This window comes from Spirosoma luteolum (assembly GCF_054778875.1).
In genome coordinates this window covers 54,530-285,215 of sequence record NZ_BAAGZE010000001.1, presented here as the reverse complement: position 1 = coordinate 285,215, position 230,686 = coordinate 54,530, and the positions used below count along the sequence as shown (strand labels likewise).

Annotated in this window: 198 protein-coding genes (2 of these 198 cut by a window edge); 84 read left to right on the top strand and 114 right to left on the bottom strand. The window is 57.0% G+C overall.

Translation table 11 applies throughout. From position 1 onward, the window contains the following. A protein-coding gene (locus ACYVAC_RS01280) for a hypothetical protein (RefSeq protein ID WP_461095732.1) crosses the window boundary here: on the top strand, positions 1-312 show its 3' portion. The gene continues 189 nt to the left of window position 1, outside the view; 312 of the gene's 501 nt are visible here — the last part of the coding sequence; its start codon lies beyond the left edge, outside the window; its stop codon occupies positions 310-312. A 358-nt stretch (positions 313-670) separates the two neighbouring features. Here the strand turns inward: ACYVAC_RS01280 and ACYVAC_RS01275 are convergent, their stop codons facing one another. After that, complete coding sequence (locus ACYVAC_RS01275; protein WP_461095731.1) at positions 671-1,870, bottom strand: DUF4932 domain-containing protein; 1,200 nt, start codon at positions 1,868-1,870, stop codon at positions 671-673. Between the two features lie 929 nt (positions 1,871-2,799). On the opposite strand from ACYVAC_RS01275, the gene ACYVAC_RS01270 reads away from it, so the two are divergent. Further along, on the top strand, positions 2,800-3,177 hold the full coding sequence (locus ACYVAC_RS01270; protein WP_461095730.1) for a hypothetical protein: 378 nt from the start codon (positions 2,800-2,802) through the stop codon (positions 3,175-3,177). Positions 3,178-3,355: 178 nt separating this feature from the next. Here the strand turns inward: ACYVAC_RS01270 and ACYVAC_RS01265 are convergent, their stop codons facing one another. Then, positions 3,356-4,978, bottom strand: a complete 1,623-nt coding sequence (locus ACYVAC_RS01265) for a DUF4139 domain-containing protein (RefSeq protein ID WP_461095729.1) — start codon at positions 4,976-4,978, stop codon at positions 3,356-3,358. Positions 4,979-5,133: 155 nt separating this feature from the next. On the opposite strand from ACYVAC_RS01265, the gene ACYVAC_RS01260 reads away from it, so the two are divergent. The 3 genes from ACYVAC_RS01260 to ACYVAC_RS01250 all read left to right on the top strand — a co-directional run bounded on the left by ACYVAC_RS01260 (position 5,134) and on the right by ACYVAC_RS01250 (position 9,107). Then, positions 5,134-6,207: an Ldh family oxidoreductase gene (locus ACYVAC_RS01260; protein ID WP_461095728.1), complete on the top strand. Its 1,074-nt coding sequence runs from the start codon at positions 5,134-5,136 to the stop codon at positions 6,205-6,207. 169 nt (positions 6,208-6,376) lie between these two features. Beyond that, on the top strand, positions 6,377-7,933 hold the full coding sequence (locus tag ACYVAC_RS01255; protein ID WP_461095727.1) for an alpha-amylase family glycosyl hydrolase: 1,557 nt from the start codon (positions 6,377-6,379) through the stop codon (positions 7,931-7,933). Positions 7,934-8,099: 166 nt separating this feature from the next. Continuing rightward, a complete protein-coding gene (locus tag ACYVAC_RS01250; protein ID WP_461095726.1) occupies positions 8,100-9,107 on the top strand; it encodes a ScyD/ScyE family protein in 1,008 nt (335 codons plus the stop codon). 86 nt (positions 9,108-9,193) lie between these two features. Here the strand turns inward: ACYVAC_RS01250 and porX are convergent, their stop codons facing one another. Next, positions 9,194-10,759 (bottom strand): T9SS response regulator signal transducer PorX, encoded by a 1,566-nt coding sequence (gene porX / locus ACYVAC_RS01245; protein ID WP_461095725.1) that lies wholly within the window; start codon positions 10,757-10,759, stop codon positions 9,194-9,196. A gap of 307 nt (positions 10,760-11,066) precedes the next feature. Between porX and ACYVAC_RS01240 the strand changes: the two genes are divergently transcribed. The 4 genes from ACYVAC_RS01240 to ACYVAC_RS01225 all read left to right on the top strand — a co-directional run bounded on the left by ACYVAC_RS01240 (position 11,067) and on the right by ACYVAC_RS01225 (position 14,388). Then, positions 11,067-12,206 (top strand): LysM peptidoglycan-binding domain-containing protein, encoded by a 1,140-nt coding sequence (locus ACYVAC_RS01240; RefSeq protein WP_461095724.1) that lies wholly within the window; start codon positions 11,067-11,069, stop codon positions 12,204-12,206. 108 nt (positions 12,207-12,314) lie between these two features. After that, the gene (locus ACYVAC_RS01235; protein ID WP_461095723.1) at positions 12,315-12,527 is read left to right on the top strand and encodes a hypothetical protein; all 213 of its coding nucleotides are present in this window, start codon (positions 12,315-12,317) and stop codon (positions 12,525-12,527) included. After that, entirely contained in the window at positions 12,527-13,318 is a 792-nt protein-coding gene (locus ACYVAC_RS01230; RefSeq protein ID WP_461095959.1) for a TIGR02757 family protein, read from the top strand. The genes ACYVAC_RS01235 and ACYVAC_RS01230 overlap by 1 nt, the downstream gene beginning before the upstream one ends. Positions 13,319-13,404: 86 nt before the next feature. Continuing rightward, on the top strand, positions 13,405-14,388 hold the full coding sequence (locus ACYVAC_RS01225; protein ID WP_461095722.1) for an aldose epimerase family protein: 984 nt from the start codon (positions 13,405-13,407) through the stop codon (positions 14,386-14,388). 77 nt (positions 14,389-14,465) lie between these two features. Here the strand turns inward: ACYVAC_RS01225 and amaB are convergent, their stop codons facing one another. Next, positions 14,466-15,989, bottom strand: coding sequence for an L-piperidine-6-carboxylate dehydrogenase (amaB, locus tag ACYVAC_RS01220; RefSeq protein WP_461095721.1), 1,524 nt, complete (start codon positions 15,987-15,989; stop codon positions 14,466-14,468). A 148-nt stretch (positions 15,990-16,137) separates the two neighbouring features. Here amaB and ACYVAC_RS01215 point away from each other — a divergent pair, with 148 nt between their 5' ends. The 5 genes from ACYVAC_RS01215 to ACYVAC_RS01195 all read left to right on the top strand — a co-directional run bounded on the left by ACYVAC_RS01215 (position 16,138) and on the right by ACYVAC_RS01195 (position 21,493). Beyond that, positions 16,138-16,494 carry a hypothetical protein gene (locus tag ACYVAC_RS01215; protein WP_461095720.1) on the top strand — a complete coding sequence of 119 codons (357 nt, stop codon included), beginning with the start codon at positions 16,138-16,140 and terminating at the stop codon, positions 16,492-16,494. Between the two features lie 179 nt (positions 16,495-16,673). Further along, positions 16,674-17,234, top strand: a complete 561-nt coding sequence (locus tag ACYVAC_RS01210) for an RNA polymerase sigma factor (RefSeq protein ID WP_461095719.1) — start codon at positions 16,674-16,676, stop codon at positions 17,232-17,234. Beyond that, positions 17,231-18,046, top strand: a complete 816-nt coding sequence (locus ACYVAC_RS01205) for an anti-sigma factor (protein ID WP_461095718.1) — start codon at positions 17,231-17,233, stop codon at positions 18,044-18,046. Before ACYVAC_RS01210 ends, ACYVAC_RS01205 begins: the two co-directional genes overlap by 4 nt. A gap of 120 nt (positions 18,047-18,166) precedes the next feature. Further along, positions 18,167-18,694: a peptide-methionine (R)-S-oxide reductase MsrB gene (gene msrB / locus ACYVAC_RS01200; RefSeq protein WP_461095717.1), complete on the top strand. Its 528-nt coding sequence runs from the start codon at positions 18,167-18,169 to the stop codon at positions 18,692-18,694. 210 nt (positions 18,695-18,904) lie between these two features. Next, entirely contained in the window at positions 18,905-21,493 is a 2,589-nt protein-coding gene (locus ACYVAC_RS01195; RefSeq protein WP_461095716.1) for a penicillin-binding protein 1A, read from the top strand. Positions 21,494-21,577: 84 nt separating this feature from the next. On the opposite strand, the gene ACYVAC_RS01190 is transcribed toward ACYVAC_RS01195, so the two are convergent. Further along, positions 21,578-22,207: a PepSY-like domain-containing protein gene (locus tag ACYVAC_RS01190; RefSeq protein ID WP_461095715.1), complete on the bottom strand. Its 630-nt coding sequence runs from the start codon at positions 22,205-22,207 to the stop codon at positions 21,578-21,580. 333 nt (positions 22,208-22,540) lie between these two features. Here ACYVAC_RS01190 and ACYVAC_RS01185 point away from each other — a divergent pair, with 333 nt between their 5' ends. From ACYVAC_RS01185 to ACYVAC_RS01175, 3 genes are all read left to right on the top strand, one after another. Next, positions 22,541-23,998 carry a circularly permuted type 2 ATP-grasp protein gene (locus tag ACYVAC_RS01185; protein ID WP_461095714.1) on the top strand — a complete coding sequence of 486 codons (1,458 nt, stop codon included), beginning with the start codon at positions 22,541-22,543 and terminating at the stop codon, positions 23,996-23,998. A gap of 139 nt (positions 23,999-24,137) precedes the next feature. Beyond that, entirely contained in the window at positions 24,138-25,115 is a 978-nt protein-coding gene (locus tag ACYVAC_RS01180; protein WP_461095713.1) for a glycosyltransferase family 2 protein, read from the top strand. A 77-nt stretch (positions 25,116-25,192) separates the two neighbouring features. Beyond that, positions 25,193-28,102, top strand: coding sequence for a T9SS type B sorting domain-containing protein (locus ACYVAC_RS01175; RefSeq protein WP_461095712.1), 2,910 nt, complete (start codon positions 25,193-25,195; stop codon positions 28,100-28,102). Positions 28,103-28,196: 94 nt separating this feature from the next. Here ACYVAC_RS01175 and ACYVAC_RS01170 read toward each other — a convergent pair whose 3' ends face one another. Together ACYVAC_RS01170 and lysA are read right to left on the bottom strand one after the other, a co-directional pair. After that, a complete protein-coding gene (locus ACYVAC_RS01170; protein WP_461095711.1) occupies positions 28,197-28,910 on the bottom strand; it encodes a YebC/PmpR family DNA-binding transcriptional regulator in 714 nt (237 codons plus the stop codon). 156 nt (positions 28,911-29,066) lie between these two features. After that, positions 29,067-30,338, bottom strand: coding sequence for a diaminopimelate decarboxylase (gene lysA / locus ACYVAC_RS01165; RefSeq protein WP_461095710.1), 1,272 nt, complete (start codon positions 30,336-30,338; stop codon positions 29,067-29,069). A gap of 42 nt (positions 30,339-30,380) precedes the next feature. Here lysA and ACYVAC_RS01160 point away from each other — a divergent pair, with 42 nt between their 5' ends. The 3 genes from ACYVAC_RS01160 to ACYVAC_RS01150 all read left to right on the top strand — a co-directional run bounded on the left by ACYVAC_RS01160 (position 30,381) and on the right by ACYVAC_RS01150 (position 33,927). Next, complete coding sequence (locus ACYVAC_RS01160; RefSeq protein ID WP_461095709.1) at positions 30,381-31,745, top strand: alkaline phosphatase D family protein; 1,365 nt, start codon at positions 30,381-30,383, stop codon at positions 31,743-31,745. A gap of 55 nt (positions 31,746-31,800) precedes the next feature. After that, complete coding sequence (locus ACYVAC_RS01155; protein WP_461095708.1) at positions 31,801-32,529, top strand: glucosamine-6-phosphate deaminase; 729 nt, start codon at positions 31,801-31,803, stop codon at positions 32,527-32,529. 66 nt (positions 32,530-32,595) lie between these two features. Next, the gene (locus tag ACYVAC_RS01150) at positions 32,596-33,927 is read left to right on the top strand and encodes an NCS2 family permease (protein ID WP_461095707.1); all 1,332 of its coding nucleotides are present in this window, start codon (positions 32,596-32,598) and stop codon (positions 33,925-33,927) included. 131 nt (positions 33,928-34,058) lie between these two features. Here the strand turns inward: ACYVAC_RS01150 and ACYVAC_RS01145 are convergent, their stop codons facing one another. From ACYVAC_RS01145 to sufC, 6 genes are all read right to left on the bottom strand, one after another. Continuing rightward, positions 34,059-34,490 carry a BrxA/BrxB family bacilliredoxin gene (locus tag ACYVAC_RS01145; protein ID WP_461095706.1) on the bottom strand — a complete coding sequence of 144 codons (432 nt, stop codon included), beginning with the start codon at positions 34,488-34,490 and terminating at the stop codon, positions 34,059-34,061. Positions 34,491-34,588: 98 nt separating this feature from the next. After that, positions 34,589-34,900, bottom strand: a complete 312-nt coding sequence (locus tag ACYVAC_RS01140) for a DUF59 domain-containing protein (protein WP_461095705.1) — start codon at positions 34,898-34,900, stop codon at positions 34,589-34,591. Next, a complete protein-coding gene (locus tag ACYVAC_RS01135) occupies positions 34,900-35,331 on the bottom strand; it encodes a SufE family protein (protein ID WP_461095704.1) in 432 nt (143 codons plus the stop codon). Before ACYVAC_RS01135 ends, ACYVAC_RS01140 begins: the two co-directional genes overlap by 1 nt. Before the next feature lie 80 nt (positions 35,332-35,411). Then, positions 35,412-36,650, bottom strand: coding sequence for a SufS family cysteine desulfurase (locus ACYVAC_RS01130; protein WP_461095703.1), 1,239 nt, complete (start codon positions 36,648-36,650; stop codon positions 35,412-35,414). Positions 36,651-36,806: 156 nt separating this feature from the next. Continuing rightward, entirely contained in the window at positions 36,807-38,132 is a 1,326-nt protein-coding gene (gene sufD / locus ACYVAC_RS01125; RefSeq protein ID WP_461095702.1) for a Fe-S cluster assembly protein SufD, read from the bottom strand. A gap of 84 nt (positions 38,133-38,216) precedes the next feature. Next, positions 38,217-38,969, bottom strand: coding sequence for a Fe-S cluster assembly ATPase SufC (gene sufC, locus ACYVAC_RS01120; protein ID WP_461095701.1), 753 nt, complete (start codon positions 38,967-38,969; stop codon positions 38,217-38,219). A gap of 382 nt (positions 38,970-39,351) precedes the next feature. Between sufC and ACYVAC_RS01115 the strand changes: the two genes are divergently transcribed. The 6 genes from ACYVAC_RS01115 to ACYVAC_RS01090 all read left to right on the top strand — a co-directional run bounded on the left by ACYVAC_RS01115 (position 39,352) and on the right by ACYVAC_RS01090 (position 44,783). Further along, positions 39,352-40,812 (top strand): arginine deiminase family protein, encoded by a 1,461-nt coding sequence (locus tag ACYVAC_RS01115; protein ID WP_461095700.1) that lies wholly within the window; start codon positions 39,352-39,354, stop codon positions 40,810-40,812. A gap of 106 nt (positions 40,813-40,918) precedes the next feature. Continuing rightward, positions 40,919-41,848, top strand: a complete 930-nt coding sequence (ctlX, locus tag ACYVAC_RS01110) for a citrulline utilization hydrolase CtlX (RefSeq protein WP_461095699.1) — start codon at positions 40,919-40,921, stop codon at positions 41,846-41,848. A gap of 261 nt (positions 41,849-42,109) precedes the next feature. Further along, positions 42,110-42,577: a MarR family winged helix-turn-helix transcriptional regulator gene (locus ACYVAC_RS01105; protein ID WP_461095698.1), complete on the top strand. Its 468-nt coding sequence runs from the start codon at positions 42,110-42,112 to the stop codon at positions 42,575-42,577. A gap of 70 nt (positions 42,578-42,647) precedes the next feature. Next, complete coding sequence (locus ACYVAC_RS01100; RefSeq protein ID WP_461095697.1) at positions 42,648-42,857, top strand: hypothetical protein; 210 nt, start codon at positions 42,648-42,650, stop codon at positions 42,855-42,857. Between the two features lie 39 nt (positions 42,858-42,896). Further along, the gene (locus tag ACYVAC_RS01095) at positions 42,897-43,784 is read left to right on the top strand and encodes an NAD(P)H-binding protein (RefSeq protein WP_461095696.1); all 888 of its coding nucleotides are present in this window, start codon (positions 42,897-42,899) and stop codon (positions 43,782-43,784) included. Between the two features lie 150 nt (positions 43,785-43,934). Further along, the gene (locus ACYVAC_RS01090; protein ID WP_461095695.1) at positions 43,935-44,783 is read left to right on the top strand and encodes an SDR family NAD(P)-dependent oxidoreductase; all 849 of its coding nucleotides are present in this window, start codon (positions 43,935-43,937) and stop codon (positions 44,781-44,783) included. Positions 44,784-44,868: 85 nt separating this feature from the next. On the opposite strand, the gene ACYVAC_RS01085 is transcribed toward ACYVAC_RS01090, so the two are convergent. Both ACYVAC_RS01085 and ACYVAC_RS01080 read right to left on the bottom strand, forming a co-directional pair. Then, positions 44,869-45,660, bottom strand: coding sequence for a porin family protein (locus ACYVAC_RS01085; protein WP_461095694.1), 792 nt, complete (start codon positions 45,658-45,660; stop codon positions 44,869-44,871). Positions 45,661-45,725: 65 nt separating this feature from the next. Then, positions 45,726-47,363 (bottom strand): S8 family serine peptidase, encoded by a 1,638-nt coding sequence (locus ACYVAC_RS01080; protein WP_461095693.1) that lies wholly within the window; start codon positions 47,361-47,363, stop codon positions 45,726-45,728. A 201-nt stretch (positions 47,364-47,564) separates the two neighbouring features. Here ACYVAC_RS01080 and ACYVAC_RS01075 point away from each other — a divergent pair, with 201 nt between their 5' ends. Then, positions 47,565-47,993 carry a hypothetical protein gene (locus tag ACYVAC_RS01075; protein WP_461095692.1) on the top strand — a complete coding sequence of 143 codons (429 nt, stop codon included), beginning with the start codon at positions 47,565-47,567 and terminating at the stop codon, positions 47,991-47,993. Here the strand turns inward: ACYVAC_RS01075 and ACYVAC_RS01070 are convergent, their stop codons facing one another. From ACYVAC_RS01070 to ACYVAC_RS01045, 6 genes are all read right to left on the bottom strand, one after another. Next, positions 47,994-48,398 (bottom strand): MaoC family dehydratase, encoded by a 405-nt coding sequence (locus ACYVAC_RS01070; RefSeq protein WP_461095691.1) that lies wholly within the window; start codon positions 48,396-48,398, stop codon positions 47,994-47,996. A 122-nt stretch (positions 48,399-48,520) separates the two neighbouring features. Beyond that, complete coding sequence (locus ACYVAC_RS01065; protein WP_461095690.1) at positions 48,521-50,122, bottom strand: RagB/SusD family nutrient uptake outer membrane protein; 1,602 nt, start codon at positions 50,120-50,122, stop codon at positions 48,521-48,523. Positions 50,123-50,132: 10 nt separating this feature from the next. After that, the gene (locus tag ACYVAC_RS01060; RefSeq protein WP_461095689.1) at positions 50,133-53,273 is read right to left on the bottom strand and encodes a SusC/RagA family TonB-linked outer membrane protein; all 3,141 of its coding nucleotides are present in this window, start codon (positions 53,271-53,273) and stop codon (positions 50,133-50,135) included. A 342-nt stretch (positions 53,274-53,615) separates the two neighbouring features. Continuing rightward, positions 53,616-54,098, bottom strand: a complete 483-nt coding sequence (locus ACYVAC_RS01055) for a hypothetical protein (protein ID WP_461095688.1) — start codon at positions 54,096-54,098, stop codon at positions 53,616-53,618. Between the two features lie 61 nt (positions 54,099-54,159). Beyond that, a complete protein-coding gene (locus tag ACYVAC_RS01050) occupies positions 54,160-55,641 on the bottom strand; it encodes a RagB/SusD family nutrient uptake outer membrane protein (protein ID WP_461095687.1) in 1,482 nt (493 codons plus the stop codon). Between the two features lie 23 nt (positions 55,642-55,664). Beyond that, a complete protein-coding gene (locus ACYVAC_RS01045) occupies positions 55,665-58,763 on the bottom strand; it encodes a SusC/RagA family TonB-linked outer membrane protein (RefSeq protein WP_461095686.1) in 3,099 nt (1,032 codons plus the stop codon). A gap of 182 nt (positions 58,764-58,945) precedes the next feature. On the opposite strand from ACYVAC_RS01045, the gene ACYVAC_RS01040 reads away from it, so the two are divergent. Beyond that, entirely contained in the window at positions 58,946-60,253 is a 1,308-nt protein-coding gene (locus ACYVAC_RS01040; protein ID WP_461095685.1) for an amidohydrolase, read from the top strand. Positions 60,254-60,342: 89 nt separating this feature from the next. On the opposite strand, the gene ACYVAC_RS01035 is transcribed toward ACYVAC_RS01040, so the two are convergent. Continuing rightward, complete coding sequence (locus ACYVAC_RS01035) at positions 60,343-61,140, bottom strand: SDR family oxidoreductase (RefSeq protein ID WP_461095684.1); 798 nt, start codon at positions 61,138-61,140, stop codon at positions 60,343-60,345. A 194-nt stretch (positions 61,141-61,334) separates the two neighbouring features. On the opposite strand from ACYVAC_RS01035, the gene ACYVAC_RS01030 reads away from it, so the two are divergent. Beyond that, entirely contained in the window at positions 61,335-62,630 is a 1,296-nt protein-coding gene (locus tag ACYVAC_RS01030) for a DUF2851 family protein (protein WP_461095683.1), read from the top strand. Positions 62,631-62,705: 75 nt separating this feature from the next. On the opposite strand, the gene ACYVAC_RS01025 is transcribed toward ACYVAC_RS01030, so the two are convergent. The 6 genes from ACYVAC_RS01025 to ACYVAC_RS01000 form a co-directional block, all read right to left on the bottom strand. After that, the gene (locus ACYVAC_RS01025; RefSeq protein WP_461095682.1) at positions 62,706-64,046 is read right to left on the bottom strand and encodes a Gfo/Idh/MocA family protein; all 1,341 of its coding nucleotides are present in this window, start codon (positions 64,044-64,046) and stop codon (positions 62,706-62,708) included. A gap of 68 nt (positions 64,047-64,114) precedes the next feature. Continuing rightward, positions 64,115-64,855, bottom strand: a complete 741-nt coding sequence (locus ACYVAC_RS01020; RefSeq protein ID WP_461095681.1) for a 3-keto-disaccharide hydrolase — start codon at positions 64,853-64,855, stop codon at positions 64,115-64,117. A gap of 39 nt (positions 64,856-64,894) precedes the next feature. Continuing rightward, on the bottom strand, positions 64,895-65,830 hold the full coding sequence (locus tag ACYVAC_RS01015; RefSeq protein ID WP_461095680.1) for a sugar phosphate isomerase/epimerase family protein: 936 nt from the start codon (positions 65,828-65,830) through the stop codon (positions 64,895-64,897). 195 nt (positions 65,831-66,025) lie between these two features. Beyond that, on the bottom strand, positions 66,026-67,702 hold the full coding sequence (locus ACYVAC_RS01010) for a RagB/SusD family nutrient uptake outer membrane protein (RefSeq protein WP_461095679.1): 1,677 nt from the start codon (positions 67,700-67,702) through the stop codon (positions 66,026-66,028). A gap of 62 nt (positions 67,703-67,764) precedes the next feature. Further along, positions 67,765-70,866 (bottom strand): SusC/RagA family TonB-linked outer membrane protein, encoded by a 3,102-nt coding sequence (locus ACYVAC_RS01005; RefSeq protein ID WP_461095958.1) that lies wholly within the window; start codon positions 70,864-70,866, stop codon positions 67,765-67,767. A gap of 111 nt (positions 70,867-70,977) precedes the next feature. Beyond that, positions 70,978-71,781, bottom strand: coding sequence for a FecR family protein (locus tag ACYVAC_RS01000; RefSeq protein WP_461095678.1), 804 nt, complete (start codon positions 71,779-71,781; stop codon positions 70,978-70,980). Between the two features lie 228 nt (positions 71,782-72,009). Between ACYVAC_RS01000 and ACYVAC_RS00995 the strand changes: the two genes are divergently transcribed. From ACYVAC_RS00995 to ACYVAC_RS00985, 3 genes are all read left to right on the top strand, one after another. Next, on the top strand, positions 72,010-72,810 hold the full coding sequence (locus tag ACYVAC_RS00995) for a hypothetical protein (protein ID WP_461095677.1): 801 nt from the start codon (positions 72,010-72,012) through the stop codon (positions 72,808-72,810). A 113-nt stretch (positions 72,811-72,923) separates the two neighbouring features. Beyond that, positions 72,924-74,618, top strand: a complete 1,695-nt coding sequence (locus ACYVAC_RS00990; protein WP_461095676.1) for an AMP-binding protein — start codon at positions 72,924-72,926, stop codon at positions 74,616-74,618. Positions 74,619-74,647: 29 nt separating this feature from the next. Then, the gene (locus ACYVAC_RS00985) at positions 74,648-76,042 is read left to right on the top strand and encodes an NAD(P)/FAD-dependent oxidoreductase (protein ID WP_461095675.1); all 1,395 of its coding nucleotides are present in this window, start codon (positions 74,648-74,650) and stop codon (positions 76,040-76,042) included. A 14-nt stretch (positions 76,043-76,056) separates the two neighbouring features. On the opposite strand, the gene ACYVAC_RS00980 is transcribed toward ACYVAC_RS00985, so the two are convergent. Next, on the bottom strand, positions 76,057-76,488 hold the full coding sequence (locus tag ACYVAC_RS00980) for an OsmC family protein (RefSeq protein WP_461095674.1): 432 nt from the start codon (positions 76,486-76,488) through the stop codon (positions 76,057-76,059). Between the two features lie 188 nt (positions 76,489-76,676). Here ACYVAC_RS00980 and ACYVAC_RS00975 point away from each other — a divergent pair, with 188 nt between their 5' ends. From ACYVAC_RS00975 to metK, 5 genes are all read left to right on the top strand, one after another. Then, on the top strand, positions 76,677-77,456 hold the full coding sequence (locus ACYVAC_RS00975) for a hypothetical protein (RefSeq protein ID WP_461095673.1): 780 nt from the start codon (positions 76,677-76,679) through the stop codon (positions 77,454-77,456). 120 nt (positions 77,457-77,576) lie between these two features. Next, positions 77,577-78,455: a lipoyl synthase gene (gene lipA / locus ACYVAC_RS00970; RefSeq protein WP_461095672.1), complete on the top strand. Its 879-nt coding sequence runs from the start codon at positions 77,577-77,579 to the stop codon at positions 78,453-78,455. 80 nt (positions 78,456-78,535) lie between these two features. Then, complete coding sequence (locus ACYVAC_RS00965; RefSeq protein ID WP_461095671.1) at positions 78,536-79,696, top strand: lycopene cyclase family protein; 1,161 nt, start codon at positions 78,536-78,538, stop codon at positions 79,694-79,696. Between the two features lie 219 nt (positions 79,697-79,915). Continuing rightward, entirely contained in the window at positions 79,916-80,464 is a 549-nt protein-coding gene (locus ACYVAC_RS00960) for an RNA polymerase sigma factor (RefSeq protein ID WP_461095670.1), read from the top strand. A 97-nt stretch (positions 80,465-80,561) separates the two neighbouring features. Then, entirely contained in the window at positions 80,562-81,839 is a 1,278-nt protein-coding gene (gene metK, locus ACYVAC_RS00955) for a methionine adenosyltransferase (protein WP_461095669.1), read from the top strand. Positions 81,840-81,911: 72 nt separating this feature from the next. Here metK and ACYVAC_RS00950 read toward each other — a convergent pair whose 3' ends face one another. From ACYVAC_RS00950 to ACYVAC_RS00935, 4 genes are all read right to left on the bottom strand, one after another. Then, complete coding sequence (locus tag ACYVAC_RS00950; protein WP_461095668.1) at positions 81,912-82,286, bottom strand: HPF/RaiA family ribosome-associated protein; 375 nt, start codon at positions 82,284-82,286, stop codon at positions 81,912-81,914. Positions 82,287-82,529: 243 nt separating this feature from the next. Beyond that, positions 82,530-83,873, bottom strand: coding sequence for a cytochrome P450 (locus tag ACYVAC_RS00945; RefSeq protein ID WP_461095667.1), 1,344 nt, complete (start codon positions 83,871-83,873; stop codon positions 82,530-82,532). A 33-nt stretch (positions 83,874-83,906) separates the two neighbouring features. After that, positions 83,907-85,136, bottom strand: a complete 1,230-nt coding sequence (locus tag ACYVAC_RS00940; protein WP_461095666.1) for a low temperature requirement protein A — start codon at positions 85,134-85,136, stop codon at positions 83,907-83,909. 47 nt (positions 85,137-85,183) lie between these two features. Further along, a complete protein-coding gene (locus ACYVAC_RS00935; protein ID WP_461095665.1) occupies positions 85,184-86,059 on the bottom strand; it encodes a glycosyltransferase family protein in 876 nt (291 codons plus the stop codon). 88 nt (positions 86,060-86,147) lie between these two features. Between ACYVAC_RS00935 and ACYVAC_RS00930 the strand changes: the two genes are divergently transcribed. Together ACYVAC_RS00930 and ACYVAC_RS00925 are read left to right on the top strand one after the other, a co-directional pair. Beyond that, positions 86,148-87,887, top strand: coding sequence for a M14 family metallopeptidase (locus ACYVAC_RS00930; protein ID WP_461095664.1), 1,740 nt, complete (start codon positions 86,148-86,150; stop codon positions 87,885-87,887). Between the two features lie 94 nt (positions 87,888-87,981). Continuing rightward, on the top strand, positions 87,982-89,733 hold the full coding sequence (locus ACYVAC_RS00925) for a M14 family metallopeptidase (RefSeq protein ID WP_461095663.1): 1,752 nt from the start codon (positions 87,982-87,984) through the stop codon (positions 89,731-89,733). A gap of 63 nt (positions 89,734-89,796) precedes the next feature. Here the strand turns inward: ACYVAC_RS00925 and ACYVAC_RS00920 are convergent, their stop codons facing one another. The 4 genes from ACYVAC_RS00920 to ACYVAC_RS00905 form a co-directional block, all read right to left on the bottom strand. Beyond that, positions 89,797-90,093: a winged helix-turn-helix domain-containing protein gene (locus ACYVAC_RS00920; RefSeq protein ID WP_461095662.1), complete on the bottom strand. Its 297-nt coding sequence runs from the start codon at positions 90,091-90,093 to the stop codon at positions 89,797-89,799. Continuing rightward, on the bottom strand, positions 90,090-90,734 hold the full coding sequence (locus tag ACYVAC_RS00915) for a hypothetical protein (RefSeq protein WP_461095661.1): 645 nt from the start codon (positions 90,732-90,734) through the stop codon (positions 90,090-90,092). The genes ACYVAC_RS00920 and ACYVAC_RS00915 overlap by 4 nt, the downstream gene beginning before the upstream one ends. Before the next feature lie 33 nt (positions 90,735-90,767). After that, the gene (locus tag ACYVAC_RS00910) at positions 90,768-91,145 is read right to left on the bottom strand and encodes a diacylglycerol kinase family protein (RefSeq protein ID WP_461095660.1); all 378 of its coding nucleotides are present in this window, start codon (positions 91,143-91,145) and stop codon (positions 90,768-90,770) included. Between the two features lie 194 nt (positions 91,146-91,339). Next, entirely contained in the window at positions 91,340-92,089 is a 750-nt protein-coding gene (locus ACYVAC_RS00905) for a DUF1361 domain-containing protein (RefSeq protein WP_461095659.1), read from the bottom strand. A gap of 245 nt (positions 92,090-92,334) precedes the next feature. On the opposite strand from ACYVAC_RS00905, the gene ACYVAC_RS00900 reads away from it, so the two are divergent. The 3 genes from ACYVAC_RS00900 to ypfJ all read left to right on the top strand — a co-directional run bounded on the left by ACYVAC_RS00900 (position 92,335) and on the right by ypfJ (position 95,253). After that, on the top strand, positions 92,335-93,027 hold the full coding sequence (locus ACYVAC_RS00900) for a head GIN domain-containing protein (protein ID WP_461095658.1): 693 nt from the start codon (positions 92,335-92,337) through the stop codon (positions 93,025-93,027). 95 nt (positions 93,028-93,122) lie between these two features. Continuing rightward, the gene (locus tag ACYVAC_RS00895) at positions 93,123-94,256 is read left to right on the top strand and encodes a 5-(carboxyamino)imidazole ribonucleotide synthase (protein WP_461095657.1); all 1,134 of its coding nucleotides are present in this window, start codon (positions 93,123-93,125) and stop codon (positions 94,254-94,256) included. Between the two features lie 139 nt (positions 94,257-94,395). Further along, positions 94,396-95,253 (top strand): KPN_02809 family neutral zinc metallopeptidase, encoded by an 858-nt coding sequence (ypfJ, locus tag ACYVAC_RS00890; RefSeq protein WP_461095656.1) that lies wholly within the window; start codon positions 94,396-94,398, stop codon positions 95,251-95,253. A 191-nt stretch (positions 95,254-95,444) separates the two neighbouring features. Here the strand turns inward: ypfJ and ACYVAC_RS00885 are convergent, their stop codons facing one another. The 3 genes from ACYVAC_RS00885 to clpB form a co-directional block, all read right to left on the bottom strand. Beyond that, positions 95,445-95,843 carry a Dabb family protein gene (locus ACYVAC_RS00885; RefSeq protein WP_461095655.1) on the bottom strand — a complete coding sequence of 133 codons (399 nt, stop codon included), beginning with the start codon at positions 95,841-95,843 and terminating at the stop codon, positions 95,445-95,447. 157 nt (positions 95,844-96,000) lie between these two features. Beyond that, positions 96,001-96,978 (bottom strand): DUF4238 domain-containing protein, encoded by a 978-nt coding sequence (locus ACYVAC_RS00880; protein ID WP_461095654.1) that lies wholly within the window; start codon positions 96,976-96,978, stop codon positions 96,001-96,003. 84 nt (positions 96,979-97,062) lie between these two features. After that, the gene (clpB, locus tag ACYVAC_RS00875) at positions 97,063-99,678 is read right to left on the bottom strand and encodes an ATP-dependent chaperone ClpB (RefSeq protein ID WP_461095653.1); all 2,616 of its coding nucleotides are present in this window, start codon (positions 99,676-99,678) and stop codon (positions 97,063-97,065) included. Between the two features lie 277 nt (positions 99,679-99,955). Between clpB and ACYVAC_RS00870 the strand changes: the two genes are divergently transcribed. Continuing rightward, positions 99,956-100,627: a hypothetical protein gene (locus ACYVAC_RS00870; RefSeq protein ID WP_461095652.1), complete on the top strand. Its 672-nt coding sequence runs from the start codon at positions 99,956-99,958 to the stop codon at positions 100,625-100,627. A gap of 8 nt (positions 100,628-100,635) precedes the next feature. Continuing rightward, complete coding sequence (locus ACYVAC_RS00865) at positions 100,636-101,382, top strand: DUF3307 domain-containing protein (protein WP_461095651.1); 747 nt, start codon at positions 100,636-100,638, stop codon at positions 101,380-101,382. A gap of 45 nt (positions 101,383-101,427) precedes the next feature. Here the strand turns inward: ACYVAC_RS00865 and ACYVAC_RS00860 are convergent, their stop codons facing one another. From ACYVAC_RS00860 to pheS, 6 genes are all read right to left on the bottom strand, one after another. Beyond that, the gene (locus ACYVAC_RS00860) at positions 101,428-102,363 is read right to left on the bottom strand and encodes a tryptophan-rich sensory protein (protein ID WP_461095650.1); all 936 of its coding nucleotides are present in this window, start codon (positions 102,361-102,363) and stop codon (positions 101,428-101,430) included. A gap of 75 nt (positions 102,364-102,438) precedes the next feature. Continuing rightward, positions 102,439-103,509, bottom strand: coding sequence for an SDR family NAD(P)-dependent oxidoreductase (locus ACYVAC_RS00855; protein WP_461095649.1), 1,071 nt, complete (start codon positions 103,507-103,509; stop codon positions 102,439-102,441). Between the two features lie 60 nt (positions 103,510-103,569). Then, positions 103,570-104,895, bottom strand: a complete 1,326-nt coding sequence (locus ACYVAC_RS00850) for a DUF937 domain-containing protein (protein ID WP_461095648.1) — start codon at positions 104,893-104,895, stop codon at positions 103,570-103,572. Positions 104,896-105,031: 136 nt separating this feature from the next. Then, entirely contained in the window at positions 105,032-105,220 is a 189-nt protein-coding gene (gene xseB, locus ACYVAC_RS00845) for an exodeoxyribonuclease VII small subunit (protein WP_461095647.1), read from the bottom strand. A 46-nt stretch (positions 105,221-105,266) separates the two neighbouring features. Continuing rightward, the gene (locus ACYVAC_RS00840) at positions 105,267-106,457 is read right to left on the bottom strand and encodes an exodeoxyribonuclease VII large subunit (RefSeq protein WP_461095646.1); all 1,191 of its coding nucleotides are present in this window, start codon (positions 106,455-106,457) and stop codon (positions 105,267-105,269) included. 229 nt (positions 106,458-106,686) lie between these two features. Beyond that, positions 106,687-107,742, bottom strand: a complete 1,056-nt coding sequence (pheS, locus tag ACYVAC_RS00835; protein ID WP_461095645.1) for a phenylalanine--tRNA ligase subunit alpha — start codon at positions 107,740-107,742, stop codon at positions 106,687-106,689. Between the two features lie 388 nt (positions 107,743-108,130). Here pheS and ACYVAC_RS00830 point away from each other — a divergent pair, with 388 nt between their 5' ends. Both ACYVAC_RS00830 and ACYVAC_RS00825 read left to right on the top strand, forming a co-directional pair. Further along, the gene (locus ACYVAC_RS00830; RefSeq protein ID WP_461095643.1) at positions 108,131-108,562 is read left to right on the top strand and encodes a LytR/AlgR family response regulator transcription factor; all 432 of its coding nucleotides are present in this window, start codon (positions 108,131-108,133) and stop codon (positions 108,560-108,562) included. Between the two features lie 248 nt (positions 108,563-108,810). Beyond that, a complete protein-coding gene (locus ACYVAC_RS00825; RefSeq protein ID WP_461095642.1) occupies positions 108,811-109,230 on the top strand; it encodes a LytR/AlgR family response regulator transcription factor in 420 nt (139 codons plus the stop codon). Positions 109,231-109,309: 79 nt separating this feature from the next. Here ACYVAC_RS00825 and ACYVAC_RS00820 read toward each other — a convergent pair whose 3' ends face one another. Further along, entirely contained in the window at positions 109,310-109,978 is a 669-nt protein-coding gene (locus ACYVAC_RS00820) for a porin family protein (RefSeq protein ID WP_461095641.1), read from the bottom strand. Positions 109,979-110,197: 219 nt separating this feature from the next. On the opposite strand from ACYVAC_RS00820, the gene radA reads away from it, so the two are divergent. Continuing rightward, positions 110,198-111,583, top strand: coding sequence for a DNA repair protein RadA (gene radA / locus ACYVAC_RS00815; protein ID WP_461095640.1), 1,386 nt, complete (start codon positions 110,198-110,200; stop codon positions 111,581-111,583). A gap of 81 nt (positions 111,584-111,664) precedes the next feature. Here the strand turns inward: radA and ACYVAC_RS00810 are convergent, their stop codons facing one another. Then, positions 111,665-113,461 (bottom strand): IPT/TIG domain-containing protein, encoded by a 1,797-nt coding sequence (locus ACYVAC_RS00810; protein WP_461095639.1) that lies wholly within the window; start codon positions 113,459-113,461, stop codon positions 111,665-111,667. A 188-nt stretch (positions 113,462-113,649) separates the two neighbouring features. Between ACYVAC_RS00810 and ACYVAC_RS00805 the strand changes: the two genes are divergently transcribed. Further along, the gene (locus ACYVAC_RS00805) at positions 113,650-115,191 is read left to right on the top strand and encodes a magnesium chelatase (protein WP_461095638.1); all 1,542 of its coding nucleotides are present in this window, start codon (positions 113,650-113,652) and stop codon (positions 115,189-115,191) included. Positions 115,192-115,264: 73 nt separating this feature from the next. Here ACYVAC_RS00805 and ACYVAC_RS00800 read toward each other — a convergent pair whose 3' ends face one another. Then, positions 115,265-115,585: a heavy metal-binding domain-containing protein gene (locus tag ACYVAC_RS00800; protein WP_461095637.1), complete on the bottom strand. Its 321-nt coding sequence runs from the start codon at positions 115,583-115,585 to the stop codon at positions 115,265-115,267. Between the two features lie 567 nt (positions 115,586-116,152). On the opposite strand from ACYVAC_RS00800, the gene ACYVAC_RS00795 reads away from it, so the two are divergent. Beyond that, positions 116,153-117,106, top strand: a complete 954-nt coding sequence (locus ACYVAC_RS00795; RefSeq protein ID WP_461095636.1) for a glutaminyl-peptide cyclotransferase — start codon at positions 116,153-116,155, stop codon at positions 117,104-117,106. Between the two features lie 48 nt (positions 117,107-117,154). Here ACYVAC_RS00795 and ACYVAC_RS00790 read toward each other — a convergent pair whose 3' ends face one another. Together ACYVAC_RS00790 and ACYVAC_RS00785 are read right to left on the bottom strand one after the other, a co-directional pair. Next, positions 117,155-117,985, bottom strand: a complete 831-nt coding sequence (locus tag ACYVAC_RS00790) for an SGNH/GDSL hydrolase family protein (protein ID WP_461095635.1) — start codon at positions 117,983-117,985, stop codon at positions 117,155-117,157. 26 nt (positions 117,986-118,011) lie between these two features. Further along, positions 118,012-119,355: an alpha-L-fucosidase gene (locus ACYVAC_RS00785; RefSeq protein ID WP_461095634.1), complete on the bottom strand. Its 1,344-nt coding sequence runs from the start codon at positions 119,353-119,355 to the stop codon at positions 118,012-118,014. 166 nt (positions 119,356-119,521) lie between these two features. Here ACYVAC_RS00785 and ACYVAC_RS00780 point away from each other — a divergent pair, with 166 nt between their 5' ends. Next, positions 119,522-120,058, top strand: coding sequence for a lipocalin family protein (locus ACYVAC_RS00780; protein WP_461095633.1), 537 nt, complete (start codon positions 119,522-119,524; stop codon positions 120,056-120,058). 55 nt (positions 120,059-120,113) lie between these two features. Here the strand turns inward: ACYVAC_RS00780 and ACYVAC_RS00775 are convergent, their stop codons facing one another. From ACYVAC_RS00775 to ACYVAC_RS00765, 3 genes are all read right to left on the bottom strand, one after another. Next, on the bottom strand, positions 120,114-120,794 hold the full coding sequence (locus tag ACYVAC_RS00775; protein WP_461095632.1) for a uracil-DNA glycosylase family protein: 681 nt from the start codon (positions 120,792-120,794) through the stop codon (positions 120,114-120,116). A 60-nt stretch (positions 120,795-120,854) separates the two neighbouring features. Next, on the bottom strand, positions 120,855-121,667 hold the full coding sequence (locus tag ACYVAC_RS00770; RefSeq protein WP_461095631.1) for a serine hydrolase: 813 nt from the start codon (positions 121,665-121,667) through the stop codon (positions 120,855-120,857). 103 nt (positions 121,668-121,770) lie between these two features. Beyond that, a complete protein-coding gene (locus tag ACYVAC_RS00765) occupies positions 121,771-122,874 on the bottom strand; it encodes a vWA domain-containing protein (protein ID WP_461095630.1) in 1,104 nt (367 codons plus the stop codon). Between the two features lie 296 nt (positions 122,875-123,170). Between ACYVAC_RS00765 and ACYVAC_RS00760 the strand changes: the two genes are divergently transcribed. Beyond that, positions 123,171-123,755 (top strand): peptidylprolyl isomerase, encoded by a 585-nt coding sequence (locus ACYVAC_RS00760; RefSeq protein WP_461095629.1) that lies wholly within the window; start codon positions 123,171-123,173, stop codon positions 123,753-123,755. Here the strand turns inward: ACYVAC_RS00760 and ACYVAC_RS00755 are convergent. The 5 genes from ACYVAC_RS00755 to galK form a co-directional block, all read right to left on the bottom strand. Further along, positions 123,750-124,673, bottom strand: a complete 924-nt coding sequence (locus ACYVAC_RS00755; protein ID WP_461095628.1) for an aspartate carbamoyltransferase catalytic subunit — start codon at positions 124,671-124,673, stop codon at positions 123,750-123,752. The genes ACYVAC_RS00760 and ACYVAC_RS00755 overlap by 6 nt on opposite strands. Positions 124,674-124,726: 53 nt before the next feature. Continuing rightward, entirely contained in the window at positions 124,727-125,653 is a 927-nt protein-coding gene (locus ACYVAC_RS00750; protein ID WP_461095627.1) for a M20/M25/M40 family metallo-hydrolase, read from the bottom strand. Between the two features lie 79 nt (positions 125,654-125,732). Next, on the bottom strand, positions 125,733-126,413 hold the full coding sequence (locus tag ACYVAC_RS00745; protein WP_461095626.1) for a cell division ATP-binding protein FtsE: 681 nt from the start codon (positions 126,411-126,413) through the stop codon (positions 125,733-125,735). A 131-nt stretch (positions 126,414-126,544) separates the two neighbouring features. Further along, positions 126,545-127,213, bottom strand: a complete 669-nt coding sequence (gene fsa / locus ACYVAC_RS00740) for a fructose-6-phosphate aldolase (protein WP_461095625.1) — start codon at positions 127,211-127,213, stop codon at positions 126,545-126,547. Between the two features lie 103 nt (positions 127,214-127,316). After that, positions 127,317-128,483, bottom strand: a complete 1,167-nt coding sequence (gene galK / locus ACYVAC_RS00735) for a galactokinase (RefSeq protein ID WP_461095624.1) — start codon at positions 128,481-128,483, stop codon at positions 127,317-127,319. 257 nt (positions 128,484-128,740) lie between these two features. Between galK and ACYVAC_RS00730 the strand changes: the two genes are divergently transcribed. The 3 genes from ACYVAC_RS00730 to ACYVAC_RS00720 are packed head-to-tail and all read left to right on the top strand — an operon-like array spanning position 128,741 to position 130,704. Continuing rightward, a complete protein-coding gene (locus ACYVAC_RS00730) occupies positions 128,741-129,463 on the top strand; it encodes a tetratricopeptide repeat protein (protein ID WP_461095623.1) in 723 nt (240 codons plus the stop codon). A gap of 51 nt (positions 129,464-129,514) precedes the next feature. Beyond that, positions 129,515-129,865 carry a transmembrane 220 family protein gene (locus tag ACYVAC_RS00725; RefSeq protein WP_461095622.1) on the top strand — a complete coding sequence of 117 codons (351 nt, stop codon included), beginning with the start codon at positions 129,515-129,517 and terminating at the stop codon, positions 129,863-129,865. Beyond that, the gene (locus ACYVAC_RS00720; protein ID WP_461095621.1) at positions 129,862-130,704 is read left to right on the top strand and encodes a beta/alpha barrel domain-containing protein; all 843 of its coding nucleotides are present in this window, start codon (positions 129,862-129,864) and stop codon (positions 130,702-130,704) included. Before ACYVAC_RS00725 ends, ACYVAC_RS00720 begins: the two co-directional genes overlap by 4 nt. Positions 130,705-130,709: 5 nt before the next feature. Here the strand turns inward: ACYVAC_RS00720 and ACYVAC_RS00715 are convergent, their stop codons facing one another. Then, the gene (locus ACYVAC_RS00715) at positions 130,710-131,234 is read right to left on the bottom strand and encodes a DUF7935 family protein (protein ID WP_461095620.1); all 525 of its coding nucleotides are present in this window, start codon (positions 131,232-131,234) and stop codon (positions 130,710-130,712) included. A 100-nt stretch (positions 131,235-131,334) separates the two neighbouring features. On the opposite strand from ACYVAC_RS00715, the gene ACYVAC_RS00710 reads away from it, so the two are divergent. After that, entirely contained in the window at positions 131,335-131,616 is a 282-nt protein-coding gene (locus ACYVAC_RS00710) for an iron-sulfur cluster assembly accessory protein (RefSeq protein ID WP_461095957.1), read from the top strand. A gap of 87 nt (positions 131,617-131,703) precedes the next feature. Next, positions 131,704-135,549: a sensor histidine kinase gene (locus tag ACYVAC_RS00705; protein WP_461095619.1), complete on the top strand. Its 3,846-nt coding sequence runs from the start codon at positions 131,704-131,706 to the stop codon at positions 135,547-135,549. A gap of 50 nt (positions 135,550-135,599) precedes the next feature. On the opposite strand, the gene ACYVAC_RS00700 is transcribed toward ACYVAC_RS00705, so the two are convergent. After that, positions 135,600-136,238, bottom strand: a complete 639-nt coding sequence (locus tag ACYVAC_RS00700) for an HNH endonuclease (RefSeq protein WP_461095618.1) — start codon at positions 136,236-136,238, stop codon at positions 135,600-135,602. A 353-nt stretch (positions 136,239-136,591) separates the two neighbouring features. Here ACYVAC_RS00700 and ACYVAC_RS00695 point away from each other — a divergent pair, with 353 nt between their 5' ends. Beyond that, positions 136,592-136,963: a CoA-binding protein gene (locus ACYVAC_RS00695; protein ID WP_461095617.1), complete on the top strand. Its 372-nt coding sequence runs from the start codon at positions 136,592-136,594 to the stop codon at positions 136,961-136,963. Positions 136,964-137,044: 81 nt separating this feature from the next. On the opposite strand, the gene ACYVAC_RS00690 is transcribed toward ACYVAC_RS00695, so the two are convergent. The 7 genes from ACYVAC_RS00690 to selD all read right to left on the bottom strand — a co-directional run bounded on the left by ACYVAC_RS00690 (position 137,045) and on the right by selD (position 142,493). Then, positions 137,045-138,052 (bottom strand): 3-oxoacyl-ACP synthase III family protein, encoded by a 1,008-nt coding sequence (locus tag ACYVAC_RS00690; RefSeq protein WP_461095616.1) that lies wholly within the window; start codon positions 138,050-138,052, stop codon positions 137,045-137,047. A 65-nt stretch (positions 138,053-138,117) separates the two neighbouring features. Next, positions 138,118-138,369 (bottom strand): phosphoribosylformylglycinamidine synthase subunit PurS, encoded by a 252-nt coding sequence (gene purS / locus ACYVAC_RS00685; RefSeq protein WP_461095615.1) that lies wholly within the window; start codon positions 138,367-138,369, stop codon positions 138,118-138,120. 76 nt (positions 138,370-138,445) lie between these two features. After that, positions 138,446-139,135 (bottom strand): CDP-diacylglycerol--serine O-phosphatidyltransferase, encoded by a 690-nt coding sequence (pssA, locus tag ACYVAC_RS00680; protein ID WP_461095614.1) that lies wholly within the window; start codon positions 139,133-139,135, stop codon positions 138,446-138,448. Continuing rightward, positions 139,132-139,770 (bottom strand): MBL fold metallo-hydrolase, encoded by a 639-nt coding sequence (locus ACYVAC_RS00675; protein WP_461095613.1) that lies wholly within the window; start codon positions 139,768-139,770, stop codon positions 139,132-139,134. The genes pssA and ACYVAC_RS00675 overlap by 4 nt, the downstream gene beginning before the upstream one ends. A gap of 66 nt (positions 139,771-139,836) precedes the next feature. Continuing rightward, complete coding sequence (locus ACYVAC_RS00670; protein ID WP_461095612.1) at positions 139,837-140,538, bottom strand: SAM-dependent methyltransferase; 702 nt, start codon at positions 140,536-140,538, stop codon at positions 139,837-139,839. A gap of 58 nt (positions 140,539-140,596) precedes the next feature. Continuing rightward, entirely contained in the window at positions 140,597-141,367 is a 771-nt protein-coding gene (locus tag ACYVAC_RS00665; protein WP_461095611.1) for an alpha/beta fold hydrolase, read from the bottom strand. Between the two features lie 58 nt (positions 141,368-141,425). Further along, positions 141,426-142,493, bottom strand: a complete 1,068-nt coding sequence (gene selD / locus ACYVAC_RS00660) for a selenide, water dikinase SelD (RefSeq protein WP_461095610.1) — start codon at positions 142,491-142,493, stop codon at positions 141,426-141,428. Positions 142,494-142,812: 319 nt separating this feature from the next. On the opposite strand from selD, the gene ACYVAC_RS00655 reads away from it, so the two are divergent. Continuing rightward, positions 142,813-146,184, top strand: a complete 3,372-nt coding sequence (locus ACYVAC_RS00655; protein ID WP_461095609.1) for a TonB-dependent receptor — start codon at positions 142,813-142,815, stop codon at positions 146,182-146,184. Positions 146,185-146,270: 86 nt separating this feature from the next. Here the strand turns inward: ACYVAC_RS00655 and ACYVAC_RS00650 are convergent, their stop codons facing one another. Further along, complete coding sequence (locus tag ACYVAC_RS00650; RefSeq protein WP_461095608.1) at positions 146,271-147,239, bottom strand: patatin-like phospholipase family protein; 969 nt, start codon at positions 147,237-147,239, stop codon at positions 146,271-146,273. A gap of 218 nt (positions 147,240-147,457) precedes the next feature. Here ACYVAC_RS00650 and ACYVAC_RS00645 point away from each other — a divergent pair, with 218 nt between their 5' ends. Beyond that, positions 147,458-148,432 (top strand): polyprenyl synthetase family protein, encoded by a 975-nt coding sequence (locus ACYVAC_RS00645; protein ID WP_461095607.1) that lies wholly within the window; start codon positions 147,458-147,460, stop codon positions 148,430-148,432. 95 nt (positions 148,433-148,527) lie between these two features. Continuing rightward, a complete protein-coding gene (gene pafA / locus ACYVAC_RS00640) occupies positions 148,528-150,222 on the top strand; it encodes an alkaline phosphatase PafA (protein ID WP_461095606.1) in 1,695 nt (564 codons plus the stop codon). A 71-nt stretch (positions 150,223-150,293) separates the two neighbouring features. Here the strand turns inward: pafA and ACYVAC_RS00635 are convergent, their stop codons facing one another. Further along, positions 150,294-151,070, bottom strand: a complete 777-nt coding sequence (locus ACYVAC_RS00635; RefSeq protein WP_461095605.1) for a biotin--[acetyl-CoA-carboxylase] ligase — start codon at positions 151,068-151,070, stop codon at positions 150,294-150,296. 113 nt (positions 151,071-151,183) lie between these two features. Here ACYVAC_RS00635 and rsfS point away from each other — a divergent pair, with 113 nt between their 5' ends. Next, positions 151,184-151,579: a ribosome silencing factor gene (rsfS, locus tag ACYVAC_RS00630; RefSeq protein ID WP_461095604.1), complete on the top strand. Its 396-nt coding sequence runs from the start codon at positions 151,184-151,186 to the stop codon at positions 151,577-151,579. A gap of 125 nt (positions 151,580-151,704) precedes the next feature. After that, on the top strand, positions 151,705-153,741 hold the full coding sequence (gene ftsH / locus ACYVAC_RS00625) for an ATP-dependent zinc metalloprotease FtsH (protein WP_461095603.1): 2,037 nt from the start codon (positions 151,705-151,707) through the stop codon (positions 153,739-153,741). A gap of 75 nt (positions 153,742-153,816) precedes the next feature. On the opposite strand, the gene ACYVAC_RS00620 is transcribed toward ftsH, so the two are convergent. The 3 genes from ACYVAC_RS00620 to rhaM form a co-directional block, all read right to left on the bottom strand. Continuing rightward, complete coding sequence (locus tag ACYVAC_RS00620) at positions 153,817-154,308, bottom strand: metallophosphoesterase family protein (RefSeq protein WP_461095602.1); 492 nt, start codon at positions 154,306-154,308, stop codon at positions 153,817-153,819. A 32-nt stretch (positions 154,309-154,340) separates the two neighbouring features. Next, positions 154,341-156,017 (bottom strand): fatty acid--CoA ligase, encoded by a 1,677-nt coding sequence (locus ACYVAC_RS00615; RefSeq protein WP_461095601.1) that lies wholly within the window; start codon positions 156,015-156,017, stop codon positions 154,341-154,343. A 79-nt stretch (positions 156,018-156,096) separates the two neighbouring features. Next, on the bottom strand, positions 156,097-156,408 hold the full coding sequence (rhaM, locus tag ACYVAC_RS00610; RefSeq protein ID WP_461095600.1) for an L-rhamnose mutarotase: 312 nt from the start codon (positions 156,406-156,408) through the stop codon (positions 156,097-156,099). A 136-nt stretch (positions 156,409-156,544) separates the two neighbouring features. On the opposite strand from rhaM, the gene ACYVAC_RS00605 reads away from it, so the two are divergent. After that, complete coding sequence (locus ACYVAC_RS00605; RefSeq protein ID WP_461095599.1) at positions 156,545-157,420, top strand: AraC family transcriptional regulator; 876 nt, start codon at positions 156,545-156,547, stop codon at positions 157,418-157,420. Positions 157,421-157,464: 44 nt separating this feature from the next. Here ACYVAC_RS00605 and ACYVAC_RS00600 read toward each other — a convergent pair whose 3' ends face one another. The 3 genes from ACYVAC_RS00600 to ACYVAC_RS00590 form a co-directional block, all read right to left on the bottom strand. Beyond that, the gene (locus ACYVAC_RS00600; protein WP_461095598.1) at positions 157,465-157,761 is read right to left on the bottom strand and encodes a hypothetical protein; all 297 of its coding nucleotides are present in this window, start codon (positions 157,759-157,761) and stop codon (positions 157,465-157,467) included. Between the two features lie 101 nt (positions 157,762-157,862). Then, positions 157,863-159,497 carry a M1 family metallopeptidase gene (locus tag ACYVAC_RS00595; protein WP_461095597.1) on the bottom strand — a complete coding sequence of 545 codons (1,635 nt, stop codon included), beginning with the start codon at positions 159,495-159,497 and terminating at the stop codon, positions 157,863-157,865. A gap of 82 nt (positions 159,498-159,579) precedes the next feature. Continuing rightward, positions 159,580-161,778 (bottom strand): S9 family peptidase, encoded by a 2,199-nt coding sequence (locus ACYVAC_RS00590; protein WP_461095596.1) that lies wholly within the window; start codon positions 161,776-161,778, stop codon positions 159,580-159,582. 202 nt (positions 161,779-161,980) lie between these two features. Here ACYVAC_RS00590 and ACYVAC_RS00585 point away from each other — a divergent pair, with 202 nt between their 5' ends. Genes ACYVAC_RS00585 through ACYVAC_RS00575 form a run of 3 tightly spaced genes read left to right on the top strand, consistent with a single transcriptional unit; the run spans position 161,981 to position 165,311 of the window. After that, positions 161,981-163,366, top strand: a complete 1,386-nt coding sequence (locus ACYVAC_RS00585; protein WP_461095595.1) for a glutamine synthetase family protein — start codon at positions 161,981-161,983, stop codon at positions 163,364-163,366. Between the two features lie 2 nt (positions 163,367-163,368). Then, positions 163,369-164,409: an aminoglycoside phosphotransferase/kinase family protein gene (locus ACYVAC_RS00580; RefSeq protein ID WP_461095594.1), complete on the top strand. Its 1,041-nt coding sequence runs from the start codon at positions 163,369-163,371 to the stop codon at positions 164,407-164,409. A 47-nt stretch (positions 164,410-164,456) separates the two neighbouring features. Continuing rightward, a complete protein-coding gene (locus ACYVAC_RS00575; protein ID WP_461095593.1) occupies positions 164,457-165,311 on the top strand; it encodes a TIGR01459 family HAD-type hydrolase in 855 nt (284 codons plus the stop codon). Between the two features lie 113 nt (positions 165,312-165,424). Here the strand turns inward: ACYVAC_RS00575 and ACYVAC_RS00570 are convergent, their stop codons facing one another. From ACYVAC_RS00570 to ACYVAC_RS00510, 13 genes are all read right to left on the bottom strand, one after another. Continuing rightward, complete coding sequence (locus tag ACYVAC_RS00570) at positions 165,425-166,663, bottom strand: NupC/NupG family nucleoside CNT transporter (protein ID WP_461095592.1); 1,239 nt, start codon at positions 166,661-166,663, stop codon at positions 165,425-165,427. A 167-nt stretch (positions 166,664-166,830) separates the two neighbouring features. After that, the gene (ppk1, locus tag ACYVAC_RS00565) at positions 166,831-169,188 is read right to left on the bottom strand and encodes a polyphosphate kinase 1 (RefSeq protein ID WP_461095591.1); all 2,358 of its coding nucleotides are present in this window, start codon (positions 169,186-169,188) and stop codon (positions 166,831-166,833) included. A gap of 65 nt (positions 169,189-169,253) precedes the next feature. Continuing rightward, complete coding sequence (gene gyrB, locus ACYVAC_RS00560) at positions 169,254-171,257, bottom strand: DNA topoisomerase (ATP-hydrolyzing) subunit B (RefSeq protein ID WP_461095589.1); 2,004 nt, start codon at positions 171,255-171,257, stop codon at positions 169,254-169,256. 407 nt (positions 171,258-171,664) lie between these two features. After that, positions 171,665-172,069, bottom strand: a complete 405-nt coding sequence (locus ACYVAC_RS00555; protein ID WP_461095588.1) for a hypothetical protein — start codon at positions 172,067-172,069, stop codon at positions 171,665-171,667. A 100-nt stretch (positions 172,070-172,169) separates the two neighbouring features. Further along, the gene (locus tag ACYVAC_RS00550) at positions 172,170-173,381 is read right to left on the bottom strand and encodes an alanine dehydrogenase (RefSeq protein WP_461095587.1); all 1,212 of its coding nucleotides are present in this window, start codon (positions 173,379-173,381) and stop codon (positions 172,170-172,172) included. 37 nt (positions 173,382-173,418) lie between these two features. Next, a complete protein-coding gene (gene tsaE, locus ACYVAC_RS00545; protein WP_461095586.1) occupies positions 173,419-173,838 on the bottom strand; it encodes a tRNA (adenosine(37)-N6)-threonylcarbamoyltransferase complex ATPase subunit type 1 TsaE in 420 nt (139 codons plus the stop codon). 152 nt (positions 173,839-173,990) lie between these two features. Then, on the bottom strand, positions 173,991-175,709 hold the full coding sequence (locus tag ACYVAC_RS00540) for a RagB/SusD family nutrient uptake outer membrane protein (RefSeq protein WP_461095585.1): 1,719 nt from the start codon (positions 175,707-175,709) through the stop codon (positions 173,991-173,993). Between the two features lie 13 nt (positions 175,710-175,722). Continuing rightward, complete coding sequence (locus ACYVAC_RS00535) at positions 175,723-178,971, bottom strand: SusC/RagA family TonB-linked outer membrane protein (RefSeq protein ID WP_461095584.1); 3,249 nt, start codon at positions 178,969-178,971, stop codon at positions 175,723-175,725. A gap of 189 nt (positions 178,972-179,160) precedes the next feature. Further along, entirely contained in the window at positions 179,161-180,159 is a 999-nt protein-coding gene (locus tag ACYVAC_RS00530; protein WP_461095583.1) for an amidohydrolase family protein, read from the bottom strand. 26 nt (positions 180,160-180,185) lie between these two features. Beyond that, positions 180,186-180,494 (bottom strand): AtuA-related protein, encoded by a 309-nt coding sequence (locus ACYVAC_RS00525; protein WP_461095582.1) that lies wholly within the window; start codon positions 180,492-180,494, stop codon positions 180,186-180,188. Continuing rightward, a complete protein-coding gene (locus tag ACYVAC_RS00520; protein ID WP_461095581.1) occupies positions 180,491-181,813 on the bottom strand; it encodes an acyclic terpene utilization AtuA family protein in 1,323 nt (440 codons plus the stop codon). The genes ACYVAC_RS00525 and ACYVAC_RS00520 overlap by 4 nt, the downstream gene beginning before the upstream one ends. Then, a complete protein-coding gene (locus ACYVAC_RS00515; protein ID WP_461095580.1) occupies positions 181,810-183,105 on the bottom strand; it encodes a CitMHS family transporter in 1,296 nt (431 codons plus the stop codon). The genes ACYVAC_RS00520 and ACYVAC_RS00515 overlap by 4 nt, the downstream gene beginning before the upstream one ends. Before the next feature lie 66 nt (positions 183,106-183,171). Further along, positions 183,172-184,044: an alpha/beta hydrolase gene (locus tag ACYVAC_RS00510; protein WP_461095579.1), complete on the bottom strand. Its 873-nt coding sequence runs from the start codon at positions 184,042-184,044 to the stop codon at positions 183,172-183,174. Between the two features lie 224 nt (positions 184,045-184,268). On the opposite strand from ACYVAC_RS00510, the gene ACYVAC_RS00505 reads away from it, so the two are divergent. Continuing rightward, positions 184,269-185,510 carry a hypothetical protein gene (locus ACYVAC_RS00505; RefSeq protein WP_461095578.1) on the top strand — a complete coding sequence of 414 codons (1,242 nt, stop codon included), beginning with the start codon at positions 184,269-184,271 and terminating at the stop codon, positions 185,508-185,510. 56 nt (positions 185,511-185,566) lie between these two features. Here ACYVAC_RS00505 and ACYVAC_RS00500 read toward each other — a convergent pair whose 3' ends face one another. The 8 genes from ACYVAC_RS00500 to rpsF all read right to left on the bottom strand — a co-directional run bounded on the left by ACYVAC_RS00500 (position 185,567) and on the right by rpsF (position 193,078). Then, positions 185,567-187,318, bottom strand: coding sequence for a phospho-sugar mutase (locus ACYVAC_RS00500; protein WP_461095577.1), 1,752 nt, complete (start codon positions 187,316-187,318; stop codon positions 185,567-185,569). Positions 187,319-187,486: 168 nt separating this feature from the next. Continuing rightward, positions 187,487-189,142 carry a D-alanine--D-alanine ligase family protein gene (locus ACYVAC_RS00495; RefSeq protein ID WP_461095576.1) on the bottom strand — a complete coding sequence of 552 codons (1,656 nt, stop codon included), beginning with the start codon at positions 189,140-189,142 and terminating at the stop codon, positions 187,487-187,489. Between the two features lie 120 nt (positions 189,143-189,262). Continuing rightward, the gene (locus ACYVAC_RS00490; RefSeq protein ID WP_461095575.1) at positions 189,263-189,529 is read right to left on the bottom strand and encodes a NifU family protein; all 267 of its coding nucleotides are present in this window, start codon (positions 189,527-189,529) and stop codon (positions 189,263-189,265) included. A gap of 42 nt (positions 189,530-189,571) precedes the next feature. Next, positions 189,572-190,675, bottom strand: coding sequence for an Mrp/NBP35 family ATP-binding protein (locus tag ACYVAC_RS00485; RefSeq protein WP_461095574.1), 1,104 nt, complete (start codon positions 190,673-190,675; stop codon positions 189,572-189,574). A gap of 48 nt (positions 190,676-190,723) precedes the next feature. Further along, a complete protein-coding gene (locus ACYVAC_RS00480; RefSeq protein WP_461095573.1) occupies positions 190,724-191,746 on the bottom strand; it encodes a GSCFA domain-containing protein in 1,023 nt (340 codons plus the stop codon). Between the two features lie 169 nt (positions 191,747-191,915). Further along, complete coding sequence (gene rplI / locus ACYVAC_RS00475) at positions 191,916-192,359, bottom strand: 50S ribosomal protein L9 (protein ID WP_461095572.1); 444 nt, start codon at positions 192,357-192,359, stop codon at positions 191,916-191,918. A 96-nt stretch (positions 192,360-192,455) separates the two neighbouring features. Then, positions 192,456-192,707, bottom strand: coding sequence for a 30S ribosomal protein S18 (gene rpsR, locus ACYVAC_RS00470; RefSeq protein WP_012925715.1), 252 nt, complete (start codon positions 192,705-192,707; stop codon positions 192,456-192,458). A 2-nt stretch (positions 192,708-192,709) separates the two neighbouring features. Further along, entirely contained in the window at positions 192,710-193,078 is a 369-nt protein-coding gene (rpsF, locus tag ACYVAC_RS00465; RefSeq protein WP_461095571.1) for a 30S ribosomal protein S6, read from the bottom strand. 250 nt (positions 193,079-193,328) lie between these two features. On the opposite strand from rpsF, the gene ACYVAC_RS00460 reads away from it, so the two are divergent. Further along, positions 193,329-194,873, top strand: a complete 1,545-nt coding sequence (locus ACYVAC_RS00460) for a sulfatase family protein (RefSeq protein WP_461095570.1) — start codon at positions 193,329-193,331, stop codon at positions 194,871-194,873. Between the two features lie 105 nt (positions 194,874-194,978). Beyond that, the gene (locus ACYVAC_RS00455) at positions 194,979-195,980 is read left to right on the top strand and encodes a formylglycine-generating enzyme family protein (RefSeq protein WP_461095956.1); all 1,002 of its coding nucleotides are present in this window, start codon (positions 194,979-194,981) and stop codon (positions 195,978-195,980) included. Positions 195,981-196,221: 241 nt separating this feature from the next. On the opposite strand, the gene ACYVAC_RS00450 is transcribed toward ACYVAC_RS00455, so the two are convergent. Further along, positions 196,222-197,166, bottom strand: a complete 945-nt coding sequence (locus tag ACYVAC_RS00450) for a hypothetical protein (RefSeq protein WP_461095569.1) — start codon at positions 197,164-197,166, stop codon at positions 196,222-196,224. 178 nt (positions 197,167-197,344) lie between these two features. Between ACYVAC_RS00450 and ACYVAC_RS00445 the strand changes: the two genes are divergently transcribed. From ACYVAC_RS00445 to ACYVAC_RS00420, 6 genes are all read left to right on the top strand, one after another. Continuing rightward, a complete protein-coding gene (locus ACYVAC_RS00445; RefSeq protein ID WP_461095955.1) occupies positions 197,345-198,013 on the top strand; it encodes a YggS family pyridoxal phosphate-dependent enzyme in 669 nt (222 codons plus the stop codon). 28 nt (positions 198,014-198,041) lie between these two features. Beyond that, positions 198,042-198,419 carry a DUF423 domain-containing protein gene (locus tag ACYVAC_RS00440; RefSeq protein ID WP_461095567.1) on the top strand — a complete coding sequence of 126 codons (378 nt, stop codon included), beginning with the start codon at positions 198,042-198,044 and terminating at the stop codon, positions 198,417-198,419. Positions 198,420-198,492: 73 nt separating this feature from the next. After that, positions 198,493-198,639 carry a hypothetical protein gene (locus ACYVAC_RS00435; RefSeq protein WP_461095566.1) on the top strand — a complete coding sequence of 49 codons (147 nt, stop codon included), beginning with the start codon at positions 198,493-198,495 and terminating at the stop codon, positions 198,637-198,639. Between the two features lie 153 nt (positions 198,640-198,792). Then, positions 198,793-200,388, top strand: a complete 1,596-nt coding sequence (locus ACYVAC_RS00430) for a peptide chain release factor 3 (protein WP_461095565.1) — start codon at positions 198,793-198,795, stop codon at positions 200,386-200,388. A 96-nt stretch (positions 200,389-200,484) separates the two neighbouring features. Further along, positions 200,485-200,793 carry a hypothetical protein gene (locus tag ACYVAC_RS00425; protein ID WP_461095564.1) on the top strand — a complete coding sequence of 103 codons (309 nt, stop codon included), beginning with the start codon at positions 200,485-200,487 and terminating at the stop codon, positions 200,791-200,793. A gap of 116 nt (positions 200,794-200,909) precedes the next feature. Next, entirely contained in the window at positions 200,910-201,143 is a 234-nt protein-coding gene (locus ACYVAC_RS00420; protein WP_461095563.1) for a hypothetical protein, read from the top strand. Between the two features lie 99 nt (positions 201,144-201,242). Here the strand turns inward: ACYVAC_RS00420 and ACYVAC_RS00415 are convergent, their stop codons facing one another. The 6 genes from ACYVAC_RS00415 to ACYVAC_RS00390 form a co-directional block, all read right to left on the bottom strand. Then, entirely contained in the window at positions 201,243-202,661 is a 1,419-nt protein-coding gene (locus ACYVAC_RS00415) for a HAMP domain-containing sensor histidine kinase (RefSeq protein ID WP_461095562.1), read from the bottom strand. Positions 202,662-202,724: 63 nt separating this feature from the next. Next, complete coding sequence (locus ACYVAC_RS00410) at positions 202,725-203,402, bottom strand: response regulator (RefSeq protein WP_461095560.1); 678 nt, start codon at positions 203,400-203,402, stop codon at positions 202,725-202,727. 384 nt (positions 203,403-203,786) lie between these two features. Then, positions 203,787-206,885, bottom strand: a complete 3,099-nt coding sequence (locus ACYVAC_RS00405; protein WP_461095559.1) for an efflux RND transporter permease subunit — start codon at positions 206,883-206,885, stop codon at positions 203,787-203,789. A gap of 20 nt (positions 206,886-206,905) precedes the next feature. Beyond that, positions 206,906-208,033: an efflux RND transporter periplasmic adaptor subunit gene (locus ACYVAC_RS00400; RefSeq protein ID WP_461095558.1), complete on the bottom strand. Its 1,128-nt coding sequence runs from the start codon at positions 208,031-208,033 to the stop codon at positions 206,906-206,908. 171 nt (positions 208,034-208,204) lie between these two features. Next, complete coding sequence (locus ACYVAC_RS00395) at positions 208,205-208,573, bottom strand: YtxH domain-containing protein (RefSeq protein WP_461095557.1); 369 nt, start codon at positions 208,571-208,573, stop codon at positions 208,205-208,207. 27 nt (positions 208,574-208,600) lie between these two features. Continuing rightward, positions 208,601-208,852 (bottom strand): YtxH domain-containing protein, encoded by a 252-nt coding sequence (locus ACYVAC_RS00390; RefSeq protein WP_461095556.1) that lies wholly within the window; start codon positions 208,850-208,852, stop codon positions 208,601-208,603. A 1,021-nt stretch (positions 208,853-209,873) separates the two neighbouring features. Here ACYVAC_RS00390 and ACYVAC_RS00385 point away from each other — a divergent pair. Then, on the top strand, positions 209,874-210,218 hold the full coding sequence (locus ACYVAC_RS00385; protein WP_461095555.1) for a response regulator: 345 nt from the start codon (positions 209,874-209,876) through the stop codon (positions 210,216-210,218). Positions 210,219-210,306: 88 nt separating this feature from the next. Beyond that, entirely contained in the window at positions 210,307-211,776 is a 1,470-nt protein-coding gene (locus ACYVAC_RS00380; RefSeq protein ID WP_461095554.1) for a sigma-54-dependent transcriptional regulator, read from the top strand. A 99-nt stretch (positions 211,777-211,875) separates the two neighbouring features. Here ACYVAC_RS00380 and ACYVAC_RS00375 read toward each other — a convergent pair whose 3' ends face one another. Continuing rightward, positions 211,876-212,481: a porin family protein gene (locus ACYVAC_RS00375; RefSeq protein ID WP_461095954.1), complete on the bottom strand. Its 606-nt coding sequence runs from the start codon at positions 212,479-212,481 to the stop codon at positions 211,876-211,878. A gap of 539 nt (positions 212,482-213,020) precedes the next feature. Between ACYVAC_RS00375 and ACYVAC_RS00370 the strand changes: the two genes are divergently transcribed. From ACYVAC_RS00370 to ACYVAC_RS00350, 5 genes are all read left to right on the top strand, one after another. Beyond that, positions 213,021-213,440 carry a response regulator gene (locus ACYVAC_RS00370; protein ID WP_461095553.1) on the top strand — a complete coding sequence of 140 codons (420 nt, stop codon included), beginning with the start codon at positions 213,021-213,023 and terminating at the stop codon, positions 213,438-213,440. A gap of 36 nt (positions 213,441-213,476) precedes the next feature. Further along, the gene (locus ACYVAC_RS00365; protein ID WP_461095552.1) at positions 213,477-214,952 is read left to right on the top strand and encodes a two-component system sensor histidine kinase NtrB; all 1,476 of its coding nucleotides are present in this window, start codon (positions 213,477-213,479) and stop codon (positions 214,950-214,952) included. A gap of 521 nt (positions 214,953-215,473) precedes the next feature. After that, positions 215,474-215,902, top strand: a complete 429-nt coding sequence (locus ACYVAC_RS00360) for a hypothetical protein (RefSeq protein ID WP_461095551.1) — start codon at positions 215,474-215,476, stop codon at positions 215,900-215,902. 18 nt (positions 215,903-215,920) lie between these two features. After that, on the top strand, positions 215,921-216,424 hold the full coding sequence (locus tag ACYVAC_RS00355) for a pyridoxamine 5'-phosphate oxidase family protein (RefSeq protein WP_461095550.1): 504 nt from the start codon (positions 215,921-215,923) through the stop codon (positions 216,422-216,424). A gap of 90 nt (positions 216,425-216,514) precedes the next feature. Then, a complete protein-coding gene (locus ACYVAC_RS00350) occupies positions 216,515-217,243 on the top strand; it encodes a DUF3891 family protein (protein ID WP_461095549.1) in 729 nt (242 codons plus the stop codon). A gap of 92 nt (positions 217,244-217,335) precedes the next feature. Here the strand turns inward: ACYVAC_RS00350 and glgX are convergent, their stop codons facing one another. The 3 genes from glgX to ACYVAC_RS00335 all read right to left on the bottom strand — a co-directional run bounded on the left by glgX (position 217,336) and on the right by ACYVAC_RS00335 (position 221,095). Continuing rightward, on the bottom strand, positions 217,336-219,444 hold the full coding sequence (gene glgX, locus ACYVAC_RS00345) for a glycogen debranching protein GlgX (RefSeq protein WP_461095548.1): 2,109 nt from the start codon (positions 219,442-219,444) through the stop codon (positions 217,336-217,338). Positions 219,445-219,641: 197 nt separating this feature from the next. Further along, entirely contained in the window at positions 219,642-220,097 is a 456-nt protein-coding gene (locus tag ACYVAC_RS00340; RefSeq protein WP_461095547.1) for a ferritin-like domain-containing protein, read from the bottom strand. A 281-nt stretch (positions 220,098-220,378) separates the two neighbouring features. Then, positions 220,379-221,095 (bottom strand): OmpA family protein, encoded by a 717-nt coding sequence (locus ACYVAC_RS00335; protein ID WP_461095953.1) that lies wholly within the window; start codon positions 221,093-221,095, stop codon positions 220,379-220,381. Between the two features lie 310 nt (positions 221,096-221,405). On the opposite strand from ACYVAC_RS00335, the gene ACYVAC_RS00330 reads away from it, so the two are divergent. Beyond that, the gene (locus ACYVAC_RS00330; RefSeq protein ID WP_461095546.1) at positions 221,406-222,608 is read left to right on the top strand and encodes an alpha/beta hydrolase family protein; all 1,203 of its coding nucleotides are present in this window, start codon (positions 221,406-221,408) and stop codon (positions 222,606-222,608) included. Here the strand turns inward: ACYVAC_RS00330 and ACYVAC_RS00325 are convergent. The 4 genes from ACYVAC_RS00325 to ACYVAC_RS00310 all read right to left on the bottom strand — a co-directional run bounded on the left by ACYVAC_RS00325 (position 222,602) and on the right by ACYVAC_RS00310 (position 226,680). Then, the gene (locus tag ACYVAC_RS00325) at positions 222,602-223,531 is read right to left on the bottom strand and encodes a TolB family protein (RefSeq protein ID WP_461095545.1); all 930 of its coding nucleotides are present in this window, start codon (positions 223,529-223,531) and stop codon (positions 222,602-222,604) included. The genes ACYVAC_RS00330 and ACYVAC_RS00325 overlap by 7 nt on opposite strands. Before the next feature lie 73 nt (positions 223,532-223,604). Then, positions 223,605-224,720 carry a hypothetical protein gene (locus ACYVAC_RS00320; protein ID WP_461095543.1) on the bottom strand — a complete coding sequence of 372 codons (1,116 nt, stop codon included), beginning with the start codon at positions 224,718-224,720 and terminating at the stop codon, positions 223,605-223,607. 17 nt (positions 224,721-224,737) lie between these two features. Continuing rightward, positions 224,738-225,403 carry a response regulator transcription factor gene (locus tag ACYVAC_RS00315; RefSeq protein ID WP_461095542.1) on the bottom strand — a complete coding sequence of 222 codons (666 nt, stop codon included), beginning with the start codon at positions 225,401-225,403 and terminating at the stop codon, positions 224,738-224,740. A 2-nt stretch (positions 225,404-225,405) separates the two neighbouring features. Beyond that, the gene (locus ACYVAC_RS00310; RefSeq protein WP_461095541.1) at positions 225,406-226,680 is read right to left on the bottom strand and encodes a sensor histidine kinase; all 1,275 of its coding nucleotides are present in this window, start codon (positions 226,678-226,680) and stop codon (positions 225,406-225,408) included. Between the two features lie 191 nt (positions 226,681-226,871). On the opposite strand from ACYVAC_RS00310, the gene ACYVAC_RS00305 reads away from it, so the two are divergent. Beyond that, complete coding sequence (locus ACYVAC_RS00305; protein WP_461095540.1) at positions 226,872-227,258, top strand: DUF1573 domain-containing protein; 387 nt, start codon at positions 226,872-226,874, stop codon at positions 227,256-227,258. Positions 227,259-227,336: 78 nt separating this feature from the next. Here the strand turns inward: ACYVAC_RS00305 and ACYVAC_RS00300 are convergent, their stop codons facing one another. Then, a complete protein-coding gene (locus ACYVAC_RS00300) occupies positions 227,337-230,294 on the bottom strand; it encodes a S9 family peptidase (protein ID WP_461095539.1) in 2,958 nt (985 codons plus the stop codon). Between the two features lie 214 nt (positions 230,295-230,508). Beyond that, on the bottom strand, positions 230,509-230,686 hold the 3' portion of the coding sequence (locus ACYVAC_RS00295) for a glycoside hydrolase family 130 protein (protein WP_461095538.1). The gene runs 887 nt beyond the window's last position; 178 of the gene's 1,065 nt are visible here — the last part of the coding sequence; its start codon lies off the right edge, out of view; its stop codon occupies positions 230,509-230,511.

Here is a 230,686-nt window from a genome sequence, read left to right as displayed (position 1 = left end):
GGTGGTGCTGCCGCCGGCTCAAATACCAGTCTAACCTTGAAAAGTAACGAACTGGTCATGGAACGATCGGTGTCTACCATGCTGGGCGACTTACCCCATACCGATACCCAGGTGGTGTGGTCGATTCCGTTTTCCGGTTCTGCTCAGGAGCTCGACTTCCAGCCGGACGGCGATCTGGTTATACGCGATGCCAGCAAAAAGGTGCTGTGGGCTGCCAACGTATCGGGAGGCAGCAACAAGCGGCTCATGATAGATGTATCGGGTAAACTGGCGATTCTGGATAAAGACGGGCATAAACTCTGGGAAAAGTAACCCGCGCAGGCATAAACCGGGTGGTACCCAACTGCCGGTGACGATACACAAGCCGCTTGCCAACTGGCCATCCAATTCGTTTCCAGCTTTCCGGCGGTGCAAAAGAAACGGTCCTGAATGGGTTTGATGAGACGATCTTATCGAGTCCGTTCGGGACCGTTTTCATCCGGGCCATAGCTACGCATACCGTTTTCCTGGCTTCAGCGTGCTAATGGGGTGACCTTCACGACATAGCTGGACAGCTGGCGTGTGTAGGTCGACGATAGGTCCTTTGGCACGGACTTGTCTGGATGCTACGGCTATCTTCCCCTGTCAGGGCATCCCAATACCCAAGCAGGGGGTGTTGGGGCAGGGTAGTTCACGGCTTTGGCAGCTGTGCCTCAACAAACGCTTTGTCCTTACGTTCAACTACGTCCAACAAGTCTGGTATAAACGTGCTGAATGTCGGGTACTTTTTTCTGTTCTTCTCGTATGTCCTTATGCTGCTTTCCAGTAGAGGCAGAAAAATAAAGTGCTCCTGGTTGGTATGGTACTTTCTCAGTAATTCGGCGCGCTGTTTATCATGCTGCCGTTCGGCCACGCGTATTTCCCCCAGCCTTACCAGACTCTCAATGATATACACCTGCCAGCTTGCTACGCCTTTGGAAGCCATTACTTTTTTCAACGTATCGGTGAACAGCGTGTCGGATCGGGTAATCCTGGCGCTGAATTTATCTACGTTATTATTGACAAATGAGTGACCGAATTCGTGGATGGTTAATGCTTCCGCGCGGGGCTTGTAGTCGAAACCGAAAAGCTTCTGTTTTTCGACTACATCGGCTGCGCTCACTTTGACATACGGACTCATAATCTCATAGACGATGTCGCCTTTGGGGAGCGTAACGGTTGCGCCAAGGCCGCGGCCTTCGTTGTCTTCGATCGGCCACATCATCATTGGGCTTACAAGCACAACATACCCAAGTTTTTTCTGGCCATAAAACTGTTCCATGGCAGTGGTCATATTGTCGTTGACATATTGGGCTACCTCGTTACTGGCTCCTTTGTAAAAACGCTGGTGTTTTTCAAAAAAAGCGCCCACGTTTTTGGTTCGATAAAAGTTATTTAACTCCTCTATGTATCGTTTGATGAGCGTATTGACCTCGGCTTGTCGCTGCTCATTTAAGCTGGTACTCCTGAGCGTGTACGCGGCACGATACCCCTTATTGGGGAACTCGTTATGATACAGTAAGGGAGCCATCAGGGCATCGTTACCGAGACCGTAACTCATCAGGGTATCGTTCAACAAGGCCGTTTTCAAGGCTATATCGTCGCTTTCCAGGTGTTTCAGCTCGTCGATCGCAGCGTTGACGATGGGTTGGTAAGTAGCGCATTCCCTGCGCTTAAATGCTTCCCAGTCTTTGTTTTTTGTTCTATAGTCGACCGACAGTAATTCGGCGAGGAAGTAGGTTTCTATATTCTTGCTGTACGTTATTTTCAGCTTACCAGATCCCGGCTGCGCCAGCGTAGAAACAGTGAACGAAAGAACTAATAATAACAGGCAGAGTAGTCTGGTAATCATGATGTTGTTGCTTGATTGGGGGGAGTAAAAAAAAGAGCTATTTATTGGTTCCTGCCATCCGTTTGAGGAGTCTATACACGAGATTAGCAGGCATAGCGACGTACATGGATGCCCGTTTCGTTGTTGGGTTTTGCAACGCGTTGATTTGCGACTTTGTGGTAAGATGCCGTTCGTAGCAATAACGTTGCGCAGGAAACTATAAACAGCGGTATTGATTGAAATAATACAATACTTTTTTGTCCAGAATAATCGGCCTGATGTTACCCGTATTATAAGGTATTGCCCTGATAATAATTGTATAAAATATGACTATGGTCGGCCCCCGCATGCCCGCCCCTGCGTGGCTACTATCCTGGTAAAGTGCAATGGACAGGACTTTCGTCTTCGCTCACTGGTGGTCTATACAGAGCCACGCATGTAGTTACAGAGGCTCTGCCAGAAGGCGGAGTTAGCTGGTTGGCGCGTGGGGGGCTGCGCCATAGTTGCGCAGGTTTATGCCGGAGATAAACAGGAGAGTTGAGTCAGCCGGTATTTCAGGAGTGAAGAAGCTGCTAAGCAACTAGTTGGTCCGTTTGAGGAGCCACTATATAGCTGTTGTCTAAAAGGCCGCTGATGATAAAGCAGAAGTTATTGCGGTTACAGTGGGCTTAATTGCCCTGATGTTAGATACGTTGGCGGTGATTACACTATTGGCTGGGTATCTTGGGTATCAGCGTGTGAGTGTATAGATCATATGTAAGCGATGACTTCAAGCCTTTGCAAATTTTAAAACACGCTTTTACTATCTTGGATACACCGTGGAAAACTTCCTGTAGTCGAATCGCTTGATAATGTTTCTCCACGCTATTGGAATCCTTGCTATACTTTTCTGGAATGCCTGTTTAGTAACGTAAAAGATAATCCACAGAATTTCTAAAACTGATTTTTGTATGAAAAGACTACTTCTGCTTGTTTTTGTTTTAGCTGTATTGCAGGGCTGCATCATCGATACGTTTCCACCTATTATTTTTTTTAACAATTCGACATCAGATAGCATTAACGTTGAGGTGAGATACAAGCGTTATATAAGATATACAGACGAAAAAATGCAAGCTGAATTGTTGAAAGTAGATTCTACGAATAAAATTTATTATTTCCTTATAAGTCCACAGGCAAAGTTAAGACTTGGGCGTGCTTATCCAGATGAGGATTTTAATTTTGATAAAATATCGTACTGTATTAATGAGAAAAAATACACTTTGGATGAACGTAAAATCAAAAAAATATTTACAAAGAGTAATGACTATGAATATGTAATAAAAGACTGACGTGTTCATTAGTTTGTAAAGTTATTAGTTAACCGAAGTTGCCTAGTTCTATGGCTATCTATACCTAATTGACGTGAACTTTACAGACTTACTCACGGATTGATAATCCACACAGATATACCAACAAAAAACGCCCACGACGCGGGGCGTCGTGGGCGCTGGATAAAGCCGGGCCGGTCTAAAGCGTCAGCTTTTTGTCTTTGGGGTACTTGATTTCGTAGCGGAACGAGAGCGTGCGGCTTTCGTTGGGTTGCAGTGTGATGCGGTAGGTCAGCTTGCCGGTTTCGGGGTTTAGCTCGGCCCCGCCGTTGTCGGTGAGCTGCACCGCAATGCGCTCGTCGGTCGATACCGGAATCTGGTCGTAGACGGTGAGGCTAACGGGTTCGGAGCGGGTGTTGCGCAGGCTGATGCGGTACGCCCGGTTTTCACGCTGATTCCCCCCGAAGGTCTGCCGCGAGTTGACGTCCTGAATCTGTTCGCGTTTGGCAATGATGCGCTTGTCGCGGCCCAGCGAGAGCGACAGTGTGTCTTTGGCTTCGGCCAGACTCACCTGCGATTCGCCCACAAAGGTACCTTCGAAATAAATCCGGGCGGTGCCGTTAAGCAGGTTCAGCTTGTCCCAGCCCGTCAGCTGGGCCGTCAGAAACGCGTCGGGGTCGAGTTTGGGCGTCACTTCGTAGCGGTACGTGGCCGGCAGCTCTGCGGTTTGCACATCCACCAGCTGGGGGCGTCCATTGGTCAGAATGGTGTAGGGAATGGCAATCACGAAACTTACGTTCGTCGGCTGGTCGACAGCCTGGGTAAACGTCGCCGTGTTTTCGAGCGGAGCTGCGGCTGCCATAGTGGCTTCGGCGTTGGTATCGCTGCTTCGTAGCTGCTTGCTGAAAGCAACGCGGGGAGCGGCCTGGTCGTAGAGAACGGGCGGTTTGGGGTCGTAGAAACCAACGTAATCGGTTGGCAGGGTAGGCTGGGTGCCGGGCAGGGCCGGGTTGGCCGTCGACAGCGTCAGCCGGATGTTCTGCCAGTCGAAGCCCGTGTTCTGGTACACCTGCGCTTTATACGCCAGCGAGGCCGGGCTCCTGGTATCGCGGAACCGGACATCGTAGACGGGTGCCCAGCCAGCATTACCCACCACGTAGCTCAGATCGAGCGATACCGTGGTGCGGGTGCGGGCGGTCAGCGTCACTTCGATTTCGCCGACGGGGCGTTCGCGCCGGGCATTCTGTTCGGTCACCTGAGCCTCCAGCCGGTCGACCCGCTTTTTCTGCTCCACTACCTTGCGGTTGATGACCAGCAGTTCCTGGCCCAGTTTGGTCAGGCGATCGCGGTAGAAAGCCGCCATCTCGGCCACGGCCTTCACGGTGGCACCCTGATCTTTGCCCGCCACTTCTTTATTGGCCAGAATCAGTTTTCGTTCTTCGTCCAGCACGCTCTGCTGCAACACGAGCGCTTCGTAGGCTTCGCGATTGATGCGTAGCGAATCGTCCAGTCGCTGCAGCGAGGCCGGGCGGGGCGCTTTGTCGAGAAAGTTGGTGCGGAACTGAACGCCCTGAATCACGGCGTCGCCTTTGCCCGATACCTGAATGCTCTGCGGGTCGGTCTGGGCGGGGGCATTGTCGATAATGAGCCGGGTAGTGCCGGCGTCGATGGTGGCCGTTGCCTGGGCCATCAGCTGGGCGCGGGTCAGAAATACGGTGGCCTGCCGCAGCGTGGCCTGCACACGCTGTTCATCGGCCACCTGGGCCAGGGCGGTTGTGGCGGTAAAGCTGGCAACCAGTACGGTGGTGAGGAGTCGATTCATTCGTTATTATCAGTCGGAGTGGTGGTTTGTGTTATATAGACCCCGCTGGCCCGGCATCGGTTTAGTGGGCCCTGCGGAATATATTTCAACGTCGGGCCCGGCGGGGAAGCGGGCCGACCGGGCGCCGGCATCGAAATCGGGGCTACTTTTGCGCCATGATTACTGCCAATAACCTCCGATCCTTTACGGAACAGATCTTTCAGGCCATCGGCTGTTCCGAAGCCGATGCCCGGCTGGCGGCCGATGTGCTGGTGAGCGCCGATTTGCGGGGCGTCGACTCGCACGGGGTAGCCCGACTGCCCGGCTATGTCCGGCTCTATGACAACGGCCGGCTCAATCCGCAGCCCAGCATCCGTATCGTGCACGAAACCCCCTCGACGGCGGTGGTCGACGGCGATCGCGGGCTGGGGCTGGTGGTGGGTCCGTGGGCCATGCAGGTGGCTATCGAGAAAGCCCGCGTGGCCGGTACCGGCTGGGTGGCCGTGCGCAACTCCAACCATTTCGGCATTGCAGGATATCATGCCCTGCTGGCCGCCGACCACGACATGATCGGGCAGGCCATGACTCACGCGGCTCCGCTGGTGGCACCCACCTTTGCGCTCGAAAAAATGCTGGGCACCAATCCCATTGCGGTGGCTATTCCGGCGGCTACCGAACCCACGTTTCTGGCCGATTTTGCCAGTACGGCCGTTGCCTACGGGAAACTCGAACTGTTGCAGCGTAAGGGGCAGGATATTCCGCTGGGCTGGGCGCAGGATGCCGAGGGCAACCCGACGCCCGACGCCAATGCCGTCAGGAACGGGGGGGCGCTGGTGCCGCTTGGCACCGACCGGGAGCATGGCTCACACAAGGGCTACGGCCTGGGTGCAGTGGTCGATATTTTTTCGGGCGTGCTGTCGGGTGCCAACTATGGCCCGTGGGTACCCCCCTTCGCCACGGCTGGTTTCATGAAAGCCGACGAGGGCGTAGGGCAGGGAACGGGCCATTTCTTCGGGGCCATGCGTATCGACGCGTTCCGGCCGGCGGGCGAGTTCAAAACGCACATGGATACCTGGATTCAGCGGTTTCGGCAGGCCAGAGCGGTGCCTGGCAAACAGGTACTTATTCCCGGTGATCCGGAACGGCTGATGGAAGCGGAGCGCCTGGCCAGCGGTATTCCGGTGACGGAGCCTGTGCTGGCCAGCCTGGCCGAACTGGGCGACCGCTTCGGCGTTACGCTGGTTCAGTAGCCAGCCGTTGTTTCCAGACCATGCTGATCGGGCCGTTGCGCTTGATCAGCACGTTGTCGGCCAGGGCCTAAAGAACCCGGATAGCGGCAGAAAGCCATAAAAATCCGCATACGTAAACGGATTGGGGAGCGGGGGCGTTATGACGGTCGACTATCTATCATGACGCTACATGCCGGCTTCCAACGCTGCTCCAGTACCTGATTCCTTACCACCGTCGACCTCCGCCGTGGCGCGTTCTGTCGGGCAGACGGGTGTTCACTACGAAATTTTTGTGCGCTCCTTCGCCGATTCCAACGGCGATGGCATTGGCGACCTCAACGGGGTTACCAACAATCTCGATTATTTGCAGGAGTTGGGCATTTCGGCCATCTGGCTCATGCCCGTGAGCCCCTCGCCAACTTACCACAAATACGACGTTACCGACTACTACGGCATCGACCCGGAATACGGCACCCTGGCCGACTTCCGGCGGCTGATCGACGAGGCCCACCGGCGGGGTATTGCCGTGCTGATCGATCTGGTGCTGCATCATACCAGCATCCGGCATCCCTGGTTTGTGGAATCGGCGAAAGGGCCCGACAACCCGTACCGGCACTATTACCACTGGATGCACCCCGACGAAATCCGCCGGCGTCGGCTCAACACCCGCGACATTACGGCCGATTCGGGCGAACGCAACCCGTGGCATGCGGTGCCCGGTGCCCGCTCCCCCGAGCGTTACTACGGTATGTTCTGGAGCGGCATGCCCGATCTGAATGTCGATCACCCGCCCGTACGGGAAGAAATCTACCGGCTGGTGCGGTACTGGCTGGCCGATGTCGGCGTGGATGGGTTCCGGCTCGATGCGGCCCGCCACCTGTATCGGGAGTCGGAAGAACCCAAAAACCACCAGTTCTGGGAGGAGTTCGGTCGGGTTGTAGAGGCCATCAAGCCGGGCGCCTACACGGTGGGCGAGGTCTGGACCCGTCCCGACCGCATTGCGCCTTATTTCCGGGGGCTGCGGGCCAATTTCAACTTCGACCTGGCGCAGGTAATCGAGTCGGTGGTTCGGCGCGAACGCGACAGCGAGGACCTGGTCGAGTTTCTGGCTTACGTACACCGAACCTTCGAAACGGTCAATCCAGCCTTTATCGACGGGCTGATTCTGTCGAACCACGACCAGAACCGGATTGGCAGTTTGCTGAAAGGCAATCTGCAGCATCTGAAAGTAGCGGCCAGCCTGTTGCTGACCCTGCCCGGCAACCCCTATCTCTACTACGGCGAAGAACTGGGCATGCTGGGCCTGAAACCCGACGAAAGTATCCGGGAGCCTTTTTTGTGGGACATTCGCGCCCGCGACCGGCAGCGCACCACCTGGCGCCGGGGCCGCTATACCACCAGCCAGACCGTGCCGCCACTGGCGCTGCAACGTGCCGATCCGCAGTCACTTTACAATCACTACCGGCGCCTGATTCAGTTTCGCAACGGCCAGCCGGTGCTGAACGATAACCTGACCCGGCTGATCGAAACGGGTATCCGCCAACCCGAAACAATCTCGTTTGTGCGCCAGTCGGCCAGCGGGCAGCGGGTGCTGGTGGTACTTAACCTGTCGCGCCGGACCCTCGAGGTAGTGCTGTCGCCCACCGAAGCGTGGTGTACCGGACTGGTCTGGGGCGCCGACGACGGGGCCACCCTGACCGACGGTACCCTCCGGCTTCCGCCTTATTGTTTCGCTGTGCTGGCCTGATTTTCCGGTGAGTGGTCGGGCTTGTAGCCGCTTACTCTGATCGCCGACCACTTACGAACAAGTGATACGGGTTGACTGTGGTAAGGTTTTACTTTTCAAGTAGTTAGCTCAGGCCGGATTGGTCTGCCAACACATGAAACAGTAATCACTAATCCGCTAAACAACCATGATCAATCAAGCATTAAAACGAGCTGCTGGCCTGTTGGCTGTTGCCTGCCTGCTATCGTGTGAGGATCACCGCCTGACAGCCGTTGTACCCACGGTTAGTTCGAGTGTACTGGCTCGAAATCTGGTATCGCCCATTGCCGTTGAAACCGACCCCACAGGCCGTGTTTTTGTGACGGAGCAGGGCACGGGCGCCAACGACGGACGACTCACCATGGTGGGCAGCAATGGCCAGCTGTACCCGGTTGTAACGGGTTTCTTTTCGGAAAAACTGCCCAACAACGAGATTTCCGGCACCGATCACCTGCTGTATGCCGATGGGTTGCTTTATGTATTGAACGCCAAGGGATTATACAAAGTGAACGTGTCGGGTTTCAAGCCGGGCGATGCGCCCATTGCGGCCGCCAGCCTGGTGCCCGAAGACATCGGCACGTTTGTGATCAACTACAAGTTTGTCAACGATACCGATGAGTCGCACTTGTATAACCTGACCTTGGGCCCGGATGGCGCGTTGTACATCACCGACGCAGCCGCCAACGCCATTATCCGGCGGGCTAAAAACGGGGCGCTGAGTGTGGTGGCCGAGGTGCCGGGCGTGCCCAACCCAACGTCCGTTGGGCCACCCGTTATTCAGGCGGTGCCCACCAGCATCACCTACGATGGGAAACAACTGCTGTTCAGCACACTGGTTGGGTTTCCATTTCCGCCCGGCAAGTCGGTGGTCTATGCGATGGACTTGACGGGTAAACTCACCGTTTACTGGCAAAATTTTACCAGCCTGGTCGATGTCGAAAACGATGGCAACGGCGGCATTCTGACTCTCCAACACGGCGTTTTTGGGCCGCAGGGGTTTGCGCCCAACACGGGCCTGCTGGCCCAGACCACAGCCGCCGGTACAGCCACGCTGCTGTCGTCGCTCAACCAGCCCACCGATCTGAAGTTGCTCGCTAATCGAACGGGCTATCTGGTTAGCCTAGGCGATAACACCCTGTTGAAAATCACGTTTTAGCGGGCTGCGAACTCTACGCGAAAGCCCCACGGCAACGGACCTGCGGGGCGTTGCCGTGGGGCTTTCGCCATGGTAAACCAGGGCGGTTACTTCGCCTTCAGATACGCAAACGGGATAATCATTTCCTCGAGCGATACGCCCCCGTGCTGGAACGTATTGCGGTAATGATTCACGTAGTAGTTGTAATTGTTGGGGTAGGCGAAGAAGTAATCTTCGGTCGTAAACACGTAGGCTGTCGACACGTGCGGTTTGGGCAGAAACAGCCGCTCGGGTTTGCGCCCGACAAAAAGATGGTTGTCGTCGAAACCCAGGTTTTTGCCCTGCTTGTAGCGCAGGTTGGTGTTGGTTTCGCGGTAGCCCACAATCTTGGCCGGTTTCTGCACCCGAATCATGCCGTGGTCGGTGGTTACAACGAGCCGCCCGCCTTTGGCCGCCACTTTCTGCACAAACTCGAGCAGGGGCGAGTGCAGGAACCACGACCGCATAATCGACCGGTAGGCCGATTCGTCGGGGGCCAGTTCTTTGATCATGGCCATGTCGGTACGGGCGTGCGACAGCATATCGACAAAGTTGAACACCACCACGTTGAGCTGGTTCTGCAGCAGGTTGTTGAAGTTGTCGACCAGCGATTTGCCCTGGTTTACGTTCAGGATCTTGTGGTACGACATTTTCACGTTCAGGCGGCTCTGCTCCAGCTGCCGGCGCAGAAACTCGTCTTCGTGGTTGTTGAGGCCTTCGTCTTCGCTGTCGTCGTTGACCCACAGGTCGGGGTGTTTACGCTCCATTTCGCTGGGCATCATGCCCGAGAAAATGGCGTTTCGCGCAAAGCCCGTGGTGGTAGGCAGAATGGAGTAGTACGACGATTCTTCCTCGACCGTGAAATAATCGGCCAGCAGCGGCTCAATTACTTTCCACTGGTCGTAGCGCAGGTTATCGATCAGCAGGAAAAACAGGGGCGGCTGGTTGCCCGACGTGTCAAGGAGTGGGAACACCTTCTTGCGCATCAGCTGATGCGACATGATGGGGTGGGGGGCTTTGGGATCGTTGAGCCACTCCTCGTAGTTATCCATGACAAACTTGCAGAACGTGGCGTTGGCCTCACTTTTCTGCATATTCATCACTTCCAGCATGCTTTTATCCTGCGAGCTATCGAGTTCCAGCTCCCAGTAAATGAGTTTCTTATACACATCGGCCCACTCGTCGAACGTCATCCGGTCGTTGTACTGCATCGAGATGTTCCGGAAGTCCTGCTGGTAGCCGATGTTGGTCCGTTCGGTCACCAGCCGCTTGTTGTCGAGGATTTTTTTAACCGACAGTAGAATCTGGTTGGGGTTGAGGGGCTTGATCAGGTAATCGGCGATTTTGGAGCCGATAGCCTCCTCCATGATATGCTCTTCTTCACTCTTGGTGATCATAACCACGGGTAGGTTGGGCCGCAGCTGCTTGATCTGTCCGAGGGTTTCGAGACCCGTCATGCCCGGCATCATTTCGTCGAGAAAGACTACATCGTAATTGGTTTGCTCCACCTGATCGAGCGCGTCGGCGCCACTGTTGACCGGTGTTACGTCGTAGCCTTTGTTCTTCAGAAACAGAATGTGGGGTTTGAGCAGATCAATTTCATCGTCGGCCCAGAGTATCGAATAGTGTTGCATGGAATCGGGGGTTTATGACCACTGCCCGGAAAGCGGCAGCCGGTTTAATGATAACGGACAGGGGGTGGTTTGGCGAGGTCATTGAGGCTCCATGGCCACCAGCCCGGCCCTGCGTTGGTTTAACTGCAAACGACCGCTTGTGTTTGCCCGGTTCAGTTTTAAGGTTTTTTAACAGCCCGGCCAGCGCCCAAAAACCGTTTGGCTACAACCAGCCTGATGCCAGAAAACCGTTTATTCGACGATCAGGAGTAATTTTTGATGTAATTTTACGGAGGCCTTACGTGAAAGGTGCTCCCGATAGTAACCCATGAAGAAGATATTGTTTGCGCTGACCTTCCCGCTGTGGATGAGCGGCTTTGTATATGCCAGTCCCATTGTGTCCGACTCGATCGGGGTCGAAAAGAAAGACGGGAAACGCTTTATTCTGCATCGGGTCGATCAGGGGCAGACCCTCTACGCCATTGCCCGGCGCTACGGCCGGTCAGTAGCGGCCATTCAGGCGGCCAACCCGGGTCTGGGCAATGCGGTGCGCTTCGACCAGACCGTTCGCATCCCGATACCCGAAAAGTCGCTTAGTCCCCAGCAGGCCAAAGCCATCGACAAGGCCATCCAAAAAGAAGAAAAAGCGCAGGATCAGGTGGTGCGGGTAGCCGCCAAAGCCGCCGATCCGGTCCGGACGGGTATTCACGTGGTTGAGAAAGGGCAGACCCTCTATAGCCTGGCTGCCCGCTACGGCGTGTCTCAGGCCGATCTGCGCCGGTGGAACAACCTGCCGTCGGGTAGCGTGCTCATCGGGCAGGCGCTGATCGTGAGCGAGAAAGCCCACCTGGAGCGCAGCCCCGGCCCGAGCGTGGCCACAACGGCACCCGCCCCGCCTGCCACGGCCGTGAAAACAACCGAGCCATCGCCCCGCCCCACCGAACCGAAACCGACGGAAACAAAACCCGCTGAACCGAAGCCGACCGAGTCGCGTCCGACCGAGTCACGTCCGACCGAGTCGCGTCCGGTAGCTAAGGCGCCTGAACCTGCCCGAACGGCTCCGAAAGTACCGGCCGAATCGGCGCCGGCCCGGCCCGACAAAACAAGCACCCCGGCCGAACCCAAAGCGACGACTCCGCCCGTAGTGGTAGAACTGCCGCGTCCGGGCAACGATGCGCCCATGCCCACGCGGGGCCGGCGCGTATCGCTGACGGGTGTTGCCGAAATGATTGATGGGGCCGACGGATCGGGTAAATACCTGGCTCTGCACCGCACAGCGCCCATCGGCACACTCGTGCAGGTGCGCAATGCCTTCAACAACCAGAGCCTGTGGGTAAAAGTGATCGGTCGCCTGCCCGACACAGGCGTCAACGATAAAATCCTGATTAAGCTCTCGCAGCAGGCCTTCGCGAAACTTTCGCCCGACGACCGTCGTTTTCGGGCAGAGGTCAGCTACATAGCACCGTAGGCTGCGCAGTTTGACGTTTGTTGTTCGAGATTTATAGTTAGGGTTCTCCGCCCGAACTGCCTTTCGTAGAACCTACGAACAACAAACCACGACCAACAAACCAAAACTATGGAAACCAAAGAAGAGCGCATTGCCCGGCGGCACCGCGAGCGCGACGAGCAGATGAAAGCCACGCCCGGCTATGTAACGTTCAGCATCATGTTCACGCTGGCGTATCCGTTTATTGCGGTCTTCACCTTCGTGATGTCGACACTGCTCGCCATCGTGTCGGGGGTATCGAAAGCCATGGCCTGGGTCGTTAGCGGAGGGCGTTCCCATTGATTCGGCCCGAAGTGGCCGATCTGCTTAACCAAAAGGCCCGTCAGTACAATCAGCCTGCGTTTATCGAGCGCGATCCGGTGTCGATTCCGCACCGCTTCACTGGGCGGCAGGATATCGAGATCATGGGTTTCTGGGCGGCCGTGCTGGCCTGGGGGCAGCGGCCGGTGATCCTGCGCAAAGCCGCCGAACTGATCGATCTGATGGATGGGGCACCCTATGACTTCATCCGCAACCACCAGGAAACGGACCTGAAGCGGTTTCTGGCGTTTAAACACCGGACGTTCAACGCCACCGACGCGCTCTATTTCATCCATTTTTTTCGGACGTTCTACGCCGGGCACACCACGCTCGAAGATGCCTTTGTGCCCGGTCAGGCCGTTGCGCAGGCCGTCACGGTGGGGCCGGCGCTGGTGGCTTTTCACGATCTGTTCTGCCGGGAGAGCGACTATTTTCCGCCCCGTACGCGCAAACACATTGCCAGTCCCGCCCGTAACTCGACCTGTAAACGGCTGCTGATGTTTTTGCGGTGGATGGTTCGGCACGATACGCAGGGTGTCGACTTCGGCCTCTGGACCCGACTGAGCCCCGCCCAACTCGTGATACCGATCGATGTGCACGTAAACCGGGTGGCCCACCGGCTCGGACTGCTTACAACCAGTGGCCGCGACGAAACGATTCCCGACTGGAAAACGGCCATTGCGCTGACCGAGTCGCTGCGGCAGCTCGATCCCGCCGATCCGGTCCGGTATGATTTTGCGCTGTTTGGTTTGGGTGTCGAGGGCGAACTCTAGGCGCGGGCGAGCAAACAAAATGCCGGTCGAATAGCTTACTTTCGCAGACGAACCTTCCATAAAGCAAACCCAATCGACCCCGCCACATGGCCTTTACCATCACGACACAACCGTTTGGTACGTTACCCAACGCCATCGAACCCCTGCTCGAGTACACCATTACCGATACCACCACTGGCGAATACATGACGATCCTGCCCGGCTACGGCGGTATCGTGCGCGAACTGGTGCTGCGCAAGGGCGACACCCTGTTTTCAGTGCTGCGCGGCCCCGAGTCGGCGCAGGCGCTGGTCGCCGATGAGTCGTTTGCCAGTGCGCTGCTGTTTCCGTTCCCAAGCCGCGTGCGACACGGCGTTTATGGCTTCGGCGATCAGCAGTACGCGCTGCGCCTGAACGAAATGAGCCGCGACAACGCCATTCACGGGCTGGTGTACGACAAAGCTTTCTCGGTCGTAAGTCAGGAAGTAACGGCTACCGAAGCTTGTCTGGTGGTCCGGTACGAGCATACGGGCGATGCCGTCGGCTATCCTTTCCCGTTTGTGTTTACCGTGACCTATTCGCTGAAACAGTCGGCAGGGCCGCTGGTAATGCATCTGTCGTATGAAGCCGAAAACAGCGGTTCAACGGCCTGCCCGGTAGCGTTTGGCTGGCATCCCTACTTCACGCTCAACGGCGAATCGGTCGACGACCTGACGCTGACCCTGCCCGACCGCATGCCCATTGCGCTCGATGCGGCCATGATTCCAACGGGGCGTCAGTCGATAGCGCCTGCCGAAACCATACCCCTTGCCGGTCAGGAGATCGACGCCATCTACGCGCTGCACCCAACCGAAAACGCCGTGGCCGAAACGGTGTTGCATTCGCCCAAAGCGGGTGTCAGTCTGGTGGTAAAGCAGGAAACGGGCATGGGTAAACTCGACTACCTGGTTTGTTATACGCCCACCCGACGCGACAGCGTTGCCATCGAATCACTGACGGCCAATGCCGACGCTTTTAACAACGGCGAAGGGCTGGTTACGCTCATGCCCGGCCATACCCTCTGTGGCGACATCAGCGTACGGCTCGACTAAAGCGGCTGTTCCATCCTGCAGGCAGGTCGGTTCGGGCGGTAATCAACGCGATTACCGCCCGAACCGACCTGTTTTCGTTACAGTTCAAAGGTGATTCCCTGCGCCAGCGGCATGGTGGTGCCGTAGTTGATGGTATTGGTTTGCCGGCGCATGTAGGCTTTCCAGGCATCGGAGCCCGACTCGCGGCCGCCCCCCGTTTCTTTCTCCCCTCCGAAGGCCCCGCCAATTTCGGCACCCGACGTGCCGATGTTGACGTTGGCGATACCGCAGTCGGAGCCTGAGGCCGCCAGAAAACGCTCGGCTTCGCGCAGGTTGAGCGTGAAAATGGCCGACGACAGGCCCTGTGGTACGGCGTTCTGCTGCGCCAGGGCATCGTCGAGGGTGGTATATCGAAGCATGTACAGAATGGGCGCAAAGGTTTCGCGCTGCACCACCGGCCAGTGATTTTCGGCCTCGGCAATGCACGGCTGTACATAACAGCCCGACTCGAAGCCCGGCCCGTCGAGCAGGCCCGGCTCTACCACAAACGTGCCCCCGGCCGCCCGGATGTCGGCTACGGCCGTCTGGTACCCCTGCACAGCCGCCTGATCGATCAGCGGACCAACGTGAAACGACTCGTCGAGGGGGTTGCCAATGCGCACCTGGGCATAAGCCTTGCGGAGTCGGTTGCGTACATCGTCGTAGATACTGTCCTGCACCAGGATGCGCCGGGTGGTTGTGCAACGCTGTCCGGCCGTGCCAACGGCACCGAACACGATGGCCGGAATCGCCAGATCGAGGTCGGCGTGTTCGGAGACGATAATGGCGTTGTTACCGCCCAGTTCGAGCAGGCTGCGCCCCAGCCGGGCTGCCACGGTCTGGGCTACGGCTTTACCCATGCGCGTGCTGCCCGTGGCCGACAGCAGGGCCACGCGCGGGTCCTGCGCCAGCCACTCGCCCGCCTGGCTGCCGCCCGTAATCAGGCACGACACCCCTTCCGGTACGTCGTTGTTGCGCAGAACGTCGCCAATGATCTGCTGGCAGGCAAGGGCCGTAAGGGGGGTCTTTTCCGAGGGCTTCCAGACACAGACATCCCCGCAAACCCACGCCAGCATGGCATTCCACGACCAGACGGCCACCGGGAAATTAAACGCCGAAATAATACCGACCACGCCCAGTGGGTGCCACTGCTCGAGCATACGGTGGGCCGGCCGTTCGGAGTGCATCGAGAGCCCGTAGAGCTGGCGCGACTGCCCAACGGCAAAATCGCAGATATCGATAATTTCCTGCACCTCGCCCAGACCCTCCTGCAGCGATTTACCCATTTCGTAACTGACCAGCGTGCCCAGTTCGCGTTTGTAGCGACGGAACTGATCGCCCATCTGCCGCACAATGTCGCCCCGGCGGGGGGCCGGCACCTGCCGCCAGATGGCGAAGGCTGCCTGAGCGGTTTCGATGACCTGATCGTAGTCGGTGCGGGTGGTGGGATGAACCCGCGCAATCAGCTGTCCGTCGGCGGGCGAAAACGAATCGATGGTTTTGTCGGTCGATGACCAGAAATGCTGTCCGGTGCTGGTACCCGGTTTGACGGGCTGGGCGGGCAGGGGAAGAATAGACTGCATACTGTAGGCTAATGGTTTGTTGACTTAATGAACAAAACTACCTGCCTGTTAGATAACAAAGCACGACGGGTACAAACTTTTCAGTGGATATGCGGTTCATCTAAGTTCATGCGGTGGTAGCTGATACCGCCCACTAACCCTCCCGCTTATGAAATCGCTGCTGATCCTGGGCGCTTCGGTTGTACTGACGACCCTGCTGGCTAACTCGTCGGCCCTGGCCAATCCCCGGCCGCTCGTATCCGTACCGTCGGTGGCCGCTGCCGATACCATGCCCCGCAAAACCGGCAAATCGCCCCGCAAAGCCAGCCGCAGCAAGTCGGCTGCCAAGGGTACTGCCACCCAGGAGGCCCGCTACCGCAACAGCTCGGCCGACGATGGCACGGCCGTCAACAACAGCAACGTGACCAACTACAACACCAATGCCGCCACTAACCCGGCCACGGGGGTAGGTAGCGTTGGTGGTGGGGCCAGCGCCACACCAAAACCAAAGAAAAAGGGAAATTAGTGTAGATTGGCCCCTGGTCCGGTAATTCTGTGAACGACTATCCTTTTGCGTAGGGTTGCCATACTGTTACCCAATGAAGTGCATACAAGCCTGATTTTTGTGTCGTATCTGGCACAAACAGTTCATCGACGAGGACCTTTTCTCAATAATCAATAGTTTGTGCGTATAAATCTTTCCGTGTGAAACGTCAGTCATCCTTGGTTTCGGAAAATGTGCTGATCGAAAAGCTGACCCAGCGCGATCAGAAAGCTTTCCATTGGCTCTATGACCAATACTCACCTGCGTTATATGGCGTAGTGCTCCGCATTGTCCGTGATGAGGAGCAGGCGCAGGACCTGGTGCAGGATATTTTCGTGAAGGTCTGGAAAAATCTCGATGCCTACGATGCCAGCAAAGGCCGGTTGTTTACCTGGATGCTGAACGTGGCCCGCAACACGGCAATCGATGCCATCAGAGCGCGAAAAACGCAACCTTCTGCGACGAATGCAATCCGAACCGATGAAGAAAACGTACATATTGTTGACCGGCAGCATAACACGCAACAGCCTAACCCCGATCATATCGGTGTTCAGGAGGTAGTCAGCCAGTTGCGACCCGACCGTCGACAGTTGATAGATCTTGTTTACTTTGGCGGATACACCCACGAAGAAGCAGCCGATGAACTCAACCTGCCTCTCGGTACGGTAAAGACCCGAATTCGGGCTGCGTTGCAGGAACTAAAACAACTGTTCAAGTCATGAATGTAGAAGAGTACATAGCTTCCGGCATCCTTGATTCCTACGCGATTGGCGCTGTCAGCGACCAGGAGATGCGCGAGGTGAATTGCCTGTCGGCTATTTACCCGGAAATAAAGCAGGAACTCGATCAGCTGCTGCTGTCGACCGAAAACTACGCGCTGCTTCATAGCGTTGAGCCACCTGCCGAACTGAAAGACCGGATCATGAGCCAGCTCACTTTCGAGGAGCCCAGCGATACCGTCGTACGCCCGCTGCCCGTCGACCGGACACAGTTGGGTGGTCCAACCTACAAAACGACCTGGCTCGTTGCCGCTTCGGTGGGCCTGCTGGTGCTTATCTTCTCGTACTTTCTGATTACGCAGCTGCAGGGCAATCAGAAAACGCTGGCGACACTGCGTGATAACAACAACGTGCTGCAGAATGAAGTGAAGCTCCTGCGCGATAGCCAGCTACGAAATGAGCAGATGCTGGCCATGCTGCGGCAACCCGGCTTGCGGTCGCTCGAACTCCGGGGAAACGCAAAAGCGCCCAAGGGCGATATGCTTGTATTCTGGAACGCCCGCACCAAACAGGTAGCGGTCGAGGTGCGCTCGTTGCCTCCGCTAGGCCCCGATCAGCAGTATCAGCTTTGGTCGCTGGTCGATGGTAAGCCCATCGATGCCGGGGTGTTCGACGCCACTACGTCGGGTAACGTGCTGCAGCGGATGAACCGCGAAGTGAGTCGGGCCGATGCCTTTGCGGTAACCATTGAGAAACGTGGGGGAAGCCCGACGCCTACGATGGAGACCTTGCTGGCGATGTCGCCCGTTGCCTGATAAAGCGTTGATCTGTCGGCGAACGATCGGAACGTCGGGCGCCTGCCCGGTGTTTTAGTAAGGGTAGCAAAACACGTCCGTTGCGGACCGGTACCGACCCTTTATTTACTGAACGAACCTATGAAAAACTCGTTTTTCTCACTGCTGACGGCTGGTTTGCTGTCGGCGATGACCTTGTTTACGGCCTGTCAGTCGACGGCAACCGGTAAAACCGAACAAGCCACTACCCGCACTACCGACGATACGCCCCCCGGCGGCCGGCGCGTGGTGAAAACGGATGCCGAGTGGAAGAAAATCCTGACGCCCGATCAGTATGCCGTACTGCGCGAGCACGGCACGGAGCGGGCGTTCACGAGCCCCCTCAACAACATTCACGAGCACGGTGTGTTTGTGTGTGCCGCCTGCAAAAACCCGCTGTTTGCATCGGAAACGAAGTTTGATTCCGGTACGGGCTGGCCCAGCTTTTATCAGCCCATCGCCAAAAATGCGGTGAAAGAGCAGACCGATAAAGCCTACGGCATGGTACGCACCGAGATTTTGTGCAATGTATGCGGAGGACACCTCGGGCACGTTTTCGACGACGGGCCGAAGCCTACCGGCCTGCGGTACTGCATGAACGGCGTGGCCATGCTGTTCCAGAAAAAATAAGCCGGCGCTGCCGGATCCGTTTACGACAGCCGACCCATCCGGGCCGGCTGTTTTTGCGTAGGGCCCAGCCATCCCGTCCTGCTACCGCTCAGGGCCGTTTATGTGCGGTATCGGCCGAAAATGCGTTATATTTGAGACCCGCCTGCGAACCATAAAACGCTTTTGGGCGCTTCGGCCAGACCGAACAAACCTCTTACTGAATTTAGACGCATGAGTGAAGACAGGGAGCGATTCCGCGCTGTCCGGCACGCTTTTGGCGCGTTCCGGCAACGAATTCGACAACGCCGGGCCTTGCTTGGCAACGTCAGGCGCGGAGTTGGCCGACAGATCTATCGGCAAACCGCCCGAGTAGCCGGGGAGGAGCGGGTCAGTGCCTGGACAGCTACATACCATGAATACCGCGATCGCTTCCGGGCGTTCGTTCACCAGTACATCGATCCTGATGCCTGGTACTATCCTTACGTCAAGAATGGGGTTCGCTACTCCCTGATCGGGGCGCTGCTGCTGGGCATCTACGTGTTCATGCTCAACTATAACGTCCTGTACCTCACGGGGTCGATTCCCAGCGTAGAAGAACTGAAGAATCCGAAGCTGAACCAGGCATCGGAGATTTACTCGCAGGATGGAGTCATGATCGGTAAGTTTTACGCCGAAAACCGGACGCCGATCAAGTACGAAAATATTCCGAAGCCACTGATCGAAGCGCTAATCGCCACCGAAGATGCCCGTTTCTATACACACGGCGGCATCGACCCCCGGGCCATTGGCCGGGCGCTGGTAAGCCTGGGGCGCGACGGCGGAGGTTCGACCATTACGCAGCAACTGGCCAAAAACCTGTTCAAGACCCGGAAAAAAGAAAACAAGGGTCTGCTGACGCGCATTCCGGGTATCCGGACCATCGTCTACAAATCCAAGGAGTGGCTGATGGCGCTCAAGCTGGAGCGGAATTTTTCGAAGCAGGAGATCCTGACCTATTATTTCAATACGGTCGATTTCGGGTCGAATTCGTTTGGCCTCAAAACCGCAGCCCGAACGTTTTTCAATAAAGTGCCCGATAGCCTGAACGTGCAGGAGGGCGCTGTACTGGTTGGGTTGCAGAAGGCTACCACCGCTTACAACCCCCTGAAAAACCCCAAACGCTCGAAAGAACGCCGGAACATTGTGCTGCGGCAGATGGCCAAGTACAAGTTTCTGACCAAGCCCCAGGCCGATTCGATCAGTCAGCTTCCCCTCGTAACGGAATTTACCCCCGAGAATCCCTACTCGGGGCCTGCCAGTTACCTGAAAAACGCGGTGCTTGAATTTGTGAAGAAGTGGGGCGACGAAAACAATTACGACCTGTATACGGACGGGTTGCGCATCGTGACCACCATCGACTCGCGGATGCAGACGTATGCCGAAACGGCTACTGCTGAGAAGATGAAGCGGCTGCAGAAAACCTTCGACGAACACTGGGAAGGCCGTAATCCCTGGACCGACGAAGAAGGAAAGGAGCTTCCCGGCTTTATTGATTCGGTAGCCCGCCGGACCGAACGCTACCGCGCGCTCAGCCGTCGGTTTATGCCGCTCTACCCCGACTCGATCATGTACTACATGAAAAACAAGAAGTACAAGATGCGGGTGTTCAGCTGGAACAACAAACGGGGCTACGACTCGACCGAGATGACCCCCTACGATTCCATTGCCTACTACAAGCATTTTCTGCAGGCGGGCATGGTGGCCATGGATCCGCATACGGGCTACATTCGGGCCTGGGTCGGGGGGCTCGACTACGATTACTTCAAATACGACCACGTGAAGCAGGGCCGCCGGCAGCCCGGTTCGACCTTTAAACCGTTTGTCTATACCACCGCTATCGACGATACGGTGAGCAACATGAGCCCCTGCGATCGGATTACCGATAAGCCCTTTCGGAAAGACTATCGCGAAAACGGCGAAGATAAAGTGTGGGAACCGCGCAACTCGACGGGCTACTATACGTACTCCAGCCTGACGCTGCGCCGGGCGCTGGCCCGGTCGGTAAACTCGATCACGGCCGAACTGACCGACCGGGTGGGGCCGGAGCGCGTGGCCGAATACGCGCACCGTATGGGTATCAAAAGCCGGCTCGACCCGGTGCCGTCGATCGGGCTGGGCTCATCGGATGTGTCACTGTATGAACTAGTTGGCGCCTACTGCACATTCGTCAACGACGGCGAAGCCATCGACCCCATGATCGTGCAGCGAATCGAAGACCGCGACGGTAAAGAGATTGCTTCGTTCAATGCCCCCAAACGGCGGGCCATCAGCCCCGAGTCGGCGTTCCTGATGCGGTATATGCTGCAGGGGGGGCTGCAGGAACCCGGTGGTACATCGCAGGGACTCTGGTCGTACGATCTGTTTAAAAATCGCAACGAGATGGGCGCCAAAACGGGTACCACCTCCAACAATTCCGACGGCTGGTTTGTGGGTATCTCCAACAACCTGGTGGTAGGCGCCTGGGTGGGTGGCGACGATCGCAGTATTCACTTCCGGTCGACCGATCTGGGCGAGGGGGCCCGCACGGCGCTGCCGCTGGTAGGCAGTTTCCTGGAGAAAGTTTACGCCGATCCGCGGTTTAAATCACTGCAGGGGCCGTTCCCGAAACCTACGTTCCCCATCACCAAAGAATACGAGGGTTGCTCGTATCCTGATGATGAGGAAGAAAGCAGCGAAAGCGACTCGACGGGGGTAGGCACCGAACTGGGCGATTCGACCCTGGCACCCATACAACAGGCCGAGCCGACAACGCCCCCCGATACAACGGGTAACAACAACTAGCTAAGTACCCGAAAAAAAGAAGGCCTGTCCACCAGCGTGGTGGACAGGCCTTTTGCTGAAGGGTAAACCAGGCAGTCGGCTGGTTTACCGACCGAGCTTGGCTTTGAACGAGCCGTCGGCATTGAAGACCAGGCCAACCCGCTTCTTGTCGCTGGTGAGCAGACCGACCAGATAGAAGCCGTTTTTATCGTCTTTAGCGGCCCGCTCAATGGTAGCACCGGCGTAGTTGGTGCTGATATACGTGGTGATGGCGGCCGGCAGGCTCGACACCGCAATGGTGGTGGGCATGGGCCGGCCCAGGTGAGCCGAATCGGGTTTGGGCTTATGCAGTGAATCGCCGTGCATGTGCTTACCGCCTTTGCCGCGCAGCTCCAGTTCTTTCTGGAAGGTGCCATTGGCCTTGAAAGCCAGCAGTTTGGGCAGGCTGTTCTGAACGATCACCACCACGTAGTTGCCAGCCTTGTCGATAAAGCCGCCCTGCACACTGGCACCGGCGTAGTTGGCTGTAATGTAGGTGGTAATGGCAGCGGGCAGACTGGCGGCCGTGACGGCTGTCATGTTGTGGGGGGCACCGGTGGTGCTGGTCACCGACGACGCAACGGCACTAAGCCGGGCGGCCGCATCGGTGTCACTGGCGTCGATCGACGATTTGGAGCAGGCGTTCAGCGTGAACACGAGCGCTGCCATACTGCAGAGAGCAAGAATAGTTTTCATGGACAACGGATTGATTTTGTTGACTGATTCGTATGCCGACTGTGGTGGTACCTGTCCGCAGGCGGCATACAGATGATAGTACGTGGTAAGTATATTTACCGTTGCAGCTGACTGGAAAAGAGTTTTTGTCCGGCTGCGTCAGCCCTGCTGACGGGCGGGGGTGAGGGGTTGTCTGAATCGGTTGAATAATTGGCCATAAACAAGATTAGTGCCCTGATTACATGGACTATTATCATAAAAACGGTATTTTGATTTGTCTTTTTCCGTGATTGCCATATATTGTATTTTTAATCCTGATGCCCAATGAAATCGCAGACGCAATCACTTGCTGGTATGACGCAGTCGCAGAGCCTGTCATCGCCGAATTTTTCGTTTTCCGAGTACCAGACCGAAAACTTCTACGATGAAATGTTTGCCGATCCATCGCAGGTGCGATCGGGCTATGCCCCGTTTCGGCAGCGCGTCGAGCAGCTGACCCGTGAGGAACTGATTAGCCGGCAGCACGCAGCCGAACGCTCGCTGATGAGTATGGGCATTACCTTCAACGTGTACTCAGAGGGGGAGGGCACCGAGCGCATCATGCCCATCGACATTATCCCGCGCGTGATCGAATCGGCCGAGTGGGACCGGCTCGAGGCCGGGCTGGTGCAGCGCATCCGGGCCATCAATATGTTTCTCGATGATGTGTATAACGAGCAGCGCATTCTGAACGATGGCGTGGTGCCGCGTGACCTGATCGAATCGAGCAAATCGTTTCTGCCAGCCTGCATGGGGCTGCGCCCGTCCAAAGGCATCTGGTGCCACATTACGGGCACCGACCTGATTCGGGGCGACGACGGCCAGTTTATGGTGCTCGAAGATAATCTGCGCTGCCCCTCGGGCGTGTCGTACATGCTTGAGAACCGGGAGCTGACCAAGCAAACCTTTCCCGAAGTACTGGCACAGACGGGTGTGCGGCCCGTATCGGACTATCCGACGCGGCTGCTGCAGATGCTGCAGTACATTGCCGACCGGCCCAACCCGACGGTGGTGGTGCTGACACCCGGTATTTACAACTCGGCTTATTTTGAGCATTCCTATCTGGCGCAGCAGATGGGCGTCGAGCTGGTCGAAGCGCGCGATCTGGTCATCTCGGGCGGATATGTGAAAATGCGGACCACCAAAGGTTTCCAGATTGTCGACGTGATCTACCGCCGAATCGACGATACTTTCCTCGATCCGCAGGCCTTCAATCCTGACTCGCTGATCGGGATTCCGGGTATTTTCGATGTCTATAAGAAAGGTCGGGTGGCGCTGGCCAATGCACCCGGTACCGGCGTGGCCGACGATAAGGTGATCTACGCCTATGTGCCGCGCATCATCAAGTACTACCTCGGCGAAGAAGCCATCATCCCGAACGTAAAAACGTATATCTGCCGCGAGGAGGACGATTGCCAGTATGTGCTCGACAACATCGAGCAGCTGGTGGTGAAAGAAGCCAATGAAGCCGGTGGTTACGGCATGCTGATTGGCCCCAAGGCCGATAAGGAAGAGCACGAATTATTTCGGCAAAAAATCCGGGATAATCCACGCAACTACATTGCCCAGCCTACCATTTCGCTCTCGCGGGTGCCCTGCATCGTGGGCGACCATGCCGAGGGCCGACACGTCGATCTGCGGCCGTACATCCTGTTTGGCGAAACAGTCAACGTGATTCCGGGCGGGCTGACCCGCGTGGCCCTGCGCAAAGGATCGCTCGTGGTCAACTCCTCGCAGGGGGGTGGCGGCAAAGATACGTGGGTGCTCTATTGAGGGACTAATGGCCCCTGGTTGTGGTTTGTCGGTATGGTTCGCTGGTTTCGGACCGGTGCGGAGCATAAACTACAAACCACAAACCATCAACGGCAAACCCCAAACCTATATCTTTGCCGTTCACCCAACGCTGTCTGCTTTGCCCGATCTGAGTATTCTCATTGTCAATTATCGAACGCCACGCCTGATTCTCGACTGTCTGGCATCGGTGTACACGCACACGAGTGGTATTACGTTCGAGGTGCTCATTGTCGATAACCAGTCGGGTGATGACAGCCGGGCGCAGATTCTGGCCCGTTACCCCGACGTGCGCTGGTTCGATATGGGCTACAACGCCGGCTTTGCGCGGGCTAACAACCTTGCCATCCGGCATGCTGCCGGCCGCAACGTGTTGCTGCTCAACTCCGATACGCTGCTGATCGATAACCTGCTGGCCCGGTGCGTACGCGTGCTCGACGATCAGCCCGATGTGGCGGCTGTGGGGGCGCATCAGCTCGGGGCCGACGGCAGTCTGCGGCCCAACCTCTACACCACCTTCGGACAGATGCGCCGGGCCTTTTACATTCTGCCCGCCGGTGCTCGCTCTGAAGCCTGGCTGAAGAAACAAATCCCAGACCCGCATTTTGCCGATCCGGCGCAGGTGGAGTGGCTCTCGGGCGCTTTTCTGATGACCCGGCAGTCGACCATTGCCAAGGCCGGCCTGCTCGATGAGTCGTTTTTTATGTACGGCGAAGACGTGGAGTGGGGCTACCGGCTGGGGAAACAGGGGCGCATGCTGCTCCTGCCCGATGCCCGCTTCATTCACCTCGAATACGGCAGCAGCGACAACAGCAAACACGTGGTTACCCACATCAACCGCTTTAAGCCCCAGATTCAGGTATCGCAGTTGCTCTGGATTAGAAAACAGTACGGCCTGGGGGCGTATCTGGTGCTGATGCTGCACTACGTTCTGTTGGTTCCCATCGTTTTTGGCGGTAAACTGCTCATCAATCTGAAGAACCGGCAGCCGCTGTTCAGCCAGCTCGACAACCAGAAAGCTTATGCCCGGCAGGTGGGCATTTTCGGGCGGTTTTTCTGGCGAACGGTCTTTAACCGACCGGGTCTCTACAAGGTGTAAAAAACACTGCGCCGGCCCCCGCCGGGCCGATACGCTTTTGGGGGAAATCAGCGTTGTAAAGAAAATGCGTTAAGACTATGCGCTTACTGTCTACACTCGGGCTCCTGGCCCTTTTTTTCGGCGCTGTACTGGTGCCAACCGTCGTGCAGGCCACGCACGTGCGGGCGGGGGAAATTACGACGCGACGGCTGTCGGCTACCTCCCTCACGTATGAAGTAACCCTGACCACGTATTACGATGAGCAGAAGGGCCAGCAGGCTGCGCGCGACGCCAATGAATACACGTTCTGTTTCGGCGATGGTACAACCGAAGTGGTTAAACGGCTGCTGCCGATACGCTACCTGAACGGCCGGACCTCGTCGATTAACGTCTACCGCACGGTGCATACCTTCCCCGGTCCCGGTGTGTACACGATTGGCGTGCAGATTCCAAACCGGAACGCCGGTACGAAGAACCTGCCCCCGGCCGCCAGTTCCGACCAACTCCGCTTCTACGTGTCGACTACGATCCTGATCAATGCCGCCCTGCAGGTCAACTCGACACCGATCATGATCAACCCCCCGCTCGATTCGGCGCGGGTCGGTCAGAAGTTCTGCCACAACCCGGCGGCTTTCGATGCCGACGGCGATAGCCTGGCCTACCGGCTGAGTGTACCGCAGGATGGCGTTGAAAACAGTTGCCGTAGCAGACAGATTGCCTCTTATCTAAGCCCCACCACGTTTAGCAAGAACAGCGAAAACGGTGGTTCCCCGACGTTCACCATCGACCCGCGCACGGGCAACCTGTGCTGGGATGCGCCGGGCGAGGAAGGTCAGTTCAACTTTGCTTTTATCGTGGAGGAGTGGCGCAACGGGGTACTGATTGGCGAAATTACCCGCGACATGCAGATCGTGGTGGTCGATCAGAACAACAAACGCCCGCTGATTGTGGGCAATGAATTGTGCGTAGAGGCTGGTACGCTGATCCAGCAGCCCATCACGGCCACCGACCCCGACGGGCAACGGGTAATTATCACAGCCTACGGCGGTCCGCTTAACCTGACCGCCGATAACCTGCCCCTGCCGGCTGGTCTGAGCATTGCGCCCCAGTATGCCCGCCTGATCAACGGTGGGGTGGCGCTGGCCCAGCCCGCTACGGCTACGTTTAGCTGGCAGACCAACTGCAACCAGGTCAGGAATGAACCCTACGACATCACGCTGAAAGTAAGCGATGTGCCTCCGCGCGGCACCACCTCGCTCGTGTCGTTTGCGACCTTGCGGATTCGGGTCATTGCGCCCTCGGTAAAAAACCTGACGGGGCGGGTATCAGCAGCCGCGGGTGGCCGATCAATTCAGATCAACTGGAACGCCTACAGCTGCGGCCGGATCGTCAATGGGGCGCTTGGGCCCGATACCACCAAACTGATTATTTACCGTAAGGAGGGCTGCACAAACGTGCCGTCTACGTCCTGCACGACGGGTATTCCGGCCGGGCTGGGGTATCAGGAAGTCGGGCGGGTGCCCTACACGGCTACGTCGTTTATCGATACCACCGGGCTTCGGCGTGGGGTGAAATACTCGTACCGCATTGTGGCCCGCAACCCCGGCGAAAGCAACAGCGGGGGGCTCAGCCTGCCGTCGGATGAGGTTTGTCTGGAACTGGCCCGGCTCACGCCCGTGCTGACCCAGGTGACAGTCGACAGTACGGCGGAGGTGCGCGGTCGCATTACCGTGCGCTGGTCCCGACCGCTCGATCTGAAACCGGGCGATCTGGGGGCGCCGTATCAGTATCGGGTGCAGCGGGCTACCGGCCTGACGGGTACCAACTTTACCACCATTGCCTCCATCAACACCAACCTGCAGCCCGGCGCGGTCGACACGGTTTATGTCGATCAGGGCAGTTCGACGTCGGCGCTTAACACCACGGCCAACGCGTACCGCTACCAGATTGAATTTTTCTACACCAGCAGTACGGGACAACTGACCTCGCTCGGCATTGCCGAACCCGCGTCGAGTGTGCGGGTAACCACCGCACCGGGCAACCGGCAGGTAGTGGTGAGCTGGCAGGCCAACACGCCCTGGAGCAACGACAACCAGACGCACCGGGTGTATCGGAGCCGGACAGGACCAAACGGGCCGTTCAACCTGATTGCCGAAGTACCGGTGCGCGATGCGCCGACCTACACCTTTACCGATACGGGCAACGACACGTTTGCGGGCGATGGTAACACCAGCCGCCCACTCACGGCCGACAGCAGTTACTGCTACCGGGTGCTGACCCGCGGGCAGTATACCGATGCCCGGCTGGCCGTGTACCGACCCATCGAGAACTACAGCCAGATCAGCTGTGCCATGCCCACCGATACGACCAAACCGTGTCCGCCGGTGCTGGGGCTCGACAGCCTGAACTGCGCCAGCCTGACGCCCGAAAGCCAATGTGGTCAGACCACGTTTATGAACCGGTTGCGGTGGCGGCAAACCGTTGGGGCCTCGTGCGACCCGAACGTGGTGAGTTATACTATCTACTACGGTCGTTACAGCCAGGACACGCCCGGCAAGCTGACCAGCGTAAACGCACCGACCACCAATTTTGACCATACCAACCTGAACACGGTGGCCGGCTGTTACTACGTGACGGCGGTGAGCCGGCGGGGGCTGGAGAGTGCACCATCCAACAAGGTTTGTAACGATGCCTGCCCGTACTTCGCCCTGCCCAACGTGTTCACGCCCAATGGCGACGGCAAAAACGACACGTTCCAGCCGATGCGCTGCGCCCGGGCGGTCGAGTCGGTCAATCTAATCGTGTTTAACCGCTACGGCACCAAGGTTTACGAAACAAGTGGCCCCGCCCTCAACTGGGACGGGCGCTCGACCGATGGCACTGAGCTGCCCAGCGGGCTCTATTACTACCAGGTAACGGTTCGGTTTGCAACGCTCGACCGCAACACGCCCCCGCAGGTATTCAAAGGCTATGTGCAGATTCTGCGCGAAGGCACCACGATGCGTTAGTTGCGATAAGCTGTACAAAAAAGGCGCTGCCAGCTGGCAGCGCCTTTTTTGTTGATCAGCCGAACCGGGCTACCCCGCCCGGCTCAACGGTCGGTTATTTCATGTTGTGATAGACCATCTGCACGTCATCGTCTTCTTCGATGCGTTCGATAAGCTTCTCCACATCGGCGGCTTCTTCGTCGGTCAATTCCTTGTAATCGTTCGGAATACGCTCGAATTCGGCCTGTTTGATTTCGTAGCCTTTTTCTTCGAGAAACTTCTGGATGGAGCCGAAGGCCGTGAACTCGCCATAGATAACGAACTGCTCGCTTTCTTCGTCGAACTCGATTTCATCGCCACCCACGTCGATCAGTTCCAGTTCCAGCTCTTCCTGATCGAGCCCGGCAGCCGGAATCCGGAATACCGATTTGCGGTCGAACATAAAGTCGAGCATACCCTGTGTGCCCAGGCTACCACCCAGTTTGTTGAGGTAGCTGCGCACGTTGGCCACGGTGCGGTTGTGGTTGTCGGTAGCGGTTTCGATCACGAGCGCAATACCGTGGGGGGCATAGGCTTCGTACACGATTTCCTTATAATCCTCCTGCTCTTTGGAAGAGGCTTTTTTGATGGCCCGGTCAACGTTGTCTTTGGGCATGTTGGCGGCCTTGGCATTCTGGATAATTGCCCGCAGCCGGCCGTTGGTGTCGGGGTCGGGTCCGCCGTTTTTCACGGCAATCACGATGTCTTTACCAATACGGGTGAAGGTCTTGGCCATTTGCCCCCACCGTTTCATTTTCCGGGCTTTCCGGTATTCAAACGCGCGTCCCATGGTTGGTTGTCAGTTTTCGGTGTACTGTACTCAGTTTACCGTGTTTCGGTAGTCAGTGTATAGGGATTTGGTTGCTGGTTGATAGGGCGCGGTGGCTGCTTCGACCTCTTGAAAACCGTAAACAGGAAACCACGTACTACAAACCACAAACCTGATTTACTGGGTAATTACTTCGCTGTTCAGCACCGGCACATCGACCTGGCCCCGCAGCAGATCGGCCAGCGTGTCGCGCTCCCGGATCAGGTAGGGGTGGCCTTCGTAGACCATCACTTCGGCGGGCCGGAACCGGGCGTTGTAGGTCGAAGCCATGCTGAAACCGTAGGCACCTGCATTCTCGAACGACAGCACATCGCCCGGGCGCACTTCGGGCAGCGGCCGGTCGGTGGCAAACGTATCGGTTTCGCAGATGTAGCCAACCACGGTGTACAACTGCTCGGGCCCCGTTGGGTTCGATACGTTGCGGATGTCGTGCCACGAATCGTACATCATGGGCCGGATCAGGTGGTTGAGGCCCGAATCAACAGCGGCAAACGTGCGGCCGGGGTTTTCCTTGACCAGGTTGGTGCGCACCAGCAGGTGGCCGCATTCGCTCACCAGAAACTTGCCCGGCTCGAACCACAGCTCCAGATCGCGCCCGTAGCGCTGGCAGAACGCCTGAAAAGCCGCGCTGACCTGCCGGCCCAGATCGGCCACGTCGGTAACATGGTCGCCGGCCTTGTAGGCAACTTTAAAGCCACTGCCGAAGTCGATGAAGCGCAGCTCGGCATAATCGGCTGCCAGCTCGAACAGCACCTCGGCCCCCGCCAGAAACGCGCCGGCATTCTTGAAGTCGGATCCTGTGTGTACGTGCAGGCCCACTACGTTCAGGCCATACTGCTGCACTGTTTGCCGGATGGCGTCGCGCTGCAGAATGGAAATGCCGAATTTAGAGTCGGCGTGGCCGGTCGAAATCTTCAGGTTGCCGCCCTCGCTGATGTGCGGGTTGATGCGAATGCTGATGGGTACGTCGCTGCCGTAGTGCTGGCCCACCCAGGTCAGCAGCGGCAGGCTGTCGACGTTGAGTTGCAGACCCAGTTCGATGGCTTCACGAATTTCGTCGAACGAAACACCACTGGGCGTAAACATGATCTGTTCGGGTGTAAAGCCGGCCAGCAGTCCCATGCGGGCTTCATTGACCGATACCGAATCCATCTCGACACCCTGTTGCCGCATCAGCTTCAGAATCGACACGTTGGTCAGGGCTTTGGCTGCGTACTTGATCCGCAGATTAACACCGCTGAAGGCTGACCGGAGTTGGCCGATTTTTTCGATAATTTTGTCAGCGTCGTACACGTACAGCGGCAGGCCAAACTGGTCGGCTATGTGCAGTACGTCGACACCCTGAATCTGATAGCGGGCAGACTGACCCTGGGGCTCTTCGAGTTGCATATTCGGGAAAAACGAACCGCAAAATTACGCCTTCTTTCGCCTATGTCAAACACATACTACGGCCTCTTGCTGGGGCTGCTCCTGGCCATGCCGCCCCAGCCGGGCCAGGCGCAGACGCCGGTCACGCCATCGGCGGCACCATCGCTGCTGCAATCGGGCCCCATGGTGGGCTACTCCGACATGCGCGAGGTGATGCTGTGGGCCCAGACCAAGCAGGCTGCCCGGGTGCAGGTACGCTACCACGAAACTGGTAAGAAGGCCCCTGTTCACCTGACCAATGAAGTGCTGACGGAGGCCAAAACGGCTTTTACAGCCCACCTGCTCGCCGATCAGGTGGAACCCGGAAAGCAGTACACGTACGAGTTGTTGATCGGGGGCCGAACGGTGAGCCGGCCCTACCCGACCCAGTTCCAAACCCAGCCCCTGTGGCAGTGGCGGACCAACCCCCCGGCGTTTCGTTTCGGCGTCGGAAGCTGCACCTACGTCAACGAACCTGACACCGACCGTCCCGGCAAACCCTACGGCGGTGGCTACGAGATTTTTACCGCCCTGGCCGCCCGCAAACCCGACTTCATGCTCTGGACGGGCGACAACACATACACCCGCGAAACCGACTGGAACAGCCGCACGGGCGTGCTGCGCCGGTACACCCACACGCGGTCGCTACCCGAGATGCAGCCCCTGCTGGCCGCAGCCCATAATTACGCTATCTGGGACGATCACGACTACGGCCCCAACGATTCGGACCGGAGCTACTGGCTCAAGCCCGTCACGCGCGATGCCTTCCGGGCGTTCTGGGCCAATCCAAATTACATTTTCCCCGAGGAGGGGTGTACGGGTACGTTCATGTGGAACGACTGTCAGTTTTTTCTGCTCGACGACCGCACCTTCCGCGCCCCCGACGAGATGCCCGACGGCCCCGACAAAGCGTATTTTGGCGACAGGCAGATTCAGTGGCTGCTCGACGCGCTGCGGTTCAGCAAGGCCAGCTTCAAGTTTATCGTAACGGGGGGGCAGATCGTGAATCCAACCAAAGACTTCGAAACCTACGCGCTCTACAGCACCGAGCGCGACCGGGTGCTCAAAGCGATTGCCGATGCCCAGGTGCCGGGCGTGCTGTTCATCACCGGCGACCGCCACCACACCATCCTGCACAAGCTCGATCGGCCAGGTACGTACCCGCTCTACGACCTGACCATTTCGCCCCTGACATCGGGGCCCGCCAAACCCCGCGCCGACGAGCTGAAGCAACCCACCTACATCGACGGCACGCTGTTCACCGAGCGCAACTTTGGTCTGCTGAGCGTGAGCGGCCCCCTGAACGACCGGGTACTGTCGATTCAGGTTTGCGATCAGCGGGGTGTGCAGCAGTGGACGCGTGAACTGCGCGCCAACGATCTCAAATAGCGCCGGAGCGTTGTTCCGGCCCTTTACGTACTTTTTTATCTGACTCGATTGCGCCATGATTGTTCAGCGTTTTCCCGACCACGAAACGATGTCGCGCCAGGCGGCCGATTACCTGGTTCGGCTGATTGAGGCCAAACCCGACGCCCTGCTGTGTCTGGGTTCGGGCGACACGCCCATTGCCACCTACCGCCAGCTGGTGCTGATGGTCGATGCCGGTTTTGTCGATGTCAGTGCCTGTACGTTCGTGGGGCTCGATGAGTGGGTGGGCATGGATGCCACCGTAGCCGGTAGCTGCACCCAGTCGCTGTACCTCGAACTGTTCGACCCGCTGAATCTGCGACCGGATCAGATCCATGTCTTCAATGCCCGGGCTACCGACCTGGCGGCCGAATGCCGGCGGATGAATGCCCTGATCGACGGGCGGGGTGGTTTCGATCTGCTGCTGGTGGGCATGGGGGTCAACGGTCATATTGCGCTCAACGAACCCGGATCATCGTTTACGGCGGGCTGCCATGTATTGGAGCTGCACGAAACGACGATCAGCGTGGGGCAGAAATACTTTGCCGGACCAACCGCGCTTACGCAGGGTATCACCGTCGGGCTGCGTCACGTGAGCAGTGCCCACAACGTGATGGTGCTGGTGAGTGGTGATCGCAAGGCGGCTATTCTGAACGACGCCATTACGGGTCCCGTAACGGAGGCCGTGCCGGCCAGCCTGCTCCAGACCCACCCGCAGGCGGTGGTGATGGTCGATGCCGCTGCGGCCCGCCTGCTGCCCAATTAGGGCTTTCTGGCTGTTTGTGCGTAGTTTGGTCCCGACGCCGGTTGCCAATCCCCGCGTCTGTCTGCCGTGCCCGAGCCCACTACTGCCCCGCTGACGCCCGTTACCAGCCGCCGAACCGAGGTGCTGGCGGGCGTAGCTACCTTTCTGGCCACGATGTACATCATTGTGGTGAACCCAACCATCCTGAGCCAGGCGGGGCTGCCGTTTAGCGCCGTGCTGACCGCAACGGTGCTGCTGGCTTTTTTCTGCAGCCTCATGATGGGACTCTATGCCCGCAACCCGATTGTGGTGGCGCCGGGGATGGGGCTCAACGCATTTTTTACCTTCACGGCCGTCAAAGGCCTGGGTATCCGGCCCGAGGTGGCGCTGGGGGCCGTATTCTGGGCGGGGGTACTGTTTCTGCTGCTGTCACTCGTCAATGCGCGGTCGGCCCTGGTGCGGGTTATTCCGTTGCCGCTGCGCTATGCCGTATCGGCAGGTATCGGGCTGTTTATCACCCTGATTGGCTTCGAAAATGCCCACTTTATTGTAGCCAACCCCGCCACGCTGGTGTCGGTGGCCTCGCTCCACGACCCCATTACGCTGACGTTTATTGCTGGCCTGCTGCTGACCAGCGTGCTCATCGTGCGCGATGTGCCGGGCGCCATCATCATCGGCATCGGGCTGACAACGGCGCTGGCCTGGCCCATCGGTCGGTACTGGGGCGATGCGTCGGCGGTTAATTTCGGGCAGAAAACGCTCGTCAACCTGACCACGCTGGTAGCCGCGCCCGATTTCTCCCTACTGGGTAAACTCGACTGGCTGGGGTCGCTGCGGTGGTCGCTGGCCCCGGTTATTTTTGCGTTTGCCTTTACCGATCTGTTCGATAGTCTCTCGACCTTTGTGGGCGTCGCCGAAGCGGGCGGGCTGCAGGATGGCAACGGCGAACCCCGTAACCTGAACCGGTCGTTGCTGACCGATGCCGTGGCCACCACGCTGGCCGGCGTGCTCGGCACCAGTCCCGGCACGGCCTACATCGAATCGGCAGTAGGCATTGCCCAGGGCGGTCGCACCGGACTGACGGCCGTGGTGGCAGGCTGCTGTTTCCTGCCGTTTCTGTTTCTGTCGCCCCTGCTGGCGGCCATTCCCGCCATTGCTACGGCGCCTGCGCTGGTGCTGGTGGGTGCCTTCATGATGAAACCCATCACCCGCATCAACTGGCAGCAGCTCGACGATGCCCTGCCGGCTTTTCTGGCGCTGGTGCTTATTCCCTTCACCTATTCCATTACGCAGGGCCTGATCTGGGGTTTTCTGTCGTGGACGGTAATTAAACTGGCCGTGGGGAAACGCCACGAGGTGCCGGCGGGATTGCTGCTGGTCGATGCGTTGTGTGTGCTGGCGCTCGTGGCCGGGTACTAAGCCCGCAGCAGATGGAATCAGCCCAAAAAAAGGCCCTGTCGACGCACGTAGTCGTGCGTCGACAGGGCCTTTTTTTGGGCGCATAGTAAAGCCACGTCGACCGGGCAAACCGGCCAGCGTGCGCTGCGTGCTTAGGCGTTGGCAGGCGTGCAGAACTCGTCCAGCGCCATTTCGAGGTGCTGGGCAATCATCTGCGCCGACCGGCCCTCGATGTGGTGCCGCTCGATGAAATGAACCAGATCGCCGTCCTTGAAGATGGCAATGGCGGGCGACGATGGGGGATAGGGCAGCAGGTATTCGCGCATGCGGGCCGTAGCCTCAACATCACCACCGGCAAAAACCGTTACCAACTGGTCGGGCTTTACCGTCGAAGCCGCCAGAGCCGCCTTAACGCCCGGACGGGCCGCACCGGCTGCGCAACCGCATACCGAGTTGACCACAACAAGGGTCGTGCCTTTCTGATCGGTCATGGCCGCATCAACGTCGGCTGCCGACGTCAGTTCCTGAAAACCAACGCTGGTCAGGTCTTCCCGCATGGGAACAAGCAAATGAGGAGGATACATATTGGTTGTTAGTTGTACTAGTTGTGGTGTATGGTTTGCGGTTTTGTCTTCGAACGGTAGCTACCGACAAACGACGAACAACAATCCACAAACGCGGATTACATAAAGCCAAGTTCCAGTTTGGCCACTTCCGACATCAGTTCGGTCGAGTAGGGCGGATCGAACGTCAGCTCGACACTTACATCGGCTACTCCCTCGATGGCGCGCACCTTATCTTCGATCTCACTGGGAATGGTACCTGCCGACGGGCACGAAGGCGAGGTCAGCGTCATCAGGATATACACGTTGTTGACGGGGAAAATCTTGATGTCGTAGATCAGTCCCAGCTCATACACGTCGACCGGGATTTCGGGGTCATACACGCCTTTGAGGGCCAGAATAACCTGTTCTTTAAGTTCTGCGTCTGTCATTAGGATACGGATTTGGCCGAATACGCCCGGCCGAAGGCTTTCATACGTTCGATCATCGAAGCCAGGCCGCCGGCCCGCAGGGAGGTGATCAGGTTACCCATACCCACCCGGGGAATGAAGTACAGGTCGGCGTTGGCAATGTCTTCGGGCTTTTCGTCCGACAGCACCCGGATCAACAGGCTGATGAGCCCTTTCGAAATCTGGGCCGTGGGTTCACTGTCGCCGTAAAAGTGGAGGGTATCGCCCCGCAACTCGGCATCGACCCACACTTTCGACTGGCAACCCATAATGCGGTTTTCGTCGGTTTTGGCCGTTTCGGGCATGGGGGGCAGTTTTTTGCCCAGGTCGATAATATACTGAGTCTTGTCGAGCTGATCGTCGAACAAGTCGAACTCCTCGATAATCTCGTCCTGCTTTTCGTTTATGGTCATTGTATCCTGCGCCTTACTTCTTCTGTCACGTACCTGGAGCCGCTGCTTTGTCTGCGCCTGTCCGGCAGGCCACTGACCGCTTACAGCATCATTGTCTGAACCCGACGGATACCCTTTGTGAGCAGGTCGATTTCGTCTCTGGTATTGTAAACGGCAAACGAGGCCCGCGTAGTTCCGGCAATGCCGAAGCGCTGCATGAGGGGCTGGGTGCAGTGGTGACCCGTTCGGACGGCAATGCCCTGCTGGTCAAGGATAACGCCCATGTCCTGGTGGTGAATCCCGTCCATCACGAACGAAACGACCCCGATTTTCTCGCGGGCCTGCCCGATGATTCGCAGCCCGTCGATGGCGGCCAGCTGCTCGGTGGCGTATTCCAGCAAATCGTGTTCATGGGCGGCAATCGCGTCTTTCCCCAGCGCAGCCATGTAGTCGAGCGCCGACTTCACCGCAATTACGTCGGCAATGTTGGGCGTGCCCGCTTCAAACTTGTAGGGTATATCGTTGTAGGTCGTTTTCTCGAACGTCACCTCCCGAATCATTTCCCCGCCACCGCGGTAGGGAGCCATGGCTTCGAGCAGGGTTGTTTTGCCATACAGCACGCCCATACCAGTAGGGCCGTAGAGCTTGTGGGCCGAGAACACGTAGAAATCGGCGTCGAGGGCGCGCACATCGAGTGTCAGGTGCGAGGAAGCCTGCGCCCCGTCGATCAGCACAACCGCCCCAACCGCGTGGGCTTTGTCGATAATGGTCTTTACGGGGTTGATGGTGCCGAGCGAGTTCGACACGTGTACCACCGAAACAAATTTGGTGCGTTCAGACAGCAGCTTCTCGTACTCATCGAGTATCAGCTCGCCGGCGTCGTCGACCGGAATGACCTTCAGCACGCAGCCCCGCTCCTCGCAGAGCATCTGCCAGGGCACAATGTTGGAGTGGTGCTCCATGCCCGAAATGATAATCTCGTCGCCCGCCTGCAGAAACCGCCGGCCATACGCCTGCGCCACGAGGTTGATGCCGTCGGTGGTGCCGTAGGTGAAAATAATCTCCTGCCAGTGTTCGGCATTGAGAAACGCCTGAACAGCCCGGCGCGACGCTTCGAACGCAGCCGTCGCCTGCTCGGCCAGGTGGTGAATACCGCGGTGAATATTGGCGTTGTAGCCTTCGTAGTAATTCGTCAGGGCGTCGATCACCACGCGCGGCTTCTGGTTGGTAGCTGCGTTATCCAGATAAACCAGGGGCCGGCCGTTGATCTGCTGATCGAGTACCGGAAAGTCCTGCCGGATCTGTTGAATGTCGAGAGGGGGGGCAAAAACCGTTTGCATAAAAACAGGCTTGTGTTACTGAATAGCTAACAGGCTGTAGAGGGGAAAGGTGCAAAAAAAGCGGGGATTAACGAATTCTACCCAGAACGTCGTTAATCCCCGAAAAGTCCGGCTGATGGGTTGAATTGGCAAACCGCCCCGCCCCGACGGAGCGTATTATTTCGTCAGTTTGGCCGTCACAACACCCTGCAGGTACTCGCGGATGGGCGCAATCTTGATCTGGCTCAGCACATCCTGCGCAAAGGCGTAGAGCAACAGCGTGCGGGCTTCATCCTTTGGAATACCCCGCGACCGCATGTAGAACAGGGCTTCGTCGTTGAGCTGGCCGGTTGTCGTGCCGTGCGAACACTTCACATCGTCGGCGTAGATTTCGAGCTGCGGCTTGGTGTTCATCGACGCGTTGGGCGAGAGCACCACGTTTTTGCACGACTGGTAGGCGTTGGTTTTCTGGGCGTCGGGCCGCACGAAAATTTTGCCGTTGAAAACGCCCGTACCGCTGTCGTCCAGAATGCCTTTGTAGAGCTCGTTGCTGTACGAATTAGGCATGGCGTGATCGACCAGCGTATGGTTGTCGACATGCTGCCGGCCGTTGGGCATGTAAAGCCCATACATGAAGGCTTCGGCATGCTGCCCGTTGAGCACGATATTCAGGTTGTTGCGCACGAAGTTGCCGTTGAGCGTAATCGTAGCGGCATAAAAATGGCTGTTGTCGCGCTGGTTGACCTGCGTGGTGCCGATGTGGTAGGCCTGTTCGGTTTCGTCCTGCACTTTGTAATACTGCATCCGGGCATCGCGTTCGAGAGCGATTTCGGTGACGATGTTGACAAAGCTGCTTTGCTCGCCCAGCGTCCGGAACGATTCGGTCAGGGTAAGTTCGGCGTTCTGGCCGACCAGCACGAGGTTACGGGGCTGCGAAGCAATGTTTTTCTGGCGGGCATCGGTGATGAAGCGCAGCACAATGGGCTGCTCCACCGTGGTATTGGCGGGCACCCGAACCAGCACCCCATCGGTAGCCAGGGCCGTGTTGAGGGCGGTAAACGCCGAATCGGCGTAGTCGGCGTAGTGGGCAAAGTGCGCCCCCACGCCTTCCGGATCCTGTTTCAACGCGTCGGCCAGTGAGCTGATCTGTACCTGCGAAGCGGGACTGACGATCTGGGACAGTTCGGGGTGGTAGCGACCGTTGACAAAGTACAGGATATTACCGTCGAGGTTGGGTATTTCCAGAGCCGCCAGATCATCAGCCGTAAGCGTCGACGTCTCGTCGATGGTAAACTGTTGCTTGATCAGGTTGTTGACATTCGAGTATTTCCACTCTTCGTGCCGGATGGTGGGGAAGCCGAGCTTATCGAAAGCCTGCAGCGCCTGCCGCCGAAGCTGGTGCAGGGGCGTTTTGCTTTCACCGTTCAACCGTTCCTCACTGGTCTGAAAGGCCGTCAGCAACTGGGTCTTGAAATCGGTATACGCTGTGTAAGTAGGAGTCATTAGTTTAGTTTCCGGTTTTCAGGTAAGCATCTCCGGCTGGAATCGGGGCCAGAGGCCCGATGAGCCGGCCAAAACCGTGTACGGTTAAGCAGCCACTTCGGCTTTGATCCAGTCGTAGCCTTTTTCCTCCAGCTCGTAAGCCAGTTCTTTCGGACCCGACTTCACGATGCGTCCCTGATACAGTACGTGCACAAAATCGGGCACGATATAATCGAGCAGGCGCTGGTAGTGCGTGACCACGATGGTAGCCCGCTCCGGCGACCGCAGCTTATTGACCCCTTCGGCCACAATCCGCAGGGCGTCGATATCGAGACCCGAATCGGTTTCGTCGAGAATAGCCAGCTTTGGTTCGAGCATGGCCATCTGGAAAATCTCGTTCCGTTTCTTCTCACCCCCCGAGAAACCCTCGTTGAGCGAGCGGCTCAGCAGCGACTGATCGATGTTGACCAGCTGCATTTTCTCTTTCATCCGTTTCAGAAACTGAACGGCGTCGAGCGGCTGCTCGCCCCGGTATTTCCGAATCTCATTCATGGCCGTTTTCAGGAAGTTCGTCGTGCTGACGCCCGGAATCTCGACCGGGTACTGAAACGCCAGAAAAATGCCTTCGGCAGCCCGCTCTTCGGGCGCCATATCAAGCAGATCTTTGCCGTCGAAGAGCACACTGCCACCGGTTACCTCATAGTCTTCACGACCCGCCAATACCGAAGCCAGCGTACTTTTACCAGCACCGTTGGGACCCATAATGGCGTGAACCTCACCGGCCTTAACCTCAAGATTGAGTCCTTTTAAGATTTGTTTTTCGCCGATGGCGGCTTGTAAATTACTGATGGATAACATAATAGCTTGTAGCGTGTACGGCTGAATAAAGCCGCAAAGTTAGCAGATCCGACCGTATCTGCTTTGGTAGGCTAACAAAATAGGGGCCTTAAAAGTTGACCGCCGGCTGCCTATTTGGCGGGTCAGGGTAAAAATAAGGTTGTTTTAACACGCTTTATTGGATAATGGAACGTTAGTGCCGGCCGGTTTATACCCCGGGCCAGGGGTAGCCAAGCGTCGCCCCCCGGGCTTCTGCCGAGTTGGGCAACCGGGTTTTGGGGGCTGGCTGCGGGCAGGGTGTTGCCACGGTGAAAGCCAAAAATTGTACCTTGCCATCCCGGGTTGGCCCCTAACGGCTGGCCGGGTAGTGTATATGTCGCATGCTCAATCACTCGTAGACGAATTGCCCGCTACGCCAGCCAGGCCTGCCGCGCTGCCTATCAGCGTTTCGTCGGAAATTGGTACGCTCAAACGCCTGCTGATTCACAGCCCCGACCGGGGGCTGGGTAAAGTTGTTCCTTCCAAAGCCCAGGACTGGCTGTTCGAAGACATCGTTCATCTCGACATGATGCGTCGGGATGAGTACGATTTTTACGTCAAACTGCTGCTCTACTTTCTGGACCCCGACAAGGTGCGGGGCCGCATCGACCGCCTGGGCGACAACGAACGGGCTTTTTTCAAACCCGATCACCCCGATTATTTCCGCTCCGATAAAGTTGTCGACGTGCAGTGTCTGCTGTCGGATATCCTGGCCGACGACAGTATCCGGACCCGGCTCATCGCGGCCATCTGCGGCATCGAGCGCACCTCGTTCCGAACCCAGCAGCAGTTACGCGAATTCGATCCGGTCGAACTGGCCAAGATCATGATCTCGGGGTCGCTGCCCGACCGCACGATGCTGTTTGCGCCCCTGCCCAACTTTATTTTTACGCGCGATATCGGCATCGTCATCAACGACCACATTCTGCTCAATAAACCCGCCAAGTCGGCTCGTACCCGCGAGGCCCTGCTGGCGCAGTACATTTTTTTCAATCACCCGCTCTTTGCCGACTACCAGGATAAGATTATCGAAATCCCCGACAACGAGCACGCCTTTCTGCTGCCCGATGCCGATGTGAACCGCGACGTAACGCGGTCGACGCTGGAAGGGGGCGACGTGATGATGATTGCGCCCCGGCACCTGATCGTGGGGGTCAGTGAGCGCACCACACTCTACGCGGCCCAGCAGGTGATGCGGCTGGTATTCGAGCGCAACGTGGTCGACAAGGTGACGATTGTGAAGATTCCGAAGAAGCGCGATTATATGCACATCGACACCGTGTTTACGCAGGTAAAGCGCAACGTATGGGTGCTACTGGGATCGCTGGCCCGCACCGGCGACGAGAGCCGCAAACGCGATGTGCTCCATTTCTTCGCGCCCAAAGACATGTCGGAGGAACTGAAAATCATGCAGTTCATCAAGGGGCTGGAGCACAAGCCCATCGAGATCGAAAACCTTGAAGATTTGCTGGCCGACATCAGCCGTAACGACCTGGGCGCAACCGAGCCGGTTCGCTTTATTTATTCGGGCAACAACGAATTTCCCTTTGGTGCCCGCGAGCAGTGGACCGATTCCTGCAACCTGCTGGCGCTGAAAGACGGCGTGGTGGTGGGCTATGACCGCAACGACAAAACGGCCGAAGCGTTCCGCCAGGCGGGTTTCGACGTGGTCGGCGCGGCCGAGTTGCTGAACCGGTTCGAGCGGGGGCAGTCGGCGCCCGAAACCATCGAAAACACGTTTATCATGCTGCCGTCGGCCGAACTGAGCCGGGCGCGGGGCGGCTCGCACTGCATGAGTCTGCCGCTGCTGCGGGCAGGCAGTTAGGCGGCCGATGCCAACGAACCGCCTTTTTGCCTACTTTTAGGGCAGCGGTTCGGCCAGATCAGGTCTGGAGACGCTACTACCGATACCTCGTTTTACTTACCCTCCTATGCAATCACAGGCTACGTCAAGAATTCTTATGATTCGTCCCGTTCGGTTCGGGTTCAACGAACAAACGGCCGAATCCAACGCGTTTCAGGATATCAAACTAGCCGCGCAAACGAAAGACGTGGCGCAGGAAGATGCCCGCCGGGAGTTCGACGATATGGTTCGTCAGCTCGAGGCAGCCGGCCTGGATATCATCGTTTATGACGACACGACCGAACCCTACACGCCCGACTCCATCTTTCCGAACAACTGGGTGTCGTTTCATGCCAGCGGAACGGTAGTGCTCTACCCAATGCAGGCCGAAAACCGGCGGCTCGAACGGCGGCAGGATATTATCGACGACCTCTCGGCCCGTTTCCACGTGTCGCGCATTGTCGATCTGACCCATTTTGAGCAGGAGGGCAAATTTCTGGAAGGCACCGGTAGCATGGTGCTCGACCGCATGAGTCGCATAGCCTACGCCTGCCTGTCGCCCCGTACCGACGCCGACGTGCTGGCCGAGTTTGGCCGGCAAACCGGCTATCGCACCATTCCGTTCCGGGCGGTCGATGCCAACGGTAAGCCCGTGTACCACACCAATGTGGTGATGTGCATTGCCGATACGTTTGCCGTGGTGTGCCTGGCGGCTATCGTCGACCCCGATGAGCGGCTGATGATCCGGCAGGAACTCGAAACGGCCAACAAGCGCGTGATCGACATTTCGCTGGAGCAGATGGCCAGCTTTGCAGGAAATATGCTCCAGGTGAAAACCACGAAGGGCCAGAAGCTGCTGGTCATGTCGACCCGGGCGTTCGAGTCGCTCACGCCCAAGCAGATCGACCTGCTCGACGACTATGCAACACTCAAGCATTTCGATCTGAGTATGATCGAAGGCAACGGCGGAGGGTCGGCCCGGTGCATGATGGCCGAGGTACACCTGCCCCTGAAATAAACAGGACCGCGTCGGCCCGCTGCGCCGGACTGCATCCCGACCACGGTGTCGTTGTCAACAGCGCAGGCTGCTGACAACGACACCGTTTTTTATGTATTCTGCCTACTATGCTGATCGACTGATCGATTTTTGTATCCGTGTAAGTGGTTTATTCAGAGTACTTTGTGGGGAACGTATTCAATAGTTTAAATTCTTTTTTCTATTTTGCTTGCACATACAAGTATTGTGTGTACTTTTGTATCGCTAGTAAACAACGTACCAATGAACGTAGTAGAAGAGTGCAATGCCGGCGATCAGAAAACCGAAACCCGCTTCAGTGCCTGTTTGCTGTTTTCGGCCAACGCGCTGGCACGGGCTATCACGGCCATCGGCGACGAGGAGTTCGGCAAGTTCGGACTTTCGTATTCGCACGCTTACCTGCTCTCGGAAGTAATTAGCCGACCGGGCATTACGCCTACCGAACTAAGCGACACGCTTTACCTGACTCCGTCGACCATTACGCGGCTGGTCGAGAAGCTCGAACAGCGCCAACTGGTTCAGCGGGAGTCGGAGGGCAAGAAAACACTGGTAAAGCCCCTGCTGGCAGGACACGAACTGAAAGCAGCGATCGACGAGGCCTGGGGCCGGGTCGGTGAACGATACGCCAAGGCGATTGGCGAAGAGAACATCTGTCGGCTGACCCGACAGGTATTCGATGCGGCTCAGGCCCTGAATGGGGCCGAAGGCTGATGCCCGGCGGTTGAAGACCGCCCCCCGCGTTATTTTTTTTGCATGTGCAAACAACTAAACCACAACAAACATGAACACTGAACTCGACACCACCGGTACGCTCCACGGCATCTGCGATGAACTGAACCGCACGCTCTGCCGCTCGACCAGCAAAGAACGGGGCAACACAGCGGCCCGTCAGGCCGACACCACACTGACTGATCTGACCGACGAAGCGGGTAACTGGTCGGGCCAGCCCGGGCAGGATCTGTTTTTTAACGGCTGGAAGCTCCTGTTTTAAATCACCAGTATATCGGAAAAACGCCTTACACACAAAGCCATGCATTACGCCATTACGGGGTCGACAGGGCATACAGCCAGACCCATCACCGAAGGGTTGTTAAAAGCCGGGCATACCGTTACCGTTATCACCAGCCGGGCTGAGCAGGCGCCGGTGATCGAAGCCATGGGGGCAAAAGCCGCGGTGGGCCGGGTTGATGATGCCGATTTTCTGACCACGGCCTTCGCGGGTGCCGATGCTGCTTACCTGCTGATTCCGGGCGTGCCCAACCCGACCGACTGGCGGGCGGCTCAGAACCAGATCATTGATCAGTACATTAAAGCCGTCACGGCCAATGAGATTCAGTTCGTGGTGCTGCTGAGCAGCATCGGTGCTGATCTGGGACAGGGTACGGGCCCGGTCGATGGGTTGTACGATGCCGAGCAGAAACTGGCCGCCGTGCCGGGCCTGAACAGCAAATTTCTGCGGCCGTCGTACTTTATGTATAACCTGCTGAGTATGGCCGGCATGCTGAAACACATGGGCAGCCTGGGCAGTAATTTCGGCGCCGATTCGGTGGTGCTGACCCATACCGACGACATAGCGGCTGTTGCCTTGCGCGAACTGATGAACCTCGATTTTACGGGTCATCAGGTGCGCTACATTGCCAGCACCGAACATACTGGTGCCGAGATTGCCCGGATTCTGGGAACGGCCGTAGGTAAACCCGATGCGCAGTGGCTGGTTTTCTCCGATGAGCAGACCAAACAGGCTTTGCAGCAGGCGGGCCTCAACGAGGTTATGGCGCAGGGTTACATGGAATTGGGCCATGCATTGCGCACTGGTAGCATGCAGGCCGATTTTCTGGCCAATCGGCCGCCTTATGGCTCGCACACGCTGGAGCAGTTTGCTCAACATGAATTTGCGGCTGCCTACTCGGCTGCCTGATTGCATTATTGATTCGCCCCCGTATGGTAACTGCTGGTTCTGGAGAGCCCGCTGGTTGCGGTGCGGGGGCGAAAACCTATCTACTGTATGACGCGTTCATATACCGACTGACTGGCTGATGAACAGCCATTGCGACTAACTAGCTTTCTTATGGGTGTTAAACGGGCAGTAATTACAGGAGCTAATTCAGGGCTTGGTCTTGCCACCGCCAAAGCACTGGCCCAGCGTTCGTTCGATCTGGTACTGGTGTGCCGCAGCGAAGAGCGCGGCCGCGTGGCCCAGGCTGACGTGCAAAAAGCCAACCCGGCAGTGCAGGTCGATCTGATCACGGCCGATCTGGGTAATCTGGAATCGGTACGAACGGCAGCCGACACGATAGCGGCCACCTACGACCGTATCGACGTACTTGTTAATAATGCGGGCTACACGCCGGCCGCCATCGAGTTTACACCCGAGGGCATCGAGAAATCATTCTACGCGAGCCATCTGGGGCATTTCGTGCTGACCAACCGGCTCATCGACACGCTGAAGAAAACGGCTGCCCAGACGGGCGATGTCCGGATCATCAACCTGTCGTCGGCTGCGCACCTGCTGGGCCGCAAAGCCCGCATGTTCCGACACATCGACAACCTCTCGACCTGGGCGGCCTATGGTGATGATAAGCTGGCCAATGCGTTGTTTGCCAGGGCGCTGGCGCAGCACCTGGCGGGTACGGGCATTACGTCGTACTCGGTACACCCCGGTGCGGTACGGACCAGCTTCGGCAGCGATACGCCGGGCTTTGTGGGCCAACTGCTGAAACTGGCTGGGCCACTTATGCGTACGCCCGAGAAGGGGGCTCAAACGTCGGTATTTCTGGCGTCGGCTCCGCTCAAAGCCATCGGTGAATCGAACAACGGCGGTTATTTTGCTGATAGTCGGCCCAAGGGTTCCTCGAACCGTGACCTCAACGACGCCAATGCCGAATGGCTCTGGCAACAGTCGGTTGCTTATCTATAGAAAAGAGATTTCGGACTACAGGCATGGCGGGATTTGAAAGACGCCCGCCATGCCTGAACCCAGGTTATGGGCGTTTGTCGGAAAATCAGCGTCCGCTCAGGGGAAAGACAAACGCAATGGCGGTTTCGGTGTAAAGGCTGCGCGGGCGGTTGATGCCCATGCTGTTGTTGCCGAGCGGGAAACGTTCCCGCACCTCGAGCGTAATAAAGCCGGGATTGACTCGCAGGGAACCCCCCAGACCGGCGGCTACACCATACCCCAGCCGGCTCTGCTGCTGATCGACGACGATGTTAAGGCCGTTGAGGCTGCTGCTGGTCAAATATGATACGTAAGGACCAATGTTCACAAATAACCGGCTCTGGGTCGACCGGCCCGAAGCCAGTTTCACCAGCAGTGGCACAACGAGCTGGTTGCTGGCCGACCGCAGGCTGCCGCCCCCCAGCACATTGACCCGCACCACCTCGCGGGTATAGTTAAGTTCGGGCTGAAACGATACCCATTCCTGGCCCAGCTGCAGCACCACGCCACCCAGAAAACCTGTACCTGGCTGAACAGTCTGGCTCGACTCGAGGAAAGCCGGGAACACCAGGCCGCCACGAAAACCGAGCTGCACGGCCGGATAAAGTCGCTGGCTGACCGGTGCGGCCGGCATGGTGAGGGGCCGACTGATGCCGGCCGATGCCTGTCGCCGTTCTGCGGGTCTGATCGACGCAGTGGTGGCACCCGGTTGCTGTGTAGCAGCCCGCCGGTTTATACCGTGGTAGCGATCATACAACTCCTGCATCCGGTTCGGCTGCGTTTGGGCAGTTGCCGGTTGCTGGGCCAGCCCGCAGGGGGCCGTCAGCAGCGAAAGCGCCACGAGGTAAAACAGTTTCATAAACGTTCAGATCAATTTAGTTGGACAGGAAAGCGGGGAACGTACGGGCCTTTCTGGGGCGGGGCTCATGGGCGGCTCAGTGCCAGCCGGACGGCATCGGCCGCGTTGAGCAGCCCGCCCGTCTGACTCAGGTTCTGAAACGGAATAAGATCGCCCGAGCGGCCGGGGCGCGTAACAACGAGCGTGGGTCGATAGGCACTTTGCCGGATAATGGTACAAACTTCCACCGCGGTAAGCGTCGGAAAGTAGGAGCGGAGCAGGGCCGCAACGCCCGCTACATGAGGAGCGGCCATACTCGTACCCGAAAAGGGAGCGTACTGATTCATCGGAAGAGTAGAGTTGATATCGGTACCGGGCGCAAACAGGTCGACCAGCTGCAGGCCATAGTTCGATGAGGCCGCCACCAGTCGGTTGTCGAGGTAGGGCGTGCTGTTGCCTACCGTCAGTACATTGGGTGCGCGCCGGCCCTGCTCGTCAATGGCCGACGGGAAGTTTGGCGTTTTGTCGAGGTCTTCCCCATTGTTGCCGGCTGCGTGTACAATCACCACGTCGTGCAAAGCCGCGTAGCGAATGGCGGAGTCGACCTGTTCTTTAAACGGCGACAATCGTTTTCCGAAACTCATGTTGATCACCTTGGCACCGTTGTCCACGGCGTAGCGGATACCGTTGGCGATGTCTTTGTCGCGCTCGTCGCCGTGGGCCGGCACCACTGATACGGCCATGATGCGCGCCTGATCGGCAATTCCGTCGATGCCCCGGCCATTGCCCCGTCTGGCAGCAATGATACCGGCTACGTGGGTGCCATGGATACCGAGTTCGCTGCCGGGCTGCGGCCGTACGGCCGGATTCCCGTAGTAACGCTCCGACAAATTGGCCGGGTTGTCGCCAACCGACTGGCGGGCGTTGTAGGCGGGGTTGTAGGCAATCAGCCCTTCGCCCCCTACCACTTCGATAAAGCGAGTGAAGTTGAGCCGGACAAGCCGCGTGTAAGCCGCAAACGAGCCATAGCGGGGCAGGTAGCCCGTTGCCAGCACCTGCTGCACGGCCTGTGCAACCGAATCGGGGCCCAGACTGATCCGGCGGATAGCGGCCTGGGTCGTAGCCGAGTCGGGGAGCGATGCCGCCAGCCGGGCCGCTGTTTGCCAGAAACGGACCGTATCGCTGAAGGCCAGCAACTGCGACTGGGCCGCCCGGTAGCGAGGCAGATACAGCTTTCTGGCCTGCTGGTAGGTATCGAACTGGCGTTGCTGAGTGGGTGTGAGTGTGGCCCGGTCAACGCCTTCGTAGGTAGGCCGCAGGAGCAGATAGGTTTGCGTCAGTTCGGGCTGATCATATTCGTAGGTAGTACCATCAGGGGCCCCCATAAAATTCCAGCCATGGCGGTCATCGGCATAGCCGTTGCGGTCGTCATCGAGCTTATTATCCGGTTGCTCGGCCGCATTGGTCCAGAGCATGTCGCGCAGATCCTCATGATTCAGATCGACACCCGAGTCGAGCACGCCCACAATAACCGGCACGGACGGACGACCCTGCAACAGGGCGTAGGCCTGCTGGAGACTAATGCCCGCAACCGAATCGGTTCGGGGATCGCGGTGGGCCCAGCTGCTGGCAGGGGCTGGCCGAAGCGACTGGGCCGCCAGCAGGCCAGGCAGCAACAGGCTCAGTAGCAGCCCTATATAACCCATATAGCGGTCGTTTCTCATGAAACCAGTTTCATTGATACGCAAAAGTACACGCAATTGCCGGAGTGGCATCCAACCGGCCGGCTGAACCCAGGCTATGCCTACCGTCTATAAACGGTAAGTTGTCCGTTTTGTGTAGCCAGTAGCGAGAAGTGTGCCAACAAAACTGCGTGCGTTTGCCAACGTTTGCTGCGAAAACCGGGTCTTATCTGAAAAAGGAAAATGATGAAAACGGCGTACCTGGGTATAATCGGGATTGCCCTGCTGGTCGGCTGGTCGGCGAGCTGTCGGGAAGGAGAGAAGGGAGAACTGGCCCGAACCACAGGACTGGTGGGGCAGTGGCGGTACGTCGAGCGAGGCTATTCGCCGGGGGCAGGGTATTACGTCGATCCGATACCACCCATTCCGCTGCGTACGCTTACGTTCACGGCTTCGGGAGCCGTGTCGACGGTGAATATGACCGAAGCGCCCTTTAATCAGGCCCGGTACTACCGGCTCGACTCAACGCGGTCGGCGGTTTACCTGACGTTTACCGACGCAGCGCGGCAACCGCTGGCACCCGGTGTGTACGTATCAGTCCGGAACGATACGCTGCGGCTTTCGCCCCAATGTTTTGAGGGGTGTCATTACGGTTTTGTCCGGATGCCCTGATCAGGCAAACATCTCTTTGTGATAAACGACGCCCACGCCCCGAAGGGTTGGTTTGTTGTTGGCCGGATCGACAACGGTACAGCTGATCTCGGCGGTGTGCCGGCGGGTATCGATCGTATCGCAGCGAAACCGGGCTTCGTAGATTACGTCGGGGTACATGGGCCGTACGAATTCCAGCAGCTGCGAGAGGTGTACGCCCCCCGTGCCCCCGAAATCACGGCCAAAGACTTTGGCAAATACGCTGGCGCTGAGCATACCGTGCATGATGGGCCGCTTAAAGGGCGTCTGGGCCGCGTAGGCCGGGTCGAGGTGCAGCGGATTATCGTCGCCGGTGAGGGCGGCAAACTGCGCCACCTGCTGCTGGCTGAACGAGTACTGATGAACGAATGTATCGCCAATCTGCATGATCGGGTAGGGTAGGGGTTAAGCAACCAAAGTAACACTTGTTTGGGTCTGATGCCCAAAAAATAACCCTGCACCGGGGAGGTGCAGGGTTAAAAACACGCCAGCGTGTCCGATCGGCGGGCTTAGTAGCCCGGGTTCTGCTGTTTGGCCAGCGTCGGGTTGTTCACCAGCTCTTCGGCCGGAATGGGCCACAGGAAGCGGTAGTCGCTGTAGGGCACAGCCGCCTGCAGCTGGAAGGTGGTCGCTGCGTTGTTAGTGTAGAGCGGGGCAAAGTTCGAGATACCGTTGCTGGCTTTGGCCGGAATACCGGTCGCCTGTCTGAAGCTGGCATCCTGCGCCAGCCGGTGAATATCGAGCCAGCGCATACCTTCGGCCAGGAACTCGGGCCGGCGCTCGTTGATCACGGCAGCGGTCAGGTCGTTGGCGGTGGCAAACGTAGCGGCCGTGTACTGATCGGCAGCGGTCGTCACCGAGCGGTTCCGAACGGCGTTCAGCAGGGCCAGCGCCCGGGCCGTGTTGTTGGTACGGGCATTGGCTTCGGCCAGGTTCAGCAGCACCTCGGCGTAGCGAACGATGGGCGCGTTATCGCTCCGGGTCGTTACGTCGGGGTACTTGCGGGTGAAGTTACCACCCCGGCCGGCCGCCGACGCGGGGTCCGATGCGATGGCGGTCGACGCTTTCCGCAGGTCACCGGCCGGGAAGAAAGGCTGGTTCCACAGAATCGGACTGATGGCGATGATACCGCGGCCACTGACCGAAGCGGCCGAATACATAGAACCCGGCGCACCGTTTACACCGGCGTTGTCGACGTCGTTGTTTTCGACCGAGAAGATGCTCTCCGTATTGTTTTTGTTGCCGGCACCAAACGCACCCAGGGGCGTGGCGGTGAGGGCATAGCTACCGATGGGACTCGTGAACGGAGCCGCCGTCGGAACCAGTTTGTTGCCTTCGGTGATTACTTCGGCCCAGTTGCCCTGGTGCAGCCGAACGCGCGTTTTCAGGGCGATGGCAGCGCCTTTGGTGGCGCGGGTCAGCCGACCCACGGTGCGGGTAGCGGGCAGTTTGTCCTCAGCGTAGTTCAGGTCTTCCAGAATTTTGGCGTAGCAGTCTGCCACCGTATTCCGGCCCACTTTGATCGCGTCTTCGACCGACTGGCCACCGGTTACCGGCGTAGTGCGGTAGGGCACACCCAGGTTGGTGGTCGGGTTGTCGCTGTAGGGGCGGGCAAAGTACACCAGCAGGTAGTGGTGGGCCATGGCGCGCAGGAAACGACACTCACCCATGTAGGCGTCGATCTGCGCCTGGGTAAACGTAGCCGTTGGGGTGGCTGTCTGCAGGCCCGCCAGCACTACGTTGGCCCGGTTGATGAGGGCGTAGCAGTTCTGCCAGAAGTTGACGTTGTTGGCCGTGGTGGGGTCGTAGGTCTGCTGGTAGGTGATGGCGTAGAACGCCTGCACGCTGACCATGTCTTCGCCCCGCATGTCGCCCTGCTGGAGGTGAGCCGCGCCGAACGAGTACCCCCGGTTGGCGGTGTATGAACCGTTGTAGAAACCCGACTGACCGCCGTCGTAAACACCGGCCACGGCCAGTTCGATACGCTCAGGGGTTTGGAAAGCCGTTGTCTCCGACAGGGCTGTCTGTGGTTGCAGGTCGTTGACGTTGCAGGATGCCAGCAACAGTCCTCCGCCCAGTACCAGATATTTCGATGATGTCTTGATAAGCATGGAATGAGTGTTAGAAGCCGAGATTCAGACCGAACGTCACCACGCGCATTTGCGGGTTGGTATTGTAATCGATACCGAACTGGCTGTTGGTATCGCCGTTGGTATTCAGCTCAGGATCGAGGCCTTTGTATTTGGTGAACGTGAAAGCGTTCTGCACCTGGGCGAACAGCCGGACGCTGCTGATGGGGAAACCTGCACCCTGACCCAGTACCGTTTTGGGCAGCGTGTAGCCCAGCGAGATGTTCTGGATGCGCAGGAAGTCGCCACTCTCGACAAAGCGGCTAACCGCCGAGCCCGTCAGGTTGATGACGTTACCTTTGTTGAGGTACATCTTAGGCACGTCCGTTACGTCGCCTTCTTTCTGCCAGCGGCTCAGAATTTCGCGGCCGTTGTTGTTGAAATCCTGGTTGAGCAGGGTCTCCTGGCGCGTTACGTTCATGATTTTGTTGCCACCCGAGTAGCGCAGGAACACTTCGAGTTCGAAGCCTTTGTAGCTGAACGAGTTGGTCAGACCACCGTAGAACGTGGGGTTGGTATTACCCAGAATCTTCCGGTCGGTCACCGAGCTGAGCGCGGCCCCGCTGGTGTTGGTCTGGTTGCCCGGTGCAGCCGGATCGAAGAACGAGTATGTACCCGTGTTGCCATCGCGCTGTACGATACGACCATCGGCTTTGTAGAACATAACGTTACCGTTGGTTGCGTTAACACCCGCCGACTCGTAGCCATAGATGGCACTGATGGGGTTACCGACGCGGTTGATGTTGTAAGTGAACAGGATGTCCTGGTCAACCCCTTCCGAGTTTTTGTTCAGGGCGGTGATCCGGTTTTTCAGCGTGGTGTAGTTGGCGCTGATGTTCCAGCGGAAACCGCCTTTGTTGATGGCGTCGGCCGTTACCGCCAGTTCGAGACCCTGGTTGATCATCGAGCCCACGTTGCGGTTGATCGAGTTGTTAGGGATACCCACCGAACTTGGCGTGGGAGCCGCCAGAATCAGTCCGTCGATCGTGTTGCGGAAATAATCGACCGTGGCCGTGATGCGGTTGTTGAAGAAACCGAAGTCGATACCGTAGTCTTCTTTCTTACTGGCTTCCCAGCGCAGGTCGGGGTTGCCAGCCTGCGCAAAGGCAATACCGTTCTGCGAACCGTACTGGCCCGACCCATAGATACCTACGTAGGGGAACGAACCGATATCGACGTTACCGACTTCGGCGTAGCTGGCGCGCAGTTTCAGGTCGTTCATGACCCGGGCTACCGACGAGTTCTTGTAGAAATCTTCCTGTGCAAGGCGGTACCCTACCGATCCGCCCAGGAACGTACCCCGGCGGTTGGCTTCGGGCAGCGACGACAGACCGTCGTTACGGGCGCTGAAGCTGGCCAGGTACTTATCGCGGTAGCTATACTGCAGCCGGCCGAAATACGAGTCGAAGCCCTGTGGTACGAAGCTACCGCCCGAGAACTGGGTCGAGTACGTACCATCGATCAGCCCATTCTGTTCGAAGAACCGATCCGAGAAGTTCGTACCCTGACCATAAAAGGTCGAGAACGTGGTTTTCTGGTTTTCGTTCCCCAGCGTCAGCGTCACGTTGTGGGCTTCGGCAAAGGTGTGATCGTAGTTCAGTACGTTCTGCCAGTTCCAGCGAATTACTTCGCGCGAGGCCTGGTAAACCGAACCATTCGAGCCGCGGCCATCGCCGTGGCGGGGGTCCAGCGACTGGAAGTCGCGGATGCCGGTGTAGTCGGCACCGATCTGCGACCGGATGCTCAGCCCATCGAACGGGGTAACAGCGACGTAGGCATTGGCCAGCGCCCGGTTGGTCGTAGCCCGGAACTGGTTGTTGTCCGTCACGAACCGGATGTTGGTGTAGTTGTTATCGATGTTCCGCGTGTTGGCACCGCTACCCAGCACGGCACCATCGGCCGAAATGTTGTAGCCGGTGGGGTTGGTGGTGCTGTAAACGGGAACGTTCGGGAACAGACGGGCGGCACCCGCCACGTTGCCCGACAGCGAGTTCGAGCCCACGTTCAGACCGTTGTTGGTGGTGCGGGCTACCTGTACTTTGGTACCAACCGTGATGTACTTGTTGACCGAGTGGTCGAGGTTGGTCAGGAACGAATACCGGGTCTGGTCGTTGGGCCGGATGGCACCCACCTGCTTGTTGTAGCCCAGCGAGTAGTAGTAGTTTGTTTTTTCGCCACCGCCCGCAATGCTCAGGTTGTAGTTCTGCGACGTTCCCTGCCGGAAAATTTCGTTCTGCCAGTCGGTGTTGGTGTTGTTGGCATCCAGAAACGCCTGCGGCTGACCACCCGTATTGGTGATTTTCTCGTTGGCGATGGTCACGAACTCCTGCGCGTTGAGCAGATCGAAGCGCGTGATGGGGTTGGTAACACCACCCTGAACGTCGAGGTTAACCCGAACACCGCTGTTTTTCTTGCCTTTTTTGGTCGTTACCAGAATAACGCCGTTGGCCGCCCGCGACCCGTAAATCGCCGTTGCCGCACCGTCTTTCAGTACGTCATACGACTCGATGTCCTGGGGGTTAATGTCGCCCAGCGGGTTGGTCTGAATGACTCCGCTCTGGTTACCCGTCAGCACCGGAACTCCGTCGACAACGATCAGGGGCGAAGCACCCGACGAAATCGAGTTGGTACCGCGAATCCGGATACGGGGCGCCTGGCCCAGAATACCCGACGGAACCGTTACCTGCAGACCGGCGGCCCGGCCGCCCAGTTGCTGGTCGAAGCTGGGCGTTGCCAGGTTGGCAATGCTGGCACCCTTCACTTCCGAAATGGCCGACGTTACCCGGCTGCGCTGCTGCGTACCGTAACCGATCACGACGACTTCACTGAGCTGTTTCGAATCACCGGCCAGCGCCACATTAACCGTTGAGCGGTTGCTGATGGGTACTTCCTGCGTTACATACCCAATAAAACTCAGAACGAGCGTACCATTGCCGGCGGCCGAAATTCGGTAATTGCCATTGGCGTCGGAAGTTGTTCCGCGATTGCTACCCTTAACCTGGATGGTCACACCCGGCAGGGCTGACCCGTCATCTGATGAAGTGATGCGGCCGCTGACGAGACCATCCTGTGCCAAAACCGGCAGGCAGAACAGCAGCGTGAGCAGCCAGCTTCCTAATAAAATTTTGCGCATGCGTGACTAATGGTTTGTAAAACGTTTAGTAACCCCGAAACGGGGCAACAAATGTAGTACAATTGTCGACTTAGTAGAATATTGCATGTGGCTGAGATGAAGGATAAATTCTCTAAATAGACTTTAATCTCTTTTTAAGGCTATTTCTGTAAAAAAAATAGTGGGCGTTCGCTAAGATGGCTTTCTAAATCTTTTCCCGATTTCATGCAGATATTGAGTGGGCGGTATACGTACTTTTCGTAAGTAGGTGCGATTGGCAAGGTTAAAAAACAGTCAGTCCGCTGGCCGATACACCGAAGCGTATCGACCAGCGGACTGACTGTTTGAGGCAAGTCGGCGCTGTTACTGCCGGATCGAGTAGCCGACCCGCTTGTAGTTGAAGCTTGGCTTATAATCTGTCGATGTACTGTCGATCACCAATACCAGGTTTCCGAGAGTTGCCGTAGTGCTGGTAGCCCGGGCCACGTTGATTGTCAGGTTGGCCGTACTCGACATGGGTGGAAACACCACCGTACCGCCATTGGCCAGTGTATAGCTGCTGGCTGACGCCGTGGTCGCGGCCGGATCGGGCAGTACCCGGACCGTCAGTTCGCTGGCCCGCTGCCGGCCAACCAGATTGAGCTGCGCGTTGATGGTAGGCCCAGCCGTGGTACTGTTGGCCGACGAAATGATCGGATAAGTGCGCCCGGCGCTGTTGGCATTGACAACAGCCGGCTGAAACTCGATCAGCGTCTGGTTGTCGAATGTTTTATCGATACTGTTGTCACACGCGTAGAGGCCAACGAGGGCCAGCGCGCTGCAAGCAAGTATGGCTAGTTTTTTCATGTATACCAGATGGTTAAGCTGATTCTGCCGCCCTGGCAAGGGGCGGCAGAATCAGGCTCGATTAATAACCGAAATTTTGCTTGATGTTCTTGTTGGTCGACAGCTCGTTGACTGGAATAGGCGCCAGAATCCGGTTGTCGGTGTAGGCAAGACCACCGCCCTGAGCGGTTGCTTTTACAACAGGCTGTCCCGTACGCTTCAGGTCGAACCAGCGGTGCCCTTCGAAGCCAAACTCAAGCCGCGCCTGCCGCATGATTTCGGCCAGCAGGGGGGCTCCCGTCAGGGTGGAGGCAGGCAGGCCGCAGCGCTGCCGAATCACGTTCAGATCGGCCAGGGCGTCGGCTGTGTTGCCCAGGTAGTAATTAGCCTCGGCCCGGTTCAGGTACAGTTCCGATACCCGGATAACGGGTACGTTATCGAGGTTGATGGTTCCGTTTTTGCCCAGAAACTTGGTACACTCGATAAAGGCTGTTCCGCGGCCGGTAGTGCCCAGTTCGTAGAGTTGCCGACGGATGTCGAGCACTGTACCCGTCGCGCCTTTCTCCGCTTCCAGATCCGAAATAAACGAGGTCGCCCCAACGGTAGTCGGTACCAGGTCGCCAAATCCCCCCGTGGCTGTCCGGTCGCCCGTACGAACCAGCGTGGTGTAGGTGGTCTGCAGCGAGGTGTTTACGCCGATGTTCTCGGCCACGATGTACTGAATCTCAAACAGCGATTCGGGATTCTGCGGAGCCCGCCAGCCGCCGATGTACGACGCGTTGGCCGATAGCTTGATGGTACCATTGATGGCATCGTTCGCATATTTCACCGCCGTCGCGTAGTCTTTGTTGTATAGGGCTACGCGCGAGAACAGTGCCTGAGCTGCCTGCCGATTGCCGTAGGCTGGCGCTGAGGTGTTGGTCCGGCTAAGTACGTTGATGGCATTTTGCAGGTCGCTATAGATCTGCTTGTATACATCAGCCACGGCCGGGCGGGCAGGTAGTTCGATCTTGCTCTGATCGGCCACGCCGGTTAGCAGCAGCGGAACGCCACCCCGATCCTGCGCGGCAACGGCTACCCCCGGATCATAGGCGTAAATACGCGACAGATCGTGGTACAGCAGCGCCCGCAGGAAATAAGCCTGCCCCTGCAGCCGGTTCCGCTGCGATGTGTCGGCGAAGGTAATCTTGCTCACGTTGTCCAGCACCAGGTTTGCCTGGTTGATGGCAAAGTAAGAAGTTGCCCAGTTCGAGAACGTAGCCCCGGCAATATTTCGGTTTTCATTGGCCAGGCGACCCGATTTGTTGGTGAACTGAGCATTGTCGCCCAGGGCTTCCGATAGGGCCAGCATATCGCGACCATACAGGGCTGTGCTCTGCAGGCGGTCGTAAATACCATTGACAGCCGCGTCGATCCCTTCGGCGGTACTCAGGGCCACCTGCGAGTCACCCTGCGAGCGGGGCTGAACCTCCAGAAAATCACTCGAGTTGCTACAGGCTGTCACGGTCAGCAGGCCGACGGCCAACAGGCTGGTTGATAGAAGTATAGACTTGAATGTACGCATAGCGTGTAAGATCAGCGTCTTGATTAGAACGTTAGGTTGATACCGGCCTGATACGTTTTCGAGTTCGGAACAACACCGCTGTTACCCGAGCCAAAGTTCAGGAATTCAGGGTCGTAGCTGCTCCAGTTGGTGAAGGTGAGCAGGTTGGCGGCCTGAATGTAAACGCGGGCTTTCGAGGCCTTGATACGGCCGCTGATGGCAGCCGGCACATCGTAGCTCAGCGTGATCTGTTTCAGGCGCATATACGACGCATCTTCCAGGGTGCGGGTACCGCCAAGGTTGCTCACACTGTTCGTTTCCACGTTGGCGTTATAGGCGCGGGGAACGCTGGTAATATCGCCCGGCTTCTGCCACCGGTTGTCGAAAGACGACTGCAGAGCGTTGAAGTTACGACCCGCGTTTTCGATCAGGAATGAGGTTTGCGAGTTGAATGAACGCCGGCCATAGTCGAACTGGAACAGGAAGTCAAGCGTCAGGCCACCATACACAAAGGTGTTGTTGAAACCACCGTAAAACTTGGGCAGCTCGGTGCCGAAGTATTTCTGATCGCGGGGCGTCAGCGGACGGTAAGTGATATTACCGGCATAGTCGTAGAACATAGCCCGGCCCGTGGCGGGGTTAACGCCGGCGTAGTCGGTGGTGAACTGCGTTTGCAGAGGCTGGCCCAGAATGGCGTTGCGGCCCACGCCGTAGAAGTCGGTGTAAGTCAGTAGTACCGTGCTGTCGGGGTTGTTCAGCGGAACAATGCCCGGATATAGCGCGGTCAGTTTATTTTTGATAGTCGTGAAGTTGAACGACGACTTCCACTGAAACTGGCCAGCCCGCACATTGACCGTGTTGATCTCGATTTCCAGCCCCCGGTTTTTTACTTCACCGGCGTTGCGCGAAATGGCCGAATAGCCGCTCGTGAAGGGCAGGTTAAAGGGCAGCAGCAGGTCTTTACTGGTCCGCTCAAATACATCGACCGAACCCGTGATGCGGTTGTTCAGAAACCCGAAATCGAGACCCAGGTTGATTGTCTGGTTGGTTTCCCATTTCAGGTCTGGATTAGCCAGCTGGGCGGGCGCAAAACCGGCTGCCCCGTTGTAGTCGAAACCGGGGTTGACGAGGGCCAGACCGGGGAAGTTGGCCGCGTTGAAGAGCGAACCGAGCTGGTCGTTACCCGTTGTACCGAACGAAGCCCGCAGTTTCAGATCGCTCACGTAGCGGCCACCTTTCAGGAAGTTTTCTTCGCTAACCAGCCAGGCGCCCGAAACCGAAGGGAAGAAGCCGAAGCGGTTGTTGGCACCAAACCGGCTCGAACCGTCGAGCCGACCGATCAGACTCAGGTCATATTTGCGGTTGAAGTTGTATTTGATGTTCCCGAATACCGAGCCTTTCCGGTAACCCGTCCAGGTACCACCGATGCTTACCGGCAGAGCCGCAGCACTGGCGTATTTGAAATCGGGTGTTGGCACGTTCGTAATGTTCGTGCCCAGGTTTTCGTTTACGTCAGACCGGTACTCGGCCCCCAGCAACACACCGAAGTCGCTTTTGCCAACCGTCTGAGTGTAATTGGCCGTGATGTTGGTCAGGAAGTTCTTGTTTTCGTTGAACTGGTCCTGAATCCGGCCCCGTACGTTGACACCGTCGGCCGTGCGGGGATCCGAGAAGTTTTTACCCCGGATGGCACGGTAATCCAGACTCACAAACGGACGGATGGTCAGGTTGTTGGTAACCTTGTAGTTCAGCGCCAGGCTACCGACAAACTGGTTGGTATTCGACCGGATCGTGTTCAGTTCGCTTACCTGCACCACGTTCTGGTTCAGAATACCCGGAATACCACCCAGGGCGGGCGTACCGTTGTAGCTGCCGTCGGCGTTGTAGATAGCCGCGCTGGGCAGGATCAGGGGCGACGAGAAAGCGCCGGCGCCCAAAAACGAACCTCCGTTGGGGCCACCAAACTGACCGTTCGAGGTGATGGTGCTCAGTTTGAGCGTCTGATCGATGCTCAGCTTGTTGTTGATCTGGTGCGTCAGCGTGGTGTTCAGCGTACCCCGTTTGAAGTTGACGTTGATGACGTTGGCGCTCTGGGTGTAGTACGAACCCGACACGAAGAAGCGCGTCTTTTCGTTACCGCCGTTGAGGCCCAGCTCGTAGTTATCCGTCTTCCCCTGTCTGAAAACGGCATCCTGCCAGTCGTAGGTAGGCAGGGCAGCAATCTCCGCGTCGGTAAGCGTGGTGGGCAGGCGCAGCGTACCCAGCACGTTGGCGCGGGCGGCTTCGGCTGATGTACCGGCATTCACCAGGTTCTCGGTCCGCAGCTGAATCCACTCCTGTGTGTTTAGCACGTCGAGTTTCTTGATCGGATCGGCGATCCCTTTGAAGTAATTAAAGGTGATCTGCGTTTTGCCGGCCTTACCCCGCTTGGTCGTCACCAGTACGACCCCGTTGGCTGCCTGCGATCCGTAGATCGATGCGGCAGCAGCATCCTTCAGAATCTCGATGCTTTCGATATCGTTGGGGTTCAGAAACGACAGGGGGTTGTTGCTCGTGAAGCTCGAGTTGTTGGTCGAGTTGATTTGCACGCCATCGACTACGTAGAGCGGATCGGAGCCGGCCAGAATCGAGCCGACACCGCGGATCCGGATCTGAATGGCACCTCCCGGCACCCCGTTGGCCGAAGTTACCTGCACACCAGCCGCCCGGCCCGCCAGCGCTTTATCGAAGCTGCCGACTGGCAGGTTGCTGATCGTTGCACCCGACACCTTTGAGCTGGCGCCCGTAAACTCGCGTCGGTTCACCGTGCCGCCGTAGCCCGTTACGACTACTTCGTTCAGCGCATTGGCAGAACTAACCAGCTGAACCGAAACCGTTTTGCGATTACCTACGGCAACTTCCTGAGTAGTATATCCAATAAAGCTGAACACCAGGGTTCGGCCCGGTGCCGTACTAATACTGAAGTTACCATTGGCATCACTGGTAGTACCCCGAGTGGTACCTTTTACCTGCACGCTCACGCCGGGAAGGGCGGAGCCATCGTCTGATGAAGTGACCCGGCCACTGACAACTGCATCCTGCGCCAGAACCGGCAGACAGAACAGCAGCGAGAGCAACCAACTTCCGAATAGAAGTTTTCTCATTAAGTTAGAAGTGATGAGCGTTATAAATAAAGTTAGGTAAGGCTACAAATATAAGTCACCAACTAGACACTGCAACTATCTGAGGGATATTTCGCCCAATAATATTGGGCAATAGTTGTATCATTGCTCATGAATGTTCGTTTTTAAAAAAATAGAATAATTTAATGAAAACAAGTAACTACATGCTTTTTAGCGCTGCGCTGCTCGCCGGTTTTAGCTCGGTAGCCGTAGCCCAGTCGAACGGGTTGAATGCCCGCATGGACAAAACAGCGGAGGGTATCGAAAAGAAAGTTGTCGGCTGGCGTCGCGACTTTCACCAGCATCCCGAACTGGGAAACCGGGAGTTTCAGACCGCCAGTAAAATTGCGGCACACCTGCAGTCGCTCGGCATCGAGGTAAAGACCGGAGTGGGTAAAACGGGCGTGGTAGGATTACTCAAAGGTGGCAAGCCCGGCCCTGTGGTTGCGCTGCGTGCCGACATGGATGGCCTGCCCGTTACCGAGCGTGTCGACCTGCCGTTTAAGTCAGAAGCGCGTACGGAATACAACGGCCAGCAAACGGGTATCATGCACGCCTGCGGGCACGATAGTCACGTGGCTATTCTGATGGGCGTTGCCGAAGTGCTGGCGTCGGTCAAAAATGATCTGCCCGGTACGGTGAAGTTTATTTTCCAGCCGGCCGAAGAAGGAGCACCGGCCGGCGAGGAAGGTGGCGCTGAACTGATGGTGAAAGAAGGCGTACTGCTGAACCCAAAAGTCGACGCTATTTTCGGGCTGCACATCAACTCGCAAACCGAAGTAGGTACGATCAAGTATCGGCCCGGCGCCACGATGGCTGCGGTCGATCAGTTTGCGATCAAAATCAAAGGCAAACAAACGCACGGGGCCAATCCCTGGTCGGGCATCGACCCCATCGTAACGGCGTCGCAGGTGGTTATGGGGCTGCAAACCATCGTTAGCCGTAACCTGCCCCTGACCGACAATGCGGCTGTCGTAACCGTAGGGGCGTTACACAGCGGTATCCGCCAGAATATCATTCCTGAAGAAGCCAATATGATTGGCACCATCCGCACGCTCGACAACGAGATGCAGAAAACCGTTCACCGCCGGATCAACGAAATCGCGACCAATATTGCCGAGAGCGCCGGGGCCAAGGCCGACGTGAAAATCGACATTATGTATCCGGTTACCTACAACGATCCGGCCCTGACCGACCGGATGATTCCGACGCTGGAAGCCGTGGCGGGTAAAGACAACGTGAAAATTACGCCGGCGCAAACGGGGGCCGAAGATTTCTCATTCTACCAGCAGAAGGTGCCGGGCTTTTTCTTTTTTCTGGGCGGCATGGCCAAAGGCACGAAAGTAGCCGACGCGGCTCCGCACCACACGCCTGATTTCAGGATCGACGAAGGCGGCTTTGTGCTGGGCATCAAATCGCTCTGTCACCTCACCGTCGATTATATGAACCAGCGGGCGGTAGCGAAAAAATAAGTACCCGTCAGTGCATAGCGCAGATCAGGGCACCGGTGTCGGATTGGCTGAATAGTCATCCGGGGCCGGTGCTCTGCTTTGTAAAGGCCTTACTCGCCGGGGCGGTTCCGCAGGATGCGCGACAGCAGGCCCGGCCAGAACCGCTTCAGGTAGATGCCGTAAATTTCGTAGCCGCCGATATACGCTTCCTCGCGACGGCGATTAACGGCCCGCAGTAACTGTCGCGCAAAGCGGTCGGGTGCCATACCCTGCTGTTGATTGGTGTCGAGTTTACCGTGGGGCTGACCGCCGGCCCCCAGCGCATGCAGCGAAATGGGCGTGTCGATATAGCCGGGACAGACGACAGTGACATGCAGTCCTGCTTCGGCCGTTTCGGCGCGCAGCGCGTCGAAGAAACCGTGCAGGGCATGCTTGCTGGCGCAGTAGCCCGATCGTTGCTTGGTGCCCAGTTTGCCGGCCACACTGCTGGTGACTACGAACTGACCGCTGCCCTGCGCGAGCATCAGCGGCAGAACGGCTTTGGTCAGCGCTACAACGCCAAAGAAGTTGACATCCATAAGCCGGTGGTAGTCGGTCAGGGTGGCGTCGGCTACGCTACTGCGCTGGGTGATGCCTGCGTTCAGAAACAGGTAATCGACACGACCGAACTGCTGCCGCACCTGTTCGACAAGTGAAGAAAGGCTGGCCGTGTCGGTAACGTCCATGGGCAGCACCAGCACATCGGCGGGGGCCAGGCCCGTCCGGGCGGCCACGCGATCGAGTTCGTCACGTCGCCGGGCCGACAGCACCAGCCGGGCGCCGGCCCGGGCCAGTTCGCAGGCTACGGCTTCACCAATACCCGAAGAGGCTCCGGTTATCCAGGCTACCTGGTTACTAAATCCACGCATGGTTCAGGAATGATAAGTTACCGACAAGATACGGCAATTGGGCAGATGTGTCGGTAAGGCAATGGCGGGGAAGGAGAGCCTGCAGGGGCAAGATAAGCGGTCGGGGCGGTTGCGCCTGTCAACTTTTTCGATAGTTTTGACTACTCACGTCTGAAAAACGCCATCCACCCGTCAACTACCGTAAGCCGTTCGTTGTGACCGAATCGTTTCTGTACTTTCTCTGGCAATTTCAGTACCTCAATGCCCAACCGCTGGTGACCACCGCCGGCGAACAGGTGGTTGTGTTGCACCCCGGTTTTCGGAATACCGATGCTGGCCCCGATTTTACCAACGCCCGCCTATTGATCGGGGAGGTAGAATGGAGCGGAACGGTGGAGATGCACCTCAAAACAAGCGACTGGCTGGCGCACCGCCACCAGCACGACCGCGCCTACGACAACGTGATTCTGCACGTGGTCTGGCAGGATGATCAGATCAGTTCGGGCCGGACGGTCGATCGGGCCAACGGGAGCCCACTGCCGACCCTGGCCCTGCAGCCGCTCACGAGCGATGCGCTGCTCAGCCGATACGCTACCCTGACCGACGCCCGGACGCCCATTGCCTGTGCCGATCAACTGCGGCAGGTGCAGCCGCTCCGGCTGACGGCCATGCTCGATAAGGCCATGCTCCAACGGCTCGAACGCAAATCGACAGCCGTGATGGCGCTGTACCGGCAGGCCAACGGCGATTGGGAAGAAACGGCCTACCGACTTCTGGGCGCGAATATGGGGTTCAAGGTCAACGCCGATCCCATGGCTCAGCTCTGTCGTACGGTTCCGCTCAAGGTGTTGCTCAAACACCGCGATGTGCCCGGGCAGCTCGAAGCCATTCTGTTTGGTACTGCCGGCCTGCTGGGTACTGCCCACGAGCCTGATGACTATACGGCTACGCTGCTGCGGGAGTATCGGTTTCTGGCTGTCAAGTACCAGCTGACGGGCCTGGAACTCGATGCCCACGCCTGGAAGTGGGGGCGGATGCGCCCGGCCAATTTTCCCACCCTTCGGCTCGCCCAGTTTGCCCGGCTCATCAACCAGCACAGCAGCTTGTTTTCGCTGTTCGTGGGTACGGCCGATGCCGATCGGCTGGTAAAAGCGTTACAATTGACGCCATCGGCCTACTGGCAGTCGCACTACCGCTTTGGGCGGGCCACCGAACAGGCCGTGCCGGCCCTCGGCCAGACATCGGCGGTCAATCTGGTGGTCAATACGGTGGTGCCGCTGCTGGCGGCCTATGCGCATCACCGGGGGCAACCGGCCTACATCGACCGGGCCATCGGCTTGCTTGAGCAACTGCCGGCCGAACAGAACCGGGTGACCGAGGGCTGGCAGGCGCTTGGGCTGGGTGTCCGGACGGCGTTCGACGCGCAGGCCTCGATCGAACTCTTCTCGGAATTCTGTCAGCACAAACGCTGTCTCGACTGCCAGATTGGCGCCAGCCTGATCCGGACGTAAGGCCGGAAACAAATAAAGGGGAGCGCGGGCTATCGGCCCAGGCTCCCCCTTCAGAAACGACTTATGCGCCCGTGACTAGGTCACGATCATGTCCTGCTTGGTTGCATCCCAGGTAACGCGTTTGCCCGTATGCAGCGCCGTGGTGGCCATGATGTTGGCTACCGAGTGGTTGAAACCGACGCGGGCCGGGGCATTTGGTTCTTTCCGGGTCCGGATACAATCCATCCAGTTGCGCATGTGCAGTGAGGTCATGGGGTCGCCACCCGTATTGGCCGATGTTTCGACCTTGACAGCGTTGCCCAGCGACATGGCCGGCAGCAGGTTGGCTTTCATATCCATCTCTTTAGCGTAGCGCTCTTCCAGACCGCCCTCAGGCGAAATCTTGTTGGTATCGAGGTTAATCATACCGCCATTCGAGAAGTAGTATTCTTTGGTGCCGCCTGCTTCGTTGTGCATACGCGACGAATACAGCACCTGGAATCCTTTGGTTTTATCGTTGTCAGGGCCGTAGTCAAACACCGCCGTGAACGTATCGGGGTTGACGCGACCGTCTTTCCAGACGTAGACGCCCCCGTTGGCCACTACCGACCGCGGATGGTCGAGCCCGCTGAACCAGTGAACAGTGTCGATCTGGTGCGACATCCACTGCCCCGGAATGCCCGACGAGTAGGGGTAGAATAAGCGGTATTCGAGGTATTTGCGCGGATCCCACTCCACTTTGGGACGGTTCAGCAAAAAGCGATTCCAGTCGGTATCTTCTTTCCGAATTTCGGCTACCAGTTTGGGCCGGCGCCACCGCCCCGGCTGGTTTACGTTCCAGGTCATCTCGACCATGCTGATGTCGCCGAACTTGCCCGACCGGATAAAGTCATTGGCTTCGTGGTAATTGGGTGCCGATCGGCGCTGCGAACCAACCTGAACGATGCGTTTCGATTTTTCTACGGCTTTTACGGCCTTGCGGGCATCGTCGAGCGATTCGGCGAAGGGTTTCTCGACATACACGTCGCGGCCGGCTTCTACTGCGTCGACGCAGTGGAGCGCGTGCTGAAAATCCGCAGTACTGATAATCACGGCATCGACATCTTTACGGTCGAGCAGTTCATCGTTGTTGCGTGCCTTGAAGAATGTGCTGTCGTTCCAGCCTTTGCCTTTCAGAAACTGCTCGGCTTCGTCGCGACGACGGTTCCAGATATCCGAAACGCCCACAAACGCAAAGTTCATGTCTTTGGCGTGGTTCATGAAGGCGGGGGCCAGCGACTGCCGGAAGCGGTCGGAAAAGCCGATGATACCGACCCGAACCCGGTCGTTTGAGCCCAGAATCCGGGCGTAGCTGCTGGCCGAAAAGCCCATGCCCAGCCCAGCCAGACTGAAACTGGCGGCAGCCGTTTTCTTTATGAATTCGCGACGATTTTCCATACAAATAGTCAGTGCTAACGGTCAGATGTCTGATAAAGAAAGCCCGGCGAGGTATATACCGCTGGAGCTTATAAGGTTTTGATTTTGATGTTGCGGTAGTAGACCCGGTCGCCGTGATCCTGCAGCAGAATATGGCCTTTAGGGGCTTCGCCAAAGCGTCCGTTGGTATTGTACTGGGGAGCGCTGTACTTGCTCAGGGCTACCAGTTTCCGGAAGGCTTCGCTGCCCCGGTCATACGATACTACTTTTTGCCCGTTAAGGTAATGCTCCACGTGGTTGCCTTTGGCCAGTACCCGGCCCGTGTTCCATTCGCCAATCGGGTTTGCTTTCTTGCCAGTAGCTGTAATCAGATCGTAGAGCGAACCAACAGTCCGGTTGCCATCGCGGCCCATCTTCGCGTCGGGGTGGCGATCATCGTCGAGCACCTGGAATTCCAGCCCGAAAGCTGATCCTTTCGGCTTGGGCGATTCTTCGGCTACGTAGTATTTGACACCGCTGTTAGCGCCTTCGGTTAGCTTGAAATCGAACATCAGGTCGAAGTCTTTGAACTCATCGGTCGTAACGATGTCGCCAAAGCTCTGCGATTCGGAACCGTCTGATTTCTGAATGGTCAGCTGGCCATCTTCTACAGCCCAGCCTTTAGCCGGAAAGCTATCTTTGTAGGCGCCCCGCCAGCCGTTGGTGGTTTTGCCGTCGAATAGTAGTTTCCAGCCGGCTTTTTTCTCGGCCGCTGTGAGGGTGTTGGGCGTCTGGGGCGCATCGAAGGCCAGGAGGCCCAGCAGCAGCCCCGTGATCAGGGTTGTTTTCATGGTTGTATACAGGGTACGAACATTGACCCGCTGCGACGGCTAGAGCGTTAGCCGCAGCGTTTTGGTCAGGTAATCTTTATTGATCTGGGCGCACTGCACCGGCGTTTTGTCTTTCTCGGGCACCCCGTCGAGTTCAACGATGCCCCAGCCTTTAAAATTGATGGCATTCAGCGCAGCCAGCACGGCGGGCACATCGACGTTACCCCGGCCCAGCTCCACAAATTTGTAGGCTTTGGCATTGTCGGGCTGCTCGGGCAGGGGCGACATCGTATCTTTCAGGTGAAGCGCATACAGTACGTCCTTATACTGTTTCACGGCCTGCTCGGGCTGACCGCCCCCCTGTCTGTAGTGGGCAATATCGAGCAGCAGTTTGCAGTAGGCCGGGTTCATCGCCTGCACAATCACATCTACTTCTTCGGGCGTCTCGCCGAACTGATTCATGTGGTTGTGGTAGGCCGTCTGAATGCCCATTGCGGCTGTCTGTTTGCCAATCTCGTTCATGACGGCGGCCAGGCGTTTCAGCTCGGCGGTGGTAGGCGTCTGGCCTTTCACCCGCAGGGAGTTGGTCAGCTGGATGGCCGAACCGCCCAGCGCTTTAACGAAACTGGCGTGAGCCACGTGGGTATCGATGGTACTTTGCTCCTTGGCCGGATCGATCTCGACGTTACCACTCGAAAACATAGCAAGTTTGAGCCGATGCTGATCGAGCAGGGCTTTCAGCTCGGAGGGTTTGGCCCGGTAAGGGCCGAAGGTATTGGCCCGGAGCTGAATACCGTGGTAGCCCAGTGCCGACAGATCCTGGATGGCCTGGGCATCGTTGCCGCCCCACGTAATGGCCGAGTAAGCGAGTTGAAGGCCCGATTTTTTGACAAGGTCTCCTAACGATCCAGCCAGCCCATTGGCTCCGGCGGTGAGGCCCAGAACCGATAGGCTGGCTGTCGTTAGAAACTGTCTTCTGGTTACAGTCTCTTTCATAGTAAAGGGGATAGGAAGTAGTCAGTATAGGACTGGGTACTGACTTTCGTCATAAAGGGCGTATGTCAACAACGAATACAAGTGATAAAGTCCGGTCGTATGGTATTCTACTGCTATTTTTTGCGAAAAAAAGATGGGGTCGCTCCGGCCGTTTACAGCCAGAGCGACTCCATCAGTCAGCAGGTCAGGCGGAGATTAGTACCCCGGGTTCTGCGCAAAGCCCGGCTTGCCGTCGGCTGTTTTGTCCGAGCGGTCGATCTGGGTTTGCGGGATAGGCCGCAGCAGGTGAATGGGCTTCACGTTGGCTGCTCCATCGGGGTTGTATTTCTGCACCCGATCGACCAGGTTACCCCATCGCTTGAGGTCGAGCCAGCGGGTTTGTTCACCAGCCAGTTCGCGGGCACGCTCGGCCATGATCAGATCGAGGTTGACATCACCGGTCGAAATAGCCATGGCGGCTTCTTTGCCCGGCCAGGCAGCGCGTACGCGCACCTTGTTGATCGACGCGGCTGCATCGGCCGATTTACCCTGATAGAACTGAGCTTCGGCCAGGATCAGATAGGTCTCTGCCAGGCGGAAGGCCAGGTAATCGCGGCTACCCTGCGTATAGGTCCGGTCGGGCCGCAGGGGATCCAGAAACTTCTGGAGCGTGGGGAACAGCGCGGCTGTGTAGGCACTCGGAACCAGCACCTGGTAGGGCTTGGCCGCCCGCTGCGCCTGGGTCCATTCTACGCCAGGGATATAGATCGTTGTATCGCCCAGTTTAAAGGTCACTTTGGCTTTCGATGCATCGAAGCTGGTGTTGAACGTGCCGGGGCTGTTGCTCAGCCAGGTATCCTTGAACGTTTTCTTGTAGCGCGAATCGTTGACCCGGTCCTGGAACACCACATCGGTCAGGTAGGCTGTGGGGCGCAGCCGTTTGAAGGGCCGGCCGTTTACAATGTCGCGTACCATGCCCGGCTGCACGTCGTACTGCATACCAAAATAGAGGTGGAGCGAGTTGCCCTGATCGTTGGTCAGGGGGTCGGTCGTATACTGAACCGCGAAGATTACTTCGTCGCTGATCTCGCCGGCGCCCTGGGCAAATACGCTGGCAAAGTCGGGCAGCAGTTTGAAACCGTAGTTATTGATTACGTTCTGGGCGTAGGTAGCGGCCTGCGCGTAGTCGTCGGCAGCTTTGGCCGAGGAAGTTGCTTTGGTCAGGTACACCTTGGCCAGCAGGTGCTCGGCAGCGGCTTTTGTGGCACGGCCATAATCCGATGAGCGGATTTTGGAATCCAGGTCGGGCAGAGCGGCCTGCAGGTCGGCAATAATCGCCTTATACACATCGGCTTCCGAGGCACGCGAGGTGGCTTTGGTTGGGGCCAGCGTTTCGGTCAGGCGCAGGTCAACGCCACCCCACTGCTGTACGAGCAGGAAATAATAGTGCGCGCGCAGAAACTTCATCTCGGCAACACGCTGCTTTTTTACTGCGTCGGTAATGCCGGTAGCAGTGGGTGCCCGGCCAATCACGGCATTGCAGGTGTTGATACCCCGGTAGAGTTCTTCCCAGATCTGCTGCATGTAATCGACGAAGCTGTTGAGCTGCGAATCGTAGAAGTGGAAACCTTTGTAGCTGCCATCGGCGCCGGCCCGGAACAGGTCGGTGCCGTATTCGCTCATGGTCAGGCCCTGCTCGGTGCCGTAGTAAATCCGGAGCGATGAATACGCAGCCCGGGCGGCATCTTCAAAACCCTTAGGGGTGTTGATATAATCGTTGCCAATGCTGGAGATAACGGTTTCGTCCAGCACGTTTTTACAAGACTGACCCATAAGCAGCAGTACGGCGATGGTCAGCACGCGGATGGCGGAAAAAAAGTAGGATGATTTCATGGAAGCTGATTCGGTTGGCGCTGTTGGGCTTGTGGGGCCGGCCCCACAAGCCCACAACGGGTTTAGAATTTAACGTTCAGACCAAACGTTGCCACCCGGGTTGCCGGTACGACACTGTTGCTTACGTTACCGTTGCTCGTTTCGGGGTCAACGCCGTTGTACTTCGACCGGTAGCTCGAGAAGATAAACGGCTGCTGAATGCTGGTAAACAGGCGCAGCGACTGCAGGCGCAGTTTCTGGGTGAACGACTGCGGGAACGTGTAGCCGAAGTTGATGTTCCGTACTTTCACGAAGCTGCCGTCGAAGTAGATGATCGCCGTGTTGTAGATCGGGAACTCCTGGCTCGAGTTAGGCCGCGGAAACTCGTTGGTCGGGTTGTTGGGCGTCCAGTAATCTACCTTAATTTGTTCGTAGCGACCCGCCAGGGCGTTGTTGTTCTGGTGGAAACCGCTCAGGATGGTCGAGCCCAGCCGGCCGTAGATAAAGAACGACAAGTCGAACCCTTTGTAAGCAAACCGGTTGGTAATCCCACCCGACCATTTCGGAATTTCAGACCCGAGGTACACGCGGTCGTCGGGCGTAATTTTGCCGTCGCCGTTGGTGTCCTGCACCTTGATCTGACCCGGCACAAAGCCATACGATTTGGCCGCGTCGGCTTCGCTCGTTTGCCAGATACCCGCTTTCTTGTAATCGAACTGGGCGGTCAGCGGCTTGCCGATAAACCATTTGTTACCTACGTCGTCGACTGCACCGTTATAGAGCGATACGATGGCTTCCTGGTTTTTGGTGAACTGGAAGTCGGTCGACCATTTGAAGCCGCCCGCCGTGTTGACGTTGACGGTATTGAGGCCGATTTCGATACCCCGGTTACGGGTTTCGCCCACGTTCCGCGTCACGGCGTTAAAGCCAATCGAGGTAGGCAGCTGATCCGACAGCAGCAGGTCGTTGGTATTGGTCTGGTACAGTTCGACCGAACCCGACACGCGACCGCGCCACAGGCTAAAGTCAACTCCGACGTTGGTCGAGGTAGACGACTCCCATTTCAGATCGGGGTTGCCAATAGTGCTGGGGCGGTAGCCATACGCGGCCGCATTGCCGAAGGCGTAGATGGTGCGACCCAGCAGCCCCTGTGTCTGATAGGGCGACACGCCCTGGTTACCGACCACCCCACGGCTGGCCCGGATTTTAAGCTGATCGAGCCACGTAACGCCTTTCAGGAAGGGTTCATTGCTGATGTTCCACGCTACGGCTACGCCAGGGAAGGTACCGTATTTGGTGTTGACCCCAAACCGGCTGCTGCCGTCGCGACGGGCGGTGACCGTCACCAGAAACCGGTCGTTGTAATCGTAGTTGATACGACCCATGAACGAGTTGATGGTCCACTGAATCAGACCACTGCCTACACCCAGGGGCAGGCTGGCGTTGCCCACATTGTAGAACTGCTGCGTTTCGGCCGGAACCCCCTGCACCTGTATGCTGCTGAGCTCGAAGTTGTCGCGCTGGATAGACTGAACGGCTGTTACATTGAGGCTGTGTTTGCCAAACGTCTTGCTGTAGTTCAGGATGTTCTCAATCGTGTAGTTGAAGCCAAACTGGTTGGTCGTTGCCGCCTGCGGGTCACCGCCTTTGCGGGCGTTGGTCTGTGCGCCGATGAAGCGGCCATCGCGCCGGATCGAGAAGTCAGGTCCGAAGTTCAGGCGGTAAGTCAGTCCGTCCATGATTTTGGCTTCGGCGTAGATGCTGCTCAGAATCCGGTATTTCTTGCGCTCGTCGATCTGGGCACCCGGCACCACTTCGGCCAGCGGGTTGGTCAGCAGGGCATCATTGGTGGGCGCAAAAATCAGATTGCCATTGTCGTCGTATGGACGGCCCAGCGGGTTTTGCTGGAGCGTGAAGTTGTACGGGTTGAGCGTGGCGCCGTTCTGCAGGCTATACATCAGGTGCGACGACAGTCCCACTTTCACCACCCGGTTAATCTGGTGGTCGATGTTGGCGCGCAGGGTGTACCGCGTATAATCGAGCCCTGGCATAATACCTTTGTCCTGGAAATACCCGGCCGAGATGTAGAACTGCGTTTTTTCGTTGCCCCCCTGAACGCCCAGTGAGTGGTTCTGCTGGAAACCCTGCCGCAGAATCAGTGATTGCCAGTCGGTGTCGCGGTTGGCAGCAATCCCGGCGGCTACCGCTGGATCACCCCCCAGTACGGCGACTTTCGAATCGGCGAACGCATCGCCCACTCCGGTCGGAACAGGGTTGCCATTGGCATCTTTGTAGTTGCCGGTCGTTCGGTATGCTTCCCGAACAAATTCGGTGAATTCGGGCCCGTTGAACAGGTTGACCTTGTCGAGCGGATCGGTTACGCCGACGTAGTTATCGTAGCTGATCGTGGTTTTGCCCGTTGGATTGCCGCGCTTGGTGGTAATCAGTACCACCCCGTTGGCGCCCCGGGCGCCGTAGATAGCGGTGGCCGAAGCGTCTTTCAGAATCTCGGTTGAGGCTACATCGTTGGGGTTAATATCTTCATAGCCGCCCGATACGAAATCCAGTGTGGAGCCCAGTACCTGAGGCCGTCCCGACAAGAGTTCATTGCGGTCGCCCACGAGGGGTATGCCGTCAACAACATAAAGCGGGTTGTTACCGGCGTTGAACGACCGACGACCCCGAATCCGGATGGTTGGCGTTGAGCCCGGCCGGCTACCCGACTGCGCTACGTCGACCCCCGCCACGCGACCCTGCAGGGCCTGCCCTACGTTGGTGATGGGCATTTCGGTGAGCTGTTTGGCCGTTACCGACCCGATGGCCCCAGTCGTCTGGCTTTTCTTCTGCGTACCATACCCAACCACAACGACTTCGTTCAGCGTCTTGTTGTCGCTCGACATGGTCACATCGATAGTCGACTGACTACCGACCACAATCTCCTGCGACGTGGTGCCTACGGCCGAGAAAACCAGCGAAACGGCACCGTTGGGGATGTTGATGCGGTAAGTACCATTGGCATCAGTGGTAGTACCGCGCGTCGTGCCCTTCACGGTTACGCTTACACCTGGCAGAGCGGTGTTGTCGTCGGCCGAAATGACCTTACCCGTCACAACCCGGTCCTGAGCGGGCGTCGCACTGGTCAAGTAGGGCACCAGTGGCGTACTGAAGGAGGGAACACTCAGCATCGTGAGTGCCGTCAGACCCAGCAGCGGTAGCCAGGGCCGGCGTCCCGCCAATGGGCGATGGTGAGTAGTGGTTTGCTTCATTTGTTAACAGATTTAGGAAATATGCATTGGTTAAGGTAAAGCCTGGATAAGTCCGCCGGCGACCTCTACAGCCTGGCCGGGCAGCAGCCGCATGGGCTTATGTTCGCTCACCAGCAGGTTGACGATGCCCGACCGCAGCGCTACCCGGGTACCCTCGGGGCAGTGGCGCACCGCAAAGTCAGTACCGGCGGCCTCGACGGTGACGTCGCTCGTGTGTACCCTGAACCGGTGTGCTGATGCGGTGTCGGGCAACTGCGCTACCGTGAAATCTGCCTCGCCGTCGAGCCATACTGCCCGGGGTGCCTCGTCGGACAGGCGGTTGGTGAAGCCCTGCCGATTGTAGCGCAGCTGGCTGTTTGGGTAGAGTTTCACCCGCGACCCATCGGGCAACTGAACCAGCCGGGGGGGCTCGTTGGTCGTTCGTATCGTTTCTTCCAGCTGGTTAGGGCCATACTGCATCCAGACAGCCCAGCCCACCAGCAGTACCAGCCCGACGGCAGCCGCCATGGTCCGGAAAAAGTACCACCAGCCCACCATTGTCCGGACGTCGGGCTGAAGCGGTCGCAAATCCTCCATCGTCTGGAGCGATCCGCGGATGCGCCCCCAAACACTGGCCGTTTCATCGGGCGACAGCCCGTTGGCCGGAAACTGCGAAACATTCCGAATCAGAAAGCGGGCTGTCTCAACAGTGTCTGCGCAGCGCGGATTATAGCTCAACCACAGATTCCAGTGGGCCGCTACTTCCTCATCGTCCGGATGCTTAACCCAGCGGACAAACAAGTCGTCGAGTGCAAATTCCTCGGCAGAGTAAGCTGAATACGGTTTTCTTGACACAGGCAAGGGTAAGAACGTGAAGACAAAAGCGGAATTAGTAAGTGTTTCTACTTATATTTTTTCTCGCTTTTGCCATATTTAGTCTGTTGATCTACGGATTCACTATAGTATGTGTGGCCGTTTGCGGGCGGTTGCCGGAGCTACGCTCAGAAAAGCAGACGCACAAACTCGGGTCAGGTAACTATTGGCCCGTCGGGTGGTTATGTGTTAGCCAACACACACATTTCTATGAGCGTAATTCGGTCGTTTCTACCGCCCTTTGTTCAATTATTTCTTTCTTTTTTTTTAATCGGTGCCTTTTCAGTCACGGCCAGGCCTCTGCAGACCAAAGTGGTGCTGGTGGATTCGGCTCACACCAAACCCAAACCGCCTAACTCGCTGACCTTTACGGCATCGACCGATCAGCGCTTTTTTTTCTTTGGCGATACGCGCAATGAAAACGACCGACGCATTCCGGTGAGCGTATATGGTATCCGGGCCGGATTTCTGTTTCCGTCGGGCAGTGCGCGCAAAGGGCTGACCAGTGGCCGATCGGCCAGCTTTAAAGCGGGAGCAGGCTTTTACTTTGTGAATCAGCAGCTTAACCGGCCGGGCCTACTGCCTAACACGTCGGCGCAGGTAACCAGGCACCTGCGTATTGCTACGCTTTACTATGAACGCTACCTCTACCGGCGGGGGCCTTTCGAGGTTAGTCTCCCCACCGAGATCGGCTATGGGCACTCACGCTATGAGCTTAGTGACCCGGCCAACGACAAGGAAGTAGCCAGAGGTATCTTTATTCCGGTTGGTATTGGGGTGTCGATGGCGTATCAGTTTCCTTACCTCCGGTGGTTTAAACCGTTGCGCTGGTTCGGGTTCAACGTGTTGACGGGTTACCGATTTGTACTCAAAAAAGATATACCCGAAAGTCAGATCAATTACAGTGGGTTGTATCTGTCGGTCGGTCCGTCGTTTTTCCTGGAAAACCTGACGGCCGATATCAAAACGTGGCGCAAGCGACAGAAAGCCAGGAAGCGTACTAATTCCTGATATGTACAGGCAGGCAAAACGGTCAGGAATATGCCATTTGTGTACGCCAATTTCTTTTTATAAATCAATTTACTGGTAAAAAAATTATATTTGGTTGCACGAATGACAAGGCTATGCAACCTACTTCACCTTACCCGAACACAGGTAAGTCCCTCATTGAGCACTTTTACGATTGGGAGGCCAGTCAGCCCGATGCCATCTACCTGCGCCAGCCGGTTGGCGACACATACATCGATTTCAGCTGGAGAGAAGTAGGGCGGCAGGCCCGGAGCCTGGCGGCTTATCTGCGGTCACTGGCCCTGCCGCCCCAAACCCCTATTGGTCTGATTGCCCGAAACTGTGCGCATTGGCTTATTGCCGATCTGGGCATTCAGATAAGTGGTCACGTATCGGTACCCTTCTACCCAACGCTGACCAGTTCCCAGCTGCAGCAGGTGATGACCCACAGCGGGTGCGCCGTACTGATTGCGGGTCGGCTCGATACCTGGCTTTCGCTCCGCACGGGCATTCCGGGCGGGGTGCAGGTGATAACGCTGCCCGCCTATGCGGGCAACGCACCCGCCAGCCCGGCGAGCCGTGAGCTGGCCTGGGAAACGATGCTGGCTCAATACCCACCCAGTACCGACAGCCCGGTACCGGACCCCGACGACCTCTTTTCCATTATTTATACGTCGGGTACAACGGGCAACCCCAAAGGCGTGATGGTTACGCAGGCTGCCACCATGGCCGCCATCGAGCAAACGCGCGGGCAGATGTGCCACGATCTGCCGGCTACGCGCTTTTTCTCTTACCTGCCGCTGTGTCATATTGCCGAGCGCAACGTAGTGGAGTGTACGAGTCTGGTAACGGGTGGCACGGTTTATTTTGCCGAATCGCTGGCAACCTTTGCGCAGAATCTGGCCGTGGCGCGCCCGACGCATTTTCTGGCCGTACCCCGCATCTGGACCAAATTTCAGCAGGGGATTCTGGCTAAAATGCCCGAACGCAGGCTCAATACACTACTGCGTATCCCAATCGTATCGGGCCTGATAAAGCGTAAAATCCGGGAGGGGCTGGGGCTCAACGACGCCCGGCTCATTATTACCGGCGCGGCTCCCATGCCCATCGCCCTCATCCGCTGGTTTCGGCGACTGGGCATCCAGATTCAGGAGGCTTATGGCATGACCGAGAATCTGGGCGCCGTATCCATGATGCCGGCCAACCAGATCAACGATGGCACCGTGGGGCGTATCAATACAGGCATGGAGGTACGCACTGACCCCGTCACGGGCGAGATTCTGACCCGATCGGCGTGGAACATGGCGGGTTACTACCGCGAACCTGCCCTTACGGCCCAGACCCTGCAGGATGGTTGGCTCCACACGGGCGACGTGGGCGTGGTTGACAGCGATGGGTTTCTGCGGATTACGGGTCGGGTCAAAGACATGTATAAGGGTCCCAAGGGCGAATACATTGCCCCGGCCCAGATCGAGTTCGGTTTTGCCGACAACAGCCACATTGAGCAGGTATGCGTAACGGGTCAGCAGCTGCCCCAGCCGATTGCCCTGCTTGTACTGTCGGAAACGGCCCGTCAGGCCGACCGCAACGAGGTTGCGCAGAGCCTGGTTCAGACCCTGACCGCGTTGAACGAACGGATGCACACCTACGAGCGGGTGCACCGGCTGGTAGTCGTAAACGAGCCCTGGACAGTCGAAAACAACCTGATGACGCCTACTATGAAAATCAAACGCGCCAGTATCGACGAGCGCTATGGACCCCGCTATGAGCCCTGGTATGCCCACCACGACCTGATTGTCTGGGCCGATTAATTCGGCGAAAACCTGTACTTTGCCCCGCTATGCGCCATATCGTCATTATCGGAAACGGCATTGCGGGCATAACAGCCGCCCGACACCTGCGTAAGCAGAGCAACGACCGCATCTCGGTCGTATCGGCCGAAACCGATCATTTCTTTTCGCGAACGGCCCTCATGTACATCTACATGGGGCATATGACCTACGCGCAGACCAAGCCCTACGAAGATTTCTTCTGGGCAAAAAACCGCATCGACCTGTGCCGCGCCCGGGTAACCCAGCTCGACGCCAGCCGACGTACGCTGACGCTCTCGGCCGTCGATGGGGCCACGCCACCCACCCAGCCGACACTGACCTACGATGTATTGATTCTGGCCACGGGCTCCCAGCCCAACCTGGGCGACTGGCCCGGAAAAGCGCTGGACGGCGTACAGGGACTCTATGGGAAACCAGACCTCGATCGGATGGAAGCCAGCACGGCCGGCATCCGTCAGGCGGTGGTGGTGGGGGGCGGCCTGATCGGTATCGAACTGTGCGAAATGCTGCAGTCGCGCGGGATTGCCGTGTCGTTCCTGATTCGTGAATCCAGCTTCTGGCGCAGCGTGTTGCCTGCCGACGAGTCGGCGCTGGTCACGCGCCATATCCGCGAACATCACGTTACCCTGATTACCGACGACGAACTAAGTGAGCTGCGCGACGATGGCACAGGGCGGGTTAGCAGCCTGCGCACCAAAGCGGGGCTCGAACTGCCCGCGCAGTTTGTCGGTGTTGCCATTGGCGTCAGTCCCAACATTGCTTTCCTGCAAGGGTCGGGTCTCGAAACCGACCGTGGCATACTGGTCGATGCCCAGCTGCGGACCAACATGCCCGACGTGTATGCTATCGGCGACTGCGTACAGCACCGTAACCCGCCCGTCGACCCGGTGGGGGCGTCCCGCAAGCCGCTCGAACAGATCTGGTATACGGGCCGCATCATGGGTGAGACCGTGGCGCAGACTATTCTGGGAACGCCCACGCCTTACCAGCCGGGCGTATTCTTCAACTCGGCCAAGTTCTTCGACATCGAGTACCAGGTCTACGGAACGGTGCTTAGTCAGCTGCCGGCCGATAACAGCATCCGGTCGTTCTACTGGGAACACCCCGATGGACGTAAGGCCATGCGAATCAACTACCGCGCGGCCGATGGCGCCGTGGTAGGCATGAATGCCCTCGGAATCCGGCAGCGGCAGGCCGTCTGGCAGCAATGGATCGAAACGGGACAGTCGATTGTCTATGCGCTGGAACACTTGCCCCAGGCCAATTTTGACCCCGAGTTTTTTGCGCAGCACGAAGCGGCCATCATTGCCCGCTACAATACCGAAAACCCGGAGCGTACGGCACGCATCCGGGTTAAGAAAGGGTTGTTTGGGCTACACTGGAAACGCTCCGTAAGCGGGTAGCGCAACCCGGGCAGCTAAGCTGGTACGGCGTCGGCCCAGCGGATCGTAACGGCCTGTTCCAGATCGGGGTGGAGGCTGATCGCCACCGGACAAGTGTGGGCAATGGCTTCCAGCTTGGTACGGGTAGCCTCATCGGGCAGGCCATCGGCAGTGCGCAGCGTCAGGTCAATTTCGATACGGGCAATCCGGCGGGGTGGCGCTGTCGACATCACTTTGGTTACCTCCATGGTGCTGCCGGCCAGTTCGATGCCATCGCGCCGGGCAAAAATGGCCATGGTGGTCAGAATACAGGTGCCCAGCGCATTGGCTACCAGATCGGTGGGCGAGAAGGCTTCTCCGCGTCCCTGATTGTCGGTGGGGGCATCGGTATTGATGTGGGTACCCGATTGTAGGTGCGTGCAGTCGGTGCGCAGGTCACCGAGGTAATCGACATGAATCGTTGGCATGACGTTGGGGGCTAAACGGGCCCTGGGCAGCCGTCAGGCGGTTCGGTTGAATCAGCCTGGTGACCACAGCAGATTGCCCGTGATTTTTCGTTAAACATAAGCAGTCAGGCCGGGTTAGGCTAATGCCAGGCCGGCCTGACTGCACAATTCGGGAAAAATAAGTAGCTTTAGTGCTGAATAAGAGAGCAATGCGAACAGCCTTTACAGTAACAGGATTGGTGCTGCTGAGCTGCCTGCTGGGCAGCGGCAACGCGCTGGCACAGACCAGTGAGCCTGATGACGACAACTACCAGCGGACCACGACGTTTGGCGTTACCACCAATACCAACTCGGGTATTCTGGGCGGGCTGTCGTTTCGGCAAACCAGGCGGCTGCCGGGCGATCTGTTTGGGCTGCCCCAGGCGCGCTACCTCAGCGTTGAGGTCGTCAATGTGAAGCACCCCAAAGAAATCCAGACGACCAGCAATTTTGCGTCGTCCCGCTATATCCTGGGTAAAGAAAATTATCTGTTTGCCGTGCGCGGGCAGTATGGCCGCGAAATCGCCTTGTTCCAGCGTTCGGGCGACGATGGTATGACCGTCAACGGTATCGTAGCGGCCGGCCCTACACTGGGTATTATCAAACCCTACTACGTCAACGTGCAGGAAGGAAACCGGACGGTTTCGGTGCCCTATTCCTCATTGACGCAGGCCGGTGCGATTGGTGCACCCATCGGGCCGGGGGGCTTCTTCCAGGGTTTTGGCCAGTCGAAATTCACGGTTGGTCTTAACGTGAAAACGGCACTCAGTTTCGAGCTGAGCACCTTCCGCAGCAACACAACCGGCGTCGAGATCGGATTTCTGACCGAAATCTTCCCGCAGAAAATAGTAATCATACCCAACACGGGGCCCGGTTCCAGCCGCGAAGATGGCAACCGCAGCTTCTTTACCTCGGGCTACATAACGCTCTTCTTCGGCAGCCGCAAATAAGCCTGTCGAAGGCGAAAGCCCCCGGCACATGGCCTTTTTAAGTCATGGCTTGGGGCTTTCTGGCATTCGGGCGAACTTTACGCCCGGAAAACGAATTTTGCTGGAAAGGCTTGAGGAGATATGATTGAATTACCCGTAATACCCTCCGAACAACAACGTAAAAAGCGTCCCGACTGGCTGCGGGTGAAATTACCCATTGGCCCCGAGTACGCTAAGGTTCGCCGGCTGGTCGACGAGCATAAGCTGCACACCATCTGCGAAAGCGGCAACTGTCCCAACATGGGCGAGTGCTGGGGGGCTGGTACGGCCACGTTCATGATCCTGGGCAATGTCTGCACCCGGAGTTGCACGTTCTGTGCCGTAGCGACCGGCCGTCCCAACGAATATGACACCGATGAGCCCCGGCGCGTGGCCGAAGCCATCGTGCTGATGAAAGTCAAACACGCGGTGCTTACCTCGGTCAACCGAGACGAGTTGAAAGATCGGGGTGCCGAGATCTGGTACCAGACGGTACGGCTCATCAAGGAAGCATCGCCCGCGACAACCATCGAGACACTGATTCCCGATACCAAAGGGAACTGGGATGCACTGGAACGCATGATTTCAGCCGGGCAGGAAGTAGTATCGCACAACATGGAAACCGTGGAGCGGCTCTACCGGCGCGTACGGCCACAGGCCCGCTACGAGCGTAGTCTGGAGCAGATCCGGCGCACCAAAGAATATGGGCAGCGCACCAAGTCGGGCATTATGCTGGGCCTGGGCGAAACCCACGACGAGGTATTTAAGGCTATGGATGATCTGGCCCAGAACGGTCTCGACATCCTGACCCTCGGGCAGTATCTGCAGCCAACCAAGCTGCACCACGAGGTTATCGAATGGATTCACCCCGAAACGTTTGCTATGTATAAGGAAGAGGGACTGAAGCGTGGGCTGAAGTATGTGGAGTCCGGACCACTGGTTCGGTCGAGCTACCACGCCGAAAAACACGTGAATGTCTAGCCCAAATTTGCAAACAAGCGGGCGTTGCCCTTGTTTCGTAGAAAAGCCCGGATAAGCTATCCGGGCTTTTGTGTTGCCGCATGAAAAAATACGACTTCATCATTACGGGTGGAGGCATGGCGGGGTTGAGTCTGGCCTATTATCTGGCTCATTCATCACTCGGCAGCCGCTCCATCCTTATTCTGGATCAGGCGCCCAAAACGCAGAACGATCGTACCTGGTGTTTCTGGGAACGGGGCGAAGGCGTCTTTGAGCCAATTATATACCGGTCGTGGGATGCGGTTTCGTTTCATGGTCCCTCGTATCAGGGAGACCTGGGACTGGGCGATTACCGCTACAAGATGCTGCGGGGCATCGATTTCTACGAATTCGTTGGGGCCGAACTGGCCCGCTTCCCGACGATCGAGCGTCGGCAGGCCACGGTCAACCGAATCAAAGATACGCCACAGGGTGGCTTCGTCATTGCCGACGATGAGCCTTACATTGCTGACTTTGTTTTCGACAGCACTCACCAGCTTACCCTGACCGACCCGGCCAATCAGAACCTGCTGCAGCACTTCAAAGGCTGGGTAATCGAAACCAGAAACAACTGCTTCGATCCGGACAAACCCGAGATAATGGATTACCGGGTCGATCAGCAGGGCGATTGCCGCTTCGTGTATATCCTGCCGTTTGCTCCCAACCGCGCCCTCGTTGAGTTCACGCTCTTCAACGAAACCCTGCTGACCGACGGTGAATACGACGCCGTGCTGCACCGGTATATCGACGAACACCTTGATACCGGTGGCTTCGATATTGTGGAAGTCGAAACGGGCGTGATTCCGATGTCGGATGTGGAGACCAGCGAGCGGCCGTCCGAGCATATCGTCCGGATCGGTACATCGGGGGGGTACACCAAACCCTCAACCGGCTACACGTTTCAGCGCACCCAGCGCTACCTGCGCGAACTGGTCGACAATCTGGTGCAAACCGGTGACCCAACCCGGCAACAGTCGCTGTTCAGCCGGCGGTTCAAGCTCTACGACAGCATTTTTCTGAACGTGCTGGCCCGGCGACGCTATCCGGCCGACGAACTATTCACCCGTATTTACGTCCGGAATCCGGAACGGGTCTTCACATTTCTCGACGAAGACACCCGGCTCTCCGAGGAGTTCAGGCTGTTTGCAACGATGCCTACCCGTCCTTTTTTGCGGGCTCTTGTTGATGTGCTCCGGCATAAGCTGGTCAATGCCAGGCGATAGGGTGGCTTGGGGCGCGGGCCTGCCCTAAGCGGTAACAAAGCATATCCTTATCTATTGTTACTATTTGCATGTGTGTTCGTCTCATAAGTGTTGCCCGATAGACCGGCAACTGCCTTTGCATACAGCCGGTCTTACATGCCTCACGCGGTAACGTATCATCTAACCCAACTGGATAAGGCCGGTCGCACGTTTGTCGACTGGCTGGTACGTTATTGGCCCATGAGAAACCATGCCACCGATGAGGAGTTGGTCAGCCGCTTTGTGCGTTCGCAGGAGGCTGCCGATTTTGCCGAATTGTACGGTCGTTACAAGCTCAAAGTTTACCAGTCCTGTATTCGCTATCTCGAAGACGCCGTTGAGGCTCAGGATCAGACGCAGGAAGTGTTCTGCAAAGTGCTGAAACGGCTGAGTGGCTTTCGGCAGGAAGCCAGCTTCTCGACCTGGCTCTACAGTCTCACCCGCAATCATTGCTTTACGTTTCGGCAGCAGCGGTCGATGCGCAAAAATCTGCCCCTCGATGCCATTCCGGAATCGGCCCACACCCCGGCGCCGGAGAACAGCACCCTCGACGAACGCTGGCAGGCTGCCGAAAAGGCGCTCAACCGGCTCCCGGTGCGCGACGAGCAGATGCTGCGCGATCGATACCTGCTGGGCAAGGCAATGGCCGAACTGGCCCATGACCAGGGAATCAGCGTCAGTGCCGTAAAAATGCGGCTCAAACGGGCCCGCGATCAGGCACAGGTGATACACCGGCGGCAGGACGAATGAGCGGAGTTGCGGTCGGTTTGGCCGGTCGGTACAATTATTTGCCCCTTGTCGAGAAAGGCGTAGATTTGTGGGCTAAAACCAGCCATACAGAGTCGAAATGCCATATCTTTTCACCTCCGAGTCCGTCTCCGAAGGGCACCCTGACAAAGTTGCCGACCAGATTTCCGACGCATTGATTGACAATTTTCTGGCCTTTGATCCGTCCAGCAAGGTTGCCTGCGAAACACTGGTTACAACCGGTCAGGTTGTGCTGGCCGGCGAGATCAAAACCGATACGTATCTGGATGTGCAGAAAATCGCCCGCGAAGTGATCCGGAAAATCGGGTACACTAAAAGCGAATACATGTTCGAAGCCAACTCCTGCGGGGTGTTTTCGGCGCTGCACGAGCAGTCGGCCGATATCAACCAGGGGGTCGACCGGAAAGTGGAAAATCAGGATTTCGAAACGCTGGCCAACGCACAGGGCGCCGGCGACCAGGGTATGATGTTTGGTTATGCTACGAACGAAACCGACAACTACATGCCCCTGCCGCTGGACCTGGCCCACGCCATCCTGCGCGAAATGTCGGATATCCGCAACAACGAACTCGAACTGATGCCCTACCTGCGGCCCGATGCCAAGTCGCAGGTGACAATCGAGTATTCGGACGACGATCAGCCCATCCGCATCGACACCATCGTGGTATCGACGCAGCACGACGATTTCGATGAAGACAGTGTCATGCTCAAGAAAATTGAGCAGGATGTAATCAACATCGTTATCCCCCGGGTAAAGGCTAAACTGAAGACCGAACTGCACGGGCTTTTCAACGATAACATTACCTATTACATCAACCCCACCGGTAAGTTTGTGATTGGTGGCCCGCACGGCGATACCGGTCTGACAGGACGGAAAATCATTGTCGATACCTACGGTGGTAAAGGCGCCCACGGTGGTGGTGCTTTCTCGGGTAAAGACCCCTCGAAAGTTGACCGGTCGGCGGCTTATGCAACCCGGCACATCGCCAAAAACATGGTAGCGGCCGGCCTGTGCGACCAGGTACTGGTGCAGGTATCGTACGCCATCGGTGTAGCCAAGCCCTGCGGCTTGTACGTAAACACCTACGGTACGTCGAAAGTCGATCTGCACGATGGTGTTATTGCCGAGAAGATCGCCCAGATTTTCGATATGCGTCCCTATGCCATCGAGCAACGGCTGAAACTGCGTAACCCGATCTATTCGGAAACGGCGGCCTACGGGCATATGGGCCGCAAGAACGAGGTCGTTACCAAAACGTTCGGCGCCAACGGCAAAACCAAGGAAGTCGAAGTGGAACTCTTTACCTGGGAGAAACTCGATTTCGTCGATAAAGTAAAAGAAGCCTTCGGTCTGTAGGCAACACAGTCTCTTACGAAAAAGGGTCTGTCCAGTACTGGACAGACCCTTTTTCATAGTGATTACCGGGAGTTATAAATCATCGGGTTCGAGCACTTCGTCGGCTTCCATCCGGGCTTTGGCCTGTATGATGGCAGGACTGGAGAAATCGTTTCGTTTCTCTTTGCAGCGAACGAGTTTGTCTTTCAGAACTTCGAGCACTTTATCGGTAGCGCTTTCGAAACTTTTGTCGTGTTCTTTCACGAACAATTCCTTGCCCGGAAGCATCAGCCTTACCTCGATGATCTTTTCTTTGACCTTGTTGGAGTCGGCTCCTTCCAGTTTGAGAAACACCTCACCACTCACAATGTGGTCGTGAAACGTATCCAACTTGTTCAGTTTTGCCTGGATAAAATCGAACAGGCTCTGATCGGCCGTGAACCGCACGGCGTGCATTTTTAGTCTCATTGTGTCGCCTTTTAAGTGAACTGAAACAGAACATCAATGGACTATCTAAGTTTGGGTATGCCCACCACAATGTCAAGGGCAGCTTGGAAAGATGCAAATGGGTTTCACGGTCGTTATTTCCGAAACTGTATCATAGCCTGATTGGCTGTGATTTAACCGATTTCGTGAAACGGTAACCGGCAAAACTTCTTCGTAAAGTATAATTTGGGTGCTCATTATGGGCCTTCTGGTCGCTTTTCGACTTCAGCGGAGCCACAGTCGGATCGAACGGCCGGGGCGCAGCGTAATAAGTGGCTGGGGTCTAACCGGCTGGTTATCCATTGGTTCGACTCGAAACAGGAGAAGCAGGCCAGCCAGCAGTGCCTGCATCTCGAGCAGCGCAAACTGGTTGCCGATACATAGTCTTGGCCCTCCGCCGAAGGGCAGAAACGCGTAGGGGTGGCGGCTCTCGCGCTGGCCGGCCGCAAACCGTTCCGGATCGAATTGCTCTGGATTTGGCCACGTTTCGGGGTCGTGGTGGAGCAGATACGGACTCAGCAGTACGCCCTGTTCAGGTTCGATCGTGTAATTACCCAACTGATCGGGGCCGATCGACAGCCGGCTCATGGCCCAGGCCGGTGGGTAGAGCCGGAGCGACTCGCTGACGACCTGCGACAGATAAGGCAGTGCCCGCAGATCGTCGGCGGTGAGCTGCGCGCGGCCGGCGAGGATCTGTTCAACTTCCTGGCGGGCGCGGTTCTGCACGTCGGGATGATGAGCCAGCAAGTGCAGGGTCCAGGCCATCGAGGTGGCCGTAGTTTCGTGACCCGCCGTAAAAAGCGTGACCATCTCATCGCGCAACTGCTGATCGGACATGCCCTCGCCGGTTTCATCGTCGGTAGCCCGCAGCAGCATATCAAGCAAATCGTCGCGCTGCTCACCCGACTGACGCCGGGCCTGGATAATGGTCAGGATCAGTTCGTCGACCTGCCGGGTTGCTTTTACCTTGGCGCGGTTGTCGATCGTAGGTAGCCAGGCCGGCAGTTTGATCGGATTCAATACCGTGCGGCTGGCAATGTGATTGAGGTTGTTAAGGGCCCGTGACAGGCCGGTGAGCTGTTCACCCAGGCCAGCCCCAAACAGGGTTTTGGTCACGATGCGCAGGGTAACATCCATCAGCGCATCGGTGATATCGATAGGCTGGCTTCGATCGGAGGCCGCCAGCCGGTTGGTCCAGCGCGTACTCTCGTCGATCATAATTTCGGCCAGGTGCGTCAGCTTCTGTTTATGAAAGGCGGGCTGGGCCAGTCGGCGTTGCCGGCGCCAGAAATCGCCGTCGCTGGTAAGCAGGCCATCACCCAGAAATTCGCGCAATAGCTTGTAGGAGCGCCCGCGACCGTAATTGCGGTTATTTTCCTGGAGAATATAGCGGGTTTCTTCGGGCTTCAGGACCAGCGTCAGTACCCGCCCCCCGAGCCGGATGCTGACCAGCCGCTGAGCACCATACTGGTGCTGGAGCTGACGAAACAGCCCCAGCGGGTCGCGCAGAAAGCGGATGTTATTGCCGAAAAGGCGATGCCCTTTGTCGAACGGAATAGGAGTCGTCATAGAACGCGCATGTCGTTGCTCAAAAATACCCAATTAGTTGGCTGGCTCCTGCTTCCGATCGAAGGTAGACGGAGCCTGAGTCCCCACAGTGTCGCTGACGATCAGGGTGAGCACGCCGAGGCTGAGCAGACCCAGCAGCCAGAGCGCCGATAGGTGGGGCGTGAAAGCCAGTATGCCGGCACCAATGCCCAGCCCTGCCCGTGCCAGCACGCCCCGCACAATACTGGGGTGGGGGCCGCCGGCAACCAGTGTGGTCAGACTGATGCCGGCCTGCACCAGAAAATACGCGCCCACCGAGCCACTCATGAGCAACTGCACCGTGTGGGGCAGCACATCGGCATCGGCATAGCGGATGGTTTGCATCACGCCCACACCGACCATGGTAAGCGCCAGCGTCAGGGGCAGGTGGAGGTACAGCCAGAAGGCGTAGGGGGCAACGCTTTTTTCCGACCCGACTGACTCAACGGCTTCGCTGTCGACCCGGTCGAAATAAGCCCACCAGATGCCAATCACGATGAACCCGCTGAGGGCAGTAGCCAGCATAGGTGTCAGCGCCAGCCCCCGCTGGGTAAGGCCCCCAACGGCGCTCGTTACCGACTGACCTAAGACCAAGAGGGTAAACAGGCCATAGCGTTCGGGCAGGTGACGCACATCGGGCGGAAAATCACGGTGAAGGTTACCACCCGAGGCAGTCAGGGGGGTGCTCAGCTCAATGAGCAGGGCCAGCCCCCAGATGCCATAGCGGTAGGGCAGGGGAACAAACACCGATAGCGCCCACAAGACTACCGAAGCCCCAAACCCGCGACTGATGTGGCGAATGTAGGGCCGCGACTCGGGCATGTAGTAGGCCGCCCGTCCGTATTCGATTAGCAGAATAAGGCGCACGCCGGCGTAGGTCAGGGCGTAAATCGTGGCCAGCCGGTCTGATTCGACGGCCTGCGGAATGGTGGCGGCCAAAATAATCAGTCCGATCAGCTGCAGGCTGGTGAGCGCGCGGTGCACAACGTCCTGCTCGTTGTCAAAACGGGTCGAATAGTGGGTTTCGCCGTTCCAGAGCCACCAGACCGGGATGTAGAGCAGCACGAATTCGGCAAACGACTGATCGCTGTCATCGGCCAGGAGCCGGTGCGCCAGTTGGGCAATGATCACCGTAAATACGAGGTCGTTGAGCAATTCGGGCCAGGTCGTTTGCCGATGGCCCGGCTCATCGCTATTCCGGCGACGGGGTTTTCCAGTACGGGAATCGGGGGCAGCCGTAGACATAGGGTCGATTGGTGGAGCAGGCGTAGAACAATACCTGTTACAACAACTTACCGCAGGAGCCGATAGTTACGGTACTCGCCCAGCCGCCAACCCGTAAGCCGTTCAATCAGGCGTTTGAGCCGGTTTTTGGCTGAATACTTCTTCTCGCGGATATCGAAGTCAAACTGCCAGTGCTGAGCGTCGATCCGGGGCTGCATCACGGCGGGGTGCGTACCGGTAAACGCGGCCAGCGCGTCGATGGCGCTGTAGTCGAAGTTGACGTAGTTCTGGCGGGCCTGTTCGATGGTCTGTTCGCCGTGCCAGAACTGCTGCACAGCCCGCATTTTGGCTTCCTGCACGTCGGGGGGCTTCACCCAGCCGTAGTGGTATATATAAGCGTCGATCAGCCGGACGCGTAGTTTCTGGTTGTCGCGGGTGCGGAATCCCTGCGCATCGCGGTAGGAGACCACGTTGCCCGTGTTGCGCACCACCCGGATTTCGCGTCGGTACCACTGGGGCGAATCGCCCACGTAACGGTAGGAGCCGTAGAAATGGAGGTAATGGAACAGAAGCCCCTCCACCTCCGGCTGGTCGAGGTACTGAGCCATAGCCTGCCGTACCACTGGTATATACCGCTCGTGCAGCACCTCGTCGCCCTGGATATAGAACGCCCAGTCGACATCGGGCGAGATGGCCGCCAGCGCTTTGTCTGTTTCAACGGCCAGCACGCGGCCCCCGGCCCGCAGCGAATCGTCCCAGACGGTCTGAATGATCCGGATCTTGGGCGAGTCGATACCTTGGATCAGAGCCAGCGTTTCATCGTCGGACTGACCAACCGCTACCACAAATTCATCGCAGAGGGGCAGTATAGACCGGATGGCTTCTACAACGGGGTAATCGAACCGGATTGCGTTGCGAACAAAGGTAAAGCCAGCTATTTTCATGCGTAAGTCGATGGTCGGGACGTAAAGATAGCGGTACTATGCGGGGTGGGGTCTATTTTAGGGCCAAATTCTAATTCCCTTCATCTGCATGAAACAACTCGTTTACCCTGCTTTAGTACTTAGTTTATTGGGGTCGGTGGGCAAGGCACAGAACACGGCGGCCCGGCCTGGTGCGGCCCAGCCGAATGCGGCCCAGCCTGGTGCGGCCCAGCCTGGCTATTCCGACCATGCGGAACTCTCTGCCCGGCTGAAAGCACTGGCCAGCCGTACCGGCAACACGGCCACCGTGCGATCGATTGGTAAATCGGGCAGTGGCAAAGACATCTGGCTGCTTACGATCGGCCGAGGAGTCGCCGAGCGTAAACCCGCGCTGGCCCTCGTGGCGGGACTCGACGGTACGCACCTGGCGGGCACCGAACTGGCCGTGCAGGTCGCCGAATCGCTGCTGACCGGTACGTCGGATAGCATCAACCGGGTGCTCGATACCAAAACCATCTACGTGCTGCCCCTGCTGAACCCCGACGCGCAGGCACAGGCGTTTGCCAAACTGCGCTACGAACGCAGCGGCAATGCCAGTGCCACCGACGATGACCGTGATGGCCGCGTCGACGAAGACCCGGTCGACGATCTGAACCGCGATGGCCTGATTACGCAGCTGCGCGTGGAAGACCCCACCGGGCAGTATGTGGCCAGCAAAGACGACGCGCGGGTGCTGGTCAGGGCCGATCCGGCCAGGGGAGAATCGGGCCGCTACATACTGCTCTCGGAGGGAATCGACGCCGATAAAGACGGTCAGTTCAACGAAGATGGGGCGGGGGGCGTGGCGCTCGACAAAAACTTTACCTTCGATTATCCCTTCTTCACGGCTGGTGCGGGCGAGATGCCCGTTTCTGAGCCCGAGAACCGGGCTCTGCTCGATTTTCTGGGTAAAGCGCCCAATGTGTATGCCGTACTGACGTTCGGCCCCTACAACAACCTGTCCGATGCTCCTAAGTTTGACCGCACCAAAACGGCCAAACGTATCGTAACGGGTCTGCTGGAGAAAGATGCCGTAGTGGGTGAGCAGGTTTCCAAACTCTACAATGCCCAGACGGCCCTGACCGGCGCACCGGCCATGCCGGCTACGAAAGGAAATTTCGCGCAGACAGCCTACTACCATCACGGGCGTTTCAGCTTCTCGACCCCCGGCTGGTGGGCACCCAGCGTGAAAGCAGCCGTCTCCGCGCGCAAAGACAGTGCCGCCACGGCTCCCAAAGCTGCGCCCGCCCCGGGCAAATCGGCCGAGAGCGACAATGACGACCTGCGCTTTCTGAAATGGGCCGACGCCAATGGCCTGACGGACGTGTACGTAAACTGGACCCCGATTGAGCATCCCGATTTTCCGGGCCGCAAGGCCGAGGTAGGGGGCCTGGTGCCTTTTGCCAAATACAATCCGCCCGTTCGGTTTCTAACCGATAATGCCCGCAAACACACGCAGTTTGTAACGGCCCTGGCTACCCGGATGCCGCAGATCGAACTGGCTAATGTCCGGACCGAAACACTGGGCGGTGGGCTGCACCGTATATCGGCTCAGGTGGTAAACCGGGGTCTGATGCCTACCGGCAGCGATATGGGTGAGCGGGTGCGGTGGGTGCCTAAAATGCGGGTCGAGCTCAAACTGGCCGACAAGCAGACGGTGGTATCGGGCCGGCGCGTCATGCTGCGCGGCCCCATGGCAGCCGGCGAAACCATGGATGTCACGTTTCTGGTCAGCGGCAACGGCCGCGTAACCCTCGAAGCCGGTAATGCCATGACCGGTGTTCAGCAGCAGGAAATTAATCTGAAATAACGGGTTCACGAATAAACGGTTGACGCTGCAGGTTTCCCCGCACAGCTACGCGGGATCGTTGATCGGCACACTCTGAACCTTGACCATATCAGCTATGAAACACATATTCCTTTTAACCCTGAGCTTGTTTGCCCTACCGGCACTGGCACAGAAACCAACGACCAAAGCCGATGATCCGGGCGGGCTCAAAGCCATCGGGTCGCCCGTCAACCCAAAGGTGCCCATGCGCTGGAATCACTACAATGATTACGGCATGATCACCAGATTCTGTCAGGATCTGGCCAAGGCCTATCCCGAACTGGTAAAAGTGGAGTCGATGGGAAAATCGTATCAGGGACGTGATATCTGGGTGATGACCATCACGGATACCAAAGCCGGTAACCCGGATCAGAAACCTGGTTTCTACATCGACGGGAATATCCACTCCAACGAGTTGCAGGGCGCCGAAGTAGCCATGTACACCGCCTGGTATCTGGCCGAGTCGTTTGCCGACGAAGCCTATATCAAGCAGCTGCTGAAAACCCGTACGTTCTACATCACCCCCACCATCAACCCCGATGCGCGCGAGGATTTTATCAAGAATCCGAACACGGCCAACACGCCCCGCTCGGGCATGATGCCCCTCGACGACGATGGCGATGGGCAGGTCGACGAAGACAAATACGACGATCTGGATGGCGATGGCAACATTGTGCAGATGCGCCGGAAAACCCCGCTGGGACGTTGGAAAGTCGACCCCGACGATCCGAATCGCATGGTACCGGCCAAACCCGGCGAAGCGGGGGAGTATGAGCTGCTGGGCACCGAAGGCGAAGACAATGACGGCGATGGTGCCGTGAACGAAGACGTTGTAGGCCAGTATGACCCCAACCGCGACTGGGGCTGGGGCTGGCAACCCGACTACATTCAGCGGGGGGCGCTGCTCTATCCGGGATCGCTGCCCGAAACGCAGGCCGTCAAGAAGTTTATCATGAGCCACCCCAACATTGCCGGCGCGCAGAGCTACCACAACTACGGCGGCATGTTTCTGCGCGGTCCAGGTTCGGAAGAGGATATTCCGTACTACACCCCGGGCGATATTGCCGTTTACGATGCGATGGGTAAGGTTGGCGAGAAAATGATTCCGGGGTACCGCTATCTAACCATCTACAAAGACCTGTACACGGTTTACGGGGGAGAAATCGACTGGCTGTCGCTGGGGCGGGGCATTTTCACATTCTCGACCGAATTGATGACCTCGTATAAACTCTTCAACCAGAAGTCGGACGAAGGGCGGTTCCAGAACAACGAATTCAATGAATTCGATAAGTATCTGCTCCTGAGCGATGCCTACGTACCCTGGAAAGCCTATAAGCACCCACAGTATGGCGACATCGAGATTGGCGGCTCCAAGAAAAACTACGTGCGCAACCACCCTGGCTTTATGCTTGAAGAAGATGCGCACCGCAACATGGCGTTTACGCTCTTCCACGCCTATAACATGCCGCAGCTGGCCATCCCGTCGGTAACGACGAAAGCACTGGCCAACGGCCTGACCGAAGTAACTGCCACGGTGCAGAACGAACGCCTGATTCCAACCCATTCGAGCCACGACATCAAATACAGGATCGAGCGTCCCGACCGCATTACGCTGAAAGGAGCGACGGTGCTGGCCGGCATGGTGGTCGATAATGCCGACATGGGTCTGACCCGGGAGCAGAAAACAAACCCTGCCACGATCGATGTACCCAACATTCCCGGAACGGGCTATGTTATGGTGCGCTGGATTGTGAAGGGCAAGCCGGGCAAAGCCACCGTTGAGGTCGACAGCCGGAAAGGCGGCTTCGTGTCGAAAACGGTGGAGTAGTTGGCAACGCCTGCAAACACAGCGCGCGCCTGTTGTCCGGTTCGGATCAGGCGCGCGCTGCGTTTAGCGGTTTCGGATAAAGTCTTCCAGCGCGTTCAGGTGGTCGGTAAACGCCTGGCGGCCGGCGGGGGTGGTCGCGTAGGTCGTGTTGGGTTTGCGGCCCACAAACTGCTTCTGAACCAGCACGTAGCCAACGTCTTCCAGCGCCCGCAGGTGGGTTGCCAGGTTGCCGTCGGTCAGGCCGAGCAGTTCTTTCAGGGCTTTGTAGCTGATGGTATCATTGACCATCAGTACCGACATGATGCTCAGCCGCGCTTTGCTTTCGAAGGCTTTGTTGAAGTGCGTCAGCAGTTGATTCATGCGGTATTGCGTTCGTATTTGACGTACATGGCCAGCCCGTAGAGAATGTGCAGCACCCCGAAGCCTAAGGCCCAGGCCAACAGACTGAACGAGGGCCAGAACAGGGTGAGCAGCCCCAGCGCGATTTCGCAATAGCCTAGCGACTCAACGTCGCCCAGCGTATAGCGGCTGCCACTCGTAAGGGCCAGACCATAAAAGATCAGCGTGGCCGGAAACGCCAGCCAGATCAGATTATAGTACACCAGGCCGAGGCAGAAAATTCCACCCGTGGCCAGCGGAACCAGCATCACCCGCAGTAGTCGCTCCGACGAAGCGCTACGGATGCTGAGGCCCTGCCGCCGGGCGCGTCGTACCGTAAAGTAATATCCACTGGCCAGTGCTGCCAGCAACACCGCCGTGGCAATGCCCACCAGTACCCACCGGCTGTCGGGCTGTACCAGGCCGTAGGGCGACTCGCCCAGCCGAACAGCTTCCATAAGCGGTATCCACCGAAATCGGGTGTAGGCAACAAAAGCGCCGGCCAGGGCGGCCAACCCGGCCGACACCCCCGAGAGGCCGCTGAGCGACAGAAATTTGGTCGAGCGTTCCATCAGACCGCGTATCTCGGTCAGGGTCTGCAGGTGTTCGTGCGGTTCATTCATACAAATAGGCAAATCAGAAAACAGGAGTGGACACTAAACAGAAAGACCCAGCCGGTCGAGCAGGTGACCGCCCAGAATGAGAAGACCCGCCAGTACAGCCGCCAGCGCCAGTATCAGCACCGCCCCCGACGCCAGGTCTTTGACGGCTTTGATCTGCGGATGCCAGCCCGGCGACACGTGGTCGCAGAGCTTCTCAATGGCTGTGTTGACCGCTTCGGCCGACCAGACCAGTCCGATCTGCGTGATGATAATGGCCCATTCGATGCGGCTCAGTTTCAGCCAGAAACCAGCCACAATGACCGTTAAGGCAGCCAGACCGTGGACTTTGGCGTTGTTTTCATAGCGGAACAGTGCCACGATGCCCTGCCCCGCAAACCGGAAACTGCGCCCTACTTTTCGAATATCAATCATCGGGGAAATATACACTTAAAACAGCCGCACCCGGGTGTGTTTGGGCTGATCGCTATCAAACAGGTCGCCTGTCAGCTGTTCACTACGCACCCACAGGTGGGGCTTTTGCGCCGACAGGGGAAGCTCGAACACAAGTTGTGTGGAGTCGGCACGGCGGGCGGTAATCCATGAGCAGTGCAATCAGTGCGGACAGGCTAAGCCACAGTTTCATGTGGGTAGCTGGCGGTCGGTAGGGGGTGGCTATCCTCGGCATACCACCAGAAAGCCAGATAGCCGGCTGCCAGTACAAAACCATAGGCCAGCGTCAGCTTCAGGCTGAGGTGATCCTGGTATGACCGTACGATGGCCCGTAGCAATCCGGTTGGTTCCGACAGAACATTCCAGCTGTTCCACCGGCCGAACCGACCCAGGTAAATGCCAAAACCCGACAGAAACTGGCAGGCCAGCAGCAATGCCCACGATCGGCTCACCCCCAGCAGCGGCTTCACCATCCGGTGTACCAGTAGTGACGAATAAAGCCCGCACAGCAGACCGGTAGTGGCATACACGTAGATCGTGAGCGTATCGAACCACAGCAGCGCGGCCTGGAAAACCTGTAGTTCAGGCAGGTGAAACAGGTCGGTGATAATGTAGGGCGCATTGGGCAGAAACAGCAGCCAGACCATGAGCCCCCCGATCAGCAGCCGCCGACTGCCAAACCAGGCCGGAGCCGGGGCTGCGTTCCGCAAATCGCGCAGAACCAGCGCTACGCCCAGCGGGAACAGGGCCAGCGCCAGATTCCAGTTGAGCATCACAAACGACCACCAGTTGCGGCTCAGGATACCGCGCCCGACCGTCAGGACAAGGCAGATGGCGAGCAGACCCAGCAGGGCCCGGCAACCCCGGCTCAGTGGTTGGCCGGCTAGAAAGGCAGACCGATCAGTACCAGATAGTGGATTCATCATAGATAGAAAGAACTTTGTTTTGCAAAGTAAGCAGAGTGAGTTGACTTACGCAAGCGCAAAAGCAGGAACCAGCAGTTCTTTTTGGACAGGTGGGTCGTAGGCAACAGGGCCACAGGCAGCGACCTTATCAGCCGCATGGCGCTGTGTATGATGAAGAAGCCGCAGCACCCGGCTATTTTCTAAACGGTATGCAACGCCAGATCGGAATTTGTCATCTTCACGGCAAACCAAAACACGGTAATCTTATGAAAACACTTACCCTTGCGCTCTGTCTGCTGACTACGACGATTACCCACGACTGGAAGAAAGACCGGTCGGTCGAGGGCTTTTCGGGCCTGCGCGTTAGTAGCGGTATCAACGTGTACCTGACCCAGGGAAACAGTGAAAAGCTAACGCTCGATGTGAAGGGCCTGGAGGAGGAGGATGTTAAGGCGGAGGTGAAAAATGGTACCCTGAATCTGTATATCGAACGGCGCGGTGTCATGAACTGGGTGAACAACCGCAATACGTCTGTGAAGGCCTACGTCACGTTTCGCGCCCTGAAAAGCATTCAGGCGTCGGGCGGAGCCGATGTGACGGGGCAGGGCCACCTCTCGTTTCAGGACCTGGACGTGCAGGCCGGGGGGGGCGCCGACGTTGCGCTCGACCTGACGGCCAGTCGGCTGAACGTATCAGCTTCGGGGGGGGCCGACGCCAAACTGACGGGGCGGGCCGAATTGATCAATGCCGCCAGCTCGGGCGGAAGCGACCTCGACGCCCGCAACCTGACGGCTAAAAGCGGCACCGCCAGCTCGTCGGGCGGGTCTGACGTGTATATCCGGGCCAGCGATGAACTGAGCCTGAAAGCATCGGGTGGGTCCGATATTTACTATTACGGATCGGCCCGGGTGCTGACCAAACAGAAGTCGGGTGGGTCGGATATCAGTCACCGCGACTAGCACCGGTTTGTAGTTTGGCGGGCGAAGTCCGAAGTTTGTGGTGCCCAAACCGGATTGGTTCCGGCGGGCACCCCAACACCAAACCACCAATTCGTTTGACACCCACTATTGGCATTCTTGGCGGAGGACAGCTGGGCCTCATGCTGCTACAGGCCGCTATCGACTGGAACCTGCGCGTTCATGTGCTCGATCCTGATCCGGCCGCGCCCTGCCGTACCCTTTGTACGACGTTTACGCCCGGCTCGCTAACCGACTATGATACCGTTTATCAGTTCGGGCAGGCGGTGGATGTGCTCACCATCGAAATCGAGCGCGTCAATGTCGATGCGCTCGAAGCACTGGAGCGCGAGGGCAAGCGCGTTTATCCGCAACCGTCTGTCATTCGAACCATTCAGGACAAGCGGCTGCAAAAACAGTTCTACCGCGATCATGGCCTGCCTACGGCCGATTTTATCCTGACCAGCGACCGGGCCGATGCCGCCCGGCATGCCGATTTTCTGCCGGCCTTTCACAAGCTGGGCCGCGATGGCTACGATGGACGCGGAGTGCAGCGCATTGCCACGCCAGCCGATCTCGACAAGGCCTTCGATGCGCCCGGTGTGCTCGAAAAAGCAGTCGATTTTGCCAAGGAACTGGCCGTGATTGTAGCCCGCAACGAGCGGGGCGAGGTACATACCTTCCCGACGGTCGAAATGGTGTTTCACCCTGAACTGAACCTGGTCGACTACCTGTTTGCGCCCGCCGAGATCACCCCCGAAATCGATGCCCAGGCGCAGTCGATTGCCCGGCAAACGGCCGATGCGTTTGGCATCGTGGGGCTCCTGGCGGTCGAGCTGTTTCTGGACAAGGAAGGGCGGGTGCTCATCAACGAAGTAGCGCCCCGGCCCCATAACAGTGGCCACCACACGATTCAGGCGAATATCACCTCGCAGTTCGAGCAGCACTGGCGCGCCATTCTGAACTATCCGCTGGGCGACACGGCCGCCTACCAGCCGGCGGCTATGCTCAACCTGCTGGGCGAAGCCGGCCACACGGGTCCGGCCGTTTACGAAGGACTCGAAACGCTGCTGAGCATGTCGGGCGTGTTTCCTTATTTCTACGGCAAAGCCATCACCAAACCATTCCGCAAGATGGGCCATGTGACGGTGATGGATGCCGATATGGAAGCGCTGCGGCAGAAGGTAAGCCAGGTGCAGTCGGGGATTCGGGTCGTAGCCGCCCATAACTAGCTGACCTATTGCGTATGTGCGCCGAAAAATCGAGTTTTGGCCCGGCCCGGCTGGGTAACCTTTCCCGACAAATACCGAAACAATTTGTAGGGGTAAGCGGTAGTTCGAGTACAAAACACATCGATAACGAGATACGACTATGCGTTGGTTAGGAGGACGTGAAAGTGATAATGTTGAAGACCGCCGTGGCGGTGGCGGTGGTGGCCTGATTGTGGGCGGAGGAATCGGTACGGTTGTCATTGCCGTTATCGTGATGCTGCTCGGGGGCGACCCATCGACGATCTTGAACCAGCGCAGCAGTCAGCAGGAGGTAAGCGAGGCTCCGGCCGGCCCCCAGGCCGACGATGAAGCGGCTTCGTTTACGCGCAAAGTGCTGGCTAGCACCGAAGATGTCTGGACCGAAATTTTCAGACAGCAGGGCGGTCAGTACCAGCAGCCGACGCTGGTCATGTTTCGCAACGTGACCCAGTCGGGTTGCGGCACGGCTTCGCAGGCGTCGGGCCCGTTCTACTGCCCTGGTGACCGGAAGCTATATATCGACCTGTCGTTCTACGATGAACTGGCGCAGCGCTTCAACGCGCCCGGCGACTTTGCCATGTCGTATGTGATTGCCCACGAAGTTGGCCACCACGTGCAGAAACTGCTCGGCGTAATGGACCAGACCGACGCCCTGCGGCAGCGCATGAGCGAGCGCGAATACAACCGCGTGTCGGTACGGCTCGAACTGCAGGCCGATTTCTTCGCCGGTGTTTGGGCGCACCACGCCAAAGGCCAGAGCATCGATTTCGATCAGAGCGACGTAGAAGAAGCACTGACGGCTGCCAACGCCATTGGCGACGATCACATTCAGCGCGAAACGCAGGGTACAGTGGTGCCCGATGCCTTTACCCACGGCACGTCGGCCCAGCGCGTCTACTGGTTCATGAAAGGGTTGAAAACGGGCGATCTGAAACAGGGCGATACATTCAATAGTCGTGAAGACGCTAACCTGCAGTAGATTTACAGTCTACGGTATTTAGTTTACAGAAGCGCGAAAGCCTCGACTGTGAGTTCGAGGCTTTCGCGCTTTTTTCGTGTCCTGGTTCGCGGCAGAACGCAGGCAACCAGACGACCGCCAATCATCAAAAATTCAACGGCTTATCCTGTAAACTGAATACGGCAAACGGAATTCTGTAAACCAGACTCCGACTATCGCTTGGGACCGATCGAGTCGTAGATCACGACTTTTTCCCACAGTTGCGCATAGTTATTGCGGAAATCGTCGTGGATGGGGTGTTTCTGGTACGCTTCTTCGTCGGCGGCACTGTCGAACAGGCACAGCCACGAATAGGTGTAATCGCGTTTGATCACCTCGCGGTTGGTGGCAGCCGGCTCGCCAATGTTAACCATTTTGATGGTCGGGCATTTAGCCAGTTTGTTGAGCCCTTCGAGCAATTTGGCTTTGTCGGCTGCGTTGCCGGGGTTTTTGAGGTAGAACAAGACGTGGTGAACAAACACCTCTTTGGAAGCGGCTACGGTTGGCAGGGCTGTGGTCAGGCCAGCCGCCAGCGAGGATTTAACGAAACCCCGGCGCGAAGAATAGGTCATGGTATCAGGTAAGAATAGGGTGGCTTATGAATCAACGGCATCGTGTTCATAATATAAACACAAACTTACCAAGCATCCGCGTTGGTTTAGATGTGACTATTGAAAAATGTTAGAAAGATGTGACAAGAAGTATTGTCACAAGCTTATAATTTGATAATCAGGTGATTATTCGTGAGCTGTTCTCGTTGTACCATGTCTTCATTAAATGCGTTTCATTTTTAGCATATATCTCCCTATTAGATACCAGATAAGTTCCTGAGTTTACCATCCTTAATGTGTCTTTATCCGCAAAATCATGAATCACATGTATATCGCTAGGGGGGCTCTTTATGAAATCTCCCTCTGATTGAATTTGCAAGCAATGATAAGGTGTCAACGGAAAATAAAATGTGAATATTTCTCCAAATCTTGTGTTGTGAATTTTTCCATTAATATCTTGGCAGAAACCAGGGTTGTCCGATGTGATAAATTGATCCGATATTAGTGGCTTTAATATTTTCCATTCACCTCTTACGATCTTATTTATGATAAGTTTTTTGATATCACTTGGTCTGAGTTTACTGGAAAGAAGAATGAAGTTTGATATATCTTTTCTCAGAATATGATTTGTTAGCCATTCTTTCCTTAGTTGTTCATAGCTTAGCAGAAAACTTTCAAAGCTACCGTATTGCTCATCTATCAGTAACTGGGTATTAGTATCTTTTTCCTTTATGTCTTCCAATATTTTATCGAAGGTTTTGTTGATGTTATCAGTAGATAAAGATGCATTCCTTATGTACTCGTTCCTTATTTTGATATCGTAGAGCATTTCAGCTATAGATGTGGCTTCGTTTGTAGATAGGATGTTTCCATATCTCGTGATTAAACCTATTAGCTTATGAAAATTATTTTCGTACCAAAATCCGTATCTTTCTATGACATTTTGGTCCGTTATAACGAAGTTGTCGAACTGAATATTTTGTTCAAATTTATAAAAATTAGGCTTGTATGAAATTTTAGGTGGATTAGTTTTACTAAAAGTATATTTTCCCTTAATTTCTTTTTTATGTTTAAATATTTCTCCATTTTCGTTTGTAAAGCCATTGAGGTATACTCGTGGTACGATGTGATGTTTTTCCCCTTTTACGTGTGCCATACTTAAATATAAACAAAAAATCCCGGCCGCCTATCGGCAACCGGGATTTATGTAGTAGCACAGCACAAGGCTGTTAACGCCTATTTACAGTTCAATTTCGGCATCGAGGTTGGTGAAGGCGATTTCGTTATCGCTGTTCAGCTCCATCAATACAACCGATTCTTTCCGTACCTCGCCCGACAGGATGGCTTTCGACAGCGCGTTGAGCACCCGGCGTTGCAGCACCCGTTTGAGCGGACGGGCGCCAAACACGGGGTCGAATCCTTCCTCGCCCAGCTTCGTCAGCGCTTCGTCGGTCGCGTCGAGCTGGATACCGCTTTCGGCCAGCCGCTGCTTGATTTCGCGGAACTGAATATCGACAATCTTGCGAATGTTGGCCTGCGTCAGCGGTTCAAACATGACGATCTCGTCGATCCGGTTCAGGAATTCGGGGCGGATGGTTTGTTTCAGCAACTCCATCACCGCCGATTTGGCTTCTTCCAGCACCAGGCTATGGTTCCAGCCTTCGTCTTCGGCAAACTTCTCCTGAATCAGGTGGCTGCCGATGTTCGAGGTCATGATGATGATCGTGTTCTTGAAGTTTGCCGTCCGGCCTTTATTGTCGGTCAGGCGGCCTTCGTCGAGTACCTGCAGCAGAATGTTCCAGACGTCGGGATGGGCTTTCTCGATCTCGTCGAGCAGCACCACCGAATACGGTTTCCGGCGCACAGCTTCGGTCAGTTGCCCACCTTCGTCGTAGCCCACGTAGCCCGGAGGGGCACCGATGAGCCGGCTGACGGCGTGGCGCTCCTGATACTCGCTCATGTCGATGCGCACCAGGGCATTTTCGTCGTTGAACAGGTATTCGGCCAGCGTGCGGGCCACTTCGGTTTTACCAACGCCCGTTGTACCCAGGAAGATAAACGACCCGATGGGGCGCTTGGGATCCTGCATACCGGCGCGGCTCCGCCGAACGGCATCGGCCACTACCTCAATGGCTTCGGCCTGACCAGCCACCCGTTTGCCCAGTTCTTTCTCGAGGTTGAGCAGCTTCTCCCGGTCGCTCTGCAGCATTTTCTGCACCGGAATACCGGTCCACTTGGCCACGACCTCGGCAATGTCTTCGGCCGTAACCTCTTCCTGCATCATGCGGTCGGGGTCATTGCCTTCTGATTTTGACAGACCGTTGAGTTTGGCTTCCAGCTCCGGAATACGGCCATACCGAATTTCGGCTACTTTGCCGTAGTCGCCAGTGCGTTCGGCCTGCTCGGCTTCAAAGCGCAGCTGATCGAGCTGCTCTTTCAGCGTCCGGCCTTCGTTGACCGACGCTTTCTCGGTTTCCCACTTGGCCTGCAGGTCGTTGCGCTGCTCGGTCAGATCGGCAATGGTGCGGTTGAGCGATGTTTCCTTGTCGACGTTGTTTTCGCGCCGGATGGCTTCACGCTCGATTTCGAACTGCATGATGCGCCGGTTCAGTTCGTCGAGTTCTTCGGGTACCGAATCCATCTCGAGCCGCAGCTTGGCAGCCGCTTCATCCATCAGGTCGATGGCCTTGTCGGGCAGAAACCGGTCGGTGATGTAGCGGGTCGACAGTTCGACGGCGGCAATCACCGCATCGTCCTTAATCCGAACGCCGTGGTGCAGCTCATATTTCTCCTTGATACCGCGCAGAATCGAGATGGCGTCGGCCATATTGGGCTCGTCGACCATAACGGCCTGGAATCGGCGCTCAAGGGCTTTGTCTTTCTCGATGTACTTCTGGTATTCCTTGAGCGTGGTGGCGCCGATGGTGTGCAGTTCACCGCGCGACAGGGCCGGCTTCAGCAGGTTGGCTGCGTCCATGGCGCCGTCGCCACCGCCCCCCGCGCCAATTAGCGTGTGGATCTCGTCGATGAACAGAATGATTTCGCCGTCGGAATCGGTCACTTCCTTGATAACCGATTTGAGCCGCTCCTCAAACTCGCCCTTGTATTTGGCGCCGGCAATAAGCAGGCCCATATCGAGCGAGATGATGGTTTTGGTTTTCAGATTTTCCGGCACATCGCCCAACACAATGCGCTGGGCCAGCCCTTCGACAATGGCGGTCTTACCCACACCGGGCTCACCGAGCAAAATGGGGTTGTTTTTGGTTCGGCGGCTCAGAATCTGAAGTACCCGCCGTATTTCTTCGTCGCGGCCGATTACGGGGTCAATTTTACCGGTGCGGGCGCGTTCGTTAAGGTTAACACTATAGCGTTCGAGCGACTGATAGGTCGCTTCGGCATTTTGGTTTTTCACAGGGTTTCCTTTTCGGAGTTCGTTGATCGCGGCTTTGGTGTCCTTTTCCCGGAAGCCCGCTTCTTTCAGTAAGGTAGCTACCTGATCTTTACCGGCCATCAGGCCCAGCAAAATCAGTTCGATGCTGACGAATTCATCGCCAAATTCTTTGGTAATGGTGGTGGCTTTGGCGAAGGCCGCAGCCGTATCGTTGCTCAGGTATACGCCCCCGTTGCCTCCCGACACTTTGGGGTAGTTGTTGACTATTGCCTGCACGATGGGCACCAGCCCCTGCCGGCTGGTACCGGCTTTCTGGGCCAGAAAGTCCATCACGTTTTCGTCTTCCGACAGAATGGCCAGCAGCAGGTGGCCTGTTTCGATGGCCTGTTGCCCGTTGCCGAGGGCAATCTCGGAAGCCTTCTGTACGACCTCCTGCGCTTTTACGGTGTAGTTCTTAAAGTCCATTTCAGTAAAGGGTTATCCGTGGTGAAACGGCATTGGTGATCAGTTGGATACCAGCCTATAAACAAACTACGTACCGACTTGATTTTGCGGCCATTTTGGCTGATTTATAACCAATCAGTACGGAAAAAGTGCCAAACTGTCTCATAGTGAGTAGTGCAAATGGGCAGATTGTGAGCGGAGCAGGTTAAGCTATCGGTAGTAAAAATTAACGATACGGGTGCGTAATTATAAGCTCTGAGCCTTATAATTGCCTGATATAAGGCTCAGAGCTTATACCATGTCCAAAACAGTGCACAGCCCTAAAGTAGTTGCGGTTCTTACCGGCGACATAATTAGTTCATCTAAACTGACGGTAACTGAGCGTAGGGCGTTGCTCGGATCGATGGCTATGTTCTTCGACACGTATAAGACGAAGACTAGAAATAACCTGGGTTTGAAGATTAGATTCGAGCCGTACAGAGGAGACAGCTTTCAATGTCTGTTGGATCAGCCGAAGCAATCGTTGCGCGTGGCTATTTTGATACGGGCTTATCTGCAAAGCAAAATTGTTGCGGGCAAAAACGTAATTCCTTCAGATGCCCGTATTGCAATTGGCATTGGCACCGCTAACAACATGGCCACCACACTAGCCGAGTCGGAAGGAGAAGCGTTTCGATTTTCCGGGCGCCTATTGGACGGACTTAAAAAAGAGCCGAACCAGCTAGCCATAAAGACGCGGAAACCAACGCTGGATAAGGCACTGGCAATCAACTTGGTTTTATTAGAAGGAATTATCAGCAAGTGGACCGTTGCTCAATCCGAGGTAGTCTATTACAAACTTCAACACTATACGGAAGTCGTTATTGCCGAGATTCTGTCGGTTAAGCAACCGGCAGTCAATCAGCGGGCGAAAGCCGCTTCGTGGGTGGCAATCGAAAAATTACTGGTGTATTATGAATCAATGGTGTAAGCTAAGTTATGCTACGTTATTTCACTGCTGATGATACGGCGCTGTTGATCAGGCTGCTACTGTCGCACCTGATGGCCGACTTTTTCTTCCAGCCAACGGCCTGGGTTTTTCAGAAGCGGACACTAAGGCACCGGTCCCGTGCGCTCTATTGGCATAGCATTCTGGCTGGATTGCTGGCTTACTTACTAGCCGGTATATGGGATGGATATTGGGTTTTTGGTATCGTCGTCGTAACACACTGCCTGATTGACTGGCTGAAAGCAACGTATGGTAGTACACATCCGCTACGCTATTTTCTGTTCGATCAGCTGTCGCATCTGGTTGTACTAGTTTTAGTATGGATGTATGGCACCAAAACCTGGACGTTGGTCGGGCGAATGATCGTACTCGTTTTCACAGATCCCAATACAATGGCCGTGCTGACAGGGTATTTAATTTGTACCACGCCCTTATCATTCGTTGTTGGTATAGCTACAAAACGATGGCAGCAGGAATTGGATAGTGTGCCGGGAACGACCTATTCGCTGGCCGATGCAGGTCGATGGATCGGTATCTCAGAACGGGTAATAATTTTTTCGCTCGTACTCGTTGGCCAATATGAGGCTATCGGCTTTCTGATAGCCGCAAAATCGTTGCTGCGGTTTAAAGAAACTGAAGCAACGAAACAGTCTGAATATGTACTGATAGGGACATTGTTGAGTTATGGGCTGGCAATTTTACTGGGATTAGCGACGGCAGGTTTCATTGGTAACTAGCGCAACAAGAAGCCCCATTACCAGGGCAACGGGGCTTCTTTGGCATTAATCGAGGCTTTCGGCTTCGATCGGCGTCATGCGTTCGCGGGCGATAGCTGCCTGGTGCGGATCGTCTGTTTCGACGGGGCCGGCCAGCAGTTCGGCATCGTGAATAATCAATGTTTTGTAGGGCCGGAATGTGCCTTTGGGCAACCAGTAGGCAAGCAGGCCAGCGTAGACTGCCGCCAGACCGGCCGCTGTGATGCCCACAACCGGGTTGCGGTGCCACTGTCGGGTGGCAATACCGCTAAAGCCGGCTACGAAGGGAACCATATACCAGGGGTCGTTGAGCTTGCGGGCTACGGCGTAGCCAACGCCGGCCGTAGCGCCCAGAATACCCGCCGACAGCGGCACATCGCGCTCGTTGTTACGCTCCCATAAACCCGCTGTCAGCAGCGAGTCGGGCGTGCCAACCACAGTGGCTGCCGTCAGCCAGCCCGTATAAAGGCTTACCGGAATGCGCAGGTATTTCTCGGGACCCGTTACCTCCGTTTCGCCAATCTCGAGGGCCTGGTGAAGTCCCAGAGCCGCAGCCAGGTTAGCCTTGGTGGTAGCGTCGGAAATCAGAATGCTTTGCTCGTCGTTCTGCGAGAAAAACTTGCCGAAAATGGCATTGAGTGTCCAGCTGGCCGCCCACCAGGGCAGGGCTTTCTGGTAGCGGGGGTTGAACCGCTGGCTGTTGAGGGCCTGATGTACCATCAGCGCACCCAGCCCGGTGTAGACCGTTGACCAGACCGCGCCGAATGTCCAGCCGGCCGGAATGATGAGATTCTTATCGAACACCCGCTGATACTGAGCCGGTACATCGTAGTCGGGCTCGGTTTCGGCTTCCTGCATCTGCTGTCCCTGCGCACGGGCGTTACGACTCGACGTTGCCGTGTAGATGATACTGCCAACGGCGAAAACGGCGCTTGCAATGCGCCAGAATGATGAATTTTTCATAAACGTTGCTGAGTGAAAACCGAACGAACCGGCCTGTAAGCAGGGCGGTTCGTTCGGTTAGGATTACCAGGTGGTTTATGCGTAGGCTTCTTCCAGTTCTTCTTCCTCATCTTCGAGGGTACCGGCCACCTGCCGCGTTTTCTTCACCACTTTGTCTTTGGTGCTGAGAAACTGCTGTGCTACCGAGCCCGCAATATCCTGCAGTGAACCAAGGGCCCGGTTGAATTTGAAACGATACTGTGCTTTCTGGATGGGGCTGGCGTTGCGGTAAATAGCGGCCAGCACAATGCCCGTGGCTACGACGGCAGCCACGCCCACACCGATTACCAGCGTGGCATTGGCGTTGTCTTTCGGCTGGGGCGCTTCCATCTGCTTACGCGCGCTCTCGGCGTTTTGCTGGCTGGTCTTCACGTTGGCCAGTGCCGCTGTCAGCTTATTTCTGGTACCTGATACCACTTTGTCTTTACCCGACATCAGGGCTTCATAGCCATCTTTAGCTACCTCGGCTGGATCGGCTTTCTCGCTCTGACCAACTACCGTGTACTCGGCACCGGCTTTGTTGAACCAGTCGGTATCGGTAGCGCCCGGCAGTAGGGCTGTGACGGTGACGCCACTGCCTTTTAGTTCGTTATAAAGCGCTTCGGAGAATGACAGGACAAACGCTTTGGAGGCACCATAGATTGCCACCAGCGGATTAGGCGTTGTGGCCGCAATGGAGGCCAGGTTCAGAATCTTACCTTCGTTGCGGGCCAGCATGTCGCCCACGAACAGCTTGGTCAGGTGAACCAGCGATGTAACGTTCAGCTGAATCAGGGCCAGTTCTTTGTCGAGGTCAGTGTCGGTAGCAAATTTGCCGTGCGTACCAACGCCGGCGTTGTTGACGAGTACGTTGACGGTCAGGTTCTGCCGCTTCACTTCGTCGTAGACTTCCTGCGGGGCTTCGGCCAGCGACAGATCTTTTTCGATAATTGTAGTGGTCGAGCCGAACTGATGCTTCAGGGCTTCGGCTACGTCCTGCAGACGGTCTTCACTACGGGCAACCAGAACCAGGTGATACCCATCTCTGGCAAAAAGAGTAGCCAGTTCCCGTCCGATGCCGCTCGACGCGCCCGTAATGAGGGCTGTCTTTCCAACTTCTGTCGTCATGCTGTTTACGTGTTAGTGATGCACTAATCAACGGCACAACGCTAAAGTTGTTCAGCCAACTTACTTCGAAACAACCTTCAGGTCGATCTTACGCATGGGGGGCCGGCGCAGGCTCGTGGTGTCGGTCGATCGGCGAAAAACGCCCGTTCCCCGCCCAATGGCGTCGATGCGGAGGTAGTTGATACCGCTCGTAACGAGTTGCTGCTTGATCAGGTTGACGCGCTTGAACGAAAGCGCTTTGTTGGTCATGCCCATGGCCGGCACCGCGTCGTTGGCATAGCCTACCAGCTGAATCTGCAGCCGTGGATACGTTTTAAGCAGGGTAACCAGCTCACCGACCGTGGCCTGCGCATCGGGCGTCAGGGTTAGCGAACCCGGCTGGAACGTCATGGCCGGCATCGGGAACGTGCGGCCTTTGGGCAGGGCCGCATTGCCGAGATAAGGCGTCATCTGCTGCGAGAGCATACCGGCAGCCCCCGAAACAGCTGTTCCGGTAGCGGGCATGCCGGGGGTAGCCGGAACGGCTGTGGCCGGTCGTTTGCCCGCCGTATCGACCGGTACGGCCAGCGAACGGGCCACCGTATCGCTCAGGGTCGAGTCGGCGCTCAGGCTTACCTCCTCGGCAGAGGCTGCGTGGTTCTGGGTGTTCTGGTAGATATAGTAGCCCAGCGCCAACAGGGCGGCCAGTACCAGGGCCCCAATACCCCAGCGGCCCAGCGCGCCCGTATCGAGGTCCGACTCGGCCGAGGCATCGAAAGCCACGGGGGGGCGGGTAACGGTAGTCTGACCAGGGGCTTCGCCGGGAGCCCGGCGGGCGGGTGCGGCAATACCCGAAACAACCTGCTGCAGCCCAAGCTTTTCGATCAGGCGGGGCATAAACTCATCGGGAACGGCATTGACAAAAGCTTCCCGTTCGCTGAAGAGTGAAGCCGCCAGCCCGTCGGCATCGAGCTTCCGGTCGCTGACCTGTTTGCCCAGTACGTGCAGGGTAATGGTACTGATAAGACCCAGCAGCGAAATCGACGACGAGTTACGAATGCCGGCATAGCCCGAAATCATGCTGCCGATGGAGCTTTTCATGGCGGGCAGCAGGTGGCTGATCACGTCATTGCCCTGCGTAATCAGCGCATTGGTCTGGTTGGGATCGCGCAGCGAGTTGCTCAGGTTGTCGAGCAGCTGGCCTTCGTAGCGTCCCTTTTTTATATGGTTGAAGAGCTGATTAACCCCAATCTCGGTGGTCGTCCGCTTCATCAGACCGCCGATAATCGTGTAGACAAGCCCATCAACGGCTTTGCGGGTTTTCTCGGCAGGCTCGTCGACATAGTTGGCAATACGCGACAGCACATCCGAGGTCAGTACTTCATTAAACGTGGCAAATAAGGTCATAGATAACAAACTCAAGCAGGCAGTAGAGTAACCGGTGGCACAACCACAGGTTCCGAAGTGTACGAAACACCGTTCGGCATAAAATTAGGCAAGGTTTGGCAAAGGGCCGAGGGCTGGTGCCGATTATATTCGGGAGTTACCGTTTGGCCAGGCGTTCGATGACCTCCTGATAGTCTGTTTCCACAGCCCGCAGGCGGGTCTGGCAAAAGGTGATGAGCTCGGTGGCCCGCCGTATTTTTTCCGACAGCTGATCGAGAGGAACTTCGTCGGCTTCGATCTCGTCGACCAGGCTTGTCAGCTGGTCGTAGGCTTCCTGATAGGTCATGGCAGAGGGGGATAAAACCGGCACTGTGGCCGCCGGTGTGGGCCGGTTACTGACTGATTACGGATACTGTGCCGTCGGCTAGCTGCACCTGCAGCGTATCGCCTGGGGCAATGGCGCTCGCCGTGGTCACGATCCGGTTCTGCCGCAGCAGCAGCGCGTAGCCTCGCTTCAGCACATTGGCCGGATCGAGGTGGCGCAGCGTTACGGCTTTTTCGGCCAGATCGGTATGTTTGTCGCGGAAAAAATTGTGCATTACAAACCGGAATCGCTCGATTTCGCTGTCGAGCTGATCGCGGGTTGTTTGCAGGCTGGTACGGGCCGAAGCCGCTACCCGCTCGCGCAGGTACAGACAGCGCTCTTCGAACTGCCGGTTATGATCGATCAGAAAAGCGGCTGCCTTGGTGGGCGTTTTCACGCTCTGATGGCACAGCAGATCGGTGATGCTCACATTGCGCTCGTGGCCAATGCCGGCCAGAATGGGCGTGGGGAAACCCGCTACGGCCAGCCCCATCATGAGCGTGTCGAAAGACCCAAAGTCGAGCTGCGACCCACCGCCCCGCACGATCACCACCGCATCGTAGGCGATGCCGCTCTGCTGAATCTGGGTTAGCTGCCCCACAATGGACCGCTCGGCGCCCTGGCCCTGCACCTGCGTCAGGTATTCGTCGACTACGTATTCATACCCCAGCGGGTTCTGGGCCAGCTCATGCCGGAAGTCGCGCCAGCCATCGGAGCCGGGGGCGGCAATAAGCGCAATGCGCTGCATGACCAGTGGTCGCGGCAGCAGCTGATTGGCCGTGATGTATTGCCCCGCTTCGACCCAGACCAGCTCGGGGTGTTCGCGCACGAGCGTGTCAAGCACGGCCTGCCGTTCGCGTTCGAGGTTACCCAGCGTGTAGGCGGGGTCGATCTTGAGAATCTCGAGCCGCAGCCCGTAGACTGGGTTGAAACTAACCGATACCTGCAGCAGCAGCTGGATATTGCGGGCAAAAGCCACGCCCGTTGCCTGCTCGAACTGCCGGATAGCGCCGTAGTGCCGGCGCCAGATAGCGGCTTCGAGTTTGGCCACCGTCTCGCGTCCTTCGCGTTCCACCAGCGTCAGAAAGCAGTAGTTCCGATCGGGGTAATTCTTGATGTCGCTTGTTTCGGCAACAACCCAGATCGCCTGCTGCCCAAACGCATCGTCGATAACCGCGTTGAGCGTAAAAGCCAGATCAGACAGACGAATGGGAGGCATGGGTGCAAATGAGTGATTGTGTGGTTGAGCGGTTGAGCGAAGAGTATTACCCAAACACGCAACTGCTCAACAACAAATGAACGACTACCCACCGGATTGCCGCAGAAAGGAAATGTCTTTTTCAGCGTAAAGCCGCATGTCGTTGACTACCCATTCAACTGCGTAATTAAGGAGTTGAGCTAAGAGTACATTAGTCACTCAATCACCCAACTACTCAATCACAATTGAATTATTGCCCTTCGAACTGCCGCAGGAAGCGAACGTCGTTTTCGGTGTAAAGCCGCAGGTCGTTGACCACGTATTTAAGCTGGGTAATGCGCTCTATACCCATCCCGAAGGCGAAACCGGTGTATTCGTCGGGGTCGATGCCGCAGTTGATCATGACCTGCGGATCGACCATGCCCGAACCGGCAATCTCGACCCAGCCGCTGTGCTTGCAGATGTTGCAGCCTTTTCCCCCGCAGATCTGACACGAAATGTCGATTTCGGCGCTTGGTTCGGTGAAGGGGAAGTAGGAGGGCCGGAACCGGATCTGGGTGCCGGGCTCGAACAGCTCTTTCACGAAGTGGTAGAGCGTATCTTTCAGGTCCTTGAAGCCCACATTGCGGTCGATGTACAGCCCTTCAACCTGGTGGAACATGCAGTGGGCCCGCGCCGAAATGGTTTCGTTGCGGTACACCCGGCCCGGCATGATCGACCGGATGGGTCGGAAGGTGGTGCCGGCCCGCTGGTGCTCCATGAGCCGGATCTGTACGTTCGAGGTATGGGTCCGCAACAGCCGGTCGCTACCCGGCTCGTCGGCCGTGGCTTTCTGCACAAAAAACGTATCCTGCATATCGCGGGCCGGGTGATTATCGGGGAAGTTGAGCGCCCCGAAGTTGTACCAGTCCGATTCGATTTCGGGGCCGTCGGCCACGTTGAAACCGATGCGTTCAAATATCTCGATGATCCGCTGGCGAACCAGATTGAGCGGGTGCTGTGTACCGGTCAGATTGGGTACGGTCGGAAGCGTCAGGTCGAAATCGGGACCGCTGCCCGCGTCGGGCTGCTCGTCGAGTGCCTGGCTAAAGGCATCGAACCGGGCCTGTGCGGCATTTTTCAGGCCGTTAAGCGCCTGCCCAACCGACCGGCGGTCTTCGGCCGGCACCTGTTTCAGCGCATCAAATAGTTCAGTAACCACGCCTTTGCGGCTGATAAAGCGCATCCGGAACTGTTCCAGCTCCTCTTTGGTGCGCACTTCATAGTTTTTTATTTCCTCGTAAATAGCGTCTACATGCTCCAGCATACACCACAGGGTTTACTACATCCAGCTACAAAGGTACGGAAAAGCCGGCGCGCGTTTGTTCACCACCTGCCGGGAATCCTACATCGGCAAACAGCCCGATTCGTGTACAAATGACACCCGATCAAAAGTCGCTAACGGGGTACTTTCCTATTAGTAAGACGTTTGTATTGATAATGAGTGAATTGTTTGGGTAGCTGGCGGGTGGCCTATGAATATACGTTGATTTCTTAAAGCAGGTCTGATTATTGTAACCACCCTATGCGTAAGGTACCCCAACGGGTTAAAAAAGCCAGTCTGGCACCCTGTACCCAGTACCGCTAACGGCTACTTATAAACGACTGACAATCAACGACCAGTTACATCGAACAAAACAATTCTCCAGCCTATTATGAAAACACTTACCACCGACTCGATCTTCGACCCCATGTCTATGCCGTTCCACACAAGTGTGGAAAAAATTGCCGATGTTTCCACACTTCAGAAGCTGTTGATTCCATTCTACGATCGCAAACGCACGGTTTCGGTCGACGAAATTGTTCGGTTGGAAGGTTCGGGGAATTACACTAACTTTTTCCTGAAAGATGGTACGAAGATGTTGGTGTCGCGCACGCTGAAAGAGTATGAAACCCTGCTCGAAGGCCAGGCTTTTGTACGGGTACACAAGTCGTGCATTGTAAACCTGGGCTTTGTGCGGAAATTCTTTGTGAAAAAAGAAGGCGAGCTCGAACTGACCGACGGACAGCAGGTGAAAATTTCCCGGCGCCGGGCACAGATGTTTATCGACCGCATCCGCGACTTTCAGCCGGTTGCTGTCAGCTAGGCCGATGCCGGCGGTAGTTTTGCCGGAAAGGCCAGCGAAATGCCTTGTATAGCCCATACGTAGTTTTACGTAATAGGCTGGGTACATACCCGCTAAAATTTACGCTTTATCCTTCATAAATTATTGATAGAGAGCTGTTTAGCTCATTGAAAGTGCTCCCGCCACCCGGGAGCACTTTTTCGTAAACGGTCAGCGACTGGTAGTTTTGTTTCAGAATCCTACTCCGAAACAAACCAACTCACTCGCTCATGGAACCGAACACGTTTGCTCAGCTGCACCCAACGATTATTGCTCCTCAGTATCCGGTAGCGTACCAGCGTGGTATGCAACGTATCGCGCTCCCATACCTCAACCGGACCATCTTCATCTCAGTCGATGATGTGGTTTGCCTGCAGGGCGAGGGCAATTATACGTTTCTCCATACCCGCGACCGTAAACGGTATCTGGTGTCGAAAACGCTGAAAGAGTTCGAGAAAACGCTCGATGGTTCCATGTTTGCCCGTATTCACAAGTCATACATCGTCAATCTGGCTTACGTACAACAGGGAGCGTTCGGTAACGACCGGCAGATTCGGCTGGCCGATGGCCGTGAGGTGGCTATTTCGCGTCGCCGGATGAAAGAGATCAGTGTGCAGCTGGCCCAGTACTGGCAGCGGCTGCTCAACTAACAGGCAAGCTATCCAACGCAACGGGGGTCGATGAGCACAACGCTCGTCGACCCCCGTTTGTATTCGGGCGTGCCGGCTGCTAAAGGAGTTTGTAGGCCAGCGTGATCTGCCACGATTTGAAGCGCTGACCGAATTTGCCGCTGCTGTCGTTGACCTGAGCAATATCCGACAGGTTGCCTTCGTAGCGTACATCGAGCCCAAGCGGCCCCAGATCAAGACCACCACCCACCTGATAGCCGTAGTAAGCCTTCGACCAGGCGTCGTTGAGCGAACCGCTGGTGTACTGGCGCAGGGCGCTGTTGAGGCCCTGATTGTCGTCGATCCGGAACGAAACCACGGGACCGGCCATAACGCGCAGGGGGCCACCCTTCAGCCCCAGCAGTACCGGAACATCGAAACTGGTGGTCTTTACCGTCACCGATTCGGTCGTGCCATTGCGGGTAACGTCAAACGAGCCCTGGCGGGTCGAGTACAACAGTTCGGGCTGTAGAAACAGATTGCGGCCAAAACGGGTGTAAATGCCGAACGAAGTACCGGTACGGCTGCTGAAGCTGTCGCCCAGGTTGTTGCGGAATGTCTGGCCATCGACACTGACGTTGGGCGAGCCGTTGGCATTGGCGCTTGTTTTAACAAAATCGCCGAAGGTAAGCTTGGACAGGTTCACGCCCCCTTTCACCCCAATCTGGAACTGGGCGAAACTAAGGGCGGGCAGAAGGGCCATGGTGGCCAGCAGAACGATCTTTTTCATAAGCGGTTGTGTAGTCTGTTTGTGACGTTTTGGTTTAACGTGAATTGAGCGGGCAGGGTATGGGCGATCAACTAATTTCGAGGAAACGGCGTTCTGATTACGGGGCATTTGTGCCCCGGCTGGCCCGTCGTTGCGGTAGCTGCCGCGTCTTAGAGTCGGGATGCGCAACGAGGTTTAACGACGGGATCGGCCACCGCCTGACTTATTGATAATCGATTGATGGCCAAGCTAAAAACTACTTATTTCTGCCAGAATTGCGGTAACCAGTCGGCCAAATGGATGGGGCGCTGCCCGGCCTGTGGCGAATGGAATACCATCGTTGAAGAAGTTGTTCAGAAAGATGAACCCGAAAAAGGGGGCTGGCGAAGCCCGTCGTCGGGGCCTGGCAACGCCCGGGTAGCCGCCAAACCCAAGCCACTTCATGCCATCAACTACGAAGAGCAGCCCCGCATTGCCACTACCGATGCTGAACTGAACCGGGTGCTGGGGGGCGGCATTGTGCAGGGGTCGCTGGTGCTGATCGGGGGCGAACCCGGTATCGGCAAGTCTACGCTGCTGCTGCAGATTGCGCTCAGCCTGGCGGGTCTGCGCGTGCTCTATGTATCGGGCGAAGAAAGCGAACAGCAGATCAAGATGCGGGCCGAACGGCTCGAAGCGCCCACGAGCGACTGCCACGTGATGACCGAAACATCGACCCAGAATATTTTCCGGGTGGTCGAGCACTTCGAGCCGGAAGTGCTCATCATCGACTCGATTCAGACCATGCAGTCGGCCCTGGTCGAATCGGGGGCGGGCAGCGTGTCGCAGGTGCGTGAATGCACCGCCGAGTTTATGAAGTACGCCAAGGAAAGTGGTGTGCCGGTGTTCATGATCGGCCATATCACCAAAGAGGGGTCGCTGGCCGGGCCAAAAGTGCTCGAGCACATGGTCGACACGGTGCTGACCTTCGAGGGCGACCGGCACACGACCTATCGGATTCTGCGGACCACCAAAAACCGCTTTGGCAGCACCGATGAACTGGGGATCTACGAGATGCTGGGCTCGGGGCTGCGGCAGGTTACCAACCCGTCGGAAATTCTGATTTCGCAGCGCGACGAAGCCCTGAGCGGTGTGACGATTGGATCGATGCTGGAGGGCAACCGGCCGCTGATGATCGAGAGTCAGGCACTCGTCAGCGTGGCTACCTACGGTACGCCACAGCGGAGCAGCACCGGCTTCGATGCCAAACGGCTCAATATGCTGCTGGCCGTGCTCGAAAAGCGCGGAGGTTTTCGGCTGGGGCAGCAGGATGTATTCCTGAACATCGCCGGGGGCCTTCGGGTCGAAGATCCGGCAATTGATCTGGCCGTATGTGCCGCCGTCGTATCGAGTTACGAAGACCTGGCCATTCCGCCGTCGGTGGCGTTTGCGGCCGAGATCGGGCTGGGGGGCGAGGTACGCGCGGTCAGCCGGATCGAATCACGGATTGCCGAAGCCGAAAAACTGGGCTTCAAAAAGATGTTTATCTCCCGCTACAACCTGAAAGGGCTGGACGTAAAGGGCTACAAGATCGACATCCGACCCGTATCGCGGCTCGATGAAGTATTTCAGGCTGTGCTCCTTTAACGAGCCAGCTTCTCTGGACGATCGGGGCTCCCGCCTGACCCACCCGGGTTGGCCGGGAGCCCCGTCTGGTTTGTCGGTACGTTACTTTGTCGGGGTGAAGTTGGCACTGGTGCAGGCCGTACCGGCGTCGTTGGTCAGGCAGATCTGCCCGACATCGGCTCCCGTTGGCACTGTTACAAGCAGTGAGGAGCCCGACAGCCGGAAGGGAGCGCTGAGCGTTCCACCGTTGAATTTCACGGCTGTTACACTGCTCAGGTTTTGCCCCGTAATGGTCAGTTCGGCACCAGCTTTGGCGGTCTTTGGCGTAAAGTCGGTGATCGTTACGAGCCGGATAACCGTGAAAATATCGGTCTGCGAGCTTTCGCCGGTGGCATTTGTCACGCGGATCGGCCCCGTCTGGGCGTCGGCCGGCACGAGCACCCACCGTTCGGCATCGTCGTTTTTTCCCCCGTCGGCAGCCGCAGCCGCTGCGCCTGTGAAGAAGAACTGGGCGTTGAGCAGGAAACTACCCCGCAGTACCACCCGTTCGCCGGGGCGGGCTTTCAGCGGAATCACATCGGTCACCACCGGTTTCTGAACCACAACCAGGAACGTAGACGAGGCCCCGGTGCCGGCCCGGTTGGCCAGCGTAATGAGTCCGCTGGTGGCCGTTGCCGGCAAGGTAATCTGAATGCTGGTACCCTCGACCCGGCCCGTTATGGGCATTAGCTGTCCGTTCAGGCGGGCCTCGGTGATGCGGTAGAGGCTGGTGCCGGTGATGGTAACGGCTTGGCCGCGCAATTGTCTGACGGGCGCTGGCACCACGTTGGTTGGGGCGGTATAGTACAGAAAGGACTGGGGCGACTGGGCGCTGCCACCCACGCTGCTGACCCCGATCGTATACAGGCCGGCCGCGCCGAGGGCGGGCAGGGTAGCTTCGAGGAGCGTATCGTTGAGTACCCGATAAGGCACACTGACGGTGTTGAAGGTTAGCGCCGAGATGTCGCGCAGGTTCGGCCCGGCCAGCTGCATCTTGTCGCCGGCAATACCCTCGGCGGTGCTGATGCCGAGAATGGCGGGGGGGAGAATAATTTTCAGACTATCGGTACTGGTGGCTACCAGCTTGTCGAACACCGTGACCGAAACCAGGCCCGAGGTCGCATTGGCCGGAATAATGGTCCGGATCTCGGTGGCTTTGGTGGTGGTCTGCTCGCGGTTGGTAGCAAGGCCGTTGATGCGCACTACGCCATCGCCCAGGTTGGTGCCCTGAATGACCAGTTCGGTACCGGGTTTTGCCTGCCGGGTCGACAGGCTGGTAATGGTGGGCTGGGCGGCAACGATGAAGGGGATAACCAGTTGGCCCCCCCCGGTAACGATAGCAATAAACGTTGGGCCGCGCTGCAGGCTACTGGGCACCTGCAGCGTTAGTTTCTGATCGGTACTATCCTGAATGACAGCCGCCAGCTGATCGAAACGAACGGCGCGTATCTGGTTGAGGTACTGGCCTGATATGGTAACGGTAGTGCCGGGCAGTCCATTGGCCGGGCTGATGGCCAGCAGGGTGGGCGCCGGCTGTTGCACCGTAATGGGCAGGGGGTCTGAACTGCCCTGCGCATTGCTCACCCGGACGGTGGCACGACCCGGCGCAATCAGGGGCACGGTGGCCTGTATCTGGTTGTCGGACACGCTGCTGACCGTGCCGTTGAGCACGGTGGTACCGCTGCTGAACGTAACCACAGGGTCATTGCCGAACTGGTAGCCAGTGAGCGATACCGTCTGTCCGACGTAGGCCGTTGTGGGTGAAATGGCCGACAGTTCGGGCGGGGTCGTTTGCACGCGGCAGGCCAGCACCGTGGCCAGCAGGCAACCCAGTAAAAAGCAGGATACGAATGATCTCATAGAAAGCAGAGGACAACCCTGTCCCACGCACGACTAGTAAAAGTAGCCATTTTCGGCGTCTAAAAACCATTTTCCGACAAAGCCTGTTAGGTTTCATAGTAGACAGAGATGCACCGGAGGCTGTCCGACAACCCATTGGCCAGTCGCCCTAACCCGCACTTTGTTCTCCATTTTTCCTTGACGATCCAATGAACTATCGCAGCCTGAAAGCATCGAATTTACGCAAGATTACCACGCTTGGCGAGCTGAAAGCCGCTGGTTATCAGACCCGCACTATCAAACAGGAGCTCCGCGATAACCTCATCGAGCGCATCCGGGCCAAAGAAGTTGTTTTTCCCGGTATCTGGGGCTACGAAGACACGGTTATCCCCGATGTTGAGCGGGCTATTCTGTCGATGCACCATATCAACCTGCTGGGGCTGCGCGGCCAGGCCAAAACCCGGATTGCCCGGCAGATGGTTAACCTGCTCGATGAATACATACCCGTTGTGGCGGGTTCCGAACTCAACGACGATCCGCTGCAGCCCCTGTCGCGTTTCGCCGTCGATCTGATTGCCGAGCAGGGTGACCAGACGCCCATCAGCTGGATGCATCGCGACGAACGATACACCGAAAAACTGGCTACGCCCGATGTATCGGTGGCCGATCTCGTGGGCGATGTCGACCCTATCAAAGCGGCTACGCTCAAACTGCCTTACTCCGATGAGCGTACCATTCACTACGGCCTCATTCCGCGCTCGAACCGCTGCATTTTCGTGATCAACGAGCTGCCCGATTTGCAGGCCCGTATTCAGGTGTCGCTGTTCAACATTCTGCAGGAGGGCGATATCCAGATTCGGGGTTTCAAACTCCGGCTCCCGCTCGATATCCAGTTTGTGTTTACGGCGAACCCCGAAGATTACACGAATCGGGGCAGCATTGTGACGCCCCTGAAAGACCGGATCGATTCGCAGATTGTGACCCACTACCCGAAATCGATCGAGATCGGGAAGAAGATTACGATGCAGGAAGCCGTTGTGAAAAACGAGCAGAAGAGCATGGTCAAAAGCAATGAGCTGGTTACCGACCTGATCGAACAGATCGCGCTGGAAGCCCGCGAAAGCGAATACGTCGACGCTAAAAGTGGCGTTTCGGCCCGGATGACCATCTCGGCCTACGAAAACCTGCTGTCGGCCGCCGAACGACGGGCGCTTATCAATGGCGAGAAAGAAACGCAGGTGCGCATTGCCGATCTGTACGGCGTGGTACCAGCCATCTGTGGTAAGGTCGAGCTGGTGTATGAAGGCGAAGTCGAAGGCCCCGTCATCGTGGCGCAGAACCTGATCGGCAAAGCCATCCGGAATCAGTTCCTGCAGTATTTCCCTAACCCCGAAAAAGCCAAGAAAGACAAGCGGGGTAACCCCTACCGCAAAATCACCGACTGGTTTGGCGAGGGCAACACGATGGATATTCTGAACGACCTGACCAACCGCGATTACGAAGCCCGGCTAAAAACCATCGACGGTCTCGACGATCTGGTCGACCAGCTGCACCCCCGGCTGAGCAAGGCCGAGAAGCTGTTCATGATGGAGTTTGCCCTGCACGGTATCGCCGAACACTCGCTCGTAGGTAAACAGGCTATGGACACCGGCCAGACGTTCAAAGACCTGCTTGGCTCAATGTTCAGTGCGGGTACTAGCTTCGGCAAAGACGATGAGGAAGAGGAAGAAGACGATGACGACCGGTACTAAACGCCGTTGTTCGTTACTATAGCAAGGCCCCTTATCCATCGTGGATGAGGGGCCTTGCCTTTTTGAAAGTACGTTACTCGATCACGACAGCCGTGCCGTTGGCCGATACCATGAGCATGGAGCCACTGCCACCAATGGTTTCGTAGTCGAGGTCGACCCCGATAATGGCGTTGGCCCCCAGCCGGGTGGCCTGGTCGGTCATTTCTTTGAGGGCAATGCTTTTGGCTTCGCGTAGACCCTGCTCGTAGGCCCCCGACCGGCCGCCCACCACATCGCGGATGTTGGCGAAAAAGTCTTTGACGATGTTGGCACCGATGATGGCTTCGCCATTGACGATGCCTATGTATTTAGTGATTCGTTTGCCTTCGATAGTCGACGTAGTGGTGATCAGCATAGAAAACGGCCTGTTTTAATACCAAACTTAACCGTTTTTCGGCACGAAGCCAGTCTGGCCGTTTGAAAACGGAGTGGTGGGGCAATCAACAGCGGGTCAATCAGGCATCGTACGCCGGTCGATCCGGGCTCTGCAACGGCGTGCCGGGTAGGGCATCACGCCACGAGCCGCCGAACTGGTCCTCAGATCCGATGGGGTGATCTGAACGATGGACTGGGCGCTGGTTGTACGAAAAACGGAGCACAGGATAAAGACCGCAGATAGGTGCTTTACAGATAGATGAACAGGTGCTGATAAACGGGTAAATCCAGCTATCTGCTCAGTATGCGTGCAACACCGTTTACGAAACTTGCTGCCTGTTTTGGATTGGTTTAAAAAAACCGCGTTTCCGCCAATCTGACTAATGTGACAGGTGTCATGTATTGATCAGCAGATAGGTTTTCCTGTAGAATGAGCCTGATCGGGGGCTACATTAAAACAATTTTAATGTACACCAATTTAGTGGAATAGAAATGCCTGCCTGCATTGGTAATCAGTTTATTCAATCTACTCAAACGCGCTTCCGTTGTGAAAAACTCGTTTTACTCCATTACGTCGGCCTGCCTGTTCGCAGCTACATTGACTGCCTGCGAAGATCACCGCAGCAGCCCGAATGCGCTTTTTCCGGAGCGCATCAATTTTGTGGCCGAACGGCAGTACCCTGAAGGTATCGCTTACTCGTCGCAACTGGATCGATTTCTGGTTTCATCCATTCCCCAAGGTAAGGTGGGTACAGTTACCATTGATGGGCGTTATGAAGACCTGCTGACCGATCCTGGCCTGATTGCCGCTATCGGCATAAAAGTGGCGGGTGGCCGGGTATTTGTCTGCAACAGCGATCAGGGACGATCGGATAGAAGCAGCGCGGCCACCACACGCCAGAAAGCCGAATTGGTGGTGTTCAATCTGGCAACCCGGCAGGTAGAACGACGCACCGATCTGGCCGCCCTGATTCCGGCTGCCGAACCAAATTTTGCCAACGACGTAACGATTGCGCCGGACGGTACGGCTTACGTAACCGATTCGTTTTCGCCCGTCATTTACCGGGTTACCACAGCGGGCGACGCCAGCGTGCTGGTGCGCGACAATACGCGATTCAGCAGCCCGACGTTTGGTCTGAACGGCATCGTTTATCATCCGGATGGCTACCTGATCGTTGCCAACACCGGGCAGGGCAAACTCTACAAGGTGGATCTGGCAAACGCAAACACGGTAACGGAAATAAGTCTACCAGCGGCATTACCCGGTGATGGCCTGACGCTGCTGAACAATGACTTGTATGTTGTAACGGGCGGCAACCGGGTGGCGCAGGTGCGAAGCACCGATAACTGGCAGAGTGCGACAATTCTGAAATACGACGCTGACGTGTATACGGGGGCAACAACCAGCGTAGCCGTAAACAACCAGCTCTTTACGCTCAACGCCCGCATTGGAGAAACTGGTAACGCCCGCGACTTCAGCATTCAGCGATTCCGTCCCTAGCAAACAGCACGGTCGGTTTGACAGGGTATCATCGCAAAATGATAGGCGTCAATCCATCCTCCGGATTACGTTGATCAACGCACGGGCAATGAGCGCATAGCCTTCGTCGGACGGGTGCAGGCCATCGTAGGTGCGGTCGATAGCGTCGGCCGGGTAGGGGTACTCGTCGGTGGCGGGGTCGAACGGAATGTCGACGTAGGCCGGATAGCGGTAATTCGTGTACTGACCGGTCTGCGGGTTCTTCAATCGCTTGAACTTGACCAGCTTATCGAGCCGCAGACTGCGAAGTCTGTATAAGTCGACCACGGGCAGTTGCTCGGCCCGGCCAATGGAGTCGATGGCCTGGGCAAACGAAGCCAGCGTTTGTCCGTTTTTAGGTTTGTACGAACCGTAGGCGTTGTTGCGCGGGTTGTTGATATACACAAAATCGGCCCGCTGCATGGGCGTGATCAGCACAATATGCGCCTGCGGGTTCAGGCTGCGCAGCTTATCGATGATGATGCGAAACGAGCCGTAAACAGTGCCGTTGCCGCGTTTATTTCGGTAGTCGGCCAGAGTGCCCAGGGGGCGGCCCCGCCACCAGTCGTTGGTGCCCAGAAAAACCGTGTACAGATCGGCAGGGGTCAGGCCCAGCGTGTCGATGGCGCCGGCAATCTGCCCCGACGTCCAGCCGTTGTGCCCCTGGTTACTATACTGCAGGTGCGGCAGGCGTTCGACCACACGGGTCATGTATCCCCTGGTGATGCGGTTGCCGGTTTCGTTGGGATGGTCGTTGAGGTAGGTGATCGAGTCACCAATGGCGGTCCAGCGTACGGGTTGGGGCTGTTGCCAGCTACCCAGCAACCCCAGCAGCAGCAGCCCGCAAATGAATCGGTTCATAAACGGATAGCCGGTTGACCGGCTTATTACATCTCCAGTTCAACGATTGTATCGATGGCATCGGCCGCGGGGGCAGTAGGCAGTGTCAGCACCACACCGTCGGCCGACTGGCGCACCGACACGGGCTGTTTGCCGGCAAACAACCGGGCCGATTTGATTTTGCCGGGCAGAGCGGGCAGGCTTAGCTGCCGGTCGGCCCAGTTCAGGATGTGGATATATACTTTGTTATCCTTCGCCGTGCTGACACCCCAGTCGCGGGCTGGTACGGGTCCACCCCGGGTGCCATAAATGGTTTCGCCGTTGGCTTTGGTCCAGCTTCCCATCTCGGCCAGCGTCTTCACAAACTCGGGCTGCACCTGCCCGTTAGGCATCGGGCCTACGTTAAGCAGAAAGTTGGCGTTGTGGCCGGCGGCTTTCACCAGATACTGAACCAGCGTTTTGGTGCTCTTGTAGTTATGGTCGTTGATGTTGTAGCCCCAGGCGCCGTTCATGGTCTCACAGGTTTCGAGCGGGAGCTGGCCAATGGTCTGTGCTTCGTTGAAGCCCGTCGTTTTGCTGCCGGGTAAATCTTTTTCAAACATCTGGAAATCTTCGCCCGGAAACGGCGCTACGTGGTGGTTATTGCCGATGAGGCAGGCGGGCTGCAGCCGGTGAATCAGCGAATAGGTGCGGTCGAGTTTCCAGTCGATGCCGGTTTTGCTGGCCGGGGCAGTGGCCCCCGTATGGCCGGCATCATCGGCCGACTGATCCCACCAGCCGTCGAACCAGATGCCGCCAATGGGGCCGTAGTTGGTCAGAATCTCGGTGAGCTGGGTATCCATATACTGCAGGTACTTCTCGAATGATCCGCTGTTGGGCCGACCCGTGAACTGCCCCGTTCGACCGCGCGGGAAATAATCGGGGTGGTGCCAGTCGAGGTGCGAGTGATACACAAAGAGTTTGAGCCCCTGCGCCCGGCAGGCCTCGGCCAGGGCTTTCAGAATATCTTTTTTGTAGGGCGTCCGGTCCACGATGTCGTAGTCCGAAACCTTAGAATCATACATGGCAAACCCGTCGTGGTGTTTGCTGGTGATGGTGATGTATTTCATGCCGGCGTTTTTGGCCATGCTCACCCATTCATTAGCGTCGAAGGCAATGGGGTTGAAAAAGCCCGGCAGCCGTTCGTAGTCGCGAACCGGGATTTTCTGGTTATTCATGACCCATTCGCCGGCTGCCAGCTGGCTGTACACACCCCAGTGAATAAACAGGCCAAACTTATCGTCCTGAAAGGCCCGGCGGGCAGCCAGATTGTCGGGGGTGGGCTGATAAGCCGACTGGGCTCGAATAGCCGCGCTGACGCAGAGGAAAAGCAGGAAAAAAAAGAAACGCATAGCTGAGTGGTTTAGCCGAAAAGCGGTCGTCCCCCGGCTTTTACTACTGCCCCCGCCGACCGCCAGCGAACGGATTTTGCCGATTACTCAATCAATCAGACAGACAAAGGCTGGTTTTTACAGTTTTGGTGCCGATAACCAATCACACACATCGTTACTGACGATCATGACTACATTTCCATTTTTCCGTTCCGGCAGCAGCCTGCTGCTGATCGTTTTGCTGGTCTGGCTGGCCAGTTGCAGTAAAAGCAGTACCGGCGATCCCGCACCGGCCACGTCGGCCGTAGTGGGTACCTGGGTGGTTACGGGCTACACCATCGATCCGGGCGTCGATCTGCTGCAGACTGGCAAAAAATCCAACGACCTGCTGGCCGCCCTGCGCGACCTGCCTAACAACCTGGGCGCCGATATTGTGGCCTGCCTGACAACCACCAAAATCACGTTCGCGGCTTCGGGCAAGGTCACATCGGTGCCCGGCCCGAAATGCAGTACGGCCGCAATCGACACCAACCCGGTGGAAGACAATGCCAGCTGGAAGCTCGACGGCTCGAAACTCACCATCACCGATTCGTCGGGCAGCCAGACTTACGACGTGGCTACGGTCGGCAATACGCTGCAGCTAAGCGGTCAGGAACAGGAAGATTACGATGGCGACGGGAAGCCGGAGAATTACCGGGTGACGCTGGTACTCTCTAAAGCCTGATGAGGATGGATACGCTGACCCGCCCGGCCTGCTCAGACAGGCCGGGCGGCTGCATTTACAGGCAGTCGTACAGGGTTTGCAGGTAACGGTCGAGATAGGTGGTCAGCTGCCGACTTTTGTATTGCAGGATGTAACGCGGGTGATCCAGCGTTTCCAGGCGTCCGAAGAACCCGCACTGGTCGTTCAGGCGTTGCAGGTAGCGGGCATTTTTTTGCCCCAGACAAATGGCCACCCGGCGGTCGGCACCAAACGAAAGCTGGGTTTGAACGGCAGTTTCCAGGGCCGGCCACAGGGCTGCTGTTGTCTGGGCGTCGTCGTAGAAATTATAGTTCCTGCCGTGGCGAACCAGGGCCAGCGGAAACAGCGAGGTCAGAAAAAAGCGTTGGTAGAAGGCCTGAGCGCCACCGAAAGCGTCAACGACCTGATAGATGAACCGGCTCGACAGTTCGGGCGTGTCGGGCAGGTCGTTGGCAATGCCGCAATACCGGCGCAGGTTCTGAGGGGTAGTAAACGAAATACCGGTGACCCCCGCCCCGAACCGCCCCGGATTGATACCCAGCACGAACACCCGGGGCGTGGGGTCGGCGTAAAACTGCTCGTAGAACTGCCGCACAATGGCCTGCACGGCCGGTTGCCGGTACGGATTCAGTACGTCGACGCCGGCTGGCAGCCCGGTTGGGGCCGTCAGCGACTGGTAGTAAGCAATGGCCCGATCGGCAAAGGTTGGCATAGTCATAACTGGTTTGGCTGTCAACAACGTGCTCCCGGGCGGGTTGCTTTGTTGACAGTAGTCATCTCAACGTCCCAGCAGGTCATAACAAATACGGGCCACATCGGCAATCAGTTGTTCGGCTTCTGGCGTCGGTACACCCTGCACAAATACCGACAGCACGAAGGGGCGGGGGGCGTAGATGAGGCCTGCGTCGCCCCGCACATAGGGCAGTATGCCGGTTTTGTGAGCCACTACTGTGCCCGCCGGCAACAGGCGAGGTATGGTCAGGGTGTCCTCATTCTGCCGCAGCAGCCCGAGCATCTGCCCGCACAACTCCGGCGTAGCCAGTTGCTTTCGGTCGATACGGATCAGCAGCTGGTTCATGTCGCGGGCCGTCACGTAATTCTCGCGTCCTTCGCGCACCGCTAGTGTGTCCATCATCAGGCGGTTGAGCCGGCTGCCAGTCAGGCCAAGGGTGTGCATCCGCCCGTTGATGGCCGCCATACTCAGTTCGTTGATCAGGATATTCGTGGCCGTATTGTCGCTGTACACCATCATCAGCCGCAGCAGGTCGGCGTAGGCGATGCGGCTACGGTGTGAGTACGTGTTCAGAACGCCCGTGCCGCCGACTTTCTCTGAATCGGTCAGAATATGAATCTCGCCCAGATCGAGCGTACCCGCCTTCGCCCGCTCCATCGCTTCGATCAGGATGGGCAGCTTGATGACACTGGCCGAGGGAACCGGTTCGTCGGCACGGAGGGAGTAGGCCTGAGTCGAATCGGTGAGCGACTGCACGGCCAGGTTGATCGTTGCCTGCGGGTGCTGCCGGAACAGGCTGGTCAGACTGTCGGCCAGCAGGCGGGTTGCCTGACCATTGACCGCAGCGGAATGGGTCATGAGTAAAAAAAGAGTCGGAGCACAGGCCCCGACTCGCTTGATAGTCTGTTGAAAAAAACGGCTGACCAAACGACGCATGGTCGAAGATACGCCGGTCAGTGCCTTACTTGATGTTTTTCCGGCGGTTGCGTTGAAAATCCTCGAACATCATGTTGCCCAGCCCCTGCAGGCCGCTGTAGTAAGCGCGACCGTTGTTGACCTTCGTAAACTCCTGCACGAACTGCTTCAGATAGGGGTCCGAGGCAATCATAAAGGTCGTGATCGGAATTTCGAGCCGACGGGCCTGAGCCGCCAGGGTCAGGGTTTTGCTCACCACCTTGCGGTCGAGGCCAAACGAGTTTTTATAGTATTTGATCCCTTCTTTCAAACAGGTCGGTTTGCCGTCTGTGATCATGAAAATTTGCTTGTTCTTGTTTTTGCGCCGGCGCAGCAGGTCCATGGCCAGTTCCAGGCCGGCTACGGTGTTGGTGTGGTAGGGCCCCACTTCCAGATACGGCAGGTCTTTGGCCTGAATCTGCCAGGCGTCGTTGCCAAACACCACAATATCGAGCGTGTCTTTCGGATACTTCACCTTAATCAGCTCGGTCAGGGCCAGGGCTACTTTTTTGGCCGGAGTAATGCGGTCTTCGCCGTACAGAATCATCGAGTGGCTGATATCGATCATCAGCACCGTCGACGTCTGCGTTTTCTGCTCCTTCTCGGTTACTTCCAGATCGCTTTCCATGAGCCGGAACTCGTCGACCCCGCTGTTGATCTGGGCATTCTTGATCGACTCCGTCATCGAAATCTGTTCGAGCGTGTCGCCAAACTGATAGGCGCGCAGATCGCTGCTCAGTTCGTCGCCGGTGCCGGTGTAGGGTGTGCGGTGGTTGCCGCCCGATTTAGACCGTTCGAGCTTGCCAAAAATCTCCTCAAGGGCCGAGCGACGAATGGTCTGCTCGCTCTTGGGTGTCATCACAATTTTGCCTTCTTCGTTCGACTCGGTCAGGTAGCCTTTCTCCTTCAGATCGTCGAAAAAGTTGCCAATGCCGTATTTATCGTCGGTTAGGCTATACTGCCGGTCGAGTTGGCTCATCCACGACATGGCCTGTTCCACATCGCCCGACGTCAGCAACAGAAGTTGCTGAAAAATGTTGAGCAGCTGATCGAACTTGCTGCCTTCCTGTTTCTCAGGGGGTACGTAATCGGAAAAGTGAAAGCCTTTCATGAATCTATGCGTGGGTTTGCGAATGAGCCGTTGCGGGCGCATCGGGCCAGATGGCCGGTGTAAAAAGAACACCCTGCTTTCCAGATTTGTTCGGTCGGCCGGGCTGGGGCAGGGCGTATCGGTTGGCGGGCCGGCGGGGAGTAGCCCAGTGGCCGGAAGCCTTACCAAATATACCCAAAAAGTAACCCGGTTTGCGCCCCGTCCGGGCGATTACGGCGGTTTCGTCGATACGGCGACGTTGCTGATCTGTTGGCTTTACCCTACCTTCAACGTCGTTTACTCTTTCCTGTGTGTGTATGCCCTACGCTCTCCTGCTTTTTCTCCAGCTGGCGCTGCTGTCCAGTGCTCCCAAGCCACCCAAAACGTACGCGGTTGGGCAGATCAACACCCGCCTGGGCGAAATACTTTTCTGGCTGTACGACGAAACCCCAGCCCATAAAGCCAGTTTCGAGAAACTGGCCAACGCAGCCTATTGGGACTCACTGACGTTCAATCGGGTGATACCCAACTTTGTGGCGCAGGGCGGCTGCCCCGACACACCGGCCGGCTTCGCCGATTCGCCCTACCTGCTGAAGCCTGAATTTGTACCGACGATCCGGCACGTTTACGGCGCCGTGGGGGCCGGGCGCGATAACAATCCCGGTATGCTGTCGGCCGGGTGTCAGTTCTACATCGTACAGAATAAGGCCGGACTGTCCCGGCTCGACGATAAATACACGGTGTTTGGGCAGGTGTTCAAAGGCATGGCGGTTGTCGACGCCCTGTGTGCCCTGAAAACCGACTCGACCGACACCCCACTCGTGCCGGTACCGCTCCGGGTGCGCGTATTGCACCTGACGGCTCCCGAGCTGAAAAAACTGGGTTATACGGGCCGGTTATAGCTGCGCCAGCAGGTACAGCACCGCCATCCGCACGGCCACGCCGTTTTCGACCTGATCGAGAATAATGCTGTGGGCCGAGTCAGCCGCATCAGACGTCAGTTCAACCCCGCGGTTGATGGGGCCGGGGTGCATCAGCACGATGGGACGATCGAGTTCGTCGAGCATCTGCTTTGAAATGCCAAAATACTGGGCGTACTCACGCAGCGACGGAAAGTATTTGATCTGCTGCCGTTCAAGCTGAATACGCAGCACGTTGGCGACATCGCACCAGGCCAGGGCCGCCCGCACATCATGCCCGACGCGCACGCCCAGCGCTTCGATGTGTTTTGGTATCAGCGTTTTGGGCCCGCATACCATCACCTCGGCGCCCTGCTTCTGCAGACAGAAAATATTGGACAGCGCCACGCGCGAGTGGGTAATGTCGCCGATGATGGCAATACGCTTACCGGCCACGTCGCCCAGTTTTTCGCGGATCGAAAACGAGTCGAGCAGGGCCTGGGTAGGGTGTTCGTGGGTGCCATCGCCGGCATTGACCACATTGGCCCGAATGTGCCTGGTGAGGTAGTGAGGGGCGCCGGGGCTGCTGTGCCGCATCACCACCATGTCGACCTTCATAGCCAGGATGTTGTTGACCGTATCGAGCAGGGTTTCGCCTTTCTTGACCGAGCTGCCCGACGCCGAGAAGTTGACCACGTCGGCCGAAAGCCGCTTCTCCGCCAGCTCAAACGACAGCCGGGTACGGGTCGAGTTCTCGAAAAAAACGTTGGCAATGGTCACATCGCGCAACGACGGCACTTTCTTAATGGGGCGATTGATAACTTCTTTAAACTGTCCGGCCGTTTCCAGAATAAGTTGAATATCAGATTCAGTCAGGTCTTTGATGCCCACCAGGTGGCGGACGCTGAGCGATTGGGCCATAAGAGCAGTCAGGAAATTAGCGGGGCAAAGATAGCACGGGAACAGAATAGGGCCTACTTCACGGCTGTAAACAGCTGTTTCGGTACCTGCATGGCCCGGTCGATGAGGGTTATCGCCAGCGCCAGAATATGCGCTTCGGCCTTTGCGTCGATCTTGTCGGCGTCGTCGCCGGGGCGGTGGTAATCGGGGTGGCCACCCGTGTGGAAAAACAGAACCGGAATCTGCTTGGCGTAGAAAGCCGCGTTGTCGGAACCGCCGTTGCCCGCCCGATCGGTGAAAAACCGGATGGGACTCGTTACGCCGGCAAATACCCCCGGCCAGGCATCGCTCGTACCGTATCCGCCAATGCCTACGCCCCGCTCGGGATTATAACGCCCGATCATGTCCATACAGATCATAACGTTCAGCGTAGACAGGGGTACTGTCGGGTTGTTTAGGAAGTAGCGCGAGCCCTGCAGCCCCAGCTCTTCGGCACCAAAGGCCATAAACAGCAGGTTGTAAGGCTCGGTTGTTTTGTTACGGGTGTAGTGGCGCGCCAGTTCCAGCAGCCCCGCCACGCCCGATGCGTTGTCGTCGGCGCCGTTGTGAATCTTGCCCTGCGGCAGCGAATCGAGCGAACTGCCCTGCCGGCCCAAGCCCAGGTGATCGTAATGCGCTCCGATCACGATCGTGTAAGGCGCACCATTGTCGAGAAACCCAATCACGTTTTCGGCCGGACGCAGGCTGTCGGGCACCACCACGCGCCGGACCCGGGCCGTAAATGGTTGCCGGTAGCCGGATGTACCCAGTGGCTTCAGGCCATACCGACGAAAGGCGGTTTCGATATACTGTGCTGCTTTGGCATTTTCGGGACTTCCCGTGCCTCGGCCCTGCATGGCATCGGAGGCCAGGTATCGAACGTGCCGCCGAATGCGGCCGGGCGTAGGGGCTTGTGCCAGCACCAGCGCAGGCAGCAGGAACAGGAGCAAAAAAAAGCGCATACGGACTAGTGGAAGGAACGGTTGGCCGCTGTCGACGTAAGGAGCAGCCAGGTTGGGTCTCGGGGCGAATCCGGCGGGGTTAGCCCGCCAGTTCAATAACCTGCCCATCCTGGCAGCGTAGTACGCGAGCCGGGTATTTATTGAGCAGTTCGTAGTTGTGGGTTGCCATCAGAATGGCCGTGCCAGACGCGTTGATGGTCTGGAACACTTTCATAATCTGATCCGAAACGGCGGGGTCGAGATTGCCCGTCGGTTCATCGGCAATCAGAATCTTTGGTTCGTTCAGCATAGCGCGGGCAACGACAACCCGCTGTTGCTCGCCCCCCGAGAGCTGGTGGGGCATCTTTTTCTGGGCCGTGCCCAAACCAACCTGCATCAGCACATCGGCAATGCGGTTGTTGATATCATTTTTCGACGTCCAGCCGGTGGCTTTGAGTACGAAGCGCAGGTTCTCTTCGACCGACCGATCGGTAAAGAGCTGAAAGTCCTGAAAAACGATGCCGATTTTCCGGCGGAGTTGCGGCACATCGCGGGGCTTGAGCGCTTCGAGCGCAAAACCAGCCACGTGGCCTTTGCCGCTCTGCAGCCATAAATCGGCGTAGAGCGTTTTCAGAAGCGATGATTTTCCACTACCCGTCCGGCCAATCAGATACGCAAATTCGCCCTTGTTGATCTGAAAGGTCACGTCGCCCAGAACGAGTTTAGTGCCCTGATAGATATCGGCGTGATCGAGGCTTAGAACGGGTTCGGATGAAAACATAGCGTTGAAAAAAAGACAGGATTACAGGCTTGGCCGGGTTGCCCGTGGCGTTGTCGAACGAAACTCCACCGGTTTACTGGCGATCTGCCGCCAGCTCGATACCCGTCAATCCTGTAATCCTGTCTAGAAAATTACTTCTTAACGGGCAAATTGGCTTTCTCGTGGTCGGCCAGGAACTTCGCCAGACCGCTGTCGGTCAGGGGGTGGTTCAGCAGAGCCTTAATCACGCTCAGGGGCGAGGTCATCACGTCGGCACCGATTTCGGCGCACTGGATGATGTGCATCGGGTGACGAACCGAAGCGGCCAGCACTTCCGTATCGTAACCGTAGTTGGTGAAGATGGTCACGATCTGCTCGATCAGGGCCATACCGTCGGTCGAGATATCATCAAGACGGCCAACGAAGGGCGACACGAACGAAGCACCGGCTTTGGCGGCTACCAGCGCCTGACCTGCCGAGAAGATAAGCGTACAGTTGGTACGGATACCTTTTTCGGAGAAGTATTTAATGGCCTTGATGCCATCGGCCGTCATCGGGATCTTTACAACGATATTTTCGTCGAGCTCGGCGAGTTCGTCGCCTTCTTTGATCATCTCTTCGTATTTAACGGAGATAACCTCAGCGCTGACATCGCTCTGCACGATTTCGCAGATTTGCTTGTAGTGGCGCATCACGTTGTCTTTGCCGGTGATGCCTTCTTTGGCCATCAGCGAAGGGTTGGTAGTAACGCCGTCGAGAATACCCATTTCCTGGGCTTCGCGGATGTCGGCCAGATTGGCCGTGTCAATGAAAAATTTCATGGTAAGGAGTGTTTCGTCGTGCCGACACTGAACAGGACCAGTCGGTTGCGTCGGCAAAAATAGGTAAGATTCCGGCTAAGGTCGGCAGTAAAGCCAAACTAAATCAGTTGAGCCGGTGGGTACCGTCCTGCAGTGTACAGGCATGAAGGTACGTATCTTTTCCGGTACGCTCATGGTATTGTTGCCGGATGCGCTCACTAAAGCTATCGAGCGCGGCTTCTTCGACCAGGTTGATGGTGCAGCCGCCGAAGCCGCCCCCCATCATACGTGCGCCCAGCACGCCGGGCTGGGTCCGGGCCAGTTCGACCAGCAGGTCGAGTTCGGGGCAGCTTACCTCGTACTGCTTGCTGAGGCCTTCGTGCGAACCGTACATAAGCTGCCCGAAAGCCGCCAGATCACCGGCCGACAGCGCTGCTTCGGCGGCTACTACCCGGGCATTTTCCTGCACAACATAGGCACACCGGCGGTAGATCAGCGGCTCGGTATCCCGCAGGTGCTGGTCGAGCATGGCCATGGTTACATCGCGCAGGCTCTCGACCTCCGGGTAAAAGTTGCGCAGAAACCGGACGCCCGATTCGCACTCGGCCCGCCGGGTATTGTACTCAGACGTGACCAGCGAATGTTTCACCCGCGAATCGCAGAGCACAATCCGGAAACCATCCATCCGCAGCGGGGCATAGGTGTAGGTCAGCGACCGGCAGTCGAGTTTGATAACGTGATCGGCGCGGCCCATCATGCTGGCAAACATATCCATGATGCCTACCTTGGCCCCGACAAATTCGTTCTCGGCACGCTGCGAAAAACGCAGCAGGGTCAGGCGGTCGAGACCGAGGCCCATCAGTTCGTTGAGTACGAAACCAACCCCGTTTTCGAGCGCTGCCGACGATGACAGGCCGGCGCCCATCGGAATGGTGCCACTGAACACGCAGTTGAACCCGCCGACAGTGTGGCCGGCCAGCCGGAACTGGGCTACAACGCCCAGCAGGTAATCGGCCCAGGTATGGGTTGGAGCCAGGTCAGATAGGTCGGCTTCGTAGTGCTCGTCGAGATCGAGGGCGAAAAAATGAACCCGGTTGTCTGTGCGCAGACCAGCGGCCAGATAAATGGCCTTGTCGATAGCCGCCGGCATCACAAAGCCGTGGTTATAGTCGGTATGTTCGCCAATGAGGTTAACGCGGCCGGGCGAGCAAACGAGCACCGGCAGCGCCGGGGAAGAATCGGATTGAACGAGTTGGGCGTAGGCAGCGGTCAGCTGTTCAGACAGGGTCATGTCGGGTAAATAACTAAAAAGGCAGCCGAACGGGGCTGCGCTTTACTAAAGACCGGTGGGGGAGGACATTACCCCCAAAATGATAAAAAAAAATGGCAAACCAATGTCTCACCGCTACGACCACCTACCCTTGCTTCGGTCAAGACCTGGGGGATTCAGCAGGAGCTGGTAGCACCGATTTGCCGATGCAAAGTTAAGGCAATGTTGCGCAAACGACCAAATTTCGCCCGTACCTTTGTCGCAAAATAGTTCGTAACATGAAGGATTGGAAAGGTATTCTGGTGGGTATTCTGGTCAGTGTCAGTGCCTGTACCTCATCAGATGATTTAGTGGAGCAGGGGCGAAAATTAATGAATGAAGGCAAATTTCGGGAAGCTTTGCCGGTGCTGAACCAGGCGGTGGAGGCCGACGACGATAATGCCGAAGCGTTTAACAGCCGGGGCGTGGCTTATTTTGAACTGAAAGAATACAGCAATGCCGCGCTCGACTACGATCAGGCCATCAAACTCAAACCCGAGTCGTACCGCCCTTACTACAACCGGGGGCTGCTGAAGGTAGCACAGAACAACCTCGACGGGGCCCTCAAAGACTATTCAGAAGCCATCCGGCTGGCGCCGGATTCGAGCCGGCGCATGAGCTCCGAAATTTACCTCAACCGGGGGCAACTCTTTGCCGCGCAGGAACAGCCGCAGGCGGCTCTGACCGATTTCAGCCAGGCCATCAAACTCGACCCCCGAAACGCACTGGCCCTTTACAACCGAGGCAATTTATACTTCCAGCAAAAGAACCTGGCCGGCGCCACGGCTGATTTTCAGCAGGCTGTGCAGGCCGATCCGGCATTCGGCAAGGCGTTTTACGGACTGGGTATCGCACAGGTGCTACAAAACAACCGGGAGGGCGGGTGCCTGAGTCTAAAACAGGCCCAACAGCTTGGTTATGCCGACGCGGCCAACGCCGTTGCCGAGTACTGCAGTAAGTAACCCGCGCCGGCCCGCAGTCTTTTGCCGGCTCAACGTTTTGCCTAACTACCCATGCGTAAACTCATTGCCATTGTCTTCGGCGTTGTTTTTCTGTTGTTTGCCGCGCTGCAATACAACGATCCCGATCCGCAGGTCTGGGTGCCGATTTACGGGCTGGCTGCGGCTGCCTGCTTCATGGCCTGGGCCGGGTTGGCCAGATGGTGGTTTCTGGCCATCATGGCCCTGTTTTATCTGGTAGCGGCCGTGTATCAGTGGCCCCCGGTTTTTGAGGGCTTTCTGTTTAGCGAGGTCGGTATGCGGAGTTTGAATATCGAACTGGCCCGCGAGGCCGGGGGGCTTGCCATTACGGCACTGGTTATGGCGGTGCTGGCCGTGCTGTCGCGTCGAACGATCCGCCTATGAAACTGATCGAATGTCCGCGTGATGCCATGCAGGGCTTGGCGCATTTTGTGCCCACTGATCTGAAAATCAGGTATCTCAATGCCTTGCTGCGGGTTGGGTTCGACACGCTCGATTTCGGCAGCTTCGTATCGCCGAAAGTGATTCCCCAGCTTCGCGATACGGCCGATGTACTGGCGCAGCTGGAGCCCGGCAACACCCGACTACTGGCCATTGTTGCCAATGTGCGTGGTGCCGAAACGGCCCTGACACATACGGCCATTCAGTACTTGGGCTTCCCGTTATCAGTATCCGAAACATTTCAGCAGCGCAACACGGGTAAGTCGATTGCGCAGGCATTGACCGAGGTCGCCACTATGCAGCAACTATGTGCAGGAGCTGGCCGTGAACTGGTTGTGTATCTGTCGATGGGTTTTGGTAATCCGTATGGCGATCCCTACAGCCCGGCGCTGGTAGCCGCGCAGGTAGATCAGCTAGCCGATCTGGGCGTTCGCATCGTGGCTCCCTCCGACACGGTGGGCTCGTCGACCCCCGATCAGATCGATCAGTTGTTTCGGCACCTGATCGGCACGTACCCAGCCGTTTCGTTTGGTGCCCACCTCCACGCCCTGCCCGAGCAGGCTGCCGCCAAGGCTGAAGCCGCTATCCGGGCCGGCGTGCGCCGAATCGATGGGGCGTTGCGGGGTTTCGGTGGGTGTCCGATGGCTGCCGACAGCCTGACGGGTAATTTGCCTACCGAACTGATCCGGCCCGTACTGGCGGCCGAAGGGTTTCCGCTGGCACTCGACGAAACGGCCTGGCAGGAAGCGCTGGCCCTGTCGACGCAGGTATTCGGGCACTGAGCCAGCTACATGAACATCGCCTGAATCTCGGTCTTGACAGCTTTCAGAGCCGCTGCGGTTGGCTGTGTATCTTTCTGAATAATGCGCTCGAAAATTCGTTTCGATAGCTCGAGGGCCGGTGCATCGGGGCGTGTATCGCCCGAGGCCTGGTTAATGAGCGTCGTTACATCGTTCATGGCCTGCTGAATCTGATCCCAGGCATCCTGGCTCATGTAGACCTGCTGCGAGAGATTATGGTTGTACTCATCGCGGATCTCCTGAAGGAGTCGCTGTTGCAGTTCGAGAACCGAGGTAGCGCTGTTGCCAAGCCGGAGCAGCAGGTTGTTGGGGCTGATTCGTTCGAGAAACAGCACCATGCGCTCGTAGGCCTGCAGGCGCACCGGTACCACGGCGTCGGTATAGCGGGCCTGGGTGTCGTGGCGGTAGCGGGCGGCTTCCCGGTCGAGCAGGAGTCGGACGGTGGTGTACATACCGTATAAAACCAGCCCGGCGGGCACCAGAAGCTTTAAAAAGTCGCTCAGTAGTTCCATGTACAGACAATGAATTGTTGGGCAAAATTGAATAAATTTGTAAAGGACGCCAACTGGTTACTGCCCGGCTGGCGGTGCTGCTGACCCTCCGATGAACCCCATGCTCAATAACCCCGTACTCGTTCACGATACCGCCCGGCAGGCTATCGAAGCCACGCTGCAAGCCAATAAAATACCGGCTGATTATGGGTTGAGGGTGGGCGTGAGAGGGGGGGGCTGTGGAGCGTCGTGGCTGCTGGGTTTCGACCAGCCCGGTCCGGCCGACGAGGTCTATAACGTTGACGGTGTCCGGATCATTATCGACCGTAAGCATTTACTCTATGTGCTGGGGGTAGAAATCGGGTACGAGCCCGGTGGTTTTACCGTTGAGAAAGGAAGCTAAACCGTCAGCGGACTCGTTATGGGCTTTTTTCGTAAAATCTGGCATGATTTTAGTCTCGTTTCGCCAAACTACCCAATCTCCGGGCCTGTGAAGCGAATCGAGCAACATATCTTTCTGATGCTGGCTGTGCTGGCATTTGCGTTGGCGACGCTCTGCTACTGGTTTCTGGAGCAGGATGCGCCGGCCGCTACCGATGAGCAATACCTGAGTTCGGTGCAGCAGCGGGTGAAAGATGAAATGCTTACCAGTTCGACCGAACTGAAACAGGTATCCGACAAGCTTCGGCAGCTGCCCGCACCAACGTTTTCGGAACTGGCCGTACCCACCCGTTTTCCCTATTATATTTTCCGCAAAGCCGTTGGTGCTGCCGGGCAGCCTAAACTGCTATACTGGTCAGACCATCAGTTTATACCCACCTTCAGCCGGGTTGCCCACGTAACCTACCCCCGGCTGGTGTCGTTCGATGGGGGGCGTTATATCGTCAGTCGCGAACGCATCATCCGCAAGACCGATACACTCCATGTGTTTTCGCTGGTAAACGTGTATCGACACTACCGCAACGACAACGCCTACCTGCGCTCGGGCTACAACCCCGATCTGTTTGCCGTTGACCCGGTGGCCATCACCGATAGCCGTTCAAACCTCTACCAGGTCATCTACGACAACACACCGATTTTTTTGTTTTCGGTAGTGCCGCCCAAGGTCAACGCCTACCGCAATCACTCGACACCGGTCAATACGGTTATTCTGGCCACACTGGGTGTTATTTTTCTGGGCCTCTACGTGTTTCAGGTAATGCTGCAGCTGCAGCAGGAACGCCGGTACGGGCGGGGATTTATCTGGCTGGCAGGGTATCTTCTCCTGCTGCGCGGGTTGATGCTGTACTTTGGGGTGCCCTTTTTGTTCATCGAATCGGACCTGTTTAATTCCCGGTACTACACCTCGTCGATGCTGGTGCCGTCGCTGGGCGATCTGCTGCTTAATTCGCTGGTTGCCCTCATCCTGGCCCTGTACTGGGTAAATCATTATTACCGCTCGCGCCAGTATAATCATCTCCTGAAACTATCGGAACGGGCGCGGCAGGGTGCGTCGATCGTACTCGTTATTCTGGGCTACGCCGTTTTTACATTCTGCTACTACGAGCTCAACAGCATTTACGAAAAATCGCAGTTTACCCTCGATATCACGCTGAGTATTCAGTTCACCGCCCTCAAGGTGGTCTGTCTGATCGTATTTGTCACCATTTCGACGATCTATTTCCTGCTGACACACCTGTTGGCCAGTCTGTTCGTGCGATTTAATCGGGATAGCTGGGGCGGGCTGATCTGGCTGGCGATGGGATCCGTGCTGGCCATGGGCTGGCTGTACGTAGCCGGACTACCCATCGAACCGGTGGTAGCGCTCAATGGTATCTACTGGTTGCTGCTTTACCTCTACAAGTTTCCTCGGTCGCTGTACATGTTCCGGTACAAGACCTCCATTTATTTGTTTCTGGCGGCTTTTATCTGCGCTGCAACAACGGCCTATGTGGCCTACCGGCAGGAAATGCGCAAGCAACTGGTACAGAAACAGGCGTTTGGGCGACGATTACTGGCCGAAAACGATGAGTTTGGCGAGTTTTTGATGAGTAAGGCGCAGGAATCGATTGCGGGCGATGTGAACATTGCTCAGGCCTTCCGGAACGATACACTGAAACTCAAGCGGGAGGTTATCCAGAAACGAGTAAAAACGGTGCACCTCGACAAATACCTGGACAAGTACGATACCGATGTAATTTCGTTCGAGGCTGCCGGACTGCCGCTCGATCACGTGCCCAACGCACCGGCCTTCTCAACGCTGGCCAATCGCTACAGAAAACCCAGTTACCGCACGGCCTACCCGGGTGTGTACCTACTCAACGAAGCCACTCCGCGTTCGTTTAAACAGTACGTCTGCTTCATACCCGTGCGGGAGTTGCGGGCCGACTCACTGGGCACGGCCGATACGCTGGGCTATGTAGTGCTCGACTTCCGGCTACGCAGCGAGCAGCCGGAGAACGTATATCCCGAGCAACTGGTCGACACCAAATTCATTCAGCTGCCCGACGTACAGGAATACAGCTACGCTATTTACAGCGGACCAGGGCCGGGCGGAAAACCGCTGCCCCGCCTGCTCTACAGCGCGGGTAGCTACAACTACGAACGGCGCATGCCGCACACGATGCTCACCGACCGGGCGCTGTTCGAAACGGGAGTTATGGTCAACGGCGATCAGCACGTGGGGCTGTGGGGAAAAGATGGCCGGCTGGTCGTAGTCTCGGCGGCCGGGTATCCCTTTCGCAATGTGTTCGCCAATTTCTCCTTCCTCTACCTGCTGCTGGTACTGACGGTGATCGTGGTAATATTGCTCTATGCGCTGCATTATCGGCGGTCGCGGTTCAGCATTAATTACTCAACCCGGATTCAGATTCTGTTGAACATGGCATTTTTCCTGCCCTTGTTGCTGGTTATTCTGATCGTCCTGACGGTGATCAGCTCCAACTACATCACCAACCAGGAGAAGAGCTACATTGCTAACACGCGTAACATTGCCGCCAACTTTCTGACCTACCTCGACGAGGAGCAAAGCAAACGGCGCAGCAAGGCGTCGATGGAGGAGGAACTGGGCAAAGTGGCCCGCGATGCCGATATCGACATCAACCTTTACGACACAAAAGGAGAACTCTATAGCTCGACCCGACCCCTGACGTACGAAAGCGGGTATCTGTCCAAACGAATCAATCCGGAAGCGTATATTCACCTGATCGAGGATAAGGAAAACCAGATTCTGCTCAACGAGTCGCTGGGCAGCAAGCAGTACAGTACCGCTTACGCCAGCATCAAATCATACGACGGGCGGCTGCTGGGGGTTATCGGTGTGCCTTACTTCTACGCCCGCCCCGAACTCGATAAGCAGATTATCGAGGTAATTTCGTCGGCGCTGATCGTCTTTACCATTCTGTTCCTGCTGTTTCTGATTCTATCTTATTTCGCGTCGACGCTGCTCACCAAGCCGCTGAAACTGCTGACCCAGAAGATCAGCAAAACAAACCTCAACCAGACCAACGACCCGCTGCCCTGGCGCTCCGACGACGAGATTGGGGTGCTTATCCGCGAATACAACCGGATGCTGGTGAAACTGGAGGAAAGTAAGCTGGCGCTGGCGCAGAACGAAAAACAATCGGCCTGGCAGGAGATGGCCAAGCAGGTCGCCCATGAGATCAAAAACCCGCTGACGCCCATGAAGCTGACCCTGCAGCATCTGCAGCGGACGCTGCCCGGCATGCAGCCGGCCACTCCCACCAGCCGTCCGGTAAACGATGCCACAACGCGCCGGGTCATGCAGCGCACCTTCGATTCACTGCTCGATCAGATCGACAACCTGAGTGATATTGCGACCTCGTTTTCCGATTTTGCCAAGATGCCCCTGCCCAAAAACGAAATATTCGAGATCACGGGGGTGATTAACAAAGCGGCCGACCTATACTCCGACGACCAGCGTATCAGTCTGCGCCGGCAGATTGCTACGGGACCGCTGATGGTTATTGGCGACCGCCAGCTGATCGGGCGTATCCTGACCAACCTGCTCATAAACGCCATTCAGTCGGTACCGGCCGATCGGAAGCCCGTGCTCGATCTGCGCGTATTTCAGCAGGACGAAACCGTACGAGTCGAAATTCACGATAATGGGGCCGGCATTCCCGAAGCGATTCAGTCGAAGGTATTTCTGCCGAATTTCAGTACCAAGCGGGGCGGTTCGGGCCTTGGGCTGGCCATTGCCAAACGGGGGGTCGAGCACGCCGGCGGCAACATCTGGTTCGAAACAAGCGAAGGCGTGGGCACATCCTTCTTCCTGTCGCTGCCCATGGCCGACGTAAACGCGACGGTATTGCGCCCCATGTCTACCACCCCCTAAACGAAAAGCGCCGGCTCTGTGGAGAACCGGCGCCGTATGGAGACTTGGTACTATTTGCGTTCGAGAACAGACGACTGGGTCGTCTGATGCTGATCTTCGTCGATCGTTACATGTTTCCAGTTCTCACCCGACCGGATGCGGTTGAGTTGAGTGTGCGTAATGCCAAACTGCTTGGCAATCATCTTGAGCCGGTTCTTATCGTTTCGCAGTAGCTTCTTGATTATTTTAACCTTGCTCTCAGTTAGCTTGTAATTGCTGGTCTGGCGAACAACAGGCCGGTTTTTCAGATTCGGATTTTCCCGGTTGTGGGCAATCATCTCCTCCTTCGTAACCCACTTCAAATTCTGATAGTAATTGTTCAGCTTGTCGAAATCGAGGTGTATAACGTACGTCTGATCGGACTTTTCCCGCTGCACAAAATTTTCGGCAACCAGCTTATGCACATACCGGTTGAGCGTTTTGCCCTGCGAACGGATGTTGAGCGACCGATAGCCCTGAATAACGGAGCCTTTGATTAAAATGCTCTCGACAGGAGAGTTCACATCGGTTGATCTGTTGCGTTTGTTGGTTTGAAAACTGCGCAGTCGGCCATAATTGGACACCTCATAGTGGGGGGGATTTTCGATGTCGCTGAAAACGATGGAAACCCACTTCTCATTCCAGAAATTCTGGATCTTCTTGTCGTTCATCGTTGAGTCTGCCGTGATCGGCGGCTAATACAGTTGATATATTTCTATCCGTAGGCGTAGATACAATTTGTTTAACAAGACACTAACAGATAAGTACGTAAATAGTTGATGAATTTGTTTAGAATCTTACTAAGTAAGTGCCTATTTTTTCAGAAATGCTGAAAACGAGGCAGATATCTGTATGTACGTCATTTCTTGTCCGATGGGCTCCATATACTAGCCAGAGATTTTGTTTAGGTAAATATAAACAGTATTAAAGCCGTTTGGGCAGGTTCAGAACTACATGGCCTACGCGGTCGTTATATGACATAAAGATCACTTAAAGCTGAGAAGAGCTAATCACGCGCGACGATATGGCTGCTAAGCATGGAAAAACCATGGTGGTTGGTGCCACCGAAAACACGAGCCGGTATGCTAACCGGGCTACGCATAGTTTGCTTCGCCATGGGCATCAGGTTGCCCTGATTGGGTTGCGGGCCGGTTCTGTCGATGGGCAGCCTATCCAGACCGGGCAACCTGACCTGACGGATATCGATACCGTAACGCTGTATATTGGTCCGCAGAACCAACCCGGTTTGTACGAATACATCAAAAAACTGAAGCCACGCCGGGTCATTTTCAACCCCGGAACGGAGAATCCCGTGTTTGAGCGGGATCTGGCGCAGGCAGGGATCGAACCCATCGAGGCCTGTACCCTGGTAATGCTGGCTACCGGCAGTTACTAAGCCGTATTAATCTCCTGAAACCCGCAAGGCCCCGCAAGTCATGACTTGCGGGGCCTTGCGGTCTTGTAGCAGGCTGGTCCGTTACCAGCGGATCAGGGCCGAAGCCCAGGTAAAACCGCTGCCAAAGGCAGCCAGGCAGATCAGGTTACCCGGCTGTACCAGTCCCTGCTCATACGCTTCAGTCAGCGCGATGGGAATAGAGGCTGCCGTGGTGTTCCCGTAGCGCTGAATGTTGTTGAACACCTTGGCTTCGGGAAGACCCATCTGCTGCCGGACGTATTCCGAAATGCGGATGTTGGCCTGGTGAGGCACCAGTAGATCGATGTCGGTGGCGGCTACGCCATTGGCGGTCAGGCTTTCGTTGATTACTTCCATGAAGCGCACCACAGCGTGTTTGAAGACCGTGTTGCCATTCATAACCACGCTGCTGCCGGGCGATGCGGCTGTGTCGGCATTGATAAAATGATCTTCGCGGCTGCTGCCCGGGTCGCGCAGGTACAGTTCTTCGGCAAAGCGACCATCGGCGTGCAGGTGCGTCGACAGAATACGGTGTGCCGGATCAGTCGTGGCCTGTACCACGGCCGCTCCGGCGCCGTCGCCGAAGATAACGGCTACGTTCCGGCCTTCGGTGGTCTTGTCCATCAGGGTCGACTGAATTTCGGAACCAACCACGAGAGCAGTCTTGTACATGCCCGACTTGATGAACTGATCGGCAATGGAGAGCGCATACACGAAGCCCGAACATTGCTGCCGCACGTCGATCACGGCAACGCCCTCCAGACCCAGTTCGCGCTGCATCAGAAAGGCCGAACCCGGAAAGTAATAATCGGGCGACAGCGTGGCATACACGATCAGGTCGACCTCGGTGGCGGCAATACCCGCCCGGTCGAGGGCCATGCGCGACGCAGCCGTAGCCATGCTCGCGTTGGTGTCTTTACCGTAGGTGAAAAACCGCCGTTCTTTAATACCGGTCCGCTCCTGAATCCAGGCGTCGGAGGTTTCCATATACTGGGTCAGGTCGTCGTTCGTAACCACGTTGTCGGGTACGTAGAAACCCAGCCCTTTTATCTGCGCGTATATCGTGCTCATCTGTCGATTTAACTAGTCGGCAAAGGTACGAAATCGCTCAGGCTTCTGAAACCCACGGTTGGGGGCTAGGCCTGGTGCAGTTCGAAGCTGTACTCTTCCATGATCAGGTTGGCCAGCAACTGACGGCAGGCTGCATCGACCGTTTCGCGGGCGGCCTCCTCGGTTTGGGCCTCGACTTCGAGCCGCACGTGTTTGCCAATCCGGACGTTATCGATGCTGTCCATCTGCAGGTTGTGCAACCCCAGCTTAACGGCTTTACCCTGTGGATCCAGAATTTCGGCGCGGGTCATGATGTCGATTTCAGCGATGTATTTCATGTGTAACGAGTAAATGAAACGGATGAAAACCTGATGACAAACCGATTTGGGGTCAGCAACGACACCGATACCGGGTTTATGCCTTCACGCTTCCGCCCTTTGTAAAAAGTGAAACAAAAATATAGAGTACGATAATGAGGGGTATAGCGGCAAACTGCAGTCCGATCAGCAGGAGCAGCGAAGCAATCAGAAACAGGAATCGGGTTTGGTTATCGGCCCATCGGAACGATTTGAATTTAAGGGCAAACAGAGGAATTTCCGATACCATCATAAAGGCGAAGGCTACCATCATACCCAGCGCGATATCGTTTTTCCAGAGCCCGTCGAACTGGGGCTGGTAGCGGGCCATGAGCGGAAAGGCGGCAATTACCATCGTAAAAGCCGGCACGGGCAGGCCAATAAACTGTTCTGACTGCCGGGTGTCGATGTTGAAGTTGGCGAGCCGGAGCGCAGCCAGCACCGCAATCAGAAACGCACCGTACGAAATAACGCCCAGCCCCTGAAACCAGCAGAGCTGAAAAACAATCGTTGCCGGCAGGGCGCCAAACGTAACCACATCGGCCAGCGAGTCGAGTTCTTTGCCGAAGGGTCCCGACACATGTACCAGCCGCGCTACAAAGCCATCGCCAAAATCGAGCACGGCGGCCAGCAAAATAAGCCAGGCGGCCGTGTCGAGGTAACCCCGCATGGCCATGACCATACCGATACAGCCGCAGAGCAGGTTGCCACAGGTCATGGCGTTGGGCAGGTGACGAAGCAGTTTCATGCGCGAACGAAGGGGTTAGTGCGTTTTTCCTGCCCGATGGTAGTCGGCTCGTTGTGGCCGGGATACACCACGTAATCGTCGGGCAGGGTGTACAGCTGCGTCCGGATACTGTTAAAGAGCGTGGCCTGGTCGCCGAACGGCAGGTCGGTACGGCCAACGCTACCCTTAAACAGCACATCGCCCCCCACAACGTACCGATCGGCGTGGTTGATGAACGCCACATGGCCCGGTGCATGCCCCGGCACAAAAACGATATCGAATACCTGATTGCCAACCCGGAAGGTGTCGCCCTCGTGCAACGGCGCATCAATCGAAGAGGGCTCGTAGGCCCGCAGCCCGTAGAGCTGGCAACGCGACGCCACATCGTCGAATATGACCTGGTCGAGCGGATGCAGGTAGGCTTTTACGCCGTATTTCCGTTTGAGGTAGGCCAGTCCGAACACATGGTCGAGGTGGGCGTGGGTGAGCAGGACAGCCGTTACCGTGAGCTGGTGGCTATCGATAAACTGGCTCAGGGCTTCTTTCTCGGCCTGCTCGTAACAACCCGGATCGATAATAACCGCGTCGCGGGTCGTATCGTCGGCAATGACATAGGTGTTTTCGAGGAACGGGGAAAACTCAAAGGCTTGAATCATACGGCGCCCGAACGATGGGGTTCGGTTTCGGGAGATACACGGGATGGCCAGACCGGCTGGTTCGGCCTACAAAAGTAGAAACACGGTTGGTTTTTTACGCAAGTCGGGCACGTTCGATTTCCACTCGCGCACGGTCATGGTTTTCACAAAGGCGTCGGGCGCGGTCAGGTTACAGGCCACACTCAGACGCGTATTGGGCTGGCAGTTGGCCAGCACATCGGCAAAGAGCGCATCGTTGCGGTAGGGGGTCTCCATAAAAATCTGGGTTTGCTGCCGCGTCTGCGCTTCTTTTTCCAGAAACCGGATGGCCCGGGCCCGGTCCTGCCGGTCGATCGGGATATAGCCGTGAAATACGAAGGACTGGCCGCTCATGCCCGAAGCCATCAGCGCCAGCAAAATCGACGAGGGCCCCACGAGCGGCTCGACACGCCAGTTGAGCGTGTGGGCAAAACCAACCAATACGGAGCCGGGGTCGGCCACGCCGGGGCAACCCGCTTCCGACAGCACGCCCGCGTTGCGCTTCCGCTCCATAAGCTCCTGAATCTGCCGCCGGGTTTCGGCGGGGGGGGTGTCTTTGGTCAGTTCAAAAAAGGTTGTTTCGTCGATAACCCGGCTTGTTTTAAGGCCGCTGATGAAGCGCCGGGCCGAGCGAACATTCTCCACGAAGTAAGCATCGGTTTGTTCGATCACCTCGCGGATGCGGGGTGGCAGCACCAGGCTTTCGGTATCGTCGGCCAGCAGTGTGGGTATCAGAAAGAGGGTTGGCATTGGTAATTCGGAAATAAAATACGGGGTAGGGGAGAGGCTGTCAGCCGCAGGGTGAGGGCTAGGCCCGTACAAAGCGCATCAGCACTTCAATAAATTCGTCGGGTTTTTCGGCTTGTACCCAGTGGCCGGCGCCTGCAATCGTTTCGATGGTAGCATGCGGGAAAATCTGGTGGATCCGCGTGAAATCCTCATCGGTGATGTAGGGCGACAGACCACCCCGGATAAACAGGGTTGGCGTTTCAACAATGTGGGCATTGGTCAGTTCTTCGCCAATGCCGTGCAGCTCGCGCTCAATAACGGGGAGGTTGAGCCGCCAGGCAAACTGGCCCTGCTCATTACGATACAGATTTTTCAGCAGGAACTGCCGCACCGGAATCGATGGTTCGAAGCGGCTCAGCAGGGCATCGGCATCGTTGCGACTCTTCAGCGCTGCCAGATCAATCGTTTTCAGCCCCCGAATCAGCTCGGCATGGTGAATGGGATAAAACCTAGGGGCAATATCGACAACAACCAGCTTGCTGAACGTACCAGGGTACAGCATGGCGTACTGCATCACCGCTTTGCCCCCCATCGAATGGCCGATCAGAATGGGGTTGTCGAGTTTCTGGTCTACCAGAAAGGTATGCAGATCACTGGCCATGCCCGCGTAGTCGTGCTCCTCGTGTCGGGGCGACTGCCCATGGTTACGCTGGTCGAGGGCAAATACCCGGTAGCCAAGCCCGGCAATGGTTTTGCTGTGCGTAAGCCAGTTGTCGGACGAACCAAACAGCCCGTGCAGGATAACGATGGCCGGCCCTGAATCGCCGACCTGGCGAAAAAACAAATTCATGCAGAAACAGAAATAGGTCAGCTAAAAAAATGGGCGGGGTATCGGTCCGCCGGGAAAATCAGTGCACGTACACGACCCGATCGCGGGGAGGCACCAGCTCGCCGAACGACGTCAGTGAGAAACCCTGCTCGGTGGCAACCCGCTCAAACTCGTCTGTCTGGTCGGGCGTAACCGCAATAAGCAGTCCCCCCGAGGTTTGGGGGTCGGCCAATACGTAACGTTGCGTTTCGGTGAGGTCGCTGATCTTGTGGCCATAGCTGGCCCAGTTACGACCCGTACCGCCCGGGAAGCTTTGCTGCGCCAGGTATTCATCGACAACAGGCAGCTTCGGTACGGCTGCGTAGTCGATCACCGCGCTCAGCCCCGATCCTTCAGCCATCTCGGTCAGGTGGCCCAGCAGCCCGAATCCGGTGACGTCGGTCAGGGCCTTCACGTAGGGTAGTTTGCCCAGCACCGCCCCGAACCGGTTGAGCTGCGCCATCTGCGTTGGGGCCAATTGGGCGTGTTCGAGCTTTAAAATGCCCTTTTTCTGCGCGGTGGTCAGAATACCGACGCCCAGGGGCTTGGTCAGGTAGAGCCGGCAGCCGGCGGTTGCCGTGTTGTTTTGCTTGAGGTGATCAATGCGTACCCGACCCGTCACGGCCAGGCCAAATATGGGTTCGGGCGAGTCGATGCTGTGCCCGCCGGCCAGCGGGATACCGGCCTCCCGGCAAATGGCGCGGGCTCCTTCGAGCACTTCACCTGCCACCTCGGGCGGGAGTTTATCGATAGGCCAGCCCAGAATGGCAATGGCCAGAATGGGTTCGCCCCCCATGGCATAGATATCGCTGATGGCGTTGGCCGAGGCAATACGCCCGAAGTCGAAAGCATCGTCGACAATGGGCATAAAGAAATCGGTGGTGCTGATGATGGCTTCGCCGTTGCCCAGGTCGAGCACGGCGGCATCATCGCGGGAGTCGTTGCCAACCAGCAGGCCCGGAAACTGCGGCTGATCGGCGGGTTGCTGCCGGCCGGCGGTGCGGTTATGCAGGATTTTATCGAGGATCTGGGGGGCTATTTTGCAGCCGCAGCCAGCCCCGTGGCTATACTGCGTCAGTTTGATGGAGGGCGTTTCGGAGGTTGTCATAACAAGACAAAGCAATTAAAAAAGGGGTTGACCGGCCGGGCGGTCTGTAAAGTACACCCAGACCCGGGTAATGGTTCGGGATTGGGCGTGGAGAGGCTGATTGTATGAATACTTAACAAAAAGATAACAAACGAAATTGAACGGAATGTAGGTGCTTTTGTCCTATTCCGCGTCATTGGGAAACGGAGCTTGTCCGATAGTACTTTTTTAAGATTTCGGGTTTTGATGCCGCCAAAATTTTGTGGCATCTTTGCGGCCTGAATGCAAACTACCTAACCGTATAAGCGTCTTCGCATTACAAACTAAATCAATTACATCTATGTCTAAACAACTACTGCGTTTTCGGGCGGCTTTTGTGCTGGTCGGCAGTATGCTTTTGGCGGTGCTCGGTGGGAGCGTTGCCGTGGCACAGGTAACTTCATCGGCTATCAGTGGCTTCGTTACTGACGCAAATGGTGGGGCATTGCCAGGTGCGACCGTGGTGGCTGTTCACCAGCCGTCGGGCAGCCGGTATGGAACCGTTACCAACGGCTCTGGGCTATACAACATGCCCAATGTTCGGGTAGGTGGTCCCTACATCATTGTGGTTACGTTTGTTGGCTTCAAAGAGCAGAAGCAGGAAAATGTGTTTGCCAGCCTGGGTACTACTGCCAACGCCAATTTCAAACTTACCGAAGAAGGCACGAGTCTGAACGAAGTTGTTGTGTCGGGGAATCGGAGCGATATTTTCAGTTCAGAACGTACCGGGGCAGCCAGCTCGTTTGGTCGTGAAGCTATTAATACCACTCCAACCATCGGACGTACGCTGAACGACATTACGAAGTATAACCCGTATGGCAATGGTCAGTCGTTTGCTGGTCAGGACAGCCGTTTCAACAACATCACGATTGACGGTGCCGTATTCAACAACGGCTTCGGTCTTGGCGGATCTGCTCAGGCTGGTGGCCGTACAGGCACGACGGCTGTATCGCTCGACGCGCTCGATCAGGTACAGGTCAACGTAGCTCCCTTTGATGTACGCCAGTCTGGCTTCACCGGTGCCGGCATCAACGCCGTAACGCGTTCGGGCACCAACGATGTGTCGGGTTCGGCATACTACCTGTTCCGCAACAACAGTCTGGTGGGTAAGGATGTGAATGGAACGAAGATTTCGCCAGCACCGAATGTCGATGAGAAGACCTACGGTTTCCGGATTGGTGGTCCAATCATCAAGAACAAGCTGTTCTACTTTGCCAACTTTGAACGGTTTGAAAGCAGCACGCCGGCGCTCACCTGGGGACTGACCCGGCCCGGTGCCACGGGCAACGTGTCGCGCGTGACCGAAACGGACATGCAGGACCTCAACCAGTTTATGGTCACAAATTTTGGCCGTAGCCTGGGCGCTTTCGACGGTTTCAATAACGAAGTGAAAAGTACGAAAGGCCTGGTTCGCTTCGATTACAACATTAACGACAACAACAAACTGTCGGTACGCTACTCGCACCACGATTCGCAGTCGGGCTCGATTATCAGCAATAGCAACAGTAGTAACACGGCTGGTAATGGTAACCGGACCAACAGTTCGCTGGCCCTGTCGCCTGAAAACTCGGGTTATCTGATTGCCGACAACACCCGCTCGATTGCGGCTGAGCTGACGTCGAACTTTGGCAGCAAGTACGCTAACGATCTGGTTGTAACGTACAACAAACAGATTGAAGACCGTACGTACAAGACGGGTGTCTTCCCAACGATCGATATTCTGAAAGACGGAAGTACCTATACATCGATCGGTTTCGATCCGTTTACGCCAAACAACAAGCTGAACTATTCGACGATGAACATCACGGATAACTTCAGCATCTTCGCTGGCAAACATACGCTTACGCTGGGCGCTGTGTACGAACACTTCACCTCAAACAACGTTTTCTTCCCTTCGTCGAACGGTGTGTATGTGTACAACTCGATCGCCGATTTCAAAACAGCGGCTCTGGCGTCGATTGCCAATCCGAACAGTACCACGTCGCCCGTAACGGTAGCCCGTTACAACCTGCGTTACTCATTGCTGCCCGGTGGTGTTGAGCCCCTGCAGACACTGAAGCGTAACCTGTTCAGCGCTTATGTGCAGGACGAATTCCAGGTTAACCAGAATTTCAAACTGACCTACGGTATCCGGGGTGATGTATTTGCCTACGATAACTCAACGGCTGCCGACTTCAACAACCCGGTAGTGGCCAATCTGACGTTCCGTGACGAGAACGGCAACCCGTACTCGGTTTCGACGGGTGCTTTCCCGAAGGCGCGCCTGCTGCTATCGCCCCGCGTTGGTTTCAACTGGGACGTGAACGGCAACAAGAGCACGCAGGTCCGTGGTGGTAGTGGCTTGTTTGTGTCGCGTATCCCGGAAGTACTGGTGTCGAACCAGCTTGGTAACAACGGGGTAAACACGGCGGTTATCAACGTAACCAACACAACGGCTTACCCCTTCACAACGGATCCATCGCGGTTTGTACCCACCACGACGACCGACATCACCCGGCTCAATCCGTATGTAATCAACGCATCGGACGCTAACCTGAAGTACCCTCAGATCTGGAAAACCAACATCGCTGTTGATCAGCGGCTGCCTTTAGGTCTGGTGGCTACGGTTGAGTTTATTTACAACAAAACGCTCAACGGTCTGCGGTATATTGATGCCAACCTGAAAGCGCCGGATCGTACGTTTGCTGGTCCTGACAATCGCCCCCGCTTCCCGGCTTCGGGTGTAACCAGCACGGGTTCGGGTGCCGCCAACACGGTTGCCGTGGCGCGTTTCTACAACCCCGCTATCTCGAACGTGTTTGTGCTGAAAAACACCAACCAGGGCAACTCTTACATCGCAACGGTGAAACTGGAGAAACCCTCGACCCGTGGCTTCGGCGGATTTGTGTCGTACACCTACGGCGAAGCGCGTGATATTGCCTTCGTAGGTAGCACCGTACAGGCTAACGTACCAACGGTTATTGGTCAGAACTACCTGCCGCTGACGTACTCGGATAATGACCTGCGTCACCGGATCGTTGGCCTGGTTAACTACCGTCTGAACTACGGCGGCCGCTTCGGTGGATCGACCACGTTCACACTTGGTGGTCAGGCAACCAGCGGTAGCAAAATCTCGTACACGCTTAACCAGGATCTGAACGGCGACGGTCAGACGTCGAACGACCTGATCTACGTTCCCCGCAACGCTTCGGAACTGACGTTCTCGCCCCTGCCCGTTGGCAGCGGTTCTACGGCCCGCGTTTACACGGCTGCTGAACAGCAGGCTGCTTTCGACGCCTATATCAATGGTAACGATTACCTGAGCACCCGGCGTGGCCAGTATGCCGAGCGGAACGGTGGTTTCTTCCCCTGGCTGACCCGTTTCGACTTCACGATCATCCAGGAGTTCTACGTTTCGGTAGGTGCCAAAGGCAAACGTAACACGATTCAGCTGCGTGCAGATATGCTCAACGTAGGCAACTTCATCAACAACAAATGGGGTGTTGGTAATGTGTCGACGACGTTTAACCCACTTGCTCTGGCAAGCGTAAGTGCAGATGGTACGCCGGCTTACCGGATGGCTACGCAGGTTGTAGATGGTCAGACCATTCTGCTGCGCGATTCATTCCAGAAAAGTGTAACGGTTAATGATGCATGGCAGGCTCAGCTGGGTCTTCGTTACATCTTCAACTAAGCCACAGTTGGCGCAACGCCAACTACAAAAAAGCCCGGTCGTCACTGACCGGGCTTTTCTGTGTTTAGGCTAATAAGCTGTGATACCTATGTTTTTGGCTTGAGGGCATCGGTACCCGCCTGATAGCCCTGTACGATCATACGGCCAATGTCGTCGGAGGTAAACTTCATCAGGTTGAGCGAGAGGGGTTCGGTGGGGCGGATAATAGTCATCTGCAGATGACGCCCGTGCAGCTGTTCACGCTCGGCATAGCGCTCGGCCCAGGCAATGTCGTTGTTGACCAGCTGGTTGACCGTAATGTCTTTGACACGGTCCATCAGGTTCAGGATGTTGCGGTAGTTGAACTTCTCATTGTAGATTTTCCGGGCATGGCAGGCCACGCAGGCAATGTCGGTGGCACCGTCTTCGATGGCCACGCGCAGGGGCGCTACCTCGCGCAGACCGCCATCGAGAAAAGCCCGGCGGTGGTCGCCCCCGATCTGTACCGCCGGCATCAGAAAGGGTAATGAACTGCTGGCAAAGATATAGTCGAGAAAGTGCGGGTCGGCGGCATCGGCGTAGCGCATGTCGCCCTCGATGATGTCGACCGCCCCGACCTTGATACCAACAGGGCCGTTTTTAAGGGCTTCGAGGTCGATGCTGCGCCGGATCAGATTCTGGATGGGCGAGTTGTCGAGCAAGCCATCGAACCGGCTCATCAGCGTATTGTAGCCCATCCGGAAGCGAGAGCGGATGACAGCTACATCGTCGGGGCGGGTAATGTTGCGTATCCAGAACTCGATCAGGTATTTACCCACTTTTACCCAGTCGACTGTGCCGGTTTCGGCCTGCTGACGGGCGGCTTCATTAGCCAGAAACGTAGCATTGAGACTCCCTACCGAAATGCCGTAGAGGTTGTCGGGCCTGAAACCGCTCTCGAACAGCGCCATCACGGCGCCCACCTGAAAGGCACCTTTTAATGAACCACCACCCAGCACAAGCGCTTTTACCGGTGGGCGTGACTCGGGTGGAACAGCCGATGAACGAGGAGACGGTGGAGTTGGGTTACTGATCATGAGCAGGAACGAGGGTCTCGGTAGTGAAGCGGTAAGATTGGCGTTTTCGGTCAATAAACAAAGGAAAAGCAGGGCCCGGCCTAACAGGCTCATTCCCTCCGATTTGGTTCGGGTTGACCGGGGTCTGCGCATTCCTTGCTATACTTGCCGTAAATTAGTAACCCGCGGCCGGCAACTCCAGCAGACGCCCATCGCCCGCCACTGAATAACACTGAAAAATGTCTCTTACTGTCGCCGATATTCAGGCTCCGATTGCTGCCGAAATGAGCTTGTTCGAGCAGAAATTCCGGGGTCAAATGAAAAGCGACGTTCGGCTGCTCGACCACATCATGAGTTACATCGTGAAGCGGAAAGGCAAGCAGATACGCCCCATGTTTGTTTTTCTGATGGCGGGCGTTTGTGGAACCATCACCGAATCGACCTACCGCGGAGCGTCACTGATCGAGTTGCTGCATACGGCTACGCTCGTCCACGACGACGTTGTCGACGACTCTGACTACCGGCGCGGCTTCTTCTCCATCAATGCGCTCTGGAAGAATAAAATCGCCGTACTGGTGGGCGATTACCTGCTCTCGCGCGGACTCCTGCTCTCGATCGATAACGGCGATTTCGACTTGCTGCAACTGGTCTCGACGGCTGTGCGTGAAATCAGCGAGGGGGAGCTGCTGCAGATCGAAAAAGCCCGTCGGCTCGACATAAACGAAGCGGTTTATTACGAAATTATCCGGCAGAAAACGGCTTCGCTGATCGCGGCCTGCTGCGCCGTCGGCGCGCGCTCGGTCGGTGTGTCGAGCGAGCAGATCGAACAGGCCCGGCTTTTCGGTGAGAAAGTAGGCATTGCTTTCCAGATCAAAGACGACCTGTTCGACTACGGTACGGCTGAAGTTGGCAAACCACTGGGCATCGACATCAAGGAAAAGAAAATGACGCTGCCGCTGATTTATGCACTCAACAAGGCTGGGTTCCTGGAGAAACGCCGGATTATTAATCTGGTGAAAAACGAAAGCGAAAACCCGCGCAAAGTGGCCGAGGTAATCGAGTTTGTGAAGCAGTCGGGCGGTATCGAGTATGCCACCCAGGCCATGAATCAGTACGTAGCCGATGCCCAGACGCTGCTCAATGCCTTTCCCGATTCGCGCTACCGGCAGTCGCTGCATCAGCTGGTGCAGTACACCATCGAGCGCAGCAAATAAGCCAGATCGGGGCGTCAACAACCCGCAGGTGCTGCCGGGTCAATGCGGTGGGCGCGTATCTTTGCCGCCAGTACGGTTATCAACCACCCTCGTTCATGCGTTTACTCACGTTTGCTCTGGCAGCGGTATGCCTCACCGCCCCGTCGTTTGCCCAATCCCGCCGGTCGGCCAATGCGCCCCGCCCCTCGGCTCCGCCCACCGAAGTTGCCACGATAGCACCCATCGCCGGGGTTACCCATCCAAAACTCGTGGTTGGTATCGTGGTCGATCAGATGCGGTACGACTACCTGTACCGCTATTATAACCGCTACGGCCAGGGGGGCTTCCGCCGGCTGATGGATGGTGGCTTTAACGCCCGTAACAACCATTATCATTACGCAGCAACCTATACCGGTCCCGGCCACGCGGCAATCTATACCGGTTCGGCCCCGGCTATCAACGGTATTGTCGGCAACGATTTCTACGAACGGAATATCGGCCGGATGCTCTACTGTGCTGAAGATACGACCGTCAGTACGGTTGGGAATACGGGATCGGCCGGGAGGATGTCGCCCCGCAATCTGCTCGTGACAACCATAGGCGACCAGCTTAAACTGGCTACCGACGGGCGTGCCAAAGTCATTGGCATTGCGCTGAAAGACCGGGGGGCTATCCTGCCGGCTGGCCACGCGGCCGATGGCGCTTTCTGGTTCGATTCGAAAGACGGTAACTTTATTTCGAGCACGTTCTACGGTACGCAGCTGCCGGCCTGGGTGCAGTCCTTCAACGCTCAGAAACTGCCCGAACAGTATATTCAGCGCAAGTGGGAACTGTCTATGCCCGCTGCGACCTACGCCGAAAGCACCAGCGACGATAAGCCTTATGAGTCGATGATGCCGGGCGAAACCAAGCCGGTTTTTCCGCACGAATTTGTGGTGCAGACGGGGAGCCCCAAGTACGAGGTGTTGCGGACCAGCCCCTACGGCGATGAGTTGACGAAAGCATTTGCCCTGGCCGCGCTGAAAGGTGAGCAACTGGGTCAGCACGACGTAACCGATATGCTCTGCGTAAGCTTTTCATCGCCGGATTATATCGGTCACGCCTTTGGTACTCACGCCGTCGAAACGGAAGACAACTACCTGCGGCTCGATAAGCAGCTGACCGAACTGTTTGCAGAACTCGACAAGACGGTGGGGAAAGGGCAATGGACTGCCTTTCTGTCGGCCGACCACGGTGCTGCCGATTCGCCGGGCTTTCTGCAGGAATACCGCATTCCGGCGGGCGTACGCGGCTATGGTGAAGTTGGCGATGCGGTGAAAGCCACCCTTGAAAAAGCCTATGGACCCGGTAAGTGGATGCTCACTTATTTCAATCAGGAAATATACCTCAACCACGCGCTGCTGGCCGAGAAAAAGATTCCGATGACGCAGGTGTACGAAGTGCTGAGTCCGGTCGTGCTGGGTCTGAAAGGTGTCTCAAACCTGATTAATCTGCATAACTTGGGCGCCGAGGCCATTCCTGAACTGCAACTCAATATGTTCCGGAACGTGTATTACCCCAACCGCAGTGGCGATTTTTATGTATTGCAGCAGCCCAGCTGGATTGAGGGCCGCAACCGGGGCACAACCCACGGTACAACCTATGCCTACGACACGCACGTTCCCTTTCTGCTCTACGGCTGGGGCGTGAAACCCGGTCAGACCCTGCGCCGGACCCACATTCACGATATTGCGCCCACCATTACGGCGCTGCTTGGCATTCTGGAGCCCAGTGGCAACATCGGCACGCCCGTTGGCGAAGCGCTCAGGTAATTGAGTGGTTTCTGATTGAGTGGTTGTGTGTATATAAACATCAGTCACTCAATCACAGAGTACATATTCACTCATTGAGCCAGAAACACCACTTCCTTGAACCCAAACAGGCGCGTAGTGCCCTGATGATCGATAGCTAGACGACCCATTTCGTCGACGCCCGTTATCGTGCCGTAAAAAGGCTTGCCGTCTGCTTCGAACAGGTGTTCTTCGCCAAACCGGTACAGGGTTTGCAGATAATCGGTACGCAGGCTGTCCCGCTGTCCGGAACGGAGTTGCAGGTAGCGGGCTTCCAGTTTTTCGCAGAGTTGGCTCAGTAAGCCCGGCAGGTTATAGCCATCGGGGAGGGGGGCCTGCTGCTGGAGCGATGTAGCGGTGGTGTAGCCAAATGCCATCTGGTTGATATTGAGTCCCATACCCACGATCGACCAGGCAATCTGCTGCCCCTGCAGTGTATTTTCGATTAGGATACCGCCCATCTTCTGCGTATCGACATAAACGTCGTTAGGCCACTTTACCCGTAAGAGGGGCGCCACATCGCCTAGCAGGGGGCGGAGCGTATCGTGTATGCCGAGCGATACGGCCATATTCAGCCAGAACTGCTCTGAGGCCCGAAGAAAGGAAGGCCTAAGTACCAGCGAACACGTCAGATTCTGGGCCGGCTGCGCTTCCCACACGTTGCCCCGCTGGCCGCGCCCTGCCGTTTGCTGATCCGTAATGATCACTAAACCCTCGGCTGCGTCGTCGCGGGCAATCAAATTGGCCGCTTCATCGTTGGTAGACTGACAGCTTGGCAGGTAATAGGTTATTTGTCCGGCGAAAAGCGTTTTGGGATAGATTTTGTACAAAACTTTGTTTAGATTAGTAAGCGATGAGCCGAACCATGGTGCAGCAGGCCCGACCAGTCCTGATCGGTACTGTACCCGCTGAGTGGCCCGTTGTGCAATGTTAAACCGAAAGCATGAGAATTAAGCCAAATAGTGAGTTTACCCCCGAGCAGATGCGTGACTTCGTCGTACGCGGTATGCAGGAGAAAAAAGGGCAGGACATCGTTGTGATGGACCTGCGCAAAGTAAAAAATGCGATCTGCGATTTTTTTGTGCTCTGTTCAGGCACATCTGATACTCAGATCGATGCCATCTCGACGTCAGTTGAGGAGGAAGTGTACAAGCTAAGCAAGCAGGACCCCTGGCATAAAGAAGGAAAGCTCAACCGGGAGTGGATTCTGCTCGACTATGTCGATGTAGTGGCCCACGTTTTCAAGAAAGAGCGTCGTCAGTTTTATGACCTCGAGCAGCTCTGGGGCGATGCTGAGATCCAGTACATTTCCGACGATACGGCCGTTGCCAGCCACTAACCCAAACCCGTTGTTTTCGTCCGCTTGTGGTTGTATCAGGCCGTCTGTACCAACCCCGTCGTTGTGGAAACATTAGCCGGTAACCCGGTGTTAATTTTTAAAATCCGTTCGTACAACCTGAGGAAATGTCAGAAAACAACAATAAAAACCCACTATCACCACGCGGAGGGAGCCGGAAGCCAAACTTTCAGGGTTGGATTGTCGCTCTGCTGATTGCCGCCATTCTGGGCATCACGTTCTTCAACAAGAGTTCAGCTACCCGTGAGATTTCGCAGAAGCGATTCGAACGGATGGTGAAGGACCGGGAAGTAGCCGATGTCGTTGTGGTCAATGACCGCATTGCCGAGGTTACGCTTACGCAGCAGGCTGCGCAGAGCACCAAGTACCGGAACCTGTTTACCGATAAGCCTTACTTTGGTACCAGCCACGGACCGCATTTTCAGTTCCAGATCGCTTCTTCGGAGTCGTTTAAGAAAGACCTCGATCAGATGCAGCAGGGCATACCGGACAACGAAAAGGTGGAGTACCGATTCGAAAGCCGAAATGACCTGGGCAGTATCATCAGCACCTGGGGTTTCCTGATTGTCATGATCCTGGCCATGTACTTCCTGCTGGGTCGGGTATCAGGGGCCGGTGGACCCGGTGGCCAGATCTTCAACATTGGTAAGTCGAAAGCGGCTCTGTTCGATGCCGACAGCAAAGTTCGGATCACATTCAACGACGTAGCCGGCCTTGATGAAGCCAAGGAGGAGATCAAGGAGATTGTCGACTACCTGAAGAACCCCACCAAGTTTACCAAACTGGGCGCCAAAATTCCGAAAGGGGCACTGCTGATTGGCCCTCCTGGTACGGGTAAGACGCTGCTGGCCAAAGCCGTTGCCGGTGAGGCTGGTGTACCGTTCTTCTCGCTGTCGGGCTCCGATTTTGTCGAGATGTTTGTTGGGGTAGGTGCCGCCCGGGTGCGTGACTTGTTCAAACAGGCGAAAGAAAAAGCGCCCTGTATCATCTTTATCGATGAGATCGATGCCGTTGGTCGGTCGCGGGGGCGGGGCTCGATGCCCGGTGCCAACGATGAGCGCGAGAACACGCTGAACTCACTGCTGGTTGAAATGGATGGGTTTGCGACCGATTCGGGAATCATTATCCTGGCCGCTACCAACCGCCCCGACGTGCTGGATTCTGCTCTGCAGCGTCCGGGCCGATTCGACCGTCAGATCAGTATCGACAAACCCGATATCGTTGGCCGCGAAGCCATCTTCCGGGTCCACCTGAAGCCGATTACGCTGGCTGCCGATGTTGACCCGAAAGAACTGGCTGCTCAGACACCTGGCTTTGCCGGTGCCGAGATTGCTAACGTCTGTAACGAAGCCGCTCTCATTGCTGCCCGTAGCGACAAAGAAGCGGTGGACATGAAAGACTTCCAGGATGCGATGGATCGTGTAATTGGTGGTCTGGAGAAGAAAAACAAGATTATCTCGCCCGAAGAGAAAGAGATCGTTGCTTACCATGAAGCCGGTCATGCCGTAGCAGGCTGGTTCCTGGAGTTTGCCGATCCGCTCGTGAAGGTAACGATCGTGCCCCGTGGCGTTGCCGCACTGGGGTATGCGCAATATCTGCCGCGCGAACAGTACCTGTACCGGACCGAACAGCTTATGGACGAGATGTGCATGGCGCTGGGTGGCCGGGCTGCCGAAGACCTGATTTTTGGTAAAGTATCGACCGGTGCACTGAGCGATCTGGAGCGGATCACCAAGCTGGCGTATAGCATGGTAACCATGTACGGTATGAACGACAAGATCGGTAATGTGTCGTTCTACGACTCGAAGCAATCGGATTATGCGTTCAACAAACCGTATTCGGAAGAAACGGCCAAGCATATCGATGAAGAGGTTCGTAAAATCGTTGATATTGCTTACACCCGCACTAAAGGGTTGCTGAGTGATAAACGCGAAGCGCTTGAGATCATCGCCAAAGAACTGCTGTCGAAAGAAATTTTGTACCAGAACGATCTGGTCCGGCTGATCGGCAAACGGCCATTCGAACGCGAAACGGTTTACCAGGCCTATAAAAACAAAGGCGTAGCGGAAGAAATCAAAGAAGAAATCGGCAAAGAGTCGAAGCCTTCGGAGACCGAACCGCAGGAAACGCTGCCAACGCTTTAATTGGCGTCGGCCAACCGGAAAAAGGGGCTCCCTGCCGTAGCAGAGAGCCCCTTTTTCGTTGAACGCAAAAAATGCCTAGCGCTTGCCCAGCTCGATAATCTGCATATCCTGCGTTTTGGTATTGTGCAGGGTAAAGCGAACGGCCGTTCTGACAAGGTGAAAGCCTGAGCGTCCAGCTGCGCCAGGGTTGATAAACAGCATATTGTTCATAGACGGGTCGCGGAGCACCTTTAGAATATGTGAGTGGCCGCATACAAATAGGTTAGGCGGGTTGAGCTGCAGATTGGGCCGTACGATGGGGTTATAGCGCGGGGGTGCTCCGCCAATGTGCGTCATCCAGATATCAAGGCCTTCGAGTTGAAACCGCTGGTGCGAAGGCAGGTCCTGCGTTTCGTTATCGATGTTGCCACACACCACCCGTAAGGGCTTAAAATCGATGAGTTGCCGTGTTACGGTCAGGTTGCCTACATCGCCAGCGTGCCATACCTCGTCACAGTCCTTGAAATAGTGGAAGATCTGCTCGTCGAGGTAACCATGCGTGTCTGATAGAAGGCCGATGCGTGTCATAAAGCAAATGGGTTAGGTACAGGGTGGCAGAGCTAGGCATTCAGTATCTGATCTTTCATTTCAGAGCGAATGCGTTTCTTGTCGAGCTTACCCACACTGGTTTTGGGTATCTCGGCAACAAACAGGATATGATCGGGCAGATACCATTTGTTGAGATGGCCATTTTCGATCTTATGCCGCAACAGGTCGCGAAGGGCATCGGCGGTGAGGGTCACGCCGGGGCGCAGCACCACCAGCGCATGGGGGCGTTCGCCCCAACGCTCATCGGGTAACCCGACAACGGCCGCTTCGGCAATGCCATCCACCTGCGACAACAGGTTTTCAATATCGAGCGACGAAACCCACTCGCCCCCAGTCTTTATGACATCCTTGGTGCGGTCCGACACCAGGACCCAGTTGTCGGGCGTGATGCTGGCCACATCGCCGGTGTGGAGCCAGCCCCCTTTCCAGAGGTCGGCACTTCGCTCGGGATCGTTGTAATAGCCCTGTGTCATCCAGGGGCCGCGCGATACAATTTCGCCCAGTGCCTGCCCGTCATGGGCCACAAAATTGCCGGAGTCATCCATAAGCCGCATCTCCACGAAGGGGGCAATCCGCCCCGCCCGGGTGCGCAGATCGAGTTGCTGATCGAGGGGTTGCCCGCGCTCCAGGTCGTTCAGCTGTGTGATCGACATGATGGGGGCCGTTTCAGACATGCCGTAGCCCTGATACACCTGAATGCCGAGTTCGAGGGCCGCTTTGGCCAGACCGCGTGTCAGAGCGGAGCCGCCAATGATGACCTTCCAGCGCGACAGGTCAACCTGTTTGGCCACGGGACTGTTGACCAGCATGGTCAGGATCGTAGGTACACAGTGCGACAGGGTTACGTTTTCGCGGAGCAGCAGTTTCAGCAACAGTTCGGGCTCGTAGCGACCCGGATAGACCTGCCGCGTCGACAGCATGGTGGCCAGGTATGGAAAACCCCACGCGTGGACGTGGAACATGGGCGTGATGGGCATGTACACATCGGTTACCGATGAGAACGGCACGGCCTGATACCCGCAGACGTACGTTGCCAGCCCCATAGTATGCATAAACAGCTGCCGGTGGGAGAAATAAACCCCCTTTGGGTTGCCGGTGGTGCCGGTCGTGTAGAAGGTAGTTGCCCAGGTATTTTCGTCGAAGTCGGGAAAATCGTACTGGTCCGACTCGTCGCGCAGGGCCGACTCGTACTCGCAGGCGAAACCCGGCGGCACCTGTCCCACGGCATTCAGGTCGGTGTACACTTTATCGGACAAAATGACATAATGCTGTACGGTGGTCAGCTGGTCTTGAATGGCGTCCAGAATAGGCAGAAAATCTTCATGAATCAGCACGACCTTATCTTCGGCGTGGTTCATGGTATAGAGAATCTGCGCCGGTGACAACCGGACGTTGATCGTGTGCAGGATGGCACCAATGGCCGGAACACCGAAAAAACATTCGAGGTAGCGATGACTGTCCCAGTCGAATACGGCAACCGTGTCGCCCGCAACAACGCCCAGATTGGTGAGCATGTTGGCCAGCCGACGGCAGCGTTTGTTGAACTCGACATAGTTCATGCGGAACAGGTCCCGGTATATGATTTCGCGCTGCGGTTCATACTTAAGCGACTGAGCCAGCAGGTTTTTGATCAGCATGGGTGGCTCGTAGGCTTCGTCGGTGCGCGGAATCAGTTTGGTCTTGATCATGGCTATCTACGGTATCGGTTCTGTAAGAATCCGAAGGTACGATTGAACGATGGAAAGAGAAAGGGCTGCCCGTAAAACGTCAGGGCATGTAAAAGACCTCGGTCAGGGGCTCCGAAACGGGCGATAAGTCGGGGTTGGTTTCCATCAGATCAGCCATGTAGGCCCACCAGCGCTGCACAATATCGGTTTGGCCCAGCGCCTGCGACCCACTGCCGCTGACTGTCTGAACGGCAAAAAGCGTGTCGGTTTGCTCATCCAGGAAAATACGGTACTCGCTAATGCCGGCATCGTGCAGGAGGGTTACCAACTCGGGCCAGATGGCCGCGTGGCGTTGCTGATAGGCAGCCCGACAGCCGGGCTTAAGCTTCATACGGAAGGCAATGGTGCGCATGGTTTTGTGAGAATGGTTTGTAATTTACGGGCTTTTCGGGCAGACAAAAAGATCGGCTGAGTTGCCAAATGTACGCATCGGACGCTGGCTGTGCCGCTTGTATGGGTACAAACAACCCCTGCCTCATGACCACACCATGCGTATTGTACCCTTTGAAATTCCCCGTGAGCCGAATCAGGCGATACGGGTTCATGTCAGCGAAGGTCCTCACTTTTACGACAGTCTGCACCAGCATCCCGAAATACAGATCACGCTGATTCAGTCGGGCTCGGGCTTACTGCTGACCGACGACTGCATGGTCACATTCGGGCCCGGCGACGTTTATGTGCTGGGCGAACAGCTACCCCACGTGTTTCGCTGCGAGCAGGCGTACTACGAAGCGCCCGCCCGGGAGCCGGTTCGGTCTGTATCTGTTTTCTTCAATTACACGTGTCTGGGCGAACCATTCTGGCAGACCACCGAAATGCGGGAGGTCAGAAAATTGATGCAGCTGGCTGCTCATGGCCTGGTCGTTCGCGGCCATACCCGGGTGCTGGCTGCCGATGGGCTGGAACAGCTGACCAAACTGGAAGGGTTGCCAAGGCTGCTCCAGTTCTTAAACCTGTTACAACTGCTTGTCTGCGATGCCGATATCGCTTCGCTCACCGTTGCACCGAAAAACCGGGTAAACGACATGACCGCCAGCCGGCGCATGCAGGAAGTGCTGCACTTCACGTTTGAGAATAGCCACCGCAGGATCGCGCTGGCCGAGGTGGCCCAGGTCGCACAGCTTAGCCCGGAGTCATTTTGCCGTTACTTCAAACTGCATACGGGTAAGACGTACCTCGCCTATCTCTACGAGGTACGGATTGCCCACGCCTGCCGGCTGCTGCTCAATACCGATAAGCTGGTATCAGTCATCAGCCGGGAAGTGGGTTTCAATACGCTGTCTAATTTCAATCGGGTGTTTGTGCGCCAGATGCGGCAAACGCCCGTCCAGTATGCACTGACGGGTAAAGCCACCCGCCGGTAGCTGGCCAAGCGGAGTCAGACGGTACCGACGGGTGAGGGGCGCGATCAACGCAACGTGTCGCGTTTGGGTTTGCCGAGCGGCACCGATACGCCAAAGGCCCGGGGGCTGGCCGGCGGACTGGTTCGGCGCCGTTTGCCCGAGGGCGTAGTTGGTTCGGCCGATGCCCCCGGATTGGGGGGCGACTGCATAAGCGTACCGGGGGCCGACAGGGGCGAGTCGACGCCCGGCGGCACAACGGGCTGGGTTTGTGATCGGGCGGGCGCGGGCCGACGGGTGGTGTCGGTCTGGGCGTAGCTGGTCAGGGCCGCGCAGCAGAGAAACGAAAGCAGGAGCAGACGCATAGGGGTAGGGGGCATAACGAGTGAGTAAACACCTCTATAACGCATTTGCCGCCTGTTTGGCCCAAAACCCGCCGGAGTGGTTCGGCTCGACCACCCCCGGCCTACAACCGCTGACTCAGCACATAGTAATTGGCGTCGACAGTAAGGGTTTTGGCGTTGCTGGCCGGCAGGGTCTGCCATTGGGTCGTAGGGGTCAGGCGCTGGTAAGGCCCCGACTCGTCGAAGCATACACTGAGCGGCATCTGAAAGCCCGGTACAACCCGATTCCAGCGGTATTGAAAGCCCCCCTTCACGGCGCGGTACTCAAACACCGGAATACGGGTGTCGCGCAGGTACTGGTCGAAAATCGGTTTGAGTGTCAGCCCGGTTTGCTGGCTCATGTAGGTTTCGATCTGGGCCGTCGTTACGGTCTGGTGGTAGAAGGTTTTGTTGAGACCGCGCAGCAGCCCCCGCCACGTCTCGTCGTTGCCAACCAGTTGCCGGATAGTATGCAGCATGTTACCGCCTTTGTAGTACATATCGCCCGATCCCGACCGATTGACGTTGTAAGTGCCGATGATAGGCCGGTCATTCCGAATCAAAGCACGGCAGCCAATCACATACTGTGCCCCGGCCGTTTTGCCGTGGTAGTACTCGGTAAACAAACTCTCCGAGTAGTTGGTGAAGCTTTCATGAATCCACATGTCGGCCACATCTTTATAGGTAATGTTGTTGGCGAACCACTCGTGTCCCGATTCGTGAACAATGATAAAATCCCAGAGCAGCCCCCAGCCCGTACGCGATAGGTCGCGACCCCGGTAGCCATTGCGGAAGCCGTTGCCGTAAGTCACCGAACTCTGGTGTTCCATGCCCAGGTAGGGCGCTTCAACGAGTTTGTAACCGTCTTCGTAGAATGGGTAGGGGCCAAACCAGTGCTCAAAGGCTTTAAGCATAAGCGGCACCTGTTTGAACTGCGTCCGGGCCGAATCGCCGTGCGTGGGCAGTGCGTAATAGTCGACCGAAAGGGGGCCTTTCTCACCGGCATAAACCTCGCTCCAGTGCTCGAAATGACCAATGTTGAGGTTCACGCCGTAGTTATTGATTGGATTCCGAACGTACCAGTCGAACGTGCGGGTATGATCGGCGTTGGTGGTGGTCCGGCGGAGCCGCCCGTTCGACACATCCATCAGATCGTCGGGTACGGTTACGCTGATCGCCATCGAGTCGGGTTCATCGTAGAGGTGGTCTTTGCAGGGCCACCACGAACTGGCGCCCAGCCCCTGGTTGGCCGTGGCAATAAACCAGGCGCCGGTGGCATCGCGCGACCAGACCAGCCCGCCCTCCCAGGGGGGCATTTTGGCCACCTGGGGCTTACCCGTATAGCGCACCACAATGGCTTCCTGCCGGCCGGCCTGCTGCCGCTTGGTGAGCGTAATAAAATACGCGTCGCCATCGCGCCGAACCGACAGCGGCTGTCCGTCCTGCTCGGCCCCGAGTAGCTGCATGGGCGCCTGCAGGTCGATCTGCAGCACCTGACCCGGTTTCAGTACGCGGTACCGTATCTCGTTGGAGCCGGTCAGGGTACTGTCGCGCGGTTCTACCCGAACACTGAGGTGGTAAAAAGCCAGATCCCACCAGGCCCGCTGGGGCGTGACGGAGCCGCGCAGGGTATCGGCGTGCGTAAAAGACGCCTGCTGCGCCAGCAGGCGGCCCGATAGCAGGAGCAGGCAACTAACAAGGGCGATTGAACGAATCATTGGGGTACCGGAACGGTGGGTAAGTCGGCCAATAAACCCCCACCGGCGCTGCAGGCAGACCGGCGGGGGCAACGAAATAGGGTTAGCGGGCCCCGGGAGGGCAGTACTGTTTCAGGTAATTGGTGTACAGCGTTCGCAGGTGCTGGTTGGTACCGGGCCCTTCCGAAATGCCGTGCGACCGGTTCGGATAAGGCATGATCTGAAACTGCCTGTTGTGTTTCACCAGCTCGTTGATCAGTACTTCGGCGTTGTCGTAGTGCACGTTGTCGTCGCCTGTACCGTGAATGTAAAGCAGATTCCCGCGCAGGTTCTTGGCGTAGGTGATGGGGGAGCCGGCTACAAAATCCTCGCGGTTTTCCTGGGGCAGTCCCATGTACCGTTCCTGGTAGATGTTGTCGTAGAACAGCTGGTTACCCACGGCGGCAATGGCAATACCGGTTTTGTAGAGGTCCGGGTGCTGGAACAGCAGGTGCAGGGTGGTCGAACCGCCACCGCTCCAGCCCCACACGGCCACCCGACTGCTGTCGAGGTAGGCATGCTGGCTCAGTAGCTTGCGGGCGCCCATGGCCTGATCGCGGATGTTGAGCCGGCCAATCTGCCGATAGATCGACTTGCGCCAGGCTGTTCCTTTCAGGTTGGGCGTGCCCCGGTTGTCGAGTGCCACATACACGTAGCCGGCTTTGGTAATATCGCCTTCGAACAGGCCGTTGCGACCCACCGAAAATACGTCGTCGACAGTACTGCCGGCCGGTTCGCCGTATACGTAGAAAACAACCGGGTATTTTTTGGTACTGTCGAAATCGGCAGGGCGGGCCATCCAGCCGTCGAGCGTTACGTTGTCGTCGGTGGTGAGGGTAAAGAACCGCACGTTCGACTTATCGACGGGTTTCATGCGGGCGGCAATACTTTCCTGGGCGTTGAGGGGCTTATGATCGGGCAGGCTGACCCACTCGCGCACAGCGGGGGTCTGGTAGTTGTTGAAGGTGTGCATGGCCAGCCGACCGTTGGGCGACAGCATATAGGTGTGGGTGCCGGCCAGCCCCTGGGGCGTTACGCGCTCCGCTTTGCCTTTGCCATCGAGCCGCACCCGGTACAGGTACCGTTGCGTGGGCCGGTCGGGCGAGGCAATGAAATACACCTGTTTGCCCGCTTCGTCGATATGCGTCAGTGTGGCCACGTCGTAGGCGCCGGGCGTGAGCAGGGTTTCCTGTTTGCCGTCGATACTGATGCGGTACAGGTGACGCCAGCCGTCTTTCTCAGACATCCACATAAAGGCTTTACCGCCGTCGAGCCATTCCCAGCCGCTCGGGTCGCCCCCGTTCCAGCGCCCCTTCACATCGATCCAGGTCGTGTTGGTTTCGGTATGAATGGGGTTGGCCGCGCCCGTGGCCGGGTTGCAGACAAACACAATGCTCTGGTTCTGTTTGCGGTTCAGCTGCTCTACAATCAGGCTGTTGCCCGTCGGCAGCCACTCCATACGGGGCAGGTAGTGCTGCTGCGGATCGCCGGGCAGGTTCAGCCAGCGGGTAGCTCCGCCCGTAGCCGCCACAAGGCCGATGCGGGCCGGCGACGGATTTTCGCCCACCTTCGGGTATTCGACCGGCACCACGTGCGAATAGGCCGAATCCGTGGTGTTGAGCATTAGATAATCGCGGATCTTGCTGGCGTCGACCTGCCAGTAGGCCAGCTGTTTGCTGTCGGGACTCCACCGGAACCCATCGCGGCAGCCAAATTCTTCTTCGTAGGCCCAGTCGAAGGTGCCGTTGATGAGCCGGCTGGTGCCATCGGTTGTCAGGGGGGTGATGCGGCCCGTAGCAACCTCTTCGGCATACAGGTTATGCTCGCTCACGTAGGCTACCTGCCGGCCGTCGGGCGAGAGTTTGGCAAACTGCAGCGACTGGGCCGGCCGGCCTTTGCCCACCGGTCGCAGGGCGCCGGTAGCCCGGTTCAGCAGGTAATAGTCGCCCCGGGTGTTGTAGCGCCATACCCGGGCCGTATTGGTGAAGATAAGGATCGTGCTGCTGTCGGCCGAGAACGAAAAGTCGGCTACGGGCAGAGGCTTGTCGCTACCGGGCAGTTTAAACACATCGGGGGCCAGAAACGGTGTTTTCTGGCTGGTGCGTACATCGGTCCGGACAAGTGTGCCGGGTTCGGCCGAGATAAGGCTGGTGCCGCCGGCGGCCCAGTGGGACTGCCGGCCTGGAATCTGGGCCGTTGCCAGGAGGGTAGTGAGGGCAAGGCCAGCGGTAAGAAGAAGCGGAGATGAAGCTGATCGAATCACAAAAAAGGGCCTGATGGATGGAGAAGAGACAAAAGTAAGCGCTTTTGCCACTGACGACCGTAGAAAAATGATAAGAGGTGGTACAATCCGGATCCGGCCGGTTTTTACTACTTTCGCCCACCTCCCTCCGGGAAGGAGGTGGTAAAACGGCCCGCAGCAGGCAGGCCAGCCGTTTGCCACCGCCGTTAGCTGTTCAGCGACTATGAAAAACGACAACCCGCCGACTGCCGATACGCAGGCCGTTATCGACCGTATTGCCGCTATTGGCAGCCCAAAAATAAAGTATGCCTTTGCCGATATCGACGGCGTGCTCCGGGGTAAAATTATTAGCCAGCAAAAGTTTCTGGACGGGCTGACCGATGGCTACGGTTTCTGCGATGTGGTCTGGGGCTGGGATTGTGCCGACGTACCCTACGACAACGGTGCCGTAACGGGCTGGCAGTCGGGCTACCCCGATGCGTCCGTCCGGCTCGACCTGGGCACGCTTCGCCAGTTGCCGTGGGAGGACGATCTGCCGTTTTTTCTGGCCGATTTCAGCGGAGCCGGCAATGGATCTGACTTGCCGGCCTGCCCCCGTAGTCTGCTCAAACGCGTAGCCGCGCAGGCCCGCGCCATGGGCTACCACGCCGAATATGCGCAGGAGTTCGAATGGTTCAACTTCCGCGAAACCCCCCATAGTCTGCAGCAGAAAGGGTTCCGGCAGCTCGAACCGCTCACCCCCGGTATGTTTGGGTACTCCATCCTGCGCCCGTCGCTCGAACAGGCGTTCAACCGCGATCTGTTCGACTGGCTGACCCGGTTCGACATTCCGCTCGAAGGGCTGCATACCGAAACCGGGCCGGGCGTTTACGAGGCCGCCATCCTGCACGACGAAGTGCTGCGGGCGGCCGACAAGGCGGTGCTGTTTAAAACGGCGGTCAAAGAAATTGCTTACCGGCACGGGATCGTGGCTACGTTTATGGCCAAATGGAACGCCGATCTGCCGGGTTGCAGCGGCCATATTCACCAGAGTCTATGGACGCCTGACCGGAGCCGCAACCTGTTTTTCGACGCCGGCCAGCCCGATCGGATGAGCCCGCTGATGCGGCAGTTCATTGCCGGCCAGCTTTACTGCCTGCCGCACATTACCCCCCTGTTTGCGCCAACCATCAACAGCTACAAACGGCTGGTCGAAGGTGCCTGGGCGCCTACCACGGTTACCTGGTCGATCGATAACCGTACCACGGCCCTGCGGGTGCTCAACCGCAGCGAAGCCTACACGCGGGTCGAACACCGGGTGTCGGGTGCCGATACCAATCCCTATCTGGCGCTGGCAGCCGCGCTGGCGTCGGGGCTTTATGGCATCCGCCATGGCCTGACGCTCGATGCCGAGGCATCGGTGGGCAATGGCTATGCCGATACTCGCAACGGCACCCTACCCGGCAGCCTGGCCGAAGCGACCCGAAAGATGGCCCAGTCGCCGGTGGCCAATGAACTGTTCGGTGCGGAATTTGTCGATTATTATACCCGCACCCGCGACTGGGAGGCCCGGCAATATGCCCGGCAGGTCAGCGACTGGGAGCTGAAGCGGTACTTCGAAATTATCTGATTATGCGTCTCGTCGATTATCCCACTATTATACGGGCTGCCTGGGCCGGCTTCGACGCATCGGTGTCGATCGAGTCGATTCAGGATATCAGCGCCAAGGTATCGACCAACCACGTCTTCAAAGTTACCTTCGACGATGGTACGGTCATTATTGCCAAGCTTTCCTACTTCGGCACCTACGAGCAGTTCGTCGATGACCACCGGATCATCCATGCCCTGTCCAACAACCTGCTTTATCCGTTCGAGAACGTGCTGGCCAAATCGCTCGTGCGCGACGGGCAGGTCTATACCTACCGGCACCGCGATGGCTTTGTAGATGCCTGGGTCGTGTTCTATAACCCCATCCGGAGCGTGGCCCGGCTGCCCCGCCGGCTCGACGAAACCCATATTCGTCGGCTGGGGCGCGAGATTGCCCTGTTTCACAAGGCGTGCTCGCGGGTAAGTCCGGTACTGCCCAAAACCTCCAAAACGCTGCGGTCGGATATCTGGGATCTGCTTGATATTCTGGATACCGAGACCGGACAGTTCGAGCATCGGATGCATATTGCCGAGCTGCGCCGGCAGTGCGATACCTTCCTGCAGAACCGGCAGCAGCTGGTGGCCGGATCGGTCGAAACCATGCCCGTGTTTGTCGACTGGAACATTGGCAACTTCTCGGTCACCGAAAACCTCGAACTGTATTCGCGCTGGGATTACGACTGGTTTCGAATCAGTTACCGGGTGCTGGATTTCTACTTTTTCAGCCGTGTCGTGTCCGATATTGGCGACCGGACGGTGTTCAGCTACCACATCGGTCCGCTGATGGAAGACCGGTTCATCCTGTTTCTGCAGGAATACCACAAGATCTACCCACTCACCGAAAATGAAATCCGGTTTTTGCCCGAGGCCTACCGGTTTTTCATTCTCAACTACGTCATCAAATACGGTCGGTACTTCTTTCACCGCACCTATGCTATCAAGCTCCAGCGCGAAGCCTACGAATTGTATTTCCCCTCGATCGACACCTTCGATGTCGACAAACTACTGCGGGCGCTGGGGTTCTGATACCCTGGCTCCGCTGTGTAATGTTTCCGAATTTACTCCCCCTTTGTATGCAACTGGTTGATTTTAAAGATGTAGCCGAGAAGTACAGTGTTATTTTTTTCGATGCGTTTGGCGTACTGAAAAATTCGGAAGGTATTCTGCCGGACATCCAGCAAACCTTCGACTGGATGCGGGAACAGGGGAAAGAGTTTTACGTGCTCACCAACGATGCCTCGCGGGGACCGCAGGAACTGGCCGAATCGTACTATCGACAGGGCTTCTACGCCATCACGCCCGACCGCATCATCTCGTCGGGAATGCTGGCCCGCGAGTACCTCGATCTGAAAGTTCACCACGGTACGGTAGCGTACCTGGGCACCGCCAGCTCGGCCCACTACCTCGAAACCGCCGATCTCCGAACGATGCCCATCAGCGAAGTCGACCTGAAAGACGTGGCCGACATCAACGCACTGGTACTGCTCGACGATGAAGGGTTCGACTGGAACACCGACCTTAAGAAAACGGTCAATCTGCTTCGCAAACGCAATATTCCGGTTATCGTTGCCAATACCGATGCCACCTATCCGGTTTCCAAGACCCGCATTGCCATTGCCATTGGTGCGGTGGCTAAAATGATCGAGGGCATCGTGGGCAAGAAGTTTATCCGGTTCGGCAAGCCCGACGCGCAGCTCTTCATGTTTGCTTACGAGCGCGTGCAGGCGGTGGCGCCGTCGATTACCAAACGCGATGTGCTCATGGTGGGCGATACCCTGACAACCGATATTCTGGGGGGCAACAAGTTTGGCCTGGATACGGTGCTGGTGCTGACCGGCAACACCCAGCCAGAAGATGCCGAAGTGCTCATTCGCAGTACGGGCATCATTCCGACCTACGTCTGTGAATCGGTCGTGAGCGGCATGTAGACGAATGGGATGGGCAATCAGCCGAAGCCCCGATGGTACAGCCTGTACCAACGAACAAGGGGCGCTGCCAGCAGTTGGCAGCGCCCCTCGGTTTATTTAATGAATCGGGCTGGTTAGAGCAGCAATCCCGCCAGCGTTGCCGACATATAGGAAGCGAGCGTGCCGCAAATCAGGGCCTTGAAACCAAGCTTGGCCAGGTCGGTTCGGCGGGAGGGCGCCAGTTCACCGATACCACCGATCTGGATGGCAATCGACGAGAAATTGGCAAAGCCGCACAGGGCAAAGCTCGTAATGGCTACGGTTTTGGGGTCGAGCGTGGGTTTGAGCTTCACCAGATCGATATAGGCGACAAACTCATTCACAACCATTTTGGTACCCATCAGGGCGCCGGCTGCTTCAACATCTTTGTTCGGAACCCCCATGGCCCAGGCAAAAATGGAGAACAGCTTGCCCAGCATGAAATTCAGGCTCAGCTGCGGAAAACCGGCCAGGCTGCCTGCCTTCCCCAGAATCATGTCGATAAGGGCAATCAGCGCAATAAAGCCGATCAGCATGGCCACTACGTTGAGCCCCACTTTCAGCCCCTCGCTGGCGCCACTGGCAATGGCATCGACGAGGTTGGCATGCGTTTTCTTAATATCGAGTTTGACTTCGCCCCGCGTGGTCGATACTTCGGTTTCGGGAAACACGATCTTGCTGATAACCAGCGCACCCGGCGCGGCCATGATGCTGGCCGCCAGCAGGTAGGGGGCGGGTACACCCAGCGAGATATACACGGCCAGCACGCCCCCGGCAATACACGCAAAACTGCCCGCCATGGAGGCCAGCAGCTCGGAATTGGTCATAGACGCAATGTAGGGCTTGATCATGATCTGGGCTTCCACCTGGCCCACAAACGTACTGGCTACGTTCGAGAGGGCTTCGGCACCACTCACGCCCATGAGCCACTTCATCACGCGGGCCATAACGGCGACCACACGTTGCATAATGCCCAGGTAGTAGAAAATATTGACCAGCACCGCCACCAGAATAATGGTCGGGATAACCTTGAAGAAGAAAACAAAATCGTTGCCACTGCCGAAGGCACGGGTCATCAGGTCACGCTTGACCAGCGAGCCAAAGACAAACTCGGCGCCCTTGTCGGCGTTTTCGAGCGTTTTATTGACCAGAAAGCCAAGCTTGTTGAAAACCCGCTGGCCGAGTTCGGTTTTGAGTACGAAGACCGCCAGCCCAAACTGGAGCGCCAGCCCGACGCCAACCGTGCGGTAATTAATGGCTTTGCGGTTGTTGGACATGGCGAATGCGATGCCCAGAATAAGAACGATGCCAATCAGGCCGGTAAAACGATCCATCCAGCGAGTACAGAGTTGCAGTTAAGGGGACGAAGATACAACAAAAAGGGGCATCCGCAGTTACCAACGCCACTATGGTATGCATACATACCAGTCGAGCCGAACAACCAGCAGGTTATTCGGCTCGACCGGGTAGGCGGGTAGCGCAGCGGGCGCTCGCGGCCTGACTAAATATTGGCAATGGCGCGTTCAGCGTTTTCCTGGTACTCTTCTTCCAGCTTGGCCACTTCGGCGGGTTTCTGGGCGGGATCGAACAGGCGGGCCTGCAGGGCCTCTTTCTCGGTCACCTCGAAAAACAGCTCGTGGATATTCACCGGCTGACCACCTTCCGGCACGTCGCATTTGGTGAAGCTGCCATCTTCGTTCAGCTCGTAGGCGTTGACCGTATCGCGCAGGTTTTCCTGCAGGATCAGCACAGCCTGCTGTTTCACCCGTGGATCGGCCAGGAAAAATAGCGATTCGATACGCCGGTCGAAACTCCGCACCATCACATCGGCGCTACCGCCGTAGACCTTGGCGTCGCCGTTGTTGTGAAAGTAATAGATACGGGTGTGCTCCAGAAAATCGCCTACAATCGAGCGTACACTGATGTTTTCGCTCAGCCCCTGCCGTTTGGGGCGCAGGCAGCAGATACTCCGCACAATCAGCCGGATGGGTACGCCCACCTGCGAAGCCTTGTACAACTCGTCGATCACCTGCTTGTCTTCGAGCGAGTTGACCTTGATGCAGATGCCACTGGGCAGCCCGCGCTGCGCATTGTCGGCTTCGATCCGGATCAGCCGCAGTAGCTGCTCGCGCATGTCGCGCGGAGCCGTAATGAGATACTGATACTCGTTGGGCAGCGAGTGGCCGGTAATTACGTTGAAAAACTCCGAGATGTCGTGCGTGTAGGTCTCGTTGGTCGTCAGCAGGCCAATATCGGTATAGAGTTTCGAAGTGTCTTCGTTGTAGTTGCCGGTGGCCATATGGGCGTAGCGCACCACCCGGCTTCCTTCGTTCCGCACTACCAGCAGCAACTTGGTGTGGGTTTTGTAACGGCTGATGCCGTAGATCACAAAGCAACCCGCTTTCTGCAGGCGCTGGGCCTCACGGATGTTGTTTTCTTCGTCGAACCGGGCTTTTACCTCAAACAATACTGACACGTGCTTGCCGTTTTCGGCCGCTTTAAGCAGGGCTTCGGTAATGCGCGACCGCTTAGCCAGCCGGTACACCGTGATCTTGATGGCCAGTACGTTGGGGTCTTCGGCCGATTGCTCCAGCAGCTGCAGCACCGGTTCGAAGTTATTGTAGGGGTGATGCAGCAGCACATCGCGCTGCCGGATCGTTTCGAAAATATCGTCGTTTTTGTCGCGGCTGATGCCCATGGGCGCTACCGGCGCGTGGGGGCGGGGCATGCCTTCCTTAAACTCCGGATGACCGATCAGCTGCCAGAAGGCCGTAAAGTCGAGCAGCGTTTTCGATTCGAAGATGTTCAGATCGTCGATTTCCCAGCGCTTTTTCAGCAGACTCATCATCCAGGGCGAGCTGACCTGACCGTTGCAGTCGGTCTGCACTTCCACCCGCGTCACCCGGCCCAGCCGGCGGTTCTTGATTTTCTGCCGTACCTCGTCGATGAAGTCGACTTCGTCGTCGTCGTTTTCGTCGAGGGTGAAATCACCATTTCGGGTAATCCGGAAGAGATTGACCGACTCGATCTCAACGTTGCGGTAAAGTTTCTTGATATTGTGGCGCACCACCTCCTCGATGGGCAGAAACACCATCACATCGTCGCGCTCGAACGACAGGAAGCGCGGCAGGTTGGCCGGAATCTGCACAAACGACAGCCGTTGCCGGTTGTCTTCGTCGTCCGAACGCAGGCTCTGCAGGTTGGCTCCGTCGGTATTGTGCGTGACTACGCCGAAAATAAGCACCTTGGCCAGCAGTACCGGAAAAGTGTGGGTGTAGTCGTAGAGCATCGGCGTCAGCGTCGGGTAAATCGCCTTGTCGAAATAAGCAGTGGCTTCGGTTTGCTCCTCAGGCGTGAGGGCTTCGAAATCGGTGAGCTGCAGCCCGTTTTCCGAAAAAAGCGGCAGCAGTTCGTCGTTGAACACCTGCTGCTGGTCGCGTACAAACTGCTGCGCTGTCGAGAGCAGCGTTTTGCGGAAGGGCACTTCGCGCAGGCCCGAGTAATCGATTCGCTGTTTGTGGTAGTCGAGGTAATTGTAGAGACTGCCCACGCGAATCATGAAAAACTCGTCGAGGTTCGAGGCCGAGATCGCCAGAAACTTCAGCCGTTCCATGAGTGTGCGGTTGCGCAGGGGAGCCAGCCGGCTCCGGGCCTGATCGAGCACCCTCTCATTGAATTTTAGCCAGCTCAGGTCGCGGCTGAGGTAGTCGCTCTGGTCGATTACACTCGTTACTTTTTCGCTTACTTTCGGCATCTTATCGGTAGGCTGGGGCGTATCGGGCGTTGACGACACTCGCTGCGTGATGCGGGAGACCAGGCTGCCCAGCATCGTGCGGTTGAGGTTTTCTGAATAGCGCATAGGGTTCAAACAGTCTTTAACAACAAAAAGGCGGACTAGAAAGCCCGCCTTGTGTTATCATTCGGTTAAATATCCACTCGGGCATATTTGGCGTTTCGTTCAATAAAGTCACGGCGGGGCGCAACCTCATCACCCATCAGGGTCGAAAATACGTGGTCGGCATCGGCGGCCGATTCGACCGTGACGATTTTAAGCGACCGCGTGTCGGGGTTCATGGTGGTGCTCCAGAGCTGCTCGGCGTTCATTTCGCCAAGACCTTTGTAGCGCTGCACACTCACATTTTCCTCCCGACCGCCACCGGCCAGTTCTTTCACTGCGGCCTCGCGCTGGGCTTCAGTCCAGCAGTAGCGCTCTTCCTTACCTTTCTTGATCAGATAGAGCGGGGGCTGCGCGATGTAAATATAGCCGTTGTCGATCAGCGCCTTCATGTTGCGGTAGAACAGCGTCAGAATAAGCGTTCGGATGTGGCTGCCGTCGACGTCGGCATCGGTCATGATAATGATTTTGTGATACCGGAGCTTATCCAGGTTCATCACCGTCTCATCGTCTTTTTTCTCCAGCCGAACCCCGAGGGCCGTCCAGATATTCTTGATCTCCTCGTTTTCGTAGATCTTGTGTTCGAGGGCTTTCTCCACGTTCAGAATCTTACCGCGCAGCGGCAGAATAGCCTGAAAGGCCCGGTTACGACCCTGCTTGGCGGTACCGCCGGCCGAGTCGCCCTCAACCAGATAGAGCTCACACTTTTCGGGATCGGTGTCGGAGCAGTCGGCCAGTTTGCCGGGGAGCCCCATGCCGCCCATAAAGTCTTTGCGCTCGGTCATGATGCGCTTATAGGCCAGGTCGGCCGCAATCCGCGCCTGAGCCGACACCAGCACTTTTTTGACAATGCCCTGCGCCGTTTTGGGGTTCTCTTCGAGCCACGTTTCGAGCAGGTCGGTCATGGCCTGGCTAACGGCGCTCACCACATCCTGGTTACCCAGTTTGGTTTTGGTCTGTCCTTCAAACTGCGGCTCCTGTACTTTCACTGAGATAACGGCGGTAAGGCCCTTCCGGAAATCTTCGCCCGTGAAAGTGACTTTCCCGCTGTTTTTGGGCAGCACACCGGGATTTTTATCGGCGTAGTTTTTCAGCACCCGCGTCAGGGCCGTTCGGAAACCCTGTACGTGCGTACCCCCCTCGTGGGTGTTGATGTTGTTGACGTACGAAAGCACGTTCTCGCCGGCTTCGTAGTTATACACCAGGGCAACCTGCACGGGGGTCGAGCCTTTGTCCGACTCCATGTAAACGGGTTTCATACCGTCGAGCGGGGGGCGGGTCTCATCGAGAAACTGCACAAACTCAACCAGACCGCCTTCCGAGAAGAAGTCGTCCTGTCGCAGGGGCTGGCCGTTTTCGTCGAGCTCGCGGTTGTCGTTGAGGAAAATATGGATGCCTTTGTTGAGGTACGCCAGTTCGCGAAGCCGGCCGGCAATGGTATCGTACTTGTAAACCGTTTCGGTGAAGATCGTATCGTCGGGTTTGAACCGGACAATGGTACCGTGGTCCTCGGTGTCGCCAATGACCCGTACCGGATACTGGGGCGCGCCGATTTTATACTCCTGTTCGAATACTTTGCCTTCCCGGTGCACTTCGACCCGCAGGTCGGTCGACAGGGCGTTTACGCAGGATACCCCCACGCCGTGCAGCCCGCCCGATACCTTGTAGGTGTCTTTGTCGAATTTACCGCCGGCGTGCAGCACGGTCATCACCACCTGCAGGGCCGAAACGCCCATTTTGGTGTTGATGCCGGTTGGAATACCCCGGCCGTTATCCTGTACCGTAATCGAATTGTCAGGGTTGATGGTAACGGTGATCTTGTCGCAGTAGCCGGCCAGTGCTTCATCGATCGAGTTGTCGACGACTTCCCAGATCAGGTGGTGAAGACCACGGATACCCACGTCGCCAATGTACATGGCAGGACGCTTACGAACGGCTTCCAGCCCCTCCAGGACAGTGATATTATCGGCACCGTAGTTGCCGTTGGGATTGCTCTGAACGGGTGCTTCTGCTTCAGTCAGTTCGTTGGTCATATTGGAATCAAATAATGTCAGACAATCTGTTGATCAGGGCCTGAAAACCGACAGAATCGGTTGCCTGTTACAGATTGTAAAAATACAAAAAAAAAGACTCTTTTCCTACCCAAATCGGCTCTTTCCGCCCCGAAAAGAAAGCGGTGCTTTCGGAAGGCCAGATACGCTGTTTGGCGCACTGCCGGCCCTGCAACCGGGCTCTGCGGTCGGCCGGAGTCTGATTTCGACGCGACCGGCGCACGGCTGGTTGTGCAACCGGATGCAAAACCCGACTTCCTGAAAAAGTATTATTGCCGACGCCCGCCATGTGTCAGGTGGTCAGGGTGTTTCGGTCTCCGCGGCTGCCAAAAAAACAAACCGCCGGATGGCTGAATCCGGCGGCTGAGCGGGCAGGTAAAACCGGCGGATTAGTCTTCCGGATAGGGAATATACACAAAGCCGGCAAAGTCGCCGTGGACTACAAACAGGCAGGCGTATTCGTCGGGCTTTTTATAGTTTTCTTTCCACAGATCGACTGATTCGGCACCGATCAGTTCCCGCTGTACAAACTCGTCGAGCAGGGAGGCCCGGTAGTTCCATTTGTTCTCCATCTCGTCGGCTGCAATGAGCAGCTGCCCTACCGGCACCTCGCGCCGGGAAGCCACGAATACGGGAAAATCGGAGAAGCCCCGCTGCCGAATCTGGTAGGATGCTTCCTTGAGGGTGTCGGCCACTTTCACAAAGTCCGACGATATGATACCCATCAGCTCTTTATTGACGTCGTAGGAATTGGCGTCGTCGAGCAGTGTGTTTTCGTTGCTGTGATTGATCATCGGTTGTTGGTTTAAAGTATACAGTTTACGGTTTTCAGAGGGAAACGGCCATCGCTCCATTGGCCGGCCGTAAACCGACTACCGAAAACAGTAGACTGACTTAAAAACGCGCGGCCAGCAGCAGATCGAGCGCCTTGAAGCGCATATTGAACTTCTGGGCAATGTAGAGGTTGGTCAGCGTGCCCTTATGCGCATAAACACCTTTCATAAACCAGCGGTTCGCATAGAGCATCTGTTCGATGCCACCGGTGGTGCCGGTCTCCAGCAGAAAAGGCAGAAAGATGTTGCTGAGGGCCATACTGGCCGTGTAGGCCACGCGGGCGGCAATATTGGGCACGCAGTAGTGAATTACATCCATGTGCCGGAACGTAGGGGCCTTATGAGTGGTCATACGCGAGGTCTCGAAGTTACCCCCCTGGTCGATCGACACGTCGATGAGCACGGAGTCGGGCTTCATTTTGCTTACCATGGCCTCCGTCACCACCACCGGGCTCAGGCCATCTTCGGCCCGCATAGCCCCGATCACCACGTCGGCCCGCTGGATGGCTTCACTCAGGGTGTCGGAATCGATGATCGACGTGTAGACGTGCTGGCCGAGGGCGTATTTGAGCCGCTGCAGCTTGTAGAGGTGTTTGTCGAACACCTTCACGTCGGCTCCCATGCCGAGGGCGGTGCGGGCCGCGTATTCAGAAACCGTACCCGCACCCAGCAGCACCACCTTGGTAGGTGGTACACCCGTAATGCCCCCCAGAATGATACCCCGTCCGTTGTCGGCATTGCTCAGAAACTCACCCGCAATGAGCATCACGGTGCTGCCGGCAATCTCGCTCATCGACCGGATCACGGGCATGTACCCGGCCTGATCTTCGATGAACTCGTAGCCGAACATCGTCAGGTTTTTTTCGTTGATGCGCTTGAAATAGTCGCGGTCCTGGGCCGGCAGGTTGAGTGCCGAAATAATGGTGCTGCCCGACCGGACATGCTCGAATTCGGCATCGACCAGCGGTTCGACTTTCAGGATCAGACTGGCCTCGTAAACTTCTTTGGGCGAATAGGCAATGCGGGCACCGGCTTCGCTGTATTCGTTGTCGGTAAATTTGGCTTTCACCCCGGCACCCTGTTCCACAATCACCTCATGGCCGTTGCGTACCAGAATCGAAACGGCTTCGGGCGTGAGGGCAATGCGGTTTTCCTGGAGCGATACTTCTTTGGGCAGGCCAATCAGCAGGTGGTTGCCGTGCTGTTTCACCGCCAGCGGCAGTTCTTTGGGGTACAGGGCGGTTTGCTTCGCCAATTCCTCAAATCCGGTCATATATCGTCGGCTATCGACAGCGTATAGCGGCCAAACGTTAAATCAAGTAAGTGGAAATCAGGCGCTCTCCATCGGCCTCGGCCGTGATAGATACCTGGAAATAGGCAGCGGGCCAAAGGGTACTGATGCGCTCGGGCCACTCGATAAAGCAGTAACTGCCCGAATCGAGGTATTCTTCGAGCCCGATATCGAGTGCTTCGGCTTCGTTGCGGAGCCGGTAGCAGTCGAAATGATACACGGCGTGGCCTTCGTGGGTGGTGTATTCGTTGACGAGCGAGAAGGTAGGGCTTTGCACCGTACTGACCACGCCCAGCGCCCGGCACAGGGCTTTGATAAGGGTGGTTTTCCCAGCCCCCATGTCGCCGGCAAACAGCCAGACCGACCGTTGGCGCCCTTCGCCCAGCAGGCGGTGGGCTACAGTGTCGAGTTCGTCGAGCCGGTGAACGTGCAGCGTCATGTGTGTGAGGTCGATGAAGCCGCAAAGATAAGCAATTTAAGCGGACCGCCTGTGCCCTGTCGGGTCTGTAACGGCACCATGGGAACGGCCGCCAGCCACCTCCATGCGGAAGTGACGGGCGGCCGTCGACCGGTTGGCTTTCCGACTCCGGCTCAGTAACCCGGATTCTGGGTGAGAGTTTCGGTGCTGCCTTTCTTGCTGTTCAGGATTTCCTGCAGCGGAATGGGGAAGTATTCGTGCTTGCCCTTGATAAACTGCACACCCTTCAGGTACGACCGCTTGGCCGATTCGGTGCTGTAGTAATTGTTCATCATCTGATCGGCCATGCCCCAGCGGACCAAATCGAACCGGCGGTGCCCTTCCATGCCAAACTCGAGCCGTTCCTCAAACCGGACTGCCAGTCGGGCAGCAGCCTTGTCGGTCCACGGGGCCGTGTATTCGCTGATCACATAGTTGGCCGCGGGCTGGCCGGCGGCATTTTTTACGAAGCCATCGGGGTTGGCGGCCCGTCTGCGAATCTGGTTCACGTAGCCGCGGGCTTTTTCCAGGTCGCCGATTTCGGTTTCGATTTCGGCCAGCCACAGCAGCACGTGGCTGTAGCGAATCAGGCGGTAGTTGTTGGCGTTCAGGCGGGGGTTGCCGGCAAAGGTGTTGGTACCCACATCGGAGCGGTACATCAGGTGTTTCTTGGGCGAATAAGGCCCGCCGTACGACTGGTCGCGGATGTAGGCTTTGCCGGGGTGAACGCCCCAGTCTAGGAAGGGAATGCCCCGGCGACCCACGGTCCAGTCGAGCCGCGGATCGACCGGACCCGTGTAGGGCGTAAACGGTGCCGTCGACTCGATGCCCTGGTCGTTGGTGATGTCGCTGGTGTTGTAGGTCGCGGGCAGGGGCAGTCCGTTTTCGGTTTTAAAGGCGTTGACCAGGTTCTGCGATGGCTGGAAAAAGCCACAGCAGGTGGTTACCCCCCCGCCCCCGTAAGGATAGTTCAGGGTTGAGCCGGCATTGCCGTTTTCGCCCCCCGAGGCCCCGTCGTTGACCGAATACTGTACCTCGAAAATCGATTCGGCGTTGTTGTTGGTAACCGCCCGGAAGTTATCGTGGTAGTTGGGCATCAGCCGGTACTGTCCGCTGGCTACCACGGCTTCGAGCAGCGGTCTGGCCTCGGCATACTTCTGCTGGTACAGGTAGGCTTTGCCCAGTTCGGCCGCGGCCGCCCATTTGGTGGGGCGTCCTACCTGGGTCTGTTTGTTCGGCAGTACATCGTAGGCTGCCTTCAGATCGGCCACGATGTTTGGCCAGATATCGGCGTTGTTGGGCAGTTTGGTGCTCTCGAGGTCGTTGGGGTTGTAGGTTTTCTCGTCGATGTAGGGCACCATGTTGAACATCTTCTTCAGCTCGAAGTGGTAATGCCCGCGCAGAAACCGGGCTTCGGCCGTGGCCTGCAGCTTCTCGGCATCGGTCATGTCGGTGGCTTTGGCCATAGCCTGCAGTACGTCGTTGGCGCGGGCGATACCGTCGTACATACCCCGCCATTTACCCCGGAAATACACATTGTCGGACTGAATGGCCCCCTGCTCAATGAGCGAGATAGCGGGCTGGTCGCCGGCAATGGTGCCTTTGTAGGCATCGTCCGACGCCACACTGCCGTACACCCAGTTGTCGGCCCCAACCTGGTAGGAGCGGTAGGCACCTTCGGGGGTAGCCCAGCCGTCGAGCAGGGCGTAGGCACCAATCAGCAGGGCATTCACGCCCGCTTTGTTCTGCAGCGTCGTAACGGCCAGAGCGGCTTTGGGCTGCACATCCAGAAACTTATCGGAACAGGAGGTGGCCAGGGCCAGACAGCCGATGGCGAATAACGTTTTTTTCATGATCGAAGCAGGATTAGAAGCTGAGGTTCAGACCGGCCAGGAACGTCTTGGCCACCGGGTATGACCCGCCGTCGACACCGATCTGGCGGTCGTTGCCGGCGGAGTAGCTGCGCAGGTTGATTTCGGGATCCATGCCCGAGTAGTTCGTGATCGTGAACAGGTTCTGCGACTGGATGTAGACCGAGGCTCCCCCCAGCTTCAGCCGCGACAGCAGCGACTGCGGCAGCTGGTAGGTAAGCTGGATGTTTTTCATGCGGAAATACGAGCCGCTCTCGAGGTAATAGGTCGAGGGCTGAATGCTGACCTGATCGCTGGCCCGCAACTGGGGCAGAATGGCGTCGGTGCTGCCCGGCCGCCACGACTGATACAGCATGCGGGTGCTCCGGTTGCCGGCAAACGTGGGGAAGTCGGTCCAGTATTTCACGTAGTTGAAAATCTGGTTGCCCTGCACGCCCTGCCCAAACACCGTCAGCCCGAAATTTTTGTAGTTCAGGCTCAGATTCAACCCGTAGTTGAAGGCCGGGTGGGGGTTGCCGATGATGCTCAGGTCTTTGGTGTTGATGACCCCGTCGCCGTTGACATCGCGGAATTTGAAACGACCGGCCACGTTTTCCGTGGCCGCATTGCCAAACTGCACCGGATGGGCCTTGGCTTCTTCGTTGGTCTGAAAAATGCCATCGATGGTGTAGCCGAAGAACGATGAGATGGGGTAGCCCTGCTGCGTAACCACGAAGTTCTGAATCCGCTCGTCGTTGATGCCGAAATACTGCGTGGCCGGGTCGCCGTTGGTTTTGGTGACCACGTTGCGATAGGTACCGATGTTGGCGCTCACGTTATAGGTCAGTCCGCTGCCGCCGAGTTTGTCGCCGTAGCCGATCATCAGGTCGACCCCGCGGTTGCGCATGGCACCGATATTCTGGAAGGGGTTCACGGCCACGCCCTGCGTCAGCGGGGCCGACACGGGGAAGAGCATGTCAGACGTGGTGCGGGTGTACCAGTCGAAGGCCACGGTCAGGCGGTTGCGGAACAGGGTGGCGTCGAACCCCAGGTTCAGGCTGGTGGTGGTTTCCCACTTGGCGCGGGCGTTGCCAAACTGGGTCAGTTCGTAGCCCGGCACGGCCGAGGTGCGCGAGCCATTGATGTCGTAGAACGAGGTGATGGGGTTGGTACTGAACTGGGTAAACGAGTTGTAGTTTCCGATCTCCTGGTTTCCGGTCTGTCCGTAGCCGGCGCGGAATTTCAGGTCGTTGACCAGGGTCAGCGGCTGGAAAAAGCGCTCTTTCGAGACCCGCCAGCCCACGCTGGCTGCCGGAAACACCGCCGACCGGAACTCGGGCGCAAAGCGCGACGAGCGGTCGCGCCGTACGGTCAGATCGAGCAGGTACTTATCGTCGAGGGCGTAGTTGAGTTTGGCAAACTCCGACGCCAGCCGCCAGTTGGAGGCCCCGCCGTTGTTGGTCTGCACCCCGGTGCCGGCACTCAGGTAGCGGTTTTCGATATCGTCGACGGCAAAGTTGGTGCGGCTGGCATCGAAAAACTCAAAGTAGTTTTTGATCGACTCAGTACCGGCAATTACGTTGAAACGGTGACGGTCGCCCAGACTCAGGTTGTAGGTCAGGGTGTTATACCAGGTCCAGGTCCAGTCGTAGTTATTGCTGGTCTGCAGGCTGTTCGACCCGCGGGCTTCGGCCGCTTCGATGTTGCGGATGGTGTAGTTGCGGTAGTTGAACAGGTTGTAGTCGATCCCGAAACTGGTGCGGGCTGTCAGGTTGGGCAGGATATCGACCTCGGCGTAGGCATTGCCAAACAGGCGCACTTCTTTTTGCACGTTGTCTTTGTTGCGGTACAGTTCCGACAGGGGGTTGAACGCGTTGTCGAGGTCGCCCCCGCGGGTGCCGGCACAGTTGCCCGCCACGTCGTAGACCGGGATAATGGGCTGAATCCGATACGCAAACGAGATGGGGTTGCTCTCCGCGTTATTGCCGTTGGGCTGCCCGACCCGTTCGCCGTAGGCCACCTGAAAATTCTGCCCGGCCCGAATCCGCTTCGAGATGTTGAACTCGGTATTGGCCCGCAGCGAATACCGCTTGTAGCCCGTATACTTCATAATACCCTGCTGGTTGAAGTAGTTGAGCGACATGGCATAGCGACCCGTTTCGCTGCCGCCCGACACGCCAAGCTGGTGGTTCTGGATAGGGGCCGGATTGAAAATTTCCTCCATCCAGTTGGTGCCTTCTTTGTTGGCCCGGGTGATAAGCAGAAAGTTGGGCGAGTTGATGTCGTTGTTATAATTTTTAAACGTACCGTCGGGGTTCTGCGCCACACGGGGGTCACTGGCCGACGCTCCGCTGGGCAGGATAAAGTCGGGAATGACGGGCGAGGTGCCGTTGCCGAACTGCGAATGAACCGGATTGCCGTTGGCCCCCACCACGCCCGAGTTTTTGCGGCCCTCCCACGTCAGCTGGGCGTATTCGCTGGTGTTGAGCAGGTCGAGGAGTTTGCCGTGGCGCTGCGTACCGAAGTATGTATCGTACGTAAAGCGGGGCTTGCCGGCTTTACCTTTCTTGGTGGTGATGATAACGACACCATTACCGGCCCGCGAGCCATAGATCGACGCGGCCGAGGCATCCTTGAGTACCTGCAGGCTTTCGATGTCGTTCAGGTTCAGCGTGTTCAGATTGCCTTTTGTGGGCACGCCGTCGATGACGTACAGGGGCGAGTTATCGTTGATCGTACCAAACCCCCGGATCCGGACCATCACCCCCCCGCCGGGCGCGTTTTCGTTGCCCACCGTCACGCCGGCCACGCGACCTTGCAGGGCCTGGCCTACGTTGGTCGACGGAACGGCCAGCAGCTGCTTCGTATCAACGGTGGCTACGGCCCCCGTAATATCGCGTTTGGCCTGTGCGCCATAGCCCGTCACAACCACTTCATTCAGGGTCTTGATGTCGGGGGTAAGGGTTATGCTGAGGGTGGTTTTGTTGCCGATGGCGATCTCCTGGGCGGTGTAGCCAATGGCCGAGACGGTCAGCACATCGCGGCCGGGCGGCACCACCAGCGAGAACTGGCCGCTGGCGTCGGTAACTATACCCGTCTGGGTCCCCTTTACCAGCACGTTGGCACCCGGCAGCCCGGTGTTGTCGTTGCCATCGGTAACCCGGCCCGTAATGCGCCGTTCCTGCGCATACGCGCCCGTACTCAGTAGCCAGCCCAGCAGTAAAACCGGGAATACGCGCAGGAGCTGTCGTAGTGATTTTTTCATAGCCTGGTAAGTAGGTTTGGTGAAACGATCCGTAAGTAGTAATGCTTATCTGCCGAAAGAATAGACTAAACCTGACTTACCTGACTTCTATTAATTATTTTTTTATGACTATTCGTAACGACAAAGCGGCTTCGATGTGGTGACATCGAAGCCGCTTTGGAAGCCGGGAACGGGTTGCGGGTCAGCTTGTTACTTGAACCTGGCGGGGTCGAGCCTGAAAAAGCGGACGGCATTGTTGAACAGGATGTCGCGTTTCTGCTCGGCCGACAGGTAATCGGCATTTTCGATCACGCCAATCGACGCTTCGATGAGGCCGGGCCAGATCAGCATATCCGTACCGTACAGGATCCGTTTGCCGAATCCGGCCTGCACCAGCCGCTTCAGATACGCGTGAATTTCGGCCTGTGGGTAGCTCCAGATAAAGCCGGCCAGATCGACGTACACGTAGGCGTTGGCCCCCATCAGGGCAATCATTTCGTCGGCCATGGGGTAGCCGGCATGCATCACCCATATTTTCAGTTTGGGATGGCGGGCCAGCAGATCTTCGAGCAGGAAAGGCCGCCCCAGCGAGGCCCGGTATTTGGCCTGGGTAAGGTTGGCCATGCCGTTGCCGCCCGTACCCATGTGGATACCCACCGGAATGTTTAGTTTCTCGGCCGCAGCAAAATACGGGTCGAGGGCCATATCGCTCGGCGACAGCCCCTGGTACTGCGGGGCCACCTCACCCATAACCTTGTAAAAACCCGACGACAGTGAGTCGGTGAAGGCCTGCACGGTCATGTCGTTGGGCGAGCTGACGCCGATGCCGGGGATAACCCGCCCGGGGGCTGCTTTTTGCCAGTTGCGCAGTACTACCGGATCGCCAAAGGCAACCATGGTCATGTTGAGCCGCTCCATGGTCGATACCATAGCGTCCTGCATCGCCTTGTCCGACTTGGCCGGCTGGAGTGGAGCCACGCACTCGGCATTCAGAAACGCCCGCATCTGCTGATTGGGGTCACCACCGGGCATATCTTTCAAAAACCAGGGACACATCTCGACCGAAAAGCTGGGGTTTACTTTCATGGCGTGGACGTGCACGTCGATGATGGGCAGGGGCCGTTTGGGGGGCTGGGTCTGGGCCATGGCGCTTTGTCCGAGCACAAGCAGACCAACGGCCAGCAACTGAAGAGACTTTGGTAATCGCATACGCATACGGGTTAACAGATAAAAAATTAGCCGGGAATCTGAAGTTCGAGTAAGGCAAAGCTCAGTGTTTTGCCGTGGGGGTCGACAGTTAGTGAAGTCGTAACGCCCCCGGCCAGCGCCTGCTGACAGACAAAATGCAGAGCCGGCAGGTTGGGCAGTTCATATCGCGTAACGGCGCCGGTAACGATGGCCGACAGGTGGTTTTTGACAACGTCGGCCGTGACCTGCGCGCGCAGCAGCTCATACTGGGCCGGATCGTAGGGGATAAGCGACAGCGTCAGGGTATTGCCCTTGTCGCCGGCCCGGCTGTGGGCAATGTCGTAGAGTCTGATCATGCGTGAAAAAGGGTTAACTGCGGTATCACCTGCGATCGGTCGAGCAGGGTCGACACCATACCGATTACTTCCTGCACGTACTTACGGGCACCCCCGCCGGCGGCCGGCCCGTTGGTGTAGAGGGCTTCGACTTCTTCGCCAATGCGGGCCGCTGCGGCTGCTGTGCTGGCCCGCCCCGCTACCCGCAGCCGAATTTCGTAGGGAGCCGGGTAGTGGCCAAAGGAGGTGCGGTGAACCGCCGTGCTGCCTACGTAGTCGATGCGGAGGTCGGGGTAGTCGGCTCCAAGCCGTTCGCGGATGATGGCACCGGCCAGCTCGGCCCGCGCCAGCGCGTTAGGCCCCGCGTACGACAGCTCCCCCTCGCCCACAAAACCCGCTTCGTAGCCTACGCTTACTTTCAGGGTGTCGGGTCGGGGCTGGCCCTGTCCCCCGCTGGCCCGCACCCGGTCGGGCCCTGTCTGGACCAGCCGGACCTGGGTGAAATCGGCAACCACATCGGGCGTGAGGTAACGGCCGGGGTTCATGACTTCGTAGAGCAGTTGTTCTTTGGCTGTGGCCAGCGTGAGGGCGCCCCCCGTGCCGGCTATTTTGCCGAACTCGGCGGTGCCGTCGGGTGCAACATCGGCGAAGGGATGCCCCAGCCGGGCCAGATCAGGCACGTCTTTGCGCCCGGGGTCGGCGAAGTAACCGCCGGTCAGCTGCCCCGCGCACTCCAGCAGATGCCCCACCACGGTGCCCTGCCCCAGCCGGGCGTAGTCGGTAGCCGACCAGCCGAAGGCATGCATCATAGGTGCCAGAAACAGCGAGGGGTCGGCCACCCGACCCGTTACTATGATGGTGGCATCTGAGGCCAGGGCGGGCAGGATAGCATCAACGCCCAGATAGGCATTCGCCGAAACGAGCCGGCCCGATGCCGCGAGTGGTTGTCTGGTCTCGAGGGCCATTTCGGTACCCGTAAGCTGGTCGAACACATCGTCGCCCGTTACGGCTGCCACCGTCAGGGACAAGCCCGCCTGCCGGGCCATATCGGCGATCTTCCGGGCGGCCGCCAGCGGGTTAGCCGCGCCCATGTTGGTGATCAGCCGAACCTGACGGGCCACCAGATGCGGCAGCAGACGCTCGATCCGACGCTCCAGCAGGGGATCGTAGCCCAGGGCGGGATTGTGTTGCCGGCGTTTCTGAGCCAGCGCAATGGTGCGCTCGGCCAGGCATTCCAGCACCAGAAAATCGAGCGAGCCCTGCTGAACCAGCAGGTCGGCGGGGTCGAGCCGGTCGCCGGAGAAGCCGGCTCCGCACCCGATGCGAATGGTGGTGTTCATACGTGAAGCGAACCAGTTAACAAAGCAGCTATGGTCATCACGAGGGAGGTGCCCAGCGCCCACTTGAGGGTAAAGGCCTGGTGATCGCCCAGATCGACTTCGGCCAGGCCTACCAGCAGAAAGGTCGAGGCTGTCAGCGGGCTGAGCGGGAACCCTACGGTCATCTGCCCCAGCAGGGCCGCCCGACCAATTTCGAGCGGGTCGATACCGAACTGCGTAGCGGTCTTGACCAGAATAGGAACCACTCCGAAATAGTAGGCGTCGGGTGTGAAGAGCAAACTGGCCGGCACACTGGTCAGGGCTGTCAGCGCAGGCAGCCAGGTCGCGTGCTGCTCGGGAATCAGCGATACGACGGCGGTGGCCATGGCATCGATGAAGTGGGCCCCGGTGAGAATGCCCGAGAAAACGCCCGCGGCAAAGATCATGCTCGAGACCATAAAGATGTTGTTGCCGTGGCTGCGCAGCACCCGCTGCTGATCGGGCAGTCGCGGGTAGTTCACCAGCAGCGCGACCACGGCGGCCGTTACGAACAGCGCCGGGGCCGGTACCCAGCCTTTCATCAGGGTAGTGATCAGGGCCACGGTCAACAGGGCATTGATCCAGAACAGGCGGGGTCGGCGCAGGGTGCGCTGCTCGTCGGTCAGGCTGTCGTGGTGTGCGTAGGTCAGCTCGCGGATGCCCAGCCGCCGACGTTCACGCAGCCCAAACCAGCCCGCTACCAGCAGTACCCAGACCATGCCGGCCAGCATGGCCGGCAGGTTGGGCGCCACCAGGTGGGCCGCGTCGGTTTTCAGGGTAGTCATGGCGCGGGCGGTCGTACCCGACCAGGGTACCAAATGCAGGGGCCCCACACTGAGCGCCACAATGGCGGGCAGCATCAGCCGGTTGATACCCAGCTGCCGGTAGATAGGCAGAAAGGCCGACATCACGATCATAAACGTGGCCGTTCCGTCGCCATCCAGATGAACGATCATGGTGAGCAGCGCCGTACCAACCAGTACCTTCAGCGGATCGCCTTTGACGGCCCGGATAATGGCCGCAATGATCGGGTCGAACAGGCCCGCGTCGAGCATGGTAGCGAAATACAGCACCGCAAACACGAGCAGAATGCCGGTAGGAGCGACCTGCTTCAGGCCGGCCAGAATCATATCGCCGAGTTCACTGGGTGTAAATCCGGCCAGCACGCCCATAACGAGCGGTACCAGCACCAGGGCCGTGAGAACCGACAGGCGCCTGGTAATGATCAGCAGCAGAAACAGCGCGATGGTGGCAAAACCAAGGAGGGCAGGCATACAGTGATGAGGTTAACGTAAAAGGGAAGGGATCCGGATGGTCCGACTGGCCGTCTGCGCATTGGTTCAGGGGGCGGCAAATGCCTTGCTGAAGAACAGGGCCTGATAGGGTAGCGAATTCTGCCAGTAATCCCAGGTATGGCCGCCGGGCCGCTCGCTGTAGTCGTGCGGGGTCTGGTTAAAGACCAGCCGGTGGTGCAGCTCGCGGTTGGGCTCGATCAGAAAATCGTCGACGCCACAATCGAACACCAGTTTCAGACCCGTCTGCCGGATTCGGTCGGCCAGGCCCAGCACCGAATAAGCGGCCCAGCCATCGGGCGACTGATCAAACGGCCCCAGAATCTGCTCGAATGCCTGCTTTATGCCCTTTGCGGCATCGGGGGGCAGCTTCCAGCCGGTCATGTCGGGGTTCAGCGCGCCACTCATGCTGCCGGCAGCCCCGTACAGGTCGGGGTGGCGGGCGGCCAGGTACAGAGCGCCATAACCGCCCATCGACAGACCCGTGATGGCCCGGCCCGCCCGCGCCCGAATGGTGCGGTAACGGGTATCGATAGCCTGAACGACATCGGTAGTCAGGTAGGTTTCGAACTGACTATCGGGGCGCACGGGGCTGTCGAGGTAGTAGCTGAACACGTCTCCTTCGGGCATAACGATCAGCATATTGTATTGATCGGCCAGTCGGTGCAGCAGTGTTTTGTCGGGCGTTTTGGTGATCCAGTCATTGTAATGACCAAAACCACCGTGCAGCAGATAAAGCACCGGGAAGGCTGCTGTACGTTTTGCCGACGTGGCGTACGACTGCGGCAGCACGACGACCGCCCGGTACGATTTTTTCATGCCGGCGCTGGGTATATCGAGAGAGTCGACGCTGGCGCCCCGAGCAGACAACCCCGTCAGCAGCAGCAGGCTGCAGAGTACAGATAGAACAGACTGATGCATGGCAGAAAGAAAGCCACTGCCCGGAGGCAGTGGCTCAGGTTGGGATTTAGGAATAGTAAATTGTACAAAAAGGTGAAGGTCCAAATGTACATGGCAGCCATCGTATCTCCACCGCGTATCTTCGCCCTGCGGTGATTTAGCGGCCTACTAAATTGATTCGTAACTTGGGGAAAATTTAGTAGGCTTCCGGTTTATTTATAAAAACCTGTCCAGCAGACAATTATATGGCCTTAAAGACGGGCAGAGACGAAATCAGGTATTTGCTGGAAACGGTCATTGATCGGTACGAGCAAACAACGGGGCAGTCGCTGATCCGCAATACCAGTCCCAAAAACTACGAACCCATTGCCCGGCTGCTCAGTGCCATCAGTAACGAGCTCCCCCATACGGCCGATACGCTACAGCACGATTCCTACGCCCCTGACCCTAATCCCCGGCAGGTCGGGTATCCACACCGGCGGTACGACATTACGGGTATTCAGGTGAAAGATGCCTACAACCGGCTGGTAGCTAACCCTCGTCCGTTTCTGGTCGATGCCTGTTATATCTACCTCTACGGCATGGGCCGCCGGGGCTTTGCCGAGAATCCGCAGGACCCTAATCTGATCGCCGGGGTCGATGCCACGGTTCAGTCACAACTGGCTGAGCAGGAGGTACTTCGCCAGCAGCTGACCAGCAGTCAGCAGTTACACCGGCAAACCGTTGCCGAACTACAGGCGACTCTGCGCCGAAGCCGGCGCCTGACCTGGCTAAGTCTGGGCGTTGGGGTGGGCCTGGTGTTGCTGGTGGGGGCAGGCTGGCTAACCGACCGGCGGGCGTGGGCACAGCTGCGGCACGACATGAGCCTGTTGCCTTACCAGCCCACGGCGGCCGAAATCGACAGCTTATCAGGCATCTGGCTCTACTACACGGGGGCTCCGCAGGCCCGTTTTAGCGACTCGGCCCGCTACCATCAGGTTGCTAACAACCTGGTCGAGATCACCTATCAGGACGGGTATTTCCGGTTCTATCGTCATGGAGCCAACATCGATCACGTGGGCTATATGCAGTTCGAAGGACCCGGGCTGGTGTCGCTGCACTCGCACACCAATACCGAAACCGGCCGCATCGAGTCGCCCATTCACGCGCTGATGCGGCTCGACGAGAAGCGGGGTTACCTGAGCAGTATAGCCACCACCTGGACGTTCGACCGGGGGCGGGGCAACGATCTGATCGGTATTCGGAACATCTTTATCAAGCAGGGGCGGGGCGGACACCTGTCCGAGATTGCAAACACGCCTGAGAACGCCCACTGTCATTGCAAGATCATGCAGTGGCAGCCCCCCGCCGGACGGACCCGCCAATACCCCCTTCAGTACAAGCTGCTCGATACCCTGGCCGATACCTGGCTCCGGCCGCTGATCGACGAACATAGTATTCTGCTCCGCGATCCGGCCCGGCAGGGGTTGCTCAGGGTACGGCCCTAACGCACGCAGGCCCGGTACGAATCCGTACCGGGCCTGCGACTACGATCTGAACGGACTTAGGCCAGCTTCAAATCGTCGATAACGCGCTGCACCTTGGCTTTCAGCTGCGCGTAGGTGTCATCAAACGCTTCCTTGCTGGCCAGCGGTTCGTTTACACTTACGTAGAACTTGATTTTAGGCTCCGTACCCGAGGGGCGCGCCGACACTTTGGTGCCATCTTCGGTGAAGAACTGCAGTACGTTCGACGACTCGACGCCCATTTTGCCGGCTTCGATAGCCGACGTCTGACCCGATACGGCATCGAGCCGGGTGAGGGCCTTGTAATCGTCGACCCGCACCACGCGCGAACCGGCAATCGACTGGGGCGGGTTGGCCCGGAAGTCGGCCATCATTTGCTGAATTTCTTCAGCCCCACTCTTGCCTTTTTTGGTGATCGATACCAGGCTTTCGTAGTAGAAGCCGTTTTCCTGGTACATAGCCATCAGCATATCGAACAGGCTCAGGCCTTTGTCTTTGGCATAGGCAGTCAGTTCGGCAATCATGGCGCAGGAGGCCACGGCGTCTTTGTCGCGCACGAAATCGCCGATCAGGTAGCCGTAGCTTTCTTCGCCCCCGCCAATAAACTGTTCGTTGCCCTCCAGTTCCCGAATCACTTCGGCAATGTATTTGAAGCCGGTAAGCGTGTTGTAGCAGTTCACGTCGTAGCGTTTGCACATCGCGTCGATCAGATCGGTCGTTACGATGGTTTTGGCTACAAACTCCTTACCCGTCAGTTTGCCGGCGTCTTTCCAGGCGTTGAGCAGGTAATAGATAATCAGGCTGGCCATCTGGTTACCGTTGAGCAGCTCAAATTCGCCGTGGTGGTTGCGGGCACCCGCGCCAACGCGGTCGGCATCAGGGTCGGTCGCCATCACCAGATCGGCGTCCAGTGAGTTGGCCAGGTCGAGGGCTAGCTGCATGGCCGCCCGCTCCTCGGGGTTGGGCGACTTCACAGTCGGGAAGTTGCCGTCGGGCGTAGCCTGCTGCTCCACGATGTGTACGTTGGTGAAGCCCAGCGCTTCGAGCGCACGCGGTACGAGGGTGATGCCCGTACCGTGGATGGGTGTGTACACAATGTTGAGGTTGGCCTGCCGCCTGATCACGTCGGGGTTCACCGCGTTCGACTTGATACGCTCTATGTAGGGGGCGTCGATTTCCTCATCGATCAGCTGAATCCGTTCGGGTACACCCTCAAACTTGATGTCGCTGATGGAGGTGATTTTGTTTACCTCGCCGATGATGGCCTTGTCGTGGGGCGACACCACCTGTCCGCCGTCGTTCCAGTACACTTTGTAGCCGTTATACTCGGGCGGGTTGTGCGATGCCGTTACAACGATGCCGCTCTGGCAGCCCAGCTGCCGAATGGCGAACGACAATTCGGGCGTGGGTCGCAGACTGCTGAACAGGTACACTTTGATGCCATTGGCCGAGAAGATATCGGCAACCAGCCGGGCAAACTCGGGGCTCATGCGCCGGCTGTCGTGGGCAATGGCCACGCTCACATCCTGGTCGGGAAAGGCGGCATTGATGTAGTTGGAGAGGCCCTGCGTGGCGGCCCCAACGGTGTAGCGGTTCATGCGGTTAGACCCCACGCCCAGTACACCCCGTAGGCCACCCGTCCCGAATTCGAGATCCCGATAGAATGAATCGGTTAGTTCGGTGGTGTTTCCCTCATCGATAAGCGTCTGGATAGCCGCTTTCGTGTCGGCATCGTAGGGGCCACTGAGCCACTGGTCGACGCGCTGCTGGGTTGAAGAGTCAAGGGTCATTGTCGGTATTATACAGGAAAGTAGTTGATAATGGAATTACTGCGATGGGCCAAATTTACACTTCTCGGGGGGCCAGCCAAACCCGTCTGCTGGATTGGCTGCTGCGCATGGGCCGGATGACTGTATAAAACCCGGCCCCCTACGCTCGTATTCGGCTCCCTGACCCGGTCAGACGTACCGTTGGGTGATATGGGCCGTCTGCTCGCTTGTTTCGACCAGCAGCGGGTGGCGGGGCTGACGCAGGGCCGCGTCGAGGTCGGCAATGGTTTCTTTGAACAGCAGATTGACCGGTACCGGCTGGGTAATACCGGCCGCGTCGGTGTACTGCAGCAGCGGACGAACCGTACCCTGTGCCGCCAGTTCATTGTAACGCTGGCGAGCCTCGGCAAAGGCGGCATCGTCGGGTCCGAAGGGCACCACGGCTTCGGGCAGCGGAGCCGCCTTGCGGGCCGCCAGCCGGGCGTCGAGGTCGGTCAGCATCCGCTTGAGCCGGGCCGTGTCTTTACCCGTCCGGATGCGCTCGCGCAGCGATTGCCGGATCAGGTAAGTCAGCGCATGGGTCAGATTCAGACCGATTTCAGCCATCTGTTTGAAAATCAGCGACGAGGGCGACATGCCCGGAATGGTGTTGGGGTCGTGCAGCAGCACATCGCCGGCCGGGGTCAGAAAGCCGTCGATACGGGCATATACGTTGATGCCCAACCGCGTAAACACCTCCATAACGGCCAGCTGAATCTTGCGGTTGTTCTCGAGCGTGGTGTCGACCGGAATCCGTTTTTTGGTCGTGTTGAGTTTGTATTTCGATTCGAAGTCAAAACTGGCGACGTTGTAGATTTCGGTGGGGGGGAGGGCAAAGGCCATCTGGTCGTCGTCCTGAATAACCCCGCACGAAAACTCCTGGCCGCTGATAAACTCCTCGAACAGCACTTCGTCCTCGGCATTGAGCGCCGACAGGCCAATGATGGTATGGCCGGCCTGCACCAGTTCATCGAGGGCCGTTACGAGCCCGGCTGGATGCGCGATGCGCTGGCCGGTCTGGTTAATAATCAGGGGAAAACTGATACCCGAATCAAGGCTGGTCATCTGCTGGGCCAGCGCCTGCTTATCGGCCGGGGTCAGCGTTTGCCAGGCCCCCAGGGGCGACCAGCCGTCGGGCTCAATGGTCATCGTAAAGAAACACTGCTCCACGGCCCGGCAGAAGCCCGCCAGATCGTGTTCACGAACAATGGCGACGCCGATGCTGGACCCCTGATGGGGGGCTTTGACCACGATGGGCAATCCCAGATGCTCAACCAGCGAGTGAAAAAACTGGGCTTTGTCGGCCTGTTCGTAGGTGTCGCGGCTGATGGTGGCCGTTTTTTTCTGCTGCCCATTAGCCAGCGCAATCAGTTCGTTCTGCAGAATCTTGTTGATCCCCACGGCCGAACCCGCCAGGCCGGGCCCGGTATAGGGCACCTTATACCACTCCAGCAGCCCCTGAATGGCTCCATCTTCGCAGTCGGGGCCGTGCATGGCCAGAAAGGCCAGATCGAAAGTATCCCGGAAGGCTTCGGGACGCAGCTCGGGCCAGTGCGCGTCGAGCAGGGCCGGCTCCAGCGACTCATCATAGACCGAATACCCCGACTCATCCTGCGGCAGTACGTTGCGTAGCGTGTCGGCTTCCAGAAAGGCAGGCGTTACCGGATGAAAGCGGCCCCGCCCGTCGACGAAGATCAGCACGGGCTCAAAAAGACCTTTATCGAGACTGGCCAGGGCGGTGCGCCCCCCGGCAAACGACACCTCGCGCTCGCGCGCCGGGCCACCGAAGAAAATGCCTATTTTCACAGAATTGAGAGCAATTGGAGAAACGCAAAGAAACAAAAAAGCCACCTGACTTGGGCAGGTGGCTTTGTATTTAAGGGCGCAGCGCCGGCAAGGCAGGGGCCTGACAGACCGGCAATCGGCCTAGTAGGCAGGCGTTATGTTTACCGCTTCGACCCGCTGAACTTCGGGTACGGCTTTCAGAATAGCTTCTTCCAGACCTCCTTTAAACGTCATGGCCGACATGGGGCAGGAGCCGCACGAACCAAGCAGTTCCAGGCGGGCTGTACCATCATCGGTGACTTCCAGCACTTTCACGTTCCCCCCGTCGGCAGCCAGGTACGGACGCATGCTGTCGAGGGCTCGTTCTATTCGCGTAATGAGTTGGTCGTTATTGACTACCGGCTCCATTGAATCTATTGATTTACGGTAAATTTACACGATACAGGCCACTTAAGCAACCTGTACGCGCTGGGTCTGGTCGACGGTACTGTTGCGGATGGCAACCTGCTGGGCGAGGGCTTCGGCCGTGGCCCGGAAAGCATCGATCGCTACCGGTTCGCCCCCGCTGAAGGCGGGCCGGCCGTCGTCGCCGGCTTCGCGGATGCTCTGCACGAGGGGAATCTGCCCCAGCAGCGGCACATCGAACTGGGTGGCCAGCTGCTGCCCGCCCCCCTTGCCGAAAATGTAGTACTGATGGTCGGGCAGTTCGGCCGGGGTGAAGTACGACATGTTTTCGATCACGCCCAGTACCGGCACATTGATCTGCGGCTGACGGAACATCGACAGGCCTTTCACCGCATCGGCCAGCGCCACTTTCTGGGGCGTGGTTACAATGATGGCACCCGTTACCGGTACCGTCTGTACGAGAGTCAGGTGAATGTCGCCCGTGCCCGGCGGCAGGTCAATCAGCAGGTAATCGAGGTCGCCCCAGTCGGCGTCGGCAAAGAACTGCTGTAGCGCCCGGCCCGCCATGGTGCCCCGCCAGATGATGGCCTGGGTCGGGTCGACCAGAAAGCCCATCGACATGATTTTGATGCCGAACTGCATGATCGGCTCCATGCGGGTTTGCCCGTCGACCTGAAAAATCCGGGGCCGCAGGTCTTCGGCACCGAACATGGTCGGCATGGAGGGGCCGTATATGTCGGCATCGATGATGCCTACTTTGGCGCCCGACTTGTGCAGCGCAATGGCCAGATTGGCCGTTACGGTCGACTTGCCAACCCCACCTTTTCCCGACGAAACGGCAATGATGTTTTTAACGCCCGGCAGCGTGGGGGCATTCACCCGCGTCGAGGTAACATCGGAGGTCATGTCGATCGTGACGGTGATATTGGGACCGATATGGATATGAATGGCGTCTTCGCAGCGCTTCCGGATCACTTCCTTGAGCGGGCAGGCCGGTGTGGTAAGTACCACCGTAAACCGCACCGAGTCGATGCCCAGCGTGATGTCTTTCACCATGTTGAGCGATACCAGATCGCGCTTCAGGTCGGGTTCTTCAACCGTGCTTAACGCCTGCAGAACGGCGTCTTTGTGTAAACGATAATCAGACATAATGGAGGAGGGGGACAACAGATCGAACCGCCAGTAGCCCGGTCGGGGTCAGGCCAGGGCCTGTTCCGAAGCAGATTGGCGGGCCGGGTCCGTTAACGCTAAACGGCTTCGTAGGTCGGTCAGTTCCGCCCGCAGGTCGACCCGCGCCGACAGGGTTTCAAGCCGGCTCAGCAACCGCAGCAGAAACTGCCGGTGGGCGGGTGAGGCCTCGCCATGCAATGGCCGGTGGGCCAGAGCCTGCCGAATCGACTGCCAGTCGGTAACGAAGCTGCGAAGTTCGGCATCGAACGCGCTTTCGGCAAACTTGCCGAAGATATAATCGTGAGCCTGCGCATTGGGATGAACCAGATCGGCTTCGTAAAACCGGTAATCGCGCAGATCGTCGATCATCAGTTCGTAGGCCGGAAAATAATGCACCCAGTCGTGCCAGACACTCAGTTCATGGGTCAGCACCCGCAGGGTGGCCTTGCTGACCTGATTGAGCGGCAGGGTATCGCGCGTGTGCCGCACGGGGCTAACCGTAAGCAGCACCTGCAGAGTAGGGTTGACTGTCTGCAGCCGGCGCAGCAGGTCGGTCAGCTCGGTCCGCAGGTGCTCGGCCTGATACAGGAATTTTTCGAAATGGGCGCCCGGCATCTTGTGGCAGTTGGCCACCACGCGGCCCGTAGCCAGGTGCCGGTAAACCAGGGCGGAGCCGAAGGTGAGCAGCAGCAGGCTGGCGTCTCGCAGGGCCTGGCCGGTTTGGGTGAGCTGATCGATCAGGCGTTGCCGAAGGGCTTCGCGCGAGGAGGCCCATAGCGACGAGTGGAAGTCGTAGTGCAGCCAGACCCCATCGCGTTCGAGATAAAGCTGTTCGTCGGGTTCGGTACCGTCGAGGGCCATGGTCAGCAGCCGTACCATCGAGACGGGGTTGAAGACGGTGCCGAAGGGATTGTTCAGTACCGTCAGTTTGTGGTCGGCCAGGCGCCGGCCCATCACGTCCGAAAAGCAGGAGCCAAGGGTCACGATCCGACTCGACAAACAGATCGGAACGGGTAGCGGTTGGGGCGTAAATTCGGTATGAAACTGCATACCTATAGAACACAAAAAGGGGGTGTTTGGGTCCGTTTAGGGCAATAGATTAACCCGTTAATCCGCTGGCGGTCAGTAGCCCGACTATACCACTCAGTCCAAACGGGGGATAACGAAAACGGGTCGGCATGCAGCGCATACCGACCCGTCGGATTCTGAAACGGGGGGCTTATTCAGCCGCAACCACGTCGATGGTAACTTTATGCTTCACGTCCTTGTGCAGGTCGATCGTTGCTTCGTAGGTACCGAGGTTTTTCACGTCGTCGAGCGTGATTTTCTTCCGGTCGATGTCGAAGCCTTTTTCGCGCAGGGCATCAGCCACCTGCGTGTTGGTTACGCGGCCGAAGATTTTGCCGCTATCGCCGGCTTTTGCCGGGATGGTCAGCGTCATCTCGCCGATGCTGTCGGCCGTAGCCTGAGCATCGTTTTTGATTTTTTCGGCTTTGTGAGCAGCCTGACGAATGTTTTCAGCAACTACCTTTTTGTTGGAGTCGGTCGCCATCATGGCGTACCCCTGCGGAATCAGGTAGTTACGACCGTATCCGGGCTTCACCGTAACGGTGTCGTTCTTATAGCCCAGGCCGGCAATATCGGTTTTGAGAATGATATCCATTTTTGAAAAAGTTGTACAGTTGTAAAGTCCTGTGGTTGTATCGTTTCGCTTGTCTTGACAAACGGGGTAACGCGACAACCTGGTAACTCTATAACTTTATTTCAGTGAATCGCCAACGTAGGGGAGGATGGCAAGGTGACGAGCGCGTTTAACGGCCTGAGCTACTTTGCGCTGGTTTTTCAGGCTGGTACCGGTCAGACGCCGGGGCAGAATTTTGCCCTGCTCGTTGAGCAGCTTCAGCAGGAAGTTACCGTCTTTGTAGTCGATATATTTGATACCGGCTTTCTTGAAACGGTCGTATTTTTTGCGGTTCTCGGTTTTCGAGACAGATTCGTTTTGCAGACTCATGATTACTTAGCCTCGTTTTCGGTTTGTTTTTTCTTACCCACTAACCCGTTGCGCTTGCGGTCGTTATAAGCAACTGCATGCTTGTCGAGCGATACCGTCAGGTGGCGGATGATGCGCTCGTCACGGAGATACTCGGTGTTGAGTTTCTCGATGATCGTGCCGGGAGCCTTAAACTCGAAGAGTTGGTAGTAACCCGTGTTTTTGTGCTGAATCGTATAGGCCAGCTTGCGGAGGCCCATGTTTTCTTCGTGAACCAGCTCCGCACCGTTATCGGTCAGCACTTTGCGGAACTTGTCAACGGCGTCCTTCATCTGAATCTCAGATAAAACGGGAGTTAAAATGAACACCGTTTCGTAATTATTGGGAAACATTGTGTAATTGGTTTGAAATGAGGGCGCAAAGATAGGAAAAAAGTTATAAAGTTGGTAGGGTGGGGGCGATAAAGTTGGTGTATTAGCGAGTTGTAGGGTTATGGAGTTAGCGAGTTATAGGGTTGTGGCGAGTTGTGGGGTTTGAGCCGTGATGGGCCGATAGCGAGTAAAATACGAGGGCTGGATGATTACTAGCTGTAAAGCAGCCGCGTACCGAACAGACCCGCCAGATACGCTTACCGATCACCGTATGAAAAACTTACTGATTAACGGACTCATTGCCTTGGGCCTGACGGGTGTGTTGATGGCGTTTCAGCCCCAGCTACACCTGCCCGCCGGCCGGCCGGGTGCTTCGAAGCCCAAAAATATCATTTACATTCTGGCCGACGATCACCGGTACGACTTTATGGGTTTTACGGGTAAGGTTGCGGGCCTGAAAACGCCAAACCTGGATCGGCTGGCGGCCGAAGGAGCGCACGTTCGCAACGCGTTTGTCAGTACGGCCCTCTGCTCGCCCAGCCGGGCCAGTATCCTGACCGGGCAGTATGCGCATACGCACAAAGTGGTCGACAATTTCGCCCCGATGACCCCGGGTCTCAAATTCTTTCCACAGTACCTGCGGAAGGCAGGCTACAAAACGGCTTTTCTGGGCAAGTGGCACATGGGTAACACCGATGACGCGCCCCAGCCTGGTTTCGATTACTGGCTCAGCTTCAAGGGACAGGGCGTGTATTACAACCCCACCTTCAACATCAATGGCAAACAGGTGACGCATGGCGACAGTAGCTATACGACCGACCTGCTTACCCGCTACGCTGTTAACTGGCTGAATACGCTCGACAAAAACAAACCCTTCTGCCTGTACCTGTCACACAAGGCCGTCCATGCCGATTTCCAGCCGGCCCGCCGGCATCGGGGCCGGTATGCCGCCATGCCGATCAACTACCCCGAAAGTATGTACCTGACGGCCACTGATACCAGTAAACGCTGGGGGCCTGTATCGTCGGTCAATCCGGAAACCAAAGCGCTGAAAGCCAACCTGGCCGATATGCCCAGCTGGGTTAAGCAGCAACGCTACAGCTGGCATGGGGTCGATTACCTGTACCACGGTTCCATCAACTTTAACGATTTCTACCGGCAGTACTGCGAAACCCTGCTGGGTGTTGATGATAGTGTTGGCCAGATTCTGACCTGGCTCGAAGCGAATGGCCAGCTGGAAAACACCATGGTCGTTTATATGGGCGATAACGGCTTCAGCTTCGGCGAGCGTGGCCTGATCGATAAACGACACATGTACGAGGAGTCGATGCGGGTGCCGCTGCTGGTGCGTTGCCCGGCGGTGGTAAAGCCCGGCACCACGCTGAATCAGGTTATTCAGAACATAGACCTGGCCCCGACGTTTCTGGCCTACGCCGGCCTGCCCAAACCTGCCCAGATGCAGGGTAATTCATTCCTGCCGATGCTGAAAGGCGAACCCGTTGCCTGGCGCGACCGGGCTTTTTACGAATACTACTGGGAGGCCGATTTTCCGCAGACGCCAACCATGTTTGGGGTCAGAAACGATCGCTACAAGTATATTTTCAATCACGGTGTCTGGGATGCCAATGAATTATACGACCTGCAAAACGACCCCCATGAGGTAAACAATCTGATTCGTAGTCCGGCCCACCAGGCGATTGCTCAGGAACTGAAGAGTCAGGTATTCGACTGGCTGGAATCGACCGGCGGGCTACAGATTCCGCTCCACTCGATCAAACAGAAGCGCTTCGACCATCGCTACAAAGGCACGTATTAGCCAACAGATTCGCCCAACTTACCGATAGCTGACACGACCGGTTACAGGCGTAACCCCACCCATTGCCTTATGTCGACAGCCAGCCCATCGGTCCGATTGCTCCTGATGCTGATTGGCATTGGCACGGTCTTTTACAACTGCCAGTCGACGACCGATTCCGGGCGGGCAGCGGCCGTTGTGACCGAGCGTCGGGGCGGGGCGGCCCGTCTGGCCAGTCCGGCAGGAATGGTCTGGATACCCGGCAGCACGTTCCGGATGGGTTCCGATGCCTTTCCCGATGCCCGGCCAGTCCATGCGGTCACGGTTGCCGGTTTCTGGCTGGATGCGCACGAAGTGACCAATGCTCAGTTTGCCCGGTTTGTTGCCGAGACGGGTTATGTCACGGTGGCCGAACGCCCACTCGACCCGGCCGATTATCCGGATGTACCCGCCGGTCAGCTGGTGCCTGGCTCGGTTGTATTTACCCCGCCGGCCGGGCCGGTGTCGCTGGCCAATCCGTTGCAGTGGTGGCAGTATGTGAAGGGTGCCAGCTGGCAGCATCCCAGCGGGCCTGCCAGTACCATAAAAGGCCACGAGAATGAGCCTGTTGTGCAGGTGTGCTATGCCGATGCTGCTGCGTACGCGCAGTGGGCGGGAAAGCGGTTGCCCACCGAAGCGGAGTGGGAGTTCGCGGCCCGGGGTGGACAGCAGGAAGCGGTGTATTACTGGGGCAACGAACTGACACCGGCCGGCCGCTGGATGGCCAATATTTTTCAGGGCGATTTTCCGCAAAAAAATACACGGGCCGACGGGTTTGCCGGAGTAGCGCCCGTCGGATCATTTCCGCCCAACCCACACGGTCTCTACGATATGGATGGAAATGTCTGGGAGTGGTGTCAGGATTTTTATCGGCCTGACTATTACGCGGAATCGCCCGGCACGAATCCCGCTGGCCCGCCTGCCAGCTACGACCCCGACGAGCCAACTGCCATCAAGCGGGTACAGCGGGGCGGCTCCTTTCTGTGCAGCGATCAGTACTGCGCCCGCTACAAGGCCGGCAGTCGGGGTAAGGGAGACGTAACGAGCGGTAGCAACAACCTGGGCTTCCGGTGCGCAAAAGACCGCTAACGATCGACTCAGTCAGGGGCAGAATCGGGCCATGCAGCTGTGTATGGCCGAACCCTGCCGGCTATCGCCGGCGCTTACTGGCCGGTGTGAGGTTACACCCGTTTGTTGGAACCGTGTGTTGGATCAGGACAACAGAAAAGGGTTGTCTGGTGGGAGCGTCGACTCCGTGTCAGTCACGAAGCCAGCCCAGAACCAGACAACCCAATAACGCTATACCTGCATAACGCTGTAATGGATTGGCCTACCGAACGGTGAACTCGCCATCGCCAATGCGGAACCCTTCGCAGTAGATTTCGATGGTGTGTTTGCCCTCGTTGAACCGTTGGGCGCCCCGGCTGTAGATGAAGTCGACCTGCTGCCGGGTGTTATCGAAGTTGAACGCCTGCCTGGCGGTGTAGATCATGCCCTGCCCGTTGTAGGTGAACTCGCCTGAACCCGTTGCCATGTCGGAAATCACCGCCCCACTTGGGTCCAGAATACGCAGGTACAGTTCTTTCTGGCCCAGTTGCGCCAGTCCGTTGGGAGCCAGCCGTACCCCCACCTTGATTTTGTCGATGCGTTTGGCCTTGTAGCTGCCGCCGTCTTTTTCTTTACCGCGCCGGTTGATGGCGTCGACCGTTACGGATTCGGCCCGCAGGGCAGCGGCAATCGTGACTTTCTCGCTTAGCTCCCGATTGCGGGCGGCCACGGCCGATACCGAATCGCTTAGGCTCTGGCGTTCTGTACGCAGGGTCGAGTTTTCCTGATTCAATGAGTCGTTACGAACGGTCAGAATGCCGTTTTCTTCTTTCAGGCGGGCAATTTCCTGGTCTTTCTGGGAGAGCAGCGCCTGGTAGTTACGAATCTTCTGGTCGTATTTTTTGCTGTCGAAACTCGACACGTTGCGCAGCTCACGTTTATCGACTTCGAGCTGGGCCTTTACTTTCAGCAGCGAATCGACACTGCCACCCAGCCGCTGGATTTCGGCAATTTTAAGGTCAAGCTCATTGGAAATGGAGTCGAGCCGGGTTTTCACCGAGAGCACTTCTTCGGTCTTGGCCGCGATGGTAGCATCCTTTGTTTTGTTGTCCTGACGCTCCTGGTAGTAGAAATACAACAGCAGCACGTTCAGCGCGGCCAGTACGAGCAACGCGATCAGCAGAAAACTACGGCTGTTATTCGACTGGGATTGGGGTCTTGATTCCATGGATTAGGTCAAATGATTCGTAAGGATATAACCAAAACAGACCCCGCAGGTGTTTATTGCGGCACCGGGTGGGATTTGGCCGATTAGGGCCAAAAACTACGGCATTCTGCGTAGTTCTCAAACCTATCTTTGCACATTGTTCACCAATGGCCGGCCCCGGGCTGGCTCCCGTTACGCCATGATTGCCGACAGCATTCGTCAGATTACCACCGAACTCGATGGCCGCGCCCGCCTGGTGGCGGTCACTAAAACCAAGCCGGTTGCCCTGTTACAGGAAGCCTACGACGCGGGCTGCCGACTCTTCGGTGAGAATAAAGTGCAGGAGATGGCCGATAAACAGCCCCAGCTGCCGGCCGATGTGCAATGGCACCTGATCGGGCATCTGCAAACCAATAAAGTCAAATACATTGCTCCGTTTGTCGCCCTGATTCACTCCATCGACAGCCTTAAGCTGCTTCAGGAAGTAAACAAGCAGGCTGCCAAACATAACCGGGTGATCGATTGCCTGCTGCAGATTCATATTGCCGTCGAAGAAACCAAATTTGGCCTGTCGGCCGCAGAGGCCGAAGCGCTGCTGCAGGCCCCCGAACTGGCCGGTCTGCACAACATCCGGCTGGTGGGGCTGATGGGCCTGGCCAGCAACACCGACGATCAGGCGCAGGTACGGGCCGAATTCCGCGGGCTCAAACAGCTCTACGATAAACTGGCCCTGATGCGTACCGACAACGTAGTGTTTTCTGAACTGTCGATGGGCATGAGTGGCGACTACCCGCTGGCCGTAGCCGAAGGCAGCACGCTGGTACGGGTAGGCAGCGCTATCTTTGGCGCCCGCGATTACGCCGTCTGATCTTCTTTTCGCATTAATCAATATACCCATGAAATTCTTTATTCAATCCGGCGCAATGCTGGGTCTCCTGGGCGTGGCCCTGGGGGCGTTTGGTGCCCACGCCCTGCGGGGTATGCTCGAAGCCACCGGCCGGCAGGATACGTTTGAAACGGCCGTCCGCTATCAGTTCTACCACGCGCTGGCGCTGGTGCTGGTGGGTATCCTGATTCAGCTGATGGGACAAAACCCAACGGCCGTCAAACTGCTGGGCTGGGCTGGTAACTCGTTTCTGGCTGGCACGATCGTTTTCTCGGGGTCGTTGTACATCCTGTGCTTTACCGGCATCACCTGGCTGGGCGCCATTACCCCGCTGGGGGGCGTGGCCATGATTGCAGGCTGGGCCCTGCTGCTGTGGAGTTTTCTGTAAGGAAAAAAAGACCCGCCGTTACATTCGGGGGGGCAGGCCCGTCATAAGACTATAGCCCATAAACCACCCCACTATGTACCTCCAGTCCGAAACCTACCAGCTTATACTGTGCCTGGTAACGCTTGCACTTACTCTGACCGCCGGATTTATGCTGGGTATGCTTATCAACGAGCGGGAGCCCGACCGGCCCCGCCGGCGCTCGGCCATTCCCCGCAACTGAAAGCGTCGAAAAAAACCAAAAAAGCCCGCCTGAGCCCGCACAGACGGGCTTTTTTGTGCGGCACGGGCAGGAGCGCACGGCCCGGCCGATTCCGCCGGAGGCAACCCGTTCTGTCTCTTTTTTTTGTATCTTTGCGGTCTGATTCTGAGAATAATGCAAACGAATATACAGGCAGAAACCGCCCGTCGGCGGACATTCGCCATCATCAGTCACCCCGACGCCGGCAAAACCACCCTGACCGAAAAGCTGCTGCTGTTTGGGGGCGCCATTCAGACCGCCGGCGCCGTGAAGTCGAACAAAATCAAGAAGTCGGCTACGTCTGACTTCATGGAGATCGAGAAGCAGCGCGGTATTTCCGTAGCGACCTCGGTTATGACATTCGAGTACGACGATCTGAAAATCAATATCCTCGATACGCCTGGTCACAAAGATTTTGCGGAAGACACGTACCGTACGCTGACGGCCGTCGACAGTGTCATTCTGGTGATCGACTGTGTGAAAGGGGTGGAGGAGCAAACCGAGCGGCTCATGGAAGTCTGCCGCATGCGCGACACGCCGGTTATTATCTTTATCAACAAACTTGACCGCGAAGGACGCAATCCGTTTGATCTGCTCGACGAACTCGAGGAGAAACTGCGCATTCGGGTACGGCCCATGACCTGGCCTGTCAACATGGGCTCCGACTTCAAAGGGGTCTATAACCTCATCGAGAAAAAATTATATTTCTTTAAAGTCAACAAAACGAAGGTCGAAGACGACGTGCTGTCGATCGAACTGGCCGATAGTCTGCTCGACGAGAAAGTGGGTGCCCGCGATGCGGCCCAGCTGCGCGAAGATGTAGAGCTGATCGAAGGCGTTTATGACAATTTCGACCGGCAGGCTTATCTCGACGGCCGGCTGGCTCCTGTATTCTTCGGCTCGGCAGTCAACAACTTCGGCGTGAAAGAACTGCTGGAAGGATTCTGCGACATCTCCCCCGAACCCATTGCCCGCCCCACCGACAAGCGGGAGGTGCTGCCGGAAGAAAAAAACTTCACCGGCTTCGTATTTAAAATTCACGCCAACCTCGACCCCCGTCACCGCGACCGCATTGCCTTTCTGCGGATTTGCTCGGGCGTGTTCGAGCGGGGCAAGTTTTACCACCATACCCGGCTCGACAAAAACGTGCGCTTTGCCTCGCCGTTCAGCTTCATGGCCGACAGCAAAAGCGTGGTCGAAGAAGGCTTCCCCGGCGACGTGGTTGGCCTCTACGATACCGGCACGTTCAAGATCGGCGATACCCTGACCGAGGGCGAAGAGCTGCAGTTTCAGGGAATTCCCAGTTTCTCGCCCGAGATTTTCAAAGAACTGGTCAACCTGGATCCCATGAAGTCGAAACAGCTCGATAAAGGCATTCAGCAACTGACCGACGAGGGGGTGGCACAGCTCTTTACGCTCGATCTGGGCAACCGTAAAATTGTGGGTACGGTGGGCGAACTGCAGTTTGAGGTTATTCAGTACCGGCTCGAAAACGAATACGGTGCCAAGTGCCGCTGGGTACCCCTGAACTACACCAAGGCCTGCTGGATCACGGCCGACGAGCCCGCGAAACTGGCCGAGTTTATCCGGCTCAAAGGCAATCAGATTGCGTTCGACAAAGACAAACGGCCGGTATTTCTGGCCGAGTCGGACTGGATGCTTCGTATGAACCAGCAGAACAATCCGCACGTGCAGTTCCACCTGACGTCGGAGTTCGACATGGCGGTGTAGGCGGGACCGCTCACACGTATTTTTGGTACGTACTCAAACTACACCGGCTTTGTAGGGTTGTTTAGTTGAAAACCGAACGGCTAAACAACCCTGCTTATGCAAATGCTCCTGAGCACCCTGGCCCTCGGGCTCTTACTGGCTACCACGTCGGTGGCCCAACAGAAGCCCGCTAAAAAATCGAAAAGCGCCCAGACCGGCACCATGTCGGCCGCCGATGCGATTCGCAATGACCCCTCACGTGCCAACAACCAGGACGGCCTGCCCGCGGGCACCGGCACTACCCTGGAACAAACGCAGGCGGCAAAAACGCCGGCTCAACCCACTGCAACCGATGCCCGCAGCAACACCATGACGGGTCCGTCGTCGGTAAAAGCGCGGAAAATACCCCGTAAATCGGGTAACTAACTGATACTCATCGGTTCGTTTCTGAGATCGCTGCAGTTTAATCAGGCTTTAATAACATTCGGGTGGCAAGCCGGTTATATACGCAGTTAAATCACTGCCAAAAAACCAAAGCTCCAATGAAAAAAGTACTGTTTGCTGCTATCGCCGTGGCGATGATGTCGGGCGCTGCCTTTGCGCAGGACGACATGAAGAAAGACGCCAAAACGGCGCACAAGGAAATGAAAAAAGAAGCTAAGGAAATGAAGAAAGACGCCAAGAAAGCTGGCGACGATACGAAAGCCGAAGCGGCCAAAGACATGAAGAAAATGCACAAAAGCATGAAGCACGATGCCAAAACGATGAACAACTAGTTCGCGTTTTACGATCGTTACGTGTCTGAACAGGCGCTCCTTGCCGGGGTGCCTGTTTTTTTGTCTCGGGGGGCACGTCAGGGCAGCCCGCTGCCCGACCTAGGGGCTGGTTCGGGGCTGACTGGTACTCTCAGGGCGTAGCACGGCAACGGGGGCTGGAACAGCAGGCCGGCGGGTGGGCAGGGCAATCCGAAAAGTAGTACCCTTGCCGAGCGTTGACTCGACGCTCACGCGCCCGTGGTGCAGGTCAATAATGCGCTGGGTGAGGGCCAGCCCAATGCCGTGGCCCAGGGTCGTCATGGTGTTCTGGGAACGGTAGAAAGGCTCGAAAATATGCGGCAGTTCGTCGGGCGAGATGCCGTATCCCTGATCGCTAACCGTTACCAGAATGCGCCCGGGCTCGACGGTTATACGTACCACCACCCGCTCATCAGGCGAGTACTTGCATCCGTTTTCCATCAGGTTCTGGAAAGCAGTCTGCAGCAGCGATTCTTCGCCCATGATAACTAGTTCTTCCTCCTGACTGGGTAGTTCGTCGAAGTCGATATCGATGTCGTAGGTCGGCTTTTTATGCACCAGCTGACTCTGGGCCTGCCACAGCAGTTCGTCGAGCCGGACGGGCTGGTAGTGAAGGGTGGTTGCGTCGGCGTTGGCGCGGGCCAGATCGAGCAGCCCGTTCACGAGCCTGATCATGTTTTTGACTTCATCCAGCAGCCCATCGAAGGCCTGCTCATAGTCGGTGGTGGAGCGGGGCTGCAGGCGTGTCACCTCGATCTGCCCCATCATCACCGTCAGGGGGGTGCGCAGCTCGTGCGATGCGTGCGACACGAAACTCTTCTGCGACACAAAGGCTTCCTCGAGTCGGTTCAGGAGCTCGTTGAACGTACGGGCCAGATTGGCAAGCTCGTCGCGCTGCCGGCCCACCCGCATCCGTTTGTGGATATTGGTAGCCGAGATGGTATTGGCCTGTTCGATTAGTTCGGCCACCGGGCGCAGGGCATCCGACGCAAACAGATAGCCTGCAATGCCAACGATGATGAGGGAGATGAGCCAGGCAAAGAACAGAATCTCCCGCAAACGGGCCAGCTTGGTGAAGCCGTAGCGGTCGATCGCGGAGGCTACTGTAATAAGCACGTCGCCCCGGGTGGTGCGGTACCTGAAGCCGACCGTTTCGCGGTCGCCCAGTCTGACGTAGCGCATCTGCCTGAAGGTCATACTGTTCAGAAAGGCGGGCGTAACGGGATAGCGTCCGCGCACGGCTCCCTGGCTGTACAGCACCCGGCCGGCAGTGTTGTAGATGGTAATCTGCTCATCGGTAAGAGCGGGCAGATCGGCCTGGGGTACGTCGCCCACATCGTCGCGCAGGCGCACCGTGGTATTGGCTCGTTCGCTGAGCCGCTGTTCAAATTCCTGCTGCCGGAACTGATCGTAGAGATAATAAACCGATACGGAGAAGAAAAGGAGGATGGACGCAACCAGCAGAACGAACAGCAGCGTCAGTCGGGTACGAATGGTCATGGCAGCAGCAGAAAGTAAAAAGTCGGATGGGGTCGGGTTGATGGACCCGACCGGACCGGCCTGCTATTCGTCTTTGAGCATGTAGCCCATCCCGATGACGGTGTGGATGAGTTTCTGAGGGAAATCCTTGTCGATTTTCTTACGCAGGAAATTGACATAAACATCGATCACGTTGGTGCCTGTATCGAAGTGGATATCCCACACTTTTTCGGCAATGTCGATGCGCGACACCACCCGGCCCCGGTTGCGCATCAGGTAATCGAGCAACCCGAATTCTTTGGCCGTCAGTTCGATCCGGCGGTTGCCCCGGCGGGCTACTTTTTCGTTCAGGTCGAGTTCCAGATCGGCTACCTTCAGCACGTTGGCCTGCAGGCTACTTTCACTACCCCGTTTGGTGAGTACCCGCAGGCGGGCCATGAGTTCGCGAAACTCGAAAGGCTTCACCAGATAGTCGTCGGCACCGGCTTCAAAACCCGTCAGCTTGTCGTCAACCGATCCCATGGCCGTCAGCATCAGCACCGGGGTCTGAATCTTTTCCTGCCGAATTGCCTGCACCACATCGAACCCGTTCAGCTTGGGCAGGTTCACGTCGAGCACGATCACGTCGTATGCGTTGCTAAGTGCCATGTTGCGGCCCATCTGTCCGTCGTAGGCAACATCGACCTGACAGGACTGTTCTTCCAAACCTTTCTTCACAAACGACGCCAGTTTTGGCTCGTCTTCAACTACCAGAATCTTCATATCTGCAATGTTCAGGATTCACGTGACTATGAGTAAAACGCCCAGCCCTAACATTAGTTTACGGTACCATTTTTTTTGGTATGACGGGGTTGGGTAAACGAAAGACGGCCGGAATGAAAGTGACAATAGGCCGACAAAAAAGCCGCTCCGAAAATTCGGGGCGGCTTTCCGCTTCTATCCACACCATTTCAGGGCAGTTAGCACGAAGCCAGCGTGCCCTGATGTTCAACCTTCCCTTTGTAAAGGATTGACTGCTAAACTATGCAAAACAATATTAAGTTCAAAATAGCTGTCGGGAGCGGCAATTCGCGCCGGATGCCCGTAGCAGCGTTCAGACCTATATTATTAACGATTGTTCAACGGGTAAAGTGTGCGTCGGCCGCGTTATAGATCCGAGAATTTATGCCGGTAAAAACCGTAGAAAATAAGCGGAAAAACAAACAGCGTCAGCAGCGTTGCCGTGATCAGTCCGCCGATGACAACGATGGCCAGCGGACGGGCTGTTTCGGAACCAATGCCGTGGGAGAGAGCCGCCGGAATCAGCCCGATACCGGCCATCATGGCCGTCATCACCACGGGGCGAATCCGGGAGACAACGCCCTGCCGGATGGAGTCGTTGAGCGTCATACGATTGTGCAGGTTTTTCTTGAAAACGGAGATAAGAATAACCCCGTTCTGGATACAGATTCCGAAGAGGGCGATAAACCCGATCCCGGCCGATATACTGAAGTTGACATGGGTAATAAGCAGGGCCGCAATACCGCCGATGATGGCGAAGGGTACGTTGAATAGTACCAGTCCGGCATCTTTCACGTTGCCAAACAACACGAAGAGAATAAAGAAAATAGCGAGCAGACTGATGGGAACAACCTGCGCCAGCCGCGCCGTGGCCCGCTGCTGATTTTCAAAATCGCCCGCCCATTTAACCGTGTAGCCCGCCGGCAGCTGTACGTGCTGCTGCACATACTGCTGCGCTTCGGCTACGGCACTGCCCATGTCGCGACCCCGTACCGAAAACTTCACGGCGCCGTAGCGCTGCCCGCCCTCGCGGAAAATAAGCACCGGGCCCGTCTGGGTATATACCCGGGCAATTTCCTTGATTGGAATCATGGACCCGTTCTGCGTAGGAACCATGAGCTGGCTGATTTGCTGCTCGCTCGACCGGAAGGGCTGATCGTAGCGGATCCGCAGGTCGAACTTGCGTTCGCCTTCGTAAATCTGCGTGGCGGCTTTACCGCCAATGGCCATCTCGATAACCGCTTCGGCATCGGCCTTGTCGACACCGTACAGCGCAATCTTGCGCTCGTCGAGTTCGATGCGCATTTCGGGCTGCCCGGTTGTGCGAATGACCCCCAGGTCTTCGATGCCCTGCACGCGGGCCAGCTGCTGCTGAATAGCCAGGGCTTTGTTTTCCAGAATCTGCTGGTCGGGCCCATATATTTTTACGGCAATGGAGCCTTTTACACCCGATACGGCTTCTTCCACATTGTCCATAATGGGCTGCGAAAAATTGAAATTAACGCCCGGGAAAACACGTAGCTTTTCCTGCATGTGTTCAATCAGCGCTTCTTTCGATAAGCCACTTTTCCACTCATCCTGCGGATAAATGTCGACCAGAAATTCAATGTTATAAAAGCCCGTCGGATCGGTACCGTCGTTGGGGCGGCCCGTCTGCGAAATGACACCTTTTACTTCCGGAAACTGATCGAAAATATGACGCATCTGAATCGTTTGTTTCACCGATTCGGGCAACGAAATACTCATGGGCATCGTGGCCCGAACGTAGATCGACCCTTCGTTTAGTTCGGGCAGAAATTCGGTGCCCAGCAGGCTAAATCCCGACAGGCCGATGACCACAATAACCGCCGTGATGAGCAGGCTCATGCGTTTGCGCGCATACGTAAACCCGAAGGCCTGGGTGGCGTATTTGGTGATGACGTTGACGAAGGGATTATGCTTTTCGCGCACGTTCTTTTTCAACAGCATGCTGGCCAATACAGGTACCAGGGTAAGCGTAAAAATGAGGGCGCCCAGCAGGGCAAAGCCCAGTGTCCAGGCCAGGGGCGAGAACATCTTGCCCTCGACTTTCTGGAACGAGAAAATTGGCACCAGGCAGGTAATGATAATCAGCTTGGAAAAGAATATGGCCTTGCCCATCTCGGTGCCCGTTTTGCGGAGCAGTCCCAGCTTCGATAGCTTGTTGAACCGCGTCATCCCGATGTCGTGGGCCAGCTCATCGAGCGTTACGAAGATACCCTCGACCATCACCACAGCTCCGTCGACAATGATCCCGAAATCGATGGCACCCATCGACAGCAGATTGGCCGACATGCCTTTCAGGCGCAGGCAGATAAAGGCAAACAGCAGCGCCAGCGGAATCACGATGGATACCGTAACGGTGGTGCGCCAGTCGGCCATGAACAGAAACACAATCACGGTAACGAAAACGATACCTTCGAGCAGGTTATGGGTTACCGTGTGCGTGGAGAAATTAATCAGCGTTTCGCGGTTGTAGAACGTGTCGATCTGGACATCGCTGGGCAGGATATGTTCGTTGAGGTCGGCAATCTTGCTTTTTACCCGCTCAATCACCTCGCTGGGATTTTCGCCTTTGCGCATCACCACAATACACTCCACCACATCGTCCTGCTTGTCGCGACCGGACTGCCCAAGCCGGGGCAGGGCCGACTCCGACACCTGGGCCACGTTGCCTACCATGATGGGCGTGCCGTTGACGTTTTTGATCACGATGTTCTGGATATCCTGCTGGTTGCGAAGCAGCCCAATGCCGCGAACTACATACGACTGCGCGTTTTTATTGATTACATCGCCCCCAACGTTGACGTTCGAGGAGGCCACTGCCTTATACAGGTCGAGCGGGGTGATACTGTAGTCCATCAGCCGGCGCGGATCAATCGAAATCTCGTAGGTTTTAACCTCGCCACCGAAACTCACCACATCGGCTACACCCGGTACGCCTTTCAGCTGCCGTTCGATCACCCAGTCCTGCAGCGTTTTCAGTTCGCGGGCATTGCGGGTAGGCGACCGCAGCGTGTAGCGGAAAATTTCACCCGTGGGGCCGTAGGGGGGCTGTACGTCGGGGCGGATACCTTCGGGCAGTTCGATGCCGTTGAGGAGGTTGTTGACCTGCTGCCGGGCAAACGTATCATCTACCCCGTCATCGAACATGATCTTCACCACCGACAGGCCAAAGAGCGAGGTCGACCGGATGTCGGTTCGTTTCTGAACCGGGTTCAGGCCAATCTCGATGGGGATGGTCACAAACTTCTCAACCTCTTCGGCCGACCGGCCGGGCCACTGGGTGATAAGGGTAATCTGGGTATTGGTAACGTCCGGAAACGCTTCGATGGGCGTGTTCTGGTAGCTGATTACGCCGGCTACGGCTGCCAGCAGGGTAAGGAAGAATATGAAAAACTTGTTCTTCAGTGAGAACGTAAGGATACCCTTAATGAACTTATTCATGGTCCGGTGGGAAGGGGCGTTTAGTTGCCCAGGGCGTTATAAATCAGGAGCTGATTGCTGGTCACGATCTGTTCGCCCGGTGCCAGCCCGCTCGTCAGGTACGTTTTGTTGCCAATGGTTTTGTACAGGTTTACTTCCCGCACTACGGGCTGATGCTGCGCCGTGACGGCCACCACGTAGTTGCGGTTTTTATCGAATACGACTGCGTTGGACGGGATGGTAACGCGCTGATCCTTACCCGGATACGTAACGTTGACGTTGGCGAACATTTCGGGCTTGAGCTGGTAATCGGCATTCGTGAGTGTGACCCGCACCTTCATGGTCTTGCTTTCGGGGTCGAGCACGTTGAAAATCTTGTCGATCCGACCGCGAAAAATCTTGTCAGGATAGGAAATGGTCGTGATCGTGGCCGGATCACCCTCGTGTACGTGCGAGAGATCAGACTCATACACGTTGGCCATAATCCAGACCCGGTCGAGGTTCGAGATCGTGAAGAGGTTTTCGGGGTCGTCGGAACGCAGTTCCATACCGGGCGAAGCCGTTTTTTCGACCACGAAGCCACTCATGGGTGCCTTCACAACATAGGCCGAACCCTTGCCCCCCAGAATGCGCCGGCGTTCACTGACCCGGTTGACCTCCCCTTTGGCCGCCAGCAACTGTTCTTTGCTAGCCACCACGTCCCGCTCCGACGAGAAGCCGGCCTGGTTCATGCCTTCGGTAACCTGCAGGTTTTTCTGGGCAACGGCCAGTTCGCCCCGGGCCGAAACGGCGGCCTGTTCGAGGTCAGCCAGGTCGCCCGACCGGATCACGGCCAGGGTTTGGCCCTTCTGCACAAAATCGCCCAGATCGACTTTCAGGCTTTCAATGTGGCCGCCGACCAGCGGAAAAACCTTGACAACCTGATCCTGATTGAAGGTAACCTTGCCGGTCAGGCTCAGTTCGTTGGTTGCCCGTTCGAGCCGGGCCGTATCGATGGTAGCGGAGCGGAGCAGATTGGCCTGGGGGCGGGCCGAACTGTCGGCAGCGGGGGGCGTTCCCGATGATCCGCAACCCAGCAGCAGCGACAGCAGCAACAGACTGGTGCCCAGCGCCGGGAATGACAGGCGGGAAGCGTATGTGTAGGGTAGGAGGGAGCGAGGAACAGACATTGTGTATGGCTTGCTGGGACGTTTAAAATCTACTCAACAAAGGTCTGCCCGCCTTATTAAAGCCTACTTAAACACGTGTTAAAAGGCTGTTAAACCCCTGTAACAAGCCAATGCCCCACCGGAATAAACCGGTGGGGCATTGGCGTCTTTATAAAAGGTATGTGCGGCCGACTAGCTAGCCTGGATCGAGTCGCGAACGTTGTCTACGCCGTCTTTTGTTTTGTCAGCCAGTTCATCAACTTTATCGTTGTATTCCGATTTCAGTTGCTGTTTGTCGTACTGGCTTTTTGCTTCGGCTTTCAGGTCGCTGAACTTTTCTTTCGCCTGATCGGCATACTGGTTAACCTGGGTTTTTGCTTTCTCAAAACCGTCTTTGGCCTGAGCAACCCCTTTTTCCCACTGCTCTTTCAGACCTTCGCTACGCTTGTTAGCTTCTTCGGTCAGCTTTTCGCGGGTTTCTTTGCCGCTGCGGGGAGCCGTCAGCAGACCAATAACCACACCTGTAATAATGCCTGTCAGAAAATCACGTGTACTTCTCATTATCTTGTTCGTTAGGGATGACCTGAATTAAAATTTAGCTTTCTTCTTGATCTCGCCGGCCACATCTTTCGATTTGGAAGCAGCCGAATCCACGAAGTCACTATACTGACTCTTGATATTATCGAGACCCGACTGAAGCTGGTCCTGCAGATCGCTGAAGAATGAATCGGTATCTGACGAAATACGTTTGCGGGTTTTTTTGCCGCTTTCGGGGGCCAGCAGTACACCAACGATGGCGCCGACGGCCAGACCTACCAGAATTCCGGGTAATGCTCTCATGACGTTTTGATTATGTGCGTGAACTGATACGGCAGGTAAAAAGATAATTTCGTACCAAACCGGGTATGGCTTATCTAACTCGCTGGCAAACAGTATGTTTATTTATTTTCATAACTGAGTGGTAATCAGCAGTTGTGAGGACAAAATTCCCCAGAATGGGCCAACATTTACGCAACCGGCAACGCTGTTGCCGGTCTGGCATCGGCCTGGATAGGGGAGAAAAGAAAAAATCCCTGCGCTCAACTTGGCGCAGGGATTCCGTACCCACCGTAACTTGTACTTAACCTAAAGTCTTATGGCCTGCTCAAACTACCGTTCGAGGTTGGCTTAACAGGTTTTCCCGGGTTACTGGCAAAACCAAACTGTGTCTGCTTTTAAAATCAACTGCCTGAGCAGCTTTTAGTGGCAATTGTGTCGATTGCCGGCCGTACACTCTGTTTCCAATCGAAAGCCAAACCACTGGCTGCAGTTATTGTCGATCGGGCGCAGCTTACTGTGTACCGCTAATTTCCCATGACGTTTATTGAGTAAATCAGAAACTGTGTCTCTTGATCTGTCAGGTAAAGTAGAAAAAGTTGTGCCAGAAACATGACTTACCCAACAAACTCCGCAATCTTCTCGCAGAGAACTGTAAATGAGTGTTTAGGCACCCTGCTGACCCTTTCCGCATACTGTAAACCGGGATGGTGATGAGGCTACAGGTGTAGAAAAAAATCCACACCTGTAGAAAAAGCGTAGAAAAAACGCTCGTCAAAAGGTGGTTACATAGGCTGGTCTGCAAACCGGTTGCAGGGGCGGCTGAATTGCCGGAACGCATCAAACGGTTAAGCCTTTGATCTTTAGATGTTAAATAAACGACTATTGGGGCAGGCTGCCAACTTCGGCACAGAATTGTCTATGTCAATCCTGTACATTATATAAATATACAGTGGTAAGGATGACAACAGGGATTAGCACCGGGCCGCAGTACAGACCAGCTTCAATGAAAGGGGAGACGACTAAACCCACCGCTAAACGGGTATTGATTATAGATGATGAAACCGATATATGCCTGTTACTCTCGGGCTTACTTCGGAAACTGGGGTATATCCCAACATGTGCCAACTACATCGAAGAAGGACGCCAGTGCGTTAGCTCGCAGCAGTTCGATGCCATCTTTCTGGATCTGAATCTGCCCGACGGGCTGGGCTTCGATCTGCTCCCCGCCATCAAGCAGGATCAGGCTTCGGCCAAGATTATCATGATCAGTGCGTTCGATGGGCAGGCCGAGCGCCGGCGTGCCACCGAACAGGGGGCTGATTTTTTCGTTGGTAAACCATTCACGCGGTTGTCGGTCGAACAGGCTTTGCATAGCGTTCAGGTTTAAGTATATTTGTTTAGGATGATCTTCGGATCGCCCGTCCGCATAACTCCTTTATCAGCGGCCGGCTGACACTGCCGGTTGTCTGCACTGCATGGAAAAGATTCTGATCGTTGACGATAATCATGATATATGTCTGTTGCTCGAACGCTTTCTGAGCAAGCAAGGCTATAAAACAGCATCGGTTCAGCGAGGAGAAGATGGACTTGTACTCCTTCGTAAAGAAGCTTATGAACTAGTCATCTGCGATTTCAAGCTCCCCGATATCGATGGGCTCGAAATGCTTCGTCGCATCAAGGTGCTTAATCCGGCTACGGCCGTCATCATCATTACCGGCTACTCCGACGTACGGATAGCTGTTCAGAGTGTGAAGCATGGCGCGTATGACTACGTGACCAAACCGCTTTATCCCGACGAAATCCTGTTGACCATTAAAAGTGCCCTCGAACGCCGGAATCAGGCCCTGCAGCAACAGGGTGCTCTCCAGACTGAAGGGGGGGCGTCGGGCAGTCGGCAGCCCGTAGCCAAAGCACCGGTTGCCCGCACGGCGATGGCTCCCGATGGCAAGCGGTTTATTTTTGGGAAAAGCCGTGTTGCCGAGCAGCTCCAGAAGCACATCGACCTCATCGCGCCTACCAACATGTCGGTTATCATTACCGGCGAAACGGGTACGGGCAAGGAGTTTGTGGCCAACGCCATTCACCTGCGCAGCAAACGCGCCGACAAACCGTTTGTGGCTATCGACTGTGGTGCCCTCAGCAAAGAACTGGCCGGCAGCGAACTGTTTGGTCATGTGAAAGGCGCTTTTACCGGGGCTATGGCCGATAAGGCCGGTAGTTTTGAGTACGCCAACGGAGGCACGCTTTTTCTCGATGAGATTGGTAACCTTTCCTACGACAACCAGATCAAACTGCTGCGCGTGTTGCAGGAGCGAAAAATCCGTCGGGTTGGGTCTAACCAGGATGTAACGGTCGACGTACGCATCATTGCCGCGACCAACGAAGATCTGCGCGATGCCGTTCGGCAGGGGCGGTTCCGGGAAGATATCTACCACCGCATCGACGAATTCGAAATTCATCTGTCGCCCCTGCGCGACCGCAAAGCCGATATTATGGTCTTTGCCGAGCACTTCCTCGAACTGGCCAACCGCCAGCTTGAGAAGAATATCATCGGCTTCGACGATATGGCCAAGGAAAAACTAAAGGAGTATTACTGGCACGGTAACCTCCGTGAACTGCAGAATGTGGTCAAGCGGTCGGTGCTCCTGACCCAGGGCGACTATATCGAAGCCGATGTGCTGCCGCACGAAATCGTGACGCCCCAGTACCTGACGCTCGATGAATCGGGCACCGGCACCAACGTGTCGTTTGAAGCACCCCGCCCCGGTACGCCGGCTGGTCAGTCGGCTGCCAACCTCAAGTCGGTGTCTGAAAATGCCGAACGAGCTGCCATTCTGAAAGTACTGGAGAAAACTGGCTATAATAAAACGAAGGCAGCCGAGGTGCTTAACATTGACCGTAAAACCTTGTACAACAAGCTTAAAGCATACGATATTCATCTGTAGGCTGCTGACTGAAGTTGCCTCACGACATAGAAAAAAGGCCGCGGGGGCCGATCATTCGATCGGCCCCCGCGGCCTTTTGAGTGGATGGTGTAAGCGCGTTTAGTTGATGCTCAGACCAACCGACAACATACCGACCGAGTTTTTGGCGTTGCCTAGCAGGGTTTGTGCTGCACCACTGTTGGCAATCTTCTGGAGGCCTTGGCCATAACGGGCGCCAATAAATGCTTTGCCAAAATAGATGTTGAGGCCGCCGGCGAGACCGTAGTCTACTTTGTTGAAGTTGTCGCGGTTAATGGCAGCCGTGCCAGTGCCAAAGCTGCCGTTTGAGTTAACGTTCGAGTTGAGTAGATAAGCTGCGTAGGGACCAGCCTGCAGTTCGACCGCCTGCCCGAGTTTAAAGGTGAGCAGAATGGGCAATTCAGCGTAATTCAGCTTGAAGGTGTTGCGCCCAGTTGCGCCGAGAACGTTGAAGTCGGCAGCTGCCCCTTTGGTGGTGTAAAGTAATTCAGGCTGAATGGCCAGAAATTCGCCCAGCGGTGCCTGGGCAAACACGCCGGCATTGAAACCGATCCGTTCGTTTTTGTTAGACGCGCTCGGGCTGTTGTAGAACAGCGAACTGGCATTGAGCCCCCCTTTGATACCGACCCGCGTCCGGTTCTGAGCTGTGGCATCGGTTAGGGTAAGTGTAGACGTACCGGCCATCATAAGGGCCGCTGCAACGAGAAATTTGGCTTTCGATCGCATAGTAATGAATGTTGGATAAGGGAGAAACACGTTCTTCCTGACCAGCCCAATGCGTCAAATCCGTGCCAGACCAGGCCTTTTGGGCAATACGCTAAATAAACTCCTTTTCTATCAGTAGATTGAAGCCATAGACTGAGTTGGTATATCAGCAACGTATACACGTGCGAGTGCGGAAACACTGCCCCAAACTGGGGAATAAAGCAGGCAGTTTGATGCGTGAAGCCGGCTCACCGTAAAGTGATAGTGTTATACCGATTGCATAAAAAGGATTGGCCAGTCTCCGCTTTTATTTCGGGCCGAAACTATATTTACTGGTTGTTTACAATTATTTTTGACAGTCAAACGAGTTGCGAACGACGGCAGAATGCTGTGGTTCGATAGACAACTTAGTTAATTGAATTATTGCTTTTTGACAGCCTGATGCGAACCAACTGGTGAGCCTGGGCAGATCACCGTACTTGACTTGAGGCTTGAGTTATATGCACCGCAAACTCTCCATAATGACGATTTTAATTGCCGATGATGATCCGGACGATCGCATGTTTCTGGAGCAGGCGATGCGACAGAATGGGTATAACCAAGTTATCCGATGCGTCGATGATGGAGAAGACCTGATGGCTTATCTGCGCCGTGAGGGCAAATACAGCGAACAGGATGCCCCCTGGCCCAACCTGCTGATTCTGGACCTCAACATGCCCCGTAAAAACGGGTTTCAGGCATTGCAGGAAATCAAAAACGATCCGCAGCTGCGCCGGCTGCCGGTTATCGTCATGACGACATCGTCGGCCGATGAAGATGTAATCCGTACCTACAATCTGGGCGTAAATTCGTTTGTAACCAAGCCGTTCAATTTCAGCCGGCTGGTCGAAATGATCGGCGCGCTCAAAGTGTACTGGATGGACACCGTGAAGCTCCCCTGACTTGTAGTAGAAAGCGGCTTCGAAACCTATGAACTCATGATCGCCGAATCGTTATTATCGACATCCACCAAACAGGCTGTTATTAAAGTGTTGCTCATCGAAGACGATGAGGACGACTATATGCTGACCCGGGCCCTTGTTTCGGCTCGCGAAAACGCCAACATCAAGTTAGAGTGGATCGACAGCTACGAACGGGCGCTCGACCGAATTGCACTCAATGAGTTTGATGTTTATCTGGTCGATTACCGGCTGGGCCCCCATACCGGTATCAACCTGATTCAGGAAGCTTTCCAGCTGGGCTGCCGGGCCCCCATGATTCTGCTGACCGGGCAGGATGACCTGACCGTCGACCAGTCGGCGCTGGAGCTGGGCGCTGCCGACTATCTGGTGAAAGGCCGGATCGACGCGCAGTTGCTGGGCCGCAGCATTCGGTATGCGTTGCGCCAGGCCAGCGTGCTGGCCGAAGTAGCCGAGAAGGAAAACAAATACCGCTCGCTGTTCGAGCGGTCGATCGATGCTATTTTCGTAGTCGATCAGCAACTGCACTTTCAGGATGCCAACTCGTCGGTCGAGCAGCTGCTGGGCTACAACCGCGATCAGCTCTGCCGCATGAATCCCGCCCGGCTCTTCGACGATCTGAACTGCCTGCGCGAACTGCGCTTTAATGTGCGCGAGCACGGGCAGATCAAAGATTTCGAGGCCGTGCTCCTTACACACGACAAACGGAAACGCATCTGCCTGATTTCGATCTGGGCAGTAGAAGATGGCCGGGGACAGCCCGAGTGGTTTCAGGGCATTGTGCGGGATATTACGGAGCAGAAAAAGGCCCAGCGCGACCTGATTCTGGCCGAAAAACTAAGCATGACCGGCAAAATTGCCCGGAGCATTGCCCACGAGGTACGCAACCCGCTGACAAACCTGAGCCTGGCGCTCGAGCAACTGAAAGACGAACTCGATACCGATAACGAGTACGTAACGATGTTTACCGACATTATCGGCCGCAACGTCGACCGGATTGGGCAACTGATTACCGAGATGCTCAACTCGTCGAAACCCCGCGAGCTCGAACGCCGTCGGCAGGATTTCAACGAGGTTGTACGGACAACCGTACAGCTCGTAAACGACCGAATCAAGCTCAAACGCATGCGGCTCGATATCAGCTACAGCAATGAAAACTGTGTGGCCCTGATCGATGAAGAGCAGGTCAAGACGGCCGTGCTGAACATACTGGTCAATGCTGTTGAGGCAATGGAAGAGGGGAAAGGCGTGCTGACCGTACGGACGGGCTGCTCGGATGCCAATCAGGTGTACGTGCTTATTTCCGACAACGGGGGCGGTATTAGCCCCGCCGACCGGCAGCGCCTGTTCGACCCCTTCTTTACTGGTAAATCGGGGGGGATGGGTCTGGGCCTGACCGCTACACAAAACATCATCAACAGCCACAAAGGGTCGATTGATGTGGAGAGTGAACTAGGGGTCGGAACTACCTTCCGACTGGCTTTTCCGCGCTGATTCTGATACACCGCTACCATTGCAGCCCCGCCCCAGCCAGGCGGGGCTTTTTTGTGGAATTGTGTCACGAACGGATGGGGATTTTATTGCACAGTCGACCCGGAAAAATTCCACACTTTACGCGCCGTTTACTCAATCGAATGACCTTTCTCTAAACTTATTAAATAACAGATAGCTGTAAATCAACAACTTGCGATTCTGTTTTTAAGGCCGTTCAGCAGTCTATGAAGCGTGGCATAGAAATGGAAACTATACGGACAAGGACACTAAACAACGACGATCATGTGGAACGCGACTCACTTCCCAGCGGCAATGCGCTCACTCAATACTTCAACCCGAGCCAAAGCCATCGAAATCGCTAACCTGATGCTGGCGCAAGGTCATGTAGACAAACAGTATATTGTCATGACCAGCGTACTCGAAGCCCGTCGTTGGGCCCGGCAACTCCAAAGCCGGCCTGCAGAACCGGTCATGTCGGCTCCCACGTTTGCCTGATCGCTCGCTTTTACTGGTCCTGCATTATGCTTTTCCAACTAGACATTTACAATTCACTGACTGGATGCGCTACCTCGTGCGACGAGTTCGTAAGCCGGTGCGCACGTTGTAACGACGAGCAGTGCCGTGAGGTCGTCATGCTGGGTCTCGACTGTGCTGACCTCTGTCGGCAGGTTGCCCTGGTGTACCGTCGTGACCGGATCGATGCTCAAGGAATCATCCAGACTTGTATGACCATGTGCAAGCGGCTTGTCGACGGTGCCCGGCGCATCGACGGGCAGCTGGCCAGTCAGGTTGCCGATGCCTGCGAACAGGTTCGGCGCAATTGTGAGTTGATGTTGCAGGCTGGCTATCAGCAATCGGCCCGCGCCGACTCGACACCAGCTGTTTGTTATGGCGTGGTGATGACCCACGTAGATTCTTTGTACCGCGGAGCCGCTTACCCGGTTGCGTAACCTTATACACTCAACAAAATGAGCACAACAGAACAGAAATCCGAACCCATTACGAAAGTACTGGACCTGATCAAAGACATTCACATTTCAATGATGACCACCGTCGACGACCAGGACAATCTGGTAAGCCGGCCGATGGCCGTCATGCATACCGACGCCGACGGAACAATCTGGTTCTTCACTAAGCGTTCATCGCCTAAAGTCGATCAGATCGATAACAACCACAGCCGTGTAAACCTGTCGTTTTCTGATGAAGGCAATGCCACATACGTGTCTATTTCAGGCACGGCAACTGAAGTGGACGATCGCGCCAAGATCGAAGAATACTGGTCGCCGGCGGCCAAGCCCTGGTTTCCAGGAGGGAAAGAAGATCCCGAACTAGTCCTGCTGAAAGTAGATACCCAGATGGCCGAATACTGGGATGCCAACAGCAGCCGGCTGGTACGACTGGCTCAGATGGTAACCGGTGCCATTACGGGAACGCCACCCAAGATGGGCGAGAACGAAAAGATTTATAACTAAGCTGATCATCAGTCAGCGGAGCGGAGCAGCAATAGTCGGCAGACTAGGCTGCTCCGCTTTCTATTTTACTCCTGACCGTACACTACCTGCATGATTGTTTCACAAACCGACACGGGCTGGCAGTTGATTACCCAACAGGCCCACGGACTGCTGGCGTTTCAACTGGCCATGCACTGGCATCCCGACCACCGGCCCGATTTCTGGCCCGAAACGCTGGTTGCCCTCACCGAGCACGACGATGGTCAGGAAGCCTGGCAGGGCCGTAACCACCTGACAAAAGCCGGCACGCCACTCCATTTTCAGATTACTGAATACTCGGTGGAGCAGTGCCGCAACCTGATCGCGATTGCGCTGGAAAAAAGCCGCTGGAATGCATTGATGGTATCGATGCACACGTCCTTTCTGTACGAACCCCGTCGGGGCGAGGATGCGGCCCTCGACGCCTTTCTGGATCAGCAGAAAACCAATCAGACCCGCTGGCGACGGCAGTATGAAGCCAGCAGGAAGCAAGCCGACTATGCCTACGCGTTTGTGCAGTGGTGCGACGCGCTGTCGCTGGTGCTGTGTCTGGATCAGCTGCCGCCCGAAGGTCGACGGCTGGAGGTAAGTCTGGGCCCCGACGGCCGGTCTTACTACATCCGGCAACGACCCGATCAGACGCTGGCGCTCGAGCCCTGGCCGTTCGATGGGCCGGAGCTGACGGTTGCTGTGGAGGCTTACCAGCTGGAGCAGGTTACGTTTGCCAATGACAACGAGCTGTATAATGCCATGCAGGACGCGACCATCAAGCGTTTGTGCTGGACCTTTCGGGAGGCCTGACAACCCATCCAACCGAGCCGGGTGTTTACAAAACAAGGCCCCCGACCTGCGCAGGTCGGGGGCCTTGTTCATTCGATATAGACGGGGTTTGCCTAGCGTAGCCGCAGCAGCACCGACGAGCGGCTTGGTACCACATACTCATGACCCCCGGAAACAGGCTTCCAGTCGGGTGTCATCACGCCAACCGACGTGTCGACCACAACTTCCCACTTCGACTGTTTACGGCCGATTTTGGGCAGCATGAAAGGTACGTCGCCCCAATAGGCGTTCAGAATCCAGATCAGCTGCTCATCGCCGATGTCCTGACCATCTTCCGTTTGCTCATCGACCCGCATCCCGTCGATAAACAGGCCAAGGCAGCGCGTATTAGGATCCTGCAGGTCATCTGTGGTCATTTCGCCACCATCGGGGCGCAGATAGGCCACCTGCTCATTGCCGAAGAATTTCCGGCGACTCAGCAGGGGAATATCGCGACGAAGCGCCGTCAGCTGGCTCGTAAAGTCGAACTGCTGCTGTTGCTTTTCAGTCCAGTCCCAGTTCATCCAGCTGATGGCACTATCCTGGTTGTACCCGTTGTTGTTACCACCCTGCGTACGGCCGTACTCATCGCCCATCACGATCATTGGCGTGCCCTGGCTCAGCAACAGCGTCGACAGGAAATTACGCTTCTGACGTTCGCGCAGGGCGTTGATCGATTCATCGTCGGTTTCGCCTTCCACACCACAGTTCCAGCTCTGGTTGTCGTTCGAACCGTCGTTGTTGTTTTCGCCGTTGGCTTCGTTGTGCTTCTCGTTGTAGCTGACCAGATCGTGCAGCGTAAAGCCATCGTGGGCCGTAATCAGGTTAATGCTGTTGGCGGGCGAGCGACCGTCGCTGTAGAGGTCGGGGCTACCCAGCAGCCGAAGGGCTGTTTCGTGGGCTTTGCCTTCGTCGCCTTTCCAGAAGCTGCGGAGGGCGTCGCGGAATTTACCGTTCCACTCCGACCAGCGCACGGGGAAACCACCCACGTTGTACGACTGAATATCCCAGGGTTCGGCAATCAGTTTCACCTGCGCCAGAATAGGGTCCTGCGCCACCGTATCGAGGAACGACGATACCCGACCGGCTTCTTCGTCGGTCCGGATCAGGGCCGACGCGAGGTCGAAGCGGAAGCCATCAACGTGCATTTCCGTTACCCAGTAGCGCAGGCTGTCCATCACCACCTGCAGCGCGCGGGGGTGGGCAAGGCTAAAGGTGTTGCCCGTACCGGTGTAGTCCATGTAGTATTCGAACTTCTCACCGACCTGGTGGTAATACACCCGGTTGTCGATACCCTGAAACGACAGCATCGGACCAAACTGGTTGCCTTCGGCCGTGTGGTTATACACCACATCGAGAATGACTTCGATGCCTGCTTTGTGCAGGTCTTTCACCATCTGCTTAAACTCCGTCACCTGCTGACCATCCATACCCGACGACGAGTAGGTGTTCTGCGGAGCGAAGAAGCCGATGCTGTTGTAGCCCCAGTAGCTTTCGTTGGTGAACTGATGTACGGGCAGCAGCTCAACGGCCGTCACGCCCAGGCGCTTCAGGTAGTCGGTGCTTTCGGGCGTGCCAAGGGCAGCATACGAACCCCGGATCGACTCGTCGATAGTGGGGTGGGTGTGCGTAAAGCCTTTCACGTGCATCTCGTAGATCACCGAACGGTGCAGCGGAGTAGCCGGCGCCTGATCGTCTTCCCAATCGAAGGCATTGTCGACAACCACGCATTTAGGCATGGTAGGACCGCTGTCTTCGGTGCTCATAATCAGGTAGCGCTCGTCCGACTCGTTTTTGTAGTCGTAGCCCAGCCAGCTGTCATCGTGGTTGATGGGCGCGTTGATGGCTTTGGCGTACGGGTCGAGCAGCAGTTTGTTGGGATTGAAGAAATAGCCCTGTTTGGGGTCATAGGGTCCGTCGACCCGATATCCGTACAGCTGCCCCGGCTGCAGGCCATCCACGTAAATGTGGTAGACCAGCTCGGTATGTTCAACCATCGGAATGCGGCCTACTTCGACGGAGGGGTCTTCAGCATTATAGAGGCAGAGATAAGCTGCCGTACCGTTCTCACTGAATAAGGCAAAATTGACGCCTTCGCCATCGAAGGTCGCCCCCAGGGGATATGGCTTGCCAGGCTTCGTCGACAGATCGTCGATCGAACTGAGCGTAGCTCGTTTGGTCATGTGTTTAAAAATGGTGGTGTTACTAAACGTATGTCAGAGGGAAAACCGGCTGATTAGGGCAAATGTTTAGGGGGGTAAGCCGCTAGTAAGGCCCGCTGATCACAAAAAAAGAACCCCTGCCGGGGCTGAGCCACCGCAGGGGTTCCTGAAAAAAAGCCCACCCCCAAGGGGAGCGGGCTTTCCGATCCCACCATTCACTACACTATCATTGCCAGACGGGCCATCGACGCGTGGGCGGAGTCGATGTTCTGCTTCTGGCGCAGCAGCAACTCACGGGTGCTGGCTGCCAAGTCTGTTTCCTGCAACACGGCGTTGTATGTCTCCAGGGCTTCTTTGTCGCCCCGCTGACACTCCTGCACGGTTGCTTTATCGTCGTCACTCGTAAAAGTCGATTTCAGGTTGATCCAGGCACGGTGCAAATCAGCCGCCAGGCTGGTACCGTTGTCCGGGTCACCTCCTATGGCACGAATCTCGCGGTCCAGTTCGGTAGCAAACTCACCCCGCTGACGGCTTTGCGCCGTGAAGAGTCCTTTGAGTTCGGCATCCTTTGCATTCTCAGCCGCTTCCTGGTAACCTTTTTCAGCATCGTGGCTGATCGTAAGCAGCCGATTCAGTTGGTCGAGGATTTCGCCCCGGGTTTCCTTTACATTCATAACGTTTTTGATTTGCAATTAGTGAACTGTTGTACTCGAATCTGACAAATTAGTTGCGTAAAACCGGCTAAAATTACCAAGCGGACCCCTGAATGAGCCGCCTGAGCCGGTTTGGGAGACCGCGTCCGAAAAAATCGGGTGTTTTTCCGGTATCGTGTGCCCGGGCTCAGCAAAGCGCTGAACGGACAGGATCAGGCCGGCATCAATGGCCTGAACAACGGTTGTCATGGTGTCCGACGCCAGCAGCGTGACGCCAGACACCATGAACTACTCAACCCAGTCTATCGGGTTGAGTCAAGCTTACCATCTTTAGCATCGCGTTGCATCTGTTTGTTTGCAAAAACAGCAATATCTACGCGACGATTTTTGCTACGGCCCGCTTCGCTACCGTTGTCGGCAACCGGCTGGGTTTCGCCGTAGCCAATTTCATCCAGTCGGCTCGACTTCACATTCTGCGCTTTCAGAAAATCACCAACGGCGTTGGCCCGGTTGCGCGAGAGTGTCATGTTGTAGTCGTCGGGACCGCTGGCATCGGCATGACCTTCAATCCGGATGTCCGTATCTTCGTACTTGTTCAGCGTCTGTGCAAACTCCATCAGCTGGGTTTTAGTCTGCGGCTTCAGGGCGTACGAATTCACGTCGAACAGGATATCCGATCCAAACGTGATTTTGATGCCTTCGCCAACGCGCTCGATCTGCGCATTAGGCATCTGGCGTTTCATTTCTTCCGCCTGCTTATCCATCCGACGACCGATGATTGCCCCGGCGGCACCGCCAACAGTTGCCCCAATGATGGCCCCGATGGCCGTGTTGCCGGTCTTACGACCAATAATACCGCCCACCAGCGCACCACCGCCGGCACCGACGCTGGCTCCTTTCTGGGCCTTGTTCATTGTTTTTCCTGACTTACAACCAGTGAGTACATTGCCCGAAATCATGCTGACCGCCAGAAGCGCCAGAAGGGACTTTTTGCTGATTGATTTTACTTTATTATTCATTGCATAGTGAAAGTTGGTACTACCCTTAGAGGGCCAAACGCTGTACCAGTTTAAATGCAGCATACTGTAAAAATCGGATAGCTTGATTTAAATAGCTGTTAGTCAGTTTGTTCTGGGAATTTGTACTGTCTGCATCTGTGCGGGGAACTGACCGGGCTGGGGCGGGAAACGGGACATAGCAGACCACTTTTGTAGAGTGGGCTCTACACTTGCTGCGTTGAACAGACCACAAACGAATTGGGCGTTTGCTGCGTTATGTTACCAGCTAATCAATCTCGCTTCACCTTCTTTTTTGCCAGTTTTCCCGCTTATGATCTCTTTTAAAACGGGGGCGCTCCTGCTTGTGCTGAGTGCGTCGATACTGTTTGTACCGGTCGGTTGCAAAACGGGCACCACGCCTGATCCGGTAACGCCTGAACCACCCAAAACGCTGGTAAGCAGTACGCTGATTGGCGAATACACGACCGATCAGCTCCGGAGCCGTTTTTCGGGCTCAACGGCCGCTTTTCAGCTGTTTATCCGCTACCCGATCAGCGTGTATCGGGTTACGTACACCACGACCAATACCGATGGCAAAGCGATCACGGCCTCGGGAGCAGTGCTGATTCCGACGGCCAACACGGCGCTGCCGCTGTTGAGCGTACAACACGGCACCATCACCAGCGATAACGATGCGCCCTCAAACTACAAAGCCAGCAGCGACGTCTACACGTTCGGGTCGGTGTTTGCCTCGCAGGGCTATATCATTGCTGCCCCTGACTATATCGGGTACGGCGCATCGAAAGATGTACCCCACACCTACGAACACCGGGCGGGGCTGGCAACGGCGTCACTCGACATGCTGCGGGCCACGCGCGAACTGATTACGTCGAAAAACGTGAACTGGAACAAGCGCCTGATGATTACGGGCTATTCGGAAGGGGGATATGCTACCCTGGCGCTGCAGAAAAAGATCGAGGAAGAAACCGGTACGGAGTTCAATCTGGTTGCGTCGAGCTGCGGGGCCGGGGCCTACGACAAGCCGGCTTTTATGAAGCAGATCATCAACAACCCGTCGAGTACCGACCCGAGTATTAGTCGGCTGTACCTGTGGGTGATGCTGACCTACGATCGGATCTACAACCTGAACCGGCCGGCTTCGTATTACTTCAAGGAGCCTTATGCAAGCCGGGTGACGGCCAATGGCTACACGGCCGACCTGGGTGGGCTGAGCCTGAACCAGACGCTGACCGACAGCTTCAAACAGGCCATCAACGCCGGTACCGACACCGGTTTTCTGAACGCCGTGCAGGACAACGATATTCACGACTGGAAACCCCGCACGCCCCTGCGGCTGTACCACGGCGATGCCGACGACACGGTGCTGTTCCTGAACTCGCAGAATACCTACGATGCCATGGTGAAACGTGGGGCGACAAACGTGCAGCTGATCCGGCTGGCGGGCGCCAATCACGCTACTGGTATTCTGGGCTACGTAACCGGCACCTACGACTTTTTTGGTACGCTTCAGTAGCTGACAAAGGCGAACGCCCGGCTATCGGGCGACCAGCCCGGTACGTTGAGCGTACCCTGACCACCCCGAAAACGGGCCAGTTCGCGCAGCTGGCCCGTTTTTGTGTTCATAAGGCGCAGCATAACGGCCTTGTCGGCGGGGTGGTTGCTGCCCTGATCGGACAGGTAACTAATGAAAACGACCCAGCGACCATCGGGCGAAGGGTGCGGAAACCAGTTGCTGTAGATGTCGTTGGTCAGTTGCTCGGGGCCGCTGCCATCGGACCGCATCCGCCAGATCTGCATGCGCCCCGTACGGAATGAATTGAAGTAGATAAACCGGCCGTCGGGACTGTAATCGGGTCCATCGTCGAGGCCGGGCGACTGCGTAAGCTGCCGCGCTGAACCACCCTGCCGGTCGATGGTGTAGATGTCGAAATCGGGCTTGCCGCCCGGACCGGGGCGCTCGCCCACAAACGCGAGTGTCTGGCCATCGGGCGAGACGCCGTGCCAGTAGGATGGGCCAGCGCCTGCAGGCGTCAGCCGCCGGGGCTCGCCCCCGCCAATCGCGACCGAATACACAGCCGACACGCGGTTGCCGGTGCCAGCGGCTGGTGCATTGTGGCTGAGCAGAATGGTCTGGCCATCGGGTGTCAGGCCGTGGTCGTTGTTGCAGGCATCGGCCGAACCGGTCGGGATGCGGATTTTCTGGCCATCGCTGATGCGCACCCGGTAGAGCAGCCCGTTCTGGTTGATGATGAGGTGATTGTCGCGGGTCCAGTTGGGGGCTTCGAAGCGGGCGCTGTCCTGCCGAACCAGGCGCCGTTGGCCCGAAGCCAGGTCATAAATCTCGAGTCGGCTTACGACAGGTGTGGTTTGCGCAAAGAGGGCATACGAACTCATCAGAGTCAGCCAGCCAGGCAGGGCAACGCGTGGATAACGCATACGGCAGTGAGATTAGGAAAGCCGTCGACGGGCTTTCCTAATCAAAGAAACAGACAACGAGCCTTTACCCTATTTACTTCAGCGTCAGGATCGTATAAGCCGCCTGGTTTGGCTGCCGGGTGGCCGTACCCACGCGGGTCTGTACCCGATCGTCGTCGTGGATGACCAGCAGCCGGTTGTCGGGCAGCATAGTCAGGTCTTCGGCCTTGTGGCCGAACCGAAGCGCCTGCCCCTGTGCATCGCGTATGAGCTGAAAGGGCTTGTCGGCCAGCAGATCGGTCAGGCGGTTGACCCACAGGTAGGCGTCGACCTGCCCCCCTTTTTCGTAAGAGGTCAGCAGCCAGACACAGTCGCGGGCGGGGTCATACTCCAGGCTCGACAGGCCCAGTGGGGCCGGCAGCGACGCATCGGCCGTTTCGGGCTTGAAATCGGCCACTACCCGCCAGTCGTCGCCCACCCGTAGCTGGTTGCCTTCCACCGTGTAAGATACGGCCACTACTTTATCGACGTGTTTGAAATTGTCGTAGGCTTTGCCAGCCTCGCGAACACCGAACAGGAGATGGGTGCGCGTAGCGGCCAGCCCTTCGATCTTAAAATACGGCAGCGTGCCGGGGTACTCGTCGGTGGCCAGCACCCGGGCCAGCAGCTCCCGATAGGCCACCGAGGTGGGGCTACCAGCCGTGGGAGCCAGCACCCGGGCCTGTTCGGGCTGCCCCGTCGGCCAGTAAAGAATCGTGTTATAGGCGTCCCAGTCGGTACTGCCGGGCTTCACCCGGTCGAAGGCGGTACAGAGGAGCGTAAAGCGGCCGTCGGGCGTCTGCGCAAAATCTTCGTATTTGGTACCGCTCCGAAATGGGCTGGCGGGCAGGTAGGTCGGCCGCTGGCTCGTGTCGGCCAGCGCGGTCAGGGGCACCGAGAAAACCGACGACTGCCCGGCGGGCATGTCTTTGTCGTTGGCCACCAGCACCTGCTTCCCGTCGGACCAGACTGCCGAAGCTTCGCACCACACTGCTTTGCCATCGATGGCGGTGCCGGGCGCAAAGCAGGTCAGCAGGCCCTCGCTGGCGATAGCAGCGGTGGTCGGCAGGGGGCGCTGGGTAAGGGGGCGGCTGGTGCGGCAGGCCGGCAACAGCAGAGCCAGCAGGCCGGCCGTCGATGCCAGCCGGGCCAAAGCAATCGGGAAACGCATACAGATAAGAGTGGGTATTACTGGCGCAAGATAAAGCCAACACCGTGGACATTGTCAATGCGCAGGCTGGTATCGCCGGCCAGCCGCTTCCGGAGCCGCGCAATAAACACGTCGAGGCTGCGGCCCATAAAGTAGTCATCATCGCCCCAGATAGCCTGCAACAGGTCGGTGCGCCGAACAAGCGTGTTGGCCCGGTCGAGGAGGTAGCCCAGAATGGCTGCTTCGCGGTGGGTAAGTACCTGCGTTTGCCCATCGAGGGTCAGCGTCAGGTTTCGGCGGTCGAGGCAACTAACTGGCGAAGGCACGGGCGCAGCGGGGCCGGCCGTTCGGCGCAGAAACACCCCGATCTTGAGAATGAGCTCATCGATGCTGAACGGCTTGACCAGGTAATCATCGGCCCCCAGCCGCAGCCCGTCGAGCCGGTCTTTCTTATCTGACAGGGCGCTCAGAAACAGAATGGGGATTTGCTGGTCGACGGCCCTGATCTGGCGGGCCAGCGTGAACCCGTCGGTTTGCGGTAGCATCACATCGAGCAGGCACAGATCGAAGGGCTGCTGCTGAAACAGATGCCAGGCGGCATCGCCCGAGGTGCAGTGGGTAACCGCAAACGGCACGTTTTCGAGCGTGTCCCGAATCACAAAGCCAAGATTTACGTCGTCTTCGACAAACAGAATACGAGCCATGGTCAACTCCGGAAAGTAGTTAGTCGGGTCAGGACCAGACCCGACCGGCGCGGGCGGACAATAAAGGTACTGCCCTGGGCCGGCGTGCTCTGGAGTTGTATGCGCCAGCCGTGGGCGCGCACCACCCGCTGCACGTAATACAGCCCCAGCCCGAAGCCCCCGGCATTGTGGGTGTGGCCCGACGGAACCCGAAAAAACTGCTGGAACACGGCTTTCTGGTGGGCAGGCGCAATGCCGATCCCATTGTCGCGCACCGACCAGACGAGCTGCTTCTGCTCGGTGCGGGTTTCCAGCACGATGGCGGGCGTAGCGGTGCAGTATTTCAGCGCGTTATCGATGAGGTTGTTCAGAACCGTTTCGAGGTGGTATCGATTGGCCTGCAGGCGGGCGTCGGGGGCGTTCAACGCCAGGGTGATGTGGGGCGAAAAGGTAGCGGCAGCCCGGTTCATCAGCTCATGCAGATCCACTTCGGTACGGTCGGCAACAAAGCCTGCCTGCTGCGATCGGGCCAGCTGCAGAATATGGTGAATGTGCTGCTGCAGGCGCTGGCTTTCTTCGTTCAGCACCCGGGCGTACTGCCGTAATCGATCGGGCTGCTGCTGAATGGCGTTCGACTGTAGCACGTCGGTAGCAATCCGGATGGTGGCCACCGGGGTCTGGAGCTCGTGAGTGATGTTGTTGATAAAATCGCGCTGCACTTCCGTGAGCCGACGCTGCCTGAGGACCACCACCAGCGTGTAGCCAAAAAAGAAAACCAGCAGCAGCACGGCCCCCGTCGACCAGAGCAGGCCCGTCAGCTGACTGGCAATAAAACCCGATTGGCCGGGAAACCGAATGCCAAAATAGTAGGTGTACTGCGGAAACTTGGGCAGGCTGCGCGGGCGCCCGTTGGCGAGGGGGTTGGTGCTCACAAAAGCTCCGTAGATCATCCGGTCGGTGTGGCGGTCGTAGATCCCGTATTCGAAATCGGTGATGAGGTTATGCCGTTGCAGGGCCTGCTGGATCAGGCTTTCCAGACTGGTGGGGTTGATGGGGGCGTCGGTATTGACAATAAAATAATCGGCCGACAGCTGCGTAACGGCATATCCGTTGAGCGTGCAGCGATTTTGCTGCGCCACGGCATCGGCTACGTCCTGCAGGCTGATAAACGCCGACTGCCTGAACTGGCGCTCGCGGAGCGCATAGGCTTCGCGCAGCCAGACCGTCTGAACGGTCAGAATTCCGACAATGGATAGAACCGACAAAACCACTAAAACGCGAATGAGTCGACGGGACATGGCGCAGCAGAACAGCCCGGGGGAAACAGTTCGGGCAACTAAAAGTACGGCAAAAGCCTGATCCGGCGCGGGGCCGATGCACCGTTAACAACTCATTAACAAACGTTGGCGGGCGCTTAACAGCCCCGTAGGGCGGGCAGCGGTAGGTTTGTGCAGACGTTCGGGTGAACGTTCCTGAAAATCCAGTTCGTATGAAACGCCTGCTCCTCGTACTTCTCCCCACCATGCTGCTGGCATCGGTAGCCCTGATTGCCCCGTCGGCACTGGCCCGCTGGTCCGAAACGACCCACGCCTTTGGCCGTATCCCGCAACACAAACCCGTTACGGCCCGGTTTGCCGTGACCAACGAGGGGGCCGTGCCGCTGCTGATCAATCGGGCCAAAGGCTCCTGCGGCTGCACGGGTGTTACGTTCACTAAAACACCGATTCTGCCGGGACAGTCGGGCGAGGTAACGGCCACGTTCAACGCGGCCGCGCCGGGGGCATTCAGCAAAACCGTGACGGTGGAGTCAAATGCCGCCGACGGGGTGCAAACGCTGCGGTTTACCGGTGAGGTGATACCGGCCCCGGCCCGCTAGAAAAAAAGCCGGTCGTCGGCCGGTGGGAGGGCTGTCCCGCTGGCCGACGACCGGCGTCGTAGTTGGGTATCCGATGACTTACCGGCTGCCCAGCGGAGTCGATACGGTCGACTCGACCTGGTATTTCATCTCGCCCCGGTCTTTCTCGATGGCCGAGCGGCCTTCTTTCATCCAGAGCGGCAGGGGCGCATCTTTCAGGTAGTAATCGAAGAACTGATACAGCCGGATGCTCAGGTCTTTGGCGTTGTACCGCTGGGTCAGGTTGTGGCCTTCGCCGTTGTAGACCAGCATCCAGGCGGGCTTGTTGAGCCGGCGCAGGGCCGAAAACAGTTCGATACCCTGGTACCAGGGCACAGCCCCGTCGGCATCGTTGTGCATGATCAGCAGGGGCGTTTCGACCCGGTTGGCGTAGAACAGGGGCGAGTTTTCGAGGTAGTTCATGGGCCGATCCCAGAGCGTACCGCCGATACGGCTCTGCGTTTTTTCGTACTGAAACGCCCGGCTCATACCCGTTTCCCAGCGAATACCCCCGTAGGCCGAGGTCATGTTGGCGACGGGCGCACCCGCTTCGGCCGCCCGAAACAGGTTGGTGCGCGTAACCAGATAGGCCGTCTGGTAGCCACCCCAGCTCTGGCCCTGCACACCCAGCCGGTCGCGGTCGACATAGCCCCGGTTGAGCAGGCTCAGCACCCCCGGCACAATGCAGTCGTAGGCGTTGGGACCCGGCTGCCCGGTTGTGTACACGATGTCGGGTACAAACACCAGATAGCCGTTCGACACGCAGTAGGCAATGTTGATGGTCGAGCGGCTCGGCGCGGGGGCTTTGTAGTCGTTCAGCGTTTCGGCATTGCGCTCGTAGAAATAGGTGAGCATGGGGTACTTTTGTTTGGGGTCAAAGCCTTCGGGCTTGTAGAGCAGCCCTTCGAGCGGCACCCCGTTGGTCCCCATCCATTTCACCAGTTCGACCGATCCCCAGCGAATGCTGTCCTGCTGCGGGTTGGTGCGCGTCAGCTGTACCGCGTTGGCCAGGGTCGTGTCGGTACGAAACAGGTTGATCGACTCCTGAAAATTACCCCGGTAAAACGTCATGGTTGGGGCTTTCCGGGCCTTTTGCAGCCCAAAATAGCGGTGGTTGCTATGGAGCAGCACCCGGGGTTCGCCGGCCGTCCGGGCCGATGCGCTGTGCAGCAGTCCCGTCGATTTGTCGCTTTCCCAGATACCGGTCAGGTAGAGCGGCTGGGCCGGGTCGATGGCCGGATCGGGGCGGTTGGGCTCGTTCGGCATGGGGTCGACGCGCCGGAGCCGGATGTTGTTTTTGCGGCCCCAGCCGGCCGTCAGGTTCATGGGTTTCTCCCGGCCGGTCGGATCGACCTGCCAGATATCGTACCGATCGTAGAGCCAGAGGTAGCGGTCGTTGGTGGTCCAGCCCGCCGAGCCATAGGCGCCGGGCAGGTTGGGGGTGTCGTGTTCTTCGTCGAAGAATTTGCTGGGCAGGCCCCGCGTCAGGTCGATCCGGCGCCCGTCGGCCACCGACCACGCCCGCCAGAGCGAGTCGCGCTCATCGAACCAGCTCACGTAACGCCCGCCCGGCGACAACCGCGCTTCCGACGCCATGATGTCGTTGGCAATGCGTTTTTTCTCGCCCGTCTGCGTATCGATCAGGTACAGGTCGGTATGGCCGGGGTCCCACGAGGCCTGTACCTGGTAAGGCAGATCGCTCAGACCCAACAGGTAACGTGGGTTGCTGCCCGGGTCGAACGCTACCGTGGGCACTTCGCGCGTCGCCATCGGAATCAGTTTGCCGGTACTCAGGTCGGCAATAGTCAGGTAACCGCGTTCTTTTTCTTCTTTCAGGCGTTTCTGCTGCATGGGCTGCAGCCGCGTATCGGTCCAGCTCCAGACATCCATACGCACTTTTTCATCCTCGGGCGTCAGGGTGTCTTTGGTGGGGCGGGGGGCAATGGGTGCCGTCGAAAAGTAAAGCCGCTTGCCATCGTCCGAAAATTTGGGTTCCCGGAATTCGTTGACCGCCCAGCCTTTGGGCACACCCTGCGTCAGCGTGTCGGCCAGCACCCGAAACGGCGCATCGGCCACGGGGGGCTTTCCTTTTCTGGTCCGGGCTGCCGGGGCGGCCTGCCGGTTTTTGTAGTACAGCGTAAATACTTTCACGTCGGCACCGGCGCTGTCGGCCGAGGCCATCCAGGCCAGCTGTTGCCCCGTTTTGTCGACGGCCAGTCCCTTGTACAGTTTACGGGTCGAGTTGGTATCGATGATGCTGGTTTGTCCCGTGGCGGTCGAGAACAGAAACACGCCCGGCACCGGTGCATCGGTTGTCAGCGAGTCGAGGGCCGAGTCTTTGCTATAGAAAATAGCCTGTCCGTTGTCGGAAACGGCCACGCCCGATACGTAGCGAAAGGTTCGGCGGGTACCGTCGGCCAGGTTCAGCAGGGTCAGGTCGTCGCCTTTGGGTTTACGGGCGTTGCCTTTGCGGGCGGTGGCCGTGGTAGAAGTGGGCGGGAGGGGGTTGAGCGTGTCTTTACGCGGAGCCGGGCGGGTAGGAGTGGCCGTCGGCTTGTCGTCTTTACGATCCTGCAACACCGCCAGCCAGGTGGCATTCTCGCGGCCAAACGCCACCGATTTCAGGTTGGGCAGTTTAGTGCGGGCACCCGTGGCCAGATTCAGTACCAGCAAACTGTCTTTTGGCAGTTCGTCAGGCTTCTTTTTCTTCAGTTTGGCTTTCCGGGTATCGGCGTAGGGAGCTTTCAGGCGCATCACCAGAAAGCGGCTGTCGGGGGTAAACTGGGCCTGGTAGCCACGGGGAATGGTGTATTTGGGGGTGGCGCTACCGGCCTCCGCAATTTCCAGGCGGCCGTCGCCCTCCTGCGGGTCGATCTGCCAGGCAACCCAGCGACCATCGTCGGCCAGTTTTTCGGAGCGAACGCTTTGCCAGCGGTCGTAATCACTGGCCGTCAGTGGGCGTTTCTGGGCGCTGGTGGCCAGCGGAATGAGCAGGAGCCAAAAGAAAAGTCGTTGCATGAAGCAGGGAAGTCGTTTAAGGGTCTCGAAACCCGAAGCTACGGAATAAACCGTACACTCACGTGGGTTAGGAAGCCTGTACCGGGCCTGTTTCCACCAAAAACCTACTTATTCTTTTGTTTGTACCACCTGCGATGGTCCAGGACAGGTCGATCCGTGTGTGGTTTGTCGTCTGCAGAACAAACTACACACGACAAACCACAAAAATTATGGGCTAGTGTTCGTCCCGAACCAGTTCGGCCAGGCCCACGCCCGAGTCGGCGGCTCCGTAGTACACCCAGATTTTTTCGGGCTCGCCGGGCGCGGTCGGGAAACGGACCCAGCCATTGGCGAACACCACATTCGGGAAAAAGCCTTCGCGCTCCCACGGCAGCTCGGGTAGCAGCAGCGGC

What these genes read in the sequence shown, in the direction of transcription:
- ACYVAC_RS01275 (WP_461095731.1), bottom strand. Translation starts at nt 1,870, where the DNA reads ATGATTACCAGACTACTCTGCCTGTTATTATTAGTTCTTTCGTTCACT.
- ACYVAC_RS01270 (WP_461095730.1), top strand. Translation starts at nt 2,800, where the DNA reads ATGAAAAGACTACTTCTGCTTGTTTTTGTTTTAGCTGTATTGCAGGGC.
- ACYVAC_RS01265 (WP_461095729.1), bottom strand. Translation starts at nt 4,978, where the DNA reads ATGAATCGACTCCTCACCACCGTACTGGTTGCCAGCTTTACCGCCACA.
- ACYVAC_RS01260 (WP_461095728.1), top strand. Translation starts at nt 5,134, where the DNA reads ATGATTACTGCCAATAACCTCCGATCCTTTACGGAACAGATCTTTCAG.
- ACYVAC_RS01255 (WP_461095727.1), top strand. Translation starts at nt 6,377, where the DNA reads ATGCCGGCTTCCAACGCTGCTCCAGTACCTGATTCCTTACCACCGTCG.
- ACYVAC_RS01250 (WP_461095726.1), top strand. Translation starts at nt 8,100, where the DNA reads ATGATCAATCAAGCATTAAAACGAGCTGCTGGCCTGTTGGCTGTTGCC.
- porX (WP_461095725.1), bottom strand. Translation starts at nt 10,759, where the DNA reads ATGCAACACTATTCGATACTCTGGGCCGACGATGAAATTGATCTGCTC.
- ACYVAC_RS01240 (WP_461095724.1), top strand. Translation starts at nt 11,067, where the DNA reads ATGAAGAAGATATTGTTTGCGCTGACCTTCCCGCTGTGGATGAGCGGC.
- ACYVAC_RS01235 (WP_461095723.1), top strand. Translation starts at nt 12,315, where the DNA reads ATGGAAACCAAAGAAGAGCGCATTGCCCGGCGGCACCGCGAGCGCGAC.
- ACYVAC_RS01225 (WP_461095722.1), top strand. Translation starts at nt 13,405, where the DNA reads ATGGCCTTTACCATCACGACACAACCGTTTGGTACGTTACCCAACGCC.
- amaB (WP_461095721.1), bottom strand. Translation starts at nt 15,989, where the DNA reads ATGCAGTCTATTCTTCCCCTGCCCGCCCAGCCCGTCAAACCGGGTACC.
- ACYVAC_RS01215 (WP_461095720.1), top strand. Translation starts at nt 16,138, where the DNA reads ATGAAATCGCTGCTGATCCTGGGCGCTTCGGTTGTACTGACGACCCTG.
- ACYVAC_RS01205 (WP_461095718.1), top strand. Translation starts at nt 17,231, where the DNA reads ATGAATGTAGAAGAGTACATAGCTTCCGGCATCCTTGATTCCTACGCG.
- msrB (WP_461095717.1), top strand. Translation starts at nt 18,167, where the DNA reads ATGAAAAACTCGTTTTTCTCACTGCTGACGGCTGGTTTGCTGTCGGCG.
- ACYVAC_RS01195 (WP_461095716.1), top strand. Translation starts at nt 18,905, where the DNA reads ATGAGTGAAGACAGGGAGCGATTCCGCGCTGTCCGGCACGCTTTTGGC.
- ACYVAC_RS01190 (WP_461095715.1), bottom strand. Translation starts at nt 22,207, where the DNA reads ATGAAAACTATTCTTGCTCTCTGCAGTATGGCAGCGCTCGTGTTCACG.
- ACYVAC_RS01185 (WP_461095714.1), top strand. Translation starts at nt 22,541, where the DNA reads ATGACGCAGTCGCAGAGCCTGTCATCGCCGAATTTTTCGTTTTCCGAG.
- ACYVAC_RS01175 (WP_461095712.1), top strand. Translation starts at nt 25,193, where the DNA reads ATGCGCTTACTGTCTACACTCGGGCTCCTGGCCCTTTTTTTCGGCGCT.
- ACYVAC_RS01170 (WP_461095711.1), bottom strand. Translation starts at nt 28,910, where the DNA reads ATGGGACGCGCGTTTGAATACCGGAAAGCCCGGAAAATGAAACGGTGG.
- lysA (WP_461095710.1), bottom strand. Translation starts at nt 30,338, where the DNA reads ATGCAACTCGAAGAGCCCCAGGGTCAGTCTGCCCGCTATCAGATTCAG.
- ACYVAC_RS01160 (WP_461095709.1), top strand. Translation starts at nt 30,381, where the DNA reads ATGTCAAACACATACTACGGCCTCTTGCTGGGGCTGCTCCTGGCCATG.
- ACYVAC_RS01155 (WP_461095708.1), top strand. Translation starts at nt 31,801, where the DNA reads ATGATTGTTCAGCGTTTTCCCGACCACGAAACGATGTCGCGCCAGGCG.
- ACYVAC_RS01145 (WP_461095706.1), bottom strand. Translation starts at nt 34,490, where the DNA reads ATGTATCCTCCTCATTTGCTTGTTCCCATGCGGGAAGACCTGACCAGC.
- ACYVAC_RS01140 (WP_461095705.1), bottom strand. Translation starts at nt 34,900, where the DNA reads ATGACAGACGCAGAACTTAAAGAACAGGTTATTCTGGCCCTCAAAGGC.
- ACYVAC_RS01135 (WP_461095704.1), bottom strand. Translation starts at nt 35,331, where the DNA reads ATGACCATAAACGAAAAGCAGGACGAGATTATCGAGGAGTTCGACTTG.
- ACYVAC_RS01130 (WP_461095703.1), bottom strand. Translation starts at nt 36,650, where the DNA reads ATGCAAACGGTTTTTGCCCCCCCTCTCGACATTCAACAGATCCGGCAG.
- sufD (WP_461095702.1), bottom strand. Translation starts at nt 38,132, where the DNA reads ATGACTCCTACTTACACAGCGTATACCGATTTCAAGACCCAGTTGCTG.
- sufC (WP_461095701.1), bottom strand. Translation starts at nt 38,969, where the DNA reads ATGTTATCCATCAGTAATTTACAAGCCGCCATCGGCGAAAAACAAATC.
- ctlX (WP_461095699.1), top strand. Translation starts at nt 40,919, where the DNA reads ATGCAATCACAGGCTACGTCAAGAATTCTTATGATTCGTCCCGTTCGG.
- ACYVAC_RS01105 (WP_461095698.1), top strand. Translation starts at nt 42,110, where the DNA reads ATGAACGTAGTAGAAGAGTGCAATGCCGGCGATCAGAAAACCGAAACC.
- ACYVAC_RS01100 (WP_461095697.1), top strand. Translation starts at nt 42,648, where the DNA reads ATGAACACTGAACTCGACACCACCGGTACGCTCCACGGCATCTGCGAT.
- ACYVAC_RS01095 (WP_461095696.1), top strand. Translation starts at nt 42,897, where the DNA reads ATGCATTACGCCATTACGGGGTCGACAGGGCATACAGCCAGACCCATC.
- ACYVAC_RS01090 (WP_461095695.1), top strand. Translation starts at nt 43,935, where the DNA reads ATGGGTGTTAAACGGGCAGTAATTACAGGAGCTAATTCAGGGCTTGGT.
- ACYVAC_RS01085 (WP_461095694.1), bottom strand. Translation starts at nt 45,660, where the DNA reads ATGAAACTGTTTTACCTCGTGGCGCTTTCGCTGCTGACGGCCCCCTGC.
- ACYVAC_RS01080 (WP_461095693.1), bottom strand. Translation starts at nt 47,363, where the DNA reads ATGAGAAACGACCGCTATATGGGTTATATAGGGCTGCTACTGAGCCTG.
- ACYVAC_RS01075 (WP_461095692.1), top strand. Translation starts at nt 47,565, where the DNA reads ATGATGAAAACGGCGTACCTGGGTATAATCGGGATTGCCCTGCTGGTC.
- ACYVAC_RS01070 (WP_461095691.1), bottom strand. Translation starts at nt 48,398, where the DNA reads ATGCAGATTGGCGATACATTCGTTCATCAGTACTCGTTCAGCCAGCAG.
- ACYVAC_RS01065 (WP_461095690.1), bottom strand. Translation starts at nt 50,122, where the DNA reads ATGCTTATCAAGACATCATCGAAATATCTGGTACTGGGCGGAGGACTG.
- ACYVAC_RS01060 (WP_461095689.1), bottom strand. Translation starts at nt 53,273, where the DNA reads ATGCGCAAAATTTTATTAGGAAGCTGGCTGCTCACGCTGCTGTTCTGC.
- ACYVAC_RS01055 (WP_461095688.1), bottom strand. Translation starts at nt 54,098, where the DNA reads ATGAAAAAACTAGCCATACTTGCTTGCAGCGCGCTGGCCCTCGTTGGC.
- ACYVAC_RS01050 (WP_461095687.1), bottom strand. Translation starts at nt 55,641, where the DNA reads ATGCGTACATTCAAGTCTATACTTCTATCAACCAGCCTGTTGGCCGTC.
- ACYVAC_RS01045 (WP_461095686.1), bottom strand. Translation starts at nt 58,763, where the DNA reads ATGAGAAAACTTCTATTCGGAAGTTGGTTGCTCTCGCTGCTGTTCTGT.
- ACYVAC_RS01040 (WP_461095685.1), top strand. Translation starts at nt 58,946, where the DNA reads ATGCTTTTTAGCGCTGCGCTGCTCGCCGGTTTTAGCTCGGTAGCCGTA.
- ACYVAC_RS01035 (WP_461095684.1), bottom strand. Translation starts at nt 61,140, where the DNA reads ATGCGTGGATTTAGTAACCAGGTAGCCTGGATAACCGGAGCCTCTTCG.
- ACYVAC_RS01025 (WP_461095682.1), bottom strand. Translation starts at nt 64,046, where the DNA reads ATGGAAAATCGTCGCGAATTCATAAAGAAAACGGCTGCCGCCAGTTTC.
- ACYVAC_RS01020 (WP_461095681.1), bottom strand. Translation starts at nt 64,855, where the DNA reads ATGAAAACAACCCTGATCACGGGGCTGCTGCTGGGCCTCCTGGCCTTC.
- ACYVAC_RS01015 (WP_461095680.1), bottom strand. Translation starts at nt 65,830, where the DNA reads ATGAAAGAGACTGTAACCAGAAGACAGTTTCTAACGACAGCCAGCCTA.
- ACYVAC_RS01010 (WP_461095679.1), bottom strand. Translation starts at nt 67,702, where the DNA reads ATGAAATCATCCTACTTTTTTTCCGCCATCCGCGTGCTGACCATCGCC.
- ACYVAC_RS01005 (WP_461095958.1), bottom strand. Translation starts at nt 70,866, where the DNA reads ATGCTGAGTGTTCCCTCCTTCAGTACGCCACTGGTGCCCTACTTGACC.
- ACYVAC_RS00995 (WP_461095677.1), top strand. Translation starts at nt 72,010, where the DNA reads ATGAGCGTAATTCGGTCGTTTCTACCGCCCTTTGTTCAATTATTTCTT.
- ACYVAC_RS00990 (WP_461095676.1), top strand. Translation starts at nt 72,924, where the DNA reads ATGCAACCTACTTCACCTTACCCGAACACAGGTAAGTCCCTCATTGAG.
- ACYVAC_RS00985 (WP_461095675.1), top strand. Translation starts at nt 74,648, where the DNA reads ATGCGCCATATCGTCATTATCGGAAACGGCATTGCGGGCATAACAGCC.
- ACYVAC_RS00980 (WP_461095674.1), bottom strand. Translation starts at nt 76,488, where the DNA reads ATGCCAACGATTCATGTCGATTACCTCGGTGACCTGCGCACCGACTGC.
- ACYVAC_RS00975 (WP_461095673.1), top strand. Translation starts at nt 76,677, where the DNA reads ATGCGAACAGCCTTTACAGTAACAGGATTGGTGCTGCTGAGCTGCCTG.
- lipA (WP_461095672.1), top strand. Translation starts at nt 77,577, where the DNA reads ATGATTGAATTACCCGTAATACCCTCCGAACAACAACGTAAAAAGCGT.
- ACYVAC_RS00965 (WP_461095671.1), top strand. Translation starts at nt 78,536, where the DNA reads ATGAAAAAATACGACTTCATCATTACGGGTGGAGGCATGGCGGGGTTG.
- ACYVAC_RS00960 (WP_461095670.1), top strand. Translation starts at nt 79,916, where the DNA reads ATGAGAAACCATGCCACCGATGAGGAGTTGGTCAGCCGCTTTGTGCGT.
- metK (WP_461095669.1), top strand. Translation starts at nt 80,562, where the DNA reads ATGCCATATCTTTTCACCTCCGAGTCCGTCTCCGAAGGGCACCCTGAC.
- ACYVAC_RS00950 (WP_461095668.1), bottom strand. Translation starts at nt 82,286, where the DNA reads ATGAGACTAAAAATGCACGCCGTGCGGTTCACGGCCGATCAGAGCCTG.
- ACYVAC_RS00945 (WP_461095667.1), bottom strand. Translation starts at nt 83,873, where the DNA reads ATGACGACTCCTATTCCGTTCGACAAAGGGCATCGCCTTTTCGGCAAT.
- ACYVAC_RS00940 (WP_461095666.1), bottom strand. Translation starts at nt 85,136, where the DNA reads ATGTCTACGGCTGCCCCCGATTCCCGTACTGGAAAACCCCGTCGCCGG.
- ACYVAC_RS00935 (WP_461095665.1), bottom strand. Translation starts at nt 86,059, where the DNA reads ATGAAAATAGCTGGCTTTACCTTTGTTCGCAACGCAATCCGGTTCGAT.
- ACYVAC_RS00930 (WP_461095664.1), top strand. Translation starts at nt 86,148, where the DNA reads ATGAAACAACTCGTTTACCCTGCTTTAGTACTTAGTTTATTGGGGTCG.
- ACYVAC_RS00925 (WP_461095663.1), top strand. Translation starts at nt 87,982, where the DNA reads ATGAAACACATATTCCTTTTAACCCTGAGCTTGTTTGCCCTACCGGCA.
- ACYVAC_RS00920 (WP_461095662.1), bottom strand. Translation starts at nt 90,093, where the DNA reads ATGAATCAACTGCTGACGCACTTCAACAAAGCCTTCGAAAGCAAAGCG.
- ACYVAC_RS00915 (WP_461095661.1), bottom strand. Translation starts at nt 90,734, where the DNA reads ATGAATGAACCGCACGAACACCTGCAGACCCTGACCGAGATACGCGGT.
- ACYVAC_RS00910 (WP_461095660.1), bottom strand. Translation starts at nt 91,145, where the DNA reads ATGATTGATATTCGAAAAGTAGGGCGCAGTTTCCGGTTTGCGGGGCAG.
- ACYVAC_RS00905 (WP_461095659.1), bottom strand. Translation starts at nt 92,089, where the DNA reads ATGATGAATCCACTATCTGGTACTGATCGGTCTGCCTTTCTAGCCGGC.
- ACYVAC_RS00900 (WP_461095658.1), top strand. Translation starts at nt 92,335, where the DNA reads ATGAAAACACTTACCCTTGCGCTCTGTCTGCTGACTACGACGATTACC.
- ypfJ (WP_461095656.1), top strand. Translation starts at nt 94,396, where the DNA reads ATGCGTTGGTTAGGAGGACGTGAAAGTGATAATGTTGAAGACCGCCGT.
- ACYVAC_RS00885 (WP_461095655.1), bottom strand. Translation starts at nt 95,843, where the DNA reads ATGACCTATTCTTCGCGCCGGGGTTTCGTTAAATCCTCGCTGGCGGCT.
- ACYVAC_RS00880 (WP_461095654.1), bottom strand. Translation starts at nt 96,978, where the DNA reads ATGGCACACGTAAAAGGGGAAAAACATCACATCGTACCACGAGTATAC.
- clpB (WP_461095653.1), bottom strand. Translation starts at nt 99,678, where the DNA reads ATGGACTTTAAGAACTACACCGTAAAAGCGCAGGAGGTCGTACAGAAG.
- ACYVAC_RS00870 (WP_461095652.1), top strand. Translation starts at nt 99,956, where the DNA reads ATGTCCAAAACAGTGCACAGCCCTAAAGTAGTTGCGGTTCTTACCGGC.
- ACYVAC_RS00865 (WP_461095651.1), top strand. Translation starts at nt 100,636, where the DNA reads ATGCTACGTTATTTCACTGCTGATGATACGGCGCTGTTGATCAGGCTG.
- ACYVAC_RS00860 (WP_461095650.1), bottom strand. Translation starts at nt 102,363, where the DNA reads ATGAAAAATTCATCATTCTGGCGCATTGCAAGCGCCGTTTTCGCCGTT.
- ACYVAC_RS00855 (WP_461095649.1), bottom strand. Translation starts at nt 103,509, where the DNA reads ATGACGACAGAAGTTGGAAAGACAGCCCTCATTACGGGCGCGTCGAGC.
- ACYVAC_RS00850 (WP_461095648.1), bottom strand. Translation starts at nt 104,895, where the DNA reads ATGACCTTATTTGCCACGTTTAATGAAGTACTGACCTCGGATGTGCTG.
- xseB (WP_461095647.1), bottom strand. Translation starts at nt 105,220, where the DNA reads ATGACCTATCAGGAAGCCTACGACCAGCTGACAAGCCTGGTCGACGAG.
- ACYVAC_RS00840 (WP_461095646.1), bottom strand. Translation starts at nt 106,457, where the DNA reads ATGCCTCCCATTCGTCTGTCTGATCTGGCTTTTACGCTCAACGCGGTT.
- pheS (WP_461095645.1), bottom strand. Translation starts at nt 107,742, where the DNA reads ATGCTGGAGCATGTAGACGCTATTTACGAGGAAATAAAAAACTATGAA.
- ACYVAC_RS00830 (WP_461095643.1), top strand. Translation starts at nt 108,131, where the DNA reads ATGAAAACACTTACCACCGACTCGATCTTCGACCCCATGTCTATGCCG.
- ACYVAC_RS00825 (WP_461095642.1), top strand. Translation starts at nt 108,811, where the DNA reads ATGGAACCGAACACGTTTGCTCAGCTGCACCCAACGATTATTGCTCCT.
- ACYVAC_RS00820 (WP_461095641.1), bottom strand. Translation starts at nt 109,978, where the DNA reads ATGAAAAAGATCGTTCTGCTGGCCACCATGGCCCTTCTGCCCGCCCTT.
- radA (WP_461095640.1), top strand. Translation starts at nt 110,198, where the DNA reads ATGGCCAAGCTAAAAACTACTTATTTCTGCCAGAATTGCGGTAACCAG.
- ACYVAC_RS00810 (WP_461095639.1), bottom strand. Translation starts at nt 113,461, where the DNA reads ATGAGATCATTCGTATCCTGCTTTTTACTGGGTTGCCTGCTGGCCACG.
- ACYVAC_RS00805 (WP_461095638.1), top strand. Translation starts at nt 113,650, where the DNA reads ATGAACTATCGCAGCCTGAAAGCATCGAATTTACGCAAGATTACCACG.
- ACYVAC_RS00800 (WP_461095637.1), bottom strand. Translation starts at nt 115,585, where the DNA reads ATGCTGATCACCACTACGTCGACTATCGAAGGCAAACGAATCACTAAA.
- ACYVAC_RS00790 (WP_461095635.1), bottom strand. Translation starts at nt 117,985, where the DNA reads ATGAACCGATTCATTTGCGGGCTGCTGCTGCTGGGGTTGCTGGGTAGC.
- ACYVAC_RS00785 (WP_461095634.1), bottom strand. Translation starts at nt 119,355, where the DNA reads ATGCGTTTCTTTTTTTTCCTGCTTTTCCTCTGCGTCAGCGCGGCTATT.
- ACYVAC_RS00780 (WP_461095633.1), top strand. Translation starts at nt 119,522, where the DNA reads ATGACTACATTTCCATTTTTCCGTTCCGGCAGCAGCCTGCTGCTGATC.
- ACYVAC_RS00775 (WP_461095632.1), bottom strand. Translation starts at nt 120,794, where the DNA reads ATGACTATGCCAACCTTTGCCGATCGGGCCATTGCTTACTACCAGTCG.
- ACYVAC_RS00770 (WP_461095631.1), bottom strand. Translation starts at nt 121,667, where the DNA reads ATGACCCATTCCGCTGCGGTCAATGGTCAGGCAACCCGCCTGCTGGCC.
- ACYVAC_RS00765 (WP_461095630.1), bottom strand. Translation starts at nt 122,874, where the DNA reads ATGAAAGGCTTTCACTTTTCCGATTACGTACCCCCTGAGAAACAGGAA.
- ACYVAC_RS00760 (WP_461095629.1), top strand. Translation starts at nt 123,171, where the DNA reads ATGCCCTACGCTCTCCTGCTTTTTCTCCAGCTGGCGCTGCTGTCCAGT.
- ACYVAC_RS00755 (WP_461095628.1), bottom strand. Translation starts at nt 124,673, where the DNA reads ATGGCCCAATCGCTCAGCGTCCGCCACCTGGTGGGCATCAAAGACCTG.
- ACYVAC_RS00750 (WP_461095627.1), bottom strand. Translation starts at nt 125,653, where the DNA reads ATGCGCTTTTTTTTGCTCCTGTTCCTGCTGCCTGCGCTGGTGCTGGCA.
- ACYVAC_RS00745 (WP_461095626.1), bottom strand. Translation starts at nt 126,413, where the DNA reads ATGTTTTCATCCGAACCCGTTCTAAGCCTCGATCACGCCGATATCTAT.
- fsa (WP_461095625.1), bottom strand. Translation starts at nt 127,213, where the DNA reads ATGAAATTTTTCATTGACACGGCCAATCTGGCCGACATCCGCGAAGCC.
- galK (WP_461095624.1), bottom strand. Translation starts at nt 128,483, where the DNA reads ATGACCCTGTCTGAACAGCTGACCGCTGCCTACGCCCAACTCGTTCAA.
- ACYVAC_RS00730 (WP_461095623.1), top strand. Translation starts at nt 128,741, where the DNA reads ATGAAGGATTGGAAAGGTATTCTGGTGGGTATTCTGGTCAGTGTCAGT.
- ACYVAC_RS00725 (WP_461095622.1), top strand. Translation starts at nt 129,515, where the DNA reads ATGCGTAAACTCATTGCCATTGTCTTCGGCGTTGTTTTTCTGTTGTTT.
- ACYVAC_RS00720 (WP_461095621.1), top strand. Translation starts at nt 129,862, where the DNA reads ATGAAACTGATCGAATGTCCGCGTGATGCCATGCAGGGCTTGGCGCAT.
- ACYVAC_RS00715 (WP_461095620.1), bottom strand. Translation starts at nt 131,234, where the DNA reads ATGGAACTACTGAGCGACTTTTTAAAGCTTCTGGTGCCCGCCGGGCTG.
- ACYVAC_RS00710 (WP_461095957.1), top strand. Translation starts at nt 131,335, where the DNA reads ATGCTCAATAACCCCGTACTCGTTCACGATACCGCCCGGCAGGCTATC.
- ACYVAC_RS00700 (WP_461095618.1), bottom strand. Translation starts at nt 136,238, where the DNA reads ATGAACGACAAGAAGATCCAGAATTTCTGGAATGAGAAGTGGGTTTCC.
- ACYVAC_RS00695 (WP_461095617.1), top strand. Translation starts at nt 136,592, where the DNA reads ATGGCTGCTAAGCATGGAAAAACCATGGTGGTTGGTGCCACCGAAAAC.
- ACYVAC_RS00690 (WP_461095616.1), bottom strand. Translation starts at nt 138,052, where the DNA reads ATGAGCACGATATACGCGCAGATAAAAGGGCTGGGTTTCTACGTACCC.
- purS (WP_461095615.1), bottom strand. Translation starts at nt 138,369, where the DNA reads ATGAAATACATCGCTGAAATCGACATCATGACCCGCGCCGAAATTCTG.
- pssA (WP_461095614.1), bottom strand. Translation starts at nt 139,135, where the DNA reads ATGAAACTGCTTCGTCACCTGCCCAACGCCATGACCTGTGGCAACCTG.
- ACYVAC_RS00675 (WP_461095613.1), bottom strand. Translation starts at nt 139,770, where the DNA reads ATGATTCAAGCCTTTGAGTTTTCCCCGTTCCTCGAAAACACCTATGTC.
- ACYVAC_RS00670 (WP_461095612.1), bottom strand. Translation starts at nt 140,538, where the DNA reads ATGCCAACCCTCTTTCTGATACCCACACTGCTGGCCGACGATACCGAA.
- ACYVAC_RS00665 (WP_461095611.1), bottom strand. Translation starts at nt 141,367, where the DNA reads ATGAATTTGTTTTTTCGCCAGGTCGGCGATTCAGGGCCGGCCATCGTT.
- selD (WP_461095610.1), bottom strand. Translation starts at nt 142,493, where the DNA reads ATGACAACCTCCGAAACGCCCTCCATCAAACTGACGCAGTATAGCCAC.
- ACYVAC_RS00655 (WP_461095609.1), top strand. Translation starts at nt 142,813, where the DNA reads ATGTCTAAACAACTACTGCGTTTTCGGGCGGCTTTTGTGCTGGTCGGC.
- ACYVAC_RS00650 (WP_461095608.1), bottom strand. Translation starts at nt 147,239, where the DNA reads ATGATCAGTAACCCAACTCCACCGTCTCCTCGTTCATCGGCTGTTCCA.
- ACYVAC_RS00645 (WP_461095607.1), top strand. Translation starts at nt 147,458, where the DNA reads ATGTCTCTTACTGTCGCCGATATTCAGGCTCCGATTGCTGCCGAAATG.
- pafA (WP_461095606.1), top strand. Translation starts at nt 148,528, where the DNA reads ATGCGTTTACTCACGTTTGCTCTGGCAGCGGTATGCCTCACCGCCCCG.
- rsfS (WP_461095604.1), top strand. Translation starts at nt 151,184, where the DNA reads ATGAGAATTAAGCCAAATAGTGAGTTTACCCCCGAGCAGATGCGTGAC.
- ftsH (WP_461095603.1), top strand. Translation starts at nt 151,705, where the DNA reads ATGTCAGAAAACAACAATAAAAACCCACTATCACCACGCGGAGGGAGC.
- ACYVAC_RS00620 (WP_461095602.1), bottom strand. Translation starts at nt 154,308, where the DNA reads ATGACACGCATCGGCCTTCTATCAGACACGCATGGTTACCTCGACGAG.
- ACYVAC_RS00615 (WP_461095601.1), bottom strand. Translation starts at nt 156,017, where the DNA reads ATGATCAAGACCAAACTGATTCCGCGCACCGACGAAGCCTACGAGCCA.
- rhaM (WP_461095600.1), bottom strand. Translation starts at nt 156,408, where the DNA reads ATGCGCACCATTGCCTTCCGTATGAAGCTTAAGCCCGGCTGTCGGGCT.
- ACYVAC_RS00605 (WP_461095599.1), top strand. Translation starts at nt 156,545, where the DNA reads ATGCGTATTGTACCCTTTGAAATTCCCCGTGAGCCGAATCAGGCGATA.
- ACYVAC_RS00600 (WP_461095598.1), bottom strand. Translation starts at nt 157,761, where the DNA reads ATGCGTCTGCTCCTGCTTTCGTTTCTCTGCTGCGCGGCCCTGACCAGC.
- ACYVAC_RS00595 (WP_461095597.1), bottom strand. Translation starts at nt 159,497, where the DNA reads ATGATTCGTTCAATCGCCCTTGTTAGTTGCCTGCTCCTGCTATCGGGC.
- ACYVAC_RS00585 (WP_461095595.1), top strand. Translation starts at nt 161,981, where the DNA reads ATGAAAAACGACAACCCGCCGACTGCCGATACGCAGGCCGTTATCGAC.
- ACYVAC_RS00580 (WP_461095594.1), top strand. Translation starts at nt 163,369, where the DNA reads ATGCGTCTCGTCGATTATCCCACTATTATACGGGCTGCCTGGGCCGGC.
- ACYVAC_RS00575 (WP_461095593.1), top strand. Translation starts at nt 164,457, where the DNA reads ATGCAACTGGTTGATTTTAAAGATGTAGCCGAGAAGTACAGTGTTATT.
- ACYVAC_RS00570 (WP_461095592.1), bottom strand. Translation starts at nt 166,663, where the DNA reads ATGGATCGTTTTACCGGCCTGATTGGCATCGTTCTTATTCTGGGCATC.
- ppk1 (WP_461095591.1), bottom strand. Translation starts at nt 169,188, where the DNA reads ATGCGCTATTCAGAAAACCTCAACCGCACGATGCTGGGCAGCCTGGTC.
- gyrB (WP_461095589.1), bottom strand. Translation starts at nt 171,257, where the DNA reads ATGACCAACGAACTGACTGAAGCAGAAGCACCCGTTCAGAGCAATCCC.
- ACYVAC_RS00555 (WP_461095588.1), bottom strand. Translation starts at nt 172,069, where the DNA reads ATGATCAATCACAGCAACGAAAACACACTGCTCGACGACGCCAATTCC.
- ACYVAC_RS00550 (WP_461095587.1), bottom strand. Translation starts at nt 173,381, where the DNA reads ATGACCGGATTTGAGGAATTGGCGAAGCAAACCGCCCTGTACCCCAAA.
- tsaE (WP_461095586.1), bottom strand. Translation starts at nt 173,838, where the DNA reads ATGACGCTGCACGTTCACCGGCTCGACGAACTCGACACTGTAGCCCAC.
- ACYVAC_RS00540 (WP_461095585.1), bottom strand. Translation starts at nt 175,709, where the DNA reads ATGAAAAAAACGTTATTCGCCATCGGCTGTCTGGCCCTGGCCACCTCC.
- ACYVAC_RS00535 (WP_461095584.1), bottom strand. Translation starts at nt 178,971, where the DNA reads ATGAAAAAATCACTACGACAGCTCCTGCGCGTATTCCCGGTTTTACTG.
- ACYVAC_RS00530 (WP_461095583.1), bottom strand. Translation starts at nt 180,159, where the DNA reads ATGCGATTACCAAAGTCTCTTCAGTTGCTGGCCGTTGGTCTGCTTGTG.
- ACYVAC_RS00525 (WP_461095582.1), bottom strand. Translation starts at nt 180,494, where the DNA reads ATGATCAGACTCTACGACATTGCCCACAGCCGGGCCGGCGACAAGGGC.
- ACYVAC_RS00520 (WP_461095581.1), bottom strand. Translation starts at nt 181,813, where the DNA reads ATGAACACCACCATTCGCATCGGGTGCGGAGCCGGCTTCTCCGGCGAC.
- ACYVAC_RS00515 (WP_461095580.1), bottom strand. Translation starts at nt 183,105, where the DNA reads ATGCCTGCCCTCCTTGGTTTTGCCACCATCGCGCTGTTTCTGCTGCTG.
- ACYVAC_RS00510 (WP_461095579.1), bottom strand. Translation starts at nt 184,044, where the DNA reads ATGCATCAGTCTGTTCTATCTGTACTCTGCAGCCTGCTGCTGCTGACG.
- ACYVAC_RS00505 (WP_461095578.1), top strand. Translation starts at nt 184,269, where the DNA reads ATGGCCTTAAAGACGGGCAGAGACGAAATCAGGTATTTGCTGGAAACG.
- ACYVAC_RS00500 (WP_461095577.1), bottom strand. Translation starts at nt 187,318, where the DNA reads ATGACCCTTGACTCTTCAACCCAGCAGCGCGTCGACCAGTGGCTCAGT.
- ACYVAC_RS00490 (WP_461095575.1), bottom strand. Translation starts at nt 189,529, where the DNA reads ATGGAGCCGGTAGTCAATAACGACCAACTCATTACGCGAATAGAACGA.
- ACYVAC_RS00485 (WP_461095574.1), bottom strand. Translation starts at nt 190,675, where the DNA reads ATGTCTGATTATCGTTTACACAAAGACGCCGTTCTGCAGGCGTTAAGC.
- ACYVAC_RS00480 (WP_461095573.1), bottom strand. Translation starts at nt 191,746, where the DNA reads ATGCAGTTTCATACCGAATTTACGCCCCAACCGCTACCCGTTCCGATC.
- rplI (WP_461095572.1), bottom strand. Translation starts at nt 192,359, where the DNA reads ATGGATATCATTCTCAAAACCGATATTGCCGGCCTGGGCTATAAGAAC.
- rpsR (WP_012925715.1), bottom strand. Translation starts at nt 192,707, where the DNA reads ATGAGTCTGCAAAACGAATCTGTCTCGAAAACCGAGAACCGCAAAAAA.
- rpsF (WP_461095571.1), bottom strand. Translation starts at nt 193,078, where the DNA reads ATGTTTCCCAATAATTACGAAACGGTGTTCATTTTAACTCCCGTTTTA.
- ACYVAC_RS00460 (WP_461095570.1), top strand. Translation starts at nt 193,329, where the DNA reads ATGAAAAACTTACTGATTAACGGACTCATTGCCTTGGGCCTGACGGGT.
- ACYVAC_RS00455 (WP_461095956.1), top strand. Translation starts at nt 194,979, where the DNA reads ATGCTGATTGGCATTGGCACGGTCTTTTACAACTGCCAGTCGACGACC.
- ACYVAC_RS00450 (WP_461095569.1), bottom strand. Translation starts at nt 197,166, where the DNA reads ATGGAATCAAGACCCCAATCCCAGTCGAATAACAGCCGTAGTTTTCTG.
- ACYVAC_RS00445 (WP_461095955.1), top strand. Translation starts at nt 197,345, where the DNA reads ATGATTGCCGACAGCATTCGTCAGATTACCACCGAACTCGATGGCCGC.
- ACYVAC_RS00440 (WP_461095567.1), top strand. Translation starts at nt 198,042, where the DNA reads ATGAAATTCTTTATTCAATCCGGCGCAATGCTGGGTCTCCTGGGCGTG.
- ACYVAC_RS00435 (WP_461095566.1), top strand. Translation starts at nt 198,493, where the DNA reads ATGTACCTCCAGTCCGAAACCTACCAGCTTATACTGTGCCTGGTAACG.
- ACYVAC_RS00430 (WP_461095565.1), top strand. Translation starts at nt 198,793, where the DNA reads ATGCAAACGAATATACAGGCAGAAACCGCCCGTCGGCGGACATTCGCC.
- ACYVAC_RS00425 (WP_461095564.1), top strand. Translation starts at nt 200,485, where the DNA reads ATGCAAATGCTCCTGAGCACCCTGGCCCTCGGGCTCTTACTGGCTACC.
- ACYVAC_RS00420 (WP_461095563.1), top strand. Translation starts at nt 200,910, where the DNA reads ATGAAAAAAGTACTGTTTGCTGCTATCGCCGTGGCGATGATGTCGGGC.
- ACYVAC_RS00415 (WP_461095562.1), bottom strand. Translation starts at nt 202,661, where the DNA reads ATGACCATTCGTACCCGACTGACGCTGCTGTTCGTTCTGCTGGTTGCG.
- ACYVAC_RS00410 (WP_461095560.1), bottom strand. Translation starts at nt 203,402, where the DNA reads ATGAAGATTCTGGTAGTTGAAGACGAGCCAAAACTGGCGTCGTTTGTG.
- ACYVAC_RS00405 (WP_461095559.1), bottom strand. Translation starts at nt 206,885, where the DNA reads ATGAATAAGTTCATTAAGGGTATCCTTACGTTCTCACTGAAGAACAAG.
- ACYVAC_RS00400 (WP_461095558.1), bottom strand. Translation starts at nt 208,033, where the DNA reads ATGTCTGTTCCTCGCTCCCTCCTACCCTACACATACGCTTCCCGCCTG.
- ACYVAC_RS00395 (WP_461095557.1), bottom strand. Translation starts at nt 208,573, where the DNA reads ATGAGAAGTACACGTGATTTTCTGACAGGCATTATTACAGGTGTGGTT.
- ACYVAC_RS00390 (WP_461095556.1), bottom strand. Translation starts at nt 208,852, where the DNA reads ATGAGAGCATTACCCGGAATTCTGGTAGGTCTGGCCGTCGGCGCCATC.
- ACYVAC_RS00380 (WP_461095554.1), top strand. Translation starts at nt 210,307, where the DNA reads ATGGAAAAGATTCTGATCGTTGACGATAATCATGATATATGTCTGTTG.
- ACYVAC_RS00375 (WP_461095954.1), bottom strand. Translation starts at nt 212,481, where the DNA reads ATGATGGCCGGTACGTCTACACTTACCCTAACCGATGCCACAGCTCAG.
- ACYVAC_RS00370 (WP_461095553.1), top strand. Translation starts at nt 213,021, where the DNA reads ATGACGATTTTAATTGCCGATGATGATCCGGACGATCGCATGTTTCTG.
- ACYVAC_RS00365 (WP_461095552.1), top strand. Translation starts at nt 213,477, where the DNA reads ATGATCGCCGAATCGTTATTATCGACATCCACCAAACAGGCTGTTATT.
- ACYVAC_RS00360 (WP_461095551.1), top strand. Translation starts at nt 215,474, where the DNA reads ATGCTTTTCCAACTAGACATTTACAATTCACTGACTGGATGCGCTACC.
- ACYVAC_RS00355 (WP_461095550.1), top strand. Translation starts at nt 215,921, where the DNA reads ATGAGCACAACAGAACAGAAATCCGAACCCATTACGAAAGTACTGGAC.
- ACYVAC_RS00350 (WP_461095549.1), top strand. Translation starts at nt 216,515, where the DNA reads ATGATTGTTTCACAAACCGACACGGGCTGGCAGTTGATTACCCAACAG.
- glgX (WP_461095548.1), bottom strand. Translation starts at nt 219,444, where the DNA reads ATGACCAAACGAGCTACGCTCAGTTCGATCGACGATCTGTCGACGAAG.
- ACYVAC_RS00340 (WP_461095547.1), bottom strand. Translation starts at nt 220,097, where the DNA reads ATGAATGTAAAGGAAACCCGGGGCGAAATCCTCGACCAACTGAATCGG.
- ACYVAC_RS00335 (WP_461095953.1), bottom strand. Translation starts at nt 221,095, where the DNA reads ATGAATAATAAAGTAAAATCAATCAGCAAAAAGTCCCTTCTGGCGCTT.
- ACYVAC_RS00330 (WP_461095546.1), top strand. Translation starts at nt 221,406, where the DNA reads ATGATCTCTTTTAAAACGGGGGCGCTCCTGCTTGTGCTGAGTGCGTCG.
- ACYVAC_RS00325 (WP_461095545.1), bottom strand. Translation starts at nt 223,531, where the DNA reads ATGCGTTATCCACGCGTTGCCCTGCCTGGCTGGCTGACTCTGATGAGT.
- ACYVAC_RS00320 (WP_461095543.1), bottom strand. Translation starts at nt 224,720, where the DNA reads ATGCGTTTCCCGATTGCTTTGGCCCGGCTGGCATCGACGGCCGGCCTG.
- ACYVAC_RS00315 (WP_461095542.1), bottom strand. Translation starts at nt 225,403, where the DNA reads ATGGCTCGTATTCTGTTTGTCGAAGACGACGTAAATCTTGGCTTTGTG.
- ACYVAC_RS00310 (WP_461095541.1), bottom strand. Translation starts at nt 226,680, where the DNA reads ATGTCCCGTCGACTCATTCGCGTTTTAGTGGTTTTGTCGGTTCTATCC.
- ACYVAC_RS00305 (WP_461095540.1), top strand. Translation starts at nt 226,872, where the DNA reads ATGAAACGCCTGCTCCTCGTACTTCTCCCCACCATGCTGCTGGCATCG.
- ACYVAC_RS00300 (WP_461095539.1), bottom strand. Translation starts at nt 230,294, where the DNA reads ATGCAACGACTTTTCTTTTGGCTCCTGCTCATTCCGCTGGCCACCAGC.